179 protein-coding genes, 2 tRNA genes, 2 pseudogenes and 1 riboswitch are annotated in these 191,570 nt (G+C 70.8%); of the genes and pseudogenes, 88 read left to right on the top strand and 95 right to left on the bottom strand.

The features are described from left to right. Positions 1 to 77: 77 nt before the first annotated feature. Positions 78 to 896: a helix-turn-helix transcriptional regulator gene (locus ACIBNA_RS19135; protein WP_399166363.1), complete on the bottom strand. Its 819-nt coding sequence runs from the start codon at positions 894 to 896 to the stop codon at positions 78 to 80. A gap of 100 nt (positions 897 to 996) precedes the next feature. Here ACIBNA_RS19135 and ACIBNA_RS19130 point away from each other — a divergent pair, with 100 nt between their 5' ends. The 3 genes from ACIBNA_RS19130 (at position 997) to ACIBNA_RS19120 (ending at position 2,293) form a co-directional block, all read left to right on the top strand. Then, complete coding sequence (locus tag ACIBNA_RS19130; RefSeq protein ID WP_399166362.1) at positions 997 to 1,206, top strand: hypothetical protein; 210 nt, start codon at positions 997 to 999, stop codon at positions 1,204 to 1,206. After that, a complete protein-coding gene (locus ACIBNA_RS19125; protein ID WP_399166361.1) occupies positions 1,194 to 1,517 on the top strand; it encodes a hypothetical protein in 324 nt (107 codons plus the stop codon). Before ACIBNA_RS19130 ends, ACIBNA_RS19125 begins: the two co-directional genes overlap by 13 nt. Before the next feature lie 215 nt (positions 1,518 to 1,732). Then, complete coding sequence (locus ACIBNA_RS19120) at positions 1,733 to 2,293, top strand: ATP-binding protein (protein ID WP_399166360.1); 561 nt, start codon at positions 1,733 to 1,735, stop codon at positions 2,291 to 2,293. Between the two features lie 54 nt (positions 2,294 to 2,347). Here ACIBNA_RS19120 and ACIBNA_RS19115 read toward each other — a convergent pair whose 3' ends face one another. Together ACIBNA_RS19115 and ACIBNA_RS19110 are read right to left on the bottom strand one after the other, a co-directional pair. Next, on the bottom strand, positions 2,348 to 2,662 hold the full coding sequence (locus ACIBNA_RS19115) for a hypothetical protein (RefSeq protein WP_399166359.1): 315 nt from the start codon (positions 2,660 to 2,662) through the stop codon (positions 2,348 to 2,350). An 18-nt stretch (positions 2,663 to 2,680) separates the two neighbouring features. Beyond that, positions 2,681 to 4,360 (bottom strand): sodium:solute symporter family protein, encoded by a 1,680-nt coding sequence (locus ACIBNA_RS19110; RefSeq protein WP_399166358.1) that lies wholly within the window; start codon positions 4,358 to 4,360, stop codon positions 2,681 to 2,683. Between the two features lie 164 nt (positions 4,361 to 4,524). Between ACIBNA_RS19110 and galT the strand changes: the two genes are divergently transcribed. From galT to galK, 3 genes are read left to right on the top strand one after another with little or no spacing between them, the layout of a single operon-like run. Continuing rightward, the gene (gene galT / locus ACIBNA_RS19105; protein ID WP_399166357.1) at positions 4,525 to 5,586 is read left to right on the top strand and encodes a galactose-1-phosphate uridylyltransferase; all 1,062 of its coding nucleotides are present in this window, start codon (positions 4,525 to 4,527) and stop codon (positions 5,584 to 5,586) included. Next, positions 5,583 to 6,545, top strand: coding sequence for a UDP-glucose 4-epimerase GalE (galE, locus tag ACIBNA_RS19100; protein ID WP_399166356.1), 963 nt, complete (start codon positions 5,583 to 5,585; stop codon positions 6,543 to 6,545). The genes galT and galE overlap by 4 nt, the downstream gene beginning before the upstream one ends. Positions 6,546 to 6,571: 26 nt before the next feature. Further along, entirely contained in the window at positions 6,572 to 7,747 is a 1,176-nt protein-coding gene (gene galK, locus ACIBNA_RS19095; protein ID WP_399166355.1) for a galactokinase, read from the top strand. A 59-nt stretch (positions 7,748 to 7,806) separates the two neighbouring features. Here galK and ACIBNA_RS19090 read toward each other — a convergent pair whose 3' ends face one another. The 3 genes from ACIBNA_RS19090 to ACIBNA_RS19080 all read right to left on the bottom strand — a co-directional run bounded on the left by ACIBNA_RS19090 (position 7,807) and on the right by ACIBNA_RS19080 (position 9,271). After that, entirely contained in the window at positions 7,807 to 8,109 is a 303-nt protein-coding gene (locus tag ACIBNA_RS19090; RefSeq protein WP_399166354.1) for a hypothetical protein, read from the bottom strand. Positions 8,110 to 8,213: 104 nt separating this feature from the next. Then, positions 8,214 to 8,675, bottom strand: coding sequence for a hypothetical protein (locus ACIBNA_RS19085; protein ID WP_399166353.1), 462 nt, complete (start codon positions 8,673 to 8,675; stop codon positions 8,214 to 8,216). A 143-nt stretch (positions 8,676 to 8,818) separates the two neighbouring features. Continuing rightward, a complete protein-coding gene (locus ACIBNA_RS19080; RefSeq protein ID WP_399166352.1) occupies positions 8,819 to 9,271 on the bottom strand; it encodes a hypothetical protein in 453 nt (150 codons plus the stop codon). Between ACIBNA_RS19080 and ACIBNA_RS19075 the strand changes: the two genes are divergently transcribed. Beyond that, positions 9,270 to 9,482: a hypothetical protein gene (locus tag ACIBNA_RS19075; RefSeq protein ID WP_399166351.1), complete on the top strand. Its 213-nt coding sequence runs from the start codon at positions 9,270 to 9,272 to the stop codon at positions 9,480 to 9,482. The two genes, ACIBNA_RS19080 and ACIBNA_RS19075, sit on opposite strands and share 2 nt — an antisense overlap. Positions 9,483 to 9,557: 75 nt before the next feature. Here the strand turns inward: ACIBNA_RS19075 and ACIBNA_RS19070 are convergent, their stop codons facing one another. Next, entirely contained in the window at positions 9,558 to 10,016 is a 459-nt protein-coding gene (locus ACIBNA_RS19070; protein WP_399166350.1) for a GNAT family N-acetyltransferase, read from the bottom strand. 305 nt (positions 10,017 to 10,321) lie between these two features. Here ACIBNA_RS19070 and ACIBNA_RS19065 point away from each other — a divergent pair, with 305 nt between their 5' ends. After that, positions 10,322 to 11,089: a response regulator transcription factor gene (locus tag ACIBNA_RS19065; protein WP_031117914.1), complete on the top strand. Its 768-nt coding sequence runs from the start codon at positions 10,322 to 10,324 to the stop codon at positions 11,087 to 11,089. Here the strand turns inward: ACIBNA_RS19065 and tamR are convergent. After that, positions 11,048 to 11,545 carry a MarR family transcriptional regulator TamR gene (tamR, locus tag ACIBNA_RS19060; protein ID WP_059416014.1) on the bottom strand — a complete coding sequence of 166 codons (498 nt, stop codon included), beginning with the start codon at positions 11,543 to 11,545 and terminating at the stop codon, positions 11,048 to 11,050. The two genes, ACIBNA_RS19065 and tamR, sit on opposite strands and share 42 nt — an antisense overlap. 149 nt (positions 11,546 to 11,694) lie before the next feature. On the opposite strand from tamR, the gene ACIBNA_RS19055 reads away from it, so the two are divergent. Further along, complete coding sequence (locus ACIBNA_RS19055; RefSeq protein WP_399166349.1) at positions 11,695 to 12,600, top strand: trans-aconitate 2-methyltransferase; 906 nt, start codon at positions 11,695 to 11,697, stop codon at positions 12,598 to 12,600. Positions 12,601 to 12,726: 126 nt separating this feature from the next. On the opposite strand, the gene ACIBNA_RS19050 is transcribed toward ACIBNA_RS19055, so the two are convergent. Next, complete coding sequence (locus tag ACIBNA_RS19050; protein WP_037668217.1) at positions 12,727 to 13,404, bottom strand: TetR/AcrR family transcriptional regulator; 678 nt, start codon at positions 13,402 to 13,404, stop codon at positions 12,727 to 12,729. Beyond that, positions 13,401 to 14,417, bottom strand: a complete 1,017-nt coding sequence (locus ACIBNA_RS19045; protein ID WP_399166348.1) for an acyl-CoA desaturase — start codon at positions 14,415 to 14,417, stop codon at positions 13,401 to 13,403. The genes ACIBNA_RS19050 and ACIBNA_RS19045 overlap by 4 nt, the downstream gene beginning before the upstream one ends. Positions 14,418 to 14,711: 294 nt before the next feature. Between ACIBNA_RS19045 and ppc the strand changes: the two genes are divergently transcribed. Then, a complete protein-coding gene (ppc, locus tag ACIBNA_RS19040) occupies positions 14,712 to 17,444 on the top strand; it encodes a phosphoenolpyruvate carboxylase (protein WP_274816896.1) in 2,733 nt (910 codons plus the stop codon). Between the two features lie 65 nt (positions 17,445 to 17,509). On the opposite strand, the gene ACIBNA_RS19035 is transcribed toward ppc, so the two are convergent. The 7 genes from ACIBNA_RS19035 to ACIBNA_RS19005 all read right to left on the bottom strand — a co-directional run bounded on the left by ACIBNA_RS19035 (position 17,510) and on the right by ACIBNA_RS19005 (position 24,005). Next, positions 17,510 to 18,190 (bottom strand): LPXTG cell wall anchor domain-containing protein, encoded by a 681-nt coding sequence (locus ACIBNA_RS19035; RefSeq protein WP_399166347.1) that lies wholly within the window; start codon positions 18,188 to 18,190, stop codon positions 17,510 to 17,512. Positions 18,191 to 18,363: 173 nt separating this feature from the next. After that, positions 18,364 to 18,867 (bottom strand): hypothetical protein, encoded by a 504-nt coding sequence (locus ACIBNA_RS19030; RefSeq protein ID WP_399166370.1) that lies wholly within the window; start codon positions 18,865 to 18,867, stop codon positions 18,364 to 18,366. Positions 18,868 to 18,909: 42 nt separating this feature from the next. Beyond that, a complete protein-coding gene (gene pth, locus ACIBNA_RS19025) occupies positions 18,910 to 19,512 on the bottom strand; it encodes an aminoacyl-tRNA hydrolase (protein ID WP_274816894.1) in 603 nt (200 codons plus the stop codon). Positions 19,513 to 19,579: 67 nt separating this feature from the next. Continuing rightward, the gene (locus tag ACIBNA_RS19020) at positions 19,580 to 20,173 is read right to left on the bottom strand and encodes a 50S ribosomal protein L25/general stress protein Ctc (protein ID WP_399166346.1); all 594 of its coding nucleotides are present in this window, start codon (positions 20,171 to 20,173) and stop codon (positions 19,580 to 19,582) included. A gap of 195 nt (positions 20,174 to 20,368) precedes the next feature. Then, a complete protein-coding gene (locus ACIBNA_RS19015) occupies positions 20,369 to 21,349 on the bottom strand; it encodes a ribose-phosphate diphosphokinase (protein WP_274816892.1) in 981 nt (326 codons plus the stop codon). A gap of 133 nt (positions 21,350 to 21,482) precedes the next feature. Beyond that, a complete protein-coding gene (gene glmU / locus ACIBNA_RS19010; protein WP_399166345.1) occupies positions 21,483 to 22,928 on the bottom strand; it encodes a bifunctional UDP-N-acetylglucosamine diphosphorylase/glucosamine-1-phosphate N-acetyltransferase GlmU in 1,446 nt (481 codons plus the stop codon). A 213-nt stretch (positions 22,929 to 23,141) separates the two neighbouring features. Further along, complete coding sequence (locus tag ACIBNA_RS19005) at positions 23,142 to 24,005, bottom strand: hypothetical protein (protein WP_399166344.1); 864 nt, start codon at positions 24,003 to 24,005, stop codon at positions 23,142 to 23,144. 168 nt (positions 24,006 to 24,173) lie between these two features. Here ACIBNA_RS19005 and ACIBNA_RS19000 point away from each other — a divergent pair, with 168 nt between their 5' ends. Further along, positions 24,174 to 25,472: a sensor histidine kinase gene (locus ACIBNA_RS19000; protein ID WP_399166343.1), complete on the top strand. Its 1,299-nt coding sequence runs from the start codon at positions 24,174 to 24,176 to the stop codon at positions 25,470 to 25,472. 28 nt (positions 25,473 to 25,500) lie between these two features. Here ACIBNA_RS19000 and ACIBNA_RS18995 read toward each other — a convergent pair whose 3' ends face one another. Next, the gene (locus ACIBNA_RS18995; protein ID WP_399166342.1) at positions 25,501 to 25,995 is read right to left on the bottom strand and encodes an SUKH-3 domain-containing protein; all 495 of its coding nucleotides are present in this window, start codon (positions 25,993 to 25,995) and stop codon (positions 25,501 to 25,503) included. Positions 25,996 to 26,073: 78 nt separating this feature from the next. Beyond that, complete coding sequence (locus ACIBNA_RS18990; protein WP_399166341.1) at positions 26,074 to 26,664, bottom strand: YwqJ-related putative deaminase; 591 nt, start codon at positions 26,662 to 26,664, stop codon at positions 26,074 to 26,076. 378 nt (positions 26,665 to 27,042) lie between these two features. Between ACIBNA_RS18990 and ACIBNA_RS18985 the strand changes: the two genes are divergently transcribed. From ACIBNA_RS18985 to ACIBNA_RS18970, 4 genes are all read left to right on the top strand, one after another. After that, positions 27,043 to 28,047 (top strand): SMI1/KNR4 family protein, encoded by a 1,005-nt coding sequence (locus tag ACIBNA_RS18985; protein WP_399166340.1) that lies wholly within the window; start codon positions 27,043 to 27,045, stop codon positions 28,045 to 28,047. 8 nt (positions 28,048 to 28,055) lie between these two features. Then, on the top strand, positions 28,056 to 30,827 hold the full coding sequence (locus ACIBNA_RS18980) for an SUKH-4 family immunity protein (protein WP_399166339.1): 2,772 nt from the start codon (positions 28,056 to 28,058) through the stop codon (positions 30,825 to 30,827). Between the two features lie 150 nt (positions 30,828 to 30,977). Beyond that, positions 30,978 to 31,439 (top strand): carboxymuconolactone decarboxylase family protein, encoded by a 462-nt coding sequence (locus ACIBNA_RS18975; protein ID WP_399166338.1) that lies wholly within the window; start codon positions 30,978 to 30,980, stop codon positions 31,437 to 31,439. A gap of 144 nt (positions 31,440 to 31,583) precedes the next feature. Further along, on the top strand, positions 31,584 to 32,471 hold the full coding sequence (locus ACIBNA_RS18970; protein WP_399166337.1) for a cellulose-binding protein: 888 nt from the start codon (positions 31,584 to 31,586) through the stop codon (positions 32,469 to 32,471). A gap of 462 nt (positions 32,472 to 32,933) precedes the next feature. Here ACIBNA_RS18970 and ACIBNA_RS18965 read toward each other — a convergent pair whose 3' ends face one another. From ACIBNA_RS18965 to ACIBNA_RS18950, 4 genes are all read right to left on the bottom strand, one after another. Further along, positions 32,934 to 34,547, bottom strand: a complete 1,614-nt coding sequence (locus ACIBNA_RS18965; protein WP_399166336.1) for a cation acetate symporter — start codon at positions 34,545 to 34,547, stop codon at positions 32,934 to 32,936. Beyond that, positions 34,544 to 34,990, bottom strand: coding sequence for a DUF485 domain-containing protein (locus ACIBNA_RS18960; protein WP_399166335.1), 447 nt, complete (start codon positions 34,988 to 34,990; stop codon positions 34,544 to 34,546). Before ACIBNA_RS18960 ends, ACIBNA_RS18965 begins: the two co-directional genes overlap by 4 nt. Positions 34,991 to 35,148: 158 nt before the next feature. Then, positions 35,149 to 35,661: a GNAT family N-acetyltransferase gene (locus tag ACIBNA_RS18955; protein WP_399166334.1), complete on the bottom strand. Its 513-nt coding sequence runs from the start codon at positions 35,659 to 35,661 to the stop codon at positions 35,149 to 35,151. A 20-nt stretch (positions 35,662 to 35,681) separates the two neighbouring features. Next, positions 35,682 to 37,175: an MFS transporter gene (locus ACIBNA_RS18950; protein ID WP_399166333.1), complete on the bottom strand. Its 1,494-nt coding sequence runs from the start codon at positions 37,173 to 37,175 to the stop codon at positions 35,682 to 35,684. Between the two features lie 476 nt (positions 37,176 to 37,651). Here ACIBNA_RS18950 and ACIBNA_RS18945 point away from each other — a divergent pair, with 476 nt between their 5' ends. Together ACIBNA_RS18945 and ACIBNA_RS18940 are read left to right on the top strand one after the other, a co-directional pair. Then, positions 37,652 to 38,440: an ABC transporter ATP-binding protein gene (locus ACIBNA_RS18945; protein ID WP_399166332.1), complete on the top strand. Its 789-nt coding sequence runs from the start codon at positions 37,652 to 37,654 to the stop codon at positions 38,438 to 38,440. Next, entirely contained in the window at positions 38,437 to 41,016 is a 2,580-nt protein-coding gene (locus tag ACIBNA_RS18940) for an ABC transporter permease (protein WP_399166331.1), read from the top strand. The genes ACIBNA_RS18945 and ACIBNA_RS18940 overlap by 4 nt, the downstream gene beginning before the upstream one ends. A 105-nt stretch (positions 41,017 to 41,121) precedes the next feature. On the opposite strand, the gene ACIBNA_RS18935 is transcribed toward ACIBNA_RS18940, so the two are convergent. After that, positions 41,122 to 42,555: a DUF2079 domain-containing protein gene (locus ACIBNA_RS18935; protein ID WP_399166330.1), complete on the bottom strand. Its 1,434-nt coding sequence runs from the start codon at positions 42,553 to 42,555 to the stop codon at positions 41,122 to 41,124. A 285-nt stretch (positions 42,556 to 42,840) separates the two neighbouring features. Here ACIBNA_RS18935 and mfd point away from each other — a divergent pair, with 285 nt between their 5' ends. Further along, complete coding sequence (gene mfd, locus ACIBNA_RS18930; protein ID WP_399166329.1) at positions 42,841 to 46,374, top strand: transcription-repair coupling factor; 3,534 nt, start codon at positions 42,841 to 42,843, stop codon at positions 46,372 to 46,374. Positions 46,375 to 46,398: 24 nt separating this feature from the next. Here the strand turns inward: mfd and ACIBNA_RS18925 are convergent, their stop codons facing one another. Then, complete coding sequence (locus ACIBNA_RS18925) at positions 46,399 to 46,770, bottom strand: MerR family transcriptional regulator (RefSeq protein ID WP_274822055.1); 372 nt, start codon at positions 46,768 to 46,770, stop codon at positions 46,399 to 46,401. A gap of 26 nt (positions 46,771 to 46,796) precedes the next feature. Then, positions 46,797 to 47,150: pseudogene (locus tag ACIBNA_RS18920) on the bottom strand (SDR family NAD(P)-dependent oxidoreductase); the annotation flags it as partial. Positions 47,151 to 47,415: 265 nt separating this feature from the next. Between ACIBNA_RS18920 and ACIBNA_RS18915 the strand changes: the two are divergent. Further along, positions 47,416 to 48,636 carry an RNA-guided endonuclease InsQ/TnpB family protein gene (locus ACIBNA_RS18915; protein ID WP_399166328.1) on the top strand — a complete coding sequence of 407 codons (1,221 nt, stop codon included), beginning with the start codon at positions 47,416 to 47,418 and terminating at the stop codon, positions 48,634 to 48,636. 32 nt (positions 48,637 to 48,668) lie between these two features. Here the strand turns inward: ACIBNA_RS18915 and ACIBNA_RS18910 are convergent. Both ACIBNA_RS18910 and ACIBNA_RS18905 read right to left on the bottom strand, forming a co-directional pair. Next, a pseudogene (locus ACIBNA_RS18910) lies at positions 48,669 to 48,929 on the bottom strand (SDR family oxidoreductase); the annotation flags it as partial. An 89-nt stretch (positions 48,930 to 49,018) separates the two neighbouring features. After that, positions 49,019 to 49,621 (bottom strand): TetR/AcrR family transcriptional regulator, encoded by a 603-nt coding sequence (locus ACIBNA_RS18905; RefSeq protein ID WP_399166327.1) that lies wholly within the window; start codon positions 49,619 to 49,621, stop codon positions 49,019 to 49,021. A 157-nt stretch (positions 49,622 to 49,778) separates the two neighbouring features. Here ACIBNA_RS18905 and ACIBNA_RS18900 point away from each other — a divergent pair, with 157 nt between their 5' ends. Next, positions 49,779 to 50,693: a hypothetical protein gene (locus ACIBNA_RS18900; RefSeq protein WP_399166326.1), complete on the top strand. Its 915-nt coding sequence runs from the start codon at positions 49,779 to 49,781 to the stop codon at positions 50,691 to 50,693. Positions 50,694 to 50,832: 139 nt separating this feature from the next. Here ACIBNA_RS18900 and ACIBNA_RS18895 read toward each other — a convergent pair whose 3' ends face one another. Then, a complete protein-coding gene (locus ACIBNA_RS18895) occupies positions 50,833 to 51,018 on the bottom strand; it encodes an antitoxin (RefSeq protein ID WP_399166325.1) in 186 nt (61 codons plus the stop codon). A 188-nt stretch (positions 51,019 to 51,206) separates the two neighbouring features. Here ACIBNA_RS18895 and ACIBNA_RS18890 point away from each other — a divergent pair, with 188 nt between their 5' ends. Both ACIBNA_RS18890 and ACIBNA_RS18885 read left to right on the top strand, forming a co-directional pair. Further along, positions 51,207 to 51,956 (top strand): HNH endonuclease family protein, encoded by a 750-nt coding sequence (locus ACIBNA_RS18890; RefSeq protein ID WP_399166324.1) that lies wholly within the window; start codon positions 51,207 to 51,209, stop codon positions 51,954 to 51,956. A 90-nt stretch (positions 51,957 to 52,046) separates the two neighbouring features. Continuing rightward, positions 52,047 to 52,790 carry an N-acetyltransferase gene (locus tag ACIBNA_RS18885; RefSeq protein WP_399166323.1) on the top strand — a complete coding sequence of 248 codons (744 nt, stop codon included), beginning with the start codon at positions 52,047 to 52,049 and terminating at the stop codon, positions 52,788 to 52,790. 30 nt (positions 52,791 to 52,820) lie between these two features. Here the strand turns inward: ACIBNA_RS18885 and ACIBNA_RS18880 are convergent, their stop codons facing one another. Further along, positions 52,821 to 53,006, bottom strand: coding sequence for a BTAD domain-containing putative transcriptional regulator (locus tag ACIBNA_RS18880; RefSeq protein ID WP_399166322.1), 186 nt, complete (start codon positions 53,004 to 53,006; stop codon positions 52,821 to 52,823). A gap of 195 nt (positions 53,007 to 53,201) precedes the next feature. On the opposite strand from ACIBNA_RS18880, the gene ACIBNA_RS18875 reads away from it, so the two are divergent. The 4 genes from ACIBNA_RS18875 (at position 53,202) to ACIBNA_RS18860 (ending at position 56,130) form a co-directional block, all read left to right on the top strand. After that, positions 53,202 to 53,477 (top strand): hypothetical protein, encoded by a 276-nt coding sequence (locus tag ACIBNA_RS18875; protein WP_399166321.1) that lies wholly within the window; start codon positions 53,202 to 53,204, stop codon positions 53,475 to 53,477. 400 nt (positions 53,478 to 53,877) lie between these two features. Further along, entirely contained in the window at positions 53,878 to 54,186 is a 309-nt protein-coding gene (locus tag ACIBNA_RS18870; RefSeq protein ID WP_399166320.1) for a hypothetical protein, read from the top strand. Positions 54,187 to 54,385: 199 nt separating this feature from the next. Then, a complete protein-coding gene (locus ACIBNA_RS18865; protein ID WP_399166319.1) occupies positions 54,386 to 55,033 on the top strand; it encodes a SurA N-terminal domain-containing protein in 648 nt (215 codons plus the stop codon). 83 nt (positions 55,034 to 55,116) lie between these two features. Beyond that, complete coding sequence (locus tag ACIBNA_RS18860) at positions 55,117 to 56,130, top strand: nucleoside triphosphate pyrophosphohydrolase (protein WP_399166318.1); 1,014 nt, start codon at positions 55,117 to 55,119, stop codon at positions 56,128 to 56,130. A 31-nt stretch (positions 56,131 to 56,161) separates the two neighbouring features. Here the strand turns inward: ACIBNA_RS18860 and ACIBNA_RS18855 are convergent, their stop codons facing one another. Continuing rightward, the gene (locus ACIBNA_RS18855) at positions 56,162 to 56,545 is read right to left on the bottom strand and encodes a hypothetical protein (protein ID WP_399166317.1); all 384 of its coding nucleotides are present in this window, start codon (positions 56,543 to 56,545) and stop codon (positions 56,162 to 56,164) included. A gap of 91 nt (positions 56,546 to 56,636) precedes the next feature. Here ACIBNA_RS18855 and ACIBNA_RS18850 point away from each other — a divergent pair, with 91 nt between their 5' ends. The 9 genes from ACIBNA_RS18850 to ACIBNA_RS18810 all read left to right on the top strand — a co-directional run bounded on the left by ACIBNA_RS18850 (position 56,637) and on the right by ACIBNA_RS18810 (position 67,011). After that, the gene (locus ACIBNA_RS18850) at positions 56,637 to 57,902 is read left to right on the top strand and encodes a cytochrome P450 (protein WP_399166316.1); all 1,266 of its coding nucleotides are present in this window, start codon (positions 56,637 to 56,639) and stop codon (positions 57,900 to 57,902) included. A 142-nt stretch (positions 57,903 to 58,044) separates the two neighbouring features. Further along, positions 58,045 to 58,959 carry a transglycosylase family protein gene (locus ACIBNA_RS18845; protein WP_399166315.1) on the top strand — a complete coding sequence of 305 codons (915 nt, stop codon included), beginning with the start codon at positions 58,045 to 58,047 and terminating at the stop codon, positions 58,957 to 58,959. Between the two features lie 228 nt (positions 58,960 to 59,187). Continuing rightward, positions 59,188 to 59,366, top strand: a riboswitch (cyclic di-AMP (ydaO/yuaA leader). A 4-nt stretch (positions 59,367 to 59,370) separates the two neighbouring features. Next, entirely contained in the window at positions 59,371 to 60,048 is a 678-nt protein-coding gene (locus tag ACIBNA_RS18840; protein WP_399166314.1) for a transglycosylase family protein, read from the top strand. Positions 60,049 to 60,313: 265 nt separating this feature from the next. Then, a complete protein-coding gene (gene eno / locus ACIBNA_RS18835) occupies positions 60,314 to 61,594 on the top strand; it encodes a phosphopyruvate hydratase (protein WP_059424418.1) in 1,281 nt (426 codons plus the stop codon). Between the two features lie 104 nt (positions 61,595 to 61,698). Further along, a complete protein-coding gene (locus tag ACIBNA_RS18830) occupies positions 61,699 to 62,175 on the top strand; it encodes a septum formation initiator family protein (protein WP_356927656.1) in 477 nt (158 codons plus the stop codon). Between the two features lie 46 nt (positions 62,176 to 62,221). Beyond that, positions 62,222 to 62,752 (top strand): DUF501 domain-containing protein, encoded by a 531-nt coding sequence (locus tag ACIBNA_RS18825; RefSeq protein WP_274816861.1) that lies wholly within the window; start codon positions 62,222 to 62,224, stop codon positions 62,750 to 62,752. Then, on the top strand, positions 62,749 to 63,714 hold the full coding sequence (locus tag ACIBNA_RS18820; protein WP_399166313.1) for an exopolyphosphatase: 966 nt from the start codon (positions 62,749 to 62,751) through the stop codon (positions 63,712 to 63,714). The genes ACIBNA_RS18825 and ACIBNA_RS18820 overlap by 4 nt, the downstream gene beginning before the upstream one ends. A gap of 420 nt (positions 63,715 to 64,134) precedes the next feature. After that, positions 64,135 to 65,523 carry an NAD(P)/FAD-dependent oxidoreductase gene (locus ACIBNA_RS18815; protein WP_399166312.1) on the top strand — a complete coding sequence of 463 codons (1,389 nt, stop codon included), beginning with the start codon at positions 64,135 to 64,137 and terminating at the stop codon, positions 65,521 to 65,523. Between the two features lie 195 nt (positions 65,524 to 65,718). Further along, on the top strand, positions 65,719 to 67,011 hold the full coding sequence (locus ACIBNA_RS18810; RefSeq protein ID WP_399166311.1) for a class I SAM-dependent methyltransferase: 1,293 nt from the start codon (positions 65,719 to 65,721) through the stop codon (positions 67,009 to 67,011). Between the two features lie 296 nt (positions 67,012 to 67,307). On the opposite strand, the gene ACIBNA_RS18805 is transcribed toward ACIBNA_RS18810, so the two are convergent. Then, on the bottom strand, positions 67,308 to 69,836 hold the full coding sequence (locus ACIBNA_RS18805) for an ABC transporter permease (RefSeq protein ID WP_399166310.1): 2,529 nt from the start codon (positions 69,834 to 69,836) through the stop codon (positions 67,308 to 67,310). Between the two features lie 41 nt (positions 69,837 to 69,877). Beyond that, complete coding sequence (locus ACIBNA_RS18800) at positions 69,878 to 70,651, bottom strand: ABC transporter ATP-binding protein (protein ID WP_399166309.1); 774 nt, start codon at positions 70,649 to 70,651, stop codon at positions 69,878 to 69,880. 393 nt (positions 70,652 to 71,044) lie between these two features. On the opposite strand from ACIBNA_RS18800, the gene ACIBNA_RS18795 reads away from it, so the two are divergent. Further along, a tRNA-Leu gene (locus tag ACIBNA_RS18795) sits at positions 71,045 to 71,131 on the top strand. Between the two features lie 77 nt (positions 71,132 to 71,208). Here ACIBNA_RS18795 and ACIBNA_RS18790 read toward each other — a convergent pair. The 23 genes from ACIBNA_RS18790 to ACIBNA_RS18680 form a co-directional block, all read right to left on the bottom strand. After that, positions 71,209 to 72,546, bottom strand: a complete 1,338-nt coding sequence (locus tag ACIBNA_RS18790; RefSeq protein WP_399166308.1) for an MFS transporter — start codon at positions 72,544 to 72,546, stop codon at positions 71,209 to 71,211. Between the two features lie 86 nt (positions 72,547 to 72,632). Continuing rightward, positions 72,633 to 72,818, bottom strand: coding sequence for a hypothetical protein (locus tag ACIBNA_RS18785; RefSeq protein WP_399166307.1), 186 nt, complete (start codon positions 72,816 to 72,818; stop codon positions 72,633 to 72,635). 43 nt (positions 72,819 to 72,861) lie between these two features. Next, positions 72,862 to 73,815, bottom strand: coding sequence for an alpha/beta hydrolase (locus ACIBNA_RS18780; protein ID WP_399166306.1), 954 nt, complete (start codon positions 73,813 to 73,815; stop codon positions 72,862 to 72,864). Positions 73,816 to 73,832: 17 nt separating this feature from the next. Further along, complete coding sequence (locus ACIBNA_RS18775) at positions 73,833 to 74,069, bottom strand: acyl-CoA carboxylase subunit epsilon (protein WP_399166369.1); 237 nt, start codon at positions 74,067 to 74,069, stop codon at positions 73,833 to 73,835. 128 nt (positions 74,070 to 74,197) lie between these two features. After that, positions 74,198 to 75,145: a hypothetical protein gene (locus ACIBNA_RS18770; protein WP_399166305.1), complete on the bottom strand. Its 948-nt coding sequence runs from the start codon at positions 75,143 to 75,145 to the stop codon at positions 74,198 to 74,200. 50 nt (positions 75,146 to 75,195) lie between these two features. Further along, entirely contained in the window at positions 75,196 to 75,831 is a 636-nt protein-coding gene (locus ACIBNA_RS18765) for a DsbA family protein (RefSeq protein WP_399166304.1), read from the bottom strand. A gap of 111 nt (positions 75,832 to 75,942) precedes the next feature. Next, the gene (locus ACIBNA_RS18760; RefSeq protein ID WP_399166303.1) at positions 75,943 to 76,596 is read right to left on the bottom strand and encodes a putative quinol monooxygenase; all 654 of its coding nucleotides are present in this window, start codon (positions 76,594 to 76,596) and stop codon (positions 75,943 to 75,945) included. A 38-nt stretch (positions 76,597 to 76,634) separates the two neighbouring features. Next, a complete protein-coding gene (locus ACIBNA_RS18755) occupies positions 76,635 to 77,498 on the bottom strand; it encodes an NAD(P)H-binding protein (protein WP_399166302.1) in 864 nt (287 codons plus the stop codon). A 66-nt stretch (positions 77,499 to 77,564) separates the two neighbouring features. Then, positions 77,565 to 78,365 (bottom strand): class I SAM-dependent methyltransferase, encoded by an 801-nt coding sequence (locus tag ACIBNA_RS18750; RefSeq protein ID WP_399166301.1) that lies wholly within the window; start codon positions 78,363 to 78,365, stop codon positions 77,565 to 77,567. Between the two features lie 195 nt (positions 78,366 to 78,560). After that, a complete protein-coding gene (locus ACIBNA_RS18745) occupies positions 78,561 to 79,478 on the bottom strand; it encodes a hypothetical protein (protein WP_399166300.1) in 918 nt (305 codons plus the stop codon). Between the two features lie 27 nt (positions 79,479 to 79,505). Continuing rightward, positions 79,506 to 81,071 (bottom strand): acyl-CoA carboxylase subunit beta, encoded by a 1,566-nt coding sequence (locus ACIBNA_RS18740; RefSeq protein WP_399166299.1) that lies wholly within the window; start codon positions 81,069 to 81,071, stop codon positions 79,506 to 79,508. 71 nt (positions 81,072 to 81,142) lie between these two features. Then, positions 81,143 to 81,727 (bottom strand): NADPH-dependent FMN reductase, encoded by a 585-nt coding sequence (locus tag ACIBNA_RS18735; RefSeq protein WP_399166298.1) that lies wholly within the window; start codon positions 81,725 to 81,727, stop codon positions 81,143 to 81,145. A gap of 30 nt (positions 81,728 to 81,757) precedes the next feature. Further along, a complete protein-coding gene (locus ACIBNA_RS18730) occupies positions 81,758 to 83,170 on the bottom strand; it encodes an MFS transporter (protein WP_399166297.1) in 1,413 nt (470 codons plus the stop codon). A 33-nt stretch (positions 83,171 to 83,203) separates the two neighbouring features. Beyond that, positions 83,204 to 85,540, bottom strand: coding sequence for an SDR family oxidoreductase (locus tag ACIBNA_RS18725; RefSeq protein WP_399166296.1), 2,337 nt, complete (start codon positions 85,538 to 85,540; stop codon positions 83,204 to 83,206). 2 nt (positions 85,541 to 85,542) lie between these two features. Next, the gene (locus ACIBNA_RS18720) at positions 85,543 to 86,487 is read right to left on the bottom strand and encodes an aromatase/cyclase (RefSeq protein WP_399166295.1); all 945 of its coding nucleotides are present in this window, start codon (positions 86,485 to 86,487) and stop codon (positions 85,543 to 85,545) included. A gap of 41 nt (positions 86,488 to 86,528) precedes the next feature. Beyond that, entirely contained in the window at positions 86,529 to 87,314 is a 786-nt protein-coding gene (gene fabG / locus ACIBNA_RS18715; RefSeq protein WP_399166294.1) for a 3-oxoacyl-ACP reductase FabG, read from the bottom strand. A 139-nt stretch (positions 87,315 to 87,453) separates the two neighbouring features. Further along, the gene (locus ACIBNA_RS18710; protein ID WP_399166293.1) at positions 87,454 to 87,723 is read right to left on the bottom strand and encodes an acyl carrier protein; all 270 of its coding nucleotides are present in this window, start codon (positions 87,721 to 87,723) and stop codon (positions 87,454 to 87,456) included. A gap of 107 nt (positions 87,724 to 87,830) precedes the next feature. After that, positions 87,831 to 89,048, bottom strand: a complete 1,218-nt coding sequence (locus ACIBNA_RS18705) for a ketosynthase chain-length factor (RefSeq protein ID WP_399166292.1) — start codon at positions 89,046 to 89,048, stop codon at positions 87,831 to 87,833. After that, positions 89,045 to 90,394 carry a beta-ketoacyl-[acyl-carrier-protein] synthase family protein gene (locus tag ACIBNA_RS18700; RefSeq protein WP_399166291.1) on the bottom strand — a complete coding sequence of 450 codons (1,350 nt, stop codon included), beginning with the start codon at positions 90,392 to 90,394 and terminating at the stop codon, positions 89,045 to 89,047. The genes ACIBNA_RS18705 and ACIBNA_RS18700 overlap by 4 nt, the downstream gene beginning before the upstream one ends. Further along, positions 90,351 to 90,680: a TcmI family type II polyketide cyclase gene (locus tag ACIBNA_RS18695; protein ID WP_399166290.1), complete on the bottom strand. Its 330-nt coding sequence runs from the start codon at positions 90,678 to 90,680 to the stop codon at positions 90,351 to 90,353. The genes ACIBNA_RS18700 and ACIBNA_RS18695 overlap by 44 nt, the downstream gene beginning before the upstream one ends. A gap of 46 nt (positions 90,681 to 90,726) precedes the next feature. Further along, entirely contained in the window at positions 90,727 to 92,202 is a 1,476-nt protein-coding gene (locus ACIBNA_RS18690) for an FAD-dependent monooxygenase (protein ID WP_399166289.1), read from the bottom strand. A 315-nt stretch (positions 92,203 to 92,517) separates the two neighbouring features. Then, a complete protein-coding gene (locus ACIBNA_RS18685; RefSeq protein WP_399166288.1) occupies positions 92,518 to 94,290 on the bottom strand; it encodes an acetyl/propionyl/methylcrotonyl-CoA carboxylase subunit alpha in 1,773 nt (590 codons plus the stop codon). 212 nt (positions 94,291 to 94,502) lie between these two features. Continuing rightward, positions 94,503 to 95,291, bottom strand: a complete 789-nt coding sequence (locus ACIBNA_RS18680; RefSeq protein WP_399166287.1) for a response regulator transcription factor — start codon at positions 95,289 to 95,291, stop codon at positions 94,503 to 94,505. Between the two features lie 391 nt (positions 95,292 to 95,682). Between ACIBNA_RS18680 and ACIBNA_RS18675 the strand changes: the two genes are divergently transcribed. Continuing rightward, positions 95,683 to 96,372, top strand: coding sequence for a ScbR family autoregulator-binding transcription factor (locus ACIBNA_RS18675; RefSeq protein WP_399166286.1), 690 nt, complete (start codon positions 95,683 to 95,685; stop codon positions 96,370 to 96,372). A gap of 118 nt (positions 96,373 to 96,490) precedes the next feature. Here ACIBNA_RS18675 and ACIBNA_RS18670 read toward each other — a convergent pair whose 3' ends face one another. Next, the gene (locus tag ACIBNA_RS18670) at positions 96,491 to 97,399 is read right to left on the bottom strand and encodes a zinc-binding alcohol dehydrogenase family protein (RefSeq protein WP_399166285.1); all 909 of its coding nucleotides are present in this window, start codon (positions 97,397 to 97,399) and stop codon (positions 96,491 to 96,493) included. An 80-nt stretch (positions 97,400 to 97,479) separates the two neighbouring features. On the opposite strand from ACIBNA_RS18670, the gene ACIBNA_RS18665 reads away from it, so the two are divergent. Beyond that, entirely contained in the window at positions 97,480 to 98,250 is a 771-nt protein-coding gene (locus tag ACIBNA_RS18665; RefSeq protein WP_399166284.1) for an SDR family NAD(P)-dependent oxidoreductase, read from the top strand. A 92-nt stretch (positions 98,251 to 98,342) separates the two neighbouring features. Here ACIBNA_RS18665 and ACIBNA_RS18660 read toward each other — a convergent pair whose 3' ends face one another. Beyond that, a complete protein-coding gene (locus ACIBNA_RS18660; RefSeq protein WP_399166283.1) occupies positions 98,343 to 99,236 on the bottom strand; it encodes a ScbA/BarX family gamma-butyrolactone biosynthesis protein in 894 nt (297 codons plus the stop codon). 110 nt (positions 99,237 to 99,346) lie between these two features. Between ACIBNA_RS18660 and ACIBNA_RS18655 the strand changes: the two genes are divergently transcribed. Continuing rightward, positions 99,347 to 100,015: a ScbR family autoregulator-binding transcription factor gene (locus ACIBNA_RS18655; protein WP_399166282.1), complete on the top strand. Its 669-nt coding sequence runs from the start codon at positions 99,347 to 99,349 to the stop codon at positions 100,013 to 100,015. A 26-nt stretch (positions 100,016 to 100,041) separates the two neighbouring features. On the opposite strand, the gene ACIBNA_RS18650 is transcribed toward ACIBNA_RS18655, so the two are convergent. The 3 genes from ACIBNA_RS18650 to ACIBNA_RS18640 form a co-directional block, all read right to left on the bottom strand. Then, positions 100,042 to 101,295, bottom strand: coding sequence for an MFS transporter (locus tag ACIBNA_RS18650; protein ID WP_399166281.1), 1,254 nt, complete (start codon positions 101,293 to 101,295; stop codon positions 100,042 to 100,044). Continuing rightward, positions 101,292 to 101,978, bottom strand: coding sequence for a YitT family protein (locus ACIBNA_RS18645; protein ID WP_399166279.1), 687 nt, complete (start codon positions 101,976 to 101,978; stop codon positions 101,292 to 101,294). Before ACIBNA_RS18645 ends, ACIBNA_RS18650 begins: the two co-directional genes overlap by 4 nt. 145 nt (positions 101,979 to 102,123) lie before the next feature. Beyond that, entirely contained in the window at positions 102,124 to 102,444 is a 321-nt protein-coding gene (locus ACIBNA_RS18640) for a VOC family protein (protein ID WP_399166278.1), read from the bottom strand. A gap of 332 nt (positions 102,445 to 102,776) precedes the next feature. Here ACIBNA_RS18640 and ACIBNA_RS18635 point away from each other — a divergent pair, with 332 nt between their 5' ends. The 5 genes from ACIBNA_RS18635 (at position 102,777) to ACIBNA_RS18615 (ending at position 107,222) form a co-directional block, all read left to right on the top strand. Then, a complete protein-coding gene (locus ACIBNA_RS18635) occupies positions 102,777 to 103,424 on the top strand; it encodes a TetR/AcrR family transcriptional regulator (RefSeq protein WP_399166277.1) in 648 nt (215 codons plus the stop codon). Between the two features lie 151 nt (positions 103,425 to 103,575). After that, positions 103,576 to 104,160: an NADPH-dependent FMN reductase gene (locus ACIBNA_RS18630; RefSeq protein ID WP_399166276.1), complete on the top strand. Its 585-nt coding sequence runs from the start codon at positions 103,576 to 103,578 to the stop codon at positions 104,158 to 104,160. Between the two features lie 478 nt (positions 104,161 to 104,638). Beyond that, positions 104,639 to 104,715, top strand: a tRNA-Leu gene (locus tag ACIBNA_RS18625). A 196-nt stretch (positions 104,716 to 104,911) separates the two neighbouring features. Then, positions 104,912 to 106,087, top strand: a complete 1,176-nt coding sequence (locus tag ACIBNA_RS18620) for a 4-hydroxybenzoate 3-monooxygenase (RefSeq protein ID WP_399166275.1) — start codon at positions 104,912 to 104,914, stop codon at positions 106,085 to 106,087. Between the two features lie 226 nt (positions 106,088 to 106,313). Continuing rightward, positions 106,314 to 107,222, top strand: a complete 909-nt coding sequence (locus tag ACIBNA_RS18615) for a Bax inhibitor-1/YccA family protein (RefSeq protein WP_399166274.1) — start codon at positions 106,314 to 106,316, stop codon at positions 107,220 to 107,222. Positions 107,223 to 107,312: 90 nt separating this feature from the next. On the opposite strand, the gene ACIBNA_RS18610 is transcribed toward ACIBNA_RS18615, so the two are convergent. Then, positions 107,313 to 107,543 carry a DUF4287 domain-containing protein gene (locus ACIBNA_RS18610; RefSeq protein ID WP_274816842.1) on the bottom strand — a complete coding sequence of 77 codons (231 nt, stop codon included), beginning with the start codon at positions 107,541 to 107,543 and terminating at the stop codon, positions 107,313 to 107,315. A 102-nt stretch (positions 107,544 to 107,645) separates the two neighbouring features. Between ACIBNA_RS18610 and ACIBNA_RS18605 the strand changes: the two genes are divergently transcribed. After that, positions 107,646 to 107,957 (top strand): hypothetical protein, encoded by a 312-nt coding sequence (locus ACIBNA_RS18605; protein WP_399166273.1) that lies wholly within the window; start codon positions 107,646 to 107,648, stop codon positions 107,955 to 107,957. A gap of 79 nt (positions 107,958 to 108,036) precedes the next feature. Here ACIBNA_RS18605 and ACIBNA_RS18600 read toward each other — a convergent pair whose 3' ends face one another. The 3 genes from ACIBNA_RS18600 to ACIBNA_RS18590 all read right to left on the bottom strand — a co-directional run bounded on the left by ACIBNA_RS18600 (position 108,037) and on the right by ACIBNA_RS18590 (position 111,480). Beyond that, a complete protein-coding gene (locus ACIBNA_RS18600) occupies positions 108,037 to 108,819 on the bottom strand; it encodes a hypothetical protein (RefSeq protein ID WP_399166272.1) in 783 nt (260 codons plus the stop codon). A gap of 273 nt (positions 108,820 to 109,092) precedes the next feature. After that, positions 109,093 to 110,310: an acetyl-CoA C-acetyltransferase gene (locus ACIBNA_RS18595; protein ID WP_399166271.1), complete on the bottom strand. Its 1,218-nt coding sequence runs from the start codon at positions 110,308 to 110,310 to the stop codon at positions 109,093 to 109,095. A gap of 144 nt (positions 110,311 to 110,454) precedes the next feature. Then, positions 110,455 to 111,480, bottom strand: coding sequence for an SGNH/GDSL hydrolase family protein (locus ACIBNA_RS18590; RefSeq protein WP_399166270.1), 1,026 nt, complete (start codon positions 111,478 to 111,480; stop codon positions 110,455 to 110,457). Between the two features lie 158 nt (positions 111,481 to 111,638). On the opposite strand from ACIBNA_RS18590, the gene ACIBNA_RS18585 reads away from it, so the two are divergent. After that, a complete protein-coding gene (locus ACIBNA_RS18585) occupies positions 111,639 to 113,027 on the top strand; it encodes a cystathionine beta-synthase (protein ID WP_399166269.1) in 1,389 nt (462 codons plus the stop codon). A 597-nt stretch (positions 113,028 to 113,624) separates the two neighbouring features. Here the strand turns inward: ACIBNA_RS18585 and ACIBNA_RS18580 are convergent. The 6 genes from ACIBNA_RS18580 to ACIBNA_RS18555 form a co-directional block, all read right to left on the bottom strand. Beyond that, positions 113,625 to 114,050, bottom strand: a complete 426-nt coding sequence (locus ACIBNA_RS18580) for a hypothetical protein (RefSeq protein ID WP_399166368.1) — start codon at positions 114,048 to 114,050, stop codon at positions 113,625 to 113,627. 314 nt (positions 114,051 to 114,364) lie between these two features. After that, on the bottom strand, positions 114,365 to 115,348 hold the full coding sequence (locus tag ACIBNA_RS18575; protein WP_399166268.1) for a M56 family metallopeptidase: 984 nt from the start codon (positions 115,346 to 115,348) through the stop codon (positions 114,365 to 114,367). Further along, positions 115,345 to 115,737 (bottom strand): BlaI/MecI/CopY family transcriptional regulator, encoded by a 393-nt coding sequence (locus tag ACIBNA_RS18570; protein ID WP_399166267.1) that lies wholly within the window; start codon positions 115,735 to 115,737, stop codon positions 115,345 to 115,347. Before ACIBNA_RS18570 ends, ACIBNA_RS18575 begins: the two co-directional genes overlap by 4 nt. Positions 115,738 to 115,856: 119 nt before the next feature. After that, a complete protein-coding gene (locus tag ACIBNA_RS18565) occupies positions 115,857 to 116,045 on the bottom strand; it encodes a metal-sensitive transcriptional regulator (protein WP_399166266.1) in 189 nt (62 codons plus the stop codon). 31 nt (positions 116,046 to 116,076) lie between these two features. Beyond that, positions 116,077 to 118,350 carry a heavy metal translocating P-type ATPase gene (locus ACIBNA_RS18560; protein ID WP_399166265.1) on the bottom strand — a complete coding sequence of 758 codons (2,274 nt, stop codon included), beginning with the start codon at positions 118,348 to 118,350 and terminating at the stop codon, positions 116,077 to 116,079. Between the two features lie 122 nt (positions 118,351 to 118,472). Further along, complete coding sequence (locus tag ACIBNA_RS18555; protein ID WP_274816807.1) at positions 118,473 to 118,745, bottom strand: heavy-metal-associated domain-containing protein; 273 nt, start codon at positions 118,743 to 118,745, stop codon at positions 118,473 to 118,475. Positions 118,746 to 118,920: 175 nt separating this feature from the next. Here ACIBNA_RS18555 and ACIBNA_RS18550 point away from each other — a divergent pair, with 175 nt between their 5' ends. The 7 genes from ACIBNA_RS18550 (at position 118,921) to ACIBNA_RS18520 (ending at position 125,924) form a co-directional block, all read left to right on the top strand. Then, complete coding sequence (locus ACIBNA_RS18550; protein ID WP_399166264.1) at positions 118,921 to 119,910, top strand: hypothetical protein; 990 nt, start codon at positions 118,921 to 118,923, stop codon at positions 119,908 to 119,910. A 614-nt stretch (positions 119,911 to 120,524) separates the two neighbouring features. Next, positions 120,525 to 120,965 carry a hypothetical protein gene (locus ACIBNA_RS18545; RefSeq protein ID WP_399166263.1) on the top strand — a complete coding sequence of 147 codons (441 nt, stop codon included), beginning with the start codon at positions 120,525 to 120,527 and terminating at the stop codon, positions 120,963 to 120,965. Between the two features lie 147 nt (positions 120,966 to 121,112). Next, positions 121,113 to 122,255 carry a PLP-dependent cysteine synthase family protein gene (locus ACIBNA_RS18540; RefSeq protein WP_399166262.1) on the top strand — a complete coding sequence of 381 codons (1,143 nt, stop codon included), beginning with the start codon at positions 121,113 to 121,115 and terminating at the stop codon, positions 122,253 to 122,255. Further along, complete coding sequence (locus tag ACIBNA_RS18535; protein ID WP_399166261.1) at positions 122,252 to 123,553, top strand: MFS transporter; 1,302 nt, start codon at positions 122,252 to 122,254, stop codon at positions 123,551 to 123,553. The genes ACIBNA_RS18540 and ACIBNA_RS18535 overlap by 4 nt, the downstream gene beginning before the upstream one ends. 206 nt (positions 123,554 to 123,759) lie before the next feature. Continuing rightward, positions 123,760 to 124,212 carry a hypothetical protein gene (locus tag ACIBNA_RS18530; protein WP_399166260.1) on the top strand — a complete coding sequence of 151 codons (453 nt, stop codon included), beginning with the start codon at positions 123,760 to 123,762 and terminating at the stop codon, positions 124,210 to 124,212. Between the two features lie 87 nt (positions 124,213 to 124,299). Next, the gene (locus ACIBNA_RS18525; protein ID WP_399166259.1) at positions 124,300 to 124,983 is read left to right on the top strand and encodes a DUF305 domain-containing protein; all 684 of its coding nucleotides are present in this window, start codon (positions 124,300 to 124,302) and stop codon (positions 124,981 to 124,983) included. An 83-nt stretch (positions 124,984 to 125,066) separates the two neighbouring features. Beyond that, a complete protein-coding gene (locus tag ACIBNA_RS18520; protein ID WP_399166258.1) occupies positions 125,067 to 125,924 on the top strand; it encodes a F510_1955 family glycosylhydrolase in 858 nt (285 codons plus the stop codon). Between the two features lie 73 nt (positions 125,925 to 125,997). Here the strand turns inward: ACIBNA_RS18520 and ACIBNA_RS18515 are convergent, their stop codons facing one another. Continuing rightward, on the bottom strand, positions 125,998 to 126,219 hold the full coding sequence (locus tag ACIBNA_RS18515) for a hypothetical protein (protein WP_399166257.1): 222 nt from the start codon (positions 126,217 to 126,219) through the stop codon (positions 125,998 to 126,000). A 68-nt stretch (positions 126,220 to 126,287) separates the two neighbouring features. After that, entirely contained in the window at positions 126,288 to 126,875 is a 588-nt protein-coding gene (locus tag ACIBNA_RS18510; protein ID WP_399166256.1) for a TetR/AcrR family transcriptional regulator, read from the bottom strand. Positions 126,876 to 127,248: 373 nt separating this feature from the next. On the opposite strand from ACIBNA_RS18510, the gene ACIBNA_RS18505 reads away from it, so the two are divergent. The 3 genes from ACIBNA_RS18505 (at position 127,249) to ACIBNA_RS18495 (ending at position 129,457) form a co-directional block, all read left to right on the top strand. Further along, positions 127,249 to 127,797: a hypothetical protein gene (locus ACIBNA_RS18505; RefSeq protein ID WP_399166255.1), complete on the top strand. Its 549-nt coding sequence runs from the start codon at positions 127,249 to 127,251 to the stop codon at positions 127,795 to 127,797. Between the two features lie 130 nt (positions 127,798 to 127,927). After that, positions 127,928 to 128,770, top strand: coding sequence for a MurR/RpiR family transcriptional regulator (locus ACIBNA_RS18500; RefSeq protein WP_399166254.1), 843 nt, complete (start codon positions 127,928 to 127,930; stop codon positions 128,768 to 128,770). Positions 128,771 to 128,872: 102 nt separating this feature from the next. Beyond that, complete coding sequence (locus tag ACIBNA_RS18495) at positions 128,873 to 129,457, top strand: hypothetical protein (protein WP_399166253.1); 585 nt, start codon at positions 128,873 to 128,875, stop codon at positions 129,455 to 129,457. A 96-nt stretch (positions 129,458 to 129,553) separates the two neighbouring features. On the opposite strand, the gene ACIBNA_RS18490 is transcribed toward ACIBNA_RS18495, so the two are convergent. Then, complete coding sequence (locus ACIBNA_RS18490) at positions 129,554 to 130,978, bottom strand: diaminopimelate decarboxylase (RefSeq protein ID WP_399166252.1); 1,425 nt, start codon at positions 130,976 to 130,978, stop codon at positions 129,554 to 129,556. Between the two features lie 135 nt (positions 130,979 to 131,113). On the opposite strand from ACIBNA_RS18490, the gene hutU reads away from it, so the two are divergent. The 8 genes from hutU (at position 131,114) to ACIBNA_RS18450 (ending at position 138,538) form a co-directional block, all read left to right on the top strand. Continuing rightward, positions 131,114 to 132,778: a urocanate hydratase gene (hutU, locus tag ACIBNA_RS18485; RefSeq protein WP_399166251.1), complete on the top strand. Its 1,665-nt coding sequence runs from the start codon at positions 131,114 to 131,116 to the stop codon at positions 132,776 to 132,778. Between the two features lie 77 nt (positions 132,779 to 132,855). Continuing rightward, positions 132,856 to 134,058, top strand: a complete 1,203-nt coding sequence (locus ACIBNA_RS18480) for an allantoate amidohydrolase (RefSeq protein ID WP_399166367.1) — start codon at positions 132,856 to 132,858, stop codon at positions 134,056 to 134,058. Then, entirely contained in the window at positions 134,049 to 135,401 is a 1,353-nt protein-coding gene (locus ACIBNA_RS18475) for a formimidoylglutamate deiminase (RefSeq protein ID WP_399166250.1), read from the top strand. Before ACIBNA_RS18480 ends, ACIBNA_RS18475 begins: the two co-directional genes overlap by 10 nt. Further along, positions 135,398 to 136,729: an imidazolonepropionase gene (hutI, locus tag ACIBNA_RS18470; protein WP_399166249.1), complete on the top strand. Its 1,332-nt coding sequence runs from the start codon at positions 135,398 to 135,400 to the stop codon at positions 136,727 to 136,729. The genes ACIBNA_RS18475 and hutI overlap by 4 nt, the downstream gene beginning before the upstream one ends. Positions 136,730 to 137,189: 460 nt before the next feature. Further along, entirely contained in the window at positions 137,190 to 137,429 is a 240-nt protein-coding gene (locus ACIBNA_RS18465) for a hypothetical protein (protein WP_399166248.1), read from the top strand. A gap of 82 nt (positions 137,430 to 137,511) precedes the next feature. Continuing rightward, positions 137,512 to 137,832 (top strand): hypothetical protein, encoded by a 321-nt coding sequence (locus ACIBNA_RS18460; RefSeq protein ID WP_399166247.1) that lies wholly within the window; start codon positions 137,512 to 137,514, stop codon positions 137,830 to 137,832. A 16-nt stretch (positions 137,833 to 137,848) separates the two neighbouring features. After that, complete coding sequence (locus tag ACIBNA_RS18455; RefSeq protein WP_399166246.1) at positions 137,849 to 138,028, top strand: hypothetical protein; 180 nt, start codon at positions 137,849 to 137,851, stop codon at positions 138,026 to 138,028. Positions 138,029 to 138,091: 63 nt separating this feature from the next. Next, positions 138,092 to 138,538 (top strand): hypothetical protein, encoded by a 447-nt coding sequence (locus ACIBNA_RS18450; protein WP_399166245.1) that lies wholly within the window; start codon positions 138,092 to 138,094, stop codon positions 138,536 to 138,538. Positions 138,539 to 138,624: 86 nt separating this feature from the next. Here ACIBNA_RS18450 and ACIBNA_RS18445 read toward each other — a convergent pair whose 3' ends face one another. Continuing rightward, positions 138,625 to 139,551: an RNA polymerase sigma factor SigF gene (locus ACIBNA_RS18445; protein WP_399166244.1), complete on the bottom strand. Its 927-nt coding sequence runs from the start codon at positions 139,549 to 139,551 to the stop codon at positions 138,625 to 138,627. 239 nt (positions 139,552 to 139,790) lie between these two features. Here ACIBNA_RS18445 and ACIBNA_RS18440 point away from each other — a divergent pair, with 239 nt between their 5' ends. The 4 genes from ACIBNA_RS18440 (at position 139,791) to ACIBNA_RS18425 (ending at position 143,123) form a co-directional block, all read left to right on the top strand. After that, the gene (locus ACIBNA_RS18440) at positions 139,791 to 140,168 is read left to right on the top strand and encodes an STAS domain-containing protein (protein WP_274816782.1); all 378 of its coding nucleotides are present in this window, start codon (positions 139,791 to 139,793) and stop codon (positions 140,166 to 140,168) included. Between the two features lie 244 nt (positions 140,169 to 140,412). Then, a complete protein-coding gene (locus tag ACIBNA_RS18435; protein ID WP_399166243.1) occupies positions 140,413 to 140,967 on the top strand; it encodes an ATP-binding protein in 555 nt (184 codons plus the stop codon). Positions 140,968 to 141,216: 249 nt separating this feature from the next. Beyond that, the gene (locus ACIBNA_RS18430) at positions 141,217 to 141,912 is read left to right on the top strand and encodes an LPXTG cell wall anchor domain-containing protein (RefSeq protein ID WP_399166242.1); all 696 of its coding nucleotides are present in this window, start codon (positions 141,217 to 141,219) and stop codon (positions 141,910 to 141,912) included. Positions 141,913 to 142,127: 215 nt separating this feature from the next. Beyond that, complete coding sequence (locus tag ACIBNA_RS18425; protein ID WP_399166241.1) at positions 142,128 to 143,123, top strand: hypothetical protein; 996 nt, start codon at positions 142,128 to 142,130, stop codon at positions 143,121 to 143,123. A gap of 81 nt (positions 143,124 to 143,204) precedes the next feature. On the opposite strand, the gene ACIBNA_RS18420 is transcribed toward ACIBNA_RS18425, so the two are convergent. Then, a complete protein-coding gene (locus tag ACIBNA_RS18420; RefSeq protein WP_399166240.1) occupies positions 143,205 to 144,710 on the bottom strand; it encodes a peptide MFS transporter in 1,506 nt (501 codons plus the stop codon). Positions 144,711 to 145,228: 518 nt separating this feature from the next. Between ACIBNA_RS18420 and ACIBNA_RS18415 the strand changes: the two genes are divergently transcribed. Together ACIBNA_RS18415 and ACIBNA_RS18410 are read left to right on the top strand one after the other, a co-directional pair. Beyond that, positions 145,229 to 145,906, top strand: a complete 678-nt coding sequence (locus ACIBNA_RS18415; protein ID WP_010034575.1) for a response regulator transcription factor — start codon at positions 145,229 to 145,231, stop codon at positions 145,904 to 145,906. 38 nt (positions 145,907 to 145,944) lie between these two features. Then, entirely contained in the window at positions 145,945 to 147,222 is a 1,278-nt protein-coding gene (locus ACIBNA_RS18410; RefSeq protein WP_399166239.1) for an ATP-binding protein, read from the top strand. 18 nt (positions 147,223 to 147,240) lie between these two features. Here ACIBNA_RS18410 and ACIBNA_RS18405 read toward each other — a convergent pair whose 3' ends face one another. Continuing rightward, the gene (locus tag ACIBNA_RS18405; RefSeq protein ID WP_399166238.1) at positions 147,241 to 147,747 is read right to left on the bottom strand and encodes a GtrA family protein; all 507 of its coding nucleotides are present in this window, start codon (positions 147,745 to 147,747) and stop codon (positions 147,241 to 147,243) included. A gap of 162 nt (positions 147,748 to 147,909) precedes the next feature. On the opposite strand from ACIBNA_RS18405, the gene ACIBNA_RS18400 reads away from it, so the two are divergent. The 3 genes from ACIBNA_RS18400 to ACIBNA_RS18390 are packed head-to-tail and all read left to right on the top strand — an operon-like array spanning position 147,910 to position 150,762. Beyond that, on the top strand, positions 147,910 to 149,049 hold the full coding sequence (locus ACIBNA_RS18400; RefSeq protein ID WP_399166237.1) for a 5-(carboxyamino)imidazole ribonucleotide synthase: 1,140 nt from the start codon (positions 147,910 to 147,912) through the stop codon (positions 149,047 to 149,049). Next, positions 149,046 to 149,570, top strand: coding sequence for a 5-(carboxyamino)imidazole ribonucleotide mutase (gene purE / locus ACIBNA_RS18395; protein ID WP_274816773.1), 525 nt, complete (start codon positions 149,046 to 149,048; stop codon positions 149,568 to 149,570). The genes ACIBNA_RS18400 and purE overlap by 4 nt, the downstream gene beginning before the upstream one ends. A 4-nt stretch (positions 149,571 to 149,574) precedes the next feature. Next, the gene (locus tag ACIBNA_RS18390; protein WP_399166236.1) at positions 149,575 to 150,762 is read left to right on the top strand and encodes a dipeptidase; all 1,188 of its coding nucleotides are present in this window, start codon (positions 149,575 to 149,577) and stop codon (positions 150,760 to 150,762) included. Here ACIBNA_RS18390 and ACIBNA_RS18385 read toward each other — a convergent pair. Beyond that, complete coding sequence (locus ACIBNA_RS18385) at positions 150,702 to 151,844, bottom strand: alkene reductase (RefSeq protein WP_399166235.1); 1,143 nt, start codon at positions 151,842 to 151,844, stop codon at positions 150,702 to 150,704. The genes ACIBNA_RS18390 and ACIBNA_RS18385 overlap by 61 nt on opposite strands. 52 nt (positions 151,845 to 151,896) lie before the next feature. On the opposite strand from ACIBNA_RS18385, the gene ACIBNA_RS18380 reads away from it, so the two are divergent. Further along, on the top strand, positions 151,897 to 152,256 hold the full coding sequence (locus ACIBNA_RS18380) for a MerR family transcriptional regulator (RefSeq protein ID WP_399166366.1): 360 nt from the start codon (positions 151,897 to 151,899) through the stop codon (positions 152,254 to 152,256). Positions 152,257 to 152,368: 112 nt separating this feature from the next. Further along, entirely contained in the window at positions 152,369 to 153,502 is a 1,134-nt protein-coding gene (locus ACIBNA_RS18375) for a dipeptidase (protein WP_399166234.1), read from the top strand. Positions 153,503 to 153,518: 16 nt separating this feature from the next. Here the strand turns inward: ACIBNA_RS18375 and ACIBNA_RS18370 are convergent, their stop codons facing one another. Both ACIBNA_RS18370 and ACIBNA_RS18365 read right to left on the bottom strand, forming a co-directional pair. Continuing rightward, on the bottom strand, positions 153,519 to 153,914 hold the full coding sequence (locus ACIBNA_RS18370) for a VOC family protein (protein WP_399166233.1): 396 nt from the start codon (positions 153,912 to 153,914) through the stop codon (positions 153,519 to 153,521). Positions 153,915 to 153,928: 14 nt separating this feature from the next. After that, positions 153,929 to 154,300: a VOC family protein gene (locus tag ACIBNA_RS18365; protein ID WP_399166232.1), complete on the bottom strand. Its 372-nt coding sequence runs from the start codon at positions 154,298 to 154,300 to the stop codon at positions 153,929 to 153,931. Positions 154,301 to 154,440: 140 nt separating this feature from the next. On the opposite strand from ACIBNA_RS18365, the gene ACIBNA_RS18360 reads away from it, so the two are divergent. Continuing rightward, positions 154,441 to 154,944 carry a CGNR zinc finger domain-containing protein gene (locus ACIBNA_RS18360; RefSeq protein ID WP_399166231.1) on the top strand — a complete coding sequence of 168 codons (504 nt, stop codon included), beginning with the start codon at positions 154,441 to 154,443 and terminating at the stop codon, positions 154,942 to 154,944. Between the two features lie 104 nt (positions 154,945 to 155,048). Here ACIBNA_RS18360 and ACIBNA_RS18355 read toward each other — a convergent pair whose 3' ends face one another. Together ACIBNA_RS18355 and ACIBNA_RS18350 are read right to left on the bottom strand one after the other, a co-directional pair. Next, positions 155,049 to 155,666: a hypothetical protein gene (locus tag ACIBNA_RS18355; RefSeq protein ID WP_399166230.1), complete on the bottom strand. Its 618-nt coding sequence runs from the start codon at positions 155,664 to 155,666 to the stop codon at positions 155,049 to 155,051. Positions 155,667 to 155,903: 237 nt separating this feature from the next. Beyond that, positions 155,904 to 157,247, bottom strand: coding sequence for a UDP-glucose/GDP-mannose dehydrogenase family protein (locus ACIBNA_RS18350; protein WP_274816764.1), 1,344 nt, complete (start codon positions 157,245 to 157,247; stop codon positions 155,904 to 155,906). A 185-nt stretch (positions 157,248 to 157,432) separates the two neighbouring features. Between ACIBNA_RS18350 and ACIBNA_RS18345 the strand changes: the two genes are divergently transcribed. Together ACIBNA_RS18345 and ACIBNA_RS18340 are read left to right on the top strand one after the other, a co-directional pair. Next, a complete protein-coding gene (locus ACIBNA_RS18345; RefSeq protein WP_399166229.1) occupies positions 157,433 to 158,590 on the top strand; it encodes an acyl-CoA dehydrogenase in 1,158 nt (385 codons plus the stop codon). 192 nt (positions 158,591 to 158,782) lie between these two features. Further along, positions 158,783 to 159,145, top strand: a complete 363-nt coding sequence (locus tag ACIBNA_RS18340; RefSeq protein WP_399166228.1) for a four-helix bundle copper-binding protein — start codon at positions 158,783 to 158,785, stop codon at positions 159,143 to 159,145. Between the two features lie 58 nt (positions 159,146 to 159,203). Here the strand turns inward: ACIBNA_RS18340 and ACIBNA_RS18335 are convergent, their stop codons facing one another. After that, a complete protein-coding gene (locus ACIBNA_RS18335) occupies positions 159,204 to 160,505 on the bottom strand; it encodes an LCP family protein (protein ID WP_399166227.1) in 1,302 nt (433 codons plus the stop codon). A 119-nt stretch (positions 160,506 to 160,624) separates the two neighbouring features. On the opposite strand from ACIBNA_RS18335, the gene ACIBNA_RS18330 reads away from it, so the two are divergent. Further along, positions 160,625 to 161,182, top strand: coding sequence for an acyl-CoA thioesterase (locus tag ACIBNA_RS18330; RefSeq protein ID WP_399166226.1), 558 nt, complete (start codon positions 160,625 to 160,627; stop codon positions 161,180 to 161,182). 241 nt (positions 161,183 to 161,423) lie between these two features. Here the strand turns inward: ACIBNA_RS18330 and ACIBNA_RS18325 are convergent, their stop codons facing one another. Then, positions 161,424 to 162,785 carry an LCP family protein gene (locus ACIBNA_RS18325; RefSeq protein WP_399166365.1) on the bottom strand — a complete coding sequence of 454 codons (1,362 nt, stop codon included), beginning with the start codon at positions 162,783 to 162,785 and terminating at the stop codon, positions 161,424 to 161,426. A 250-nt stretch (positions 162,786 to 163,035) separates the two neighbouring features. On the opposite strand from ACIBNA_RS18325, the gene ACIBNA_RS18320 reads away from it, so the two are divergent. Continuing rightward, entirely contained in the window at positions 163,036 to 164,085 is a 1,050-nt protein-coding gene (locus tag ACIBNA_RS18320; RefSeq protein WP_399166225.1) for a glycosyltransferase family 2 protein, read from the top strand. A gap of 55 nt (positions 164,086 to 164,140) precedes the next feature. Here the strand turns inward: ACIBNA_RS18320 and ACIBNA_RS18315 are convergent, their stop codons facing one another. The 6 genes from ACIBNA_RS18315 to ACIBNA_RS18290 form a co-directional block, all read right to left on the bottom strand. After that, positions 164,141 to 165,733 carry an LCP family protein gene (locus ACIBNA_RS18315; RefSeq protein ID WP_399166224.1) on the bottom strand — a complete coding sequence of 531 codons (1,593 nt, stop codon included), beginning with the start codon at positions 165,731 to 165,733 and terminating at the stop codon, positions 164,141 to 164,143. Between the two features lie 91 nt (positions 165,734 to 165,824). Next, the gene (locus ACIBNA_RS18310; RefSeq protein WP_399166223.1) at positions 165,825 to 167,582 is read right to left on the bottom strand and encodes an LCP family protein; all 1,758 of its coding nucleotides are present in this window, start codon (positions 167,580 to 167,582) and stop codon (positions 165,825 to 165,827) included. A 202-nt stretch (positions 167,583 to 167,784) separates the two neighbouring features. After that, on the bottom strand, positions 167,785 to 169,374 hold the full coding sequence (locus ACIBNA_RS18305) for an LCP family protein (protein WP_399166222.1): 1,590 nt from the start codon (positions 169,372 to 169,374) through the stop codon (positions 167,785 to 167,787). Positions 169,375 to 169,449: 75 nt separating this feature from the next. Next, positions 169,450 to 171,189: an LCP family protein gene (locus ACIBNA_RS18300; protein WP_399166221.1), complete on the bottom strand. Its 1,740-nt coding sequence runs from the start codon at positions 171,187 to 171,189 to the stop codon at positions 169,450 to 169,452. Positions 171,190 to 171,429: 240 nt separating this feature from the next. After that, positions 171,430 to 172,650 (bottom strand): LCP family protein, encoded by a 1,221-nt coding sequence (locus ACIBNA_RS18295; protein ID WP_399166220.1) that lies wholly within the window; start codon positions 172,648 to 172,650, stop codon positions 171,430 to 171,432. A 256-nt stretch (positions 172,651 to 172,906) separates the two neighbouring features. Then, positions 172,907 to 173,662: a TIGR03089 family protein gene (locus ACIBNA_RS18290; RefSeq protein ID WP_399166219.1), complete on the bottom strand. Its 756-nt coding sequence runs from the start codon at positions 173,660 to 173,662 to the stop codon at positions 172,907 to 172,909. A 150-nt stretch (positions 173,663 to 173,812) separates the two neighbouring features. Between ACIBNA_RS18290 and ACIBNA_RS18285 the strand changes: the two genes are divergently transcribed. Together ACIBNA_RS18285 and ACIBNA_RS18280 are read left to right on the top strand one after the other, a co-directional pair. After that, the gene (locus tag ACIBNA_RS18285; protein ID WP_399166218.1) at positions 173,813 to 175,285 is read left to right on the top strand and encodes an N-acetylmuramoyl-L-alanine amidase; all 1,473 of its coding nucleotides are present in this window, start codon (positions 173,813 to 173,815) and stop codon (positions 175,283 to 175,285) included. A 139-nt stretch (positions 175,286 to 175,424) separates the two neighbouring features. After that, positions 175,425 to 176,507 (top strand): sugar phosphate nucleotidyltransferase, encoded by a 1,083-nt coding sequence (locus ACIBNA_RS18280; protein WP_399166217.1) that lies wholly within the window; start codon positions 175,425 to 175,427, stop codon positions 176,505 to 176,507. A gap of 208 nt (positions 176,508 to 176,715) precedes the next feature. On the opposite strand, the gene ACIBNA_RS18275 is transcribed toward ACIBNA_RS18280, so the two are convergent. The 4 genes from ACIBNA_RS18275 to ACIBNA_RS18260 all read right to left on the bottom strand — a co-directional run bounded on the left by ACIBNA_RS18275 (position 176,716) and on the right by ACIBNA_RS18260 (position 180,661). Further along, entirely contained in the window at positions 176,716 to 177,717 is a 1,002-nt protein-coding gene (locus ACIBNA_RS18275) for a DNA-3-methyladenine glycosylase family protein (protein WP_399166216.1), read from the bottom strand. Positions 177,718 to 177,779: 62 nt separating this feature from the next. Next, positions 177,780 to 179,108, bottom strand: a complete 1,329-nt coding sequence (locus ACIBNA_RS18270) for a coenzyme F420-0:L-glutamate ligase (protein ID WP_399166215.1) — start codon at positions 179,106 to 179,108, stop codon at positions 177,780 to 177,782. Then, positions 179,105 to 180,064, bottom strand: coding sequence for a 2-phospho-L-lactate transferase (cofD, locus tag ACIBNA_RS18265; RefSeq protein WP_399166214.1), 960 nt, complete (start codon positions 180,062 to 180,064; stop codon positions 179,105 to 179,107). Before cofD ends, ACIBNA_RS18270 begins: the two co-directional genes overlap by 4 nt. Before the next feature lie 54 nt (positions 180,065 to 180,118). Continuing rightward, positions 180,119 to 180,661, bottom strand: a complete 543-nt coding sequence (locus ACIBNA_RS18260; protein WP_399166213.1) for a cysteine dioxygenase — start codon at positions 180,659 to 180,661, stop codon at positions 180,119 to 180,121. A 659-nt stretch (positions 180,662 to 181,320) separates the two neighbouring features. On the opposite strand from ACIBNA_RS18260, the gene ACIBNA_RS18255 reads away from it, so the two are divergent. The 3 genes from ACIBNA_RS18255 (at position 181,321) to ACIBNA_RS18245 (ending at position 186,967) form a co-directional block, all read left to right on the top strand. Further along, positions 181,321 to 181,584, top strand: a complete 264-nt coding sequence (locus tag ACIBNA_RS18255; protein ID WP_010034659.1) for a WhiB family transcriptional regulator — start codon at positions 181,321 to 181,323, stop codon at positions 181,582 to 181,584. A 176-nt stretch (positions 181,585 to 181,760) separates the two neighbouring features. Continuing rightward, a complete protein-coding gene (locus ACIBNA_RS18250) occupies positions 181,761 to 185,444 on the top strand; it encodes a glycosyltransferase family 2 protein (RefSeq protein ID WP_399166212.1) in 3,684 nt (1,227 codons plus the stop codon). After that, positions 185,441 to 186,967: a DUF5719 family protein gene (locus ACIBNA_RS18245; RefSeq protein WP_399166211.1), complete on the top strand. Its 1,527-nt coding sequence runs from the start codon at positions 185,441 to 185,443 to the stop codon at positions 186,965 to 186,967. Before ACIBNA_RS18250 ends, ACIBNA_RS18245 begins: the two co-directional genes overlap by 4 nt. 21 nt (positions 186,968 to 186,988) lie before the next feature. On the opposite strand, the gene ACIBNA_RS18240 is transcribed toward ACIBNA_RS18245, so the two are convergent. After that, on the bottom strand, positions 186,989 to 187,444 hold the full coding sequence (locus ACIBNA_RS18240) for a metallopeptidase family protein (protein ID WP_150481237.1): 456 nt from the start codon (positions 187,442 to 187,444) through the stop codon (positions 186,989 to 186,991). A gap of 294 nt (positions 187,445 to 187,738) precedes the next feature. On the opposite strand from ACIBNA_RS18240, the gene ACIBNA_RS18235 reads away from it, so the two are divergent. The 3 genes from ACIBNA_RS18235 (at position 187,739) to ACIBNA_RS18225 (ending at position 191,364) form a co-directional block, all read left to right on the top strand. Further along, complete coding sequence (locus ACIBNA_RS18235) at positions 187,739 to 188,161, top strand: DUF3499 domain-containing protein (RefSeq protein ID WP_279540334.1); 423 nt, start codon at positions 187,739 to 187,741, stop codon at positions 188,159 to 188,161. Positions 188,162 to 188,279: 118 nt separating this feature from the next. Further along, complete coding sequence (locus ACIBNA_RS18230; protein ID WP_399166364.1) at positions 188,280 to 189,896, top strand: L-lactate permease; 1,617 nt, start codon at positions 188,280 to 188,282, stop codon at positions 189,894 to 189,896. A 103-nt stretch (positions 189,897 to 189,999) separates the two neighbouring features. Next, on the top strand, positions 190,000 to 191,364 hold the full coding sequence (locus ACIBNA_RS18225) for a phosphomannomutase/phosphoglucomutase (protein ID WP_399166210.1): 1,365 nt from the start codon (positions 190,000 to 190,002) through the stop codon (positions 191,362 to 191,364). The last annotated feature ends 206 nt before the right edge of the window (positions 191,365 to 191,570 follow it).

Here is a 191,570-nt window from a genome sequence, read left to right as displayed (position 1 = left end):
GCATCGCCCGCCTGCACAACCTCGCCCTCGCCGGGTGACGCAGAAACCGGCAGGCCACCCAGCACGTCAAAGATCATTTACGGGACAGCCCTTAGGCTGGCCGACGTGTCGGCTGCTTGGGACCTCAAGTAGTCAAACATGAGCTTGTAGCTCTGCACATCAGCGGGGGCGTCGAGGTAGAGGCCTCGCTTGTGGAGCTCCAGATACACCACGTTCATGCTGTTGAGCGGGTCGCCTTCGTCGTCTCGTCCAAGGATCAGGAAGTGGCCGCCCGAACCAGCCGCGTGAGCGCCCGCGGTGAACTGAAGCACCTGGACATCCACGTTCGGACGCTGAGCCATGGACTGCAGATGGTCGATCTGCTCCGCCATCACGTCGGTGCTGCCGACGCACCGGCGAAGGACCGCGTCGTCGAGCACAACCCACAGATGCAGGGCGGGCGAGCGCTCGAGAATCGCCTGACGCTTGAGGCGGGCGTCCACCTTGCTCGCGATCACGTCCGCCTCGGTGCGGACGTTCTGTGCCTCGTGCAGGGCGAGGGCGTAACGCGGGGTCTGGAGAAGGCCTGGCACCAAGGCGTTCGCGAAGACGTGCTCGTACCCGGCCACGTCCTCAAAGGACATCAGCGGGTCCATGACCTCGGGAACAGCGGGATGGTCCATCCACCAGCCGTTCTCCTGGTTACGGACAAGCCGGACCAGTGCTTCCAGTTCCTGCGGACTGGCCCCGCACGTGTCGGCGAGTGCCCTCACCGTGGGGATCCTGAGTTTGGCGCGGTCCTGCCATGTCTCGTAACGGTTCACGGTTCCGACGGAAACCCCTGCCCGCTTGGCCACTTCGGACTGCGTGAGCTCGGCCCTGGTGCGAAGCGCCTTGAGTCCGCGGGCGATCTGCATGCGGCCGGCGGGCCCCGCTGATCCTCGTACGGTCACGTCTTGTCTCCCACTCCGCCCGCATCGTGGCTGCTCCGCCCTCTACGAGCAGCAAGTAGAGCGTATGCAGCGCCTGGTGCGCCTCTCGCTGTCGAGTTCACCCTTGCGAGGGAAAGTCGAGCCAAGGAGCATCGTCATTGAAATTCAATGGCAGCATACTCAACAGATGCGCTGCGTGGGCGAGGTGGCCGGGGTGCGTGGTCACTGGCGTGCAGCGTGCGCGTGTCTGTTCCGCAAGCTCGATCTCACCAAGGAGCGTCTGTGCGACGACTGATCAGAAAACTTGTCGGCTGGGTGCGGCTGTTCTGCGCGTCGGCGACGCAATCCACGGAGCTGCGCATGTCGCTGCCGGTCCAATGGCAGGTCGTCCGGCCCACATCGCCGACTCTCGCCCCCACCGTCCAGGCGTGGTACGAGCCCCTCGACGGCACCGCCACCCCCCTCGTCCGCCCCTACCTCACCGCGTACGAACGCGAGGAGAAGGCCCGGCTGCAGCGGCTCCGGCGCGACACCCTCTGGCTTGCCGCGTACGGCGTCGACCTCGACACCCGCGACATCCACGCCTGCCTCCGGGAGGCGTCATGAGCGACGAAGTGAACCGCGTACGAGTCCTGCCCTGGACTGGCGCACACGGTCAGCCCTGCCTCCTCCTCACGGACGGCGACGGCCCCGCCTCCCGGCTTGCCGACCGAATTGAAAGCACGCAGCTTGGGCTCGCGGACCGGCTTCTCGGCCGGACGCGGGACCTGCTGGCCCATGGAGGGGCGCCGAGTGGTGAACTCGGCACACTCGCTGGTCAGTTGGCTGACGCCCTCTCCGACGCGCTGCTTATCGCCAGGTCGCGAGGCGCTCGACTCGGGGCGGATGAGCCGTTCCTGGCCGACGGAGCACCAGCGGTCCCGACACCCTCGGGGGAGGCCGGCGACGTCCTGACGTACCGCTCGCCCCGACTCCGGGCCCACGGACTGCTCACCCTCCCCGGCCACGACCTCGCCTCCGCGCCCGCCGCCCGGCGCCACATGCGGGACACGGCGCGGGCGTGGGGCCTGCCCCGGGGCGCGGCGGACGACCTGGAGTCGATCACCGGTGAACTCGTCGCGAACGCCCTGGAGCACGGCGACGGCCACACGATCACTGTCGCCTGGGCCCTCGCCGCCGAGACGGTCACGATCAGCGTGACCGACGAGGGCGACTGCCGTACGGATCCCCTTCCCGCGCCACCCCGTTCCCCGAGCCCGGAGCAGGAGCGAGGCCGCGGCTTGTTGATCACCGACGCCCTCGCCACCCGCTGGGGCACCCGGCAGAGCGGCGACGGCCTGACCGTCTGGGCCGAGGTTTTCATCAGTGCGGTCCAGGAGTAACGCCTGACCGCCGTACAGCCATCGGCGCCGGGTCGCGCAACCGGACGCCCCCCGTCACTCCCTCGGTTCATCCCCCGGCACGACATCCGGCGGCGGCGGAGCCACAGGCCGCAGCTTCAGCCACACCAGGAAGAACACCCCCAGCGCGAGCATCCCCAACCCGGTCCACAGGTTGATGTTGACGCCCTCCGCCTTGTCGATGTCGGCGTCGGACGCCGTGAAGCCCGCGATCGTGACGATGACGCCGTAGACCACGAACAACCCGCCGATGATCCGCCGGATGTCGAACAGCCGCGCAGCCGTCGCCGACTTGCCTTGCAGCTCGGTGACTTCCCGCTGCACGTCCTTCTCGGAGTAGAACTCGGACATCTTTCGATCCTCCCTCGGTCAGAACGAGAACGGGATGTAGCAGGCCGCGGCCAGGATCACCGCGCCCCAGCCCAGCAACGCCGGCTTGCGGTACCAGGCCTCGTCCCCGGGCGCCGGCGGCTCCGCCACGCCGGGCGAGGTCGTGCCGTAGACCAGCCCCTGGAGTTCCTCGGCCGGCTTCGGCGCGGTGAAGAGCGACACCGCCACCATGACGACCGCGCCCGCGACGAACCCCGCGATCGCCGAGACGAAGTTGGCCCCCTGGTCGGAGGGGATGTCGATGATGCCCTGCTTGTAGATCCAGAAGTAGTTCACCATCGCCGCCGTCGTGCCCGCGACCAGCCCCCAGAAGCCGGACTTCATCGACGCCCGCTTCCAGAACATGCCGATGATGAAGACGACGAACATCGGCACGTTGAAGAAGGAGAACAGCGTCTGGAGGTAGCTCATGATGTTGGAGAAGGACGACGCGAGGAACGCCGTGCCGATGGAGGCCAGGACGCCGATCGCGGTGATCAGGCGGCCGAAGCGCACGTAGTACTCGTCCTGGCGCCCCTTCACGACGTACTTCGCCCAGATGTCCGTCGTGAACACGGTGTTGAACGACGACACGTTCGCCGCCATGCCCGCCATGAAGGCCGCGAGCAGACCCGTCACGGCGATGCCCAGCACGCCGTTCGGCAGGAGCTGCTCCATCAGGTAGGGAATCGCGTCGTTGTACTGGAGGTCGGAGCCGGCGGTACCGATCTTCGGGACCAGCACGGCGGCGACCAGACCCGGGATCATCACCAGGAACACGATGAAGATCTTCGGGAACGCGGCGATCAGCGGGGTCCGCTGGGCCGCGGAGAGGTTCTTCGCGGACAGGGCGCGCTGCACCTCGGCGAAGTTCGTCGTCCAGTAGCCGAAGGAGAGGACGAAGCCGAGGCCGAGGACGATCGTCAGCCAGTTGGCGCCCAGCGGGTTGTCGCTGCCGATGCCCGTGCCGCCCCAGGAGGTCATGAAGTCGGCGCCGCGGCTCTGCGTGAGGGAGTCGGACAGGCCGTCCCAGCCGCCCACCTTCTTCAGGCCGAGGACCGAGATCGGGATGAGCGCGGCGAGGATCACGAAGAACTGCAGGACCTCGTTGTAGATCGCCGAGGACAGGCCGCCGAGGGTGATGTACGCCAGGACGAAGAAGCCGGCGACCACGATCGCCACCCACTGCGGCCAGCCCAGCAGCGCCTCGACGACGATGGCCAGGGCGTAGAGGTTGACGCCGGCGATGAGGATGGCGGCGCAGGCGAAGAGGCCCGAGCTGAGCAGGTGCGCCGCCTTGTCGAAGCGCAGCAGCAGGAACTCCGGGACCGAGCGGACCTTGGAGCCGTAGTAAAAGGGCATCATCACCAGGCCGAGGAAGACCATGGCCGGGATGGCGCCGATCCAGTACCAGTGGGTGGTGTAGACGCCGTACTGCGCGCTGTTGGCGGCCATGCCCAGGATCTCGGTGGCGCCCAGGTTGGCGGCGATGAAGGCGAGGCCGGTGACCCAGGCGGGCAGGGAACGGCCGGAGAGGAAGAAGTCGAGGCTGGTCTTCACCGAGCGGCGGGCGGCGAAGCCGATGCCGAGGACGACGACGAAGTAGATGCCGAGGATCGTGTAGTCGAGCCAGTTCGTGGGGAGTCGCAGCTCGGCTGCCAGGTCTGTGGGGGGATGCATGAGCCCTCGCTTCGTTGCGCGAACCGATACCCCGCGGAATCTACGCCCCCGCCTTCAGTAATTGAACACGTCAGTTGATGCTCTTTGTTTGATTGCGATGTTGACGATTGTGGTGTGTTGTGTTTTGATATGTTGGGTTATGTTTGAAGGATGAGGAGTCCGGCGTGAAGAAGACCTCGACCCGGCTGGCCGACGGTCGCGAGCTCATCTACTACGACCTGCGTGACGACAGCGTGCGGGACGCGGCCGACCGCCGCCCGCTGGACCGCACCGTCACCACGTCCGAGATCCGCCGCGACCCCCTGCTCGGCGACTCGGTCGCCATCGCCTCGCACCGCCAGGGCCGCACCTACCATCCGCCGGCCGACGAGTGCCCCCTGTGCCCCTCCGAGGGCGACCGGCTGAGCGAGATCCCGGACTCGTCGTACGACGTCGTCGTCTTCGAGAACCGCTTCCCCTCGCTGGCCGGCGACTCCGGCCGCTGCGAGGTCGTCTGCTTCACGTCCGACCACGACGCCTCCTTCGCCGACCTCACCGAGGAACAGGCGGGTCTGGTGCTGGAGGCGTGGACGGACCGTACGTCGGAGCTGTCCCATCTCCCCTCCGTCGAGCAGGTGTTCTGCTTCGAGAACCGGGGTGCGGAGATCGGCGTGACCCTCCAGCACACGCACGGGCAGATCTACGCCTACCCCTTCACCACCCCGCGCACCGCCCTGATGCTGCGTTCCGTCGCGGCCCACAAGGAGATGACGGGCGGGGAGAACCTCTTCGACGCCGTCCTGGAGCGTGAACTCGCCGACGAGCGGGTCGTCCTGGAGGGTGAACACTGGGTGGCCTTCGTGCCGTACACGGCGCACTGGCCCTACGAGGTCCACCTGTACCCCAAGCGCCGCGTGCCCGACCTGCTCGGGCTGGATGAGGCCGCGCGCACAGAGTTCCCCAAGGTTTATCTGGAACTGTTGAGGCGCTTCGACCGGATCTTCGGTGAGGGCGAGCCTCCGACCCCGTACATCGCGGCCTGGCACCAGGCCCCGTTCGGCGCGCTGGAGGAGTTCGACGGGGTCGTGCGTGAGGACTTCGCGCTTCACCTCGAGCTTTTCACCATCCGCCGCACTTCCGGCAAGCTGAAGTTTCTCGCGGGTTCCGAGTCCGGCATGAACGTGTTCATCAACGACGTGCCGCCGGAGCGCGCGGCCGAGCGACTGCGAGAGGTAGCGAGTTCATGAGCGGGAAGTACCTGGTGACGGGCGGCGCGGGTTACGTCGGCAGCGTGGTCGCCCAGCACCTGCTGGAAGCCGGTCACGAGGTCGTCGTCCTCGACAACCTCTCGACCGGATTCCGCGAGGGCGTCCCCGCCGGCGCGACGTTCGTCGAGGGCGACATCCGCGACGCCGCCAAGTGGCTCGACCCCTCCTTCGACGGCGTGCTCCACTTCGCCGCGTTCTCGCAGGTCGGCGAGTCGGTCGTGAAGCCGGAGAAGTACTGGGACAACAACGTCGGCGGCACCATGGCCCTGCTGGCGGCGATGCGCGAGGCGGGCGTCCGCAAGCTCGTCTTCTCCTCCACGGCGGCGACGTACGGCGAGCCGGAGCAGGTCCCGATAGTCGAGTCGGCGCCCACCTCCCCGACCAACCCGTACGGCGCCTCGAAGCTCGCCGTCGACCACATGATCACCGGCGAGGCGGCGGCCCACGGACTGGGCGCGGTGTCCTTGAGGTACTTCAACGTGGCCGGGGCGTACGGCGAGCACGGCGAGCGCCACGACCCCGAGTCCCACCTGATCCCGCTCGTCCTCCAGGTCGCGCAGGGCAGGCGCGAGGCGATCTCCGTCTTCGGCGACGACTACCCGACGCTGGACGGCACCTGCGTGCGCGACTACATCCACGTGGCGGACCTGGCCGAGGCCCACCTGCTGGCCCTGAAGGCCGCTGCCCCCGGCGAGCACCTCATCTGCAACCTCGGCAACGGCAACGGCTTCTCCGTCCGCGAGGTCATCGAGACGGTCCGCCGGGTGACGGGCCACCCGATCCCCGAGGTCGTGGCCCCGCGCCGGGGCGGCGATCCGGCGGTCCTGGTGGCATCGGCCGCCACGGCCCGCGAGAAGCTGGGCTGGAACCCGTCCCGCGCGGACCTCGACGGCATCGTCGCGGACGCGTGGGACTTCGCGCAGCGGCGCGGCAACTAGACGGAACGAAGGGTCAGGGGTCAGGCATGAGCGAGGCTGTTGCCGACACGGTCGCCGGAGCGGTCGCCGAACGGTTCACGGAGCTCTACGGCGGCCAGCCGCACGGAGTCTGGGCGGCGCCGGGCCGCGTCAACCTCATCGGCGAGCACACCGACTACAACGACGGCTTCGTCATGCCGTTCGCCCTGCCGCACAAGGCGGTGGCGGCGGTCTCACGCCGCGAGGACGGTGTGCTGCGCCTGCACTCGGCGGACATCGAAGGCGGGGTGAGCGAACTTCGCCTGGACGACCTGTCCCCCGAGTCGGACAAGAACTGGACGGCGTACCCGGCGGGCGTGGTGTGGGCCCTGCGCGAGGCCGGCCACGCGGTGACCGGCGCGGACATCCACATGTCCTCCACGGTCCCGTCGGGCGCGGGCCTGTCGTCGTCGGCGGCGCTGGAGGTGGTCGTGGCGCTCGCCCTGAACGACCTGTTCTCCCTCAACCTCCGGGGCTGGCAACTGGCCCGCCTGTGCCAGCGAGCGGAGAACGTCTACGTGGGCGCCCCGGTCGGCATCATGGACCAGACCGCGTCCGCGTGCTGCGAGGCGGGCCACGCCCTCTTCCTCGACACCCGCGACCTCTCCCAGCGCCAGATCCCCTTCGACCTGGCGGCCGAGGGCATGCGCCTGCTCGTGGTCGACACCCAGGTCAAGCACTCCCACAGCGAGGGCGAGTACGGCAAGCGCCGCGCGGGCTGCGAGAAGGGCGCGGCGCTGCTCGGCGTCGACGCCCTGCGGGACGTGCCGTACGCGGAACTGGACGCGGCCCTGGCCCGCCTCGGCGACGACGAGGAGGTCCGCCGCCTGGTCCGCCACATCGTCACGGAGAACGAGCGCGTCGAACGGGTGGTGTCCTTGCTGGAGTCGGGCGAAACCCGCGCGATCGGCCCGATCCTGATCGCCGGCCACGCCTCCCTCCGCGACGACTTCCGCATCTCCTGCCCCGAACTGGACCTGGTCGTCGACACGGCCCTCGCCTCCGGCGCCCTCGGCGCCCGCATGACCGGCGGCGGCTTCGGCGGCTCGGCGATCGTCCTCGCGGAGGAGACCGACGTGGACGCGATCACCAAGGCGGTACAGGAAGCCTTCGCCGCAGCGGGCTTCACAGCACCACGCGTGTTCGAGGCGGTGCCGTCGGCAGGGGCACGCCGCCTGCGCTGACGGACCGAGCGGGCGCCCTCTCCCCGACGAGGAAGGGCGCCCGGTCATTCTCCGCGACGTCAGCGGTTGACGGCCTGGTACTCCTGGACCTGCACCTCGGTGGTGGTGGCGAACGCGCCGTCGGGCAGGCCACCACCCGTGCCGCCCGCGCCTTCCCAGGTGATCTCCCAGGTCAGAGTCGCCTTCAGGGCGTAGGAGTCGTCCCCCGACGACCGCAGGTACCGCACCCCGCACGGAGGCGTCAGCTCCGCCTTGCCCCTGGCGTACGGCTCTCCGATCGACCCGTCGTCGTTGATCACGCACTCGCCGGACGCCGGAAGGCTCTCCGCGCCCTGCGTCCCCGGGTCGATGTGCAGGCTCACCGGCTTGGCGGTCGTGGTCGCCCACAGCCCGGTGCCGGGCAGACTCGCCGTGACGGAAACCGGCTTGAAGGTGCCCTAGTCCAACCAGACCCAGGTGGGAGCGTTCACCGTCGACTTGCCGTTCGGGGCCAGGGAGATCTTGGTCGGGGGTACGACGGTCCGCTGGTGAGCGAGACCGGCGAGGGTCTCGGTGTCGATGGCCTGGGGACGTCGGGGTTTTCGCCGTTGTCCACCCAGAAGGGTTTGCGCTTGCAGTCGCCGGCGGCAGGGTCATCCTTCATCTTCGGATTCGTGACGGCCACCCACCACATGCCCTGGTCGTTCTTGTCGACGTTGAAGTCCTTGTAGGGGTGGCCTCCCGTGTAGCGCGCCTTGTCGTCCGCGATGCCCTCGGGATCGCCGCCGACAGACTCGTACATCGACCAGTTGGCCTCGGTGTAGGTCTTGAAGTTCTTGGCCTTCCAGTAGGGCTCGTACCAGCAGGCCGGTGGTTCCCAGTCCACGGCGGTGGACGTGATCGGGCCGCTGCCCTTCGAGGGGGTTTTGCCCTCGACCTTGAAAGTCACGCGCGAATCCAGCACCCGTCCTGAAGAGTCGCCTGACGTCTCATCGCTCTGGGCACCATTGGTGCCAATCCCTCCAGCGACGGCTGTGTCCACCCCGAGGAAGAACGTCGTGGCTGTCAGCACAGCGACTGCCACGCGTCGCGTCACGGCTGGCACCTCTCGGAGCCTCGGTCCTCGTGGAGCTGCCAGATCTGCCAGACGCCCTGTTCGTTCTTCTTGACGCCAGTGTTGTAGTACACGTAGCTGTCAGGCGAGGTCTCGGTCACCTTCACCTTGTCCGTCTTGAGATCCTTGACGTTTGCCTTGCTCTCGTCCACGCAGTACGTCAAAGCCGCTGACGTCTTGTCGAACACCGTCACCTGGCGGTCGAAGTAGCGCAGGGTGCCGGCCCAACTGGTCTTGTTGGCGTTGTTGTTCTTCGCGTAGTTGTAGACACCTCTCAGCGCGGTGTCCGTGTAGTAGAAGCCCATACCCGACTTCTTGAGGTCGCCGTACGCCACGGCCTGCCACACGGTGCTGACGGACCGCTCGTTGTCCGCCAGGATCGCGTCCTTGACCGCGTTGCCCGTCTGCTGCCCCTCAAAGACCAGCTTCATGTCCGAAGGCAGCTTGATCTCCGGCCGATCGATCCCGTCCGCCGTCGCGGACACCGACGGCGAAGCCGATGGCGTCGCAGCCGAATCCGCATCGGCGATCTTGTCGGACGACGCCCCGTCGCCTCCCCCCGAGCTGCAGGCGGTCAGCAGCAGGGCCGCGGATGCGGTGAGCGCGGCCGTCACGAGCCGAGCGGGGCGGTTCACTGTGTAACTCCCGTTGATGTGGGGGGACAACTCAAGCGAACCAACGCTATCGGCGGGCCGAACGGCGACGGCAAGGAGGTCGTCAGCCCAGCCTCTTCGTCAGCGTGTATTCCGTGATCCCCGGCGGATAGTCCGGCACCACGCACACCACCTCGTACCCCTGCTTCTCGTAGAAGCGAGGCGCCTGGAAGTCCCATGTCTCCAGGCGGGCCGCGCGGCAGCCCCGTTCACGGGAGGCGATGCGTTCCGCCTGCCACAGGAGCCGGGCGCCGAGGCCCACGCCGCGGTGGCGTTCGTCGACCCACAGGTAGGTGACGTGGAGCCAGGTCGCCCAGGTGTAGCCGACGAGGCCGCCCGCCAGGTCGCCGTCCGTGTCGTTCACAGCCCACACGTGCAACGGGACGTCCCGCTCGCCGGGCGTTCCGCGCAGGGCGCGCAGGACCGGAGAGGCGACTGTGTTCGTTTCCCGCAGGCGTGTACGGAGCAGATCACGTCGAGCCTTGTCGACTTCTGTCTCAAGACGGAACATGCGGCACACCATAAACGCGTAGGACAGTCAGTTCTGCAAATAACCTTCCGCTCCGGGCCCTCGGCCGTACCCTGATGAACAGCACCGGTGGGGGCCGGTGCCGATCAGGGGGCGAGACAGCCGGGTACGACGCCCGGGGTGGGGGTAGCGGTTTCTGCACGGCGGCGGCCGTGCGGCTGCGGCGACCCGGCCAGGCTGCTGCGAGGACGGACGGACAGATGCAGCAGACCCGGGCACCCCGGCGTCGTACCCGCGCGGTGCCGTCTTCCGACGATGGGGTATCCCCTGCTCTTCAGGAGCCTGGGGAAGGGGGTTACGTGGTTCGCATCCGAGTCCTGGTCGTCGACGACCATCGCATCTTCGCCGAGTCACTCGCGGCGGCCCTGGCCGCCGAGCCCGATGTCGACGTCTCCGCGGCCGGCAGCGGTCCGGCCGCGCTGCGCAGCCTGGAGCGGGCGGTCGCCGAGGGGCGGCGGTTCGACGTGCTGCTCGTCGACGCCGATCTGGGTGGCAAGGTGCCGGGCGCCCGCCCGGCCGTACCCGTGCAGGAGGGCAACGAGGACGGGCTCGTCGACGGCATCTCCCTCGTCACGGGGGTGCGGTCCGCGCAGCCGAACGTCCGGATCGTCGTGCTCGCCGAGAAGGACGATCCGCGCCGGGCCGCGCTGGCGCTGCAGGCCGGGGCCTCCGGGTGGGTGGCCAAGGACTGCTCGCTGTCCCGGCTGCTCACGGTCATCCGGGGTGTGCTGCGCGACGAGACGCATCTGCCGCCCGCCCTGCTGACCGGCGTCCTGCGCGAGCTGACCGCCGCCCGCAAGCACCGCACCGAGAGCGAGCGGCTGGTGGAGTCCCTCACTCCCCGTGAGCGGGAAGTGCTGCGGTGCATGGTGGCGGGGCTGGGGCGCAAGGCCGTCGCCGAGCGCCTGTATCTGTCGCCGCACACGGTGCGTACGCACATGCAGAACGTGCTGGGCAAGCTGGGAGTGCATTCCACGCTCGCCGCCGTCGCCCTCGCCCGGCGGGCCGGAGTCGGGCCCGTCGACCTAGCCGGGGATGTTGTCGAACGGGGCGGTCAGCTGGCGTAGCAGCCCGGCCAGTTCGCCGCGCTGGGCCCGGGTGAGCTCCGCGAGGATCGCGCGCTCCTGGTCCAGCAGACCCGCCAGGGCCTGGTCCGCGCGGTCCCTGCCCTCGTCCGTCAGCCGGACCAGGACGCCTCGGCGGTCGCTGGGGTCGGGGAGGCGTTCCACCAGGCCCTTCTTCGCCAGGCGGTCGATGCGGTTCGTCATCGTGCCCGACGTGACCAGGGTCTGGGTGAGGAGCTGTCCGGGCGAGAGCTGGTAGGGCGTGCCCGCGCGGCGCAGCGCCGTCAGGACGTCGAACTCCCACGGCTCCAGGCCGTGCTCCGAGAAGGCCAGCCGGCGTGCCCGGTCCAGATGCCGGGCCAGTCTGCTCACGCGGCTGAGCACCTCGAGCGGTTCGACGTCGAGGTCCGGGCGCTCCCGGCGCCATGCTGCGACCAGCCGGTCGACCTCGTCCTCCATGACGATCAGTGTAGTGGTTGTGTCGACGTGAAGTCTCTTGATATCCATTTTCTTGACGTCGAGATAAATTCGGTGCCACGCTGTGTGCGCGATCCTTGCCGTCACCACCAGCAAACCACCAGGACCCCGCCAGGACACCAGGAGGACCCGTGCCCGCAGCCGCCCCCACCTGGGACCCCGCCCAGTACCTCCGCCACGCCGGCCACCGCGCCCGCCCCTTCACCGACCTCCTGGCCCACGTCCCCGACCTCCCCGGCGACCCTCCCCGCATCGCCGACCTCGGCTGCGGCCCAGGCAATGTCACCGTCCTGCTCGCCGCCCGCTGGCCCACCGCCCGGATCACCGGCTACGACAACTCACGCGAGATGCTCGACAAGGCCCATGTCGATCACGGGGGGCCCACCCCGGGCGGCGGTCGTCTCGACTTCGCCCACGCCGACGCCCGTACGTGGACCCCGAGCGAGCCCTGCGATCTGATCGTCAGCAACGCCACGCTGCAGTGGGTGCCGGGGCACCTCGACCGGTTCGCCGACTGGGTGGCCGCGCTGAAACCCGCCGGGACCTTCGCCTTGCAGGTACCCGGGAACTTCGACGCCCCCAGCCACCGGCTCATGCGCGACCTCGCCGATTCACCGCGCTGGCGCGACCGGCTCGCCGGCGCCCTGCGCCACGCCGACGCCGTGCTCACTCCCGAGGCCTACCTGGAGCGGCTCACCTCGCTCGGCTGCACCGCCGACGTGTGGGAGACGACGTACATCCATCTGCTCCAGGGCGAGGACCCCGTCCTCGACTGGGTGAAGGGCACCGGCCTGCGGCCCGTGCTGACCGCCCTCGCAGATGACCCCGAGGCGCGGGACGGCTTCCTCGCCGAGTACCGGGCCGCCCTGCGCGAGGCCTATCCGGCCGGCCCGCACGGAACGCCGTTCCCGTTCCGCCGGGTCTTCGCCGTGGCGCAGGGAGAGTTGATGATCACGGCCGTCGACCATGTCCGGCTCGCCCCCCGCCCGGCGGCGAGCAGCGGCTGCGCGCGTACTACGCCGGTGTCCTCGGGATGACGGAGGTGCCGAAGCCGCCCGGGCTCGCCCTGCGCGGCGGGTGCTGGTTCCGGGCGGGCTCCGTGCAGCCGCACCTCGGGATCGAGGAGGACTTCCGGGCGGCCGGGAAGGAGTTCCTCGAACCCCCTAGGCCTTGCGGCGCCCTATCAGGTGCGGCTTCGCCTCCAGCCCGTCCAGTCCGTGCCACGCCAGGTTCACCAGGTGCGCGGCCACCTCGGCCTTCTTCGGCTTGCGTACGTCCAGCCACCACTGGCCGGTCAGGGCGACCATGCCGACCAGGGCCTGGGCGTACAGCGGGGCCAGCTTGGGGTCAAAGCCGCGGCTCTTGAACTCGCGGCCCAGGATGTCCTCCACCTGGGTCGCGATGTCCGAGATGAGCGAGGCGAAGGAACCCGTCGACTGGGGGATGGGGGAGTCACGGACCAGGATGCGGAAACCGTCCGTGTACTCCTCGATGTAGTCCAGCAGGGCGAAGGCGGCCTGTTCGCACAGTTCGCGGGGGTGACCGGCCGTGAGAGAGCTGGTCACCATGTCCAGCAGGCGCCGCATCTCGCGGTCCACGACCACCGCGTACAGCCCTTCCTTGCCGCCGAAGTGCTCGTACACCACCGGCTTGGAGACCCCGGCCTTAGCCGCGATCTCCTCCACCGACGTGCCCTCGAAACCCTTGGCGGCGAAGAGCGTGCGACCGATCTCCAGCAGCTGCTGGCGGCGCTCGGCACCTGTCATCCGGGTGCGACGCACTCGCCGCGGCTTGTCGTTGCTGGGGGTGCTGCTCGAGTCGGTCGCCACAGCGACCATCATGCCGCCTTGACGGGCTCCTTCCCGCGCGGGGAGCCGCCTTCCCCGGTGTTACGGCGCGAATCGATACGCGAGCGTGACGGCCAGCGCACGTCGTAGGCCCAGCCGAGCATCTCGAACCAGCGGATCAGCCGGGCGGAGGAGTCCAGCTGGCCGCGCATCACACCGTGCCGCGCGGAGGTGGGGTCGGCGTGGTGCAGGTTGTGCCAGGACTCGCCGCAGGACAGGATCGCCAGCCACCACACGTTGCCCGAGCGGTCACGCGACTTGAAGGGGCGCTTGCCCACCGCGTGGCAGATCGAGTTGATCGACCACGTCACGTGGTGCAGCAGGGCCACCCGGACGAGCGATCCCCAGAAGAACGCCGTGAACGCGCCCCACCAGGACATCGTCACCAGCCCGCCGATCAGCGCCGGGAGAGCCAGGGACACCACGGTCCACAGGACGAACTGGCGGGAGATCGTGCGGAGCGTCTTGTCCTTGATCAGGTCCGGGGCGTACTTCTCCTGCGACGTCTGCTCTTCGTCGAACATCCATCCGATGTGCGCCCACCACAGGCCCTTCATCAGGGCCGGCAGGGTCTCGCCGAACCGCCACGGCGAGTGCGGGTCACCCTCCGCGTCGGAGAACTTGTGGTGCTTGCGGTGATCGGCCACCCAGCGGACCAGCGGACCCTCGACCGCCATGGACCCGGCGATCGCCAGCGCGATCTTCAGCGGCCGCTTGGCCTTGAAGGAACCGTGGGTGAAGTGACGGTGGAAACCGATCGTGATGCCGTGGCACCCCAGGTAGTAGAAGAACACCAGCAGACCGAGGTCCAGCCAGCTCACCCCCCAGCCCCAGGCCAGCGGCACGGCCGCCAGCAGTGCGAGGAACGGGACGGTGATGAAGAGGAGGAGGGCGATCTGCTCGATGGAGCGCTTCTGCTCGCCGCCCAGTGTGGCGGCGGGGGCTTGATCGGTGGCCTGACCGGACGCCTTCGGGGCGTTCTCGATCACGTCGGAACTACTGGTCATACGCGTCCCCTGGGGGGTATGTGGATGGAGAGGAGGGTGCCGGAGCACGGGTACCCCGCTGTGCTTCCTACGGTTCCGTAACCTACGGCTTCGTAAGTATGGCAGCGCGTCGCCCGGCGGCAAGAGCCCAAGAGCCTGCGCGTCCCGGCCGACACCTATCCTGGAGTCGGTCGGACAGCGCGGTCCGCTCTGATTTCTTCCCGGATGTCCGGCCCGTATGCGGCGCCCGCCGCCCGAGACGCCGTCCGGGTACCCCCTCCCAGACGAGCTTCAACACTGCAAGGAGCCGCACCTGTGAGCAGTGCCGACGACCAGACCACGACGACGAGCAGTGAGCTGCGTGCCGACATCCGCCGACTGGGTGACCTCCTCGGAGAGACCCTCGTCCGGCAGGAAGGCCCCGAGCTCCTGGAGCTCGTCGAGAAGGTCCGCCGCCTCACCCGTGAGGACGGCGAGGCTGCCGCCGAGCTGCTGCGCGGCACCGAACTCGACACCGCGGCCAAGCTGGTCCGCGCCTTCTCCACCTACTTCCACCTGGCCAACGTCACCGAGCAGGTCCACCGCGGCCGCGAGCTGCGCGCCCGGCGCGCCGCCGAGGGCGGACTGCTCGCCCGCACGGCCGACCGCCTCAAGGACGCCGACCCCGAGCACCTGCGCCAGACGGTCCGCCACCTCAATGTTCGTCCCGTGTTCACGGCACACCCCACCGAGGCCGCGCGCCGGTCGGTCCTGAACAAGCTCCGGCGCATCGCCGCGCTCCTGGAGACCCCGGTCATCGAGTCCGACCGCCGCCGCCTCGACATCCGGCTGGCCGAGAACATCGACCTCGTCTGGCAGACCGACGAACTGCGCGTCGTCCGCCCCGAGCCCGCCGACGAGGCCCGCAACGCCATCTACTACCTGGACGAACTGCACGCGGGCGCCGTCGGCGACGTCCTGGAGGACCTCACCGCGGAACTGGAGCGCGCCGGCGTCAAGCTCCCCGACGACACCCGCCCCCTCACCTTCGGCACCTGGATCGGCGGCGACCGCGACGGCAACCCGAACGTCACCCCCCAGGTCACCTGGGACGTCCTCATCCTCCAGCACGAGCACGGCATCAACGACGCCCTGGAGACGATCGACGAACTCCGCGGCTTCCTGTCGAACTCCATCCGCTACGCCGGCGCCACCGAGGAACTGCTGAGCTCCCTCCAGGCCGACCTGGACAACCTCCCCGAGATCAGCCCCCGCTACAAGCGCCTCAACGCCGAGGAGCCCTACCGGCTCAAGGCCACCTGCATCCGGCAGAAGCTGGAGAACACCAAGCAGCGCCTCGCCAAGGGCACCTCGCACGTGCCGGGCCGCGACTACCTCGGCACCAGCGAACTGATCAACGACCTGCGGATCATCCAGACCTCCCTGCGCGAACACCGCGGCGGCCTCTTCGCCGACGGCCGCCTCGCCCGCACCATCCGCACCCTGGCCGCCTTCGGCCTCCAGCTCGCCACCATGGACGTACGCGAACACGCGGACGCCCACCACCACGCCCTCGGCCAGCTGTTCGACCGGCTCGGCGAGGAGTCCTGGCGGTACGCGGACATGCCCCGCGACTACCGCACCAAGCTGCTCGCCAAGGAACTGCGCTCCCGCCGCCCCCTCGCCCCCACCCCGGCACCCGTGGACGCGCCCGGCGAGAAGACCCTCGGCGTCTTCCAGACCGTCAAGCGGGCCCTGGAGGTCTTCGGGCCCGAGGTCATCGAGTCGTACATCATCTCCATGTGCCAGGGCGCCGACGACGTCTTCGCCGCCGCCGTCCTCGCCCGCGAGGCCGGCCTGATCGACCTGCACGCCGGCTGGGCCAAGATCGGCATCGTGCCGCTGCTGGAGACCACCGACGAGCTCAAGGCCGCCGACACGATCCTGGAGGACATGCTCTCCGACCCGTCCTACCGGCGCCTCGTCGCGCTCCGGGGCGACGTCCAGGAGGTCATGCTCGGCTACTCCGACTCCTCCAAGTTCGGCGGCATCACCACCAGCCAGTGGGAGATCCACCGCGCCCAGCGCCGCCTGCGCGACGTCGCCCACCGCTACGGCGTCCGCCTGCGCCTCTTCCACGGCCGCGGCGGCACCGTCGGCCGCGGCGGCGGCCCCACCCACGACGCCATCCTCGCCCAGCCCTGGGGCACCCTGGAGGGCGAGATCAAGGTGACCGAGCAGGGCGAGGTCATCTCCGACAAGTACCTCATCCCGTCCCTCGCCCGGGAGAACCTCGAACTCACCGTCGCGGCCACCCTCCAGGCCTCCGCCCTGCACACCGCACCCCGCCAGTCCGTCGAGGCCCTCGCCCGCTGGGACGCCGCCATGGACGTCGTCTCCGACGCTGCCCACGCCGCCTACCGCCGCCTCGTCGAGGACCCCGACCTGCCGACGTACTTCCTCGCGTCGACGCCAGTGGACCAGCTCGCCGACCTGCACCTGGGTTCCCGGCCCTCCCGCCGCCCCGGCTCCGGCGTCTCGCTCGACGGCCTGCGGGCCATCCCGTGGGTGTTCGGCTGGACCCAGTCCCGGCAGATCGTCCCCGGCTGGTTCGGCGTCGGCTCCGGCCTCAAGGCCCTGCGCGAGGCGGGCCTGGACACCGTGCTCGACGAGATGTACGGCCAGTGGCACTTCTTCCGCAACTTCATCTCCAACGTCGAGATGACCCTGGCCAAGACCGACCTGCGGATCGCCCAGCACTACGTCGACACCCTCGTCCCCGACGAGCTCAAGCACGTCTTCGACACCATCAAGGCCGAACACGAACTCACCGTGACCGAGGTACTGCGGGTCACCGGCGAACAGGAACTCCTCGACGCCGAGCCCGTCCTCAAGCAGACCTTCACCATCCGCGACGCCTACCTCGACCCCATCTCCTACCTCCAGGTCGCCCTGCTCAAGCGGCAGCGCGACGCGGCCGCCGCCGGCGAACAGCCCGACCCGCTCCTCGCCCGCGCCCTGCTCCTCACCGTCAACGGCGTGGCAGCGGGCCTGCGCAACACCGGCTGAGCCGCTCCCCGGACACCACCGTGCCCCCGAGCCCGTACGGACTCGGGGGCACGGCGCGTTCCGCGTCAGCCGCGGTTGACCTTCCGGCGACGGAACGCCAGGAACCCACCGCCCGCGACCAGCACCGCCGCCACACCGGACAGCAGACCCACCGGAGCCCCGCTGCCCGTCTCGGCGAGGTCACCGCCGGCCCCGCCCTGCGGCGACGGCGACGACACGGGCACTCCCTCGCCGGCCGGCGAACTCGGCGACCCCGGATCCGCCGACGGCGCCTGAGACACCCCGGACGAGGGCGACGGGGAAGCCGCCCCGGACGGCGTCGAACCGCCGGGCTCCTGCGCGTCCTCGCAGTCCGTCCAGAACACCTTGTGCTTGGCGGCACCCTTCTCGCCGTCGAAGTTCCAGAACAGCTTGTAGTGCCCGTCCGGCAGCGACAACTCCTCCGTACGTCCGTGGCCCTCCGCGTCCAGCGTCAGCGCGCCGGACTTCACCGTCTCCCCCTTGTTCTCGCTCGGGGGGATCGCGTCGATGCGCCAGTCGACCTCCTGGCCGCCGTCAAAACCGAAAGCGTTCAGGTAGAACGTGCACACGTGCGGCTCGTTGCGGCGCAGCTCCTCGCCCGTCGAAGCATCGTGGATCTTGACCGTGCCGTTGTCACCGGGAGGGGTCGCCTGGGCGGCCGGAGCGAGCAGGAGAACCGCGGAAGCCGCGGCGGCGACAGCACCGGCGCGCGAAAGAGTTCGCATCGAGAAGTCATCCATCTTCGAGAAGTGACCGGGAAGATGTGGAGGGGGCGGCTCAGCTTCCAGCCTCGCCCGACCGCCCGTCAATCACGAACCGACAACGCTCGGCCCCCCACAGAAATGGAGAACGCCGCAACCCCTCGGACAGTTACTCAGAAAATCACTCAGACATTCACTCAGACAGTCACGAAAGCGGCCGTCAGCAACGCCACCCCCGACAACGCCATCACCCACGCCGCCCGCGTGCGCAGCAGTCCGCCCGCCACCACCACCGACGCCAGCAACAGCGCACCACCCAGCGGAATCCACGCGTACAGCACCCCGGCCGGGCCCGAACGCACCGCGTCATCGCTGCCGGGCTTCACGACCACCGTGTAGGTCCGGCCCTTCTGCACCGCGACCGACTTCTCCAGGACCACCCTCGACCGCGGCTGCGAACCCTCCGACAGCGGCGCGTACGGCCCCGTGCACGTGTCCTGCCCGCACCGCGTCACATCGACCGTGCCGCGCTCCCGGCCCTTCGTCAGCATCACGTGCTGCGCCGTACCCCACGACGCCCACACACCCGCGATCAGTATCAGCACCACGACCGCACCCATCGCCGCGAACCGCCCGAACCGCAACACGGCATGAGCGCTCTGGCGAGTGACGGCAGCAGAGGCAGGCATGGCCGGGATCATTGGCCATACCCCCACGGCTGGTCAACTCCCGAGGGCGACAAGTCAGGAGTTGTACGTACTCTGCGCCCGCTCCAGCCCCTCGATCACCAGACACTCCACCGCGTCCGCCGCCCGGTCCACGAAGTAGTCCAGCTCCTTGCGCTCCGCCGACGAGAAATCCCTCAGCACGAAATCCGCCACCGGCATCCGACCCGGCGGCCGGCCGATCCCGAACCGCACCCGGTGATAGTCCGCCCCGAACGCCTTCGTCATCGACTTCAGCCCGTTGTGCCCGTTGTCCCCGCCACCCAGCTTCAGCCGCAGCATCCCGTAATCAATGTCCAACTCGTCATGAATCGCCACCACATGGGCCACCGGCACCTTGTAGAAGTCCCGCAGCGCGTTCACCGGCCCGCCCGACAGATTCATGTACGACATCGGCTTCGCCAGAATCACCCGCCGGCTGGGCGGCCCCGGCGGCCCGATCCGGCCCTCGACGACCTGCGCCTGCGCCTTCCCGGCCCGCTTGAACCTCCCCCCGATCCGCTCCGCCAGCAGATCGGCAACCATGAAGCCCACGTTGTGCCGGTTACCCGCGTACTCCGGCCCCGGATTGCCCAACCCCACGATCAGCCAGGGAGCGGCGGCATCGGTCGTCACGTCCATGTCTCCTTCATACGCGTCGGCCGCTGCTCCGCACGGGAACAGCGGCCGACGAAACGACGACGAGGGATCAGGCCTCGGCGGCCTCTGAGCCCTCTTCCTCGCCCTCGGAGGGCTCCTCGGCCTGCGCGGCCAGGACCTGCAGGACGACGGTGTCCTCCTCGACGTCCAGCGTCGTGCCCTTCGGCAGCGGGATGTCCTTGGCCAGGATCGAGTCACCGGCCGTCAGACCCTCGACGGAGACGGTCACGGACTCCGGGATGTGCGTGGCCTCGGCCACCACCGGAAGCGCGTTCAGCACGTGCTCCAGCAGGTTGCCGCCCGGCGCCAGCTCACCCTCGGTGTGGACGTAGATCTCGACGTTGACCTGCTCGCCACGCTTCACCAGCTGCAGGTCCACGTGCTCCAGGAAACCCTTCAGCGGGTCACGCTGCACGGCCTTCGGAATCGCCAGCTCGTTCTGCTTGCCGTCGATGTCCAGCGCGATCAGCACGTTCGGCGTACGCAGCGCCATCAGCAGGTCGTGACCCGGCAGGGTCAGGTGCAGCGGGTCCGAACCGTGCCCGTACAGAACACCCGGAACCTTGGACTCACGACGGATACGGCGCGCGGCACCCTTGCCGAACTCGGTGCGCGTCGCGGCGGAGATCTTCACCTCGGACATAAACACTCCTCGAAGTCAGAAACGGACGTGGTCACCCGGCCACGAACGGCCTGCTACGAAGAGCGCGTCGATAACGGACCGCCGTACAAGCCTCCAGAAGAAGCGGTACGGCCTCCCTCGCCGAGCAACTTCAGCAGTCTACTCGGCGAGGGAGGCCGCACCCAAAACGATCTACACAAGCCCGACCAAGGGCCCCTACTGGTCGTCGAACAGGCTCGTCACCGAACCGTCCTCGAACACCTCACGCACCGCATTCGCGATCGTCGGCGCGATCGACAGCACCGAGATCTTGTCCAGGTCCCCGCTCAGCTCACCCGGCGTCGGCAGCGTGTTCGTGAACACGAACTCACTCACCCGCGAGTTCTTCAGCCGGTCCGCCGCCGGACCCGACAGCACACCGTGCGTCGCCGTCACGATCACGTCCTCCGCGCCGTGCGCGAACAGTGCGTCCGCCGCGGCACAGATCGTCCCACCCGTGTCGATCATGTCGTCCACCAGGACACACACGCGACCCTTCACCTCACCCACGACCTCGTGGACGGTGACCTGGTTCGCGACATCCTTGTCCCGGCGCTTGTGCACGATCGCCAGCGGCGCACCCAGCCGGTCGCACCAGCGGTCGGCGACCCGCACCCGGCCCGCGTCCGGAGACACGACCGTCAGCTTGTCCCGGTCCACCTTCCGCCCCACGTAGTCCGCCAGCAGCGGCAACGCGAACAGGTGATCCACCGGACCGTCGAAGAAGCCCTGGATCTGGTCCGTGTGCAGATCCACGGTCAGGATCCGGTCCGCGCCCGCGGTCTTCATCATGTCCGCGATCAGACGCGCCGAAATCGGTTCACGTCCCCGGTGCTTCTTGTCCTGCCGCGCGTAACCGTAGAACGGCACGATGACGGTGATGGAGCGGGCCGACGCACGCTTCAGCGCGTCGATCATGATCAACTGCTCCATGATCCACTTGTTGATCGGAGCCGTGTGGCTCTGGATCAGGAAGCAGTCGGCACCACGTGCCGACTCCTGATAACGCACATAGATCTCACCGTTCGCGAAGTCGAAGGCCTTCGTCGGGACGACCCCGACACCCAACTGCTGGGCGACCTCCTCGGCAAGCTCGGGGTGGGCGCGGCCGGAGAAGAACATCAACTTCTTCTCGCCGGTCGTCTTGATCCCGGTCACAGCACTGTCTCCTCAGAGGTGTCGCAGCTGGGTGTCGAGAGACCTCTCAGCCGGCTTGCTGGAGGCCGTCTCAGCTGGTGGGGTGCGGGTATGCACTTATCACCGTACGCCGTGTTCTAGGCACCGGTTTCGGTCAGCCCTCGTCGGCCGACCCCCGGGAAGCCGCCTCCGCCGCCTTCGCGGCCGCGCTCCCCGGACGCTTTCGAGCCACCCAACCCTCGATATTCCGCTGCTGACCACGGGCCACGGCCAGCGAACCGGGCGGCACATCCTTCGTGATCACGGACCCGGCAGCGGTGTACGCGCCGTCCCCGACAGTGACAGGCGCCACAAACATGTTGTCCGAGCCCGTGCGGCAGTGCGAACCGATCGTCGTGTGGTGCTTCTCCTGACCGTCGTAGTTCACGAACACGCTCGCGGCACCGATGTTCGTGTGCTCACCGATCGTCGCGTCACCGACATACGACAGGTGAGGCACCTTCGTCCCCTCACCGATGGAGGCGTTCTTCGTCTCCACGTACGTCCCGATCTTGCCTTTGGCACCCAGCCGGGTCCCCGGACGCAGATACGCGTACGGCCCGACGCTCGCCTCCGCGCCCACCTCCGCGCCCACGGCAACGGTGTTGTCGACCCGCGCGCCGGCACCGACCCGGGTGTCGGCCAGCCGGCAGTTGGGCCCGACCTCCGCGCGCTCGCCGAGGTGCGTCGACCCCTGCAGCTGCGTGCCCGGGTGGACGACGGCGTCCTGCTCGAACGTGACGGTGACATCGACCCAGGTGGTCGCCGGATCGATGACCGTGACACCGGACAACATGGCCTCGGTGACCAGCCGGTCGTTGAGAATGCGACGGGCCTCCGAGAGCTGCACGCGGTTGTTGATGCCGGCGATCTCCCGGTGGTCCGCGGCCACGGAGGCGCCCACGCGGTGCCCGGCCTCACGCAGGATCCCCAGGACATCGGTCAGGTACTCCTCGCCCTGACTGTTGTCCGTCCGCACCTTCTTCAGCGCGTCGGCGAGCAGCTGCCCGTCGAACGCGAACACCCCCGAGTTGATCTCCCGGATCGACCGCTGGGCGTCGGTGGCGTCCTTGTGCTCCACGATCGCCGTCACGGCACCCGAGTCGTCCCGCACGATCCGGCCGTAGCCGGTCGCGTCCGGCACCTCGGCGGTCAGCACGGTGACCGCGTTGCCGTCGGCGGAGTGCGTGGCGGACAGGGCCTGGAGCGTCGCGCCGGTGAGCAGGGGAGTGTCCCCGCACACGACGACAACGGTCCCGTCGACCGCCCCGCCGAGCTCTTCCAGCCCCATCCGTACGGCGTGCCCGGTGCCGTTCTGCTCCGCCTGTACCGCTGTGCGGACGTCCGGGGCGATCTCGCCGAGATGGGCGGTGACCTTCTCACGGGCGTGGCCGACCACGACGACCAGGTTCTCGGGGTGCAGCTCGCCCGCGGCGGCGAGCACGTGTCCCACGAGACTGCGGCCGCAGAGCTCGTGCAGGACCTTGGGTGTGGCCGACTTCATACGGGTGCCCTCACCCGCTGCGAGAACGACGACGGCTGCCGGGCGGTTGGCGCTCACGGGATGCCCTTCGGCTGTGGATGGGGTGGGGTGACATCCGCAGGATACCGGGGGGTTTTGTGGGGGCGTGGGTGTAGGCCCCGACGTAGCTGTCGGGGCCGGAGCGTAACCAGCTCCCCCATCAGGATTTGAACCTGAACTTAAGGGACCAAAACCCTCAGTGCTGCCGGATTACACCATGGGGGATGAAACTCGGCTAAACCGGACATTCGGTTAGATCGCCGAGTCGGCTCCCAACACTATGCCGTACCAAGCGCCTTCCATGCGACGGTACAAGTCGGCGCTTTTGGTGACGTAGACGGCGAGGCGGCCTCGATAGCTCGCCGCTGTGTTCTTCCGGTTCGTTCGGGGGTTGTGCTTCTTGAGCACGGTCCGCTGGAAACAGGAAGCGTCCGCGCCGACCAGGTCGGCCCAGAAGGCCTCGGCTGCCGCCACGTCCGCCGACTCGTGGATGTTGACGCGGAACCGTAGGCGCTCGCGTTCCACGCCCATCGACTCGAGCCAGCGCAGGTAGAGGCGGATGACGTTCGGATCGCTGTTGATGAACTGCAGCTTCTCTCGTCGCTGGCGGCCCTGGCCTTTGTCTTTGGCGCCCTCTGCCCAGTAGAGGACGACGCCCGCCAGGAACAGCTCACGGTTCGAGAGCGTGCCGATGCTCTGCTTGGCGGCTTCCTTGGTTTGCCGACGCTCCTCCTCGCCGATCCGCAACCTCTCTTCCCAGCCGCGCCGGGCGATTGCGGCAGCCTCCTCGGTGCTGCGCTTGCGCTCCGGCTTCGGCAGATCCCGTACCCACAGCGAGATCGAACTCTTCGAGCACCCCAGCTCCACCTGGATCTGGTCGTACGTCCAGCCCCGGCGCCGGAGCTCTCTGGCCTTCTCGCGGAGGTCGTCCTTCGCGTTCGGGCGCTTCGTCCAGGCCGGTGGCGGCTCGCCCTCCAGCAGGCGGTTGAGGATGTCGTTGTTGTCGACGTGCAGCCGGTCGCGGATCTGGCGCCGGCTCAGTCCCGCGCGCCGCAGCGCCACCGCCCTCTCCCGTAGTCCCTCGAAGTCGGCGTATTTGCCAGTGGCATGTGTCATACGCATACCGTCCGGGCGGAATGGAGGGTTCCGGGGTCGAACGGTGAGCGATTCAGCAGTTCGAGGGATATCGGGCCGTATCGCAGCCGAACGGTCACGGAGTGTGGTGTAGGCCAGTCCGGGAAACTCACCGGAAAACCGGCTGCGGGCGCCCGTAGGCTGGAGGGCATGACCGCGACGGGGGAAGAGCATGTGACGGCCCGGGGAGGGCCGTGGTGGTGGGCCAGACGGCGTAGTGCCGTGTTCGATGTGAGTCTGGCCGTGGTGTCCGCGCTGGAGTGCGGGGCGGAGGGTTTTCCGTTCGCCAAGGACGCGGGGATTCCGGTGGCCGCGGGGGTCGTTTTCGGTCTGTTGGCCGGTTCCGTGCTGCTCGTGCGGCGGCGGTGGCCGATCGCCGTCGTGCTGGTCTCGATCGCCATCACGCCCGCCGAGATGGGCTTCCTGATGGGCGTCGTCGGCCTGTACACGCTGGCCGCGGCCGAGCTCCCCCGGCGGATCATCGCCTCGCTGGCGGGGATGTCGCTGGTGGGGACGCTGATCGTGACGTTCGTGAAGACGCGGCAGGACGTGTCGCGGGGGGACCTGGACATAGGGGACTGGTTCGTGCCCTTCGCGGCGATCACGATGTCGCTCGGCTTCACGGCGCCCCCGGTGCTGCTCGGTCTGTATGTGGGGGCCCGGCGGCGGCTGATGGAGAGCCTGCGGGAGCGTGCGGACAGTCTGGAGCGGGAGCTTCAGCTGCTCGCGGAGCGGGCGGAGGAGCGGGCCGAGTGGGCCCGGAACGAGGAGCGGACGCGGATCGCCCGGGAGATGCACGACGTGGTCGCGCATCGGGTGAGCCTGATGGTCGTGCATGCCGCCGCGCTGCAGGCCGTGGCGCGCAAGGATCCCGAGAAGGCGGTCAGGAACGCCGCGCTCGTGGGGGACATGGGGCGGCAGGCGCTGACCGAGCTGCGGGAGATGCTCGGGGTGCTGCGCAGTGGCGGGGGTGAGCGGCGGGAGCGTGCCGCGTCGGTGCCGTTGGCGGCGGTGGGGGTGGCTGCCGCGGCGGCGGCTTCGCGGGCCGCCGATGACGAGGGGCCGTGTCTGGCGGAGATCGAGGAGCTGGTCGGGCAGTCGGCCGCGGCGGGGATGGTGGTCGATCTGTCGGTGGAGGGGGATGCCCGGTCGTATCCGCAACAGGTGGAGCAGACGGCGTATCGGGTGGTGCAGGAGGCGTTGACGAACGTCCACAAGCACGCGGCCGGGGCGAAGACGTATGTGCGGCTGGCGCATCGGGTGTCGGAGATCGCGATGCAGGTGGAGAACGAGCCGCCGGAGGCGGCGGCGTCGTCGGCGCGGTTGCCGTCCGGGGGGAACGGGCTGGTGGGGATGAAGGAGCGGGTTGCGGCGCTGGGCGGGGTGTTCGTGTCGGGGCCGACGGACGCGGGGGGTTTTCGGGTGTCTGCGGTGATTCCGGCGTCGTAGCCGCCCCCGCGGCCTTGTGCGGCCGTTGTCAGCCCGCTGTCAGGCGTGTCGGTTCCGTGCCGGCGATGAGGGTGGACAGGGCCTGGTCGATGTCGGGGCCGAGGTACCAGTCGCCGGTGTGGTCGAGGGTGTAGACGCGGCCTTCGGTGTCGACGGCGAGGAGGGCCTGGCTGTCGGTTTCGGCGCCGAGGGGGCAGACCTCGGTGCCGAGGGCGCGGCCGAGGTCGCCGAGGGTGCGGGCCATGTGGAGGCCGTGCAGGGGGTCCAGGTGGAGGGCGGCGGGGGCGACCTGCCGGCCGGGGCCGGTGGGGGTGATGTGGAGTCCGCCGAATTCGGCCCAGGCCTCGACGGCTGCGGGGAAGACGGTGTGGCGGTGGCCGGCGGGTGAGATGTGGTCGCGCAGGGCGTCCGCCCAGATCTCGGCTTGTTTGATGTCCCAGCGTCCGGGTTGCCAGCCGGCGGCGCGCAGGGCGGCGTCGACTTGTACGGCGAAGCGGGTGGTGGAGGTGCGGTCGGTGTGCATCTGCCCTTCGTCTCGTCGAGGTCATGGGTGGGGTGAGGTGCGCGCCGGGGTGTCTGGCCGTGCGGGTGTGTGGGGGCCTCAGCCGTTCTGGGACGCCGGGTCGACTATGCGGACGCCGAAGTGGGCGCTGAGGGCGGTGCAGGCGCGGCAGGGTGTGGCGAAGCTGCCGTGGAGGGGGTCGCCGTCCTCGCGGATGCGGCGGGCGGTGAGTTTGGCCTGCTTGAGGGCTTTGCGGGCCTCGCCGTTGGTCATGGGTTTGCGTGCGGCGCGTTTGCTGCGGGCGGCGTCGGCGGCGGCGATGTGCCGGGAGATGAGGATGGTCTCGGCGCAGCGGCCGGTGAAGCGGTCGCGCTGGGCGCTGGTGAGGGTGTCCAGGAAGTCCTGGACGAGGGGGTGCAGGGCGGGGGGTGTGTCGCCGCGGGCGGCGGTGCCGGTGAGGGTGGCGCCGCGGACGGAGAGGGCGGCGGCGACGGTGGGGAGGATGCCGTCGCGGCGGTGGTGGAGGACGGGGGCGTGGGCGGCTTCTGTGGCGCTCCAGCCGATGCGGGGGTCGCCGCCTCGGGGGTCGCCTGTGCGCGGGTCGCCGCGTCGCGGGTCGCCGCCCCGGGGGTCGCCGTTTCGTGGGTCGGCGGACCTGCCGGTGTGTGGTCCCGTCTGTGTCGCGTTCATGATCGTATTCCCCTCCGTGCATCCCCCGGGGGTCACAGACTGCCAAATGCCCTGGCTGGTGCGGAAGCTGGGGAGCGGTGACACGCCCGTACCGGGGCGTGCCGTCACGGTGGGGTGACGGCTGGTCACGGAAGCGGAAGGGGCGGCCGACCGGTGCCGGTGACCGGTGTCGTCGTACCGCATAGGCTGTCGGCACCGCGGGCCGTGCGGTGATCCGTTCGGAGATCGATGCAGTGAACCGGAGGGTGATCCGTGAGGTCGGCGGGTGCTGGGAAGTGCAGAGAAGTCGAGACAGACAGACGTGACAGTCGATACGGGCCGTAGTGCGCCAAAGGTGGTCAATACGGGTCGTACAGAGTGCCGCAGGGGGCAACCGCCATGACGACAGGTCGGCTCGGGCAGCAAGCCGCGCCGCCGAACGCGGCCTACGCCGGGCAGGTCGTGCATTTCCCGGATCCGGTCCGGGCGGCCCGTCACCCGAGAGGGGTACGGGTCGACGAGCGTGGTTACCCCGACTTCTCGCCCTACGCGCGTGCGGCCGCGGAGATCGCGGAGCCGCCGGAGGGTTTCGGTGTCGACGAGTTGCGGCTGACGGACTACGTGTCGGCGAACATGGCGCTGGCGGCGTCCGGGCACGAGTTGTGGGACACGGTGCCGGCGGTGGCGACGCCGCACGGCTGGACGTGGCACCACGCGGTGGGTTCGCGGCGGCTGGAGCTGGTCCCGGTCGAGGTGAAGGCGTTGCTGCGGCATCACGGCGGCGTGGCGACGTCGGGCGTCGACCAGTCCAAGCGGGGCACGCGGCCGTTGCAGGAGACGCGTCCGGCGCACTTCGGACTGCCGAAGTCGGGCGTGGCGGTGACGGAGTCGCAGGTGCAGGGGGTCGAGGAGGATCTCGGCTTCCGGCTGCCGGGTCCGTACCGGTCGTTCCTGAAGGCGGCGGGGGGCTGTGCGCCGGTGGGTGCCGCGCTGGACGCTGAGCTGGGGCTGCTGATCGACCAGCCGTTCTTCACCGTGCGGGACGAGGCGGCGGTCAACGACCTGGTGTACGTCAACAAGTGTCTGCGTGACCATCTGACCAAGGACTACTTGGGGATCGGCTTCGTCCAGGGCGGTCTGCTGGCCGTGAAGGTGAAGGGTGACCGGATCGGTTCGGTGTGGTTCTGCGCGTACGACGACGCGCGGGACGTGGATCCCTCGCTGCCGCCGGCGGAGCGGGTGGAGCGGTTGCTGCTGCCGTGCGGGGACGATTTCGACGTCTTCCTGTTGCGGCTGGCCGGTAATCCGCCGGAGTTGGAGACGGTGGCGAATCTGATGGTGGACGGCGGGTTCGCGCGTGTGGTGCCGGTGGGTGCGGTGTCGTCCTCGGCCGTGGGGGAGTGACTTCAGCGATGGTGACCTTCGCGCAGGCGCAGGAGCGCGCGGAAGAGTGGATCAACGGAGACGTGCCGTCGTACCAGCATCGTGAGGTGCGGGTGCGGGAGTTCGACCTCGGGTTCGTGGTGTGGGCCGAGGACCGGGCGGACGGGCCGCGTTCCGACGGCGGCGCGCAGCGGCTGGTGATCGCGCGGGACAGCGGTGAGGCGACGTTGTGGCCCGGGCTGCCGGTGGGTGAGGTGATCCGCCGGTACGAGGAGGAGTACGGTCGTCCGGACGCGGCTCAGGAGCCGGCGCCGGCTCCCGCGGCCCGGGTGGACCTGAACCAGACGTCCTTCCTGCTGACTCCGCCGGAGTGGTTGCAGGACGCGGCCGACAAGCTGGGGATTCCGGATCGGCGGGGGGCTGGTGCGACTGCGGGAGCGGGGGCGGGTGCTGCGTCGGCTTCCGCTGCTGACCCGGCTGGGGCCGCGGGTGGTGATTCCGCTTCCGGTGCGTCGTGGCCTGCTGCCGTGGGGAGTGACTCCGGGGCGGGAGCGGGGACGGGTGCGCCGGCCGGGGCCACGCCCTGGGCCGGTACGGACACCAACGGCGATGCCGGTGAGGACCGTTCCGTACCGCTGCCCGCGACGGTCTTCGCGCCGCCGCTGAGCGAGACCGACGCTGACACGCCGCCGCCGGCGACGCCCGAGGCCAAGACGGCGCTGCTGTCGGGCGGCAGTCAGCTTCCGCCGACGGCGGTCTCACCGGCGGTCGACGATCCGAACGCGCAGGGCGCTGCGCCTGCGCCTGCGCCTGGTGGGCCGGGTTACGGCTATCCGTCGGGGGCGGCGGGTGCTGCTCCGGCTCCGGGCGGGCCGGGTACGCCGCCTACTGGTGTGCCGCAGGGCAGTACGCCTCCGCCTCCGCCTGTGCCGGGCGGGCAGCCGTACGGGTATCCGCAGGGTGTGCCTGAGCGGCCGCTCGCGCCGAACGCCGGGGACATCGCCGACGCCGCGACCAGCAAGGCGGCTCCGCCGCCGGGTCGTGGACGGGGCGCCGGTCCGACGACGCCGCCTCCGCCGGGCGCCCCGGGGACGCCGGGTGCGCGGCCGGGCGGTACGCCTCCGCCGTCGGGGCCCGGGGCGCCGGGTACTCCGGCTGGGGGTTACGTGCCTACGCAGCTTGTGTCGGCGCTCGGGCCTGAGGGACCCGGGGGGCCTGGAGGCCCGGGCAACGAGGGCTCCGGTGCGCCGCTGCCTCCCCAGCAGCCGCCGGGTCCTCCTGGTGCGTCGAACCAGCCTGGTGCGCCGCAGCCTCCGGGCGCTCCGAACCCGCCCGGCGCCCCGGGTGGTACGCCACCCGGTGGTGTGCACCATGCCGCCACGATGCTTGCCGATCCCGGCCGGACGGGCCCGGGCGTACCTCAGCCTCCGGGGCCTCCGGGCGCGCCTGGTGCGCCTGGTGCGCCGAACCAGCCTGGTGTCCCGCAGCCTCCGGGTGCGCCGAACCCGCCGGGTGCCCCGGGTGGTCCAGGCGGCCCGGGTCCCGTGCACCACGCGGAGACCGTGCTGGCCCCGCCTCCGGCGGGCGGCCCCGGCGTGCCCGCGCCGCCGCAGGCCCCCGGCGCACCACCTGCTGCCCCGGGCGCTCCTGGCGTGCCCAGTGCGCCGCCGATGCCGCCCGGTGGGATGCCGTCCGGTGGGATGCCGCCTGGCGCAATGGCGCCCGGTGGGATGCCGCCCGGTGCGATGCCGCCGCCCGGTCAGCCCGCCCCCGGGCAGCCTCCGGCGTACGGCTATCCGCAGCAGCCCACCGGGCAGCCCACCGGGCAGCCCACGGTCGGCCCCGGCTACCAGGCCGTGCTGCGCTACCGCGCGCATGACGGTTCCGAGCAGCAGCTGATCCGGCGTTCGGCGCCGGGCACGCCGCACCCGGAGTGGCAGATCTTCCACGAGCTGCGGGCCATGAACGTGCCCCCGGACCAGGTGCTGGAGCTCCACACCGAGTTGGAGTCGTGCGAGCTGCCGGGTGCGTACTGCGCGCGGATGATCCGGGAGCAGTGGCCGCAGGCGCGGATCACGAGCATCGCGCCGTACGGTACGGACCACGCGAGCCGGCAGCAGGGCATGCAGCAACTGCTGGCCCACCAGGGCGAGTTGCACCAGGTGGCCGACGGCCCGGCGCGTCCGGCTCCGGTGCGGGCGCCGTTGCCGCCGGTGCAGGCGGTGGCGCCGATCCCGCCGGAGGCGATCGCGCAGGAGCTGGGTGCCGCGTTCGGGCCGGGGGTGTTCCGGTTCGAGCAGGCCGCCGTGTCCCGGCAGGGCGTGCCGCCGGTCGTGGCGCACACGCTGGTCGCGGCGGGTCTGCCGATGGACATGGGCCCCTTCTTCTGGGCGCAGGCGCAGCCGGGCCGGCCCGTGCCGACGCTGGCGGAGCTGGCGGCCGAGCGCGGTGTGCAGCCGGCCCCGGACGCGGGTTCCTACCTGGTGATGGGCAGCGACTTCGGCAAGGCGATCTGTGTGCAGTACGGCACGGCGAACATCGTCGCCGTGCCGGTGGAAGCGGGGCCGGGCGGGGCGCCCGTACCGCCGCAGTTCGTGAACACCGGGCTGCCGGAGTTCGCGCGCTGCCTGGCGCTGCTCGGGCGGATGTGGCGGCTGCGGTTCGGGCTGAACCAGGAGCAGGCGGGCCGTTGGACCGTCGACTTCCAGGCGCAGTTGGCCGCGCTCGACCCGGCGGCGCTCGGATCGCCGGAGAGCTGGTGGTCGGTGCTGCTGGAGCAGATGTGGGACGGACTGCTGTGACGCGCCGCCGCTGACGTGTCCTGAGGAGCCGGGTCCGGTCGGTCGTGAGACTGCCGGGCCCGGCTTTTTCATGCCGGGCTGTCACATCTTCCTCCTCCGCTGCGTCAGTGCGGTGACAGCGATTCACCGCCGACGCAGGAGGCAGAGATCATGCAGGCACGGATGACCAACCCGGCGTACGTCCTTCCCGGTGCGATGAAGGGCATCGGCACCCTCTTCCAGGCGATCGGGGAGGGCGGCCTTGGGCAGGACGTGGCGGAGATCGTCGGGCTGCGGGCCAGTCAGATCAACGGCTGCGGTCCCTGCGTGCACGGGCACACGGCCAACCTCCGCAAGGCCGGGGTGAGCGAGGAGCGCATCGCGGCCGTCGCGGCCTGGCGGCACGCGCCCTTCTTCTCGGACGCCGAGCGTGCCGCGCTGAGGCTGACGGAGGCGATGACGCGGCTCTCGGATCTGTCGGAGGAGTCGGTTCCGGACGCGCTGTGGGACGAGGTGGCCGATCACTTCGACGAGAAGGAGATCTCCGCGCTGATCCTCACCGTCGCGGTGACGAACATGTTCAACCGCATCAACACGACCATCAAGGAGCCCGCGGGCACCACATGGGGCTGACGGCCGTACGGCCGGGCCGGGGGCCCGTGTCCTCTGTGCGGAGTGTCGCGTTATGAACACTTCCGTCTGATCCACCAAGATGTGCGCGAAATCATCCCATTTCGTGCTCGATCGCGCGTCGGCGTGGTGGAGAGGGGCCCCAGCATGAGCAGCGCATCGGTGTCCCCGCACGGCTTCCCGGCCGTGCGGGGGCGCGGTTACCGTCCCGAACAGGTCGACGAGTACGCCGAGGCCCTCTCCGAGGACCGTGACGCGGCCTGGGAGAGGGCCGCCCGGCTGACGGTGCTCGCCCGGCACATGGACGCGGAACTGGAGCAGTTGCGGGAGGTCGTCGCACGGCTGGTCCCGCAGACCTACGAGTCGCTCGGGGAGCGGGCGCGGCGGCTCTTCGAACTCGGCCAGGAGGAAGCCGCGGCCGTACGGGACGGGGCGCGGCGGGAGGCGCGTGAACTCGTCGACGGGGCGTGCGAGTCCGCGGCCGGCGTGCGCGAGTCCGCGCAGGCGTACGCCGATGCCGTAAGCGCCGACGCCGACGAACGTGCCCGGCAGCGGCTGCTCGCGGCGCGCGCCGAGGCCGACGAGATCCGGGCCGCGGCCGATCGTGAGGCGCGGGAACAGCGGGGCGAGGCGCTGGCCGCGTTGCGGGAGATGCGGCAGCGCACCTCCGGAATGCTGGCCGAGCAGGCCAAGGAGCACGCCGAGCGGTGGGCGGAGCTGGAGCGGGAGGATGCCGCCCGGGTGGCCGCGCTGGACGCCCACCACACGGAGGCGGTGGCACGCGCCGAGAGCGCGCTGTACGAGGCCGAGCAGGCCTTCGCCGACGCCGAGGACTCGACCCGGCACCGGCAGGAAGAGGCAGCCGCGTGCGCCGCGGAGTTGCTCGCCCAGGCCCGCAGCCACGCGGAGTCCGTGGAGCAGGAGACGGAACGAGTACTGCGCGAGCACGCCGAGCACGGGGACGACGCCCGGGCGCACATCGACCGCGTGCACGCCGACCTGACGGCGTGGGCGGGGCGCGCAGCGGCGGAGTGAGGCGAGGCGTGCGGTGTGGTTGGGGGTGGGTGGCGGCGGCTGCGGGTTGGTGTCGTGGCTGGCTGCTGGGCGATCGCCGTGGGTTGGTGTCGTGGTCGGCGGCTCGATCGCCGCGCGTTGGCTCCGCGGCCGGCCACCGGCCGATCGCCGTGCGTCGCCGCCGTACGAGGCGGCGACGCCCGCCGCTTCTGCGCCGTGTTTCGGCTGCGTCAGGCTCGCGCCACGCTTCCGCCGCGCCGCGCTCGCGCCGCGCTCCCGCTGCGGCGGGGCCCGTCGCGCGAGGGCGTGCCTGACGGGTGACGGCGGGCTGCCGTCGTGTGTGAGGCGAGGGGGACGCCGACGCCGGTGTCCACGGTCGGCGGCCGTACTGGGCTTTCGTGTCGCGGTCACCTGGACTCACGCACCCCAGCCGCCCCTGGGCGCGGCCTGGCACGGCAGGCCGCCGCCACCGTGCCCTCCGCGTCAGCGATCCCTGCGTACCGCGCCCGCCAGGATCCAGCCCTCCACCGCCTCGTACTGGTGGCGTTGTTCCTCCGACTTGCGGCGGCCGGAGGCCATCGTGCCCAGCCAGCCGCAGGCGAAGCCCAGGGGTATGGAGAGCAGACCCGTGGTGGTGAACGGGAACCAGTTGAAGTCGGCGTCGGGGAAGGCGGAGACGGGCGAGCCGGAGACCAGGTTGGTGCCCGGCATCAGCAGCAGGACGGCCAGGGAGCCGCCGATGAGGGTGCTGAGCAGGCCCGTCCGGGTGTAGCGGCGCCAGAAGAGGCTGTAGACCAGCGCGGGGGCGATGGCCGAGGCGCCCAGGCAGAAGGACAGCGTCACCAGGGGTTGCAGGCTGCGATGCTGGACGAGCGTGGCCAGGAGGATCGCCGGGATGCCCACCGCCAGCGCCGAGACCCGGGCCACCGTCATCTCGCGGCGCGGTGACATCTCCCGCACCCGGGCCGCGAACACGTCGTGCGCGAGGGAGTTGGCGCAGGCGAGGATCATTCCGGCGACCGAGGCGAGCAGCGTCAGGAACACCGCCGTGGTGACGGTCGTGAACAGGAACGTCTCCGCCGTCGACACGTCCGGGCCGAACGCCGCCTGGGAGCCCAGCAGATAGGCCGTGTTGCCCTGCGGGTCCACTTGCGCGATCAGCGCCCGCCCGACCAGGGCAGTCGCGCCGAACCCGACGACCGTGATGACGAGCACGAACAGCGCCACGCTCGACACGGCCCAGGACATCGACCGCCGTACCTGCCGGGCACTGGAAGCGGTGTACATGCGCATGGTGACGTGCGGCAGCACGGCACCGCCGAGGACCACCGTCAGTTGCGAGGTGATCATGTCCAGGCCGGGGCTGGGGCCGCCCGCGAACTGCAGGCCCGAGGAGAGGAACGCCGAGCCCACACCGCTGTTGCCGGCGGCCGCGTTGAACAGGGCGCCCGGATCCCAGTCGAACCGGTGCAGGATCAGCATCGCGATCACCATGCCGGAGCCGAGCAGCATCACGATCTTCAGGATCTGGATGAGGGCGGTGCCCTTCATCCCGCCGATCGCCGCGTAACTGATCATCAGCGCGCCCACGCCGATGATGCAGCCCGTCTGCAACGACTCGCCGGAGAAGCCGAGGACGAACGCCATGAGCTGCCCGGTCCCCGCCAACTGCACGACCATCAGCGGCAGCAGCGCCGCCAGGGTCACCGCGCAGGCCGCGATACGGACGCCGCGTCCCGGCATACGGCGGGCCAGCGCGTCGCCCATGGTGAACCGGCCCGCGTTGCGCAGCGGTTCGGCCAGCAGGAACATCAGCAGCATCAGGGACAGCGCCGTACTGAGGGCCAGTACGGTCCCGTCGTAGCCGAACAGGGCGATCACGCCGCCCGTGCCGAGGACGGTCGCGGCGGAGATGTAGTCGCCGGCGATCGCCAGGCCGTTGCGCATGGGGGACAGCGAGCTGTAGCCGGTGTAGAACTCGTCGAGGTCGTCCCGGTCCGGGCCCGTCATCACGCACAGCAGCAGGGTGATCGTGGCGACGGCGGTGAAGCCGACCAGGGACATCGACTGGGCGTTGCCGCTGAACTCGGTGGTCACCGCGTTCCCTCCCGACGGGCGTCCAGTTCGGCCTGCTTGCGTATCCGGTCCGCGAGGGGGTCGACGCGGCGGCGGGCCGTCTGCTCGTACAGGGCGATCGCCAGCCAGGTCACGGGAACCTGGACGAGCGCGAGCAGCAGGCCGGTGGGCAGGCCGTCGGTGACGGTGCTCGTCATGAACGACGGTGCGAACGCCGACAGGAACAGGAACAGGACGAAGTAGCCGAGCGCCGTGAGCGTGGCCACGCGCCGCTGCCAGCGGTAGGCGCTGCGCAGCACCCGCAGGTCGCTGTGGTGCCCGAGCGCGGCGTGGCGCTGGGGGCGCCGCCGGGCCGGTTCGGCCGGTTCGGGCGGCTGTTGCGGCAGCCAGGGGTAGGTGTCGTAGGAGGGTGAGGAATCCGGCGGCCGGTACGGAGAGGACGGTGGCGGCGGGTCGTAGGACATCCCGGTGCTCCTTGCGAGGGTCGGATCCGGTGCGGCGGACCGCAGGGAGGTTGGGGGGAGCCACGCACGTTACTTCGCGGTACCGGGCAGACGCGAGTGTTTGGCCAAACTGATCGGTCGGTACGCGCTTACTACGCTGACCTCGGGTGTTACCCGCATTAACCCGGTATCCGGGCGGTGAATCGTCCGAGGCGGCGTACGTAACGGACTCCGGGGCGGCCGGCCACCGTGGTGTCCTCGACGCGCGTGAAGCCGTTGCGGGTCAGGACTGTCATGGAGGCCTGGTTGTCCAGGGGCGTGACCGCCGTGAGGGAGGTCAGCCCGTAGTCGGTGGCGGCCAGGCGGCACACCTGCGCGACGGCCGCCGTCGCAAAGCCCCGGCCCGCGGCCTGTTCGCCCACCCGGTAGCCGAGTTCGGCGCAGCCGTCCGTCACGTCGACCAGGTTCACCCGGCCGACCAGGTTCCCCTCCTCGTCCAGGACGACGTGGAAGTGGCACACGCGCGCGTGCTGCTCCGCGAGGAGCGCCCGGTGGCGTTCGGCGAACCCCGCTGCCGTGAAGTAGGCGTCCCCGCGGTCCGGCACCGAGCGGGCGAAGTACGCCCGGTTCTCCCGTTCGAAGTCCAGCAGCGCGTCCGCGTGTTCGGCCCGGAGTGGTTCCAAGGACAGCATGGGCGGGAGGATAGGTGCGGTCAGTCGCCCAGCACCGGGAATTTCCGGGGCGCGAGGAACAGCAGCACCAGGAACGCCAGTGCCGCCGCGCAGGAGGCGCCCAGGTAGACCGCGTGCACCGCGTCGGCGATCGCCCGCCGGGTCGCCTCGGGCGCGGTGCCCGAGGCGAGGGCCCGGGTCACCGAGTCGAGGTCGCTCGCGCCGCCGAGCCGGGCGGCCAGCACCCCGTTGGCGACGGCGCCGAAGACCGCCGCGCCGACCGTCTGGCCGGTCTGCCGGCAGAACAGCACGGACGCGGTCGTCGTACCGCGCTCGGCCCACCCCACCGTCGCCTGCACACCGACGATGAGCGGCAACTGGAACAGGCCCAGCGCGGCGCCGAGGAGCAGCATCAGCAGGGTCGGCTGCCAGGCCTGCCCGGGGTAGGGCAGGAACGGGAACGCGAACAGGATCAGCGCGGCCGCTCCGATGCCCAGCATCGCCGTGTTGCGGAAGCCGATCCTGCGGTACACGTGCTGGCTCAGCGCCGCCGATATGGGCCAGCTCAACGTCCATACGGACAGCACGAATCCGGCGGCCACGGGCGCGAGGCCCAGCACCGACTGGGCGTAGGTGGGCAGGAACACCGCCGGCGCGACCATCAGCAGGCCCAGCGCGCCCAGGGCCAGATTGACCGCGGCGATCGTACGGCGCCGCCACACCCAGCCCGGGATGATCGGCTCCGCCGCCCGGCGCTCCACCAGCACCACGACCGCGACCAGGGCGAGTCCCGTACCGAACAGGGCGAGTGAGGGCGCCGACAGCCACGGCCACGCCACCCCGCCCTGCACCAGGGCCGTGAGCAGGACACCGCCGCAGGCGAACACGGCGAGGGCGCCCGCCCAGTCCACGCGCGCGTGCGTGCCGGTTTCCCGCTGCGGCTCGTGGAGGTGACGGACGATCAGCCACAACGCGACCGCGCCGATCGGCAGGTTGACCAGGAAGATCCAGCGCCAGTCCGCGTAGGCGGCGAGCACGCCGCCGAGACCCGGGCCGGCGACCGCCGAGACCGCCCACACCGTGGACAGCTTCGACTGGATCTTGGGACGGTCCTTCAGCGGGTAGAGGTCGGCGGCGAGCGTCTGCACGGTGCCCTGCAGCGCGCCGCCGCCCAGGCCCTGCACGACGCGGAACGCGATGAGCGCCCCCATGTTCCAGGCCAGCGCGCACAGCAGGGAGCCGACGAGGAAGACCACCGAGCCCGCGACGAGGACCGGTTTGCGGCCGAAGGTGTCGGAGAGCTTGCCGTAGACGGGCAGGGTGACGGTCACGGCCAGCAGATAGCCGGAGAACAGCCAGGAGAAGACGGAGAAGCCGCCGAGGTCCCCGACGATCTGCGGTACGGCGGTCGAGACGATGGTGGCGTCGAGCGCCGCCAGCGCCATCGAGAGCATGAGGGCGGCGACGACAGCGCCCCGCCGGCCGGTCGTGGCGGGACGTGCGGTCTCACGTGCCGCGGAACTGGTGCTGCCCACCCCGGGTTTCCTCCCCCTCGCCCCGGCCGCGCCTGCGCCACGGGTGCCGTCGCTTTGCCTGCCCCTTGCACCTACCTGCTGCCCGGACAGCTTCCCACTTGACCCTGACGTCGCGGGAGGGTGGAGCCTGAATGGGCCGACGGGTGGAGCGAACCCTGAGACGGTCTCCACCCTTCGGTGGACTGCCCCTAGGGGTACCTCCGTACTACGACCTGGGGAGGGTTCGTACCGGCGGAGGACGAGACGCGCAGGGGTCGGTCCTTAACCTGGCTTTATGCCGCCGGGGGGCGGTTTGGCACACCGGCGGGGGTGGGGTTTTCCACAGGAAAAGACTGCGCTGAGCACCAGGGCGCGGGACCCCTCCCCGCCGCGAGACTGAAACGCGTCGGACGGACCCAGTGGTCCGGCAACGCATACCGCGGCTGTCGACCAGGCGACCGCCTTCACCATCTGCTGACCGATATAGGAGACATACCGTGACTTCGGCTGTGACCATTCCCAGGCACGGGGGCACTGGAGGGCGTACGGCCGTTGCCGCGCGGGCGCGGCAGGTCGTGAAGGCGTACGGGTCCGGTGAGACCCGAGTCGTCGCCCTCGACCACGTCGACGTGGACATCGCACGCGGCCAGTTCACCGCGATCATGGGCCCCTCGGGGTCCGGCAAGTCCACGCTCATGCACTGCCTCGCCGGGCTCGACACCGTCACCAGCGGGCAGATCTACCTCGACGAGACCGAGATCACCGGCCTGAAGGACAAGAAGCTCACGCAGCTGCGCCGGGACCGGATCGGGTTCATCTTCCAGGCGTTCAACCTGCTGCCGACGCTCAACGCCATCGAGAACATCACGCTGCCCATGGACATCGCGGGCCGCAAGCCGGACAAGCAGTGGCTGGCGCGGGTCGTGGAGACCGTCGGGCTCGCCGACCGTCTCAAGCACCGGCCCACCCAGTTGTCCGGCGGCCAGCAGCAGCGCGTCGCCGTGGCGCGGGCGCTGGCGGCCCGGCCCGAGATCATCTTCGGGGACGAGCCGACCGGAAACCTCGACTCGCGCGCCGGCGCCGAGGTCCTCGGCTTCCTGCGCCGGTCCGTGGACGAGCTGGGCCAGACCATCGTGATGGTCACCCACGACCCGGTCGCCGCCAGTTACGCCGACCGTGTGCTGTACCTCGCCGACGGCCGCATCGTCGACGAGATGTTCAAGCCGACCGCGGAGGCCGTCCTGGACCGCATGAAGGACTTCGACGCCCGGGGGCGCACGTCATGACCGTCATGAAGACCTCCATGCGCAACTTCTTCGCGCACAAGGGACGCATGGCGCTGTCGGCGATCGCCGTCCTGCTGTCGGTGGGCTTCGTCTGCGGGACGCTCGTCTTCACGGACACCATGTCCACGACGTTCGACAAGCTCTTCGCGGCCACCTCCTCGGACGTGACCGTGAGCGCCAAGGGCGCCTCCGACAGCGGTGAGACGACCGCCGACAACGGCAAGCCGCCGGTCATGCCGGCCTCCGTGCTCACCGAGGTGCGCAAGGCCGAGGGTGTGAAGTCCGCCGAGGGCACGGTGTTCTCCACCTCGGTGACGGTCGTCGACGCCGAGAAGGACAACCTGTCGCCCTCCAGCGGCGCCCCGACCATCGTCGGCGGCTGGAACGCCAACGAAGCCCGCACCATGGAGATCACCTCCGGTGCGGCACCCAAGAGCGCCGACCAGATCATGGTCGACGGCGACACCGCCGACAAGCACGACCTGAAGCTCGGTGACGAGATCGGCGTGATCAGCGCGGTCGGCACCCACAAGGCGAAGATCTCCGGCATCGCCGACTTCACGGTCACCAACCCCGGCGCCGCGATCTTCTACCTCGACACCAAGACCGCCCAGCAGACCCTGGTCGGTGAGACCGGCGTCTACACCAACGTCAACGTCACCGCGGCCGCCGGCGTCAGCGACGCGCAGCTGAAGAAGAACGTCACGGCCGAGCTCGGCGCCGACTTCCAGGTGAAGACCGCCAAGGAGACCGCCGACGCCAACCAGAAGGACGTCGCGGGCTTCATGAACGTCATGAAGTACGCGATGCTCGGCTTCGCCGGGATCGCCTTCCTCGTCGGCATCTTCCTGATCATCAACACCTTCTCCATGCTGGTCGCCCAGCGCACCCGGGAGATCGGCCTGATGCGGGCGATCGGCTCCTCCCGCAAGCAGGTCAACCGCTCCGTGCTGGCCGAGGCGCTGCTGCTCGGCGTCGTCGGATCGGTGCTCGGCGTGGCCGGGGGCGTCGGCCTCGCGGTCGGCCTGATGAAGCTCATGGGCCAGATGGGCATGGAGCTGTCCACCGACGACCTGACGGTGGCCTGGACGACCCCGGTGGTCGGCCTCCTGCTCGGCGTGGTCGTCACCGTCCTGGCCGCCTACCTGCCCGCCCGGCGGGCCGGCAAGATCTCCCCGATGGCCGCACTGCGCGACGCGGGAGCCCCCGCGGACGCCAAGGCCGGCTGGATCCGCGGCGTGATCGGCACGGTCCTCACCGGCGCCGGCGTCTTCTGCCTGTACCTGACGGCGGCGGCCGACAAGGCCACGGAGGGCTCGCTGTGGCTCGGCCTCGGCGTGGTGATGTCGCTGATCGGCTTCGTCGTCATCGGCCCGCTGCTCGCCGGCGGTGTGGTCCGCGTCCTCGGCGCCGTCCTGCTGCGCATGTTCGGCCCCGTCGGCCGCATGGCCGAGCGCAACGCCCTGCGCAACCCGCGCCGCACCGGCGCGACGGGCGCCGCGCTGATGATCGGCCTCGCGCTGGTGGCGTGCCTGTCCGTGGTCGGCTCCTCCATGGTGGCGTCCGCCACCGACCAGCTCGACAAGACCGTCGGCACGGACTTCATCATCCAGTCCGACAGCGGCCAGCTGATCACCCCGCAGGCGGTCAAGGCCGCGAAGTCGGCGCCGGAGATGGAGCGGGTCACCGAATACAAGTGGACCAAGGCCGACTTCACCACCCCCGACGGCAAGACGCTCAAGGACACGGCGATCACTGCGGCCGACCCGTCGTACGCGACCGACCTGCGCACCGAGACGGTCGCCGGCAAGCTCCCCGACGCCTACAAGCCCGACTCGATGTCCGTGCACGAGAAGTTCGCCAAGGACCACGGCATCGGCCTCGGCTCCAAGATCAAGGTCGCCTTCAAGGACGGCTCCACGGCCGACCTGACGGTCCGGGCGATCACCAGCAGTGACGTCGTGATCGACGCGGGCGCGATGTACACGTCCATCGCCACGATGGCCAAGTACGTCCCGGCCGACAAGATGCCGCTGGACTCGCTGCTCTTCGCCAGCGCCAAGGACGGGCAGCAGGACGCCGCCTACAAGTCCCTGAAGTCGGCGCTGCACGACTACCCGCAGTACACCGTGCGCGACCAGACCGACTACAAGGAGGCCCTGAAGGACCAGATCGGCCAGCTGCTCAACATGATCTACGGCCTGCTGGCCCTGGCGATCGTCGTCGCCATCCTGGGCGTGGTGAACACCCTGGCCCTGTCGGTGGTGGAGCGCACCCGCGAGATCGGCCTGATGCGGGCGATCGGCCTCTCCCGCCGTCAGCTGCGCCGCATGATCCGCATGGAGTCGGTCGTGATCGCCCTCTTCGGCGCCCTCCTGGGCCTCGGACTGGGCATGGGCTGGGGCGCCACCGCACAGCAGCTCCTCGCCCTGGAGGGTCTGGAGGTCCTGGAGATCCCCTGGCCGACGATCACCGGCGTCTTCATCGCCTCGGCGTTCGTGGGTCTGTTCGCCGCCCTCATCCCGGCGTTCCGGGCGGGCCGGATGAACGTCCTGAACGCCATCGCGACCGAGTAGCCGGCCAAGGACCACCGCATACGGGGGTTGCGGAGGACGGGCCCGCCCCGGAGGTTTCCGCCTCCGGGGCGGGCTCGGTGCACGACGGGGTCTGGGCACCCGGCATCAGCTCGCCGTCAGCCGCTCCAGGACCACGTACCCGCCCGCCTTGCCCGCGACGGCGTACTCGGCGCCGGGGTGCAGGTCCCCGGCGTAGCCCACCGGGTCGCGGTACGTGTCGTCGATGTTCTCCAGGGCGATGTACTGCGGGGTGACGCCCTGGGTGTTGCCGAGCCAGAAGACCCGGCAGCGTGAGGTCAGGCGGCTGATCGGGCCGATGTTGGCCTCGACGGTGGCGCCGTCGGGGATCCGCGCCAGGAGCCGTTCGACGCCGGACACCGCGGCGGGCTCCCGGTAGATCCCGGCCTGAGTGAGCTGCGCCAGCGGCAGCGACGTGGTCAGAGCCAGGGCCGCGGCGGCGACGGCGGCCGGCAGCTGGGCGGCGTACGAGCTCAGCCGCGGGCGCGGGCTGTGGCGCGCGGCCGTGAGGGCGTCGGCGAGGGCGAGGAAGACGACCGGCATCAGGACCGCGCTGTAGTGCCAGTCCGTGCCCCAGTAGTGGTCGTCGCCGGACAGGAAGCGCCAGCCGAGCGTCGGCACGGCCACCAGCAGCAGCGGGGAACGCAGGGCGAGCAGCCCGGTGGTGGGGATCAGCAGCCAGGCGAGGGTGCGGAGCTTGGTGTCCAGGCCGTCGACGGGGCTGCCCGACTCGCTGACCTTGTTCCAGTAGTCGTAGGTCCCGGAGGTGTTGAACGACGGGATGACCACCGTGAGGACGAGCAGCATCGCCGCCACGCCGAACACGGCGACACCGAGCGCGTACGGAACCGTCCGCGGCGACGAGCCGCGCGCCCGCCAGGCGACGACGAGCGCGATCGCGGCCAGCGTCAGTCCCAGGTCCTCCTTCACCAGCACCAGGGGCAGCGCCCAGCACAGGGCCGCGCCCCGGCGGTCCGCGAGCAGGGCCTCCAGGGAGAAGGCGATCAGCGGGACGGCGAAGCAGATCTCGTGGAAGTCGAAGTCGACGGCGCGCTGCACGCCCCAGGACAGTCCGTAGGCGAGGCCGAGGGCGAGACCGCGACGACGGCCGAGGAGCCGGGCGGCGGCGCGGGTGACCGGTACGGCGGACAGGGCGAAGAGCGCGGCCTGGGCGACCAGCAGCGTGACCGGCGAGGGAAACAGCCGGTACGCCGGCGCGAGCAGGGCCGTCACCGGGCTGAAATGGTCACCCAGGATGTCGAACCCCGGCCCCTTGAGGTCGGACACCGGCGCCCGCAGATGCGCGTACGCGCGCACCACCTGCTCGAAGATGCCCAGGTCCCAGGAGAGGGTCGTCATGTGCCGGTAGCGGCCGACGGAGACGGCCGCGTAGGCGGCGAAGAGGACGGCGGCGAGGACCCAGGGGTCCCACCGCGCGCGATCCGGGTGCCGGTCGCCGCGGGGAGGGGCGACCGGCGTCGGTATGTGGGCCTCTGGGGCCTGGAGGGTGGGGGCGGGCATGCCGAGCCTTACGGGTGGGGGGTACCGCTCGGGAGACCGCACCGATCATGCCGTGGCGAAATCAACGGGTGGAGGTGAAGTTGTGAAGATTGGGCGGCTGGTTCCGTTCCTGTCCAGCCGTATATGGGGGCAGGCGGCCGGGCGGGCCTCGCGGAGATCGGGCGTTGTCCACAGCCCCGCCGCGCGGGCGCGCGTCGTCGTACGCTGGAGACCCCCGGCCCGCGGCGCGTGTCGGGCCCGTCGTGTTGCCCACCCCTGCCCACCTCTGGACGGAAAAAGCCCCGAATGAGCCTGCACGGTCTGCTCGACGCCGTAGTCAAGGACGCCGCCCTCGCGGAAGCGATCAACGCGGCCGCAGACGGCAACCGCATGCACGTCGACCTGGTCGGCCCCCCTGCGGCCCGCCCCTTCGCGGTCGCCGCCCTGGCCCGCGACACGGGCCGCCCGGTGCTGGCGGTGACGGCGACGGGCCGCGAAGCGGAGGACCTGGCCGCGGCCCTGCGCTCCCTCCTCCCGCCGGAGGGGGTCGTGGAGTACCCGTCCTGGGAGACGCTCCCGCACGAGCGGCTCAGCCCCCGAAGCGACACCGTCGGCCGCCGCCTGGCCGTGCTGCGCCGCCTGGCCCACCCCCGCCCCGACGACCCCGAGACCGGCCCGGTCTCCGTCGTCGTCGCGCCCGTCCGGTCCGTGCTCCAGCCGCAGGTCAAGGGCCTCGGCGACCTGGAGCCGGTCTCCCTGAGGACGGGGCAGAGCGCCGACCTCGGCGAGATCGTCGAGGCCCTCGCGGCAGCCGCGTACGCGCGCGTGGAGCTCGTGGAGAAGCGCGGCGAGTTCGCCGTCCGCGGCGGCATCCTCGACGTGTTCCCGCCCACCGAGGAACACCCCCTGCGCGTCGAGTTCTGGGGCGACGACGTCGAGGAGATCCGCTACTTCAAGGTCGCCGACCAGCGCTCCCTCGAAGTCGCCGAGCACGGCCTGTGGGCGCCGCCGTGCCGCGAGCTGCTGCTCACCGAGGACGTCCGCGCGCGTGCGCGTGCCCTGGCCGAGGAGCACCCCGAGCTCGGTGAACTGCTCGGCAAGATCGCCGAGGGGATCGCGGTGGAGGGCATGGAGTCCCTCGCCCCGGTCCTGGTCGACGACATGGAGCTGCTGCTCGACGTGCTGCCCAAGGGCGCCATGGCCCTCGTGTGCGACCCGGAGCGGGTCCGCACGCGCGCGTCGGACCTGGTGGCCACGTCGCAGGAGTTCCTGCAGGCCTCCTGGGCGGCCACCGCCGGAGGCGGCGAGGCGCCCATCGACGTCGGCGCGGCCTCCCTGTGGTCCATCGCCGACGTCCGGGACCGGGCCCGCGAGCTGGACATGATGTGGTGGTCGGTGTCGCCGTTCGCCGCGGACGAAGAGCTCGACGCGGACACCCTGAAGCTGGGGATGCACGCCCCGGAGACCTACCGCGGCGACACCGCCAAGGCCCTCGCCGACACCAAGGGCTGGCTCGCCGACGGCTGGCGCACGGTGTTCGTCACCGAGGCCCACGGTCCGGCGGCCCGTACGGTCGAGGTGCTGGGCGGCGAGGGCATCGCCGCCCGCCTCGACGCCGACCTCGCCGAGATCTCCCCGTCGGTCGTGCACGTGGCGTGCGGCTCGATCGAGCACGGCTTCGTCGACCCGGCCCTCCAACTCGCCGTACTGACCGAGACGGACCTGACGGGCCAGCGGGCGGCGGGCCGCGACGGCGCCCGGATGCCGGCCCGCCGCCGCAAGACCATCGACCCGCTCACCCTGGAGCCGGGCGACTACATCGTCCACGAGCAGCACGGCGTCGGCCGCTACATCGAGATGGTGCAGCGCACCGTGCAGGGCGCCACCCGCGAGTACCTGGTCGTCGAGTACGCGCCCGCCAAGCGCGGCCAGCCCGGCGACCGCCTCTACATCCCCACCGACCAGCTGGAGCAGATCACCAAGTACGTCGGCGGCGAGGCCCCCACCCTGCACCGCCTCGGCGGCGCCGACTGGACGAAGACCAAGGCCCGCGCCAAGAAGGCCGTCAAGGAGATCGCCGCCGACCTGATCAAGCTCTACAGCGCGCGCATGGCCGCCCCCGGACACGCCTTCGGCACGGACACCCCCTGGCAGCGCGAGCTGGAGGACGCCTTCCCCTACGCGGAGACGCCCGACCAGCTCACCACCATCGCCGAGGTCAAGGACGACATGGAGAAGTCGGTTCCGATGGACCGGCTGATCTGCGGCGACGTCGGCTACGGCAAGACCGAGATCGCGGTCCGGGCCGCCTTCAAGGCCGTCCAGGACGGCAAGCAGGTGGCCGTCCTGGTGCCCACGACGCTGCTGGTGCAGCAGCACTTCGGGACGTTCAGCGAGCGGTACGCGCAGTTCCCCGTGAAGGTGAAGGCGCTGTCCCGCTTCCAGACCGACACCGAGGCAAAGGCCGTCCTGGAGGGCCTGCGCGAGGGCTCGGTGGACATCGTCATCGGCACCCACCGCCTGTTCTCGTCGGAGACCAAGTTCAAGGACCTGGGCCTGGTCATCGTCGACGAGGAGCAGCGCTTCGGTGTCGAGCACAAGGAGCAGCTGAAGAAGCTCCGCGCGAACGTCGACGTGCTGACCATGTCCGCCACCCCGATCCCCAGGACGCTGGAGATGGCGGTGACCGGCATCCGCGAGATGTCCACGATCACGACGCCCCCGGAGGAACGGCACCCGGTGCTGACCTTCGTCGGCCCCTACGAGGAGAAGCAGATCGGCGCCGCCATCCGCCGCGAGCTGCTGCGCGAGGGCCAGGTCTTCTACATCCACAACCGCGTCGAGTCGATCGACCGGGCCGCCGCCCGGCTGCGCGAGATCGTCCCCGAGGCGCGCATCGCCACCGCCCACGGCCAGATGTCCGAGCAGGCGCTGGAGCAGGTCGTCGTCGACTTCTGGGAGAAGAAGTTCGACGTGCTGGTGTCCACGACCATCGTGGAGTCCGGCATCGACATCTCCAACGCCAACACCCTCATCGTGGAGCGCGGCGACACCTTCGGCCTGTCCCAGCTGCACCAGCTGCGCGGCCGGGTCGGGCGTGGCCGCGAGCGCGGCTACGCGTACTTCCTCTACCCGCCGGAGAAGCCGCTGACCGAGACCGCGCACGAGCGGCTCGCGACCATCGCCCAGCACACGGAGATGGGCGCCGGCATGTACGTGGCGATGAAGGACCTGGAGATCCGCGGCGCGGGCAATCTGCTCGGCGGCGAGCAGTCCGGCCACATCGCGGGCGTCGGCTTCGACCTGTACGTGCGGATGGTCGGCGAGGCCGTCGCCGACTACCGCCGCCAGCTGGAGACCGGCGAGATCGAGGAGGAGCCGCCGCTCGAGGTCAAGATCGAGCTGCCCGTCGACGCGCACGTCCCGCACGACTACGCGCCGGGCGAGCGGCTCAGGCTCCAGGCCTACCGCGCCATCGCCTCCGCCAACACGGAGGAGGACGTCAAGGCCGTACGCGAGGAACTCGTCGACCGCTACGGCAAGCTGCCCGAACCCGTGGAGAACCTGCTGCTCGTGGCCGGTCTGCGGATGCTCGCGCGGGCGTGCGGCGTCGGCGAGATCGTGCTCCAGGGCGCCAACATCCGCTTCGCGCCAGTGGAGTTGCGCGAGTCGCAGGAGCTGCGGGTCAAGCGGCTGTACCCCGGCGTCGTCATCAAGCCGGCGGTGCACCAGGTGCTGGTGCCGCGCCCGAAGACCGCGAAGGTCGGCGGGAAGCCGCTGGTCGGGCGGGATCTGCTGGCGTGGGTCGGGGAGTTCCTGACGTCGGTGCTGGGCTCCTGACCCGGTCCCGCTGGGCTCTGCCTGTCAGGCCACCGGTCGCACGCGGGCGCCGGTGGCCTCGCGCAGTGCCGCCGCCAGCCGGTCGCGGACCGCGACCTGCGCGGCGATGCGCGCGTCCAGCACCGCGAGACGGCCGGCGGCGACCCGGAGCGCCTCCTCGGAGGCGGGCCCGGCCGTGACGTCGCCGTCCAGACACGGCAGGAACACCCGTACATCGTCGAGCGTCAGGCCCACGTCCAGCAGACGGCGGACGTTGCGGACGCGGACGGCCGTGCCGGCGTCGTACAGGCGATAGCCGTTCGCGGCGCGTGCGGAGGTGATGAGCCCCGCCTGCTCGTAGTGACGCAGGGCACGCGGCGTCGTGCCGGTCGCCTCGGCGAGTTCGCCGATCCGCATACGTGGTTCCGCCATGCGCGTCAGTCTCATGCGACGACCGCGCCGCCGTCCACCGGAAGGACCACGCCGGTGACGAACGAGGCCTGAGGCGAGGCCAGTTGCGTGATCGCCCACGCCACCTCCTCGGGGCGTCCGACCCGGCCGAGCGGCGTGTGCTGGAGCTGCCACGCGCGGATCGCGGCCTGCTGCTCGGGGGTGTGGCCCGCGTGTTCGCCGATCGGTGTGTCGATCGCGCCCGGTGCCACGGCGGCGACCCGGATCCCCAGCGGGGCGAGCTCGACCGCCCAACTGCGGGTGAGCACCTCCAGGGCCGCCTTCCCGGCCGCGTACAGGGAGTTGCCCGGCCAAGCGCGCTGCCCGACGGCCGTCGTCACGTTCACCTGCTTCTTGCGAAGGCCCGGCGTTCACGCCGGGGAGGAATCGCATCCGGGCATCGCGACGCGGAGCGTCGCCGCATCCGGTTGAGGGCGCGGAGCGCCCGTACCGCTGTCGGTATAACCGAAGTGATGCGAACGCGTGTGCCCATGATCGCTGGTCGGAGTGGCGGCCGTGGGATCGGGGTGCGTTTGTGCTGCTGTCGTACATATGGTCCTTCGAAGGGTTCGGGACGGCGCAATGTCCCGGCCGGGGCTGTGAGGGGGCGAGATGGGGCAGGCGACGGCGGCTGCTGGGGCCGGGCATGCCCGGTACGCCTACCGGCTGCGCCTGTCGTCCACCGCCCGCACCGCCCTGGCGGCGGAATGGGACCGGTGCCGGTGGGTGTGGAACGAGTGTGTCGCCAAGTCCAAGGCCGTACACCTGCACAACCAGGCGACCGGGGAGAAGCAGACGTGCGGCCCGGCCCAGCTCGACAGGATGCTGACCCAAGCCCGGAAGACGACGCCGTGGCTGCGTGAGGGCTCGTCGGTTGTCCAGCAGCAGGTCATCCGCGACTTCGGCCGCTCCCGTGCCAAGGCGCACAAGGACATCAGAGAACGCCTGCCCATGGCACGACGGGCAGGGATACCGAAGTGGAAATCCAAACGCGAGGCACTGCCGACCCTCAACTACTCCCAGCGCGGGTTCCGGTTGAAGGACGGCCGTCTGCACCTGGCGGGCGGCATCGTCGTGACCGTGGTGTGGTCGCGGGGACTGCCGGCTGAGCCGTCCTCGGTGCGCGTGTACCAGGACAGCCTCGGGCATTGGTACTGCTCGTTCGTCGTCCCCGCCCAGGTCCAGCCGCTGCCGGAGACCGGCCGCGTACTCGGTGTCGACTGGGGTGTGAAGCAGACCGCGACCACCACATCCGATGCACACGACCTGCCGCACGCCGAACACGGCAGGAAGGCCCGGACGAGGCTGACCCGGTACGACCGGATGATGGCCCGCCGCAGGCCGAGGAAGGGACAACCGGCGTCGAAGGGCTACCGTGAGGCGAAGAAACTGCGGGCGAAGGCGTACAAGAAGGTCACCAGGCAGCGTGAGGACACCGGTCGCAAGTGGGCCAAGAAGGTTGTCCGCGACCACGACGCCATCGCTGTCGAGGACTTCCGTCCGAAGTTTCTCGCCAAGACCGCCATGGCCCGCAAGGCCGCTGACGCCGCCATCGGCGCCACCAAGGCCGCTCTGATCAAGATGGGTCGTAAGCACGGGCGGGACATCCGCCTGGTCCACCCTGCGCACACCACGATGGACTGCGCGCACTGCATGACGAGAGCCAAGCATGCACTGCCGCTGGGGGAGCGCATCTACACCTGCACCGCGTGCGGGGCCGTGTCCCCGCGGGACAAGAACTCCGCACGCGTGATGCTCGTCCGGGCTGGTCTCAACCCGGCTGGTGCTGATGGCGGAAGACCTTCTGGAGCGCTGCTCCAGGAGGCGGCCTGAGCCAGGAATCCCCTCCCTGAAGGGAGGGGAGGATTCAAGAGCACGTCGATGCGGCCGTGCCGTTCCAGTGCCGTACGCACGATGGCCTCGGGCCCCTCGTCGGCCGTGATGTCGGCGACGAGCGGGCTGATGCGGGCCGGGTCGTGAGCGGCGGTCTCGGCGAGGGGCGCCTGGCGGCGGCCCACCGCCACGACCCGTGCGCCCGCGTGGGCGAACGCTTGGGCGGTGGCACGGCCGATGCCGGAACCGGCGCCGGTGACGGTGCGTGGGGTCTTCGAATGTGGGGATGCCATGCGGGGATCGTCGGACCCTGACGTCAGTGTCAAGGTCAAGCGCGACTGCCGAGGCCATGCCCGTATGGCGCGAGGGCGGCGAGCGACGGCTACTCGGCGTGGCGGAACAGCATCCCCGCCAGCTTGCGGAACACCTCCTCGGGGTCCTGCTCACCCACCGGGTCGTCCAGGTTGTGACTGAGCAGCAGCGTGGCGAAGCCATGGGCCAGGGACCAGGCGGCGATGCCGGCGAGTCGGGCGTCGGTGCCGCGGCCTTCCGGGGGCACCGCGGTGACGGCCTCGCGCAGGGCGTCCGAGGCGAGGGCGCGCGCCGTGGTCAGTTCCAGGTCGCCGGTGCGCAGCAGCTCGGGCGCGAACATCACCTGGAAGTGCGCCGGATACTCACGCGCGAAACGTACGTAGCGCACACCCGCCTCCTCCAGGTCCGCCGCCGCCCTGAGCGTGGTCGCGAGCAGCCCGAAGCCCTCGGCGGCAATCGCCGTGAGCAGTCCGGCGCGGTCCTTGAAGTGGTGGGCGGGCGCGGCGTGCGAGACGCCCGCGCGGCGGGCGAGGTCGCGCAGACTCAGCCCGGACGGACCGTCCGCCGCGATCGCGTCGAGGGCGGCGGTGAGGATGGCACGGCGTAGGTCGCCGTGGTGGTACGGGCGGCCGCCGGGGCCCTTCTCCGTCGCTGATGCCTTGCTGGAGCTCATGGTCAGGAGCGTACGCCGAATCTAGGCATTGACAAGTTCGGGGTCGCCGGAGCAATCTTGTCAGTGTCAAGTTGAGTGCCCTGGGCTGAACGCGACGCGGCGGAAGCGGCGGCGGTCGAGTGCGACGGGACCGGACGCGAGTGTGTGGAGGTATGTGATGCCGGAGTATGTCGGCGAGATCGACGGAGACGCGGTGACGCGGGACGGCAGCGTGGAGCCGACCCGCGTGCGGCAGATGTGGCACCTGCTGGAACCCCTGCACGCGGTGCTGTACTACGCGCCGGAGGCCTTCGGGGAGGCGGCCGCCCTCGGATACGGCACCCGGGAGCGCTGGCCGAGCTACTTCGCCTACCGCGCCGCTCCGTTGGGGGAGGTCGGCCCGGAGCGGGTGGCCTCGGTCTTCTACAGCTTCAGTCCTCGCATGGTCGCCGAGTATGTCGAGCCTGCGTGGAGGATCGCGAGCCCGGATGCGGTCCTCGAAGCGAGGACGCGGGCGGTCGACCGGGCCTACCGCGCCTTGTTCGGCGGCCAGGTGGGCAGCCCCGCGATGGCGGAAGCCGCCGCGCTCGCCCGGCGTGCGGCCGAGGCGGCGGACCCGGCCGGCCGTCCGCTCGCCGCGGCCAACGCCGCGCTCGACTGGCCGCGGGCCCCGCACCTGCAGTTGTGGCACGCGGCGACGATCCTGCGCGAGCACCGCGGCGACGGCCACCTCGCGGCCCTGCTCGTGGCCGGCCTGGATCCGGTGGAGGCGCTCGTCTCCTTCGCCGCGATAGGCGCCGCGTCGGTGGAGCGCTTCGAGAGCCGTGGGTGGAGCTCGGAGGAATGGGCTGCCGCGCGCGAACGCCTGGCCGGCAGGGGCCTGGTCGACATGGACGGCGGGGCCACGGAAGCGGGCCGCGCGCTGCGTGACCGAGTGGAGCGGCACACCGACCAGCTTGCCGCCGGGCCCTGGCAGTTGCTCGGCCCGGATGGCGTCGACCGTCTCGCCGGACTGCTGGGCGACTTCTGGGTCGTGGTCCTGGCGTCGGGTCTGCTGCCCCAGGAGACGACGTTGGGGATAGGCAAGGTCTGATCCGGCGCGGGCGTGAAGGCCTGCTCGGGCCGCCGCAGGCTCATCCGCATCCCCCCAGCCGCCGTCGGGCATGCGAAGCCGCCCGCAGGAGGCGCGTCTTGGTTGCCTCTCCGCGGACGGCCTCTGAGGTTCGGAGGCCTTACTGCTGGTCGGGCCGTTCGCGGTCGCGGTCCATGCCGAGCGATCCCTCGACCCGCTGCTGCCCGGCGTCGATCTGGTCCTCGTACTTGCCGCCGGTCCTCTCGTTCCTCTTCTGTTCCGCGGAGTCGGAGCCCTTCTTGCCCTTGCTCCGCGCCTGGCTCTTGAACTTGTCGAAGATGCCCATTCAGAGCTCCTTCCAGCGTTGGCTCAAAACCGACGATACGCGCGGCATGCGAGGTATGCCCGTTCAGGCCTGGTGTGGTCTGTACCTCTCCCTCGCTACCGTGGGGGCAGGCACAGACCGCCCGTGCGGTGGCGGAACAGGCGAGCAGGGAGGGGCGCACAGTGAGGCGTCTGAGGGGCGGGGCGGCAATGGCTGTCGCGATGATGTTCGCCGGTTCGGCGCTGGCCGGCTGTGAAGGCCTGGCCCCACCGGCGGACGGCGGCGCACCCTCGGGTTCCGGTGTCCCGACGGCCGGTGACGGACGCGCCGTGAACCCGCTGGACAACCCGGACGGCACGAAGCCGGGCCTGGCGGCGATCACCTCCGCCGAGGACAGGGCGAGGGCCCGTGCCCTGATCGAGAAGGTGGCGACGAAGGGGCGCGGGCCCAGGACGGGCTACGACCGGGACGAGTTCGGCTACGCCTGGATGGACTCGGCACCGGCCGACGTCCCCTTCGCCCGCAACGGCTGCGACTCGCGCAACGACCTCCTGAAGCGCGACGGGGAAGACCTTCGCTTCCGGTCGGGCTCGGACTGCGTCGTCATGGCACTGACGCTGCACGACCCGTACACCGGGAAGGTCATCGAGTGGACCAAGTCCCGTGCGACGCAGGTCCAGATAGACCATGTCATGCCGCTGTCCTACGACTGGCAGATGGGCGCTTCGCGCTGGACGGAGGACAAGCGGGAGGCCATCGCGAACGACCCGCTCAACCTCGTCCCGGTGGACGGTCGGACCAACAGCGCGAAGGGCGACTCCGGTCCGGCGTCCTGGCTGCCCCCGAACAAGCGGATCCGCTGCGCCTATGCGGTGCGCTTCGCCCAGGTATCGCTGAAGTACGAGCTTCCCGTCACGGCGGCGGACAAGCGGATGATGCTGGAGCAGTGCGGCGGCTGAACGGGCGGCGCGACCGCCTCGGTCGTCCCTGTGCCCGTGCCACGCGGTAATTCGGTTCCGGCTGCGTGCCCCCACGCCTACCGTGATCGCATGCAGCCGAAGATATCGAGCCTCGCCGACCGCCCGGAGATGCTGGAGCGGGTCGTCGGGATGGCGGACAGCTGGCCGGAGTTCACGATCCAGGACCTCGTGGGTGCCGCACACTTCCCGCGGATCGCCACCGAACTCCCGCAGTACGTCCTGTTCGCGGAGGACGAGCAGGGCGAGGTCGTCGCGAACGCCTACAGCGTGCCGTTCGCCCTGAACGCCGCCGGCCGCGGCCGACTGCCCGCGAACGGCTGGGACACGGTCCTCGTGTGGGCCTTCTCCGACCTGCGTCGCGGGGTCCGCCCCGACACCGTCAGCGCGATCTCCGTCTCCATCGCCCCGCACTCCCAGGGCCGTGGTCTGTCCGCGGCGATGCTCTCGGCCATGCGCGACAACGCCCGGGCGCGCGGCTTCCGGGAGGTCGTCGCCCCGGTCCGCCCCAACGCCAAGCACCTGGAACCGCAAACGCCCATCGAGGAGTACGCCCACCGCGTCCGCCCCGACGGCCTGCCCGAGGACCCGTGGCTGCGGGTCCATGCCCGGGCCGGTGCCACCATCGACTCCGTGGCGACGGCGTCCATGACGGTGGCCGCCTCACTGGCGGACTGGCGCCGCTGGACGGGGCTGCCCTTCGACACCCAGGGCGACATCGAGGTGCCCGGCGCCCTGGTGCCGGTGCGCTGCGAGCCGGAGCGCGGGTACGCGGTGTACGTCGAGCCCAACGTGTGGATGCGGCATCCCCTGTGACCCGGTGGGCGGGCCTGCCGCGAAGCTCCCTTACGACCCGTAGGCCGGCTGGCCTGTCACCGCGGCGAGTTCGGGAGCAGGCTCGACGCCCAGCTCTCGGCGCAGCCGCCGCCGCAGGTCCCGGAACAGCTCGGTAGCTCTGCTGGGCGCCCCGATCTCCACGAACGCCCGCATGAGCAGCAGATGGCTCGGCTCGTCGAGCGGTTCCCAGGACACCAGGAACGTCCGGTCTCCGCCGCCTCGTGGGGACGGCCGCCGGCCAGGAGGGTGTGCCCCGCCTCCCGCAGTGCGTGGAACCTGCGCTCGTCCCAGCCGGCCTGGTGCATCTCCGCCCATGCCGACCGCACATCGGACATCAACGGCTGCCGCAGCATCTCGAGGTCCCGGGCGCGGGGCGGTAGGCCGGGCCGGGTGACGCGTTCCAGGGCCTCCTCCGCCAGCCGCCAGTCGCTGGCCAGCGAGTCGGTGAGGTGCACCGTCTCGCCTTCGGTGTACGGCGCCGAGGCGCTGCTCGTCTCCGGGATGAGCAGCGAGGACATCGGCAGGGCGGCGGCCCGGGCCGGACTCGTCCTGTTCGAACTGGCGCCGCGCCGCCGCACGGTCGAGGACGCCTATCCGAAGCTCACCGCCGATTCCGTCGAGTACCGGGGCTCCGTGCAGCGGCCGGTGGAAGGGAGCCGGGCATGACCACGGCCGTACTGCGGACGGAGGTCGACAAGCTGCGGTCGCTGGCCTCGGCGTGGTGGTTCCTCGGCATCACGGCCGTGGTGTCGCTGGCCCTGAGCGGCTTCGGCGTGCGGGAGACGGCACAAGGACAGGAGCCGGGTATCGCCGACGTCCTGACGGGACCGGCCTTCGCCCAGTTGCTCATCATGGTCTTCGCCGCCCGGTCGGCCACCATGGAGTTCCGCACCGGCACGATCTGGGCCCTCCGCCTGGCCGTGCCGTCCTGGCACCGGCTGCTGACGGGCAAGGCGGCGGTCGTCGCCGGGGCGGTCCTCATGGCCGGCGGCCTCGCCGTGGCGGCGCTGGCGGAGCCCGCCGCGCGGCTCACCCCCTCGGCTGGCGACAGCTCCTCACGGTCCCCGTGGCGTTCGCGATCACCGCGGTCCTCGGTCTCGCGGTCGGGCTGCTGCTCAAGAGCGGAGGCGCGACCGTGGCGGGCGTGCTGGTGTGGGCCCTGGTGGCCGAACCGGCGCTCGGCGCCGCGAGCGAATGGCTGCTCAGCGTCGACATCGGTGCCTGGCTGCCCTTCGTGGCGCTCAGCGACTTCCAGGGACAGCCCGGCGGGACGCCGTTCCCCGGCGGTCCCTACGCGGCGGGTCTCTACGTCACGGTCCTCGCCGTCGGGCTGCTGGCGGCGGCGATCCGGCTGCAGGAGCGCAGGGAGCCCTGACACCGGGACACTCAGACCCCGGGAGGGGAGCCGCGCCGCCCCCCCCGGCGCGGCTCTCCTCCCGGCCCCGGTCCGCGCGGCGGTGCCGGAAGTCCTGGTGAATCGTTGGTCGAATGGGTTGGCCAGAGCTTGGCCACTGCCTACCATCGATCAACGCAAGACCTTGTGCACCGTCGCACAATCTCCTCGGGAGGTCTCCTTGCACCGCCGCCGTCGCACCGCGCTCGTCCTCACCGCCGCGATCGCCGCCGCGGCGCCCCTTCTCACCGCCTGCGGCAACGACGCGCATCCCGGCGCGGCGGCCGTGGTGGGTGGCCAGCGGATCACCGTCTCCGAGCTGGAGGAGCGAGTCGGCGAGGTACGCGCGGCCCAGCGGGCGGCCGTGCAGGGCGACGCCCAGTACCAGCAGGCCATCGCCGGGACCGGCACGCTCACCCGCGACACCCTGCACACCCTGGTCCTCGACCGGGTCCTGCACCGCGCCGCCGCGGACGCCGGTGTGACCGTCACCCGCAGGGAGATCCAGGAGATGCGGTCCGGCCTGGAGGAGCAGGCCGGCGGCGCCAAGCAGCTGGAGACGACCTGGCTCCAGCAGTACGGCATCCCGCCGCAGCGCCTCGAAGAGAACCTCCGCCTCCAGCTGGAGGCCCAGAAGCTCGCCGAGAAACTCGGCACCGACACCAACCGCCCCGAGTTCTGGAAGGCCCTGTCCGAGGCCTCCAAGGACCTGAACGTCGACCTCAACCCGCGCTACGGCACCTGGGACGTCCAGAAGAGCAGCCGCGCCGACGCCAAGACGCCGTGGGTGCGGGACGTGTCGGCGGCCCAGGCGCAGCAGAGCATGTAGCAGCAGATCATGCAGGGGCCCCCGGTCCACGGGGCCTGTGGATGACTTCTGGGGCTGTCGGCGGCGTGGGATAGCTTCGAATCGTGAACGCCAACAGCCCCGAAGCCACCCCGGGCCCCGAGCAGGCCGCCCCCGGCACGGCCGCCGCCGCGGCCCCCGGCCGTATCGTCCTGCTCACCACCAGCCACCGCGTCGCCCCCGGCCTGCTGTCCTGGCCCGCCTGGCAGGCACTGCACGCGGCCGACCAGGTGCTGTGCGCGGACGGCGCGCATCCGCAGCTGCCGTATCTGCGCGAGGCGGGGATCACCGTCGACGAGGCGTCCCCGACGGCCCAGGAGCTGCTCGACGCCTGCGCCGGCGGCCGCACGCTGGTCGTCGTGGCGACGGGCGAGGGCGAGCCGGCCCTGACGGACGGCCTGGCCCGCCTCGCCGGCACCGGCCGCGTCGCCATGCCCGAGCTGGAGCTGCTCCCCGCCTCCTACGACCTGCCGGGCGCCCGCCTGCTCGATCTCGTCCAGGTCATGGACCGCATCCGCGCCGAGTGCCCGTGGTCGTCCCAGCAGACGCACAAGGGCCTGGCCAAGTACGGCATCGAGGAGGCGTACGAACTGGTCGAGGCGATCGAGGAGGGCGACCGGGACGAACTGCGCGAGGAGCTCGGCGACGTCCTCCTTCAGGTCGTCTTCCACGCCCGGATCGCCGAGGAGGATCCGGAGAGCCCCTTCTCCATCGACGACGTCGCCGCAGGCATCGTCGCCAAACTGATCCACCGCCACCCGCACGTCTTCGGCGACGAGACGGCCACCACACCCGAGGAGGTCAAGGCGCACTGGCTGCGCACCAAGGCGGTCGAGAAGCAGCGCACCTCGATCACCGAGGGCATCCCCCTCGGCCAGCCCGGCCTGGCCCTCGCCGCCAAGCTCGCGTCCCGGGCCCGCACGGCGAACCTGGACATACCGCTCCCGCCCGTCGAGGGCATCGGCTACGACCTGCTGGCCCTGGCCGTCCGCGCGGAGTCGCAGGGCGTCGACCCGGAGGCGGCCCTGAGAGCGGCGGCCCGCGCGTACGGGGACGCGATCAGGGATGGCGAGCGCTGAGATCGGCGGCCGTGGCGCGGCGCCCGGCGGGTCAGTCCCGCCAGTCCAGTTGCGCCTCGGGGATCCCGAGGGAACGGGCGTGGTCCTGTGCCCGCCGACGGCCCTGTGCCCGCCCGTGCGGGTCCTGGCCGCGCGGATAGCGGAAGACCTCACCGGGGAAGACCACGAAGGCCTCGGCGGCGGTGTTGTAGTTGACGTACCAGCCCCCGGTCGGGGACAGGCACGCGGCCAGCCGCTCGGCCAGACGCTCCGCATCGGCCTCCTCCGCGGTGAAGTCCAGGAGGGTCCACCGCGGCGGCTGCCCGGCCGCCGTACCCTCCACTGCCACCCTGGCGATCTTCGTGACGCGCAGCGGGACACCGGCCAACTCGGCCCCGACCCGCAAGCTCTCCGCGATCAGCACGCCTTCGAGCACCCGGTCCTCCTCGGTCTCGACGCGGTGAGAGTAGCGATGACCTCTGACAGCGGCGGCCGGAGCTGCCCCGGGCGCTGCGTAGGGTCGTGGCATGCAACGTGACGTGCCCGGCGTGCCCGAACTGTTTTCCTGGGAGTTCGCCACCGACCCCTACCCCGCCTACGCCTGGCTCCGCGAGCATGCCCCCGTGCACCGCACCAAGCTGCCCAGCGGTGTGGAGGCCTGGCTGGTCACGCGGTACGCCGATGCCAAGCAGGCGCTCGCCGACCACCGGCTCTCCAAGGACCCGGCGCATCATGACGAACCCGCGCACGCCAAGGGCAAGACCGGCATCCCCGGTGAGCGCAAGGCCGAGCTGATGACGCATCTGCTCAACATCGACCCGCCGGACCACACCCGGCTGCGACGGCTCGTGTCCAAGGCGTTCACGCCCCGCCGGGTCGCCGAGTTCGCGCCGCGGGTGCAGGAGCTCACCGACAAGCTCATCGACGGGTTCGCGGAGAAGGGGTCCGCCGACCTCATCCACGAGTTCGCCTTCCCGCTCCCCATCTACGCCATCTGCGACCTGCTCGGCGTCCCCCGCGAGGACCAGGACGACTTCCGCGACTGGGCGGGGATGATGATCCGTCACCAGGGCGGGCCCAGGGGCGGGGTGGCGCGGTCCGTGAAGAAGATGCGCGGCTACCTCGCCGACCTCATCCACCGCAAGCGGGAGGCGCTGCCCACCGAGCCCACCCCCGGCGAGGACCTCATCTCCGGTCTCATCCGCGCCTCCGACCACGGCGAGCACCTCACCGAGAACGAGGCCGCGGCCATGGCCTTCATCCTGCTGTTCGCCGGGTTCGAGACGACCGTGAACCTGATCGGCAACGGCACCTACGCCCTGCTCACCCACCCCGAGCAGCGCGCGCGACTGCAGGCGTCCCTCGCCGCCGGGCAGACCGGCCTCCTGGAGACCGGCGTCGAGGAGCTCCTGCGCTACGACGGCCCCGTCGAAATCGCCACCTGGCGGTTCGCCACGCAGCCGCTCACCATCGGCGGACAGCACATCGCGCCCGGCGACCCGGTCCTCGTCGTCCTGGCCGCCGCGGACCGGGATCCGGAGCGGTTCGCCGATCCGGACGTGCTCGACCTCGCCCGCCGCGACAGCCAGCACCTCGGCTACGGCCACGGCATCCACTACTGCCTCGGCGCCCCGCTCGCCCGACTGGAGGGTCAGACCGCGCTCGCCACGCTCCTCACCCGCCTGACGGACCTGCGGCTCGCCGCGGATCCGGCCGAGCTGAGATGGCGCGGCGGCCTCATCATGCGCGGGCTGCGGACCCTGCCGGTGGAGTTCACACCGACCCAAAGGTGACACGCTGTCAGGACTGTGATCTTCACGTGATCTGCGCGGCATGAACTTGTGACAAGTGATCGTCTGCCGATACGTTCACCCATCAGCGCGGCCGGGCATCCTGCGCCGCGCCGGTCACTGCTGTCTCGCGAAAGGTCTCCGTATGCTCTCCGGGAACGGTCGGCACCGTCGCCCCCGCCAGGCTCCGGCTCTCCTCGTCGCGGCCGGAGTGACCGGCTCCGCCATCGCGATCCCGCTCCTCGGAGCCTCCGGCGCCAGCGCGGCCGACGGTACGACCTGGGACCGGGTCGCGGACTGCGAGACCGGCGGCGCCTGGAGCCAGAACAGCGGCAACGGATACTTCGGCGGCCTCCAGTTGTCCCAGGAGGACTGGGAGAACCACGGCGGCCTCGACTACGCCCCGAGCGCCGACCTGGCCAGCCGGTCGCAGCAGATAGCCGTGGCCGAGAGAATCCTCGCCGACCAGGGGGTCGGCGCCTGGCGTACCTGCGGGCTGCTCTCCGGCCTCGAACAGGACAAGGGCTCGGACGCGTCCGACTCGTCCGCTCCGACGGACTCACCCGGACTGCTCGACTCCCCCGAGTCGGACGAAACCGCCAACTCCGACAAGTCACCTGATTCTGCCGATTCCTCGATACGGGACCAGTCGCAGGAGCAGTCGCAGGACCAGGAGCCCGGCAGCTCCCCGTCGGCCACTCCCGAGAGCGACGAGCCCGCCAAGTCGCCACAGGACGACGGTGCTTCAGCCCCGACCGACACCGGCTCCGGCCGCCACCGCGGCCCCAGCGCCGACGAGGGCGCCGCGGCGGAGGACGGCCGTACGTCCGGGTCCGCGGGACGGCACGCCTCGCGCGGCGGAGAGGCCTCGCGCGAGGCGACGGACGGCTCCTACACCGTGCGCCCCGGCGACAGCCTCTGGTCCATCGCCGACTCCCTTGACCTCAGCGGCGGATGGCGCGCGCTCTACACCGGGAACGAGGCGGCCGTCGGCACCGACCCGAACCTCATCCGCCCCGGTCAGAAGCTCACGGTAGGGGGCGAAGCGGACGAGGAGTAGCCGGTGGGGCAGTCCGGAAACGGCGGCGGAAGTCACCCCGAAACCCCGCGAGTTCACGTCACCGTTCGCACTGAATGTCCCATATAAGACCGGTGAGAGATAGATCTCAGAAGCCCTGATCGTCTTTGAAATTCCGCGGATCGCATGTCTACGGTCATGACCGCTCGCCACCGCGAGCCCCGGCTGCCGCAACGCCGAATCCTGCCAGCGGCCGCACGGGAACAGTCGTCGCGTCAAGCGCCGTAGGCAGGAGCGGGGGACCCAAGGTAAGTGCCGGGCCCGGCGGTTGAGGCAACTCGACGGCAGGTCCGGCTTGGGGTGAAGCCGTGTCCCGGGAGGGACGCGGCCGGGCAACTCAACCGGCCCGAACCCGACAGCTCACCTCGCAGGCGTCGGTGAGGGGATCTCTCCATGCTGTTTTCCGGCAAGGGCACGCACCGCCGTCCGTCCAAGGCCTCTCGGGTCATCGCCATCGCCGGTGTCACCGGTGCCGCCGTCGCCGCCCCGCTGATGGCGGCCGGCAACGCCTCCGCCGCCACCGCCTCCGAGTGGGACACCGTCGCCCAGTGCGAGTCCGGCGGCAACTGGTCCATCAACACCGGCAACGGCTACTACGGCGGTCTGCAGTTCTCCGCCTCCACCTGGTCCGGCTACGGCGGCACCAAGTACGCCTCCACCGCCGACCAGGCCACCAAGGCCCAGCAGATCGAGATCGCCGAGAAGGTCCTCGCGAGCCAGGGCAAGGGTGCCTGGCCGGTCTGCGGCAAGGGCCTGTCGAGCGCCGGCTACAGCGGCGGCGGCTCCTCGAGCGACTCCGCGCAGCAGAGCACCGAGACCCGCGAGACCCAGCAGCAGCCGGCCTCCCGTTCCGAGGAGCGTCCGGCCGCGAAGAAGACCGTCACCACCCCGACCGGCAAGAAGGTCAAGAAGGGCGACGGCGAGTACAAGGTCGTCAAGGGCGACACCCTCAGCTCCATCGCGACCGAGCGCAAGGTCGAGGGCGGCTGGGAGAAGCTGTTCGAGCTGAACAAGGACATCGTCGACGACGCCAACCTCATCTACCCGGGCCAGCAGCTGCACCTGAAGTAAGCAGCGGCCCACCCCCGTCCCCACGGGCTCCCCGCCCCGGTGTGCGTTCCCCCGTGCGCACCGGGGCGGGGTTTTTTCTGCCGGTCTTTGCGATCCGGCTTTGTTCCGTTCGGAAACAATTTACTCTCGGTTCTGTCCATGGGGTGGGCGACCCGGTGGCCGATCGCGCGGAGCCGGTTAGGCTCATGTCGCGAGCCACCGCGGCCCGCACCACGCAGGGTCCGAGCGGCCCGCGTACCCGCGTCACACCAAGAAGGAGATGCTCGTGCCGTCCATCGACGTCGTCGTAGCCCGGGAAATCCTGGACTCCCGAGGCAACCCCACGGTCGAGGTCGAGGTCGGCCTCGACGACGGCAGCACCGGTCGTGCCGCCGTCCCGTCCGGCGCCTCCACGGGCGCCTTCGAGGCCATCGAGCTGCGCGACGGCGACTCGAACCGGTACCTCGGCAAGGGTGTGGAGAAGGCCGTCCTCGCGGTCATCGAGCAGATCGGCCCGGAGCTGGTCGGCTACGACGCCACCGAGCAGCGCCTGATCGACCAGGCGATGTTCGACCTGGACGCCACCGACAACAAGGGCTCCCTCGGCGCCAACGCCATCCTCGGCGTCTCCCTCGCCGTCGCCCACGCCGCCTCCGAGGCCAGCGACCTGCCGCTGTTCCGCTACCTGGGCGGCCCGAACGCGCACCTGCTGCCGGTGCCGATGATGAACATCCTGAACGGCGGCTCGCACGCCGACTCCAACGTGGACATCCAGGAGTTCATGATCGCCCCGATCGGCGCGGAGTCCTTCTCCGAGGCCCTGCGCTGGGGCGCCGAGGTCTACCACACGCTGAAGAAGGTCCTGAAGTCGAAGGGCCTGGCCACCGGCCTCGGCGACGAGGGCGGCTTCGCCCCGAACCTCGGCTCCAACCGCGAGGCCCTCGACCTCATCCTGGAGGCGATCAACGAGGCCGGCTACACCCCCGGCGAGCAGATCGCCCTGGCCCTCGACGTCGCCGCGTCCGAGTTCTACAAGGACGGCGTCTACACCTTCGAGGGCAAGGACCGCTCGGCCGCCGAGATGACCGAGTACTACGCGGAGCTCGTCGACGCGTACCCGCTCGTCTCCATCGAGGACCCGCTGTTCGAGGACGACTGGGAGGGCTGGAAGACCATCACCGACAAGCTCGGTGACAAGGTCCAGCTCGTCGGCGACGACCTGTTCGTCACCAACCCCGAGCGCCTGGCCCGCGGCATCGAGGAGGGCGCGGCCAACGCGCTCCTGGTCAAGGTCAACCAGATCGGTTCGCTCACCGAGACCCTGGACGCCGTCGAGCTGGCCCAGCGCAACGGCTTCAAGTGCATGATGTCCCACCGCTCCGGCGAGACCGAGGACGTCACCATCGCCGACCTGGCGGTCGCCACCAACTGCGGCCAGATCAAGACCGGCGCCCCGGCCCGCTCCGAGCGCGTCGCCAAGTACAACCAGCTGCTGCGCATCGAGGAGATCCTCGACGACGCGGCGGTCTACGCCGGCCGCAGCGCGTTCCCGCGCTTCAAGGGCTGACCCGACCCGTAAGAGGCAGCGTCGTACGTACGTCCCCGTACCCGGTCCCGTACCGTGTCCGGGGACGTACGCGCGTATGACGGTGGAGCGGGAGGCGGACAGACATGGCCGTGAAGGACCGGGACCGGTTCTCCACCGCGACCAGGATCCGGCTGCTCGGCGAGCAGACCGCGGCCCGGGTCTACCGCTCCCAGACCAAGCGCCAGGCCCGCCGCTCCCGGCTCACCGGCCGGGCCGCGCTGCTAGCCCTGGTGATGTGCTCGCTGATCGTGGCCCTGGCCTACCCGATGCGGGAGTACGTCTCGCAGCGCGCCGAGATCGACGACCTCCAGCGCGAACAGCAGCAGGCCCGGCAGCGCGTCGAACGGCTGCGCGACCAGAAGGCGCGCTGGCAGGACGACGCGTACGCCGAGCAGCAGATCCGGAAGCGGTTGCACTACGTCATGCCGGGGGAGACGGGGTTCATCGTCGTCGATCCGCACGCGGCGCGGCAGTCGCACGCCGACCTCGGGGCGGCCGACCGCCCCTGGTACTCCAACGTCTGGGACGGGGTCGACAAGGCCGACGCCTCCGACCAGTGAACGTGACCCGAGACAGCACCCAGAGAAAGACAGCCTGAACACAGTCATGGAAACGCCCCCGCCGACCACTCCGCGCACCGAGCCCACCGACGCGGACGTCGAGGCCTTCAAGCAGCAGCTCGGCCGGCCCCCGCGCGGCCTGCGCGCGATCGCGCACCGGTGCCCGTGCGGGCAGCCCGACGTCGTCGAGACGGCCCCGCGGCTGCCGGACGGCACGCCGTTCCCCACGCTGTACTACCTGACGTGCCCGCGCGCCGCCTCGGCGATCGGCACGCTGGAGGCGAACGGCGTGATGAAGGAGATGACCGAGCGGCTGGCCTCGGATCCGGAGCTGGCGGCGGCGTATCAAGCGGCGCACGAGGACTACATCAGGCGCCGTGACGAGATCGAGGAGCTGCAGAACTTCCCCAGCGCGGGCGGCATGCCGGACCGGGTGAAGTGCCTGCACGTGCTGGTGGCGCACTCGCTGGCCGCGGGGCCGGGCGTGAACCCGCTCGGGGACGAGGCCATCGGGATGCTGCCGGAGTGGTGGCTCAAGGGCCCGTGCGTGACGGCCGCCGAGGAGGACGCCCAGTGACCCGTGTCGCCGCCGTGGACTGCGGTACGAACTCCATCCGGCTCCTCGTCGCCGACGCCACTGTGTCCAATAGAGCCTCCGGCGCGGGCGCCACCGGCGAGCTGGTCGACCTGGACCGCCGTATGACGATCGTGCGGCTCGGGCAGGGCGTCGACCGCACCGGCCGGCTCGCCCCCGAGGCGCTGCAGCGGACCTTCGCGGCCTGTCGCGAGTACGCCGGGATCATCAAGGAGCACGGGGCGCAGCGGCTGCGGTTCGTGGCGACCTCCGCCTCCCGGGACGCCGAGAACCGGGACGAGTTCGTGCGCGGGGTGCTGGACATCCTGGGCGTCGAGCCCGAGGTGATCTCCGGGGACCAGGAAGCCGAGTTCTCCTTCACCGGTGCCACCAAGGAGCTCGCCGGGCGCGACCACCTTCCGAAGCCCTACCTCGTGGTGGACATCGGCGGCGGCTCGACCGAGTTCGTCGTCGGCGACGACCAGGTCCGCGCGGCACGCTCGGTGGACATCGGCTGTGTCCGCATGACCGAGCGGCACCTGGTCCGGGACGGGGTGGTGAGCGACCCGCCGGCCGAGGAGCAGATCGCCGCGATGCGGGCGGACATCGAGGCCGCCCTCGACCTCGCCGAGGAGACGGTTCCGCTGCGCGAGGCCCGCACGCTGGTGGGCCTCGCCGGGTCCGTGACGACCGTGTCGGCGATCGCCCAGGAGCTGCCCGAGTACGACTCGGCCGCCATCCACCACTCCCGTGTCTCCCACGACCGGGTCCGCGAGATCACCGAGTGGCTGCTGCGCTCCACACACGCCGAGCGCGCGGCCGTGCCCTCCATGCACCCGGGCCGGGTCGACGTGATCGGGGCGGGGGCCCTCGTGCTGCTGTCGATCATGGAGCGGATCGGCGCGGAGGAGGTCGTGGTCAGCGAGCACGACATCCTCGACGGCATCGCCTGGTCCGTCGCCTAGCCCGCTTCTGAGCAGGCAAGGATCACGTTTGAGCGCGTCCGGGCGGCTCGCGCGAGCCCCCGGGAGCAGCCTCCCGGAAAAGTTCGTGAAGTTCTTCACAAGGAATTCGGCACTCGAGGGCGACGAGAAGGGCCGCGTTGACCCTTCTGGGGGTCCGATGGGCCTTTGAACATGTTCAGAAGCATGGTATGGGTGCGCCTGGGCAGGAGGTCGCAGGAGCGTCCGGCGGAGGACTCACAGGGGGGTCGGCGAGCCAGAGAGGCAGCTCACGCGGCATTGACAACGACACGGGGTGCACAAAGGAGCCCGGTTGTCACCATGACATGGATCACGGGGGTCGCGGAGGATAACACACCCCCTGACGGAGCTTGTGAAGGGGCGCACGAGCCACCCCCCTGAAGCGGGTGGATACTCGATGGCATGAGCACCACGGAGCGTCCCAGGATCCTCGTAGTAGGCGGTGGGTACGTAGGCCTGTACGCAGCTCGGCGCATCCTCAAGAAGATGCGTTACGGAGAGGCGACCGTCACGGTCGTCGACCCCCGGTCGTACATGACCTACCAGCCCTTCCTCCCCGAAGCCGCCGCCGGCAACATCTCCCCGCGCCATGTCGTCGTCCCGCTGCGACGCGTGCTGCCGAAGGCGGAGGTCCTCACCGGCCGGGTCACCACCATCGACCAGGACCGCAAGGTCGCAACGATCGCGCCGCTGGTCGGCGAGGCGTACGAGCTGCCCTTCGACTACCTGGTCGTCGCGCTCGGCGCGGTCTCCCGCACCTTCCCGATCCCCGGCCTCGCCGAGCAGGGCATCGGCATGAAGGGCATCGAGGAGGCCATCGGCCTGCGCAACCACGTCCTCGAGCAGCTCGACAAGGCCGACTCCACCAACGACGAGGAGATCCGCCGCAAGGCGCTCACCTTCGTCTTCGTGGGCGGCGGTTTCGCCGGTGCGGAGACCATCGGCGAGGTCGAGGACATGGCCCGCGACGCGGCCAAGTACTACAAGAACGTGTCCCGTGAGGACATGCGCTTCATCCTGGTCGACGCCGCCGACAAGATCCTCCCCGAGGTCGGTCCCAAGCTCGGCAAGTACGGCAAGGAGCACCTCGAGGGCCGCGGCGTCGAGGTCTACCTGTCCACCTCCATGGACTCCTGCGTCGACGGCCACGTGGTGCTGAAGAACGGCCTCGAGGTCGACTCCAACACGATCGTCTGGACCGCCGGCGTCAAGCCCAACCCGGTCCTCACCCGCTACGGCCTGCCCCTCGGGCCCCGCGGCCACGTCGACTGCGAGCCCACGCTCCAGGTCAAGGGCACCGACTACATCTGGGCCGCGGGCGACAACGCCCAGGTCCCGGACCTCGCCGGCCGCAAGGCGGGCAACGAGAACGCCTGGTGCCCGCCGAACGCGCAGCACGCGCTGCGTCAGGCCCGGGTCCTCGGCGACAACGTCCTGTCCGGCATGCGGGGCTTCCCGCAGAAGGACTACTCCCACGCCAACAAGGGAGCGGTGGCCGGTCTCGGCCTCCACAAGGGCGTCGCGATGATCGTCATGGGCAAGATGAAGATCAAGCTCAAGGGCCGTCTCGCCTGGTACATGCACCGTGGCTACCACGGCATGGCGATGCCGACCTGGAACCGCAAGATCCGCGTCTTCGCCGACTGGACGCTCGGCATGTTCCTCAAGCGCGAGGTCGTCTCGCTCGGCGCCATCGAGACGCCGCGCGAGGAGTTCTACGAGGCCGCCAAGCCGGCCCCGGTCGCCGCGGCCTCCAAGGCGAAGACCGAGGAGAAGGCCAAGGCCTCCTGACCTCCGGTCGCTCCCCCGCTTGACGAAAGGACCTCCCGCCATCCGTGGTGCGGGAGGTCCTTCGGCGTTCCCGCGGCTTTCCTTCGGGGTAGTGGTTCTGCCCAGACGTGACGCGTGCCGGGACTGCGCCAAGGCCCCGCAGGTGTTTACGTGGTGTCGGACATTCCGGGATTCCCCGTCACGGAGGTGTACACCATGGCAGACGCCGCGCCGCGGCTGCAGGGCCTCTTCGCACAGTTGCTGGGAGCACCACTACCCGTGCGCATCCGCGCCTGGGACGGTTCACAGGCGGGCCCGCCGGGCGCGCCGATCCTCGTCGTACGCAACCGCCGAGCCCTGCGCCGCCTGCTGTGGAAGCCGGGAGAACTCGGCCTGGCCCGGGCCTGGGTGGCGGGCGATCTCGACATCGACGGCGACCTCTACACCACCCTCGACCTGCTGGCCGGTCACATCTGGGAGCGCGACGAGGACGCCCGCACCCTCGCCCAGGCCCTGCGCGACCCCGAGTTCCGCGACGCCGTACGCGGGCTCGTCAAGCTCGCCGGGACCCCGCTGCCGCCCGCCCCGCCCCGCGAGGAGGCACGCCGGCCCCGCCGCAACCTGCACACCAAGCGCACCGACAGACGCGCCATCAGCCACCACTACGACGTCGGCAACGACTTCTACGAGATCGTCCTCGGCCCGTCCATGGTGTACTCCTGCGCCTACTGGCCCAGCCCCGACAGCACCCTCGAACAGGCCCAGCACGACAAGCTCGAACTGGTCTGCCGCAAGCTCGGCCTGCGCCCCGGCCAGCGGCTGCTCGACGTCGGCTGCGGCTGGGGCTCCATGGCCGTCCACGCCGCCCGCGAGCACGGCGTGAGCGTCGTCGGCGTCACGCTCTCCCAGGAGCAGGCCGCGTACGCCCGCAAGCGCGTCGCCGACGAGGGCCTCACCGACAAGGTCGAGATCCGCGTCCAGGACTACCGCGACGTCCGCGACGGGCCCTACGACGCGATCTCCTCCATCGGCATGGCCGAACACGTCGGCGCCGAGCGGTACCTGGAGTACGCCACCGACCTGCACGGGTTGCTGAAGTCCGGCGGGCGGCTCCTCAACCACCAGATCGCCCGCCGCCCGCAGCGGGACGAGACGGCGTACGACGTCGACGCGTTCATCGACTCCTACGTCTTCCCCGACGGCGAGCTCCAGCCCGTCGGCGTCACCGTCAACCAGCTGGAGCGCGCAGGGTTCGAGGTGCGCGACGTCGAGTCGATCCGCGAGCACTACGGCCTCACCCTGCGGCAGTGGGTCGCCCGCCTGGAGGCCGACTGGCAGCGTGCCGTCCAGCTCACCAGCCCCGGCCGGGCCCGCGTGTGGCGTCTGTACATGGCCGCCTCCGCGCTCGCCTTCGAACGCAACCGCATCGGCGTCAACCAGATCCTGGCCGTGCGGACCTGCGAATCGGGGCAGTCGGGCATGCCCCTGCGCGCCCGTACCTGGAACTGAACGCGGAAGGGCCCCGGTTCCTGCCGGCGGGGGACCGGGGCCGTTCGGTGTGGTGGCCGGGGAGAGGGAAAACCGGGACCGCACTCGCGGCCCGTTCCGGGCGTGGGGGCCGCAGGCCCGCGGGGTTGCCGAACGGGCGACGCGGCCCCCGGCCCCCCTCCGGGCCGCGCAACGGCACCCGCACAGCCTGTCCGCGTTGCCCCGTGGCCGCGTGCGGCAGGGTCCGCCCGGACCTGGAACCGAGACGTCGAAGGGGCCCCTTTCCCACTGTGGGAAAGGGGCCCCTGCCGCGCCGGCTACTCCGCCTTGATCGCCTCCAGCATGTTCAGCCGGGCCGCGCGCCGGGCCGGCCACAGCGCGGCGAGGACACCCACCGTCGCGGCGAGCAGCAGGAAGACACCCATCCGGGCCCAGGGCAGGACCAGTTCGTAGGTCGCCAGCTTCGTGGCCAGCAGCTCCCCGGCCGCCCAGCCGAAGAAGACGCCCAGTCCGATGCCCAGCACCCCGCCGAACAGGGAGATCACCAGGGACTCCAGGCGGACCATCCGCTTGATGCCCTTGCGGTCCAGGCCGATCGCCCGGAGCATGCCGATCTCCTGGGAGCGCTCGAAGACCGACATCGCCAGGGTGTTGATGACCCCGAGGACCGCCACGATCACCGCCATCGCGAGCAGGCCGTAGACCATGTTCAGCATCAGCGTGAACATCTGCGCGATCTCGTTGGAGATGTCCTTCTTGTCCTGGACCTTGATGGCCGGATTGGTGCCGAGGGCCTTCTCCAGCTTGTCCTGCACGGCGCCGGACGCGCCGCCTGCGGTCTTCACCATGACCTGCATGACGTACGGGTCCGAGACGTGCGGGGCGAGGGTCGCCTCGTCGAGCAGGATGCCGCGGAGGAACTCGTTGCTCTCGTAGGTGCCGGCGACCGTCAGCCGCTGCTTCTTGCCGTCCTCGTAGGAGACGGTGAAGCCGGAACCGGCCTGCCAGCCCCTGGACTTGGCGGTCTCGCTGTCCACCACGACCTGGGTGCCGCCGACCTTGAAGGAGCCGTCGTCGACCTTCGGGCCCACCAGGTCGCCGATCGCGGGGCCGTTGACGCCGGTCAGGTACTCGGTCTCGCCGTCGATACGGGAGGCGGCGTTGGTCAGCGGGCTGGTGGCGGTGACGTCGTCGGCCTGCTCCAGCTTCTTGTCGACGTCCGGCGACAGCGCGTTGCCGTTCGCCATGGACACCACGTAGTCCGCCTTGATCGACGACGACGCCATCTTCTCGATGGCCTGCTGGAGGCTGCCCGCCATCACCGTCATACCGGTGATCAGGGTCAGGCCGATCATCAGCGCGGAGGCGGTGGCGGCCGTACGGCGCGGGTTGCGCACCGAGTTCTGCCGGGCCAGCTTGCCGGAGATGCCGAAGGCGCGCAGCGCGGGAGCCGCGGCGGCGATCAGCGGGCGGGACAGCAGCGGGGTCAGGATGAACACGCCGATGATCAGCAGCACCGCGCCGAGGCCCATGGGCATCTGGCCGTCCGAGCCGTCCATCGTCGTGGCCGCCAGGATGACCGCGACGCCCGCGGCCGAGACCAGGGCGCCCAGCGTGTTGCGCAGCACCAGCGACTTGGTCGTGGCCTTGGCGTGCACGCTGTTCATGGCCGCCACCGGCGGGATCTTCGCGGCCCGGCGGCCCGGCAGCCACGCCGCCAGCATGGTCACCAGGATGCCGACCGCGAGCGCGGCGACGATCGTGGCGGGCTTGACGATCAGCGGCCCGTCGGGCACGGTCCCGCCGAACGAGCCCATCAGCGAGCGCAGTCCGGCCCCGATGCCGATGCCCGCGACGAGTCCGGTCACGGCGGCGACCGCGCCGACCACGAACGCCTCGATGAGCACCGACCGCGTCACCTGCCGGCGGGAGGCGCCGACCGCCCGCATCAGCGCCAGCTCCCTGGTGCGCTGTGCGACCAGCATGGTGAAGGTGTTGGCGATGATGAACGTGCCGACGAACAGGGCGATGCCCGCGAAGACCAGCAGGGCCCTCCGCATGCCGCTCATCGACCGGGCGATCGACTCCGCCTGGTCGTCGGCGAGCTGCTTGCCGGTGGTGGTCGAGACGGTGTCCTCGGGCAGCGCCTTGTCCAGCTCCGCCTTCAGCGCGGCCTGGCTGACGCCCGGCTTCGCCTTGACGTCGATCTGGTCGTACACGCCCGCCTTGCCGAACAGCTGCTGGGCGGTCGCCGTGTCGAACAGGGTGAGGCTGCCGCCGGCCGCGACATTGCCGTCGTCGGTGGTGAAGATGCCGGTGATCCTCGGGGTCAGGACCGGCCCGTCGACCGACATGCGGACGGTGTCCCCGACCTTGTACCCGGCGCGCTTGGCCGTCTCGGAGTCGATGAGGATCTCGCCCTTGCCCTTGGGGGCGTGTCCGCTGGTCAGCGGGTAGCGGGGGTCCTTGGTGCCCCAGTAGTTGCCGCCCTGCGACTGGAAGCCCTCGCCGATCAGCTTGCCGTCCTTGTCGGCGATGGCGGTGAAGCCCTGCACGACCCCGATGGCGGACGCGGCTCCGGGAACGCGCTCACTCTTGTCGAGGACGGCCTGGGTCAGGTCGTGGAGCTTGCCGACCCGGTCGCCCTCGGCGTCCTGGTAGTCCGCTGTCATGGCGACGTCGACCTGGTCGAAGCCCTTGGCGGAACTCTTCTGGAAGGCGTCGGAGATGGTGTTGGTGAAGACCAGGGTCCCCGACACGAAGGCCACGCCGAGCATCACGGCGAGCACGGTCATCAGGAGCCGGGCCTTGTGCGCGAGCACGTTGCGCAAGGCGGTACGGAACATGGTGTTTGCTTCTTCTCAGTCCTGTCGGTCCTGACGGGGGATCAGCTGGTGCGGTGGCCCTTGGCGTCGAACCGCTTCATGCGGTCGAGCACCGAGTCGGCCGTCGGCCCGTACATCTCGTCGACGATCCGGCCGTCCGCGAGGAAGACGACCCGGTCCGCGTAGGCCGCGGCCACCGGGTCGTGGGTCACCATCACCACCGTCTGGCCCAGTTCGCGCACGGAGTTGCGCAGGAAGCCCAGCACCTCGGCGCCGGAGCGCGAGTCGAGGTTTCCGGTGGGCTCGTCACCGAAGATGATCTCGGGCCTGGAGGCCAGCGCCCGCGCCACGGCGACGCGCTGCTGCTGACCGCCCGACAGCTGTGCGGGCCGGTGGCCGAGCCGGTCCGCCAGACCGACCATCCGGATGACGGAGTCCAGCCACTGCCGGTCCGGCTTGCGGCCCGCGATGTCCATCGGAAGGGTGATGTTCTCCAGGGCCGTCAGGGTCGGCAGCAGGTTGAACGCCTGGAAGATGAAGCCGATCTTGTCCCGGCGCAGCTTGGTGAGCTGCTTGTCCTTCAGGGAGCCGAGCTCGGTGTCGCCGATGCGCACCGACCCGGAGGAGAAGGTGTCGAGACCGGCCACGCAGTGCATCAGGGTCGACTTGCCGGAGCCGGAGGGGCCCATGATCGCGGTGAACTCGGCCTGCCGGAAGTCGACGGAGACCCGGTCCAGGGCGACCACCCGGGCCTCACCCTGTCCGTAGATCTTCGACAGATCCGTGGCGCGCGCGGCCACGGCGGTGGCCCGGTCGGTGAGCGGTGCGGTGGTCACGGGATGGCACTCCTGTCGGACGGCTGTGTTCTGGGCAGGACTCGTTCCATCGTCCGGGCCCGACGCCGCCGTGTAGTCACCCGTTGTTCCGGTTCCGAGGGCCGACTGCGGTCTGACCGCGAGGGGCAGTGTCATACCTGGGGATGACGAACGCCCCTGAGGGGGCCGGGTGTCAGGAACAGGTGGAGTGCCCTTGTTCAGACGGTGAAATTCCGTCATTCCGTATGCGCCGTCGAAGCTCGCACGCAAGGCTGGTGGCAAGTGCGGATGGCGCATTCCGTGTGCTGATGCACCCTCAGACGTCAATAAAATAAGACAACATCGGTCCACCCTTCCGCTGTTCGGGGGACCCGTCCCGATAGTCTCGGAACCTCGATGCGGAGCCCATGGCCTGCCCGGATGGTGGAATGCAGACACGGCGAGCTTAAACCTCGCTGCCCCTTCGCGGGCGTGCCGGTTCGAGTCCGGCTCCGGGCACCAGCGTCTTGGTTTCGCTGGCGCACCACTGGCGCAGGCCGTCTTCCTGATCACCCACAGGCACGACGCGTCGGCGCCGGTCACTCATCGCGCACGGCAGGTGGAGCAGCAACCGGCGCCATGGGAGCCACGGGTGGGGAGCCCCGGCTGGGGGTGTCGGGGTGGATGGTGTCCCGGGGCTCGCCCGCACCCGCCGTGTCCGCGCCGCGACGGGCCCCGCGCAGGTGGACAGCGAGTGCGACGCCGGCGGCGAGGAGTGAGGCCGTTCCGCCGATGAGGAGACCGGACCGGGCTCCCAGGGACGCGGCGAGGCCGCCGATGACGAGGGCTCCCAGCGGGGTGGTGCCCTGGAAGACCAGGGTGTAGAGCGCCATGACCCGGCCCCGGTAGGCCGGGTCGGCGCCCAGCTGGATCCGGTGATTGGCCGCCTGCGCGAAACAGATGGACGCGAAGCCTGTGAGGAACAGCAGGACCCCGGCCGTGGTGTAGGTCGGTGCGAGACCCGCGAGCATCTCCAGCGCGCCGAATACGGCCGCCGTTCCGATGACGAGACCGAGCGGCGGCCTGCCCCGGCGCAGCGTCGTGGCGAAGGCCGCCCCGAGCGAGCCGACCGCGAGCGCCGTGGTGAGCAGCCCGAAGGCGGCGACATCGGCGTGAAAGACCGTCTTGGCGAGCAGCGGCAGGGTGAGCTGGAAGTTGAAGCCCAGCATGCCGACCACCGCGACCAGGGCCAGCGGCAACAGCAGATCCGGCTGGGCCGCCACATGCCTGATCCCGTCCGTGACTCGGGCGCGCCGAGGCCGGTCGGAGGTTCGGTGCAGCTCGGCGGGGCGCATCAGGCACAGCCCGGCGACCGTCGCCAGATAGGTCACCGCGTTCAGCAGCATCACGGTGCCGGTACCGAACCAGCCGATCAGCAGGCCGGCCACGGCCGGGCCCAGCACCCGCGCGGAGTTGAAGTAGGCAGCGCTCAGCGCGGACGCGTTGGGCAGCAGGTCGGCGCCGACGAGTTCGCTGACGAACGACATCCGGGCCGGCACTTCGACGGCATTCACCAAGCCCAGTCCCAGGGCGAACAGACCGACGTGCCACAGCCGCACCCCGCCCGCCAGGACCAGCACACCGAGCAGCACGGCCAGCACGCAGGAGGAGAGGTTCGCGCCCATCAGCAGCCGGCGCTTGTCGTAGCGGTCCGCGAGGCCCCCCGCGTGGAGCGTGAACAGCAGCAGGGGCGCGAACTGCAGGGCCGTGATCAGCCCTAGGGCCGAGGCCGAATCACCGGTCAGGGAGAGCACCAGCCAGTCCTGCGCCACGACCATCATCCAGGTGCCGCAGACGGAGACGAGCTGGCCCGCCGCGAACAGCCGAAAGTTGCGGACCGTCAGGGACTGGAAGACGTTGGCGAAGGTGCTCCTCATCGGGCCCGCGCTCGGGAAGATGGCGCGCCGCCACGGTGTGGGGCGTCGCCGTGCTGACTCGTCATCACTGTTCCCACGGGGCCGGTTCAGTCGATTCCGCGGAAGATGTGGGGGTCGGGGTTGTCCCCCTCCTCACCGGCGAGGAGCGCGGGCCGATGGGTGCCGGGCTCTTCGAGCATCAAGGTCTCGAGGATCAGGGTCTCGAGGATCAGGGTTTCGAGGATCGGGGTTTCGGGGGTCGGGCGTTTGCGCCCCAGTCCGTTCGTACTCACGTTCCCGCCTTTCGTCCGGATCTCGGTGAGGGGCAGCGTCATGTCAGTGCAGGGCGGCGTCCAGCTCCTGCGTCGGATCGGTCACCGTCTGCGGCCGCAGGGCCCGCGGGCGGGCGACCGGGGCCGCCGCATCGCGTGCCAGGAGGCATTCCTCCAGGAAGGCGAGCGCACGAAGGTGGTACGTGCGGGCCGCCCACCCGAGGCTGATGTTGTGCCCGGCGTCCGGCTGATGGTCGATCACCACCCTGGGTGCCGCCAGCGGGCGCCGGAGCGCGGCGATCGCCTCCTTGTCGAACCGCCACCACCGCTCCTGCTCGGCGAAGGTGAAGCGGACCGGCACCCGTACCCGGGCGGCGATACGGGGATACAGCTCGGGCCACCGCAGCCCCTCTTCCGCTTCACGGGTCGGCACCGGGGAGACCAGTGCGCGGCCGAGCCGGAAGGCGTCCGGCGGATAGAGCCGCAGGGCACCCCAGTGCCTGCGCCAGTCGCCGCGGCCGCCCGCGCCCGGCAGCTGGTGCGGTTCGACGGCGAACCGGCTGCCCAGGCCGGAGATGTCCAGGCCGAGCAGGGTGTCGCCGCGTTCGTGCGCCGCGGCGGCCAGGGCCGGTTTGCCGCCGTAGGAGTGGGCAACCAGGAAGTAGCCCGCGCCGGTGTCGTGGCCGGCCGCGAAGTCGGCGAGCGCGGCACGCAGGGTGGCCGCCTGCTCCTCGATCGTCTGCCCTCTGGGCAGCCGGGCGGCAAAGAGGCCGTAGCCGGGACGGTCCACGGCCAGCACGGTGTATCCGAGTTCGGCCCCCAGGGCCAGCAGCGAAAGCCCGGGGCGGGATCGGCTGTCGAAGTAGCCGGCCCGCATACCGCCACCGTGCACGGCGACCACCACGGCCCGCGGCGGCCGGTGGCGGGGTACGGCGACCAGGCCCGAGACCGGAATGCCGTCGGCGTCGAGAGTGATGCCACGGACGTCCGGAGCATCGGAATCCAACAACCCTGCCATGCGGGTGACCTCCTCGCTCACGCAGCCCGTCCGCCCCTGCGCGGCGTCGCGCTCTGCCAGCTGCGCGGCGTGCGATGGCCGGACATGCGCTCCAGGCGACGCCAGCGGGCAACGGCCCGGCCCTCGTCCACGTCCGTGTCGTCCGCCGGCGCCGCGAACCGGGCGAGCAGAACCGCGGTGACCGCGGCCAGTTCGTCGTCGTCAGGGGCACCGCTTTCGATGCGTATGAGCGTCTCGGCAGTCGCGTTGGTCAGGTTCATGGTCGTCGCCTCCGTCGCCACGGTTCCCGGTGAGAAAGAAGAGGGAAAGGGAAGGAATAGAGAGGGAGATACGGCAGACACCGGGCCCCACAGGCCCGTAGGGCCCGGTGAACATCCGGAGGTCACTTGACTTCGAAGATCTTCCAGTGACCGCGCTTGATGAGGCTGCTGCCGTCCTTGGCATCGCTGAAGAAGTCGACCACGACGTAGCGGCCCGGCTGGAGCGTGAGTTCGAGCAGCGAGGTCTCCCCGCTGTCCATGGGCAGACCGCCGGTGCCCTGCTCCAGGTCGAGGGGCCCGGTGTAGTCCGGGAACGCGCCGGTGTCGCCGAAGTCGTTGACGTAGGCCTGGACGTCTTCCTCGGTGACGTCGTCCGCGAGGCGGAAGAAGATGGCCTCGATGAACTGGCCGTCGGGCATGGCGTTGCGGAAGAGGATCGGACGACCCGCCTGCACGGTGCCGTTCAGGTTCCAGCGCGGCCGGCCGTCGACCATCTGGCCGGTGAGGGTGGCGGTGGGGGCCGGTGCGGTGCCGGTTCGGACGGTGCCGCTGACCTGAATGACGCTGTGGCGCGGGTTCGCGTCCCGGATGTTCCGGTAGTCGAAGAACCAGTACGTGCCCGGCGTCAGGGTCCTGGTGAAGGATGCCGGAAGATTCGGGTGGATCACCGTGCCGCCGAGCAGCTCCGCCTTCTGCCGCATCTCGGCGCTGCCCTCGACGATGTCGGGCCCGACCGCGTTGATGATTTTCAGGATGGAGGAGCGGAAGCTCTCGAAGGTCACGCCGGGCTTCGGACGGACCAGCGATATCCAGCCCGAGGCGGGGTCCGTGGTGGACACCCGGAACGTGGTGGGGCCGGGGCGCGCGGTGGTCGGCGCGGTGAGTCCTGCGACGGAGGACTTGAGCTCCAGGACCTGAAGGGCCTGTTCCTGGGCGGCAGACCGGTCCGCGGAGAGCCGGGCGGTCATGGGCTGGGCGGCGGCGGTGCTCAGGCCCGTCGTGGCGGTGAGGACCAGCAGCGCGCCGGCGGCGGTGGCGGCCCAGGTGTGACGTAAGCGTCCTGGTCTCATGAGGTTCTCCAAGGTTGGGAACGGTGTGCGGGTGGGGTGGAACAGCGGATTCAGCTGCCGCCCGCGGCGGCGGCCTCGAAGGCCCGCTGGATCGTCTCCTCGGGCTGTGCGCCGGTCAGGCGGATCCCGCCGCCGAAATCGAACTGCGGTACGGAGCGGATGCCGAGAGCCCGCACCCGGGCCAGTTCGGCCCGCAGTTCCCCGGCACCGGCCGGGCTCGGCCGGACGCCGGTCTCGGCGGCGAGCCGGTCCAGGGTGGTTCGGTCGCCGATGTTCAGCCCGTCGGTCAGGTAGGCGCGGAAGATGCGCTCGGCCATCGGCTCGCCCAGGCCCTGGCGAGCCGCGGCGGCCAGGAGCCGGTGGGCCTCGAAGGTGTTCACATGCACGGCGCGCTCGAAGTTCAGCTTCAGGCCGTCCTTGGCGCCGACGGCCGCCATGCTCGCCGTGGCCTGAGCGGCCTGCTCGGCGCTGCCGAAGAACCCGAGGTGCACCTCGGCCAGCGGCCGGCCCTCCGGTGGCGCGTCGGGAGAGACCTGGAAGGGGAGGAACACCACGTCGAGTTCGCCGCCCGCCGCCCGGTGGCGATCGGCGACCCGCTCGAAACGGGTGAACCCTATGTAGGAGTGGACACAGGTGAGGTCGAGTGCGATCTCGATTCGCAGAGACCTGCTCGTGGCGGCGGTCATCGTGGTGCGGCCCTTCGGTTCATCGTGCTGTGGACACCGGGGTTCGGTGTGCCAGGTTCAACGGAGCGGACAGCGGGGCCCACGTCCTGGCCCCAGCCGTACGGAGCGTGCTCACGCGGCCTCGATGTCGGCGGCCACGGTGCACAGGACGTACTCGGGCGGGGCGCCTTCGAGACGGGCTATCTCTTCCTGCCCCTCGGAGATCCTCGGGTCGGCCATCCACGCGCGGTAGGAGTCGGCGTCCGCCCACATCGCGTAGTTGACGAAGGTCAGGCCGTCCGGGCTGATGTGCGGCGTGGCCGAGATGAAGCCCGGGTGGTGACGCTTCCATTCGCCGCTGCGGGCCAGCAGGTCCGTCAGGGCGTCGTAGGACTCCCGGTCGCGCAGGTGACGCGTCGCGACGGCCACCCATCCCGGCTGCCGGCCGAGCTGGGGTCCGTTGATGCCGGGGGCCGGAGAGCCCCGGAAGGCCGTCGCCGTGCGCACGCCTGGCCTGTTCGCCAGTGCCGTCGACACACCGGCGTCGCCGCCGTCCGGGAAGGCGGCGTGGTGGTCCGCAGCGCCGCGCCACACAGCGCGGTGGATCACCGTCCGCCGGTCGGGGCTCACATGGACGCGGGAGGAGAGGAACCCCGGGCTGTGGCGCAGCCGCCCGGCGGCCTCGGCGACGATGGCGTCGACCAGCGCGTCGGCCGTCTCGGGCTGCTCGGCCGTCAGGGTGTCGAAGGTGACGAAGCCGGGCTCGTGAGCGGGCACTTCTGTCATGGGAACTCCGTAGGTGGTGTCCGTGAGGCTGTCGCCGCTCAGCGGAGTGCGTCGGCGTGCTCGAGGGCCCAGGAACGGAAGGTGCGGGCCGGCTTTCCGGTCACCTCCGCCACGACGTTCGAACTCACTTCGGGCTCCTTGGTGAGCGTCGCGAAGTAGTCGAGCGCCCCGTCCGCGTACGAGGGCGGCCAGCCGCTGTCCACCATGGCCTGCCGGGCAGCGCCGTGTTCGATGTCCTGCCAGGACAGTTCCCGCCCGGTCACCTCGCCGATGATGCGCAGCTGTGCCGCCTGGGAGAGCTCTTCGGGGCCGGTGACGAGGTACTTCTTGTGGGCGTGACCGTCGCTGGTGAGCGCCTTGGCGCCGACGGCGGCGAGGTCCGCCTCGTGCACGGAGGTCCGGGTGGCCGCGCCGTACGGGTAACGCACGACGTCGCCGGTACGGATCTGCTGGACGAATCCCATGGCGTTGCAGTGGAATCCGGTGGTCCGCAGGAAGGTCCACTCAAGGGTGGTCCGCTCGAGCAGTTGCTCGATGTAGGCGTGGCAGTTGTTGTCCACCGGCTCGAGGCCGATGTGCACGCCGACGGACGAGACGAAGGCGACGCGCCGTGCCGTGGCCTCGATCTTCTTCAGCACGGCGGGGGCGGTGTCGACGGGGAGGCTGAAGAAGGGCCACATGAGGAAGACGCCGTCGACACCTTCCAGGGCGGCGTCGAGGCTGTCCGGGTCGCCGAGGTCGCCGTGGCAGATCTCGACGCCGTCGGGCAGACGGCCCGCGTTCGGGTCGTCCGGGAGGACCAGCGCACGGACGCGGGCACCGGCTTCGAGCAGCTGGGCCACCGCGTGCGGCCCGACGTTTCCCGTCGCCGCGGTGACCAGGACGACGTGCTGTGCGGTCATGAGTGCTCCCTCAAGGAAACGGTTGTGACTTCGGGTGGTGCCTCACGGGCAGGGAGGGCGCTGCGCTCACCCCGCCGGTTGCCGCGCCCACGCGGAGACCATGAGCGTCGTCATGTCCCGCCCCTCCGGGCGTCCGAGCAGGTCCATGAACTCCGCGAGTTCGTCCGCGGTCACCATGCCGCCCTCGACCAGCGCATGGCCTTCCTGCCTCAGCCGTAGGCCGATCAGTTCGTCGTCGGCAACGGACTGGCCGGGCCCCGCGGGAGTGAGCCGCAGCCCGACCGACTCCAGGCCGGCCCGTGACAGGGCGGCCGGCAGGTGCCGCGCCCATCCCATGTCGGCCCCCTGCTCCTGCATGCGCCGCACGTACCCACCGACGAGAGTGCGCCCCACGGCGGTCGCGGCGTGCTCGGCGGGCAGGTAGTAGAAGTCCTCCACGACCAGCCAGCCACCGGGTGCCAGCCAGCGCTTCGCACGGGCCAGCAGCGCATCGGGGTCCTTGAGGTGTTCGAGCACGGCCCGCGCGAGGACCAGGTCGTAGGCACCCTCCTCGAACTCCTCGGAGACGATGTCGGCCTGCCGTACGGTCAGGTTGGCGGCGCGAGCGTCGTCCAGCCTGCTGACGTCGATGTCGGCGGCGAGCACGCCGCCCTCGGGCACCTGCTCCGCCAGCCAGTAGGACATCGACCCGGCCCCGGCACCCAGCTCCAGACACCGCCAGCCCCGGTCCACGGGGAGCGCTGCGATGATGGCGCGGGTCACCGGATCGTATTTCCTCTCGAACAGCCTGAGCTGGTCGAGCTGGGAGAATGTTCCCCGGGTCAGCGATCCTGTGCTGTACGACTGCGCCGGAGCACCGTCCGCCATATCCAATGCCTTTCCCGTTCCGATGTCATTCCTTGATGCGTTGATCCGGTTGACCCGGCGAAGGAATGTCGAGTCATGGGGAATTCCACAGGCCGCTCGCATATCGGCGGCACGGCCGGGAACCATGTACGAACAGCCTCTTCGGTAGCGCGGACGCATTCAAGGTTTCCCGTATCAGATGTGTCTGCGGCTCTGTCACGTCTGTGTCAAATCCGCCGTCGGCGGGCTGTCCGGCCGACGTGCCGTGGGCACAAAGAAGGGCGCGAGCTCCGCGGGAAACACTCCGGCCGCTGCGGCGGTCCGTATGAATTCCTCGGTGAGACGGGTGAGTTCCGCGACACCGGCCGGGCCGAGGTGCCGGTACGGATCACGATCGCCGCGGTCGGTCTCCTCCTCCAGCTCCCGGCGGAGCCGGACACCCTGCGGGGTCAGCGTCCCGTCCGCGGACATCAGCCCGCGCTCGCGCAGCCGGTCCTCGGCGGCGGACCAGTCCTGGCGAGTCCACCCGCGCTGGGTCATGACGGCCTCACGCGGCATTCCCGCACCGCTCGCGCAATGCGAGACCAGCGCCTCGAGTCCGTCGAGGCCGGCGGCACACAGCGCGGCGACGTGACTGTCCCCGCGGTGCTCTCGCAGCAGGGTGGCCGCGTACCAGAACGCCAGGTGCGGCGCGTCGGGCACCTGCTGGTCGGCGTGGGCCGCGTAGAGGGGGCGCCCGGCACGACCGCACGCCTCGACGGCGCGCAGCGCCAGCCCGGCCGCGTCCCGCATCGGGCGTGCCGTGAGGGCCTGTGCCCCCAGCACCCGGCGCAGGAGAGTGTCCACCGCGCGCAGCCGGGCGGCAAGCGCCTCGTCCGGGGTCACCCGGTCCCAGAGGGCCGGGAGGTGCCGGGCGATGGTGTCGTGCCGGAAGTTGTAGAACACGGCGGTGACCACGCCCGGTCCCACTCTGCCCAGCGCCGCGGCCCGGCCCGCCAGGTAACAGTCCATGGGGTCGTCGATGCCTCGACCGGCCAGTTGCCCGCCGAGGTCGGGGCTGAAGTACACGGTGGAATGGAAGGTGTTCAGTGCGTTCTGGCACTTCCGGGCGGGCGGCCCGGGCGGGGGTGTCATAGTCGTCGCTTCCGTTTCTTCGGCTGCCTACTGCGGGGGGTTGCCGTGCTTGCGCGTCGGCAGGTCGGCGTGTTTGTCCCGGAGCATGGCGAGTGAGCGGATCAGCACCGACCGGGTATCGCGCGGGTCGATGACGTCGTCTATCAGGCCGCGTTCGGCCGCGTAATAGGGGTGCATGAGCTCGGACTTGTACTCCGCGATTCGCTGCTCGCGTACGGCCTGGGGGTCGTCGGCGGCGTTGATCTCGCGCCGGAAGACCACGTTGGCCGCACCCTCCGCGCCCATGACCGCGATCTCGTTGGTGGGCCAGGCCAGCGCCAGGTCGGCGCCGATCGACCGGGAGTCCATGACGATGTAGGCGCCTCCGTACGCCTTGCGCAGCACCAGCGAGATCCGTGGCACGGTGGCGTTGCAGTAGGCGTACAGCAGCTTGGCTCCGCGCCGGATGATGCCGTTGTGCTCCTGGTCCACGCCCGGAAGGAAGCCGGGAACGTCGACGAGGGTGACCAGCGGGATGTTGAACGCGTCGCAGAACTGGACGAAGCGGGCGCCCTTCTCGGAGGCTTCGATGTCCAGCACACCCGCCATGGAGGCGGGCTGGTTGGCGACGATGCCGACGACATGGCCGTCGAAGCGGGTCAGTGCGCAGACGATGTTGGTCGCCCAGGCCGGGTGTATCTCGAAGTACTCGCCGTCGTCGACGATCTCCTCGATGACCTTCCGGATGTCGTAGGCCTGTCCCGATCCGGCCGGCACGAGGTCGAGCAGGGCGTCGCCCGGCCGGTCGGCCGGGTCGGCGCAGGGCTCGACGGGTGACAGCTCGCGGTTGTTGGAGGGCAGCAGCGACAGGAGATAACGCACGTCCTCCAGGCAGTGCTCCTCGTCGTCGTACGCGAAGTGGGAGACGCCCGAGACACCGGCGTGGACGTCGGCACCGCCGAGGCCGTTCTGGGTGATCTCCTCACCGGTCACGGTCTTGACGACATCGGGTCCGGTGATGAACATCTGCGAGGTCTCACGGACCATGAACACGAAGTCGGTGAGCGCGGGGCTGTAGGCGGCGCCGCCCGCGCAGGGGCCGAGCATCACCGAGATCTGCGGGATGACGCCCGAGGCCCTGGTATTGCGCTGGAAGATGCCGCCGTATCCGGCCAGGGCGGTGACGCCCTCCTGGATACGGGCGCCCGCACCGTCGTTCAGGCTGACCACCGGGGCGCCGGCGGCCTCGGCCAGGTCCATGATCTTGTGGATCTTCTGCGCGTGTGCCTCGCCGAGCGCGCCGCCGAAGATCCGGAAGTCGTGGGCGTAGACGAAGACCGTACGGCCGTGCACGGTGCCCCAGCCGGTGACGACGCCATCGCTGTACGGTTTCCTGTGCTCCAGGCCGAAGCCGCTCGCCCGGTGTCGCCGCAGGGGTTCGACCTCGTTGAACGACCCCTTGTCCAAGAGCAGCGCGATGCGTTCGTGCGCGGTCAGTTTGCCCTTGGCGTGCTGTCGTTCGGTCGCGGCCGGATCGGGTCCGTTCCGCGCCGATTCCTTGATCGCGGTCAGTTCGTCGGTCCGGGACCTGAGGGTCGCTTCTGCTGGGGGCATGGTGTGGTGCCCTCTCCCTGGGTAGGTGGTGGTCGCGGTGGCGGAGGTACGGGGCCTGCCGGTGGGCGGCTTCACGGCTGGTACGGGTACTTGGCGCGCCCCTCGCGGAGCACGGTGGCCCACCAGGCGAGCTGGTCGAGGAGTACCTTGGCGGCGCCCGCCGGGCCCGTTACGTCCTTCGGCCTGCCGTCCTCGCCGAACTGCTCCCCGACCGTGTGGAAGCCGACCGCGTCACACACGGGGACGGCGTGCAACTCGGCGAAGACCGGACGCAGTCGGTCCACCGCGCGCAGGCCCCCGGACGGACCGCCGTAGGAGACGAAGCCGACCGGCTTGGCGCACCACTGTGTGTAGTGCCGGTCGATGAAGTGCCGCAGTGAGGCGGGGAAGCCCTGGTGGTACTCCGGCGTCACCACGACGTAGGCGTCCGCGTCCGCCAGGCGCACCGACACCTCGGACAGTGCCTCGGCGGTCTCCGGCGACGGCTGGTGCGAGACGGCGGCGGGCAGTTCGTGGTCGGCCAGGTGGATCAGGTCGACCGCCAGATCCGCACGCTGTCCGGCCTGGCCGGCGAACCACTCCGCGATCAGCGGGCCGAAGAAGTCCGCACGCGCGCTGCTGACCAGCACCGCGAGCCGCCAAGTCCCGTTCGGCATGGTGTTCCTTTCGTCCTGGGAGGGGGAGGATCAGCGGGTGGCGCCCTGCGCGGAGCGCCGCGGCAGCAGGCCGTACAGGGCGACGAGGAAACCGGCCAGGCCGACAGCCGTGACCAGCCCGAGGGCGGGCCCGTAGCCCGCGGGGTACAGCGCCGAGGTCAGCCCGATCATGAGTGCGGCGCCCAGCTGTACGGCGGTCTGGTACAGCCCGCTCGCCTCCGCCTGCCGGGGTGCGGGCACCGAACCGGTGGCCTGGAGGTGCAGGGCCGCGAAGGCGAGCACGAACGCCGCGCCGACGAGCAGCATGGTGGGCAGTACGTCGGTGGCGTACCGCACCTCGGAGGGGGCGCCGCGCGGGTAGAGCAGGTAGCCGGCCGGTGCGGCGGCGGCACCGGCCGCGATCAGCCGGGCCGGACCGAACCGGGCCGCGACGCGGCCGGAGTGGAGCGCGGTGAGCGCGAGCGGCGCACTGGCCGGCAGGAACGCGAGCCCGGTCTCCAGCGGGCCCCACCCGGCGCGCTGCTGAAGGTGCAGGGTGCTCAGCAGAAGCAGGCCCAGATACGAGCCGTTCAACGCCGCGGCACCGAGCGCGGAGCGCACCAGCGGCCCCTGGGTGAGCAGGCCCAGGTTCAACAGGGGCTTCTCGGCGGTCAGTTCGCTGCGGACGTACGCCGCGCCGAGCAGCGCAGCGAGGACGAACGCGCCGATCGTGCGCGGATGCTGCCAGCCGGTGGCGGTCACGGAGACGCTCGCGTACACGAGCATCAGCGTTGCGCCGGTGAGGCCGAGCGCGCCCGGGACACCGTAGCGTCCGGCGCCATTCCTGTCCGGCGCGTCGTGCGGGATCAGCCGCAGCCCCGCGGCGAAGAGCAGCAGGACGACCGGAGCGGGGAAGGCGAACGCCCAGCGCCAGCTCGCCTCGGTGAGCAGCCCCGACAGCAGCAGCCCGGCGGAGAAGCCCACGGCGCCGAAGAAGGAGTAGACCGACACCGCCCTGCCGCGTGCGGGGCCCTCGGGGAACACGGCGATGATGATGGCGAGCCCGGTGGGCGCGGTGAGCGCGGCGCACCCGCCCTTCACCAGGCGGGTCCCGATCAACAGTGCCTCGCTGTCCGTGACGGCACCCGCCACGGACGCGGCGGCGAAGACCAGCAGGGCGGCCAGGTAGACGGGACGTCGTCCGAGCAGCGTGACCAGGCGGGAGCCGAACAGCAGCAGCCCGCCGAAGCCGACGGCGAATCCGCTGACCACCCACTGCGCGTGCGCCACGGGCAGGCCCAGATCGGCGCCCACGGCGGGCAGTGCCACCAGTGCCACGGACACCTCCAGGGCATCGATGAGCATGTTGCCCGCGAGCACGAACAGCAGGCCCCACAGGGCGGGGCTCCACCGCTCGCCGGCCGTGGCGGGCACGGTGGTCCGGGGGGTCGTCGCAGGTGTCATGGTCCCGTTCTGCCGTAGTGGTGAGGGGGTGGTTCAGCCGAGCAGGGTGCCCCCGGTGGCGTCGACGAAGGAGCCGGTGATCCAGCGGGCCTCGTCGGTGGCGAGGAACGCCACCACGTCGGCGACGTCCTCCGGTTCGCCGACGCGGTTGAAGGCGGACAGCTGCGCCATCTGCTCCACCACCTCCGGCATGGTGAAGACCGGGTTGTCGTTGCGGGTGATGCCGGGCGCCACGCTGTTGATGGTGATGTTGCGCGGACCGAGGAGCTTCGCGTAGTGCAGCGCGAGCTGGTCGACGGCGCCCTTCGTCATCGCGTACGCGATCTCGTCCGGGTTGGCGAAGCGGGTCAGGCCGGAGGTGATGTTGATGATGCGCCCGCCGTCGGGCATGTTCTTCAGAGCGCGCTGGATCAGGAAGAACGGCGCCTTGGCGTTGATGGCGAAGAGCCGGTCGAACTGCTCGGGTGTGGTGTCCTCGGGCTTGACGCCACCCATGGCTCCGGCGTTGTTGACCAGGATGTCGAGGTCCGTGGTTCCGGTGCGTTCCCGAAGGCCGTTCTCCAGGCCCAGGAACAGCTCGTGGACGTCGCCGTCGACGCCGAGTTCGGCGCGGATGGCGAAAGCCCGGCCGCCGTCCTTCTCGATGAGGGCGACGACCTCGTCGGCCGCCTCCCGGCTGGCGCTGTAGTGGACGGCGACGAGGGCGCCCTCCTGTGCCAGCCGCAGGGCGGTGGCACGCCCCATGCCGCGGCTCGATCCGGTGACGAGTGCGGTCTTGTCCATGAGCCTGCTCATGTGTGTTCTCCGATTCTTCTTCGCCGTTGCTGTGGCTGGTGCCTGTACGGGTGCCGGGGCGCGGCGCACGGCCGGAGTCCGGTGCGCTCGGGGAGACCGGCCGAACCAGCGGTTCAGGGCTGCCGTGATGTCCGTGTTCTCGCTGTCGGCCCACACCACATGGCCGTCGGGCCGCACCAGGAGGGCACCCGTGTCCGGTGTGATGTCCTCGGACAGGCCGGATGCGGAGGTGGCCGTCACCGTGTCCACGAGATCCGCGTAGGGCGCGGCGAGAGCTCGCAACGCCTCCCGGCGGGCCTCGTCGCCCGGCAGCATGAGCAGCACGCCACGCCCGGTGCGCAGCAGCGAAGCGGTGGTGACGGTGGACCCGTTGACGGTGATGTCGCCGTGCGGCAGGCGGCGGCCGAGCAGCGGGTGCCGGCCGGGCCCCACGTCGTAACGGATGTCGAGGCCGGAGATCATGCCGGCCAGGTGAGTGCGTACGTTCCCGCTTGTGCCGGCCAGCTCGGCGAAGACCTGCCGGGCCGCGTCGACCTCGGCGGAGCCGAGCAGCAGCATGGCCTGGGCCCTGATGTTGCTCAGGGTCCGGCGGCCGACGGCGTGCCGCTCGTCGTGGTAGCTGTCGAGCAGGCCGTCGGGGGCCCGCCCCCGCACCTGCGCGGCCAGCTTCCAGCCGAGGTTGACGGCGTCCTGCAGGCCCAGGTTGAGTGCCTGGCCGCCGATCGGCATCTTCTGGTGTGCCGCGTCACCGGCCAGGAACAGCCGGTGGGCGCGGTAGCGGACGGCCTGCCGGGACGCGTCACCGAAGGAGTTCACCCACAGCGGGGTGCCGTGGCCGATGTCCTCGCCGGTGACGCGCTTCCAGCTGTCGGCGATGTCCTGGAACCGGGGCTGCGTGCCGCGTGGCCGGGCGCCGAACTCGTGCACCATCACCCGGGTCACTCCGTCGGGACGCCGGGCGGCGATGGCGAGTCCGCCCGCCAGCCGCTGGAAGCGGCGGTCGGGGATGTCGATGCCGGCCACGTCGGCGCGCAGCAGCTCGCGGGTGGCGTCGGCGCCGGGGAAGCCGAAGCCTCCCAGGCGGCGCACGGCGCTGTTCTCGCCGTCACAGCCGACGACGTACGCCGCCCGGTAGAACTGCGCCGTTCCGTCCGGGAGGCGCACCGCGGCCTCGGCGTGGTCCGCGGTCACGGTCAGCCCGGTCAGCTCGTGACCACGCCGGATGTCCGCGCCCAGGTCCCGCGCCCACTCTCCCAGCAGTTCCTCGATCCGCATCTGCGGGACCTTCCACTGGCCCGGGTGGCGGCCGGGCAGCGTGAGGTCGAGCGGGATGCCCCCGAAGTGACCCCTGGGGTCGTTCGGCACGGCGCCGAGCGGCTGCAGCAGGCCGCGGCTGTCGAGGATCTCCATGGTGCGGGCGTGCAGGGTGGACGCCCTCGACTCGGTGGTCGGCGCGGTGAGCTTCTCGAGGACCACCACGTCCGCGCCGGCCGTCCGCAGCTCCCCGGCGAGCATCAGCCCGACGGGGCCCGCGCCGACCACGATCACCTGGGTTTCGGTGCGGTCCTCCACCATGGTCAGGCCCTGGCTTCCGCGTAGTCCTTGGCGTGGCCGAGGGTGGCGCGGCTGTTGGTGCTGAGTGCCGCCCGCACGTACCCCCGGGCGTCGGCGACGGTGGCGTCGGCGCCGAGGATCCGGGTGATGTTCTCGGTGTTGATGGTGACGGTGTGCTGCGAGGAGGCGGCGACTCCCGTGCCGTTCTCCGCGAACGTCCAGTAGCCGGTGTGCAGGGTCATCAGCGCCGGCAGGGTGACCTGCTTGTAGGCGATCTTCCGGTGCGGGAAGGTCACCCGGTACGACTTGGTGGTGTGCACGGAGCCGTCCTTGGCCCGGGTGTCCATCTCCAGCGTCTGCAGGCCCGGGGTGTCCTCGTCGAGCCGGACGCGGGCCACGTGCGGGAGCCGCTCGGACCACAGGTGGGCGTCGTTGACGAAGTCGTAGACGTCCTTGGCCGAGCCGGCGATGTGGACCGTGTCCTCGAAGGAGAAGGTCAGGTCCTCGGCCGCGTGGGCCAGTTCGACGTTCGTCTTCAACGCGGCCAGCTCGGAGCGGGAGTTGCGGTCGACGGCCTCGTCGATCCACCGCAGGCCCTGCGGGTCGTCGTCGACGGCCCGGTAGTCGTGCAGCAGCCGCACCCGGGACACGGAGTCGGAGAGGGGCTCGATGACCCAGGTGCCCCCCATCGAGGCGACCGGCGGCGCGGAGACCTCCTGGCGGAAACCGATCCGCAGCTGCTCCGGATCGAGGGTGCGGCGCGACGTCCAGTTCTTCGCCTCACCGTTGGCGGTGGCCCAGATGCGGATGCGTTCGGTGCGGTCGTTCTTCTCGACGTGGTCGACGTGGATGGTGGGCGGGAAGATCCTCGGCCAGTTCTCCACCTCGGCGATCAGCCGGTAGACGGCCGGGGCCGGGGCCGAGACCGTGATCTCGTGTTCCACCTCGCGCAGACCGGGGTTCGGCATGCTCGTACTCCTCAGGTTCGGGGTTGGCTCGTCCGGTCGGCTCAGAAGTTGCCGAGTCCACCGCAGACGTTGAGGGCCTGCGAGGTGATGGAGGCGGCGGTGTCGGAGGCCAGGTAGCCGACCAGGCCGGCCACCTCCTCGGGGGTGGAGTAGCGGCCCAGTGGGATCTTCGCCTGGAACTTCTCGAGGATCGCCTCCTCGCTGGTGTCGTACGCGGCCGCGTAGCCCTGCCGGACGCGCTGCGCCATCGGAGTCTCGACGTAGCCGGGGCAGACGGCGTTCACGGTGATCCCGGTGGGGGCCAGCTCGTTGCCGAGCGCCTTGGTGAATCCGACGACACCGTGCTTGGAAGCCGAGTACGGGGCGCCGAGGACGACGCCCTGCTTGCCTGCGGTGGAGGCGATGTTGATGATCCGCCCGCGCTGCTTGTGCCGCATCCCGCCGGTGGTGAGCACCTCGCGGGTCATCCGGAAGACGCTGTTGAGATTGGTGTCGATGACGTCCTGCCACAGCTCGTCGTCGATGTCGGCGGTGACCCCGCCACCGCTTCGGCCGGCGTTGTTCACCAGCACGTCCACGGTGCCGAAGCGCTCGACGGCGGCCTGGACGAAGGCACGGCAGTCGTCGGCCGAGCGGACGTCCAGGGTGGTGCCGTCGACCTCCAGGCCTTCGTCCTGCAGTTGTTTGACGGTGGTGGCGACGTTCTCGGCACTGCGCGCGCCGATGAACACCCGATGGCCTCCGGAGGCCAGGAGGCGGGCGGCGGCGAGCCCGATTCCGCTGGTCGCGCCGGTGATGAGGGCGACTGGCTGGTCCTGCTGTGTCATGTCTGTCTCCAGTGAGAAGGCTGGTGTCCGGGAGCGGCCGCCGGGGTGACGCCGGCGGCCGCGGCGTCCGGTGCGGTACGTGGGCGCGAGCGGCCACGGACGGCCCGCGGTTTTCCGTACGGCGACTGAGGCGGAGCGCTCAGGCGGTGACGGCGTCCTGGAGAAGGGCGTTGATCGCCGCGACGAGGGCGCGGGGGGTGGGGTGATCGGCGAAGATGTCGTCGGGGAGCGAGATGCCGTACTCGCGCTCGATCCGGCCGCCGGTCTCCAGCAGGGCCAGCGACTCGTAGCCCAGGTCCTCGAAGCCGGTGTCGAGGACGTCGCCGTCGAGGTCGACGCCCTCGTCGGCCCCGGCGCCCTCGAGCAGAATGAGCTTGAGGGCCTCGAAGGTGAATTCCTGCTCGGACATGTGGGTCCCTTCATCGGTGGAGCGCGGCCGGCTGAGCGGCCACGGAACGGGTGTCATGCCCGCCTGACGCCGAGGGGGCGGAAGGCGCCGGCGGGCACGGTTCGGGGTCAGTCGGCGGCCCGGACCACCACGGCGGAGTTGAAGCCGCCATAGCCGCGGGCGAGGACGAGCGCGGTGCGCAGGGGAGCGCTGCGTGGCTGCGCGGTCACCAGGTCGATGGCGTACTCGGGCGACAGCTCCACGTTGGTGGTCGGCGGGATCAGGTCCTCGCGGATGGCCAGCAGGGCGGAGACCACGTCCACCGGGGCCGCGCCGGAGTAGAGCCGGCCGGTCATCGTCTTGGGCGCGGTGACCGGAACCCCGGACGGTCCGAAGACGGCGCTGATCGCGTCTGCTTCCTCACGGTCCAGCCGTGGTGTGCCGGCGGCGTCCGCGAACACCACGTCGACGTCGCCGGCCTCGATCCCGGCGTCCGCGAGCGCCACCTCGATGGCACGGCGCAGACCGGGCTCACGGTCGCTTCCGGGCTTCGGGTCGAAGGTCGACCCGTACCCGGCGATCTCGCCGTAGATGTTCCGCGCGCCGCGTTCGCGGGCCGTCGGCTCGTCCTCCAGAACGAGCAACGCACCGCCCTCACCGGGCACGTAGCCGTCGGCGTCCGCGTCGAAGGGCAGGTACGCCCGGTCGGGGTCACCGCTGGTGGACAGCCGGCCGCCGGCGATCTGCGCGACCCAGCCCCAGGAGCAGATCGACGCGTCGAAGCCTCCGGAGAAGATCAGCTTGCTGCCCTTGCGGATCTGCCGGCGGCCCTGGGCGATCGCGTCGAGGCCGCCCGCGTGGTCGCTGACGACCACACCGCTGGGTCCGCGCATACCGTTGCGGATGGAGATCTGGCCGCTGTTGACCGCGTAGAACCAGGCGAAGGACTGGTAGGCGCTGACGTACTGGCTGCCCTGGCTCCACAGCTTCTTCAGCTCGTTCTGGCCGAACTCGAACCCGCCGGAGGTCGAGGCGGTGACGACACCCATGTCGAACTCGGGGATGTCGCCGGGCTGTATGCCCGCGTCCTTGAAGGCGCAGTCCGCCGCGACCAGGGCGAGCCGGGTCATCCGGTCCGTCTGCGGGATCAGTCGGCTGGGCAGGTGATCCTGGGCGGTGAAGTGGCGGATCTCTCCGGCCAGTTGTGACGGGTAGGGCGTCGGGTCGAAGTGGGTGACACGGCCGATGGCGTTCTTGCCGACCCGGGTCGCGGCCCAGAAGTCCTCGACGCCGAGGCCGTTGGGGGCGGCGACGCCGATGCCGGTGATCACTGTCCTGGTGCTCATGACACGCTCCTGTCGGGACGGGCCAGCACCATCGCGCTCTGGAACCCGCCGAATCCGCTGCCGACCGTGAGAACCGCGTCGGTCCGGTGCTCACGTGCGGTGAGCGGGACGTAGTCGAGGTCGCACTCCGGGTCGGGGGTGTGCAGGTTGGCGGTGGGTGGCACCACCTGGTTCTCCATCGCCAGGACGGAGGCGGCGATCTCGATCGAGCCGATCGCGCCCAGCGAGTGGCCCACCATCGACTTGATGGAGCTCACCGGCCTGCGGTAGGCGTGGTCGCCGAGGCTCAGCTTGAACGCCGCGGTCTCGTGGCGGTCGTTCTGCTTGGTGCCCGAGCCGTGGGCGTTGATGTAGTCGATGGACTCGGGGTTCATCCGTGCCTCGTCCAGCGCCACCGTGATGGCCTCGGCCATCTCCCGGCCGTCGGGGCGCAGCCCGGTCATGTGGAAGGCGTTGCAGCGGGAGGCGTAGCCGGCTATCTCGGCGTAGATGTGCGCGCCGCGACTGCGGGCGCTGTCCAGTTCCTCCAGGACGAACACGGCGGAGCCCTCGCCGAGCACGAAGCCGTTGCGGGTGCCGTCGAAGGGCCGCGACGCGTGCTCGGGGTCGTCGTTGCGCGAGGTGGTCGCCTTGATCGCGTCGAAGCACGCCATGGTGATCGGAGAGATCGGGGCGTCCGTCGCGCCGGTGATCATGACGTCGGCGGTGCCCTCGCGGATCAGCTCGACGGCGTGACCGACCGAGTCGATGCCGGAGGTGCAGCCGGTGGAGACCACGGTGGCCGGTCCTTCGGCGCCGACCGCCCAGGCCACCTCGGCAGAGAACGAGCTCGGCACGAAGTAGCTGTACAGGTGCTGTGGGGCATAGGTGTGGTCGACGAGGTCGAGCCGGCCGTCGTCGCTCACCACCCGGTACTCGTCGTCGAGCCCGGTGGTCGCGCCGACCGCGCTGCCGATGGTGACACCGGTGCGGTGCGGGTCGAACCCGCCGAGGTCGAGGCCGCTGTCGGCCAGCGCCTCACGGGCGGTGACCACGGCGAACTGCGCGGCGCGGTCCATACGGCGGATCTCCTGCGGAGTCAGCCCGTGCAGGTGGGGGTCGAAGTCGGCCTCGGCCGCGACCCTGGAGCGGAAGGCGGAGGGGTCGAAGAAGGTGATGCCACGGGTCGCTGTGCGGCCTTCGCTCAGCAGACTCCAGAAGTTCTTGGCACCGGTGCCGCCCGGTGCCAGCACTCCGACTCCTGTGATCACTACCCGGCGTGCCACTAGCGGTGGCCTCCCCTCGTGTCGGCGTGACGCGGCTTCATGCGGAAGCCGTCCAGTCGTAGAAGCGGGTGGCCATGGCATCGGCCGGGGAACGCCAGGTCGCGGGGTCGTACGCCGTGATGAACGGCTTGAGGTCCTCGCTGATCTGTACGAACCGCGGGTCGGTCTTGGCGTCCTCGATCAGTTCTCCGCCGTTGTCGGTGTCGAAGTCCTGGAGGTGGAAGTACAGGCCCTTGTAGGCGAAGAGCTGACGTCGCCGGGTGCCCATGCGGTGCGGCATCTCGGTCCTGTCGAACTCGGCGAAGAGCTTGCCGACTTGGGCGCTCGACTCGATGTCCATCCGGGCCACGATCAGGGTGCTGTGCATCTCATCTCTCTTCCGTGGATCAGCGAGGGGCGGAGCTGGACAGGCGTCAGATCGAGCGAGGCGCTCCGAACCAGCGCTCCAGGGCCATGGGCAGGTCGTGGTGCGTGCCGGGTGCGGCCCAGGCGACGTGGCCGTCGGGACGGATCAGCACGGCCGAGGTCCCCTTCAGGCCACTGGCGGGCGTGACCGCGTGGGGCTCGGCGGTGATGACGTCCACCCGGTCGGCCCAGCCCGCGGCCCTGGCCCGCAGGCGCGGGTTGTCCTCCAGGTCGAGCAGGACGCCACGGGCGGAGTGCAGGAGTTCGGTGCTGCTGGTCTTGCGGACCGCGCCGATCAGCTCCAGGTGCGGCATGCGCCTGCCGAGCAGCGGATGGGTGCCGCTGCCGACGTCGTACGTGATCTCCAGTCCGCTCACCATGGCGGCGAGGTGCCGGGCGACCTCTTCGTAGCCGATGAGTTCGGTGAGCACGTCGCGCAGCGGCTGCACCTCGGGGCCGCTGAGGAAGAGCAGTCCCTGGGCCTGGGTGTTCATCAGCAGCCGCTTGCCGACCGGGTGGCGCTCGCCGTGGTACGTGTCCAGCAGGCCCTGCGGTGCCCGGCCCTGTACGACCGCGGCGAGCTTCCAGCCGAGGTTGACCGCGTCCTGGATGCTGGTGTTCATGCCCTGTCCACCGGCCGGCAGGTGGATGTGCGCGGAGTCGCCGGCCAGGATGACGCGCCCACGGCGGTACTCGGTGACCTGGCGGGTGGCGTCGCCGAAGGAGCTGACCCATACCGGCTCGGCGTGCGAGATGTCGTCGCCGGTCAGCCGCTTCCAGGCGTCGGCGACTTCCCCGAAGGACGGCGGGACCTCCCTGCGCTGGGGCGGAGTACCGCGTTCGCAGACGATGATGCGGGTGACGTCCCCGGGCAGCGGACCGGCCATGACCATGCCCCCGGGCAGCGTTTCGCCGATCATGCGGGGCTGGATGTCGACGCCCTTGAGGTCGGCGAGGAACATCTCCATCGTCGCCGCGGTGCCCGGGAAGTCGAAGCCGGCGGCCTTGCGTACGGCGCTGCGCCCGCCGTCGCAGCCCACCAGGTACGCGGCGCGCAGCCGCTGGATGCCCGCGGGGCCCAGGACCTCGACCTCGACACCGTCGCCGTCGTCCTTCAGGGAGAGGAACTCCTGGCCGCGCCGGATGTCGGCACCCAGGCTGGTGGCCCACTCCTCCAGATGCCGCTCGGTGACGGACTGCGGCACGGTCTTGGCCGCCTGCCAGGCCCCTTCCAGTACACCGAAGTCGATGGGCAGACCGCCGAAGTGCCCCTGGTTGCTGGTCTCGATGTCGCCGAAGCGGGAGAGTATCCCCCGCTGGTCGAAAACCTCCATGGTGCGCGCGGTGAATCCCAGCCCACGCGATTCCCCGGTGCGCTCCGGGAGCCGCTCCAGGACGACGACCTCGACTCCCGCGAGCCGCAGTTCGCCGGCGAGCATCATCCCGGCGGGACCTGCGCCCACGACAATCACCGCAGCATCCATATACCTCTCCTCGGCCATCTCAGGGGTTCCTTCGGGGGTTGGAGCGTCAGCGGAAGCAGTCATCATCTTCTTCGCCCGGTAAAACGACCACAAGGCGAATACGTTCATGCCTCCGTGATATTTCGCCACACAACTACATGCCGGAAAAGAACAGGTGAGGGAAGCGTCAGAGGTATGAAAACCCCCTGCTCAGGAAGCCCTCCCGGAGGTCACCCATAAAATCACCGGAGGTGAATTCCAGAAGTCCGGACAGAGAAATCCCCCGGCTGCTTGCCGGGGGATTGGTGAGTAATTTTCAGGGGCGCGGGGCTGTTCTCAGTCCTTGATCTCGCAGATCGCCGCACCCGAGGTGACAGACGCCCCGATCTCCGCGGACAATCCCTTGATCATGCCGGCTTTGTGCGCGTTGAGGGGCTGTTCCATCTTCATCGCCTCCAGGACGACGACGAGGTCGCCCTCCTCGACCTCCTGGCCTTCCTCGACGGCGATCTTGACGATGGTGCCCTGCATGGGGGAGGCGAGGGTGTCGCCGGAGGCGACGGGGCCGGACTTCTTGGCGGCGCGGCGCTTGGGCTTGGCACCCGCGGCGAGGCCGGTGCGGGCCAGGGTCATGCCCAGCGAGGCGGGGAGCGACACAGCCAGACGCTTTCCGCCGACCTCCACCACCACCGTCTCGCGGCCGGGCTCCTCGCTGTCTTCTTCGGTGAGAGCTGTGGTGAAGGGCTTGATGTCGTTGACGAACTCGGTCTCGATCCAGCGGGTGTGGACCGTGAACGGCTTCTGGCTGCCGGTGAGTTCCGGGGCGAACGCCGGGTCGGTGACGACCGTCTGGTGGAACGGAATGGCCGTGGCCATGCCCTCCACCCGGAACTCGGCCAGCGCACGGGCGGCCCGCTGCAGGGCCTGCTGCCGGGTGGCGCCCGTGACGATCAGCTTGGCCAGCAGGGAGTCCCAGGCCGGACCGATCACGCTGCCCGACTCCACACCCGCGTCCAGACGCACACCCGGACCCGACGGCGGCGCGAACGCGGTCACCGTGCCGGGAGCCGGCAGGAAGTTGCGCCCCGGGTCCTCGCCGTTGATACGGAACTCGAAGGAATGACCGCGTGGCGGCGGATCGTCGTAACCGAGTTCCTCACCGTCGGCGATGCGGAACATCTCGCGGACCAGGTCGATGCCGGTGACCTCCTCGGTGACCGGGTGCTCGACCTGCAGGCGGGTGTTGACCTCCAGGAAGGAGATCGTGCCGTCCTGGCCGACGAGGAACTCGCACGTCCCCGCGCCGACATAGCCGGCCTCCCGCAGGATCGCCTTCGACGCGGCGTACAACTCGGCGTTCTGCTCGTCCGTGAGGAACGGCGCCGGGGCTTCCTCGACGAGCTTCTGGTGGCGGCGCTGCAGGGAACAGTCACGGGTGGAGACGACCACCACGTTGCCGTGGGTGTCGGCCAGGCACTGGGTCTCCACATGCCGCGGGCGGTCCAGGTAGCGCTCCACGAAGCACTCTCCCCGCCCGAACGCCGCCACCGCCTCCCGCACCGCGGAGTCGTACAACTCGGGGACCTCCTCCAGGGTGCGGGCGACCTTCAGGCCACGCCCGCCACCGCCGAACGCCGCCTTGATCGCGATGGGCAGGCCGTGCTGTTCGGCGAACGCCACCACCTCCTCCGCCCCGGCCACCGGGTCGGGAGTACCCGCTACCAGGGGGGCGCCGGCACGCTGGGCGATGTGCCGGGCGGCGACCTTGTCACCCAGGTCACGGATCGCCTGCGGCGGCGGACCGATCCAGATCAGACCCGCGTCCAGCACCGCCTGCGCGAAGTCGGCGTTCTCGGAGAGGAAGCCGTAGCCGGGGTGGATGGCGTCCGCGTTGGAGTCCTTGGCGGCCTGCAGCACCTTGTCGATGTCCAGGTAACTGGTGGCCGGTGCGTCACCGCCCAGGGCGAACGCCTCATCCGCCACCCGCACATGCAGGGCGTCCCGGTCCGGGTCGGCGTACACGGCCACGCTCGCGATCCCCGCATCCCGGCACGCCCGGGCGACGCGGACAGCGATTTCGCCACGGTTGGCGATCAACACCTTGCGCACGATGGATTTCTCCTCCTGGCTCGTCCGGACGCTGCGATCCAGCTTGGCCGGGCACTGATCAGGGCTCAAGGCATCCTTGGTCAGGCTTGCGTGAACTTCCGTCACAGCTCATAGCAGCAGGTGAGAAGTACACGAGCGGAATGTCAAAGAGAGGTCAAACCGCCAAGGAAGGTGTCCCTGGAGGTGCGGCAGCGCACGTGGGTCGATCGGCCCTACGCGTGTCCGAGTCGAAAGCCGACCCCGCGTACCGTGACGATCCAGCTGCTGGAACCGAGCTTGTTCCGCAGACTGCTCACATGCGTGTCCAGGGTGCGGCCGGGACGCGACCAGGAGTCGTCCCAGACCTGGACCATGAGCTGCCTGCGGGAGATGACGGTCTCCGGCTGGGAGGCGAGCAGGTGCAGCAGGTCGAACTCCTTGCGCGTCACCTCGATGAGCCGCCCGCCGAGGCGGATCTCACGGGTGCCGGCGTCGATGCGCAGCAATCCGCGCGTGATCACCTGCGGAAGCGGCCGCTGCGGACGGGCCCTGCGCATGACCGCCTCGATACGGGCCATCAGCTCCCGGAAGCCGTACGGCTTGGCCAGATAGTCGTCCGAACCCGCCTGCAGGCCCAGCACACGGTCGAGTTCGGTGTCCCGGGCGGTGACGACGATGATCGGCGTGTCACAGATGGCGCGGATGCTCCGGCAGATCTCCAGACCGTCCAGGTCGGGCAGTTCGAGGTCGAGGAGGACGAGGTCACAGTTGTGGTGCGCCTGCAGCGCCTTGGCGCCGGTGGCCACACTCTCGGCCTGGTAGCCGTGCCGGCGCAACAACTGGACCAGGGACATGGCGGCGTTCGGCTCGCCCTCCACGACGAGGATCCGTAGGGCGTTCCGCTGGGCGCGGACCGCGCTTTCCGCCGCCGGCGGGTGGGTGAGCAGTGGGATCAGGCCGTCTTCATCGTGCCTGTGCCCGGGTATGCGGGGGTTGAGTAAGGCGGTGGACTGCTGTGTCATCTACTGCTCCTGCACATCCGCGAACGGTCTGTCATCCCCAGTAGAGCCTTAGTGCCTCAGTAAAATACAAACCGTTGCGTCGGTTTGTCAAAGGGGCTGATCACTGGCCGCGTGCGGCCACACAGTCACCTCGCCGCGAAGCGACGAACCGCCTGTCACCCCTGGTAGTGCTGGTAGCGCTCGACAGCACACCCCGTACTCCCCTGTGAGGTCACCTCGCAAACGAGGGTGTACGGCGAGGGGAGCGGGCGCGGCACTGCAGTGCCCTGGCGCGTATACAAACCAGGTTGCTGGTTTAATAATTTCGGCAGACGTCCAGCGTCTCCCCCCTCTCTCCGTCTTCTCCTCCCGGCCACCAGGCCGCAGGAACAGTTCCCGACTGGAGCCACCGGTGACCAAACAGGAACGGGGTATCCGTACCCGCCTTGCGCTGATCCGTTCGGCGGCCCAGGTCTTCGAGCAGCGCGGATACGCACAGACGCATCTGGCCGACATCAGCTCGCAGGCCGGCGTGAGCAACGGAGCGTTGCACTTCCACTTCGCGAACAAGGCGGCTGTGGCCGATGCCGTGGAGGCCGCGGCCGCCGACTCCCTGCACCGTGCGGCGCGTACAGCCGGTGAGCGTCCGGTGAACGCGCTCCAGACGCTCACCGACATCTCGCACGCCTTCGCCGTCCTGCTGCGCCAGGACGTGGTGGTGCGCGCCGGGCTGCAGCTCGCCTGTGACGCCGGCCGCCGCCCCCGCCTGAACTTCCATCACACATGGGCGGAGTGCGTGCGGCGACTGCTGGGCCGGGCCGGGGACGAGGGGAGCCTGGCCGATGACGTGTCCGTGCACGACGTGACGGCAGCCGTGGTGGGGGCGACCACCGGCTTTCTGTCGATGCACCGGGCGAGTGACGAGTGGCTGACGCATCGTTCGCTCACCGGGTTCTGGCGGCTGCTCCTGCCTCGGGTGGCCAGCCCGCAGGTACTGGCCACACTGAGCCCCGAGGGCACGGCCCCCGGGGCCGACACGTCGACGCCGGTCCCCGAACGGTCCATGTCGGAGAGCCGCCCGGGATCGCAGCTCGCCCACTGACAGGCCCAGCCGCCGGGCCGGGTACGGACGGATCGTCCCGTAGCGGCCCGGACATACCGGCGACATCCCGGGCCCATGCTGTACGACCCCCTGCCCAGGCCCGGGTGCGCCCCTGCGCTCACGGTCGCAGGATCACCTTGCCCATGGTGCGGCGGGCCAGCAGGTCCTCATGCGCCCGCCGTGCCTCGGCCAGCGGGTATTCCGCGCCGGTGACCGGCCGCAGACGCCCCTGGGCGGTCAACGAGAGAAGTTCCTCCAGAGGCTCGGCGAAGCCCCCGGGCCGGGCCAGGGCGGGGCGCAGCCAGAAACCGACGACTCCGGCGTTGAGACGGCTGAGCCGCGCGGGGTCCACCGGGGTGAACCCGGCGCGGGAGGCGTTGCCGTAGGTCACCACGCGGCCGGAGTCGGCGAGGGAGCCGAGAGCCTGGTCGAAGAGCGGGCCGCCGACCGCGTCGAGGATCACGTCGGCGGGTTTGTCCAGCGGGTACTCGACCACTTCGTCGGCGCCCAGGGTGAGGGCGAGTTCCCGCTTGGCGGGGGTGGAGACCACGGCCCCCACCCACCCGGCGCCGAACTCCCGGGCCAGCTGCACGGCGAGAGAGCCGACGCCACCCGCCGCGGAATGGACCACGACGCTCTCGCCGGGCAGGAGACGGGCCGCGCTGCGCAGCAGGTGCCAGGCGGTCAGTCCCTGCATCAGCAGGGCCAGTGCCTGGCCTGCGGGCAGGCCTTCGGGAAGGCCGATCATCCTCTCGGTGTCGACGAGAGCGAGTTCGGCGTAGCCGCCCGTCGCCAGGGCCAGGACCCGCCGCCCGTCCCGCGTCCTGCCGACCACCTCTCTGCCCGGCACGTACGGCAGCTGATCCGCGCTCAGGTAGGAGCCGTCTGTCTGGTGGGTGTCGGCGAAGTTGACGCCGGCGGCCTCGACGGTGACCAGCGCCTGGCCCGGTCCGGGGACCGGCTCGGGCACCTCACGAAGGCTCAGTACTTCCGGGCCGCCGAAGCGGTCGAACCGAATGGCACGCATGGTGAGTGATCTCCGTTCCTCGTCGATCGGTAACGCAGCTGTCACGCACTCGCCCGACAGCGCCTGAAAGACTGCGTGGCATGATCGAAACAGGTGGGTTGTTAGCCGGGAAAGTGGTGTTGATCACGGGAGCGAGCAGCGGTATAGGCGCTGCCGCCGCGTCCGTCTTCGCCCGTGAGGGAGCGGCGGTGGTGCTTGCCGCACGCCGCGAGGAGAGGCTCTCGGCCCTCACGGCCGAACTGAACGGCAAGGGATTCGACGCGGCATACGTGGTGACCGACCTGACCCGCGCGGAGGAAGTACGCAGGGCGGTCGACTTCACGCTGGACCGGCACGGCCGGCTCGACGGAGCGTTCAACAATGCCGGCATCGGCGGCGACCGGACTCCCCTGCACCAGATGGAAGACGACATCTACGACTCCGTCATCGACACCAACGTCCGCGGCATGTGGAACTGCCTGCGGGCCGAGATCTCCGCCATGCTGAGCGGCGGTGGCGGCGCGATCGTGAACAACAGCAGCGTCGGGGGACTGGTGGCCATACCGGCCGCCGCGCCCTATGTCGCCTCCAAGCACGCGGTCGTCGGCTTCACCCGGGCCGCGGCCGATGAGTACGCACGCCAGGGGATCCGGGTGAACTCCGTGGCCCCGGGATCGACCCGGAGCGAGATCACCGTCGACTGGTACGGGCGCAACCCCGGCCTGGAGGAGGCGATCCACGAGATCACGCCCCAGGGGCGTACGGCGGCCCCCGAGGAGATCGCCGAGGCCGCGGCCTGGCTGCTCAGCGACCGCGCGTCGTATGTCACCGGCGTGGTGATGCCGGTGGACGGCGGTTACGTCAACCGCTGAGGCCCACGAGGGGAGGGCGCTCCGGCGCACGGGGCGTCCTCCCGGGCGGCGTGCGGGAGAGCACACCGTGCGGAGGGCCTGCGTTTCGCGGGCTACGCCTCTGCGGCCAGGGTGATCGTGAACGCGGTCCCGCCCTGCTGCACGCCCGTGACCTCGACGCGTGTGACCCCGTCACCGGCTGCCGGAGCGACGGTTGCCTCGATCCAGCAGGGGGCATCGAACTCGACATAGCGCATATATGAACTGGACATGCCAATGGGGGAGAACGGGCGGCCGGGACCCGTGACGCCCTGAGCGGCCTGGCGTGCTGCCTCGATCAGCGCCAGGGCGGGGACATGGTCGACAGGGTGGTCGTACAGGGCCGTGTTGCGCACATCCATACGCAGTTCCCACCGGCCAGGACGGTCGGCGGGCGCGAGAACCACCTCGGACTCATGGGTGCACCCGACGGTGCGCGCGTCCACGGGCGCGGGAACAAGGGCCTCGCCCCAGGCGACATGCAGGTGCTCGCCGCGCAGCCTGCGGTAGACGGCGGGAGCTATCCAGCTGAAGGAGACGACGGACTCCGCGACCAAGTGCCCGTCGTGCAGCACGCTGAGCTCCATCCGCATCGAGCGGTGGCCTGTAGTACGGCAGGACACGTTGATGACCAGGCCGACCGGTCGGTTTCGGGGAAGCCGATAGCCGCGGGCGACGGAGAAATCCATCTGTTCCATCAGTGTCTGGTGCGACAGCGGGACCGACCGCTCGGCATGGGCGATGACCAGGCAGCTCTGCCGGATGGTCTGGGTGAGTAACAGAGGGTCGTCGAAGCCCTCCCCTGCCGCCGGCCACCGCGCGGTGACCGTGTATTGGTCGGCTTCACCGGGAAACCAGCCGGTGACCAGTACGGATTCCTCCCGGTGCAGGTGGACGTACTCCTTGGGGACGCCCTCCCCCCGCACCTCGTCCGCAGGGCTGTAACCGGGCAGCAACGTATTGGACACGATTCCCCACATCTGGGTCGACACGCCTCTGACCCCCGATAAGATACCGGGTCGCCGGTTTATTTGGGTGAACTTCGAAAGTCAACTTCGGGATCTCAGCGGGAGCAGCCGTGGCGCGACAAGAGCGGGCGATCAGGACCCGAAGGGTCATCCTGGAGGCCGCCGCCGCGGTCTTCGACGAACTCGGCTACGAGGCCGCGACCATCTCGGAAGTCCTCAAGCGGGCCGACGTGACCAAAGGTGCCTTCTATTTCCACTTCCCCTCCAAGGAGGACCTGGCTCGCGGCGTGCTCGACCTGGCGGTGACGACCGAGGGTGTCCAGCCCCAGGACCTCGTGCTCCAGGAGGCGATGGACACCATGCTGATCATGGCTCACCGGCTGCCCCGGGAGCCCGTGTTCAGCGCCGCGCTGCGTCTGGCGGTGGACCGGAACTCGCAACGTCTGTTCGGTACGCGCTGGCCCGACTGGATCGCGCTCCTGGGATCCCGGCTGGGTGAGGCCAAGGCGCGGGGCGAGGTGCACCGGTACATCGACGAGACGGAAACCGCCCGTCTTCTGATGTCCGCCTGGACCGGCGTCCGGGTCGTGTCCGAGGGGCTGCCGGACGCCTACGACCTGCCGAACGAGGTGGCCAGGCTGCTCCAGCTGATGGTGCCGAGCATCGCCGTGCCCGCGGTCCTGAGCCGGCTGGAGATCTCCGCCGAGCGTGGTGCGCGGCTCCTCGCCGCGATGGCGAGGAGCCGGCTGGAGTTGGAGGAAGGCGCCGTCTTCGGCTGAACACCGACGTCACCGCGGTGCCGTCCTCACCCCTTCCCGGCGGAGGGAGCGGGTTCCGGGGCCGGGGTACCGCTGTCGGAGTGGGGGTCCGTCACGTCGGCCCGGGTGACCGCCAGGAAGACCACGGCGATCGCGGGCACGGCTGCCGCGAGAAGGAAGCCGGTGATGTTCGAGGTGGCCTGGATGAGAGGGCCGATCAACAGTGGGGAGGCGAACTGCCCGGCGAAGGTGGCTGTTCCCGACAGCGAGGTGGCCTTGCCGCGGACCTCTTTGGGAACGCCCTCGCCGATCAGCACGGTGGTCACCGGGAAGAACACACCCTGGCCGAGGCCGAACAGCAGCGGAGCCAGGAACAGCAGGGGGGCGTTGGACGCGACGGCGAGCAGCAGGAAGGCCGCTGTCCACAGCATCAGCGAGGCGCGGATCAGCTTGCTGTAGGCCAGGCGCGTACGCAGCGAGGCGTAGGCGAGACCGATGAGGCTCATCGCGCCGGACATGCCCACGGTGTAGAAGGAGACCAGCAACGGGTCCTCGACGCCGACCTCGGCCAGGCGCTCCGGGAGGAAAACCACCAGCGCGTACAGCAGCAGGGAGCCGCAGAACTGCAGCGCGTACCAGACGAGCAGGAGCCGGTGCTCGCGCAGCATCGCCCATGCGCCGGGCCCTGATCCGCCCGCGTGGCCGGGGCTCGCCGGGCGTGTGCGGGGCAGCAGCAGGGCGGTGGCGATACCGAGAGGCACGCCGACCAGGTAGACGCCGAAGGGGAGGTGCCAGGAGATCCCGCCGACGGCTCCGGCCAGCAGCGGCCACAGCACCCCGCCCGCGCTGGTGGCCGTCCCGCGCCACCCCATCGCGCGGTCCTGCGCGGGCCCGCGGTACAGATTCAGCAGGGCCACGGTGGTACCCGAGAACACCAGGGCCGCTCCGGCACCGAAGACGGCACGCGTGGCGATGAGCGCGGGATAGCTGTCGACGATCAAGCCGGCGCCGCCCGCCAGCCCGTACAGGACCAGTCCGCCCGCCAGAGGGAGCCGTACGCCCCAGCGGTCGAGCATCCACCCGGCCAGGGGACTGGTGACGGCTATGGAGAGGCTGTGGGTGGTGATGATGAGGCCGGCGGCTGTGCCGCTGACGCCGAGGTCACCGCGGATGACCTGGATCACCGGCGCGAGGATGGAGCCCGCCATCACGGTCAGGGTCGAGGCGAAGAGCAGGAGCGGCAGCGTCCCGGGGCGAACCGGAACCGGTGTCGGTTCTTCTTCCTGTGCCGACGTGCTCATCGGGCGCCTTCCGGAAGGGGGCCGCCGATTCCGCCGGGGCGGGACAGGCCGTGGTTGGTCATATGCAGTGCGGCGGCGTTGAAGGCCATGAAGGGCTGGATGAGGCCGTCGACGAAGATGAGGAAGGCGAGGGTTCCGATGCCGACGGGCCCGCCCAGCATCCACCCGAGGGTGAGCAGCACGGCTTCGACGCAGACCTTCGCCCCCCAGAAGGGCACGTTCCAGCGCTGGTTGAGGGAGATGACGATCAGGTCCATGGCGCGGATACCGGTGCCGCTCATGATGATCAGGGCAGAGCCGTAGGCGCACAGCAGGACCGCGATGACCAGGGACGGTACGGAGGCGATCCAGTTCAGGTCGGCCAGGAGCATCAGATCGATGAGGCTGCCGCAGAGGAGGAAGGTGACGAACGGCATCACGACCGGGCGGCGGCGGTTCCACACGGACCAGATCGCGATGCACACGGCCGCGATGAGTGCCTGTACCACGCCGATGGTGAGCGGGAGGTGTTCCAGGACGCCGAGGGAGAGGACGTCCAGGGGATCCACTCCGAGGTCGGAGTGGATGAACAGGGTGGCCCCGGACGCGAAGACCAGGCAGCCGGCCAGATAGAGCGCGTAGCGCGGAAGGTCGCGGGAGCGTCGGCCCTGGATGAGGGTGGGAGCGTTCCGTAACGTGGACATACTGGACTCCGATTCGGAGACCCTGCGGGACGCCCGGGGGATACGGGGGATGGCCCGGACGGCCCGCAGGGGGTAACTGGGTTGAGCGCGGGCCGCCGGCGGAAGCACGCGGTGGCTGGAGACGGCCCGCGAGGTGGAGGGCTGGTCAGGCGTTGACGAAGATCAGCTGGTTGCCCTCGGGGTCGGTGATCTCGAAACGCTCACCGGTCTTGTGCGGGATGACGCCGGTGGGACCGAGGTCGCTCACGGCCTTGTGGGCGGTGGGGATGTCGACCTCGGTGAAGGCGATGGCGTTGGGCTGGTCACCCTTCTGGATGATCAGCTCGCCGTCGTGACCGGTGTCGAAGACCACGGAGACTCCCGGGTACTCCTCCCGGACCTTCAGACCGAGCCGGTCGCGGTAGAACGCGGCCATCGTGTCCAGGTCCTCGCAGAAGATCTTGATCACCGTGAGCTTGCCGAACATGACGTCCTCCCTTTCATGAGCACCCCGTCGCAGGGGTTGCCGACGTGACGAACAGAACCGGACGGCCCCGAGGGCTTCAGGCTGGGGATGCGAGGAGCAGCGCCCGGGTGCCGTCCGGCCAGAAAGGAAACTACACGGTGCAGTTCAATAAGTAAACCGGGTAGTGCAATAAAGGCGTCGGGATCGTTGGCCCCGAGTGGGGCCCCGGGAATCAGGGCCGGCGACGCGGAGGCGTGGGCGGGGAACGGCCACAGGGAGAGACGCAGGCGGTAAACTAAACGGTATAGTTTCGCCCCACGCGCAGGTCAGTGCGATCGAAGGAGTGAGCCACCATGACGGCCCCCACTGCCAGAACGGCCCGACCGGGGCGGCCCGCGAAGCGCACCGCGATCGACTGTGCCGCACGCACCGTCTTCGGCCGCGAGGGCTACGTCCGCGCCAGCATGGACTCCATCGCCGCGGAGGCGGGCGTCTCCAAGCGCACCATCTACAACCACTTCCAGGACAAGGAGCAGCTCCTGCTGAGCGTGCTCCAGGAGAGCACGCACGCGGTGGCGGCCCACCAGGAAGAGCTCATCGACCGGCATCTGACCGTCCCTGCCGACCTCAAGGCCGAGCTGATGGCGCTCGGCCGCGCGCTCGCTGCCCCCCAGAGTGGATTCGAGGAGCACTTCGCCCTGGTGCGGGTCATTTTCGCGGAGGCGTCCCGGCTGCCGGCCGAGGTCACCGGCAGTTGGCGCTCCGAGGGGCCGCGACGCACCCAGGCCCGGCTCGCCCGGCACTTCACCGCCCTGACGACGGCCGGCCGGCTGCGTGCGGAGGACCCCCAGGAGGCCGCCGCCCACTTCACCCAGCTAGCCATGTCCGAGGCCTACGAGCGCTCCTTCCATGGCGCCCTCCCCTTGCCGCCGGGCGAGCTGGACGCGCTGGTCGCCTCCGGCGTGAACGCCTTCCTGCGGCTGTACGGGACGGGCGACTGACCTCTCTGGCGGCCGAGCCACCGGAACAGGGCGCCTTGGGGGCTTTTTTGCTCCACACGGTGTAGTTTACCTTTGAGGTCGGGACAGCACTGCCCCGTCCCGTGCCAAGCCGTCTGTTCCGCCACGCAGTCGTCTCTTCCGGAGGTAGCGCATGACCACCCAGCCCCTGTCCCTCGCCATCATCATCGGCAGCGCGCGCGGCGGGCGCCTCGGCGACAAGGTCGGCCACTGGTTCGCCCGGCAGGCCCAGGTGCGCGACGACATGACGGTCGACGTGATCGACGTCGTGGAGCACCCGCTGCCGCTCGCCATGCCCGCGATGGGCGAGGAGCCGGCCGAGCACGTACGGTCCGTCAAGGATCCGCTGTCGGCGCGGCTGCACTCCGCCGACGCGTTCGTCGTGGTCACCCCCGAGTACAACCACTCCTTCCCCGCCTCACTGAAGAACGTCATCGACTGGCACCTGCAGGAATGGGCCGCCAAGCCCGTCGGCCTCGTGTCCTACGGCGGCATGGGCGGCGGCCTGCGGGCCGCCGAACATTTGCGGCAGGTCTTCGCCGAGCTGCACGCCGTGACCGTGCGCGAGATGGTCAGCCTGCACAACCCCTGGGGGGCGTTCTCCGACGGCGACGCACCGCAGGGCGCGGACGCGGCGGCGAAGAAGCTGCTGGACCAGGTGGCCTGGTGGGGCAAGGCGCTGCGCACCGCTCGCACCGAGCAGCCCTACACCCTCTGAGCCGAGCCGTCCAGCCCCACGCGGCCGGACGGCGCCACGGCCGACACGCCGTACCGCGCCGATGAGCAGGCCGAACAGTCCGAACAGGCCGTGGCCCGCGCGCCTGCGCGCTGCTTGAGGCGGAGTCACGGCGGGCCGGCCGCCCCGGCGCGCCACGAACTGCCGGAAGCGGTCGAGACCTACGCACCGCACCTGCTGTCCAGGGTCAACTGACCGGCCCACGAACCGCACCCGTGCGGGGTGGGTGTCCTCCTTTTGTGGCCGGACGGCAACCGGTCATGTATTGACCAAATTCCCTCCTGTGTCAGGGGCCGGCCTGCGAGAGGCTGTTACTGCCGAGACATCAGGTCCTGTCGCTCAACCCGGCTTCTGTGACGGGTATGTGAGTCCGCGTCATGTCAGTTCAGTACTGTCGTGCGTGGGCGTCTTGGCAACGCGACACCGTCCCTTGGCCGTTGGCACTGCCTTGTAAGACCCGGCCCGGGTGGCGCAAATGGGAGACGCAGCCGCCTTAAACGCGGAGAAGTGTGGGTTCGAATCCCACCCCGGGCACCATCAGGTCCGCCTACCGCGGCGGGCCTTCCTGTTTGTGGCATTCTGTCCGCCGCGTGCCGGGGCGAGTAACCCGCCCGGCACTCCATTGAGAAGTTCGCGGCGCGCCCGTTGACAGCGGCCGCATGCCGTCAGAGACTCACACTCAACAATGGTGAAGAAAATTTCACCACACGAACGGATGAGAAGAGGGCGTCCGATGCGCACCACGGTCGGCATCATCGGAGCCGGACCCGCCGGCCTCCTCCTCGCCCGGCTGCTCCACAACGCCGGCATCGGCTCGGTCGTCCTGGAGAGCCGCGACCGCGCCTACGTCGAGCGGCGCCAGCGCGCCGGGATCCTGGAGCAGGGCACGGCGGACGTGCTGCGCGCGGCCGGTGCCGGGGAGCGCATGGACCGCGAGGGGCTGCGCCACGACGGCATCGAACTGCGCTTCGACCGCAGGCGCCACCGCGTCGACTTCCCAGCCCTCACCGGCGGCCGCTCCGTGATGGTCTACGCCCAGACCGAGGTCTGCAAGGACCTCATCGCCCTCCAGCTCGCCGAGGGCGGCCCGCTGCTGTTCGAGGCGGAGGCGCTGGCCGTGGAGGACGCCGGCACCGACGCCCCGCGCGTCCGCTTCCGGCACGAGGGCCGCGAGGACGTCCTGGAGTGCGAGTACGTCGTCGGCTGCGACGGCTTCTGGGGCGTGGCCCGCAAGGCGATCCCGGCCGAACTCGTCCAGATCTTCGAACGGACGTACCCCTTCGGCTGGCTCGGCATCCTCGCCGACGTGCCGCCCTCGCACGACGAACTCGTCTACGCCCGCCACGACCGCGGCTTCGCCCTCCTCTCCATGCGCTCACCGTCCGTCTCCCGGCTCTACCTCCAGGTGCCCGACGGCACCGACGCCGAGGCGTGGAGCGACGAGGCGATCTGGGACGAGCTGGAGCGCCGCTTCGAGACCGCCGACGACTGGCGCCTGGAGCGCGGCCCCATCACCCAGAAGTCGGTCACGCCCATGCGCTCCTACGTCCACGAGCCCATGCGCCACGGCCGCCTCTTCCTCGCCGGCGATGCCGCGCACATCGTGCCGCCCACCGGCGCGAAGGGGCTGAACCTCGCCGTCGGCGACGTCGTGACGTTCGCCCGGGCCCTGGCCCACCGGAAGGAGACCGGCTCACCGGAGCTGCTCGACGCCTACTCGCAGACCTGCCTGCGCCGGATCTGGCAGGCCGAGCGGTTCTCCTACGACATGACGACCCTCCTGCACCGCGCCCCCGGCGCCACCGGCTTCGAGGACCGGCTCCAGCTCGCCCGGCTGGAACGCATCGCCTCCTGCCGCGCCGCCGAGACCGACCTGGCCGAGGGGTACACGGGCTTCCCGTTCGGGTGACGCTTGGTGTGACGTAAGGACGGCGTCAGCGGGTGATCTCCGTCCGGTTCCGGACGTGTCGCAGCTTGGTGATGAATGACCCCCTCCGATGAGGGGAATCACGAAGCCGCGTAGCGTGTTGCGCAGCACGACGAGGGAAAGATCCTCCCCAAGCACTAGGGTCATTCCTTTGCCTACCTATTACTCTTGAGCCAAGGTCACGCAGTGTTGGCCATGGAGGAGTGAAATGAGGAGCAGAAACCCGGTCTTCTCGCGACGGGGGTTCAGCCGCGACAACGGCTACGCGGGCTTCAACACCGCGCCGCAGGCCGGGGGTCCCGCTGTCGCCACCCAGGGCAACCCGTACGCACAGCCGACGGGCAACCCCTACGCGCAGAACCCGTACGCGCAGAACCCTTACGCCCAGCAGGACCTGCAGTACGGCGCGCCGCCGCAGGCCCCGGCCACCACCGGCCGGATGACCATCGACGATGTCGTCCTGCGCACGGCGAGCACGCTCGGTGTGCTCATCATCACCGCGGCGCTCTCCTGGGCCCTGCTGCCGGTCGACGACGCCAACATCAGCCGTAGCTACGGCATCGGTATCGGCGCCGCGCTGATCGGCATGGTCCTGGCGTTCGTGCAGTCCTTCAAGCGCAAGGCCTCGCCCGCGCTGATCCTGACCTACGCCGCGTTCGAGGGTGTCTTCCTCGGCGTCGTGTCCAACATCGTCGACAGCCGCATCGCCGACGGCGCGGCCATGCAGGCCGTGATCGGCACCATGGCGGTCTTCGCCGGTGTGCTGATCGCCTACAAGGCCGGCTGGATCCGCGTCAACCGCCGCTTCTACGGTTTCGTGATGGCGGCCGCGCTCGGCTTCATCCTGCTGATGATGGTGAACCTGCTGTTCGCGGTGTTCGGCGGCGGTGACGGCCTCGGCTTCCGCAGCGGTGCCCTCGGTGTCGTCTTCGGCGTCATCGGCATCATCCTCGGCGCCTGCTTCCTCGCCCTGGACTTCAAGCAGGTCGAGGACGGCGTCGCCTACGGCGCTCCGCGCGAGGAGGCGTGGCTCGCGGCCTTCGGCCTCACGCTGACGCTGGTGTGGATCTACCTGGAGTTCCTGAGGCTCATCTCGATCCTCAACAGCAACGACTAGTCGCCGACGCGTCGTGCGCGAAGGGCCCCGGCTTCGGCCGGGGCCCTTCGTCGGCTGCCGGGCGGCTTCGTCGTCGAGACGTGTGCGCGCCTAGAGCAGTTTGCGCGCGGCCCTCCTCAGGTCGTACTCGTGGATGATCGCCTTGGCGTGGCCATACGCGAGGTTGTATTCGTGCCGGAGCCAGCTGACCTTTTCCTCGAAGCGGAAGAGTGCCGGGCCTTCTTCGACGGTGCGCAACCAGTCGGAGATCTCACGACCGGTGCAGTGGGGGATGCGGGCGAGCATGTTGCGATGGGTCTCTTCGGAGAAGACTTGGGACATCGGCGCCTCCGGACGCATGGGATGTAAGCCGGTCCTTCAGGTCACCGTGCCTGAGTGTTCGCCCGTTGGCAACAGTCCCGGTGCGACGCGTACGCTCGCGGCGTGGTTGATACGACGCCTCTGACCCGTGCGGTGGATCATTTCGCCGATCGTTTGAGGGCTGCGCCCCAGAGCCGGTTGCAGCGGGGTGCTGCCGCTGAGGCTCTCGGGCTGGCCCGGGAGTTGGCCCGGAGGGCGCAGGTGCTGGAGGCTCCTGAAGTGGAGCCTCGGCAGATGCCGGATGCGGGGATGTTTGCGGCAGCAGATCAGATCACCGTCGCCGTGCATGATCTGGCGGTTGTGCTTCGTAGCGATGCCGACGTCGATGAAGCGGTGCGGTTGGTTGAGGAGGCGCAGAAGCGGGCGGGGGTTTAGCGCCGTTCGCGGGTGCCGGTAGTCCGTGGCTGCTCGCGCCCGCGCGGCGGAGCCGCATATCGATACAGCCCCGCGCCCCTTAGAGGGACGCGATGACCCTGTCGGCCAGGATGTAGACGTTCTCCTTGCCGCACTCGAACGTCAGGGTGTAGGCGCCCGAGATGCCGGAGCCGCCCAGGAGGATCGGGGTTTCCCCTGCGCGCAGGGCTGCGGCGAGGTGCTCCGCGGTCTCCCGGTGGCCCGGGGTCATGCACAGGGTCGTGCCGTCGGCGAAGACGTAGACGTCGAGGGTGCCCAGCGGGCCCGGGCGGACGTCCGTCAGTTCCACGCGCGAGGCGGCCAGCTCCTCCAGCGTGGCGACCGTGCGCTCGTGGTCGTTGACCACCGGCGACTGCGTCGGCACGAAGTCCGGGTGGGAGGGGTGACGGCGGCGGGCCGCGGCCAGCTCCGGGGACTCGGCGGCCGGCTCCTCGGTGTCCGCGCCGGGCTCGGACACCGGCTCCAGACCCGCGAAATCGGCCTGCCGGGGCAAGAACAGGTCGGTGTCGGGCAGACCCAGCAGAGGCGGCGCGTCGGAGGCGTCACGCGCCTCCTGGGCGGCCCAGAAGGCCCGCGCCTCGGCGAGCTCCCGCTCGCGTTCCTCCGCGAGCGCCGCCGCCACGGCGGCCCGTATCTCGTCGGTGTCGGCGGGCTTGCGGGCGGCGGGCAGCAGTGCACGGGTGGTGGCGGCGCGGTTCTCGGCCAGCGCGGTGTGCAGGGCCGCGACCTGTCGGCGCAGCTGCAGGACGGTGCGCAGGACGGCGACGCCCACGGCGCCCGTGGCGGCCGTGGTGACCAGCAAGGCGATCGGCATGGCGCTCACTGACGTACTCCCGGTTCAAAGTCGACCCCCGACTTCCTACATCAGCTTGAAGGGCGGACTAACCAGCTGTCAGTGCGTAGCGTCACGAAACGGACAGGGCTTCGGTGTCGGGGGAGCGGGTGGGGCTGCTGTGACCTGGGCTTCTCTCGGTGCGGAGGGAGATAGGTCACATCCTGGGGGAGATTGGATCACAAAACAGCCCAGAACCCCGGGGTTTCCGGGGTTCCGGGCTGGGGCCTCACAGCGCGTGCTACGGCGGCTACGGTACGGCGCTCAGCTGAGGCGCTCGATGACCATGGCCATGCCCTGGCCGCCGCCGACGCACATCGTCTCCAGCCCGAACTGCTTGTCGTGGAACTGGAGGGAGTTGATGAGCGTGGTGGTGATGCGGGCGCCGGTCATGCCGAAGGGGTGGCCGACGGCGATGGCGCCGCCGTTGACGTTCAGCTTCTCCAGTGGGATGCCCAGGTCGCGGTAGGAGGGGATGACCTGGGCGGCGAACGCCTCGTTGATCTCGACCAGGTCGATGTCGTCGATGGTCAGCCCGGCCCGCTTCAGGGCCTGGTTGCTCGCCTCGACCGGGCCGAGGCCCATGATCTCGGGCGAGAGGCCGGAGACGCCGGTCGAGACGATGCGGGCGAGCGGGGTGAGGCCCAGCTCGCGGGCCTTGGTGTCGGACATGATCACGAGCGCGGCGGCGCCGTCGTTCAGCGGGCAGCAGTTGCCGGCCGTGACCAGGCCGTCGGGGCGGAAGACCGGCTTGAGGCCCTGGACGCCCTCCAGGGTGACGCCGGCGCGGGGGCCGTCGTCCTTGGCGACGACCGTGCCGTCGGGGAGGGTCACCGGGGTGATCTCGCGCTCCCAGAAGCCGTTCTTGATGGCCTCTTCGGCGAGGTTCTGCGAGCGGACGCCGAACTCGTCCATGTCCTGGCGGGTGATGCCCTTGGCGCGGGCCAGGTTCTCGGCGGTCTGGCCCATCGCGATGTACGGGTCGGGCAGCAGGCCGTCCTCGCGCGGGTCGTGCCAGGTGGAGCCCTCGGACTGGGCGGTCGCGGCGGTGCGGGCCTCGGCGTCGGCGAAGAGCGGGTTGTGCGTGCCGGGCATGTCCGAGCTGCCGTTGGCGTACCGGGAGACCATCTCGACACCGGCCGAGATGAAGACGTCGCCCTCGCCCGCCTTGATGGCGTGCAGGGCCATGCGGGAGGTCTGCAGGGAGGAGGAGCAGTACCGGGTGACGGTGCAGCCCGGCAGGTGGTCCATCCCCATCTGTACGGCGACGATGCGGCCGAGGTTGTGGCCCTGCTCGCCGCCGGGCAGGCCGCAGCCGAGCATCAGGTCGTCGATGTCCTTCGGGTCCAGCTCGGGGACCTTGGCCAGGGCGGCCTGGACGATCGTGGCGGTGAGGTCGTCCGGGCGGAGGTCCTTGAGGGAGCCCTTGACGGCGCGGCCGATGGGGGAGCGGGCGGCTGAGACGATCACGGCTTCGGGCATCACGGCTCCATTGACGTACCGGGTGGTCTGGCTGGGCTGTCTGGGAAGTTACCCGTACGTATGGCCTGGGTCACGGGTGTGGCGGTGTGACCCTGACCGCAGTTTTCTAAGCGCTTGCTTTTCCCGGGTCCTCCTGGACTTCCCTCAGTTCGACGGTGTGACAGGGGCCGGTTCCTGCTCGGGTACCCGCCGGCGCCGCCGACGCTTCAGCAGGGCCCACGGACCCCGTGGCCCGCTCGGCATCGCAGCTGCGACCTCCGTACCCGCCTCCGACGCGGCCTCCGCCGCCGCCCGGGCCACCGGCAGGAAGCCCTCGCGGCGGGAGGCGTCCGGGCGCTCCTCCTCGGCTGGCCACAGGCCGAGACAGGCGCAGACGGTCGGCAGGACCGCCATCGCCGCCGTCGCGTAGCCCTCGGCGGAGGGGTGGTAGTTGTCCGGGCCGAACAGCTCGCGCGGGTTCGCGGCGAACTCGGGGCCGAGCAGGTCGCCCAGGGACACGGTGCGGCCGCCCTGTTCGACGACTCCGATCGTCTGGGCGGCCGCCAGCTGGCGGGAGGCCCGTCGGGCCAGCCAGCGCAAGGGTTGTTGCACCGGCTCGATCGTGCCCAGGTCGGGGCAGGTGCCGACCACGACCTCGGCGCCGGCCGTGCGCAGTCGCCGTACCGCCGAGGCCAGGTGGCGGACCGAGCGGGTCGGGGGCATGCGGTGGGTGACGTCGTTCGCGCCGACCATGATCACGCAGATGTCGGGCACGGGGTCGGGGTCGGCCAGCACCCGGGCCACCTGGCGGTCCAGGTCGTCCGAGCGGGCCCCGGGCGTCGCCACCGTGCGCAGCTCCACCGGGCGTTCCGCCAGTGCCGCCAGGCCCGAGGCCAGCAGCGCCCCCGGGGTCTGCCCGGCCCGGTGCACGCCCTGGCCGGCCGCCGTGGAGTCGCCCAGCATCGTCAGCCGCAGCGGCACCTCCCCGGGGACGTCGTACGTACGGCCGTACCGGCCGTCCGCGTTCGGCACACGAGCGGACGTGCCGTTGCCCACCCGGCGCCGCGCCAGCTGCACCTCCGCTAATACCAGCCCCACGGCGGCCGCCCCGGCCAGTCCGATCCCGCCACCGCCGTACGCCGCGCCCGCAGCGATCCGCCGGGCCACCCGCGCCCTCGACATGCTCGTCATGCGTCGCCGCCACCTCCTCGAACCCGTACACCCAGTGCTTGCCCCGTACCGACCGTCGCCCAATCTCAACAGCGAGTGAACGACCGTCACGGATGACCGGCAGGCCATAGGCTGGCGGCACCAACTACGACCACTTCTGCGGCAAACCGGAGACAACGGTGCAGTTCCACGACTCGATGATCAGTCTCGTCGGCAACACCCCGCTGGTGAGGCTCAACAGCGTGACCCAGGGCATCAGGGCGACCGTCCTGGCCAAGGTCGAGTACTTCAACCCCGGCGGCTCCGTGAAGGACCGCATCGCTCTGCGCATGATCGAGGCGGCCGAGGAGAGCGGCGCGCTCAAGCCGGGCGGCACGATCGTCGAGCCGACCAGCGGGAACACCGGCGTGGGCCTCGCCATCGTGGCGCAGCAGAAGGGCTACAAGTGCATCTTCGTGTGCCCCGACAAGGTGAGCACCGACAAGATCAACGTGCTGCGCGCGTACGGCGCCGAGGTCGTCGTCTGCCCGACCGCCGTGGACCCCGAGCACCCGGACTCCTACTACAACGTCTCCGACCGGCTGGTCCGTGAGACGCCCGGCGCCTGGAAGCCCGACCAGTACTCCAACCCGAACAACCCCCTCTCGCACTACCACTCCACCGGTCCCGAGCTGTGGGAGCAGACGGAGGGGAGGATCACCCACTTCGTGGCGGGCGTGGGCACCGGCGGCACCATCTCCGGCACCGGCCGCTACCTGAAGGAGGTCAGCGACGGCAAGGTGAAGGTCATCGGCGCCGACCCGGAGGGCTCCGTCTACTCCGGCGGGTCCGGGCGGCCGTACCTCGTCGAGGGCGTCGGTGAGGACTTCTGGCCCACCGCCTACGACCGGACCGTAGCGGACGAGATCGTCGCCGTGTCCGACAAGGACTCCTTCCAGATGACCCGCCGCCTGGCCAAGGAGGAGGGCCTCCTGGTCGGCGGCTCCTGCGGCATGGCGGTCGTCGCCGCGCTGGAGGTCGCCGAGCGGCTCGGCCCGGACGACGTCGTCGTGGTGCTGCTGCCGGACAGCGGCCGCGGCTACCTCAGCAAGATCTTCAACGACGAGTGGATGGCCGACTACGGCTTCCTGGAGGACGCGGGCCCCAGCGCCCGCGTCGGCGACGTGCTGAACGACAAGGAGGGCGACCGCATGCCCTCCCTCGTCCACATGCACCCGGAGGAGACGGTCGGCCAGGCCATCGACGTGCTGCGCGAGTACGGCGTCTCGCAGATGCCGGTCGTCAAGCCGGGCGCGGGCCACCCCGACGTGATGGCCGCCGAGGTCGTCGGCTCGGTCGTGGAACGCGAGCTGCTGGACGCGCTGTTCAGCAAGAGCGCCTCGCTGGAGGACCCGCTGGAGAAGCACATGTCCGGCCCGCTGCCCCAGGTCGGCTCCGGCGAACCCGTCGCCGACCTGATGGCCGTCCTCGGCAAGGCGGACGCGGCGATCGTCCTCGTCGAGGGCAAGCCGACCGGTGTGGTCAGCCGGCAGGACCTGCTGTCCTTCCTCGCCCGGTCCGCGAAGTGACGGCAAACGTCCGGTGAACCACCCGTGAACCGGGTGAACTTGCCGTTCGTCCGCGATCTTCGCGGGCTTCGCGGAAGTGGTACGAGCGCGTCACGTTCGCGCAGCACCCGCTTAACACGAGTCCTGCACATTAGTGGGTGTCGGCAGGGCGGGAGCGGCTCCCCGCCCCGGCCGGCGCCGTTGGCGTCAAGGACCTCCGGAGCGGCTCCCGGACCTCCACCGACGTCACAGACGCGGGGGCCCGGCCTGACCAGGCCCGCGTCTTACGCGGGGACCGCCGTCGTCCCGCCCCCCGGTCACGGGGGTGCGGCGGTCCCCGCGCTCATCTTCCTCGGGGACGACTGAGGGCCAACTCCCCGGCAACGCCAGACGCTCCGCCGTCTCCGAGCCGGGCTCGGGCCCGTACGTCACGATCGTCCGCTCCGGGGCCGCCTCGCATGGGCTGACCAGGTCGTCGGCCCTCAGACGGCGGAAGTCGTCGCCGGCGCGGGAGAGTTCACCGACCTGGTGGCCTGCGTGACGAGCCGTCCGCGCCGGGGCAACCTGCGGCAGATCGTCGCGTTGCCGACGCGGCAGGTCTGAGCGGCGTGCGCCCGCTCAGTCCTCCCAGTCGCCGTTCCGGGAGGACTTGCGCCGGCCGCCGAACAGGCCCGGGTTGGTGCGGGCGGCCTGTACGACGTTGACGCCGACGATGCCCGCCCAGGCGGTGAGCAGGCCGGGCAGATGGCCCACGCCCCCGCCGATCGCGGACAGCGGCACCGCGAGGACGAGGGAGACGATCCCGAAGCCGAAGCGCTCGCCCCAGGAGTCCGTGGCCCCCGGCGACCGGGAGTCCCGGGCCGTCTGCATCTGCTGCTCGGCGATCTGCCGGCGCACCCGGCGCTCCACCGCGCCGTCGATCCGCTGGTCGACCTTCTCCAGGAACGAGTCGACCAGCGCGAACTCGTACTCCTCGCCCAGCTCCCTGCGCGCGTGCAGGGTGGCGTCGAGTTCCTTCTTCAGGTCGGTGTCCCGCGCGTCCATTCCGGTCATGTCACTCACGGTAGAAAGCCGGGCCGTCGGCCGCACTGGGGTTAGCCCCCCTGTCGTTCCTGGGGGCTGCCGGGCGCCAGGCGGTCTGCCGCTCAGTTCATGGTCATCATGGCCACGTCAATCATCGGGGTGGCGCTCCCCGAGATGCAGAAGGACCTCGGCTTCTCGCAGGGTGAGAGAGTTCCGGTGTAGCTCTCGCGTATCACGGCGGGAGCAGCCGGGATACGGCGGCCGCCTCGGCAAAGGCGGCGGATCGCACTTCGACCGCGTGCATCAGGTCCACACCTTCCCCCGAGGTGACCCGGTCAACCGGTGATACCCGGAACGGAACAGCACGCCAGGACGAGCGGAGTCAGGGCTGCCGCCGCGGTGAGTGCCACCAACACGGTCCGCAGTGTCGGAGAGCATGCGGCGTGCGGTGTGAGGATGCGGCGCATGCGCAGCACAGCCGACGGTCCGCCCGCCGCGAAGGCCATGTGGGGTGCCTGGCCGGATGCCACCGTGTACAGGGCGGTGGCGAGCGCGTCCCGCGAACACCGGCGCAGCGCCCGGTCGTCGGCTGCCATCTCGAGCAACAGCGGCACCTCGGTGCGAGCGAGCCGGGCCAGTGGCAGTCCACGGAAAATGGCACCGAAGGCCCCGGCCGCGGCCACCAGCAGATGGTGGCGGCCGGCGATGTGCGCCCGCTCGTGTTCCAGCACCGCTGCCATTTGCTGTCCGGTCAGGACCTGAAGTGCCCCCGAGCTGACCACGACTTCAGGTGCGCGGCCCGGCAGGCAGTACACGGCCGGGGTGTCGTGCTGCAGCACCGTGGCACCCAACTCCGGTCGCCTGCTGCCGACGATGCGCAGCAGTTCGGCGTGACGTACCCGCAGGCCCCTCGCGCTCAGGAGTTCACGTACGAAGGCGACAGCGAAAGCCGCGGGCACGCAGGCAGCCGCGAAAAGCCCCGCCCACACGCGGGTGTCCACGCCTGCCAGGCCGTCCGGAAGGAGAGGCCCGCACTGCGTGCCGCCGGAAACGATGCAGGCCTCGGTGGAGCGGGACAAATGGTGGCTGCTCGCGGTCGGAAGCAGGAGTTGCAGGGCCGTCAGGGACACGGAAGCGATGAGGGACAGGCCGAGCAGGATCCACACCGCGAGAGCCAACCGCGGTGTCCGGTGCGCCCAGTGGCTGCCTGCGAGCGCCCTCGCCAGCGGCACCCCGGCCACCAGGGCGATGGTCACAGGCGGCAGCACGTGATGACCGGGAACGAACAACCCGCCCGAGTAACCGAGGAGTTCGGTCACGAGGGTGCTCCTGGCTCCTCGGCGCCCCCGGGGGCGCCGCCCATCGCGCGCAGTGCCGCAGCCAGCGCGGACACGTCCTCCGGCGGCATGTGCTCCACGAATCGCTGCAGCGCGGCCTGGCGGTCCTGGGTGTTGCCGAGCGCGTCTTGCATGAGGGCGGCGGTGTATTCCTCACGGCTGCGCTCGGGTTCGTACAGCCAGGCGCGCCCGGCCTTCTCGCGGCGGAGCAGGCCCTTGCGGTGGAGGATGTCCGCGACCGTCATCACCGTCGTGTAGGCGACGGGACGCTTGTGATTGATGTCGTTGACGATCTCCCGGACCGTGGCGGGCCGCCCCCAGCGCCAGAGCCGGTCCATGATCTCGGCTTCGAGGTCACCCAGCCGTCGCACCCTTCCCCCTCTTCTTCCCCGTCACCGAGGTGCCTCACATCGTATGGCACCCCTCGTCTTTGCAGGATGGTCACACAGGCGTCACGCATACCGGTAGGGGGTATGCGGCATTCATGTTCTCATTCAGCAGGGAAATCGCCGTCGGAGCCCCGAAAAGCCCGTGCGCGAAGGTCTGCGGAAGTGACCTGGGTCAGGACGTCGATGCAGTAGGTCTCCTCCTCGACCATGCGCTGCAGTCCCCGCACCTGGCCCTCGATCCGGCGGAGCCGTCGGAGAATGACGTCCCGATGGGTCTGCTCTGCGGCCACGGCGGCCTCCTTCCCGTCCTGGTTGGCCGCTTCAGCGGTCGGCGGGCTGGAAGCCGCGCAGCCGCAGGCTGTTGCCGACCACGAAGACCGAGGAGAAGGCCATGGCCGCTCCGGCGATCATCGGGTTGAGCAGTCCGGCGGCGGCGAGTGGCAGGGCGGCGACGTTGTAGGCGAAGGCCCAGAAGAGGTTGGACCTGATGGTGCCCAGCGTCTTGCGGGACAGGCGGATGGCGTCCGCCGCGACCCTCAGGTCGCCTCGCACGAGCGTGAGGTCGCCCGCCTCGATCGCGGCGTCCGTGCCCGTTCCCATCGCCAGACCCAGATCGGCCTGGGCGAGTGCGGCCGCGTCGTTGACACCGTCGCCGACCATGGCGACCGAACGGCCCTCGTCCTGCAGGCGCTTGACGACATCGACCTTGTCCTGCGGCATGACCTCGGCGATCACGTGCTCGGGTGCGATGCCCGCCTCCGCGGCGACCGCCTCGGCGACCGCCTTGTTGTCGCCGGTCAGCAGGATGGGCGTCAGGCCCAGGGCGCGCAGGCGCTTGATGGCCTCCGGGCTGGTCTCCTTGATGGCATCGGCGACCTCCAGGACCGCGCGGGCCTCGCCGTCCCAGGCGACCGCGATGGCCGTACGCCCGGCCGCCTCGGCCTCGGCCTCGGCACGCTGCAGCACCTCCGGCAGGGACATGGCCCACTCGTCCAGCAGCTTCTCCCGGCCCACGAGGACCGCGTGGCCCTCGACGATGCCCTGGGCGCCGAGACCGGCGATGTTGGCGAAGTCCTCCGGGACGGGCAGTGTGCCGACCCGGGCAGCCGCGCCGGAGGCGACGGCCTGGGCGATGGGGTGCTCGGAGGAGTGCTCGAGAGCGCCCGCGAGGCGCAGGACCTCGTCCTCGTCGGTGCCGTCCGCGGTGTGCACGGCGAGCAGGGTCATCTTGCCGGTGGTGACGGTGCCGGTCTTGTCCAGGACGATGGTGTCGACCTTGCGCGTCGTCTCCAGGACCTCCGGGCCCTTGATGAGGATGCCGAGCTGGGCGCCGCGCCCCGTGCCGACCATGAGGGCGGTCGGCGTGGCCAGGCCCAGGGCGCACGGGCAGGCGATGATCAGGACGGCGACCGCGGCGGTGAAGGCGGCGGTCAGTCCTGCGCCGTTGCCGAGCCAGAAGCCCAGAGTGCCGAGCGCCAGGGCGATCACGACCGGGACGAAGACCGCGGAGATCTTGTCGGCCAGCCGCTGTGCGGCGGCCTTGCCGTCCTGCGCGTCCTCCACCAGCTTGGCCATGCGGGCGAGCTGGGTGTCGGCGCCGACGCGGGTGGCCTCGAGGACCAGGCGGCCGCCGGCGTTGAGCGTGGCGCCGGTGACGGCGTCCCCGGTGCCGACCTCGACCGGCACCGACTCGCCGGTGAGCATGGAGGCGTCCACGGCGGACGACCCCTCGACGACCACACCGTCGGTGGCGATCTTCTCACCGGGCCGCACCAGGAACCGGTCGCCGACCTTCAACTCGCCGACAGCGATGAGCTCTTCCCGACCGCCACGCAACACCGTGACGTCCTTGGCGCCGAGCTCCAGCAGGGCCTTCAGCGCCGCCCCCGCCTTCCGCTTGGAGCGTGCCTCGAAGTACCGCCCGGCCAGGATGAAGGCCGTGACACCCGCCGCGGCCTCCAGGTAGATGTTCCCGGCGCCGTCGGTGCGGGCGATGGTGAGCTCGAAGGGGTGGGTCATGCCCGGCGTGCCGGCCGTGCCGAAGAACAGCGCCCACAGCGACCACAGGAACGCCGCCGCGGTGCCGACGGAGATCAGCGTGTCCATCGTCGCGGCACCGTGCCTGGCGTTCGTCCAGGCGGCCTTGTGGAAGGGCCAGGCGGCGTACGTCACCACGGGCGCCGCCAGCGTGAGCGAGAGCCACTGCCAGTACTCGAACTGCAGCGCCGGGACCATGGCCATGGCGATCACGGGGACGGCGAGTGCCACGGCGGCGATCAGCCGCTGGCGCAGCGGCCGCAGCTCGTCGCTCTCCGCCTGCGCGGAGCCCTCACCGGACGCGGAGTCGTCGGAGCGGGCGGTCTCGGGCCGGGGCTCCTGTGCGGTGTAGCCGGTGGCCTCGACCGCCGCGATCAGGTCCGGGACGGTCACGTCCTCGCGGTAGGTGACCTTCGCCTTCTCTGTGGCGTAGTTGACGGTGGCCTCGACCCCGTCCAGGCGGTTGAGCTTCTTCTCGATCCGGGCGGCGCACGAGGCGCAGGTCATGCCGCCGATGGCGAGTTCGACCTCGGCGGCGCCGGGCGTGGTGGTGGTCATGTCTGCTCCTCGGAGCTCACGGACGCGATGCGCGATCAGAGATGCGCGAAAGAAGAGATGCGCGAAAGAAGACAGGGAGGACGGGGGCCGCGAGGATGTGCGGCCCCCGCCCGGCTCGTGGGTCAGGCGGCCACGCGGCCGGCGAAGTCGTAGCCGGCCTCGTCGACGGTCTTGGCGATCAGCGCGTCGAGCGCCTCGTCGGGCTCGGCAGCGGTCGTCACCGTGACCAGGCCGGTGCCGATCTCGACCTCGACCGCGGCGACCTCGTCCAGGCCGCCGACCGCCTTGGCGACGACGCCCTGGCAGTGGGCGCTGCCCACGCCGCCGACCTTGTAGGTGGTCTTGATCTCCGTCGTGGTGTGGCAGCTTCCGTCAGGGGTGCAGCAGTTCGACACGGGTCCTCCGCAACTAGTGGTCTTATACCCCTGGGGGGTATCTAGTGACGGATCTAGATATACCCCCGGGCCGTATGTGAAGGCAAGCGCTACGCCGACTTGACCTGGTACCCCCTGGGGGTATTTTGAAAGTGTCGGTCGCATGCACGAGCGGCCCGGAGAGACAGGAGTGGTCATGAACACCGGACTGCGGATCACCGTCTTCGCCGCCGCGCTCGCCGCGACGTTCGGCGCCGCCTACGGCGTGGGCGGCGCGGTCGGCCCGATCTCACCCGAGCCGAAAAGCGGTACGCACAGTGACGGCGAAGGCCACGCGTCCGCCGGGCGCGAGGAAGAGGCGGCCGGGCACCACGAGGCGAAGGCCGGCGGTCACGAAGCGGAACCGCCAGGAGGCCTCCAGATCTCCGGGAACGGCTACACGCTCGACCTGGAGACCCCGCGCGTCGAGGCCGGCAAGAAGACCGACCTGCGCTTCGCCGTCGTCCAGGACGGGACCGGACGCAAGGTCACCGCGTACCAGCGCGAGCACGGCAAGGATCTGCACCTGATCGTCGCCTCACGCGACCTGACCGTCTACCGGCACCTGCACCCCGCCCGGGCCGCGGACGGCACCTGGTCGACGCCCGTGAACCTGCCCGAGGCCGGCGATTACCGCGTCTTCGCCGACTTCAAGCCGAAGGGCGGCGAGGCGCTCACCCTCGGTGCCGACCTCGCCGCGTCCGGGCCGTACGAGCCGGGCGAGCTGCCCGAGCACAACACCACGGCGAAGGTCGACGGCTACGAAGTGAAACTGCGCGGCGCGCTGACCCCCGGCAAGGCCGGCGAACTCACGCTGACGGTGGCAAAGGACGGCAAGCCGGTCCGCAACCTCCAGCCCTACCTGGGCGCCTACGGACACCTTGTCGCCCTGCGCTCCGGTGACCTCGCCTACCTGCACGTCCACCCCAACGGCGAGCCCGGCGACGGCAAGACCGAGCCCGGCCCCGACGTCTCGTTCACGGCGACGGCGCCGAGCGCCGGCGCGTACCGCCTGTTCCTGGACTTCCAGCACGAGGGCAAGGTCCGTACCGCGGCCTTCACGGTGCATGCGGGCGGCGCGGTGGCCGAGTCCGGGCAGCCCTCGCGGACCCGGACCGCCGAGGAAGAGGCCGGGCACGCACACTGAGGTGCGGAACCGGTGGGCGACCACGGCCAACGAGCCGCTAGGATCACGGCATGGTTACGGCTTGGTCGCCCTGGCGCAGCGTCAGGACCCGCTCCGGTGCGGGTCCGCTGCCGCGCGTGCTGGCCTTGGCCGTGCTCCTGTTCGGTGTCCTCGTGACGCACGGTGTGCACGTGGACAGTGCCCAGGGGCACCTCTCCACCAGCGCGACGGTTCCCGCCGCACCGTCGGCCGACGGTGTTCGCCACGCAGCCGTCGAGCCCGCGCCGCCGTTCGCCGCGGAAACCGACGATCACCGTGGCGGCCATGAGCCGTCACATCCCGGCGAGCACTGCGTGTCCGGGCAGCCTCAGCAGGGTTCGGCCCTGGCATCGCCCTCCTTCGCAGCGGCCGTTCGCGCATCGTCCGATTCCTGCGACGCCTCGACCGTTCGGGGGTCGGCCCCTGGTGGCCCCATGGACGGCGCGTCTGACATAGCTCTGAGAGCAGCCTCCGTGGTGCAGCGGGTCTAGAAGTACGGAGTTCCTCCGACCGGCTCGTCGAAGCCGTCCTGCCCCCACCCATGTCTGCGCCTCGCTCCGTCCTTGCCGGAGACGTGGCAGCAGCGCGGAGGACCTGTGCCGACACATTCCCGTACGCTCACGCACACCCCATGGGCCCCGTGCGGCTCTCCCCTGTGGCGCCGACTCGTCCCGGCGATCCGCGGCGCCCTCGTGATGGCACTCGTGCTGTGCGCCGTCGTACACGGCGTGCCGCAGGAGACGCACGAGTCGGTGTCCGCGCCTGCCGGACTCCCGGCGATGGCCGCGGGCGAGGACCCTCATGGGCCCCATGCCCCTCACGACCCCCACGGGGCCGCGGACTGTGCGGCCGACGTGATCGTCCGGACGGCGCTCCAGCCGGTCGACGAGCTTCCCCTCGGCGCGATGGCCGTCGTCGTACTCGTCGCGGTGTCACTGGCTGCGGGGAGAACCCTCATACGGCAGGCCCACCGCAGACGTCGCAGCGCACGCACCGGCCGCGTGGCGCTCGTCGTCACGTCGCGGTGGCGGATCTAGACCACTCGCTCGCAGCCGACCGACCTCACGGCTGCCGCGCGCCCAGGGCGTGCGCGCGGACCCCCACGGTCCGCGTCTGTCGCCTCGCCACGGGACGCGAGATGAACCCGCACCGGCCTTTCATCGAGCGAGAGTGAACACACAGACATGCAGTCATTGACCAAGGCCGCGATCCCCTCGGGCCGGTCCACCCTGTCCGGGCTGGTGGGCAACACCCCGCTGCTGCGGGTGTCCAAGCCGCTGGCCCCGGCCGGACGTGGCTTCTGGGCGAAGCTCGAAGGGTTCAACCCCGGCGGCATCAAGGACCGTCCGGGACTGCACATGGTGGAGCGGGCCCGGGCCCGTGGCGACCTGCGGCCCGGCGGACGGATCATCGAGTCCACCAGCGGCACCCTGGGCCTGGGGCTGGCCCTGGCCGGGATGGTGTACGGCCACCCGGTCACCCTGGTCACCGACCCGGGGCTGGAGTTGTCCATGACCCGGCTGCTGACCGCGTACGGCGCCCAGGTCAACGTCGTCTCCGAGCCGCACCCCACGGGCGGCTGGCAGCAGGCCCGCCGCGACCGCGTCCAGCGACTGCTGGAACAGCACCCCGGCTCCTGGTGCCCGGACCAGTACAGCAACCCCGACAACGTCGCCGCCTACACCCCGCTGGCTCTTGAGCTCGCCTCCGAGATGGGCCACATCGACGTACTGGTGTGCAGCGTCGGGACCGGCGGCCACTCGGCCGGCGTCTCCCGGGTCCTGCGCCAGCTCTACCCGGAGCTGACCGTCGTCGGCGTGGACACGACCGGCTCGACGATCTTCGGCCAGCCCGCCCGGCCCCGGCTGATGCGCGGACTCGGCTCCAGCATCTACCCCCGCAACGTCGCCTACGAGAACTTCAGCGAGGTGCACTGGGTCGCCCCGCACGAGGCCGTGTGGACGTGCCGCCAACTGGCCGCCTCCCACTACGCCACCGGCGGATGGAGCGTCGGCGCGGTCGCGCTGGTGGCCGGCTGGCTGGCCCGGACGATGCCCGCGGACGCGCGGATCGTCGCGATCTTCCCCGATGGCCCGCAGCGTTACCTGGGAACGGTCTACGACGACGACTACTGCGCCGCCCACGGCCTCCTGGACTCCCCACCGGCGCCCGAACCGGAGCTGATCGGCCACCTGGACGAGAAGGAGGTCACCCGCTGGACCCGGTGCACCACCGTGGTCGACCCCCTCACCCTGCGCAGCGCGGGGCAAGACCGCGCCGAGGACGTGCCCGGCGGCGAGTCCGACGCTGCGGAGGAGGACCGGTGAAGGGGCTGCTCACCCAGGTTCGGTCGTACGAACGCAGCGTCCAGCTGTTGATGGTCAACCAGTTCACCATCAACCTCGGCTTCTACATGCTGATGCCCTACCTGGCCGCCCACCTCTCCGGCACCCTCGGGCTGGCCGGCTGGATCGTGGGACTCGTTCTCGGCGTACGGAACTTCAGCCAGCAGGGCATGTTCCTGGTCGGCGGCACGCTCGCCGACCGGCTCGGCTACAAGCCGATGATCGTCGCCGGGTGCGTGCTGCGCACCCTCGGCTTCGCGACGCTCGGACTGGTCGATTCCCTGCCCGCCCTGCTCGCCGCCTCCGCGGCCACAGGGCTGGCCGGTGCGCTGTTCAACCCGGCCGTACGGGCGTACCTCGCGGCCGACGCGGGCGAGCGCAGGGTCGAGGCGTTCGCGTTGTTCAACGTGTTCTACCAGGCAGGCATCCTGTTGGGCCCGCTGGCGGGCATGGTGCTGACCGGCGTCGACTTCCGCGTCACCTGCCTGGTGTCCGCCGCGATCTTCGCGCTGCTGAGCGTCGTACAGATCCGCGCGCTGCCCGCCCGGAGGCCCGAGGACGCCAAGCGGCAGGACGGCGACGGCGGTCAGGGCGTGCTCGCCCAGTGGCGCGGCATCCTCGCCAACCGGCCGTTCCTGCTCTTCTCCATCGCCATGATCGGTTCGTACGTCCTGTCCTTCCAGGTCTACCTGGCGCTGCCGCTGGAGGTGCGTCGGCTCGGCGGCGACGGGGAGTTCGGCACGGCGGCGGTGGCGATGCTCTTCGCCGTCTCCGGGCTGACCACGATCCTCGGTCAGACGCGGGTGACGGCGTGGTGCAAGGCGCGGTACGAGCCCGGGCAGGCGCTCGTGCGCGGGCTGGCGGCGATGGGCCTGGCCTTCGTGCCCCTGCTGCTGGCCACCGCCGTGCCCGTACCGGAGTCCCGGATCGGGCTGTGGCTGCTCGCGGCGGTTCCACCGACGCTGGCCGCGCTGCTGCTGGCCATCGGCACGATGATCGCCTACCCGTTCGAGATGGACACCATCGTCCGCCTCTCCGGTGACCGCCTCGTCGCCACCCACTACGGGCTGTACAACACGATCTGCGGCATCGGTATCACCGTCGGGAACCTCGGCACGGGCGCCGCGCTCGACGCCGCGCGGGCGGCCGGGATGCCGGCGCTGCCGTGGATCTCGCTGATCGCGCTCGGCCTGGCCTGCGCTGCCGCGCTGTACGGGCTGCATCGCACCGGCCGACTGGCGGCGCAGCCCGCCTCCGAGCCGCTGACCGCGACCGTCTGACCCGCCGGTCCTCACAACCAGGGGCGGGGCACCGCACGGTGCCCCGCCCGTCACAACTGACGCGACATGCGCCCACCTCGACGCCACCGAGTAGGGCGACAAGAGGCGTACGAGGGCCCGGACTCGTCCGAACCCGAGCGGTGGCGGCTCTGTGCCAAGTAACTTAGTAGTATCCCGGTGGGCCGAGTACGGAGGGCGAGTTGACCATGAGCGGGCGGCTGCGGGCAGGTGGGGCCTTCGGGTACCTCCTGCTGGTCGTCATGCTCACGCTGGGCGTGTTCGCCATGCACACGATGGGCCACCCGGAGGAGTCGTCCGGGCACGGCATGGGTGGTGCCGTCCCCGCTGTCGCGGGCGCGCACCACGACAGCTCGGCCCAGAACACCGCGCCCCTGGCCGAACCCGAGGTGACGGCCGGGCACGGGACCGCGGCGTCGGCTGCCAAGTCGCCGGTGCACGAGCTCCCGAGCGGCATGGACCCGATGTCCGTGTGCTTGGCGGTTCTCACCGTGTGGCTGCTCGGGCTGTTCCTCCAAGCGCTGGTGGTCCGCCGGCATGAGCGGCTGACCGCCCTTCTCGCTCGATCGATGGCCTTGGCGCGCCCCCGCACTCCACCGCCGAGACCGCTCCTCTCCCAGTTGTCAGTTCTGCGGATATAGGCCGAACCGTCGCGCGGCCCCTTCAGTGCTGCCCGCGCAGACGCCTACTCCGCACAGACAGAACCGACGACAAGAGGTATCTCGCACATGACTGCCTACAAGCACGCCCTCAACCGTCGCCTGAGCCGCCGTCTCGCGGTGGTGGGCGCCATCACAGCGGGCGGGCTGCTGCTCGCCGCCTGCGGCGGGAACGACATGGAGGGCATGGAGCACGGGAGCGGCAGCTCCGCCTCCGCCTCCCCCTCGCCGACGCAGGCGACGGGTGAGAACCCGGCGCCCGGCGCGTTCAACGACACGGACGTCATGTTCGCGCAGATGATGATCCCGCACCACGAGCAGGCCCTGGAGATGTCCAAGCTCGCGGACGGCCGGGCCTCCGACGCGGAGATCAAGACCCTGGCCGCGGAGATCGAGAAGGCCCAGGACCCCGAGATCCGGACCATGAAGTCCTGGCTGAAGGCCTGGGGCAAGCCGGAGTCCGCCGGGGAGAGCATGCCCGGCATGGACCACGGATCCGGCGAGATGGATCACTCCCAGATGTCCGGAATGATGTCCGACGAGGACATGAAGAAGCTCGAGGCTGCCAAGGGCACCGAGTTCGACCGGATGTTCGCGGAGTTGATGATCGAGCACCACAAGGGCGCGATCACCATGGCGGAGGACGAGCAGAAGAAGGGCCGTAACGCCACGGCCAAGAAGCTCGCCGCCGACGTCGTGAGCGCTCAGTCCGCCGAGGTCGAGAAGTTCGAGAAGATCCTCGACCGGCTCTGATCCGCATCTCCCACTGACCGCCCAGGGCTCCGAGGCACGCACCCGAGGAGCCCGGGCGGTCACCTCCCACGCCCCGAGGAACCATGAACAAGCGCCCTGCCGCCGTGGCAGCCACTGCCCTGGCTCTCAGCCTCACCTTGGCCGCATGCGCAGCCAGCGCAGACTCGACCGGCTCGGACACCACTTCAGGGACGACCGTCAGTCACATCCACGGTCTCGGACTGGACCCCGGCGACCAGCGCCTCTACGTCGCCACCCACGAAGGCATCTACACCCCCGGCCCCAAGGGGGAGCCCGAGCTGGTAGGAGACAGCAAGGACGACTTCATGGGATTCACCGTGGCCGACGACAAGACGTTCTACGCCAGCGGCCACCCGGCCTCCGGCGGCAACAAGGGACTCATCAAGAGCGCCGACGCGGGGAAGACCTGGAAGTCGCTGTCCCTGTCCGGCGAGTCCGACTTCCACGCCCTGGAATCCGCCCACGGCACCGTCTACGGCTACGACGCCACCAACGGCCTGGTGCGCACGACCAAGGATGGCGTCTCCTGGAAGGACGGGGCCCGGCTGGAAGCCATGGACCTAGCGGTCAGCCCCGGTGACCCCGGCGTAGTCCTGGCCACCACCGCCGAGGGCATCGCCCGCAGCAGCGACGGCGGAAAGACATTCGCCCCGGGTAAGGAGCCGGTGATGGCCTTCCTCTCCTGGACTGCGAAAGACGGCCTCTACGGCATCGACACCTCCGGCGGCCTCAACCGCAGCACGGACGGCGGCACCACGTGGAAGAAGGTCTCCACCGTGCCGGGCGGCCGGCCGCAGGCGCTCACCGCTGTCGGCGCGGAGCATGTCCTTGCCGCCACTCAGACCGGGGTGTTCGAGTCGAAGGACGGCGGCAAGGCCTTCAACAAGCGCCTGGCCGTTGCGTCGAGCGGCGGTCACTGAGCCGCGACGGGCGGTCAGGCAGCCATCATGACGAGCATGGCGCACATCGTGCCGCCCATGCCGATGTGCGCCGTCAGGGCCGCGCCCGCTGACGTACCCGTTGGGCGACGGCGGCTTCGGTGGCCCGCCGCCCCGTGGGCCCGGCGCTTGTCGCCTCCCGGTCGGGCCTGTCCCAGACGGAGATGGCCAGGGAAGCGGCGAACACCACGATCGCGTCGGGCAGGGCGAGGAGCCGCCGCGCCCACACGGACGCGACGATCGCGGCGGCCGGCCGGGCCGCGCTCACGACGGCCACGAGTGCGGCGACCGCCGCCGGCGTCCCCTTCAGGGCCGGGGCGGAAGGGGGTTGTTTCCCTGAGGGCGTCAGTCCTGTGGAGGGCGCACGCCGGCCAGGGTGACCGTGACCAGGCGCCGCGCGGCGGCCTCGGACGGCAGGGTTCGTGCCGCCGCCAGGGCGCTGAGGCAGTAGCGGGTGAGTTCGGCGGGCGGGATGTCGTCCCTGACGTCGCCGGCCTGTGCCGCCTCGGACAGCAGGTCCTGAATCATGTGGTGAAGATGCTGGTGCGCGTGGGCCAGGTGGCTGCCGCTGTCCTTGTGCAGGAACGCGCCCAGGTCCGTGTCGTGGTGGCTGTGGGAGCCCTGGTTGATGAGGGCGTAGGCCTCCAGGACCGATTCGAGGCGCCCACGCGCCCCGTCGGTCCGGTCCCTGACTTCCGTCAGGTGGGCGAGGTGACCGGCGATCTCGCGCGCGTGCCAGGCGTGCAGGATCGCTTCGACGTCCGGGAAGTACTTGTACAGCGTGGCCCGCCCGATGCCGGCCTTCCCGGCGATCTGAGACATCGTCACTGACAGCGGGCCGTTCTCGGCCGCCAGGGCGGCGGCGCTGTCCAGGATGGCGTCGCGCACTTCGCGGCGGTGCGCGTCGATCGTCTCGTTCCACAGCTTCGGCACGCGGAAAGCGTACGTGATGCCGACCACGTGACACTATGGATTGACAGCGACAAAGTGTATCGATAAAAGTTGGGGTCATACGAAGGGCACGAGGCCCAGGCGTGGGTGAGACAAGGAGCCCCTTCATGGTGGATCCGTCCGAGAAGCCGAATGCTCGCGGGAAGACCGGTGAAGGTCCCGGCCAAGCCCCGGCGGCGGGAATGCCGCGCTGGGTGAAGGTGTCCGGACTCGCGCTGATCGTGGTCCTTCTCTTCGTGGTCCTGCATCTGGCCACGGGATCGGGTGACCACGGTCCGGGCCGTCACCTCGGGGGAGAAGCTCCGCTCGTCGGCGTCACGGAAACCGCGGCCGGACCGAATGCGGGAGGCATCGGATGACCATGCCGCCCCGCCTGCGCCAGGCGGCCCTCATCGCGCACGTCACGTCCTCTGTGGGCTGGCTCGGCGCGGTCGTCGCCTTCCTGGCCCTGGCGGTGATCGGCATGACCAGCCGGGATCCCGCGACGGTGCGGGGCGCGTACCTCGTGATGGAGCCCGCCGCCTGGTACGTCCTCGTCCCCTTGTCCTTCGCCGCGCTGCTCACCGGCCTCGTCCAGTCTCTGGGCACGTCCTGGGGTCTCGTGCGGCACTACTGGGTGCTGTTCAAGCTCCTGATCAACGTGGTCGCCACCGGAGTGCTGCTGATCTACACGGGGACGTTCAGGTCCATGGCGCACCGGGCCGCCGATCCGGGGGCCGAGCTGGCGTCGGTGCGCAACTTCTCTCCTGTGCTGCACTCCCTGCTCGCGCTGGCTGTGCTGCTGGCGGCCATGGTCCTCGCGGTGTACAAGCCGCGCGGCGTCACTCCCTACGGGCAGCGCAGGCGGCAGGCGGAGCGTGAGAGCCGCGGCACGCCGGGCGCGCTGTCCGTCTCTCGGACGTGAGGTACCGGGACGTCACCGTTCACACCGCCGGCCGAGGGCGCCGCCCGGGATCCGCAGCTCTCCCCGCTTGCCGGTCTGCATATGCTCATGCAGAATCCTCAGCTACTGAATAGGCGAGGGGGAGCACGTCATGAGCGTGACCGACAGCCCTGCCGCGCGGCTGCAGGCGCTCTTCGAGGGCCACCGGCTGACGCCGACCCAGCGGCGCATCGCGCACAGCATGGTGCGACGCGCCGCCGACGTGCCGTTCCTGTCGAGCGTGGAGCTCGCCGAGCTGGCCGGGGTCAGCCAGCCGTCCGTGACCCGCTTCGCCGTCGCCCTGGGTTTCGACGGCTATCCGGCCCTGCGCCGCCACCTGCGCGAGGTCGCGCCCGCCGAACCCGCCGCGGACGCCGGGTCCTCCAACGAGTACCAGCAGGCCGTCGAGGCCGAGATCGAGAACCTGCGGCACCTGGCGGAGGCCCTGGCCGACCCCCGGCCGGTGCAACGGGCGGGGCGCCTCCTCGCGGCCTCCCGCCCGCTCCCCGTCCTCGGACTGCGGGCGGCGGCAGCCCAGGCGCACGGCTTCGCGTACTTCGCCGCCAAGGTCCACCCCGACGTACGGCTCCTCAACGAGGGCGGCACGATGCTCCACGACCGCATCGACGCCGTCGTCCGGGCCGGGGCGACCGCACTGCTGTGCTTCGCGCTGCCCCGGCACCCCCGCGAGGTCGTCGACACCCTCGACTACGCCGGACAGGCCGGGCTGACCGTCGTCACGGTCGCCGACTCCGCCTTCGCGCCGGTGGCCAAGGTGTCCGACGTGCTGCTCCCCGCCGCCGTCGGCACCGGCCTCGCCTTCGACACGGCCTGCGCCCCGATGCTGCTCGGTCGGGTCCTGCTGGAGGCGATGTGCGACGACCTGCCCGAGGCCCAGTCCCGCCTGGAGGAGTTCGACGCGAAGGCGGCTGCGCGGGGGCTGTTCGTGGACTGACGGCACGCACGGCGCCTTCTCAGATTCGTCTCACGTTGTGTCGCTAATGTGCGTCTCCTGAAACGCCCTTCAGACGCTTCGGAGACTGAACGGAGGCTGAACGTGACGCGCGGAGGACAAGGGCTGGCTCGGGTCGCCGTCGTCGTACGAGCGGGAGCGGCACCGTTGTGGTGGCTGGGTGTGTTCGCGGCGGGCATCGGCCTGTCGGCGCCGGGGCTGACCGGGCGCCGCATCGGCGTCCTGGCCGGCGCGGCGCTGTTCGTCCTGGCGATGGCCGTCGTGGCGTACGGACGCCGCAAGCGGTACGTCGCCCTGGCCGCGTCCGCGGCCCGTGCCGCCAAGCACGACGTACTCCAGGACCGCCATGTGACCGTACGCAACTGGCGCCGCGCCCACCGCTGGTGGCTCCTGCTCGCTTTCCTCGCCGCCCTGGGCAGCGCCTTCGCCGTACCGGCCGCGGGCGGCCTGCTCCTGGCCGGCTGCGGCGCCGGCCTGTGGCTGAAGGCCGCGTGGCTCGGCCGCCAAGAGCGCGCGGACGAGGTGCTGCTGTGGGTGCGCGTGGACTGGCTGCGCGGGGGCGCGGGCGGCCCCGCGGGCAAGCCGGTCAAGGGCTACCGCAGCACGGGGATCGCGGCGGGCGACGCGGCACCGGGCGGGGCAAGAAGGAAGACCCCGGCGCTCGTGTGAGCGGGGCTTGCTCGCGCACGGAGGGGCCTGGGGCTGTGCCGATTTGCGGCTCCGCCGCGCGGGCGCGACCAGTCACAACGAACGCGCAGCCGGGAGCTACGGAAGCCCCCACGGCGCCCGGCCGCCCACCAGCGCATCGACCTGCGCCCCTCCGGACTCCGCCACAACCTCCTCGACCGTCTGCGCCTTACGCACCACCGCGAAGGCGACACCCCCCTCGCTACCCGGCCCGAACCCGTAAACCCCGGGCCGGACAAGCGAGTTGTACGCGTAGTGATGCGCGAAGTAGTACGCCCCGGTGTCCAGCGCCGCCGCGAAGTCCCCCTGCTCCAGCAACGGCAGCGCACACCCCTCGGCCAGCAGGTCGCCCGAGAAGCACGCCGGTCCGGCCACGTCCTGCACCACGGCCGGACCCACCTTCGGGCGCCCCTTGGAGTCGTACGCGGCGATCCTCAGCGGCCAGACCCCCGGCGCGTACACCGTCCGCGTCGCGACCTGCACGCCCGCGTGCGTGACCGCCACCGGCCGGCCGCCCGCGCTCTTGGCGTACTCGACCCGCGCCACGACCGTCCCGTGCTTCGCCAGCAGTGACCGCCCGAACTCCGTCACCAGTCCGTACCGCCCGTCGAACAGCCCGGGTACCTCCTCGGCCAGCATCCGCGCGTACTGCGCGTACGTCGGCGTCGTCGCGTCCGACGCGAAGTTCACCGGCAGCCCGCCGCCGATGTCGAGCGTGTCGACCTGCCGCCGCCCGGCCCGCCGGTTGATCTCCTCCGCCAGCTCGTACGTCGTGGCCACGCCCCGCGCCATCAGGGACAGCGGGACCCCCTGGGACCCGGTGTGCGCGTGCAGCCGGGTCAGCCACGGCCGGTCCAGATACGCCCGGACGACCCACTCCCGGGCCCCCTCGTCGCGCAGCGCCACCCCGAACTTCGACGTGGCCGTGGCCGTGGACGTCGACTCGATGGAACCCCCGCCGATCTGTGGATTCACCCGTATCCCGAGCGGGGAGCGGCTGGCCGCGATGGGGGCACCTCCCACGCCTTTCGGGCTGTGGGGGATCATCAGGCCGTCGATGCGGTCCAGCTCCTGCGGATTGTCCGCGTTGACGGCGATGCCCAGCGCCAGCGCCTCGCGCAGCTCCCCGGGCGTCTTGGCCGGCGAGTCCAGCACCGTCATCTCCGGGCCCAGCCCCGCCGCCCGTGCCAGCGCCAGCTCGCCCGGGCTCGCCACCTCCGCGCCGACGCCCTCCTCGCGCAGCAGCCGCAGCACCGGCACCAGCGGGGTCGCCTTCACCGCGAAGGCGTGCAGCACGGGCGTGCCCGGCGCCACGACCGCGTCGAACGCCGCCCGCAGCTGCGCAGCCGACTCCCGGATGCCGATGACGTCCAGCAGCCCGACGATGGGGCTGTCGGGCCCGAGCAGCCCCTGCTCCACGGCGGCCCGTACCGCCTGCTCCCGCCGGGCCGCCCGCCCGGCGCCGGAGTCGCGTGCCTCTTCTGCCTCGATGTGTGCGCCCATGCATCCAGCCAAACATTCATGGCACCGCCACGCCGACCCCCGGACGTATTGACTAGCCCTATTCAGATGGCCAGGATGTGAATAACCGCAGCAACAATCCGCCGGGAGCACCACGCACCCACCAGGAGGCAGACCATGTCAGGACCCCGCCCTGTCCGAGCGCCGCGCGGCACGGAACCGAGCGCCCTGGGATGGCAGCAGGAAGCCGCCCTGCGGATGCTCCAGAACAACCTCGACCCGGAGGTCGCCGAGCACCCCGACAAGCTCGTCGTCTACGGCGGCACCGGCAAGGCGGCGCGCGACTGGCGCTCCTTCGACGCGATGGTGCGGACGCTGCGGGGGCTGAAACAGGACGAGACCATGCTGGTCCAGTCCGGCCGGCCCGTCGGCGTCATGCAGACCCACGAGTGGGCCCCGCGGGTCCTCATCGCCAACTCCAACCTCGTCGGCGACTGGGCGAACTGGGAGGAGTTCCGCCGCCTGGAGGCCCTCGGCCTGACCATGTACGGGCAGATGACGGCCGGCTCCTGGATCTACATCGGCACCCAGGGCATCCTCCAGGGCACCTACGAGACCTTCTCCGCCGTCGCCGCGAAGAAGTTCGGCGGCAGCCTCGCCGGGACGATCACGCTGACCGCCGGTCTCGGCGGCATGGGCGGCGCCCAGCCGCTCGCCGTGACGATGAACGACGGTGTGGCGATCTGCATCGACTACGACCCGCGCGCGATCGAGCGGCGCATCGAGCACCGGTACCTGGACGTGAAGGCCGACTCCCTCGACCACGCCCTGCGGCTCGCCGTGGAGGCCCGCGACGCCCGCCGCCCGCTGTCCGTCGGCGTCCTCGGCAACGCCGCCGAACTGGTGCCGCAGCTGCTCGCCATGGGTGCCCCGATCGATGTCGTCACCGACCAGACCTCCGCCCACGACCCGCTGGCCTACCTGCCCCTGGGCACCGCCTTCGAGGACATGGCCGACGCCGCCGCCAAGGACCCGGCCGGCTTCACCACCCGGGCCCGCGAGTCCATGGCCCGGCACGTCGAGGCCATGGTCGGCTTCATGGACGCCGGCGCGGAGGTCTTCGACTACGGCAACTCCATCCGCGGCGAGGCGCAACTCGCCGGATACGAGCGGGCCTTCGCCTTCCCCGGCTTCGTCCCCGCCTACATCCGCCCGCTGTTCTGCGAGGGCAAGGGCCCCTTCCGCTGGGCCGCCCTGTCCGGCGAGGCCTCCGACATCGCGAAGACCGACAGGGCGATCCTCGACCTCTTCCCGGAGAACGAGTCCCTGGCCCGGTGGATCCGCATGGCCGGGGAGCGGGTCCACTTCCAGGGCCTGCCCGCCCGTATCTGCTGGCTCGGCTACGGCGAGCGGGACAAGGCCGGTGAGCGGTTCAACGACATGGTCGCGAGCGGGGAGCTGGCCGCGCCGGTCGTCATCGGTCGCGACCATCTCGACTGCGGCTCCGTCGCGTCTCCCTACCGGGAGACCGAGGCCATGCTCGACGGGTCCGACGCGATCGCCGACTGGCCGCTGCTGAACGCCATGGTGAATGTGGCGTCGGGGGCGTCCTGGGTGTCCCTCCACCACGGGGGCGGGGTCGGTATGGGGCGGTCGATCCACGCGGGGCAGGTGACGGTGGCCGACGGTACGCAGCTGGCCGGCGAGAAGATCCGGCGGGTGCTGACGAACGACCCCGGCATGGGGGTCATCCGGCATGTCGACGCCGGGTACGACATCGCTGAGTCGGTGGCTCAGGAGAAGGGCGTCCGGGTGCCGATGCGTGAGGGTGACTCGGCGTGACCGCACCGAACGGCGACGCTCCGGTGGGGGCGGGCACATCGCTGCCGTCCGCTCCCGTCGGCGGCTCCTTCCACCAGATGTGGCGCGACCTGCTCCCCCTCGGCCGCCACCCCGCCTCCAACGGCTACCGCCGCTTCGCCTGGACCCGTACCGATGGCGACTGCCGGGCCTGGTTCGAAGAACAAGCCGCTGCCCGGGGGCTGCGCTACGAGGTCGACCGGAACGGGAACCAGTGGGCCTGGCTCGGTGACCCCGCCCTCGGGGACGCCGTCGTCACCGGGTCCCATCTCGACTCCGTGCCGGACGGCGGCGCCTTCGACGGCCCCCTCGGAGTCGTGTCCGCCTTCGCCGCGCTGGACGAACTGCGCGGCCGGGACGCGCGGTTCACCCGGCCCCTGGGCATCGTGAACTTCGGTGACGAGGAGGGCGCCCGGTTCGGACTCGCCTGTGTCGGGTCCCGGCTCACCGCCGGGCAGCTCACCCGCGAGCAGGCGCACCGGCTCACCGACGGCGACGGCGTGACGCTGCCGCGCGCCATGGAGGCCGCCGGACACGATCCCGACGCCATCGGGCCCGACCCCGAGCGGCTCGCCCGCATCGGCGCCTTCGTCGAGCTGCACGTCGAGCAGGGACGCGCCCTCGACCTGTCCGGCGACCGGGTCGGCATCGCCAGTGCGATCTGGCCGCACGGCCGGTGGCGGTTCGACTTCCGGGGCGAGGCCAACCACGCCGGCACCACCCGGCTCGCCGACCGGCGCGATCCCATGCTCTCCTACGCGCAGACCGTCCTCGCCGCCCGCCGCGAGGCCGAACTCGCCGGTGCAGTCGCCACCTTCGGCAAGATCGCCGTCGAGCCGAACGGCGTCAACGCCATCCCCTCCCTCGTGCGCGGCTGGCTCGACTCGCGCGCCGCCGACCAGGACAGCCTGGACGCCGTGGTCGCCGGCGTCGAGAAGGCGGCCGGGGAGTACGCCGCCGCCCACGGTGTCGATCTCGCCGTTGTCCGCGAGTCGTTCACCCCCGTCGTCGAGTTCGACCACACCCTGCGCGACGAACTCGCCCGCATCCTCGGCAAGGACACCGACCTGACCGTCCCCGTCCTCGGCACCGGCGCCGGACACGACGCCGGGATCCTGTCCGGGAGCATCCCGACCGCCATGCTGTTCGTGCGCAACCCCACCGGCGTCTCCCACTCACCGGCCGAGTTCGCGGCCGAGGACGACTGCGTGGCCGGGGTCCTCGCGCTCGCCGACGTACTGGAAGGACTGGCGTGCAGGTGACCACAGCAGCCACGCGCACGTACTGGCTGGAGCACGCCTGGCTCGGCACCCACGTCGAGCCGGGCGTCGCCCTGGACGTGAGGGACGGTCGCATCACCGCCGTTAGGACCGAGGTCACCACCCCGCCCCCCGGAGCCGAGGTCCTGCGCGGCCTCACCCTCCCCGGACTGGCCAACGCCCACAGCCACGCCTTCCACCGCGCCCTGCGCGGCACCGTCCAGGTCGGCTCCGGCACCTTCTGGACCTGGCGCGAGGTCATGTACGCCACGGCCGCCCGGCTGACCCCGGACAGCTACCACGCCCTCGCCCGCGCCGTGTACGCCGAAATGGCCCTGGCCGGCATCACGGCGGTCGGCGAGTTCCACTACGTCCACCACGCCCCCGGCGGCACCCGCTACGCCGACCCCAACGCCATGGGCGAGGCCCTGATCGCGGCCGCCGCCGAAGCCGGGATCCGCATCACCCTCCTCGACACCGCCTATCTCTCCGCCGGCTTCGGACAGCCGCCCACCACCCCTCAGCTCCGCTTCTCCGACGGCACGGCGGAGGCCTGGGCCGAACGCTGTTCAGTTCTCAAGGAACGAGATCACGCGCGGATCGGAGCGGCGATCCACTCCGTACGGGCCGTGCCCGCCGACCAGCTGGCGACCGTCGCGCGGTGGGCCGAGGAGCGGCGGGCCCCGCTCCATGTGCACCTGTCGGAACAGACGGCCGAGAACGACGCCTGCCGCCAGGCCCACGGCCGCACCCCCACCCGGCTGCTCGCCGACCACGGCGTGCTCGGCCCGCGCACCACCGGCGTCCACAACACCCACCTCACCGCCGAGGACATCTCCCTCATCGGCGGCAGCGGCACCGGCACCTGCATGTGCCCCACCACCGAGCGGGACCTCGCCGACGGCATCGGGCCCGCGGCCGCCCTTCAGCAGGCGGGCTCGCCGCTCTGCCTCGGCTCCGACAGCCACGCCGTGATCGACCTGCTCGAAGAGGCACGCGCCATGGAGCTGAACGAGCGCCTGCGCACCCGTGCCCGAGGGCACTGGACGGCGGCCGCCCTCCTACGGGCCGCCTCGGCGGACGGGCACTCGGCACTCGGCTGGGAGGACGCGGGCGCCCTGGAGCCCGGCGCGCTCGCCGACTTCACGACGATCGCGCTCGACTCGGTCAGGACGGCAGGGCCGCTTGTGCGGCTCGGGGCCGAGACGGCCGTATTCGCCGCGTCGGCAGCAGACGTGTCGCATACGGTCGTGGGAGGTCGGCACGTCGTACGCGACGGGGTCCACCGCCTCGTACCGGACGTGCCGAAAGCCCTCGCGGACGCCGTCGCAGCCCTGCGCGGATGACCCCGGGCCACCCGCCCGCGCCGCCCGCCGCCTCCCCCGGACCCGACCCCACCGCCGACCAGGCCACCAAGGACGCCATGAGCAACGCGACGACCGTCAGCCCCGCCCACTCCGCGAGCACCGCAAGCACGCTCATCACCAACATCGCCGCCCTGGTCACCAACGACCCCTCCCTCGGATGGGGGTCCCCCCGCTCGAGTAAATTCGAGAGTGGGGGAGGATCCCCCCTCGGACTGATCCAGGACGCGGCCGTCGTCATCGAAGGCGACCGCATCGCGTGGACCGGTGATCAAAGCAAAGCACCCGCCACTGACAATCGGGTCGACGCCGGCGGCCGGGCGGTCCTCCCCGGCTTCGTCGACTCCCACTCCCACCTCGTCTTCGCGGGCGACCGGACGCAGGAGTTCAACGCCCGGATGTCGGGGCGGCCGTACAGCGCGGGCGGCATCCGCACGACCGTCGCGGCCACCCGGGCCGCCACGGACGAGGAACTGGAGGCCAACGTCGTCCGTTACCTCGCCGAGGCCCTCCGCCAGGGCACCACCACCTTCGAGACGAAGTCCGGCTACGGCCTCACGACCGAAGACGAGTCCCGCGCCCTGCGCGTCGCCGCCCGTCACACCGACGAGGTCACCTACCTCGGCGCCCACATCGTCGCCCCCGAGTTCGCCGAGGACCCGGCCGCCTACGTAGCCCTCGTCACCGGCGAGATGCTCGACGCCTGCGCCCCGTACGCCCGCTGGATCGACGTCTTCTGCGAGAAGGGCGCCTTCGACGGCGACCAGGCCCGCGCGATCCTCACCGCCGGCGTGGCACGCGGCCTGCACCCCCGTATCCACGCCAACCAGCTCTCGTACGGCCCCGGCGTGCAGCTCGCCGTCGAACTCGACGCGGCCAGCGCCGACCACTGCACCCACCTGACGGAGGAGGACGTCGACGCCCTGTCGAACAGCCGCACGGTCGCCACCCTCCTCCCCGGCGCCGAGTTCTCCACCCGCGCCGAGTGGCCGGACGCCCGCCGCCTCCTCGACGCGGGCGTCACCGTGGCCCTCTCCACCGACTGCAACCCGGGCTCGTCCTTCACCTCGTCCGTCCCGTTCTGTATCGCGCTCGCCGTACGGGACATGGGCATGACCCCGGACGAGGCCGTCTGGTCGGCCACGGCGGGCGGCGCCGCGGCCCTGAGGCGCACCGACATCGGCCGCCTCACCCCGGGCGCGTACGCCGACCTGATGCTCCTCGACGCCCCGAGCCACGTCCACCTGGCCTACCGGCCGGGCGTCCCGCTGGTCACCGGAGTCTGGCGGCGCGGGGAGCGGGTGCTCTGACCAACGAACGCACACGAAGGTTGTGCACGATTTCCATACCGTGTGCATAACGAGTGCATGAGAAAAGGGAGTTGACGACCCGCCACACCAACCTGGTTCGTACATAACGGACTTGACCCCCCTCACGGCGCGGCGGAAGATCGCGCCAGTCGCTCCGCGCGCACCCTGACCATGCGCCGGCCGCACGCGACGAGGGGGTCTTCTTCGGCACGGCCCCCGACGGGGGGTGCCGTTCCATGCGCGGACGCGTCGGTGTGAGCTGTGCACCGCCACGATGACAGCGCTAGGGCGCCGGCCTGATCGAGATCGACAACAACATCGTGTCCGGGCGGGACTTCGGCCAGAGCGACTTCAACCCCGGGGCCGAACTCGGCGGGCTGGACACGAACCTCGACAAGGACGCCTACGCGGCTGGGGACAGATCTGGGCCCGGGTCACCATCGACGCCCGCAACCACTGCATGCAGCAGGGCATCATCAACGGCACACCGCTGACCGACGCGGACGAGCGGGACGTGTGGAACAAGCTCCACGACGACCAGGAGTACAACGTTCGCTCGGTCGCGTACCTGACGGTCTGCAACGCCCACCAGCTCGGTATCGCCCGGCCGAGCCCGACCACCAGCCTCGCCGACACCCAGGCCCTGCTCGCCCGGTACAACGGCACCGGTGCGCGGTCGCTCGGTACGGCCGCGAACTGATCGGTCTGTACCGCGTGCTGGAGAATTACAACGCGCTGTCGCGCGGCAACTGACGACCTGCGCGTACGGAGGAGCGGGACGGATGGCAAAGCACTGGTCGGCACCGCTCCTGGTGAACCTGCTGCTCGGAATCCCGGCGGTGGTGCCGATCTGGTTGCTGTGGTACCTCGCGGTGAACTGGCCGCTCGCCGAACTCGGGCTGACGGTGCGGGAGCCGACGGAGAACGACGGGATGGCGCTCTGGCTCGTGATCGTCATTCCCGTCGTCACGCTGTACGGCCTGATCTGGTGGCTGGCCAACAGCCCCCTCCGGCGCCGCACCGCGCTGGCTCCGCGTACGTACTGGCTGCTGAGCGTTCTGGCCCCCTGCCTCCCGACGGTCGTCCTCATCCTCATCCCCTGAGAAAGGAACAGCAGACGTGCAGCACGACATGCGCAACGCCGTATCGAGACCAACCCTGGTGAGGACCGCCGGCGTGATCACGGCCGCTGCGGCGGTCGGCTCTCTCGCCACGGTCACCGCCACGGCCGCCCCCGCCGCTCCTCTCGGCGCCCGGAAGAAGGCCCCCACCTCCGCCAACGGCCGGCCCCTGGAGTAGCAGGCCAACCACGTCTCCACCGTCTGGACGCGCCCCGTCTCGGGCACCGGCCTGGAGGTCGACATGCGGATCGGCGACGTGGAGGCGATCCTGCTCCATGCCGTGCGGCGCTACCACTACGGGCCCCGCGTGGACCTCGCGGGCTGGCAGCGGATCGACGGCCTGAAGAAGAGCGAGCCGGAGTCCAACCTCGCCTCGGGGACCGCGGTGCGGATCCGCCCGGGCGCGGGCGCGAGCGGCAGTCTCTTCCCGCTCCAGGTGCTGACGGTGCGCGACATCCTCGCGGACTGCGAGGGCGTGGTGCGCTGGGGCGGCGACGACGATCCGGTCGACGAGTCGCTGTTCTACATCGACCGCGGCCTGGACGACGCGTCGGTCCGTGAGCTGGCCGACCGGCTGCGGCTGGCCGAGGCCACGCCCGGCGAGGGCGCCGGAGCGATGGTGGACGTGCTGGCCCCGTCCCGGAGGGACCGCGCGAAGCGGCTGGTGAAGGAGCAGCGGGCGAGCTGAGCCCTTAGGAGACGCGCCCGGGGGGCGGACCGTTCGGTCCGCCCCCGAAGGACAGCGTCACCCGGTACGGCGTTGTCCGGTGAGGATCACTCCTCGACGGTCAGCCCCTTGCGCAGCCGTACCAGCGTCCGCGACAGCAGCCGCGACACGTGCATCTGGGAGATGCCCAGTTCCTCGCCGATCTCCGACTGGGTCATCCCCGCGACGAAGCGCAGCGAGAGGATCTTCCGGTCGCGCGGCGGAAGTTCGGCGATCAGCGGCTTCAACGACTCGACGTACTCGATGCCTTCGAGTCCGTGGTCCTCGTAGCCGATGCGGTCCGCGAGCGCGCCCTCGGAGTCGTCCTCCTCCGGCTGGGCGTCCAGCGAGGAGGCGGTGTAGGCGTTCGACGCGGCCATGCCCTCGACGACCTCGTCGTTGGAGATGTCGAGGCGCTCGGCCAGTTCGGTCACCGTCGGGGCGCGGTCCAGCTTCTGGGCCAGCTCGTCACCGGCCTTGGCCAGGTCGAGCCGCAGCTCCTGGAGCCGCCGCGGAACGCGCACGGACCACGAGGTGTCGCGGAAGAAGCGCTTGATCTCGCCGACGATGGTCGGCATCGCGAACGTGGGGAACTCGACACCCCGAGACAGCTCGAAGCGGTCGATCGCCTTGATCAGGCCGATGGTGCCGACCTGGATGATGTCCTCCATCGGCTCGCTGCGGGAGCGGAACCGGGAGGCGGCGAACTTGACCAGCGCGAGGTTCAGTTCGACGAGCGTGTTGCGGACGTACGAGTACTCGTGCGTGCCTTCCTCCAGCGACTCGAGGCGCTCGAAGAGGGTCTTGGACAGCGCCCGTGCGTCGACCGCGTCGACTTCCTCGTACGGGGGGATGTCCGGAAGTCCGGCGAGAAGGTCGTCCTGTGTGACGAGCATCTCGTCCTGCTCGATGGGATCCAGATGTTCCGGAGGGGGTGTCGACGTCGCTTTCTGGGTACGCGATGCGTCGAGCCGGGGTGACATGATGTCCTCCATCGTTCTCGGCATATGGCTGCCGGAGCCAGTACGTGCACTGCGGTGTGCGGCGCCTCCAAAGCCGGCCGTGGTCGGTTACGTGTCCTTACTAGGCCTACCCGCTTTCCCGAGCCCACCGCAAGTGCGTTCTGTGTGCATATGTCCGTTTGTGTGTGGTTGTTCGGGTGTCGAAGCGTGGCGGGAAGGCGTAGTGTTCGAGGGCGTCAGCAGCAGTCACGACGTCGGGAGAGAGAGACGGCATGGACCGCGGGACAGTCGGCAGCGCACAGTCTGGCCGGCTTCTGGTGGAGGTGCGGGAAGAGGGCTCTAACGCCGTCGTGACCCCGGCGGGTGAGTTGGATCACCACACCGCCGATCTGTTGCGTGAGCCACTCGAGGACTGCCTCTCCAAGGGATTCAAGCGCCTGGTCATCGACTGCGCGCGGCTGGAGTTCTGCGACTCCACGGGGCTCAACGTGCTCCTTGGCGCGCGACTGAAGGCCGAGGCCGCCGGTGGTGGCGTGACGCTCGCCGGGATGCAGCCGGTAGTGGCACGCGTGTTCGAGATTACTGGCGCGGATGCGGTCTTCAGTGTCCATGACACGCTTGAGGCGGCCCTGGCCGACGAGTCGGGCTGACCGGCGGTGCGTCCGCGCGCCGAGCCTCGGCCATCCCCCTGTGACCGGTGCCCTACCCCAGTCACGCCTTTCGTGCCGAATACGGGGGTGTTCTGCCCGTCCGCCCGGGCAGGAGACATCCTGAAACGGTCGGCCATCAGGGCGGCGGGGGCGCCGCGAAACCGTCGTGCCGCGCACTGCGTGACTGACTGTGTAGTGGATTTTCTGAAATCGTGAACTGGTGAATCGGTGAGGTGAAGCGCTGATGAGCACCACCCGGCCCTACTCGCCGGGAGACCGCGGGCCGGAGCCCAGCGGCGCTTCCGGGGCGTCCGAGGGTGGCGTACCGGCGGGCGGTGCGCCCGGCGAGGGCGTGGCCGCACCGGGCGGAGCCGCGGCGCCCCCGGGGGGCCGACAGGTGCGCCGGCTGAGCTTCGACGGGGCGAGCGGTGTCGTTCCGCTCGCCCGCGACTTCACCCGCCAGGCGCTGTACGCGTGGGGCTGGCTGCCGGCCGCCTCCGCGGACCAGCGGGCCGCCGCCGAGGACGTGCTGCTCGTCGTCTCCGAACTGGTCACCAATGCCTGTCTGCACGCCGAGGGGCCGGACCAGCTGTGGATCACCTGCGACAACAAGGTGATCCGCATCGAGGTCGCCGACCGGGGCACCGGCCAGCCGTCACCCCGCACCCCGCACCGGGCCGGTCGCCCCGGCGGCCACGGCATGTTCATCGTCCAGCGGCTGTGCCTGGACTGGGGCGTCGTCCGCACGCCGGGAGTCGCCGGCAAGACGGTGTGGGCCGAACTGGGAGCGCCTGCCTGATCCGCGGGTGTTGCGAGCGCGCCAGGTGCAGGTTCCCGGGCCGTCCGGGTGAACGATGAGCGGGCGATTCGCCGGCTACTGCCTGGCCGCCCCCACGAAACCTCCGCCGCACATCCCGCCGTCCGTCACTCACCACACGCCGGATCGCCACGGATCCGGCGCGCACTGTCTCTTCCTTCCTCGACGTCCCGGGCGTACCTTGACGGCCCGATCTGATACCCCGTCAGGAACAGGAAGGGGAGCGGCACCGTGTCGTACCGGAATCGAACCGCCGCGCTCGCGTCCGCCGCGGCCCTGGCCGGCTCGGCGGTGTTGATGGCCGCCCCCACGGCCCGGGCCGAGGTCGTCGACGTCAACTACCAGTGCAAGACGCCGATCGGCGACAAGAGCGCCGTCTCGCCCATCGACATCAAGGGTGTCAGGAGCGGCAGCGGCTACCGCATCACCATGTCCTGGCAGAAGGGCGTCTCCTCCAGCCCGGTCGAACTGGGCAAGGGCGCGATGACGCCGAGCGCCACCATCGACCTGGGCGGCGCGGACAGCGGCACCCTGACGGTGACCGGCCCCGCCAACGACGCCGCGATCCCCGCCAACACGCCGATCAAGATCAACGACCTGAGCGGTACGTACACGCCGAAGAAGAGCGGCGAGGTCACCTTCACGGCCGGCGTGCTCACCATCAAGGCGCTCGGCACGACGACCACGTGCACACCGACGAACGACCCGGGCCCGTCCCTGACCCTCGACGTCACGGCCGCGAGCGGTGGCGGTGCCACCGGCTCCACCCAGGGCGGCGGCTCCGGTTCGGGCTCCGGCTCCGGCGCCGAACTCCCGCAGACCGGCCCCGAGGACTCGGCCGTAGCCCTCGGCACCCTCGGCGGGACGGTCCTGCTCGCCGGCACGGCGGGCGCCCTGTGGCTGACACGACGTCACCAGGGGGCCTAGGGATGCCCGCAAAGTCCCGCCTGCCCTGCGGGTGGACGACGGGACTCGGCGGACCCCTCCAGGGCCTCTGCGAAGGTCCGCCTGCCGTGCGCAGCCCGGCACGCCGAGAGCGCGCACCGGACGCCGCCCGGCCGCCCTTCGCGTGACGACACCGCTTTCGCAACAGGCCCTGGTACGCCACCGAGCGCACGCCCGTACGACCGCTGGAGCCGCCGATGCCGTACGTCGCCCGTGTTCCGTACCTGTCACTGTCCCTCCTGCTGGTGCTCCTGCTGGGTCTGGCGGGCGCCGGGGCCGCCGGAGCGGTGGACCGGCCCGTCGTCGAGCTGTCCAAGGCCCAGGCCGGGACGGGCGGTTCGGTCACCGTCACCGGCAGCGGCTGGCGGCCGCGGGCCCTGCTGACGCTGCTGGTGTGCGGGCAGGCCGAGCCGTCCCGGGGCGTGACCGGCGGCACCAACTCCTGCGCCAACGCCGACGGCCGGGCCGTCACCACCGACGCCGAGGGGCGCTTCCGCCGTGAACTGCCCGTTGTAGAACCGCCCGTGCCGTGCCCCTGCGTGGTGCACGTGGCGACGGTGACCGGGGCCGGGGCCGAGGCCGACGCGGTCCTCCAGGTCGCCGGGCACGCCGTCGAGCCGCTGCCCGCGGACCGGGCCGGCGGGCGGCTGTCCCTGCTCGCGGACACCCGGCTGCGCGGCTCCGGCGGGCTGCTGACCTGGTTCGGCTCCCCGCCCGCCCGGACGCTCGTGGTCACCGTCGGCAACGTCGGGACGTCCCCCGTGAAGGACCCCGTCTTCCAGGTCGGCACCTCCCACGGCGTATTCGCCCCGCAGTGGCAGGACCAGCGCTGGCGCGGCACGATCCGGCCCGGCGGGAAGGCGCGCATCGAACTCCCCGTCGAACTCGCGGCCGGGGCGCACGGCGACTACACCGTGTCCCTGAAGTACGGCGGCAAGGTCCTCGCCGAACACCCCTGGGGCGTGGGCCGCCCGTGGGGCGTGACCCTGTTCTGGGTCCTCGTCTGCCTGGTCGTCCCGGCGGCGCTGTTCCGCGCCGGCCTGGCCGTCGTGGACCGCGTACACCCCCGCCACGCCGTCCACGCGGCCCGCCCGCCCCGCCGCCGGCGGCTGCGCCTGCCCGCCGCACGCCGGCCCCCGGCACTGCCGTGGGTCGCCCCGGACGCCGAACCGCCCAGATCGACGAAGGCATGAAGAGCATCGTGAAGAACACAAGGACATGACGAAGGGCCGCCGCACCACGCAGGTGCGACGGCCCCTCTCAGGCTCAGGCGATCAGCGGACGTCGCCCATGAGCCCCTTGACCTTCTTGCGGAACATGTACACCGCGAAACCGGCGACCACGGCCAGCGCCGCCTCCAGCGCCACGAATCCCGTCCGGTCCAGGTTGATCCCGCCGACGGCCGGGTTGGACAGCAGCGCGGTGACGGAGTCGCCCGCGGTGACCGCGAGGAACCAGACGCCCATCATCTGCGAGGCGTACTTCGCCGGCGCCATCTTCGTCGTCACGGACAGGCCCACCGGCGACAGCGTCAGCTCGCCGACGGTCTGCACGAAGTAGACCGCGACCAGCCACATCGCCGCGGCCTTGTGACCGCCCTCCGCGATCGACAGCGGGGCGAGGAAGAGGAAGAAGGACACACCCACCAGCACCAGGCCGGAGGCGAACTTCACGATGGTGCTCGGCTCCTTGCCACGCCGGTTCAGCCACAGCCACAGCCAGGCGAAGACGGGCGCCAGGGCCATGATCAGGACCGGGTTGACCGACTGGTACCAGGAGACCGGGAACTCCCAGCCGAAGACGGTGTTGTCGGCCTTCTCGCTGGCGAAGAGCGACAGGGTCGAGCCGCCCTGGTCGTAGATCATCCAGAAGACGGCGGCGGCGACGAAGAACCAGACGTACGCCGACACCTTCGAGCGCTCGCCGGAGTCCAGGTCCTTGTCGCGCAGGATGCGGGTGATGACCAGGATCGGCACGATCAGGCCGAGGAGCGTGAGCGGGATCAGCGCCCAGTTCAGGGTGAAGTGGCCGGTGCCGCCGACCAGGCCGTAGAAGACCACGGCGACGGCCAGCCAGATCAGGCCCTTGCGCAGGGTGGCGGCCTTCTCGGCGGGCGACAGCGGGGTCGGGACCTCGCTGCTCCTCGGGTTCAGGTGGCGGCCGCCGAGCAGGAACTGGACGAGGCCCAGCGCCATGCCGAGCGCGGCCAGGGCGAAGCCCAGGTGCCAGTTGACGTTCTCGCCGACGGTGCCGATGACCAGCGGGGCGACGAAGGCGCCGAGGTTGATGCCGATGTAGAAGACGGTGAAGCCACCGTCCCGGCGCGGGTCCTCCGGGCCGTCGTAGAGGTGGCCGACCATCGTGGAGATGTTGGCCTTCAGCAGACCGGAACCGATGGCGACCAGGCCCAGGCCGACGTAGAAGCTCGCGGCCGCGGGCAGCGCCAGGCACAGGTGGCCGAGCATGATGACCAGGCCCGCGACGGCGACCGTCTTGCGGGGACCGAGCACACGGTCGGCGAACCAGCCGCCGGGCAGGGTGAGCAGGTACACCAGGGACAGGTACACGGCGTAGATCGCCGTCGCCGTGCCCGCGCTCAGGTGCAGGCCACCGGGGGCCACCAGGTACAGCGGGAGCAGGGCCCTCATGCCGTAGTAGGAGAACCGCTCCCACATCTCGGTCATGAACAAAGTGGCCAGTCCGCGGGGGTGGCCGAAGAAGGTCTTCTCGGAACCGGGGGTGCCCGGACGGGCCGAGTCCTTCGTCAGGCTGGACGCCATGGTCGTTCCTTGCTGGTCGGGACGCGCTCCGCGGCAGCGGTGGTGCGCCCGGTGGGGGGCTGCCGGCACCGGTGCGTACGGCCGTCCGCCCGACGCCTACGGGGGGTCCGCTCCGGGGCACGGAGCGGTGGGCGGTCGCCACCGGGGGCCACGCCTCTACGCGCGTATCCGCACGACGAGGCCCGGCCACAGGTCGTTTCCGGTTCGGGGCTGGTGGGGACCAGCCCGCACACAAAAGAGACCTCCAGGGGCAAACAGCCTCCGAAGGTCGCCATGGTGCTACAGGCGTTGATTCACCATACGGCAGGACACTGCCGCATATGGAAGGACTTGAGACACGGATCACAGGTGCCGGGGGAACCGTAAGCACCATTTCCATGGTCCTTACCGGGATCGCACCCCACAGTCGGAGGTTTATACGCATACCCGCGGAACGTAAGAAACGGGTGTGCCACGGGTAAGAATCAAGGCTTCCGGTCACACCCCAGCTCAGGGCCTCGCAGGTCTACCATCACCTCATGACCCGTGTACTGCTCGCCGAGGACGACGCGTCCATCTCGGAGCCGCTGGCCCGTGCTCTGCGCCGGGAGGGCTACGAGGTCGAGGTGCGTGAGGACGGACCCACCGCTCTCGACGCCGGAATGCAGGGCGGCGTCGACCTGGTCGTGCTCGACCTGGGTCTGCCCGGCATGGACGGTCTGGAGGTGGCCCGCCGCCTGCGTGGCGAAGGCCACAGCATCCCGATCCTCATCCTGACCGCCCGCGCCGACGAGGTGGACACCGTCGTCGGACTCGACGCGGGCGCCGACGACTACGTCACCAAGCCGTTCCGGCTCGCCGAGCTGCTCGCCCGCGTCCGCGCCCTGCTGCGCCGCGGTGCCGCCGAGCCGCAGCAGCCGCCCGCCACCCACGGCGTGCGGATCGACGTCGAGTCGCACCGCGCCTGGATGGGCGAGGAGGAGCTCCAGCTCACCGCCAAGGAGTTCGACCTGCTGCGGGTGCTGGTGCGCGACGCCGGCCGGGTCGTCACCCGCGACCAGCTGATGCGCGAGGTCTGGGACACGACCTGGTGGTCGTCGACCAAGACCCTCGACATGCACATCTCCTGGCTGCGCAAGAAGCTCGGCGACGACGCGGCCAACCCCCGCTACATCGCCACCGTGCGGGGTGTGGGCTTCCGCTTCGAGAAGAGCTGAGCCGCGGGGCAGGCACGGGTAAGCACGGGTAACAGGACATGCGCCGCCGACTGATCCAGTCCACGCTCGCCGTGGTCCTCGTCGTGATCGCCGTCTTCGGCGTCTCCCTCGTCATCGTCGAGACCAGGACGATCAGCAACAGCGCCCAGGAGCGGGTGGAGTCCGAGGCGGTCCGGCTGGCCAGCATCGTCGACAGCCGGCTCTTCGTCGCCCAGCAGGTCGACGCGGAGGTGCTGCGCAAGCAGGTCACGCAGGACCACTACTACGCGGTGATCCGGATCCCCGGGGAGGAGCCCATCGAGGTCGGCTCCAAGCCGTCCGGGGACGTGATCACCGCGACCGCGCCCGGCGAGGAGGGCGAGACGGTCACCGTCCAGGAGCCGCGCTCCTCGGTGACCCGGGAGGTCGGCCGCACCCTGCTGATCATCGGGCTGGTCGCGCTGCTGGCGGTGGTGGCCGCGGTGCTGCTGGCGGTGCGCCAGGCGAACCGGCTCGCGTCGCCGCTGACCGACCTCGCGGAGACGGCCGAGCGGCTCGGCTCGGGCGATCCGCGCCCACGGCACAAGCGGTACGGCGTGCCCGAGCTGGACCGGGTGGCGGACGTGCTGGACGGCTCGGCCGAGCGCATCGCGCGCATGCTGACCGCAGAGCGGCGGCTGGCCGCGGACGCCTCCCACCAGCTGCGGACGCCGCTGACGGCGCTGTCGATGCGGCTGGAGGAGATCACCCTCACCGACGACCCGGACACGGTGAAGGACGAGGCGACGATCGCGCTGACCCAGGTCGAGCGGCTCACGGACGTCGTGGAGCGGCTGCTGACGAACTCCCGCGATCCGCGCACCGGCTCCGCCGTCACCTTCGACCTCGACGAGGTCATCCAGCAGCAGCTCGCCGAGTGGCGCCCCGCCTACCGCAGCGCGGGCCGGGCGATCGTCAGCTCCGGCAAGCGGCATCTGGAGGCCGTGGGTACCCCCGGAGCGGTCGCGCAGGTGCTGGCCGCGCTGATCGAGAACTCCCTGATGCACGGCGGCGGCACGGTGGCGCTGCGCACCCGAGTCACCGGCAACCAGGCCGTCATCGAGGTCACGGACGAGGGCCCCGGCGTCCCCGCCGACCTCGGCGCCCGCATCTTCGAGCGGGCGATCAGCGGCCGCAACTCCACGGGCATCGGCCTGGCCGTGGCCCGCGACCTCGCGGAAGCGGACGGCGGCCGCCTGGAGATGCTCCAGACCAAGCCCCCGGTGTTCGCCCTGTTCCTGTCCCGCACGCCGGTCGGGAAGTCCCACGGCGGCGAGGACGAGCCGATGATCCGCTGACGCGGCTCAGGACACCCCCTACGGCACCCGCTCCCCGGCCCGCGACCGCCTGGCCCGTTCGCCCTTCAGGATCGATTCCGCGCCCGCCACCGCCTCACGGCCCGGAAGGGCGCGGAACACCCAGCTGCGGTACGACCAGAAGCGGAACAGCGTGGCGATGCCGATGCCGAGGAACTTGAAGATGTTGTTCTGGAGCGGGGTGTTCCAGCCGAAGCTGTACGTCGCCACGTAGAGGACGCCGTTCTCGATGACCAGCCCGACCGCGCTGAACAGCAGGAACAGGGACATCTCCCGCGTACGGCGGGTCTTGTCGCGGTCGCGGTAGGTGAAGTAGCGGAAGCCGACGTAGTTGAAGATGATCGCGACGACGGTCGCGATGACGCTCGCGCGCACCACCTGGAGGTCGGTGACATGCCGTACCAGGTTGAACACGAGGAGGTTGACCAGCACCCCGGCCCCGCCCACCGCGCCGAACTTGGCGACTTCGTGAACGAGCCGTCGGAGCCGCGAGGCACCATGTTCCATGGTCGTGCAGGCCCCCGTCCGTGGTTGGCGTCAACCCAGCCATGCTAACCACCCTCCCGCGCGATCTTCCTGCGGACGCGGGTGGACGGCCGGAGATGGTCCGGGCAGGGCCGGGGAGGGGCAGGAAACCGGCCACCCTGGCGCGGCCGATACCCTGGGGGAGTGACGTTCCCGGTAGTCGGCATGGTCGGCGGGGGCCAGCTCGCTCGTATGACACACGAGGCAGGCATCCCGCTCGGCATCAGGTTCAAGCTCCTCAGTGACACCCCGCAGGACTCAGCTGCGCAGGTCGTGAGCGATGTCGTCGTAGGCGACTACCGCGACCTCGACACGCTGCGCGAGTTCGCCCGCGGGTGCGACGTGATCACCTTCGATCACGAACACGTACCCACCGAGCACCTCAGGGCCCTGGAGGCGGACGGCATCCCCGTGCGCCCCGGCCCCGACGCGCTTCAGCACGCCCAGGACAAGGGCGTGATGCGCGCGAGGCTCGACGCGATCGGCGTGCCCTGCCCCAGACACAGAATCGTTTCCGATCCGCAGGACGTGGCGGCCTTCGCCGCGGAGGGCGACGGCTTTCCCGTCGTCCTCAAGACCGTCCGCGGCGGTTACGACGGCAAGGGCGTGTGGGTCGTCGACTCCGTCGAGGACGCCGCCGACCCGTTCAAGGCCGGTGTCCCGGTGCTCGCCGAGGAGAAGGTCGACTTCGTCCGCGAGCTCGCCGCCAACGTCGTACGCTCCCCGCACGGCCAGGCCGTCGCCTACCCGGTCGTGGAGTCCCGCCAGGTGAACGGCGTCTGCGACACGGTGATCGCGCCCGCCCCCGGCCTCGGCGAGGCCCTCGCCCTGCGGGCCGAGGAGATGGCGCTGAACATCGCCAAGGAACTCGGCGTCGTCGGCCACCTCGCCGTCGAGCTGTTCCAGACCCGCGACGGCCGCATCCTCGTCAACGAACTGGCGATGCGCCCGCACAACTCCGGCCACTGGTCGATGGACGGCGCCGTCACCAGCCAGTTCGCCAACCACGTCCGGGCGGTCCTGGACCTGCCCCTCGGCGACCCGCGCCCGCGCGCCAAGTGGACCGTCATGGTCAACGTCCTCGGCGGCGACTACCCGGACATGTACTCCGCGTACCTGCACTGCATGGCCCGCGACCCCCAGCTCAAGATCCACATGTACGGCAAGGACGTGAAGCCCGGCCGCAAGGTCGGCCACGTCAACACCTACGGCGACGACCTGGACGACGTGCTGGAGCGCGCCCGTCACGCTGCCGGCTACCTGAGAGGCACCATCACCGAATGAGCCCTGTTGTTGGCATCGTCATGGGGTCGGACAGCGACTGGCCCGTCATGGAGGCCGCCGCCAAGGCCCTCGACGAGTTCGAGATCGCCTACGAGGTCGACGTCGTCTCCGCGCACCGCATGCCGCGCGAGATGGTCGCCTACGGCGAGCAGGCCGACGGCCGCGGGCTCAAGGTGATCATCGCCGGGGCCGGCGGCGCCGCCCACCTGCCCGGCATGCTCGCCTCCGTGACACCGCTGCCGGTCATCGGCGTGCCCGTGCCGCTGAAGTACCTCGACGGCATGGACAGCCTCCTGTCGATCGTGCAGATGCCGGCCGGTGTCCCGGTCGCCACGGTCTCCGTCGCCGGTGCCCGCAACGCCGGTCTGCTGGCGGCCCGGATCCTCGCCGCGCACGACGAGGACCTGCGCGCCCGCATGCGCGAGTTCCAGCAGGAGCTGAACGACCAGGCCACCGAGAAGGGCAAACGCCTGCGCTCCAAGGTCGAGGGCGCGAGCGGCGGCTTCGGCTTCGGGAAGTGATCGCATGACGTCCCTCGACGACGCCCGCGCGCTCCTCGCCGAGTTCCCCGTCGCCGACGGGCACAACGACCTGCCCTGGGCGCTGCGCGAGCAGGTCCGCTACGACCTCGACGCCCGCGATGTCGCCGCCGACCAGAGCGCCCACCTGCACACCGACATCCCGCGGCTGCGCGCGGGCGGGGTCGGTGCGCAGTACTGGTCGGTGTTCGTCCGCACGGACTCGCCCGACCCGGTCGCGGCCACGCTCGAACAGATCGACTGCGTACGGCAGTTGATCGACCGGCACCCGCAGGACCTGCGGCCCGCGCTGACGGCCGCCGACATGACGGCCGCGCGCCGGGAGGGCCGGATCGCCTCCCTCATGGGAGCGGAGGGCGGCCACTCCATCGCCAACTCCCTGGGCACCCTGCGCGGTCTGTACGGGCTCGGCGTGCGCTATCTGACCCTCACCCACAACGACAACGTGGACTGGGCGGACTCCGCGACCGACGAGCCGCGGGCCGGCGGCCTCACCGCGTTCGGCCGGCAGGTCGTGCGGGAGATGAACCGGCTCGGCATGCTCGTCGACCTCTCCCACGTGGCGGCGACGACCATGCGCGACGCGCTCGACACGAGCTCCGCCCCGGTGATCTTCTCCCACTCCTCGGCGCGGGCCGTGTGCGACCACCCGCGCAACATCCCGGACGACGTCCTGGAGCGGCTGGCCGCGGGCGGCGGCATGGCGATGGTGACGTTCGTGCCGAAGTTCGTGCTCCAGGCCGCGGTCGACTGGACCGCCGCGGCCGACGAGAACATGCGCGCCCACGGCTTCCACCACCTCGACACCACAGCGGAGGCGATGAAGGTCCACCGCGCCTTCGAGGAGCGGCACCCGCGCCCCGTCGCGACGGTGGCCACGGTCGCCGACCACCTGGACCACATGCGCGAGGTGGCCGGCATCGACCACCTCGGCATCGGCGGCGACTACGACGGCACGGCCTTCACCCCCGACGGCCTGGACGACGTCTCCGGCTACCCGAACCTGATCGCGGAGCTGCTGGACCGCGGCTGGTCGAAGGCCGACCTGGCGAAGCTGACCTGGAAGAACGCGGTGCGGGTGCTCGACGCGGCCGAGGGCGTGGCACGGGGCCTTCAGGCCACGCGGTCGCCGTCCAACGCCACGATCGAGTCGCTCGACTCGCTCGACGGCTGAGCGTCGAGGGCGGGGTAGTCGGTGTAGCCGGTCGCCCCGCCCACGTACATGAAGTACCGGTCGCGCATCTCGTTCAGCGGCGCCCCGAGCCGGAGCCGGGTCACCAGGTCGGGATTGGCGAGGAAGGGCCGGCCGAGGGCTATCAGGTCGGCACCCGCGGCCAGCAGCGCCTCGGACGAGGCGAGCACCTCCCGCGGCGACATCTCCTTCAGCACCGGATTGCCGATGAGCACGCCCGGCCATGCGGCGCGCACCTTCCGGAACACCGCCGTGTCCGGGTCGGACCGCACCAGGTGCAGATACGCGAGCCCCAGCCCGCCGAGCCGCTCGACGAGCGCCGGGTAGATCTCCTCGGTCTCGCCCTCGTCGATGCCGTTGACGGTGTTGCCGGGGGAGACCCTGAGCCCCACCCGGTCGGCTCCGATCTCGGCGGCCACGGCCTCGGTCACCTCGGCCGTGAACCGGATCCTGGCGGCGACCGGCCCGCCGTAGCCGTCGGTGCGGAGGTTGGTGTTGCGGGCGAGGAACTGGTGCAGCAGATGGCCGTTGGCGGAGTGCACCTCCACTCCCTCGAACCCGGCGTCGATCGCGTTCCGGGCGGCGCGTGCGAAGTCGGCGACGGTGATGCGGATGTCCTCGGCGGTCATCTCCCTGGGCACCACGGCCGGCCGGTGACCCTCCGGCGTGAAGATCGTCTCGGGGAGCGGTACGGGCGAGGGAGCGACCGGCGTCAGCCCGCTGGTCGCGGGGTGGCCGACCCGGCCGCCGTGCTGGAGCTGGAGGAACATCCGGCCGCCCGCGTCCCGCACCGCGTCCGTGACCTGCCGCCAGCCGGCCACGTGCGCCTGGCTGTGGACGGCGGTGATGTTCGGGTACGTCTGCCCGACCGCGTTCGGCGTCGCGGCCTCGGCGATGATCAGCCCGGCGGAGGCGCGCTGGGCGTAGTACGTGGCCATGAGCGGGGTCGGAGTGCCGTCGGCCTCGGCCCGGTTGCGGGTCAGGGGCGCCATCACCAGACGGTTGGGCAGGTCCAGCCCGGAGAGACGAGCCGGTTCGAAGAGTGCTGTCGTGTACTGCGTCATGCCCGTACGCTAGAACCTGACACTCATGTCAGATTCAAGTCCGGGAGTGGACGTGCGGATCGGTGAACTGGCCCGGCGCACCAACGTGAGCGAGCGGTCGCTGCGCTACTACGAGAAACAGGGGATGCTCACCGCCGAGCGGACGCCCGGCGGGCACCGGGAGTACCCGGAGGCGGCCGTGGACCGGGTCATCCGGATCCAGGAGCTGTTCGCGGCGGGATTGTGCAGCGAGAAGATCGTCCAGCTGCTGCCGTGCATGCGGGACAAGGACGGCGGGCCCTCGGCCCGCGCCACGCCCAACCTGGTCGCCGATCTCACCGCCGAGCGCGCCCGCATCGACCGGATGATCGCCGACCTGGTCCGTTCCCGGGACACCCTGGACGAGGTGATCGAGGTGGCCCGGCTGCCCTGAGAGCGTCGCCGCACGAGGGCGGGACCGTACCCCGAACGCCCCGCCCACCAGGAACCCTTCAGCGCTCCATGCGACGGTGACCGTACCTCACGAACAACCGTACGGAGCCGCCATGGCAGACCTCCAGGACGACCTGCGCCCCATCGCCGCGGCCGGAGAGTTCGACGACCTGGCCGAGCCGTACCCCGACGAGGCCGTCATGGCGGCGGAGCCCTACGAGCCCGTCTGCGACCCGGACGACGAGCCGATGACCCGGGCCCGAGCCGTCCTCGCCGCCTACCCCGTGGCCGACGGCTACAACGGACTGCCCTGGGCGCTCAAGCGGCTGTCCTACTACGACCTGGAGGAGGGCGAGGGCACCGTCGACACGGACGTGCCCCGCCTGCGCCGCGGGCATGTGGGTGCGCTGTTCTGGTCGCTGCACCTGCCGGAGGGCCTGGACGGCGACCGGGCCGTCGGCGCCACCCTGGAGCAGCTGGACCTGGCCAAGGCCGTCGCCCGGACCTGCGACGAGGGACTGCGGCCGGTCTGCACGGCAGGGCAGGTCGCGGACGCCCGCAACTGCGGCCGCGTCGCCGTGCTCCTCGGTCCCGCCGGGGCCGCGGCCGTGGGCGACTCGCTGGGCATCCTGCGCCAGCTGCACTTCCTCGGCCTGCGCGTACTGACGCTGACCGGCGTGTCCTGGGCGAGCGACGCGGGGCTGACGCGGTTCGGCGAGGAGGTCGTGCGCGAGATGAACCGGCTCGGCGTGATCGTGGACCTCTCCGGCGCCTCCGCGCCGACCGTCCGCCGGGTCCTGAGCCTCTCCCGGGCGCCCGTGCTGTGCAGCCGCTCCGCCGCCCGCGCCCTACGCCCCCACCCGGTCAACCTCCCCGACGACCTGCTGGCGGAGCTGGGCGCGGCCAAGGGGCTGTGCCTGGTGCCGCTGACCGCCGAGCAGACCGGCCCGACCGTCCGCGACGTCGCCGACCATCTGGACCACATCCGGGCCGTGGCCGGTGCGCAGTGCGTCGGGCTGTCCGGCACGTACGACTCGGGCTCGGCCCACCCGCAGGGGCTCGGCGACACCTCCTGCTATCCGCGGCTGATCGCCGAGTTGCTGCGGCGCGGCTGGGACGAGGCCGACGTGGCCCTTCTGACCTGGGGAAACGTCCAGCGGGTGCTGCGCGGCGCCGACTTCACCGCCCGCGCCTCCCAGCAGCGACGCGAGCCGTCGGCGGCGACCATCTCCGAGCTGGACGGGTGACCGGCAGGCAGGTGACTCAGGTGGTGCGCTCGATCCGGCACAGGCAGAACGGATGCCCCACCGGGTCGGCGTACACCCGGAAGTCCTTCTTCTCGTAGTCCTCCCGGTCCAGCACCCGCGCCCCCAGCGCCAGCACCCGCTCCTCGGCCGCGTCGATCTCCTCCCAGGTCGACCCGCCGTCGAAGTCCAGGTGGAACTGCTGGGCGTCGCGGTCGGCCCGGGGCCACTCCGGCGGGGTGTACCCGGGCGAGCGCTGGAAGGCGAGCCGCGGCCCGTCGGGGATCCGCAGCACCACCCAGTCCGGGTCGTCGTCCTCGGGGGTGCCGCCCCCGACCTGCGCGTAGAAACGGGCCAGCTCGCGCGGGTCGGGGCAGTCGACGACGACGGAACGGAAACGTGCCACAGCGGACATGGGGCCTCCCGGTGTCAGCAGGCGCAGAGGCAGAACGGGTGCCCGGCCGGGTCGGCGTAAACCCGGAAGGTCCTTGTCCGGTCCTCGGCGTCCAGCGGCTTCGCGCCGAGCGCCAGCACGCCCTTCTCGGCCGCGTCCAGGTCCTCCACGTCCAGATCGAGATGGAACTGCTGCGAGTGGTCGGGCGACGGCCACTTCGGCGGCACGTACCCGGGAGCTTCCTGGAAGGCCAGCGCCGGTCCGCCCGGCACCTTCAGGTCGACCCACTCGCCCGAGTCGTCGGCCTCCACCGTGGGAGTGCCGCCGAGCACCTCGGCGTAGAAGCCGGCCAGTGCGCGCGGGTCGGGACAGTCCAGGACGACGACACCCAGCTTGGCGAGAGCCATGACTTCCTCCTTGAAATGGCTGTTACCCGTCAGCGTTACCTACACGGCCAAGTAACCGGTAACCGTTACTCCATGCTGTGCTATTGGCGGTAACCTCGCAAGGGGAAATCCGAGAGGTACCCGAGAGGTACGGTCCAGCCATGACGGAGAGATCGCCCGCGCCCGGCGGCCTGGCCCTGGTCGAGGCCCTGGTGAACACGCTGGACATCGAGTCGGGCGCCGACTCGCTGGACACGGCGGAGGGCCGGGCACGCTTCGGGATCACGCCGGACGAGGTCGGGGACGCCCGCGCACTGCGCGAGTCCCTGCGCGCGGCCCTGCTCGCCCACGCGGGCCACCCGCCGCACCGCGAGGTGACGCCGCTGGGCGAACTGCTGGCCGGGGCGCCGCTGCTGGTGGCGGTCGACCGGCGGGACGGCTCGGCGACCCTCGCCCCGGCCGACGAGAGCCCCCTGCTCTCCCGGGTCGCAGCCGCCGTCGCCGAGGCGCTGGTCGCGGGCACCTGGAGCAGGCTCAAGGCCTGTGAGGCCGCCGACTGCCTCTGGGCGTACTACGACCGCAGTCCGGCCGGCCGCGGCCGCTGGTGCTCGATGCAGGTCTGCGGGGCCCGGGCGAAGATGCGCCGCTACCGGGCGAAGGGCTGACCTGCGGCTGACTTACGTGAAGGCCTACGCCTCCTCCACCCGGGGCGCCCGGGGCGCCTGGGGAGCGGACGCCCGGGAGCCGACCGGGAGCAGGCACAGCACCGCTACCCCGGCGACGATGCCGGTCGGCACGAGCATGGGGCGAGGGGGCGGGTGGCAGAAGCGGTCGTCCGGGTCTGCGGCTGTTGCGCGACCTGTGCGGCCGGGGACGACGGGGACGCCTGCGGTGACTGGCCCACGGCCGCCGGGAAGACGGAGGACGGCGACGAGGACGGCATGCGTGTCGTCGGCGGCCTGTACGAGGCCGCCGACGCCTGCCCGGGCAGCAGCGGCAGGGCGCGGAGCGCCAGGACGGCGGACACGGCGCCACCCCGGGCCGTCCGCCGGGCCGCCCTCACGCGAACTCCGCCGCGACCAGCAGCCGAAACCGGGTGGCCACGGTGGCGCGGCGCAGCAGCCGGTACGGCAGCCGGGCACGCGGCGGAAAGCAGGCGGTCGTCGAACTCGTAGCGGAACGAGGGGTGTTCGGCGTCCTCCGACACGGTGAGGGAGGCCTCGCCGAGCGTGACGCGACGGCGCAGGAGCGGCAACGGTCCGCACCAGGCGGTGAGTTCGATGAGCGAGCGGCCGGGGGTCACGGTGTACCGGCCGGGCAGCCGGCGGTCGGCGCCGTCGCGCGGCTGTGGCGCGAGAGGGACCGTGGGCAGGGTGACGGTCGTCATCCCGGTCTCCTCGGAAGGCGGTTCCCGAAGCATGGCGATGGTGTGGAGAATGGAGCGGGCGCCGCTCCGGCCGGCTGAGCCCCGGCCGGAGCGGCGCCCACCCTGTTGTCGCGGACCGCGGTGGGCTTGAGCATCTGCCCGGCCCAGACCGTGTGCGTCTTCACGTGGCTGTCGTGGTTCAGCAGATCGGTCACCTGCTGTCCGGGCGACTCCTGTCGTACGTCCGGTCGGTCGGACTCAGGCGTTCGGCCGCCCCATCGCCCGGTACGTCCACCCGGCCTTGCGCCAGCGCTCCGGGTCGAGGGCGTTGCGGCCGTCGAGGATGACCCGGGCCGCCGCGACCTCGCCGAGGGCCTCGGTGTCCAGCTCCCGGAACTCCCGCCACTCCGTCAGGTGCAGCACGATGTCGGCGCCGCGTACGGCATCCAGCGCCGAGTCGGCGTAGCCGAGGGTCGGGAAGACGCGGCGGGCGTTGTCCATGCCCTTGGGGTCGTAGACCGTGACCTGGCCGCCCTGGAGGTGGATCTGCCCGGCGACGTTCAGTGCGGGGGAGTCCCGTACGTCGTCCGAGTCGGGCTTGAAGGTCGCGCCCAGCACCGCGACGCGCTTGCCGAGGAACGGCCCGCCGCCCAGCGCCTGCCGGGCCAGCTCCACCATCTGCCCGCGCTGGCGCATGTTGATGGAGTCGATCTCCCGCAGGAACGTCAGCGCCTGGTCGGCACCCAGCTCACCGGCCCGCGCCATGAAGGCGCGGATGTCCTTCGGCAGACATCCGCCACCGAACCCGATCCCGGCCCGCAGGAACTTCTTCCCGATCCGGTCGTCGTAGCCGATGGCCTCCGCCAGCTTGGCCACGTCACCGCCTGCCGCCTCGCACACCTCCGCCATGGCGTTGATGAACGAGATCTTCGTGGCGAGGAAGGAGTTCGCGGAGGTCTTCACCAGCTCGGACGTCGGGAAGTCGGTCACCACGAACGGCGAGCCCTCGGCGATCGGCGTGGCGTACACCTCCCGCAGCAGCTTCTCGGCGCGTTCGCTGCGCACGCCGACCACGATCCGGTCGGGGTGCAGCGTGTCGTCGACCGCGAAGCCCTCGCGCAGGAACTCCGGGTTCCAGGCCAGCTCGGCGTCCTCTCCGGCGGGCGCGTGCGCGGACAGGTAGGCCGCCAGCCGGTCGGCGGAGCCGACGGGCACGGTCGACTTGCCGACGACCAGGGCGGGACCGTGCAGATGCGGGGCGAGCGAGGCGAAGGCGGAGTCGACGTAACTCATGTCACAGGCGTACTCGCCGTGCCGCTGCGGGGTGTTCACGCAGACGAAGTGCACATCGCCGAAGGCACCGACCTCGGCCCAGTCCTGGGTGAAGCGCAGCCGCCCGCTGGAACCCTCGAAACCGGCGACGTGCCGGCGCAGCAGCTCGTCGAGCCCCGGCTCGTACATCGGGGCCTCGCCGCGCTCCAGCATCTCGATCTTCTCGGGCACGACGTCGAGGGCGAGCACCTCGAAGCCCAGCTCGGCCATGGCCGCCGCGTGTGTCGCGCCGAGATAACCGGTGCCGATCACGGTGATCTTCAGGGCCATGGGTGCTCCAGGGGTCTACGGCAGGTGCGCGCCCGAGCATAGCCGGGGCATGGGAACGCGCTTCACGGGGCAACTTTCCCGCTGTCGTCTAGGTCACGTATCCCTCTGGTGGGCGACCCCATAAACTTTTGATTACTTAACGGTAGTTAGCGTCACCATCGCAGCGTTTTGGAGCGTGAGAGACCTTGGCCGGATCGGCTGACTTCGACCTGTACCGCCCGTCCGAGGAGCACGACATGCTCCGTGACGCCGTCCGCTCGCTGGCCGAGGCGAAGATCGCACCGTACGCCGCCGCGGTGGACGAGGAGGCCCGCTTCCCGCAGGAGGCGCTCGAGGCACTGGTCGCGAACGACCTGCACGCCGTGCACGTACCCGAGGAGTACGGCGGCTCGGGCGCCGACGCCCTGGCGACCGTCATAGTGATCGAGGAGGTCGCACGCGTCTGCGCCTCGTCCTCCCTCATCCCCGCGGTGAACAAGCTGGGTTCGCTCCCGGTGATCCTCTCCGGCTCCGAGGCGCTGAAGAAGAAGTACATGGCCCCGCTCGCCAAGGGCGACGGCATGTTCTCGTACTGCCTGTCCGAGCCGGACGCCGGCTCCGACGCCGCCGGCATGAAGACGAAGGCCGTCCGCGACGGCGACCACTACGTCCTCAACGGCGTGAAGCGCTGGATCACCAACGCGGGCGAGTCCGACTTCTACACGGTGATGGCGGTCACGGACCCGGCCAAGCGCTCCAAGGGCATCTCCGCCTTCGTCGTCGAGAAGTCGGACGAGGGTGTCTCCTTCGGTGCCCCGGAGAAGAAGCTCGGCATCAAGGGCTCCCCGACCCGCGAGGTCTACCTCGACAACGTCCGTATCCCCGCCGACCGCATGATCGGCGAGGAGGGCACGGGTTTCGCGACAGCCATGAAGACCCTGGACCACACCCGCATCACGATCGCCGCCCAGGCCCTCGGCATCGCCCAGGGCGCCCTCGACTACGCCAAGGGCTACGTCAAGGAGCGCAAGCAGTTCGGCAAGCCGATCGCCGACTTCCAGGGCATCCAGTTCATGCTCGCCGACATGGCCATGAAGATCTCGGCCGCCCGCGCCCTGACCTACCAGGCCGCAGCCGCCTCCGAGCGCGGCGACAGCGACCTCACCTACCTGGGCGCCGCCGCCAAGTGCTTCGCCTCGGACGTGGCCATGGAGGTCACCACGGACGCGGTCCAGCTCCTCGGCGGGTACGGCTACACCCGTGACTACCCGGTGGAGCGCATGATGCGCGACGCCAAAATCACACAGATATACGAAGGGACGAACCAGGTCCAGCGCATCGTGATGGCGCGAAACCTGCCGTGAGCCCGTCGTTCCGTTCCTCGGGTCGCCCTCCTGCCCAGCCAGGAGGGCGACCTGCGTTTTGCCCCGGCGGCCTACCCTGACGCACGCATGGCGGATTCCTTCCTTCCGCCCCGTGGCGGCCGAGGCCGGGCAGGCGTAGGACGGAAGGCACGAGGGTCGACCCCCGGCTCTCGCCGTCCCCCGGGAGGAATCATGACCCAGCAGCCCACCATGACCCCGCTGAGCAAGGAGATGCAGGAGTGCGTCCAGGCGTGCATGACCTGCCACAGCGTGTGCGAGGAGACCATGAGCTCCTGCCTGCAGATGGGCGGCCAGGCCCAGATGCAGATCATGCGCGCGGTCATGGACTGCGCCGAGATGACGCGTATGTGCGCCGACATGATGATGCGCCGCTCGCCGCTGTCGGCCGAGATGTGCGCGATGTGCGCCCGGGCCTGTGACATGTGCGCCGAGGCGTGTATGTCCATGCCGGACGACGCCCAGATGATGCGCTGCGCCGAGGCGTGTCGCCGCTGTGCCGAGATGTGCCGCTCGATGTCGGCCGCCACGATGTGAGGACCGCCTCACAGCAGTCGGGGGCACCCCCGTGGGTGCCCCCGACGCATGCCGGTGCTCAGTTGCCCGAGACGGTGACCGTCTCGTCGTTCTTCAGCTGGTTCACCAGCGTCTTCATCTTCGTGGTGTCCCACTGGAGGTTGCCGTTCGCGGAGTTGCCCGAGATCGGCATGTTCATCGACTTGCCCTCGCCGCCGCTGACGCCCTTCATCGCCCAGAACATGGACCCCAGGTCGAACAGGCCCATGTCCTTGTCGACCACGAGGGAGTCCAGACCCGCGCCCATGGTCGGGTACAGCCTGAACGGGTTGAGGATCGTGCTCGGGGTGGCGACCTGGTTGGCCAGGGCCGACAGGAACTTCTGCTGGTTCTTCGTACGGTCCAGGTCGGAGCCCGCGAGCGCGTAGCGGGTGCGGACGAAGGCGAGGGCCTGCTCGCCGGTGAGGGTCTGCTTGCCCTTCTTGAGGTCCGCGCCCGACTTCTTGTCCTTGATGTCCTGCGGGATGTCCATCTCGACACCGCCGACCGCGTCCACGATGTTCGCGAAGCCGCCGAAGCCGATCTCCACGTAGTGGTCGATGTGCAGGCCCGTGTTGGCCTCGACGGTACGGACCAGCAGCTCGGGGCCGTCCTCCGCGTACGCCGCGTTCAGCTTCACCTGGCGACCCGTGGCCGGGTAAAACTTGCCGGAGTCGGAGCCCTTGAACGACGGGATCGTGACGTTCGAGTCACGCGGTAGCGAGATCAGCGTCGGGCCGTTGCTGCCGGTGTGCAGGATCATCATCGAGTCCGTGCGCTTGCCCTCGGCGGACCCGGTGTGCAGCTTCTTCTTCTCCTCGGCCGACATGCCCGCGCGGCTGTCGGAGCCGACGATCAGGTAGTTCGTGCCCTCGCCCGCCTCCGGACGGTCGATGACCTTCGACAGGTCGACGTCGCGGTTGAGCTTGGAGTCGGCCCAGAAGTACGTGGCGACGCTCGTCACGACCAGCACCGTCACGACCATGATGGCCGTCACCTTGATACGGCGGCGCCAGTTCGGCGCGGGGCGCGGCTCGTACATGCCGTCGCCCGGGCCGCCGGGGCCTCTGCCGCCGGGGGAGCCGTAGACCTGGCCGGTGTTGTAGCCGCTGTCGTAGGCGCCCGGCGGCTCGGCGTAGCCGCCGTCGACGTACGACGGCTGCTGCGGTACCCCGCCGGCGTACGGCGCTGCGCCGCCGTAGGCACCCTGTCCGGGCGACGGCGCCGGACCGCGGCGGACCTGCCGCATCACGCGGGCGCTCTCGGGCTGTGCGCTCGCGCTTCCGCGTCCGTACCGGCTGCCGCGGTTGTCGTCGGACCATCCCTCGGACCAATTGTTCATGCGCCCCAGTGTGCAGGCCCCCGTAGTACGGCATACAAGAGTCGTCGGAAAATCAGAGCACGGCTGTGGCGAAGCTGACACAAAATCCCCTCATGCCGCCTCGGCATAAGGTAGGGGCCATGACAGACCAGGCCCCAGCCGCGGAATCCGGCACTCCGGATATCCCGGGCAAGCCGACTTCGGCCTCCCGCACCACCCTCAGCCACATCATGACCCACAACGACACGAACCTTCTGGGGACGGTGCACGGCGGGGTGATCATGAAGCTGGTGGACGACGCGGCGGGTGCCGTGGCCGGGCGGCACTCCGGCGGGCCGGCCGTCACCGCGTCCATGGACGAGATGGCCTTCCTGGAGCCGGTCCGCGTCGGTGACCTGGTCCACGTCAAGGCGCAGGTCAACTGGACCGGCCGCACCTCCATGGAGGTCGGCGTCCGCGTCCTGGCCGAACGCTGGAACGAGTCCGCCCCGCCCACCCAGGTCGGCTCCGCCTACCTCGTCTTCGCGGCCGTCGACGCCGACGGCAAGCCCCGCCGGGTCCCCCCGGTCCTCCCGGAGACCGAACGCGACAAGCGCCGCTACCAGGAGGCCCAGATCCGCCGCACCCACCGCCTGGCCCGCCGGCGGGCGATCGTGGAACTGCGGGAGAAGCGGGCGGCGGAGGGGTTCGGGGACTGACGCGAGTCCGGCGACCGGGGCGGGCGCGGTGGCGCCGAGCACCTGGACTTGCCCACCTGGGGCGAACGGCCGTCATCAGGGGCGTGCAGCGGTCGGTGCGGGTGTCCAGGGAGGACTGGCCGGTGTGACCGCCGCAGGACCGACCACGGCGAGAGCCGCGGGGCCCGATCAGTCGGCGCGAGCCCGCGGGGGACGAACGGCCGTCGCGAATGCCCGGGGCCCGACCGCCCCTGCCCGGCCCCTACGAGCACGCCACCTCATCCCCCCGCACCACCCCGAACTCGCCCTGCCCCGGGTCCTCGGCCCGTACCTTGTGTACGCGTTCGAAATCCGTGCCCGCGATGACCTTCAGGGTCGCGCCCAGGCCCTTGACCGGGCGGAGTTCGCTGCCCGGCAAGGCCGTGGCGAGGGACTTGGCGGAGCGGTCCCAGCGGGGGTCGTGGGCGATGATCGTGCGCTTGACGTCGCGGGCGGCGGCGTTCACCGGGGCCCGGGTCGTACGGAAGCCCGTCGAGGCCAGGGCCGCGTCGACACGGCGGCCCAGCCCGGGCGTGCGGGTGCCGTTCTCCACCTGGACGCGGATCTGCTGGGGGGCGACCGAGACGATCCGTGCCGCGCCGCGGGGCCGGTGCACCGACAGCGGCTGGTCCTCGCGCAGGGCGCCGAAGAGCCGCTCCGCCTTCACGGGGTCCCACTTCAGTGTGGAGCCGACGCCCTTCACGGCGTATCCCATCCGCCCGATCGGGACGGTCGTGAACTCGGAGGAGGAGGGGGAGAAGTTCCGCATGGCCCGGCCCAGGTCCAGCATCTCGTCCGTGCCGAAGCCCTTGTCGGCCCGCACCGAACCGAGTACCGCCCGGGTCACGTCCCGGAACTTCATCGGGTTGAGGAGGAGCCCCGAGGAGGTGATCCGTTCCACGAGCGCCGCCATGAAGCGCTGCTGACGTTTCATCCGGCCGAGGTCCGAGGCCCCGTCGATGTGCCGGGCGCGTACGTACTGGAGTGCTTGCCCGCCGGCGAGCGTGTGCCGTCCGGGCGGGAGGTTCAGGCCGGTGTAGCTGTCCTTCAGGGGGACCGCGGTGCAGATCTTTACGCCCCCGACCACGTCCACCGTCCTCATGAAGCTGGTGAAGTCGACCTCCAGGTAGTGGTCGATCTTCACCTGCGTCATGCTCTCGACCGTCCGCACGGTCAGCTGCGGCCCGCCCTCGGCGTACGCCGCGTTCAGCTTGACCGGGTGCGCCCCGTGCCGCTTGCCCGTCGTACGGTCGACGTGCGCGGGCATCACGGCGTACGAGTCGCGCGGCAGGCTGACCACACTCGCCCGCTTCCGGTCCTCCGAGATGTGCACGATCATGATCGTGTCGGTGCAGTGGCAGGGCGCCCCGCCCAGCCGGTACTTCCGCCGCTCCTCCTTGCTGATCTTCTCGCGGCCGTCGGTGCCGACCAGCAGCACGTTCATGCCGTGGCCCGCCTGCGGCCGGTTCTTCATGTCCTTGAAGGGGTCGACCCGGGCGATGTCCGCGTCCAGGCTGGTCATCACCGCGTGCCCGATACCGGCGGACGCGAGGACCACCACGGACAGGGTGGTGACCATCCGCATCCCCCAGCGCGGTTTCCGGCGCCGTACGGGCGGCGCGGGCCTGCGCGGGGCGTGCCCGGGGGAGGGCTGCGGGCGGCGCTGCGGGGCGGAGGTGGACCGAGGGGATCGCGGCGGCGTGGGCAAGGGGACACCTCCGGACGACGGCCGTACGTGGGATCCGTGAAACCGTAGGCCGATACGATCTGCGGCCCGCGCTATCGCCCCGGCGGCGCGCACCGGTGTCCCCCGTTCGCGGTAACGTGTGGCCCCTATGAACGCCAATCCCGACGTGCGGCTCCCCGCCGTTTCCGTGATCATGCCTGTCCTCAACGAGGAACGGCATCTGCGGGGAGCAGTCCAAGCGATCCTCGCGCAGGAGTACGCCGGCGAGATGGAGGTCGTGATCGCCCTCGGTCCGTCCACGGACCGCACGGACGAGATCGCCGCCGAGCTCGTGGCCGAAGACCCGCGCGTGCATACCGTGCCGAACCCGACCGGCCGTACGCCGGCCGCCCTGAACGCGGCGATCAACGCCTCCCGCCACCCGATCGTCGTCCGCGTCGACGGGCACGGCATGCTCTCGCCCAACTACATCGCCACCGCGGTACGGCTCCTGGAGGCGACCGGCGCGCAGAACGTCGGCGGCATCATGCACGCCGAGGGCGAGAACGACTGGGAGCACGCCGTCGCCGCCGCGATGACCTCGAAGATCGGGGTGGGCAACGCCTCCTTCCACACGGGCGGGGAGGCGGGCCCGGCCGACACCGTCTATCTCGGTGTCTTCCGGCGCGAGGCGCTGGAGCGGCAGGGCGGCTACAACGTGGAGTTCATCCGCGCCCAGGACTGGGAGCTGAACTTCCGTATCCGCGAGGCCGGCGGGCTGATCTGGTTCTCGCCCGAGCTCAAGGTGTCGTACCGGCCGCGGCCGAGCGTGAAGGCGCTCGCCAAGCAGTACAAGGACTACGGCCGCTGGCGGCACGTCGTCGCCCGCTTCCACGAGGGGTCCATCAACCTGCGCTACCTCGCCCCGCCGACCGCCCTGTGCGCGATCGCGACCGGGCTCCTGGTGGGCGCGCTGCTGACGCCGTGGGGTTTCGTGGTGCCCGGCGGTTATCTCGTGGCGATCCTGCTCGGCTCGGTCCCGGCGGGCAAGGGGCTGCCGCTGAAGGCGCGGCTCCAGATCCCCGTGGCGCTCGTCACCATGCATATGTCGTGGGGCTGGGGCTTCCTGACCAGTCCGCGGTCGCTGGCCCGCAAGGTGATAGCGAGCCGGCGTCCGGCGGTCCGGGCGAACGCGGACGCGGACGCGGCCACCGGCTGAGGCACACCGCACGCACGCGTTCGGGCCCCTCTCTCCTGGGAGGGGCCCGTTTGCGTCACCAGGTGAAGTTCGGGGCCACGTGCATACAGGCCTTGTCGTCCGCGCCGTTGAGCGCCTCGGCCGACTTCGGGGTCTTGTCGCTGCGCTTCGGCGCCTTGTAGTCCGCGCCCTCCCGCCAGTCGGCGCCCACGACGAGTGTGACGCCGGAGACGTCGGTCGACCGCTTCACCGAACTCAGCGGAATCCCGAGGGCCTTGGCGACCCGCTGGGCGTCGCCCTCCAGGTCGGCGCTCGGGTAGCGGACGACGGTCCGCTCCTGGCTCCACGAGCCGTTGGTGTCGGCGACGGCCTGGGCGAAGCCCTGCTCCTTCAGCAGCCCGGTCACCGTGCTCGCGCGCCCGCGGGCCGCGGCCAGGGTGCCGGTCCGGGTGCCGTTGCGGACCTGGACGGGGATCTCGTCGTCGGCCGCGGCCGGGTCGGCGGAGGCCTTCTCCGCGGCCTTCTCACGGCCCTTGTCCTTGCCGTCCAGCGCGATGTCCTCCCGCACCAGCCGGAACAGCTGCTCGGCGTCCTCGGTCGGCTCCACGCGGGCGCCGACGTACCGGTTGGGCATCGTGGTCATGGTGATGCGCTCCGGCTCCACCTTGCGCAGCTCGTCGCTGAGGTCGTAGAGCTTCTTGACGGTGTCGAGGCCGGGGTCGACCGTCAGTGCCCGGGTGGCCTCCTCGGCCAGTCTGCGGAGCTTGTTCGGGCTGCTGAGCGTGGCGTTCTCGCGCAGCTGGCGGACCATCGCGTTCATGTACATGTGCTGGGCCTTGGCGCGGGCGAGGTCGCTGCCGTCCTCGAAGCCGTAGCGGGTGCGCAGCCACTGGAGGGCCTGCTCGCCCTGGATGTACGAGGTGCCCTTCTTTAGTTTCAGGCCGGAGCCCTTGCCGTCGGAGGTGCGGGAGTGGATGTTGGCGTCGACGCACACCGGGACACCGCCGACGGCGTCGGCCATCGACACCACGCCCGCGAAGTCGACCATGACGAAGTGGTCGATGTGGATGCCGGTGAGCTCCTGCCAGGTGGCCACGGTGCAGCCCGGGCCGCCGTGCCCGAGGCTCTGGTTGGTCATCGTCCGCCCCTGGGTCCCCGGGTACACCTTCCCGTCGTCCGGGTCGGTGCACTTCGGGATCTTCACGAGCGTGTCGCGGGGCATGCTGATGACCGACATGTTGGTGCGGTCGGCGGACAGGTGCAGCAGCATCTGCACGTCCGCCAGCGGCGCGGCGCCGAACGTCTCACGAGCACCGCCGAGTTTCTGGTTCTCCTCGGTGTCCCGCGCGTCCGAGCCGATGAGCAGGATGTTCAGCGGCGTCTGCCCGGCGGCGTTCGGCGTCGGCGCGGCGACCTTGTTGTCGCCGAGGTTCAGCTCGTCCTTCTTGATGTTGCCGTTCAGGTGGCGGTAGTAGAGGTATCCGGCTCCGGCCGTCCCGAGTATGAGGACGGCGAGCACGGCGGCGGACCACCTCAGCAGCCGCCGGGTACGCCGGGGCCGGCCCCCGCCACCGGCTGGGCCGCCCGTCGCCGGCTTGGTCTCTCCCGGGCCCGGTTCCTGGCGGACGCCCTGCCGCGTTTCGTTCTCCCGCACACCGCTCTGCGTCACTTCCCCGGTCCTTCCCGCCCCCGGCGCATGCAACAGGCCCGTCCTGCCCCCTGTTAGACGCACGACGGGCCTGTCAGTTGCCCTCAGCGGGTCAACTCGCGCACTTCACCTTGTCGGCGGTGGACTTCTCCACGTCCGCCGCCTCGACCGGGGCGTTGAGCTTCACGCCGGCGCCCTTGAAGTCCTTGCCGAGGGTCAGGGTCATGGCGGGCACGCCCTGGGAGTTGGTCACGCTCTCGCCGGGCTTCAGGGCCGACCCGGACAGCCCCATGATGTCGGCGAGGCGGCGGGCCTGGTCGGCCTGGTCGGGGGCGTACTCGAGCGTGGTCTTCGCCAGCTCGGCGGGCGCGTTCCCGCCGTTCTCGGACTTGGTCACGCCCTCCTCGACCTGGAGGTACTGGAGGGTCTTCTGCGCGCTGCCGGTGACGGCCCCGCCGTTGAGGACCCGGACCCGGACCTCGGAGGCCGGGGCCTTGGTGCCCTTCAGCCGCGCCGCCTCGGCGTCCTTCTCCTTCTTCTTCTGCTGCTTGACCTCGGTGAACGAGACGTCGTTCTGGATCATTTCGAACACCTGGGGGGCCTGTGACTCGTTGAGGACGACTGTCGCCTTCACCGTCTCCGCCGGGTTGTCCTTCACCGGCACGGTCGTGAAGGCGATGTTCTTCGTCGGTACCTTCTTCAGCTCCAGGGCGATGTCCTTGAGCGTGCCGACGTTGCCGATGGCCTTGTCCACGGTCAGCGCCTTGGTGGCGGCCTCGGCCAGCTTCAGCAGCTTCGAGGGGCTGGTGAGGGTGTCACTGGAGGACATCTTGCGCATGAGCGAGCCCAGGAACTGCTGCTGCACCTTGATCCGGTCCAGGTCACCGCTGTTGCCGAAGCTCTTGCGGGTACGGACGAACGCGAGGGCCTGCTCGCCCTCGACCTTCGACGGACCCGCGGGCAGGACGAGTTTGGACTCCTTGTCGTTGACCGGCTTCTCCACACAGACGTCGACGCCGTCCACCGCCGTGGTCAGCGTCTTCACCGCGTTGAAGTCGGCCATCATGAAGTGGTCGACCTGGATGCCGGTGTTCTCCTTCACCGTGCGCATCGTGCAGCCCGGGTCCCGGCCGCTCTCCCCGAGGCTCCGGTTGAAGCGGACGCCCTGCTGGCCCGGGACGATCTTCTCCGAGCCGTCCTCCAGCCTCGTCGGGCAGTCGGGGATGTTCACGATCAGGTCCCGGGGGATGCTGAGCGCGGTCGCGTTGGAGCGGTCCTTCGCGACGTGCAGCAGGATCGTGGTGTCGGCGTGCCCGGAGCTGCCCTTGTCGCCGTAGCCCTCGTTGCCCTCACCGGTGCGCTTGTCCGTGCCGATGATGAGGATGCTGAAGGCCTCGTCCTTGCTGAAGTTGCTGGCGCCCGCGCTGCCGACGTCGGTCGTCGTGACGTTGCCCTCCAGGTGCCGGAGGTAGAAGTAGCCGGCCGCGCCGACCCCGACCAGCACGAACGCCATCGTGCCGCCGGTCCACATCAGCGCCTTCTTGGCCTTCTTCGGCTTCCGCTGCACCGGCCGGCGCCCGCCGCGCCGCCCGGGCGGCGGCTCCTCGGGCGCACCGCGCCGCCGGCGCTGGGGCGGAACGTCGGTGCGGGTGCCGCCCGCACGTGAAGTCGCCTCACGGGGAGCCGCCTTACGCGCTCCCGCCGTACGGCCGCCCGCCCCCGTCGGGGGAGTGGATCCGCGTGTCCCGGATATCGGCGACTGCGCTGCGGATGGAGTCAGTCGCAGTTCGTATTCGCCGGTGTTCGGATTGAGTACCCACTGGTCTGCGGGGTCGATCTGGTCCCCCCGCCCACGGCGTTGCGCGTCCACGGTTGTCGTTTCCTCCGTCGGGGCACGCGGCGCCTTCTCCCCCCGGAAGGCGCACGGGTACTTGTCATCACAGAAGCACTGGATCGCTCACACTATCCGCCCAGTTGAACGTCGATGTGCGCTGAATGACAAATTCAACGTCCATACATTTGGGCAATCCATCCCAATTCCGCGTGGAGGAGTGGAGTTGTTTCTCCGGTCGCTACCAGCGGTAGGGCGCGTACACGTCCATGCACTGCCCGGCGTCCGAGCCGTTGAGGGCGTCCGCGTCGCCGGGCAGGTCCCCGGCCTTCGGAGCCGGCTGCTTCGGATAGGCCGTGCCCTCGCGCCAGTCGGCGCCCACGACGAGTGTGACGCCAAAGACGTCGGTCGACCGCTTCACCGAACCCGCGGGAACGCCCAGCGCCTTGGCGACGCGCTGCGCATCGCCCTCCAGCTCGGCGCTCGGATAACGCACCACGGTCCGCTCCTCGGACAGCGCGCCCGAGGTGTCCGCGGCGGCCTTCGTGAAGCCCTTGCCCACGAGCGACTGCGCGACGGCGCCCGCGCGCCCGCTCACGGGACCGAGGGTGCTGGAGCGCGTGGCGTTCTGCACCAGGACGCCGATCGCGTCGTCCGCCGCGGCCGGATCCCGCGAAACCTCCTCGGCCTTCTCCGCCTTCTTCGTGCCCGGCTCCCCGCCCTTGCCGTCGAAGGGCACGTCGTCGCGGATCATGGCCCACACCCGGTCGGCGTCGGTGCCGGCCGGGACCAGGTGGTTGCGGTCCTGCGGGTCCGCGGCGGTGGGCAGCGTCGTCATGGTGATGCGGTCCGTCGGGACCGTCTTCAGCTGCATCCCCAGGTCGTACAGCTTCTTCACCGTGCCGAGCTCCTCGGACACGTGCAGCGACCTGGTCGCCGCCTCGGCCAGATCGGTCAGCCGGCCGGTGTCGGTGAAGACGTTCTGCGCCTTGAGCGTGCGGATCATCGAGTTCATGTACATGTGCTGCGCCCTGGCCCGCAGCGGGTCGCTGCCCCAGGCGTGCCGGGTGCGCAGCCACTGGAGTGCCTGCTCGCCCTGGACCTTCTTCCGGCCGGCCGTCAGCTTCAGACCCGAGCCGCCGGACACGCCGGGCAGCGGGCGGTCCCACACGTTCTGCCGCACGCACACCTCGACCCCGCCGATGGCGTCCGCCATCTTCACCACGCCCGCGAAGTCAATCGTCATCCAGTGGTCGACGTAGACCCCGGTGAGGTTTTCCCAGGTCGCCAGCGTGCAGCCCGCCCCGCCACGGGCCAGCGAGGCGTTGATGATCGTGTTGACCGGCGGGTACGTCCGCCCGGTCTTCGGGTCGGTGCACTCGGGTATGTCGACCCGGGTGTCGCGCGGGATGCTCACCACGGCGGCGCTCTTGCGGTCCGCGGCCAGGTGGATGAGCATCTGCACGTCGCCCAGCGGCGGATTGCCGCGGTCCTTCCGGGCGCCACCCAGCTTCACGTTCTCGTCGGAGTCACGGCTGTCGGAACCGACCAGCAGGATGTTCAGGGGCGTCTGCCCGGCCGCGTTCGGAGTGGCCTTGCGCGCCTTGGAGTCGCCGCTGCTGCGCCGGCCCTTGTCGATGTTGCCGTTCAGGTGCTCGTAGTAGAGGTAGCCGGCGCCGGCGGTCGCGAGGATCAGCAGGGACAGAGCCGTAGCCGACCAGCGCAGGACGCGGCGGCCCCGGCCGGGCCGAGGGCCTCCCCGGCCGTCCCCGTCGCCCGGGACGGCACCGGGCTTCGTCCCCTCCTCGTACACACTGCTGCTCTGTGCCATCTGCTCTTTCCCACCCCCGTGTCACCGGACAAGGCCTGCCGTACGCCCTGTGAGACGTACGGCAGGCCCGTCAGGTCACTCGGCGCACTCGACCTTGTCCGCCGTGGACTTCTGGACACCCTCCGGCGCCTTCGACGGAGCGGTGAGGGAGGTGCCCGCGCCCTCGAAGTCCTTGCCGAGGGTCAGCGTCATCGCGGGCAGCCCCTGGGCGTTCTCCACGCTCTCGCCCGGCTTCATCGCCGACCCGGGAAGGCCCATGATGTCGGCGAGGCGGCGGGCCTGGTCGGCCTGGTCGGGGGCGTACTCGAGCGTGGTCTTCGCCAGCTCGGCGGGCGCGTTCCCGCCGTTCTCCGACTTGGTCACGCCCTCCTCGACCTGGAGCCAGCTGAGCGTCTCCTGGGCGCTGCCGGCGACGGCACCGCCGTTGAGGATCCGCACCCGGACCTCGGAGGCCGAGGCCTTGCTGCCCTTCAGGCGGGCGGCCACCGCGGCCGCCTCCTTCTTCTTCTTTTCCTTGACCGCGGTGAAGGAGACGTCGTTCTTGATCATGTCGAAGACCTGCGGGGCCGTCGACTCGTTCAGCACGACCGTGGTCTTGACCTTCTCCGCCGGGTTGTCGATCACCGGGGTCGTGGTGAACGTCAGGTTCTTGGTGTTGAGCTTGCCCAGCTCCAGACCGAGGTCCTTCAGCTTGCCGATGCTGTCCAGCTGCGAGTCGACGGTCAGGGCCTTGGTGCCCGCCTCGGCCAGATCGAGCATCTTCGAGGGGCTGGTGAGGGTGTCGTTGGACTTCAGCTTGCGCATCAGCGCGCTCAGGAACTGCTGCTGGAGTCCGATCCGGCTCAGGTCACCGCCGAAGCCGACGGAGTGCCGGGTGCGCACGAAGGCCAGCGCCTGCTCGCCCTCGATCGTGTGCGTGCCCTTCGACAGCTTCAGCTTGGAGTCCGGGTCGTCGATGTCCTTGCCCAGACAGACCTCGACCCCGCCGACCGCGCTGGTCAGCGTCTTGACGGCGTTGAAGTCGGCGACCATGAAGTTGTCCGGCTTGACCCCGGTCAGCTCGGTCACGGTCCGCATCGTGCAGCTGGGGGTACGGCCGTCCTGGCCGAGGCTGGTGTTGAATCGGGCCTGCCGCGTGCCCGGGATGATCTTCTGCGACCCGTCCTCCTGCGTGGTCGGGCAGTCCGGCACGTCGACGATCAGGTCACGCGGGATGCTCAGCGCGGTGGCGTTCGAGCGGTCCTTGGAGACGTGCAGCAGGATCGTGGTGTCGGCGTGGCCGACGCTGCCCGCGTCGCCGTACTTTTCGTTGCCCGCGCCGGTGCGCTTGTCGGTGCCGATCAGCAGGATGTTGATCGCCTTGTCCTGCTGGAAGCCACCGGTGCTCGCGCCGTCGTCGGAGACGGACGCGATGTTGCCGTTCAGGTGCTCGATGTAGAAGTACGCGGCGCCCGCCCCGGCGACCAGCACGAACGCCATCGCGCCGCCGGTCCACAGCAGGACCTTCTTCCTCTTCGCGGCCTTCTTGGCAGGCCGCCGCCCGCGCCGCCCCGGCAGCGGCTCCTCCGGCGTCCCGCGGCGCCTGCGCGGCGGCACCGCACGGCCCGGCGTCTCGGGCCGCGGCCTGCCGGGCGCCTCCGTACGGCCGCGCCCCTGCGGGCCCGCTTCGGGGGCCGGTGGCCTGCGGGGGCTGGGGACGCCCGACTGCGGTGGGGAAGGGGGCAGTCGCAGTTCGTATTCGCCGGTGTTCGGATTGAGTACCCACTGGTCTGCGGGATCGATATCGTCCGCCCGCCCACGGCCTTGCGCGTCCACGGTTGCCTGTTTCCTCCGTCGGGGCACGCGGCGCCTTCCCCCTCCAAGGCGCTCGGTCTCGGTCACACAGTGCGCGACCTCAGGACCGTCCTCAGAGCCGGGCGCACCGGATCGCTCACACTAACCGCCCAGTTCAGTGCCGAACGACGACGGTGACAAATTCCACGTCCCTACACCTGGGCAATTCGCCCATTTCTCGGGTGAAGAGTTCATTGCCTTGGAGTTACCTTGGCGCCCTTTTTACTCACAGGTGTCCTCGGCTGCCGTGTTCCCCCGGAACGTGGGTGGAGGAGAAACGGTGACGACGGGCTTCGTGAGCGGCCCCGGATGCGAATCCCCGTACGACCCGTCATGCGAATCGGTAGGCCTCAGCGGGGCGGAACCGTGCGGAACGTCCCGGGCCACCACCACGGGTGTGTCCGTACGCAACCGTTCGAACAGCCTCTCCGCCTCGGGCTCCACGAGTTGGTCGCGATTGGCGTCGTACGCGTACGACTCTCGTGGAACGGTCAGGAATTGCACACGTTCCATGGGGATGTTGCGCAGCCCGCGCACGAGTTCGTACAAACCGCGAAGGCTGGCCAGATCCGGGTCGGTTGTGAGAGATGACGTGGCGGCGTCCAGCACGGGATACAGCTTCGCCGGATTCAGCAGGACGTCATTGCTGCGCACCTTGTTGACGAGTGCCCCGAGGAATCGTTGCTGCCGCTCCATGCGCTCCGTGTCACTGCCGTCGCCGAGCGTCTTGCGGGCGCGGACGTAGCCGAGCGCCTGCTCGCCGTCGAGGGTCACGCGTCCGGCGGGGAGCCGCAGCTTGGCGGCCCGGTCGTCGATCGGCTCCCGCAGGCACACCTGAACGCCGTCGACCGCGTCGACCATCTCCTTGAAGCCGTGGAAGTCGACGACGACGTGATGATCGACGCGGATGTCGGTGAGCTTCTCGACGGTCCGGATGGTGCAGGCCGAACCGCCCACCTGGAAGGCCTGGTTGAACGCGGCGAACCGCGGCGCGCTGCGCGAGCCGTCCGGGCGCCGGCAGCCCGGCAGGTCCACCATCAGGTCCCGGGGCAGGGAGACGGCGGTGGCGCTGCCCCGGCCCGCGGACAGGTGCAGCAGGATCGTGGTGTCCGACCGCTCGGTCCCGGAGTCACGCCCGTAGCGCGCGTTGTCGTCCCCCTCGCGCGAGTCCGACCCGATCAGCAGGATGTTCCGCGCGCCCTTGACCAGCGAGGTGGGCCGTTCCTTCTCGTACCGGGCGAGCTCGGCGGCGGCGGCCTCGTCGGGGGTGATGTTCCCGCTGAGCTTCGCGTACACGGCCCATCCGGCCCCGCCGGCCGCGACGACGACACCGGCGGCCCCGAACGCCCCGATCCGCACCCACCGCCGCCGACGCCGCCGCACCAGCCCCGGCCCACTGGCCGAGGCCCCCGCCCCCGGCCCAAGCCTCCCGGTGTCGCCCACGACACAGACCACCCCTCACGACGTACGAACGTGCGCGCGCACTGCTCTTACGACTTTGGCGTGGATGGGGGGTGGGGGTGGGGTGGGGATGGGCTGAACGGGGGGGGCTTACTGGCTGCGGGCGCTGGTGGCCGCCCTGGCTGCGGGCAGTCGTGCCGCCGGGGCGGCGCCCGTCCCGAAGAAGCGGCACCCCGTCACGCCGGGCTGCGCAACGCCCCGCCCTGAGCCTCGATGCAGGGCACCTGACAAACCGTCCTTACCGGGCAATAGCCGTAATTCGCTCACTCTCCACCCGCTTGTCCAGCACCCCGTCCCCCGCCCGCTCCAGATGCCGGCACAACACCACAGAACCCCCCGTGGCCAACGGCCCGTACAACCCCGCGTTCAACCCCTCCCACGTGTCATACGGCAGCCCCGACAAAATCCGCGACCCGGGCCCGGTCAACCCCAGCCCCGTCGCCTCCGCCCGAGCCCGCTCGACAACCTCCGCCCCGCTGAACTCCCGCCCCGCCACGATCAGCGCAGGCCCCTCCGGATCCACCGGCGCATACGGCACGAACCGGTCCCCCTGCCCCGGCACCTCCACCGCGTAGTCGACAAACCCCTCGGGCACCTGCGGAAACCGCCCCCCGAGCGGCCGCAGCGCCATCGCGACCCGCGCCCCGGAACACGCCCGCGCCGCCTCCAGCTCGTCCGGCCCGCTCACCACGACATCGGCCGCCCGCGCATCCCCGCCAACGTCCGCGACGACTCCCACCGACGAACACGCCAGCAGCCACACCGCCGTCTGCCAGTGCGCGGGCAGCAACAACGCCACCCGGTCCCCGGGCTCGACGGACAGCTCGTCCTGGAGGAGGTTGGCGGTCTTGGCCACCCAATTGGCGAAGGTGGCCACGGACAGTTCGACACGTTCGCCCGTGGCGTCGTCGTAGAAGGTCACCAGGGGACGTCCCGGATCCGCGGCGAGCGCGGAATTCAGCAGGTCGGCAGGGGTGCGATCGGTGGCGTTCACCCGCGCAAGCGTACGCGGCACCCAAGCCTCCACCCAACGGCCAGGCCACCGCCCCGCCATGAATCCGCCACCGGTTCGGCCGAACCCCGACCGACGGCGCGTCAACTCTCAAATAGACAGACTTATACGACTATGTCCAAGATCAGGGGCATGCATGGATTTCTTGCTTCTTCGATCGGTGTCACCTGTGCGGCCGCTCTGGCCCTCCCCCTCACTCCGCCCGCCGTCGCGGCGACGACGGCGAGACCGGTACCGACCACGGAAGCGGCCACGACCGCGAGACCCGCGCCCCACGCGGGGACCCCGGACACGACCATGGCCGACCGGCGCGCGGCCGAACCGTACGCCCCCGGCAGCACCCAGTCCCTCCCCCTCGAACCCCTCACCCGCAACCGCGCCACCCCCACCGGCCCCGGCACCCCCGAACAGGGCCTGACCCGCCGTGCCGTACGCCACTTCTCCCTCGTCGGCATCGTCTGGGACGACCCCGAAACCCAACTGCACGGCCGCGTCCAGGTACGCACCCGAGCCGCCGGCACCGGCACCTGGTCGGGCTGGCAGGACGTCGAGACGCACAACGCCGACCACGCGGCCGACCGGGGCACCCCCGAGAGCACCTCGGGCCGCGTACGCGGCGCCACGGCACCGCTGTGGGTGGGGGACTCCGACGGCGTGGAACTCCGGGTCCGCTCCGAACCCGAGAGCGCGGAAGCCGACTCCGCGCACCACGGCACGGGCGCCCGCAACCTGCCCGCCGCGCTCCCGCTCCCCTCCGGCCTCCGCCTCGAACTCGTCGACCCGGGCGAGGACGCCGTGCCGCCCGGCGCCTTCGCGGACGGCCCCCGCACCGCCGGCCTCGCCGCCGAGACCTCCGCCGCCACCGAGGCCTCCGCTGCCAACGCCGACCTGGCCCCCCTCGGCGCCACCGAGATCCCGGCACTGAACCGCGCGCAGACCGAGCAGGAGTACCTCGCCCTCAACACCGGCGAGCTGACGGAGCAGCAGCGGGCGAGGCCGTACGTCGGCCCGCGTCCGCGCATCGTCACGCGGCGCGGCTGGGGCGCGAACGAGGGGTTGCGGGAGCGGGGCTTCCGGTACACGAAGAAGGTCAAGGCGGCCTTCGTGCACCACACGGCCAGCGGCAACAACTACCGCTGCTCGCAGTCCCCGTCACTCATCCGCAGTATCTACCGCTACCACGTCAAGAGCATGGGCTGGCGGGACATCGGCTACAACTTCGTCATCGACAAGTGCGGAAAGATCTACGAGGGCCGCGCCGGGGGCGTGGCCAAGCCGGTCCTCGGCGCGCACACCCTTGGTTTCAACAGCAACAGCATGGGGATCGCCGTCCTCGGGTCGTACGGCGACAAGAAGCCGTCGTCCGCCGCCGTCAAGGCCATCGCCCGGCTCAGCGCGTGGAAGCTGGGGCTGTACCGGATGAACCCGCGGGGAAAGACATACCTGACGTCAGGTGGTAGCAATCTCTACCGAAAAGGTAAGAAGGTACGACTGAACGTGATCTCCGGCCACCGGGACGGCTTCGTGACGGAGTGCCCGGGACGCAAGCTCTACGGCAAGCTCGGCTCGGCCCGCTCCAAGGCGGCCCACTACCAGGGCCGCTGACAACACGTTCACCGCCGTCAGGGGGGGGCAGGGAGGGGCGGAATGCCGCACGGCCAGCGAAGGCGCCACGGAACGGTCTGCATACACTGACCGGCCAAAAGACAGTTCGGCCGGTCCCGGCAGGAAGCAGAGACGACACGTGACAGAAGCGATCCTCCTGGTCGGCGGCAAGGGCACCCGGCTGCGCCCGCTCACGGTGCACACGCCCAAGCCCATGGTGCCGGCGGCCGGGGTGCCCTTCCTCACGCACCAGTTGGCGAGAGCGAGAGCGGCGGGTGTCGAGCACATCGTCCTGGCCACGTCCTATCTGGCCGAGGTCTTCGAGCCGTACTTCGGTGACGGTGCCGCCCTGGGGCTGCACCTGGAGTACGTGACGGAGGAGGAGCCCCTGGGCACGGGCGGCGCAATCCGCAACGTGGTCTCCCGGCTGCACTCGGGCCCCGACGACCCGGTTCTGATCTTCAACGGCGACATCCTGACGGGCCTCGACATCCGGGCCCTGGTCGACACCCACGAGACCACGGGCGCGGACGTCTCCCTGCACCTCACCAAGGTCACGGACCCGCGCGCCTACGGTCTGGTCCCCACGGACGACACGGGCAGGGTCCTGGCGTTCCTGGAGAAGCCGCAGACGCCGGAGGAGATCGTCACCGACCAGATCAACGCGGGGGCGTACGTCTTCCGCCGCTCGGTCATCGACACGATCCCGCTGGGCCGGCCGGTGTCGGTGGAGCGCGAGACCTTTCCGGACCTGTTGTCCGCCGGGGCGCACCTCCAGGGCATGGTCGACTCGACGTACTGGCTGGACCTCGGCACACCCGCGGCGTTCGTCCGGGGCTCGGCGGACCTGGTCCTGGGCCGGGCACCGTCCCCGGCGGTCCCCGGCCGCTGCGGCGACCGTCTGGTCCTGCCGACGGCGACGGTCGCGGCCGACGCGAAGCTGTCCGGCGGCACGGTGGTCGGCGAGGGCGCCTTCGTCGCGGAGGGCGCCCGCGTCTTCGGCAGCACGATCCTCCCGGGCGCCGTGATCGAACCCGGCGCGGTCATCACCGACTCCCTCATAGGCACCCGAGCCCGCGTCGGCGAACGCTCCGTCCTCACCGGCACGGTCATAGGCGACGGCGCGATCATCGGCCCCGACAACGAACTCCGCGACGGCGCCCGCATCTGGTGCGACGCCCAAATCCCGGCAGGAGCGGTCCGCTTCTCTTCGGACCAGTAGCGCACAGGCCGCCGCTGCGAGGCCGCAGCCGCCCTGGCTGCGGGCAGTCGTGCCGCTGGGGCGGCACGGGTGGGCGCAGCGGCACCTCGTAGCGCCGAGTCGCGCACCCACCCCGCGCCAGCAACACCGCCGAGTACCCTGCAACCTTGAGTGGTGCAACCCCGCCCGCCCCAGACCAACGCCGCAGCACCAGAAACCGGGCAGCCCATCACAACGCCCCGATATCCCACCGCGGCATCTTCGGCGCCCTGCGCCCCGGCACCCTCCCACTCAGCAGAATCAACCGCGCCGCCCGATGCCGCTGCCCCGCGTACGGCTCCAGCAACTCCAGCATCACGGAGTCATCCGCATCCCGATCCCCGGCCAACGCCCACCCCACGATCCCGGGCAGATGCAGATCCCCCACGGTCACCTCATCCGGCGCCCCATGACTCCGCTGCACCGTCTCCGCCGACGTCCACGGCCCAACCCCCGGCACAACCTCCAACCGCGCCCGAGCCGCCCCCGGCTCCATCCCGGCCGCCTCCTCCAACCGCCCGGCCACCCGAACCGCACGCAGAATCGTCGACGCCCGCTTGTTGTCGACCCCGGCCCGATGCCACTCCCACGACGGGATCAGCGCCCACGCCCGAGGCTCCGGCATCACACACATCCGCCCGGGCGCCGGCCCCGGCGCCGGTTCCCCGAACTTCCGCACCAGCAACCGCCACGCCCGATACGCCTCGTCGGTCGTGACTTTCTGCTCCAGAATCGACGGAATCAGCGACTCCAGCACCAGCCCGCTCTGCGTCAGCCTGAGCCCCGGCCGCCGATGCCGGGCCAGCGCCACCAGCCGGTGCCGGGGCACGAACACGGACGGATCATCGGCGCCCCCGAGCAGCTCCGGCAACCGGTCCAGCAGCCACTCCGCCCCGGGCCCCCAAGCCTGGCCGCGCACCCCAGCGCCGTACGCACAGACCCGTAGCGTCCCGGGTCCGGTGGGCGTGCGACAGGCCCGCCACACGGACCCGTCCGGCATCGCCCGGAACGTCGGATCACCCGGCCCGCGCCGTAGCGGCCCGAGCACCAGACCGAGATCCAGCGGCCCGTCCGGCACCCAGTCGCGCACCCGCCCCGGCCCCGCCGCCTGCCGCGGCACGCCCCCGGCGACGCCGACATGCCCGCCGCTCACGGTCGTAGACGTGGGCCGGGGAGCGAACCGTCCTGCCATGAGTGAAGTCCCTGGGATGAGAGAGGAGCAGCGCTAAGAGCGTAGGCGCCGGCCGCCGCCGGTCACCGCACCTCGATGAAAGCCCCCGCGTCCCGCTCCGGCCGCGGCCGCGGGTCCTCCGCCGGGTGCCCGACCGCCACCGCGCCCATCGGATCCCAGTCCGCCGACAGCCCCAGCACCTTGCGCACCACGTCCCGGCAGAACATCGTCGAGGACACCCACGCCGACCCCAGCCGCTCCCCGGCCAGTGCGACCAGGAAGTTCTGCACTCCGGCGCCCGCGGCGACCACGAACATCTCCCGCTCGGCCCCGTCGCGCCGCGCGTCGCCGTAGGTGTGCGAGCCGTCCATGACCAGACAGGGGACGACGAGGTACGGCGCGTTGCGCAGGACGTCCCCCCGCCGCACCCGCTTGGCGATGGACTCCTTGGTCTTGCCGTCCCGCCGCAGATCGGCGATCCAGGCGTCGCGCATGGCGTCGAGCAGCCGCGTCCGCGACTCCTCGGACTCCAGCAGCACGAATCGCCAGGGGGTGGTGTGGTGCGGCGCCGGCGCCGTCACCGCCGCGGCCACCGCCCGCCGTACCGCTCCTGGGTCGACGGGCTCGTCCGTGAAGGCCCGGACCGTACGCCGCTGGGTAACCGCCAGCCGTATCGCCTCCGACGTGCCGAGCCGGAACATGTCGTCGCGCGCGCCGCGCACCATGGCCCGCGCTCCCTCTGCGTCGCCCTGCGCCAGCACGTGCGGCAGCCCGCGCACCACGGCGACGGGGAGCCCCGCCGCCTTGCCCTTGACCAGGTCGCCGGCCGCGGCGAGTTCGTCGGCCGTGGCGACGACGGTGGCGCTGAGCGGGTTGCCGTACGCGTCCGTGCCGCCGCGCAGATCGTCCAGTACGCGCACCCCGGCGGCGCCGATCGCGACGTCCGTGAGCCCCGCGCGCCAGGGCCGCCCGAACGTGTCGGTGACGACGACACCGATGTCGACGCCGAGGATGTCCCGCAGTCCGTCGCGGATCGCGCGGGCGGAGGCGTCCGGGTCCTCGGGCAGCAACAGCACCGTCCCGGACGGGGTGTTGGACGCGTCCACCCCGGCCGCGGCCATGACGAGGCCCTGCCGGTTCTCGACGATCCGGAGACTGCCGCGCCGGGCGACCACCCGTACCGTCTCGGCGTCGATGGCCGCCTCCCGGTCGGCCGCCCGGACCGCCCGGCCCTCCGCCTTGGACACGATCTTCGACGTGACCAGCAGCACGTCCCCGTCGGCCAGACCGGGCTCGGCGGCCGCGATCAGCTTGGCCAGATCGGCCCCGGCCGCGACCTCGGGCATATCGGCCAGGGCCCACACCCGGTATCCGTCGGCACCCTGCCGGTTCTCCGGGACCTCGCCGCTCAAGCTTCCCGCACCTCCTCCGCCAGAGCCAGGGCCTCCCGCGCCATCTGCGCGGTCGCGTCCGCGTCGGTCATCATCAGCGGCACGGCCCGGCAGCGGATCCCGGCCGCCCCGACCCGCTCCACCGCGCCGGCGTCCACCGTGTCGACGAGCCAGCCGTCCAGCAGGCCCGAGCCGTAGTGCTCGGCCACCGCCGGCGCGGTCGACTCGACGCCCACGGCGGCGAGCACCTTGTCGGCCATGCCCCGCACGGGCGCGTCACCGACGATGGGGGACAGGCCGACCACCGGCACCCCCGCGTCGGCGATGGCCTCCCGGATGCCGGGCACGGCGAGGATCGTGCCGATCGACACGACCGGGTTGGACGGCGGGAAGAGGATCACGTCCGCCTCGGCGATCGCCTCCAGCACACCCGGCGCGGGCTTCGCCTGGTCGGCACCCACCGGCACGATCGCCTCCGCGGGCACCGAGGCGCGCAGCCGTACCCAGTACTCCTGGAAGTGGATCGCCTTGCGCTCGCCGTCGACCTCTACGGCCACGTGCGTCTCGACGCGGTCGTCGGACATCGGGATCAGCCGCACGCCCGGCTGCCAGCGGTCGCACAGCGCCTGGGTCACCGCGCTCAGCGGGTATCCGGCGCCGATCATCTGCGTCCGCACGATGTGCGTGGCGAAGTCCCGGTCGCCGAGGCCGAACCACTCGGGCCCGACGCCGTACGCCGCGAGTTCCTCCTTGAGGTGGAAGGTCTCGTCGGCGCGCCCCCAGCCCTGCTCCTCGTTGATACCGCCGCCGAGCGTGTACATCACCGTGTCGAGGTCCGGGCAGACCTTCAGCCCGAAGAGGTGGATGTCGTCCCCGGTGTTGCCGATGACCGTGATGTCCGCGTCCGGCACGGCCCGCTTCAGACCACGCAGGAACCGGGCACCACCGATGCCGCCTGCCAGAACCACAATGCGCATGGAAGCCAGTCTTGCAGGCCCCTACGACAACGGGTCAGCGGCTACGGCAACCGGTCAGGCCGTCAGGGCACCCGGTACGCCCCGGGCCTCGCAGTGCTGGGCCATGGGGGTCTCCCCGGTCGAACGAAGTTGAGACTGGGGGAGCATCGGCATCTGCGTCAGGCCCGGGTAGTAGACGTGCAGGCTGACCGCCGACTCCAGTGCGTCGTTCACGACTTCGTGCACGTACCCCGGCGCGAAAACGCGCTGCGCGCCTGCCCGCAAGGCGCGTGTGCCCCGCTCCGTGCGCTCGGTCAGCGTGCCGTCCAGCACGGTCAGCACACCGGAGGAGCGGCCGTGGTCGTGCAGCCCGCTGCCCTGCCCGGGCACCCAGGACAGCAGCCACACCTCGTAGCCCGGGCCGGTGCGCAGCCGGTGGTACCAGCGGCTGGTCGCGTCGTACCGGACGAGGTGCTCCCACTGGGAGCGGTCGGCGGCGATGGAGCGGGCGAGTCCGACGAACTCGGCGACGGTGGCCGGGTGCTCGCGGGGGGTCTGGAGCAGATGCTGGACTTCGAGGATGTCGCCGGCGATCTGGAGGTCGCTGTCGCTGTTCATGGGTGTGGTGGTTCCTCAGTGAAGGAAGGTCAGAGGGAACAGGAGCCGAGAGACGGGTGGCTCGGCCTTCAGCTGGAGCAGGTGGGGCTCAACAGCTGGAACAGCAACAGCTACAGCGAGCGTGGGCAGCACCGAGGGACCCGGCGGAGCGGGTCGAGGTGAGTGCCAAGTTCGCGAGCATGCCCACTAGGACACCGGTTCACACCCTCACTGTCAACTCGGCACCCGGTATGTGGGATGCGGTTCACCTCATCCGGTCGTTCACTCAGATGAAAGGTTTGTTCACGGCTCGGCCGGGACACATGGCGTCCAACCGGGAGCGCGAAACCCCGTTGCGTACTCGTGATCCAACTGTGATCCGTTTCGCTTCGAGGTGCGTGTCGGAACGAGATCGAACCTCTGGGCGTCCTTCTCCGTACAGGTCTGCAAGGGGTCCGGCGGACGGCGTGAGCCCGTGCGGGCTCCGTCGGTGTGGCAGGTTTTATGGTGATTTGAACACTTTCCGCTTGGGCTTGGTTCCGCAGAGTGAATAAGGGGCTCAATAGCAGATCTCGGCTTGACTCGCCCGGAGCCGCACACTTGTAATTTCACTCGTGTCGTTCAGCCGGAATCGGTAACGGCTAGATCACGGGGACGCGAAAGACAGACGAGGGGCGCACATGACCGAGACGGTGCAGCAACTGCTGGTCGACGACGCGGACGAGGAACTCGGCTGGCAGGAGCGCGCACTGTGCGCCCAGACCGACCCCGAGTCCTTCTTCCCTGAGAAGGGCGGCTCGACCCGGGAGGCCAAGAAGGTCTGCCTCGCCTGTGAGGTCCGCTCCGAGTGCCTCGAGTACGCCCTCGCCAACGACGAGCGATTCGGCATCTGGGGCGGCCTGTCCGAGCGGGAGCGCCGCCGGCTGAAGAAGGCAGCGGTCTGACCGGCATCCCGGATCCGTACGTACGGCTCGAAAGGCCCGTCGCAGGGTGGGTTATCCACAGGCGGCGGGCCCCCTTGTTGCGCAGCCGATAGTGTGGTCGCTCGTCCGAGACGCCCCGCTGCCCCCACCGGTCGCAGGCGTCCACCGCAGTCCACCGAACCGGGGCCCGTACCTCGATGTCCGTGCACAGCCACCCGGCAGCTCATCACGACAGCGCTGCCACACCTGAGTTCCCGCGTCATGTGGTGACCGCGGTCCTCGTCTCCCACGACGGCGCCCGCTGGCTGCCCGACGCGCTCGCCGGGCTGCTCGGCCAGGAGCGACCCGTCCAGTACGCGATGGGCGCCGACACCGGCAGCGCGGACGACTCCGCCCAGCTGGTCACCGGCGCCCTCGGCGCCGACCGCGTGCTGCACCTGGCCCGCCGCACCGGCTTCGGCCAGGCCGTCGAGGAGTGCGGCCGCACCGCCCCGGTCCTCACCCCGGAGCAGCTCCCGTACCTGAAGCGGCCCAGCGGCTGGGACCCGGTCACCCGCTCCTGGCGCGACGACGCGTACGACATGCCCGAGCTCCCGCACGGAGAGCCGGTGCAGTGGCTGTGGCTGCTGCACGACGACTGCGCCCCGGAGCCCGACGCCCTGGCCCAGCTGCTGCGGGTCGTGGACAACGAGTACGAGCTCGGCCGCGAGGACGTGGCCGTCGTAGGCCCCAAGCTCCGCGGCTGGTACGACCGGCGGCAGTTGCTGGAGGTCGGCGTCAGCATCGCCAACTCCGGCCGCCGCTGGACCGGCCTGGACCGCCGCGAGCAGGACCAGGGCCAGCACGACCACGTCCGGCCCGTGCTGTCGGTGTCCACCGCCGGCATGCTGATCCGCCGCGACGTCTTCGAACAGCTCGGCGGCTTCGACCGGCACCTGCCCCTCATGCGCGACGACGTCGACCTGTGCTGGCGCGCGCACGCGGCGGGCTACCGCGTCCTGATCGCCCCCGAGGCGGTCGTCCGGCACGCCGAGGCGGCCTCCCGCGAGCGCCGCACGGTCGACTGCGTGGGCCGCACGGCCGCCTCCCCGCACAAGGTCGACAAGGCCGGCGCCGTCTACACCCTGCTCGTCAACGCGCGTACGGCCGTGCTGCCCTGGGTGCTGCTGCGGATCGTGCTCGGCACGCTGCTGCGGACCGTCGCCTACCTCGTCGGCAAGGTCCCCGGACAGGCCGTCGACGAGATCCGCGGCCTCATGGGCACGCTGCTCAGGCCCGAGCGGATCCTCGCCGGGCGGCGCGGCAGAGGCGCCCCCCGGATCGACAAGGACGAGCTGCGGCCGCTGTTCCCGCCGCCCGGCGCGACCGTCCGCATGACCGTCGAGCAGGTCGCGAGCAACCTCGTCGGCCGCGCCGACCCCGAGGTCGCCGCCGGCGCCGGACGGCACGGCGGTGCCGTCGAGTCGGGCCCCGGCGGCGACGACGCCGACTTCCTGGAGATCGAGCAGTTCGCCCGGCTCAAGCGCATCGCGCGCAAGCCCGGCCCGGTGCTCTTCCTGGTGCTGCTGCTCGTCTCCCTGGCCGCCTGCCGCGAACTCCTCGGCGGCGGCGCGCTCTCGGGCGGCGCCCTGCTGCCCGCCCCGGCCGACTCCTCCGAACTGTGGGCGCGCTACCTGGACGCCTGGCACCCGGTCGCCGCCGGCGGCACCTCCTCCGCGCCGCCCTACATCGCGCTCGTGGCGATGCTGGCGTCCCTGCTGTTCGGCTCGACCGGCCTCGCCGTCACGCTGCTGCTCGTCTGCTCGGTGCCGCTGGCCGGTGTCACCGCCTACTTCGCCTCCCGCCCGCTGGTCGAGTCCCGGCTGCTGCGCGCGTGGGCGGCCGTCGTCTACGCCTTCCTGCCCGCCGCCACCGGCGCCCTCGCCGGCGGCCGGATCGGCACCGCCGTGCTGGCCGTGCTGCTGCCGCTCATCGCCCGCGCGGGCATCGCCGCCAGCGGCCTGGCGAACCCCTCGGGAGCGCGCGGCAGCTGGCGCGCCACCTGGGCGTACGCGCTGCTGCTGACCATCACCACCGCGTTCACCCCGATCGTGTGGCCCATCGCGCTGCTCCTCGGCGCCGGGCTGCTGGTCATCCGCCGGTCCGACATCACGGCGTACGGGCTGCGGTTCCTCGCCCAGCTCGGCACGCCGCTGCTGGTCCTCGCGCCCTGGTCGCTGTCGCTGCTCCCGTTCGGCTTCTTCCAGGAAGCCGGTCTGGAGTACGGCCCCTCGGCCGCCTCCCCCCTCGACCTGCTCGCCGCCAGCCCTGGCGGCCCCGGCACCGTCAGCGGCCTCATGCTGATCGGCATCGTGCTGGCCGCGCTCGCCGCCCTGCTCCGCTCGGAACGCCGGCTGGGCATCTGGACGGCCTGGACGGCCGCCCTGACCGGCTTCGTCTTCGCGGTCCTGTCCAACAGCTCCACCTGGTCCGGCCCCGCGACCCTCGTCTACGGCATCGCCCTCCTGGCGGCCGCCGCGCTCGGCGCCGACGGCGCACGCGCGCGTGTGGCCGAGCAGAGCTTCGGCTGGCGCCAGCCGGTGGCCGTGCTGATCGCCTTCGCCTCGGCCGCGGGCCCGCTGCTCGTCGCCGCGGGCTGGATGATCCGCGGCGCCGACGGCCCCCTGGAGCGGCGCGACCCGACCCAGGTCCCCGCGTTCGTCGCCGAGGAGAGCGGCAGCAGCGACCAGGCCCGCACCCTCGTCCTCGACAGCGACTCCGCCTCCCACGTCGGATACATGCTGGTCCGCGGCTCCGGCGCCCGCCTCGGCGACGGCGAGATCGCTGCGGCCGACGGCGAGAACGGCAGGCTCGACAAGGTCGTCGCCAACCTCGTCGCCGGCTCCGGCGCCGACCAGGCCGACCAGCTCGGCGGCTTCGCCGTGCGCTACGTCCTCGTCCACCAGGGCGCGCCCCGCGATGTCACCCGTGTCCTGGACGCCACGCCCGGCCTGACGCGGCTCAGCCAGCAGGACGGCGGCGCGCTGTGGCAGATCGACCAGGAGGTCGCGCGCGCCACCATCGTCCCCGCCTCCGGCTCCGGCACCCCCCAGCCCGTCCCCGCCGGGCCCGTCGACATCCACACCACGATCCCGACCGGCTCCGACGGACGCGTGCTGCGCCTGGCCGACACCGCCTCCGAGGGCTGGACCGCCACGCTCGACGGCAAGCCGCTCATCCGCACCACGGTCGACGGCTGGGCCCAGGGCTTCGAACTCCCCGCCACCGGCGGCAGGCTGGACGTCACCTACGACGATCCGGTCGGCCACACCGCGTGGCTGTGGGCGCAGGGCATCCTCGCCGTCGTGCTCGTGGTGCTCGCCCTGCCCGGCCGGCGCCGCGACATCGACGACGACCTGCCCGAGGAGCCGGCCGTCCCGGCCCAGCCGGTCGCGGGCGAGGGCCGCCGGGCCCGCCGCCTGCGCGCCCAGGCGGAAGCCGAGGCCGAAGGGGCGGCACAGCCCGAGGAGTTCCCGCCCCCGCAGCCCGAGCAGCCCCCGGCACCCGTGCCCCAGCAGCAGAACTACGGGATGGGGGTCCCCCCGGGCGAGGATGTTCGAGCCTGGGGGAGGGACAACGCCGGCTACCAGAGCGGCGAGTACGCGAACTACGGCGACCAGTACCAGGGCGCCCAGTACCCGGCGGACGCGTACGGACAGCAGTACCAGGCGGATCCGTACCAGGGCGGCCAGTACGACCCGTACGCGTACGGCGGCCAGCCCCAGACGCCGTCGTACGACCAGACGGGCTACGACCAGGCCTACGGCACGCCGTACGACCCGGCGCAGCAGCACCACCCCCACGGCACGGGCAGTGAGCGTCCCGACGGGAGCCAGCAGTGAACCGCACCACCCTGTCCCTGATCGCCGGCGCGACCGTGCTCGCCGCCGTCACCGGATTCGCCGCGCTGTCCGCCCCGGACACCCCGGGCTCGGACAGCACCGCCAAGGCGGCCGCCCAACTGCCCGTGGAGCGCACGAGCCTGCTGTGCCCCGCACCCAGCATGTCCGACATCGCCGAGACGTCCTACTCCTCCTTCACGCCCGTCACGAAGGGCACCGGGAGCGGCGGCAAGGCCGAACTCCAGGCGGCCGCCCAGGAGTCGCGAGAGGGTTCGGGCGCGGGCGGTGACAAGGGCAAGGGCAACGGCAAGTCCGGCGAGCGGAAGACCGACAAGCCCGTGCTGACCTCCAAGGAGCCCGGCAAGCCGGTCACCGGGGACAGTTCGGGCGCCGAATCGCCCGCGCTGGTCGGGACCGCGGACGGCAGGTTCGCGCCCGGCTGGACGGTCCAGGAGACGACGGAGGTCGCCGCGGGGACCGGGCGCGGCCTCCAGGGCGTCAACTGCACGGCTCCGGACACGAGTTTCTGGTTCCCCGGCGCCAGTACCGCGGCCGACCGCACCGACTACGTCCACCTGACGAACCCCGACGACTCGGCCGCCGTGGTCGACATCGAGCTCTACGGCAAGGACGGCACCCTGCAGTCCACGGTGGGGGAGGGCATCACGGTCCAGCCGCACTCCAGTGAGCCGCTCCTGCTGTCCACGCTCACCGACGAGCAGCAGACCGACCTCACCGTGCACGTCAACGTCCGCAGCGGGCGGGTCGGCGCCGCCGTGCAGGCCCTGGACGACAAGGTCGGCGGCGACTGGCTGGCCGCGTCCACGGACCCGTCGGGCAGCCTGGTCCTGCCCGGCATCCCCAAGGACGCCACCTCCGTGCGCCTGGTCGCCTTCACCCCCGGCGACGCCGACGCGGACCTCAAGCTGCGCCTCGCCTCCCCCTCCGGGCTGATCACCCCGGCCGGACACGAGACGGTGCACGTCAAGGGCGGCATGACCACCGCCGTCGACCTGGGCGACGTCACACGCGGCGAAGCGGGCTCCCTGGTGCTGACGCCGACCGACCGGTCCGTGCCGGTCGTGGCGGCCCTGCGGGTCGTACGCGGCAAGGGCGACAAGCAGGAGACGGCGTTCATCCCGGCCACCCGCCCCGTCGGCACGCGCGCGACCTCCGCGGACAACAGCGCCAAGGGCAGCACGCTCTCCCTGACCGCCCCCGGCCGCACCGCCACGGTCGAGGTCACCGCCTCGGCGGGCAGCGAGGGCGGCACGCCGGTGTCGAAGACGTACACGATCAAGGCCGGCACGACCCAGGACATCGAGCCCCCGGTCCCCAGCGGACTGAAGGGCACCTACGCGCTCACGGTCGAGCCGAAGTCCGGCGGCCCGGTCTACGGCGCCCGCACCCTGGCGGCGACGCAGGGCGGCGTCCCCGGCTTCACCGTGCAGACGCTCCCCGACGACCGGGGGACGGTGGCCGTACCGGAGGCGGACGAGGATCTTTCGGTGCTGCAGAAGTAGCCCTGACCGCTGCCGGCCGTCTCAGCCCTGGTCCTCGCCGTACCGCGGATCCACCGTCTCCGGCGTCAGCCCCAGCAGCTCGGCGACCTGCTCGACGACGATCTCGTGCACCAGCGCCGCCCGCTCGTCGCGCCCCTTGGTGCGGATCTCGACCGGCCGCCGGTAGACCACCACGCGCGCGGGGCGCCCCTCGCGGGCGCTGACCGTGCCGCCCAGCGGAACCGCCTCGTCGTTCCAGGCCTGGCCGGGCCCGTCGAGCCGCGGCACCTCCAGCACCAGGAAATCGATGTCGGCGAGCTGCGGCCACCGCCGCTCCAGGCGCTCCACGGAGTCCTGCACCAGATCGGCGAACGCCTCCGCACGGCTGGCGGCGAGCGGCACCTGCGGCGGTGCGATCGGGCCGCGCATGCCCCGGCCATGGCGATCACGGCGGCGGGGCCCGGGGGCGGCGGCTCGGGGCGTTACGGGCTTGTCCATCACTGGTGAAGGGTAGTCCCCGCCGCGCCCCTGCGCCCGGCACCGCACGGCGGTGGAGACGGCTTCCGGCCGACCGATACGGCATGTCGTTACATGACCATTCCAGCCAAGGTTGGGCTCGATTCCGTATCCCGCCGAGACCGGCGACCTCGCGGCAATTGAGGGTTTTGTGACGACTCTTGACCGCTTGAGGGGCTGTCCGGCATCCCGGACGACGGTGTCCGGGCAGGTCAGCAGGGTGTGCCGGAAGGAGTGTGTGGGGCGTTTCACAGCACGACACGGGGGAGTGACCTGGTGGAGAGTCGTCGCGGCCCGCTCAAGAGTGCGGTACCGTCCAACGTCGTGAGCCCTGTACGTCGCTGTTCGCGCACCGCCTGCGGCCGTCCCGCCGTCGCGACGCTGACGTACGTCTACGCCGACTCGACCGCGGTCCTCGGCCCGCTCGCCACCTACGCCGAACCCCACTGCTACGACCTGTGCGCCGAGCACTCCGAGCGCCTCACCGCCCCGCGCGGCTGGGAGGTCGTCCGGCTCCTCGACGGCTCGGCCCCGGCGCGCCCCAGTGGCGACGACCTGGAAGCGCTTGCGAACGCCGTGCGAGAGGCGGCCCGTCCCCAGGAGCGGGCGGCCGGGGCCGGTGGCGGCAGGCGTGCGGCCGACCCGATGGAGGTCGCCCGGCGAGGACACCTGCGCGTCCTCCGGTCGCCTGACAACTGACCGCACTCCCGGTTCCTCCCCGCACGCACCCATTGACGCGAGCTTGGCGCGGACATGACCATTCCGTTTTGAGGTCGCGAGAAATCGCTTTCGCATGACGGAAACCGGGGAGGCGCCCGTGTACGTCCAGGAACTGGAACCCGTCGCCGGCTCACTGGGCCTGTCCGCCCTCGTGGCCGCCCTGCCCCTCGTGATCGTCCTGGTCCTGCTCGGCGGCGTCCGCATGAAGGCGCACCTGGCGGGCCTGACCGGCCTCCTCGCCGCCGTTCTCGTCGCCCGGCTCGCCTACGGCATGCCCCTGGACCAGACGCTCTCCAGTGCCGCCCAGGGCGCCGTCTTCGGCCTCTTCCCCATCCTGTGGATCGTCGTCAACGCTTTGTGGGTGTACCGGATGACCGTCCGCACCCGGCACTTCGACATCCTGCGCCGGTCCTTCGGGCGGCTCTCCGACGACCCCCGCATCCAGGCGCTCGTCATCGCCTTCTGCTTCGGGGCGCTGCTGGAGGCGCTCGCCGGCTTCGGGGCGCCCGTCGCGATCAGCGCGGTCATGCTGGTCGCCCTCGGGTTCGAACCGGTGCGCGCCGCCGTCGTCGCCCTGGTCGCCAACACTGCGCCCGTGGCCTTCGGTGCGATGGGCACGCCGGTCGTCACGCTCGCCCAGGTCACCGGGCTTCCGCTGGACTCCGTGGCGTCCGTGGTGGGCCGTCAGACGCCGCTGCTGGCCCTCGCGGTGCCCCTCGTGCTGGTCTGGCTCGTGGACGGCCGACGCGGGCTGCGCGAGACCTGGGTGCCCGCGCTCGCCTGCGGAGTCGCCTTCGCCGTCGCCCAGTTCGCCGCCTCCAACTACGTCTCCGCCCAACTCGCCGACATCGGCGCCGCCCTGGCGGGCGCGGGCGCCCTGGTCGCCGTCCCCCACGCGCGCGTGCCCGCCGCCGAGTCCGTCCGCACCTCCGTGCTGACCGGCGTACGCAGCGAGGAACTGGACGAGGAGGACCCACCCCGCGAGGTCCTGCGCGCCTACGCCCCCTACGCGATGATCGTCCTGATCTTCTCCGTCGCCCAGATCCCGGCCGTCAAGGACCGGCTGGACAAGGCCACCCAGACCTACGACTGGCCCTTGCTGAACGTGCTCGGCTCCGACGGCGAACCGGTCGGCGGCAACGTATTCACCTGGCCGATCGTGTCGACCGGCGGCACACTCGTGCTGCTCGCCGGGATCTGCACGGCCGCCGTCATCGGGGTGCACGCGCGCGTGGCGGTGAAGGAGTGGCTCGCGACCGTCCACGAACTGCGCTTCGCGATCCTTACGGTGACGTCCGTACTGGCGCTCGCCTACGTCATGAACCTCTCCGGCCAGGCGGCGACCATCGGCCACTTCGTGGCGGCGGCCGGAGCCGGGCTCGCCTTCCTGTCGCCCGTCCTCGGCTGGTTCGGCGTCGCCGTGTCCGGATCGGACACCTCGGCCAACGCCCTCTTCGGCGCCCTCCAGGTGACCGCCGCCCGCGAGTCCGGGCTGTCGCCCGACCTCCTGGCCGCCGCCAACAGCTCCGGCGGCGTCCTCGGCAAGATGATCTCCCCGCAGAACCTCACCATCGCCTGCGCGGCCGTCGGACTCGCGGGCCGCGAGGGCGACTTGCTGCGCAAGGTCCTGCCGTGGAGCCTGGGCCTGCTGCTGGTGATGTGCCTGATCGTGGTCGGCCAGAGCACATCCGTCCTGGGCTGGATGCTGCCCTGACCAGAGCTGACGTCCGGACGTCCACTGGGCGTCCGCACAGCGCGCTGTCAGCGGCCGGGGGTAGTTTGTGCGGACCGACAGTACTTTTTCAGGAAGGTTGGCCGTGGCTGCTGATCTGTCGCAGGTCGTCAAGGCGTACGACGTACGCGGGGTCGTCCCCGACCAGTGGGACGAGTCCCTGGCCGAGCTCTTCGGAGCGGCCTTCGTACAGGTCACCGGCGCGAGCGCCATCGCGACCGGGCACGACATGCGGCCCTCCTCACCGGGCCTGTCGCGTGCCTTCGCGCGCGGGGCGGCGGCGCTGGGCGCCGACGTGACGGAGATCGGCCTGTGCTCGACGGACCAGCTCTACTACGCCTCGGGCGCGCTGAACCTGCCGGGCGCCATGTTCACCGCCTCCCACAACCCGGCGCAGTACAACGGCATCAAGCTGTGCCGCATGGGCGCCGCCCCGGTCGGCCAGGACACCGGCCTCGCCGAGATCCGCGAACTGGTGGAGCGCTGGAGCGAGTGGGGTGCCCCCGAGCCCGCCGCGACGCCCGGAACCATCACCGGCCGCGACACGTTGTCGGACTACGCGGCGCACCTGCGCTCCCTGGTCGACCTGACCTCCATCCGCCCCCTGAAGGTCGTCGTCGACGCGGGCAACGGCATGGGCGGCCACACGGTCCCCGAGGTCTTCGCCGGCCTGCCCCTGACGCTCGTCCCGATGTACTTCGAACTCGACGGCACCTTCCCCAACCACGAGGCCAACCCCCTCGACCCGGCCAACCTCGTCGACCTCCAGAAGCGGGTCCGCGAAGAGGGCGCCGACCTCGGCCTCGCCTTCGACGGCGACGCCGACCGCTGCTTCGTCGTCGACGAGCGCGGCGAGCCGGTCTCCCCGTCGGCGATCACCGCCCTGGTGGCCTCCCGCGAACTGGCCAGGTACGGCGGCAGGGGCACGATCATCCACAACCTGATCACGTCCTGGTCGGTCCCCGAGGTCGTCGCGGAGAACGGCGGCACCGCCGTCCGCACCCGCGTGGGCCACTCCTTCATCAAGGCGGAAATGGCGCGCTCGGGCGCGATCTTCGGCGGCGAACACTCCGCGCACTACTACTTCCGCGACTTCTGGAACGCCGACACGGGCATGCTGGCCGCCCTCCACGTCCTGGCGGCCCTCGGCGGCCAGCCGGGCACGCTGTCCGCCCTCGTCGCCCAGTACGACCGCTACGCCGGCTCCGGCGAGATCAACTCCACGGTCACCGACCAGGCGGCCCGCCTCGCCGCGATCCGCTCCGCGTACGAGGGCCGCGAGGGCATCACCCTCGACGACCTGGACGGCCTGACCGTCTCCGCCACCGACTGGTGGTTCAACGTCCGCCCCTCCAACACGGAGCCGTTGCTCCGCCTGAACGCGGAGGCGAGGGACCCGGAGACGATGGCCAGGGTGAGGGACGAGGCACTGGCGATCATCAGGGCGTGACGGAACGCGAGTCCAGCCTGACCGCGTCGGGCGGTGGGTGGGCATAGGGCCCAGGGGTTCAGGGGGCGGAGCCCCCTGGCGGGGTCAAAGGGCGGAGCCCCTTCACACAGCCCAGCCCCCGTTATGTTCTTCGCGGTCCTGCAAGAGGGCCGCTGGCCTCCGGGTCCGGCATGACTGTGTCCCCCTGTCGAACGGATGACCTGGGG

The sequence above is a fragment of the Streptomyces sp. NPDC050164 genome, from assembly GCF_044459945.1.
GTDB classification, from domain to species: Bacteria; Actinomycetota; Actinomycetes; order Streptomycetales; family Streptomycetaceae; genus Streptomyces; species Streptomyces coeruleorubidus_A.
Note: the sequence above shows the minus strand (reverse complement) of the source record. Positions and strands in the feature narration are given on the sequence as shown.

Coding starts and splice junctions, on each gene's coding strand:
- ACIBNA_RS19135 (WP_399166363.1), bottom strand. CDS start 896: ATGCAGATCGCCCGCGGACTCAAGGCGCTTCGCACCAGGGCCGAGCTC.
- ACIBNA_RS19130 (WP_399166362.1), top strand. CDS start 997: ATGCAGCGCCTGGTGCGCCTCTCGCTGTCGAGTTCACCCTTGCGAGGG.
- ACIBNA_RS19115 (WP_399166359.1), bottom strand. CDS start 2,662: ATGTCCGAGTTCTACTCCGAGAAGGACGTGCAGCGGGAAGTCACCGAG.
- ACIBNA_RS19110 (WP_399166358.1), bottom strand. CDS start 4,360: ATGCATCCCCCCACAGACCTGGCAGCCGAGCTGCGACTCCCCACGAAC.
- galE (WP_399166356.1), top strand. CDS start 5,583: ATGAGCGGGAAGTACCTGGTGACGGGCGGCGCGGGTTACGTCGGCAGC.
- galK (WP_399166355.1), top strand. CDS start 6,572: ATGAGCGAGGCTGTTGCCGACACGGTCGCCGGAGCGGTCGCCGAACGG.
- ACIBNA_RS19075 (WP_399166351.1), top strand. CDS start 9,270: ATGTCCGAAGGCAGCTTGATCTCCGGCCGATCGATCCCGTCCGCCGTC.
- ACIBNA_RS19080 (WP_399166352.1), bottom strand. CDS start 9,271: ATGAAGCTGGTCTTTGAGGGGCAGCAGACGGGCAACGCGGTCAAGGAC.
- ACIBNA_RS19070 (WP_399166350.1), bottom strand. CDS start 10,016: ATGGTGTGCCGCATGTTCCGTCTTGAGACAGAAGTCGACAAGGCTCGA.
- tamR (WP_059416014.1), bottom strand. CDS start 11,545: ATGGAGGACGAGGTCGACCGGCTGGTCGCAGCATGGCGCCGGGAGCGC.
- ACIBNA_RS19050 (WP_037668217.1), bottom strand. CDS start 13,404: ATGATGGTCGCTGTGGCGACCGACTCGAGCAGCACCCCCAGCAACGAC.
- ACIBNA_RS19045 (WP_399166348.1), bottom strand. CDS start 14,417: ATGACCAGTAGTTCCGACGTGATCGAGAACGCCCCGAAGGCGTCCGGT.
- ACIBNA_RS19035 (WP_399166347.1), bottom strand. CDS start 18,190: ATGCGAACTCTTTCGCGCGCCGGTGCTGTCGCCGCCGCGGCTTCCGCG.
- ACIBNA_RS19030 (WP_399166370.1), bottom strand. CDS start 18,867: ATGATCCCGGCCATGCCTGCCTCTGCTGCCGTCACTCGCCAGAGCGCT.
- pth (WP_274816894.1), bottom strand. CDS start 19,512: ATGGACGTGACGACCGATGCCGCCGCTCCCTGGCTGATCGTGGGGTTG.
- ACIBNA_RS19020 (WP_399166346.1), bottom strand. CDS start 20,173: ATGTCCGAGGTGAAGATCTCCGCCGCGACGCGCACCGAGTTCGGCAAG.
- ACIBNA_RS19005 (WP_399166344.1), bottom strand. CDS start 24,005: ATGACACATGCCACTGGCAAATACGCCGACTTCGAGGGACTACGGGAG.
- ACIBNA_RS19000 (WP_399166343.1), top strand. CDS start 24,174: ATGACCGCGACGGGGGAAGAGCATGTGACGGCCCGGGGAGGGCCGTGG.
- ACIBNA_RS18995 (WP_399166342.1), bottom strand. CDS start 25,995: ATGCACACCGACCGCACCTCCACCACCCGCTTCGCCGTACAAGTCGAC.
- ACIBNA_RS18990 (WP_399166341.1), bottom strand. CDS start 26,664: ATGAACGCGACACAGACGGGACCACACACCGGCAGGTCCGCCGACCCA.
- ACIBNA_RS18985 (WP_399166340.1), top strand. CDS start 27,043: ATGACGACAGGTCGGCTCGGGCAGCAAGCCGCGCCGCCGAACGCGGCC.
- ACIBNA_RS18980 (WP_399166339.1), top strand. CDS start 28,056: ATGGTGACCTTCGCGCAGGCGCAGGAGCGCGCGGAAGAGTGGATCAAC.
- ACIBNA_RS18975 (WP_399166338.1), top strand. CDS start 30,978: ATGCAGGCACGGATGACCAACCCGGCGTACGTCCTTCCCGGTGCGATG.
- ACIBNA_RS18970 (WP_399166337.1), top strand. CDS start 31,584: ATGAGCAGCGCATCGGTGTCCCCGCACGGCTTCCCGGCCGTGCGGGGG.
- ACIBNA_RS18960 (WP_399166335.1), bottom strand. CDS start 34,990: ATGTCCTACGACCCGCCGCCACCGTCCTCTCCGTACCGGCCGCCGGAT.
- ACIBNA_RS18955 (WP_399166334.1), bottom strand. CDS start 35,661: ATGCTGTCCTTGGAACCACTCCGGGCCGAACACGCGGACGCGCTGCTG.
- ACIBNA_RS18940 (WP_399166331.1), top strand. CDS start 38,437: ATGACCGTCATGAAGACCTCCATGCGCAACTTCTTCGCGCACAAGGGA.
- ACIBNA_RS18935 (WP_399166330.1), bottom strand. CDS start 42,555: ATGCCCGCCCCCACCCTCCAGGCCCCAGAGGCCCACATACCGACGCCG.
- mfd (WP_399166329.1), top strand. CDS start 42,841: ATGAGCCTGCACGGTCTGCTCGACGCCGTAGTCAAGGACGCCGCCCTC.
- ACIBNA_RS18925 (WP_274822055.1), bottom strand. CDS start 46,770: ATGCGGATCGGCGAACTCGCCGAGGCGACCGGCACGACGCCGCGTGCC.
- ACIBNA_RS18915 (WP_399166328.1), top strand. CDS start 47,416: ATGGGGCAGGCGACGGCGGCTGCTGGGGCCGGGCATGCCCGGTACGCC.
- ACIBNA_RS18905 (WP_399166327.1), bottom strand. CDS start 49,621: ATGAGCTCCAGCAAGGCATCAGCGACGGAGAAGGGCCCCGGCGGCCGC.
- ACIBNA_RS18900 (WP_399166326.1), top strand. CDS start 49,779: ATGCCGGAGTATGTCGGCGAGATCGACGGAGACGCGGTGACGCGGGAC.
- ACIBNA_RS18895 (WP_399166325.1), bottom strand. CDS start 51,018: ATGGGCATCTTCGACAAGTTCAAGAGCCAGGCGCGGAGCAAGGGCAAG.
- ACIBNA_RS18890 (WP_399166324.1), top strand. CDS start 51,207: ATGGCTGTCGCGATGATGTTCGCCGGTTCGGCGCTGGCCGGCTGTGAA.
- ACIBNA_RS18885 (WP_399166323.1), top strand. CDS start 52,047: ATGCAGCCGAAGATATCGAGCCTCGCCGACCGCCCGGAGATGCTGGAG.
- ACIBNA_RS18850 (WP_399166316.1), top strand. CDS start 56,637: ATGCAACGTGACGTGCCCGGCGTGCCCGAACTGTTTTCCTGGGAGTTC.
- ACIBNA_RS18845 (WP_399166315.1), top strand. CDS start 58,045: ATGCTCTCCGGGAACGGTCGGCACCGTCGCCCCCGCCAGGCTCCGGCT.
- ACIBNA_RS18840 (WP_399166314.1), top strand. CDS start 59,371: ATGCTGTTTTCCGGCAAGGGCACGCACCGCCGTCCGTCCAAGGCCTCT.
- ACIBNA_RS18830 (WP_356927656.1), top strand. CDS start 61,699: ATGGCCGTGAAGGACCGGGACCGGTTCTCCACCGCGACCAGGATCCGG.
- ACIBNA_RS18825 (WP_274816861.1), top strand. CDS start 62,222: ATGGAAACGCCCCCGCCGACCACTCCGCGCACCGAGCCCACCGACGCG.
- ACIBNA_RS18815 (WP_399166312.1), top strand. CDS start 64,135: ATGAGCACCACGGAGCGTCCCAGGATCCTCGTAGTAGGCGGTGGGTAC.
- ACIBNA_RS18810 (WP_399166311.1), top strand. CDS start 65,719: ATGGCAGACGCCGCGCCGCGGCTGCAGGGCCTCTTCGCACAGTTGCTG.
- ACIBNA_RS18805 (WP_399166310.1), bottom strand. CDS start 69,836: ATGTTCCGTACCGCCTTGCGCAACGTGCTCGCGCACAAGGCCCGGCTC.
- ACIBNA_RS18790 (WP_399166308.1), bottom strand. CDS start 72,546: ATGAGGAGCACCTTCGCCAACGTCTTCCAGTCCCTGACGGTCCGCAAC.
- ACIBNA_RS18780 (WP_399166306.1), bottom strand. CDS start 73,815: ATGGCAGGGTTGTTGGATTCCGATGCTCCGGACGTCCGTGGCATCACT.
- ACIBNA_RS18770 (WP_399166305.1), bottom strand. CDS start 75,145: ATGAGACCAGGACGCTTACGTCACACCTGGGCCGCCACCGCCGCCGGC.
- ACIBNA_RS18765 (WP_399166304.1), bottom strand. CDS start 75,831: ATGACCGCCGCCACGAGCAGGTCTCTGCGAATCGAGATCGCACTCGAC.
- ACIBNA_RS18760 (WP_399166303.1), bottom strand. CDS start 76,596: ATGACAGAAGTGCCCGCTCACGAGCCCGGCTTCGTCACCTTCGACACC.
- ACIBNA_RS18755 (WP_399166302.1), bottom strand. CDS start 77,498: ATGACCGCACAGCACGTCGTCCTGGTCACCGCGGCGACGGGAAACGTC.
- ACIBNA_RS18750 (WP_399166301.1), bottom strand. CDS start 78,365: ATGGCGGACGGTGCTCCGGCGCAGTCGTACAGCACAGGATCGCTGACC.
- ACIBNA_RS18745 (WP_399166300.1), bottom strand. CDS start 79,478: ATGACACCCCCGCCCGGGCCGCCCGCCCGGAAGTGCCAGAACGCACTG.
- ACIBNA_RS18740 (WP_399166299.1), bottom strand. CDS start 81,071: ATGCCCCCAGCAGAAGCGACCCTCAGGTCCCGGACCGACGAACTGACC.
- ACIBNA_RS18735 (WP_399166298.1), bottom strand. CDS start 81,727: ATGCCGAACGGGACTTGGCGGCTCGCGGTGCTGGTCAGCAGCGCGCGT.
- ACIBNA_RS18730 (WP_399166297.1), bottom strand. CDS start 83,170: ATGACACCTGCGACGACCCCCCGGACCACCGTGCCCGCCACGGCCGGC.
- ACIBNA_RS18725 (WP_399166296.1), bottom strand. CDS start 85,540: ATGGTGGAGGACCGCACCGAAACCCAGGTGATCGTGGTCGGCGCGGGC.
- ACIBNA_RS18720 (WP_399166295.1), bottom strand. CDS start 86,487: ATGCCGAACCCCGGTCTGCGCGAGGTGGAACACGAGATCACGGTCTCG.
- fabG (WP_399166294.1), bottom strand. CDS start 87,314: ATGACACAGCAGGACCAGCCAGTCGCCCTCATCACCGGCGCGACCAGC.
- ACIBNA_RS18710 (WP_399166293.1), bottom strand. CDS start 87,723: ATGTCCGAGCAGGAATTCACCTTCGAGGCCCTCAAGCTCATTCTGCTC.
- ACIBNA_RS18705 (WP_399166292.1), bottom strand. CDS start 89,048: ATGAGCACCAGGACAGTGATCACCGGCATCGGCGTCGCCGCCCCCAAC.
- ACIBNA_RS18700 (WP_399166291.1), bottom strand. CDS start 90,394: ATGCCATGGCCACCCGCTTCTACGACTGGACGGCTTCCGCATGAAGCC.
- ACIBNA_RS18695 (WP_399166290.1), bottom strand. CDS start 90,680: ATGCACAGCACCCTGATCGTGGCCCGGATGGACATCGAGTCGAGCGCC.
- ACIBNA_RS18690 (WP_399166289.1), bottom strand. CDS start 92,202: ATGGATGCTGCGGTGATTGTCGTGGGCGCAGGTCCCGCCGGGATGATG.
- ACIBNA_RS18680 (WP_399166287.1), bottom strand. CDS start 95,291: ATGACACAGCAGTCCACCGCCTTACTCAACCCCCGCATACCCGGGCAC.
- ACIBNA_RS18670 (WP_399166285.1), bottom strand. CDS start 97,399: ATGCGTGCCATTCGGTTCGACCGCTTCGGCGGCCCGGAAGTACTGAGC.
- ACIBNA_RS18665 (WP_399166284.1), top strand. CDS start 97,480: ATGATCGAAACAGGTGGGTTGTTAGCCGGGAAAGTGGTGTTGATCACG.
- ACIBNA_RS18650 (WP_399166281.1), bottom strand. CDS start 101,295: ATGAGCACGTCGGCACAGGAAGAAGAACCGACACCGGTTCCGGTTCGC.
- ACIBNA_RS18645 (WP_399166279.1), bottom strand. CDS start 101,978: ATGTCCACGTTACGGAACGCTCCCACCCTCATCCAGGGCCGACGCTCC.
- ACIBNA_RS18640 (WP_399166278.1), bottom strand. CDS start 102,444: ATGTTCGGCAAGCTCACGGTGATCAAGATCTTCTGCGAGGACCTGGAC.
- ACIBNA_RS18635 (WP_399166277.1), top strand. CDS start 102,777: ATGACGGCCCCCACTGCCAGAACGGCCCGACCGGGGCGGCCCGCGAAG.
- ACIBNA_RS18630 (WP_399166276.1), top strand. CDS start 103,576: ATGACCACCCAGCCCCTGTCCCTCGCCATCATCATCGGCAGCGCGCGC.
- ACIBNA_RS18620 (WP_399166275.1), top strand. CDS start 104,912: ATGCGCACCACGGTCGGCATCATCGGAGCCGGACCCGCCGGCCTCCTC.
- ACIBNA_RS18615 (WP_399166274.1), top strand. CDS start 106,314: ATGAGGAGCAGAAACCCGGTCTTCTCGCGACGGGGGTTCAGCCGCGAC.
- ACIBNA_RS18610 (WP_274816842.1), bottom strand. CDS start 107,543: ATGTCCCAAGTCTTCTCCGAAGAGACCCATCGCAACATGCTCGCCCGC.
- ACIBNA_RS18595 (WP_399166271.1), bottom strand. CDS start 110,310: ATGCCCGAAGCCGTGATCGTCTCAGCCGCCCGCTCCCCCATCGGCCGC.
- ACIBNA_RS18590 (WP_399166270.1), bottom strand. CDS start 111,480: ATGACGAGCATGTCGAGGGCGCGGGTGGCCCGGCGGATCGCTGCGGGC.
- ACIBNA_RS18580 (WP_399166368.1), bottom strand. CDS start 114,050: ATGGACGCGCGGGACACCGACCTGAAGAAGGAACTCGACGCCACCCTG.
- ACIBNA_RS18560 (WP_399166265.1), bottom strand. CDS start 118,350: ATGACCACCACCACGCCCGGCGCCGCCGAGGTCGAACTCGCCATCGGC.
- ACIBNA_RS18550 (WP_399166264.1), top strand. CDS start 118,921: ATGAACACCGGACTGCGGATCACCGTCTTCGCCGCCGCGCTCGCCGCG.
- ACIBNA_RS18540 (WP_399166262.1), top strand. CDS start 121,113: ATGCAGTCATTGACCAAGGCCGCGATCCCCTCGGGCCGGTCCACCCTG.
- ACIBNA_RS18530 (WP_399166260.1), top strand. CDS start 123,760: ATGAGCGGGCGGCTGCGGGCAGGTGGGGCCTTCGGGTACCTCCTGCTG.
- ACIBNA_RS18525 (WP_399166259.1), top strand. CDS start 124,300: ATGACTGCCTACAAGCACGCCCTCAACCGTCGCCTGAGCCGCCGTCTC.
- ACIBNA_RS18520 (WP_399166258.1), top strand. CDS start 125,067: ATGAACAAGCGCCCTGCCGCCGTGGCAGCCACTGCCCTGGCTCTCAGC.
- ACIBNA_RS18505 (WP_399166255.1), top strand. CDS start 127,249: ATGACCATGCCGCCCCGCCTGCGCCAGGCGGCCCTCATCGCGCACGTC.
- ACIBNA_RS18500 (WP_399166254.1), top strand. CDS start 127,928: ATGAGCGTGACCGACAGCCCTGCCGCGCGGCTGCAGGCGCTCTTCGAG.
- ACIBNA_RS18490 (WP_399166252.1), bottom strand. CDS start 130,978: ATGGGCGCACACATCGAGGCAGAAGAGGCACGCGACTCCGGCGCCGGG.
- hutU (WP_399166251.1), top strand. CDS start 131,114: ATGTCAGGACCCCGCCCTGTCCGAGCGCCGCGCGGCACGGAACCGAGC.
- ACIBNA_RS18480 (WP_399166367.1), top strand. CDS start 132,856: ATGTGGCGCGACCTGCTCCCCCTCGGCCGCCACCCCGCCTCCAACGGC.
- hutI (WP_399166249.1), top strand. CDS start 135,398: ATGACCCCGGGCCACCCGCCCGCGCCGCCCGCCGCCTCCCCCGGACCC.
- ACIBNA_RS18465 (WP_399166248.1), top strand. CDS start 137,190: ATGCAGCAGGGCATCATCAACGGCACACCGCTGACCGACGCGGACGAG.
- ACIBNA_RS18460 (WP_399166247.1), top strand. CDS start 137,512: ATGGCAAAGCACTGGTCGGCACCGCTCCTGGTGAACCTGCTGCTCGGA.
- ACIBNA_RS18450 (WP_399166245.1), top strand. CDS start 138,092: ATGCGGATCGGCGACGTGGAGGCGATCCTGCTCCATGCCGTGCGGCGC.
- ACIBNA_RS18445 (WP_399166244.1), bottom strand. CDS start 139,551: ATGGAGGACATCATGTCACCCCGGCTCGACGCATCGCGTACCCAGAAA.
- ACIBNA_RS18440 (WP_274816782.1), top strand. CDS start 139,791: ATGGACCGCGGGACAGTCGGCAGCGCACAGTCTGGCCGGCTTCTGGTG.
- ACIBNA_RS18435 (WP_399166243.1), top strand. CDS start 140,413: ATGAGCACCACCCGGCCCTACTCGCCGGGAGACCGCGGGCCGGAGCCC.
- ACIBNA_RS18425 (WP_399166241.1), top strand. CDS start 142,128: ATGCCGTACGTCGCCCGTGTTCCGTACCTGTCACTGTCCCTCCTGCTG.
- ACIBNA_RS18420 (WP_399166240.1), bottom strand. CDS start 144,710: ATGGCGTCCAGCCTGACGAAGGACTCGGCCCGTCCGGGCACCCCCGGT.
- ACIBNA_RS18415 (WP_010034575.1), top strand. CDS start 145,229: ATGACCCGTGTACTGCTCGCCGAGGACGACGCGTCCATCTCGGAGCCG.
- ACIBNA_RS18410 (WP_399166239.1), top strand. CDS start 145,945: ATGCGCCGCCGACTGATCCAGTCCACGCTCGCCGTGGTCCTCGTCGTG.
- ACIBNA_RS18405 (WP_399166238.1), bottom strand. CDS start 147,747: ATGGAACATGGTGCCTCGCGGCTCCGACGGCTCGTTCACGAAGTCGCC.
- purE (WP_274816773.1), top strand. CDS start 149,046: ATGAGCCCTGTTGTTGGCATCGTCATGGGGTCGGACAGCGACTGGCCC.
- ACIBNA_RS18390 (WP_399166236.1), top strand. CDS start 149,575: ATGACGTCCCTCGACGACGCCCGCGCGCTCCTCGCCGAGTTCCCCGTC.
- ACIBNA_RS18385 (WP_399166235.1), bottom strand. CDS start 151,844: ATGACGCAGTACACGACAGCACTCTTCGAACCGGCTCGTCTCTCCGGG.
- ACIBNA_RS18375 (WP_399166234.1), top strand. CDS start 152,369: ATGGCAGACCTCCAGGACGACCTGCGCCCCATCGCCGCGGCCGGAGAG.
- ACIBNA_RS18370 (WP_399166233.1), bottom strand. CDS start 153,914: ATGTCCGCTGTGGCACGTTTCCGTTCCGTCGTCGTCGACTGCCCCGAC.
- ACIBNA_RS18365 (WP_399166232.1), bottom strand. CDS start 154,300: ATGGCTCTCGCCAAGCTGGGTGTCGTCGTCCTGGACTGTCCCGACCCG.
- ACIBNA_RS18360 (WP_399166231.1), top strand. CDS start 154,441: ATGACGGAGAGATCGCCCGCGCCCGGCGGCCTGGCCCTGGTCGAGGCC.
- ACIBNA_RS18355 (WP_399166230.1), bottom strand. CDS start 155,666: ATGACGACCGTCACCCTGCCCACGGTCCCTCTCGCGCCACAGCCGCGC.
- ACIBNA_RS18350 (WP_274816764.1), bottom strand. CDS start 157,247: ATGGCCCTGAAGATCACCGTGATCGGCACCGGTTATCTCGGCGCGACA.
- ACIBNA_RS18340 (WP_399166228.1), top strand. CDS start 158,783: ATGACCCAGCAGCCCACCATGACCCCGCTGAGCAAGGAGATGCAGGAG.
- ACIBNA_RS18335 (WP_399166227.1), bottom strand. CDS start 160,505: ATGAACAATTGGTCCGAGGGATGGTCCGACGACAACCGCGGCAGCCGG.
- ACIBNA_RS18330 (WP_399166226.1), top strand. CDS start 160,625: ATGACAGACCAGGCCCCAGCCGCGGAATCCGGCACTCCGGATATCCCG.
- ACIBNA_RS18325 (WP_399166365.1), bottom strand. CDS start 162,785: ATGCGGATGGTCACCACCCTGTCCGTGGTGGTCCTCGCGTCCGCCGGT.
- ACIBNA_RS18320 (WP_399166225.1), top strand. CDS start 163,036: ATGAACGCCAATCCCGACGTGCGGCTCCCCGCCGTTTCCGTGATCATG.
- ACIBNA_RS18305 (WP_399166222.1), bottom strand. CDS start 169,374: ATGGCACAGAGCAGCAGTGTGTACGAGGAGGGGACGAAGCCCGGTGCC.
- ACIBNA_RS18285 (WP_399166218.1), top strand. CDS start 173,813: ATGCATGGATTTCTTGCTTCTTCGATCGGTGTCACCTGTGCGGCCGCT.
- ACIBNA_RS18275 (WP_399166216.1), bottom strand. CDS start 177,717: ATGGCAGGACGGTTCGCTCCCCGGCCCACGTCTACGACCGTGAGCGGC.
- cofD (WP_399166214.1), bottom strand. CDS start 180,064: ATGCGCATTGTGGTTCTGGCAGGCGGCATCGGTGGTGCCCGGTTCCTG.
- ACIBNA_RS18260 (WP_399166213.1), bottom strand. CDS start 180,661: ATGAACAGCGACAGCGACCTCCAGATCGCCGGCGACATCCTCGAAGTC.
- ACIBNA_RS18255 (WP_010034659.1), top strand. CDS start 181,321: ATGACCGAGACGGTGCAGCAACTGCTGGTCGACGACGCGGACGAGGAA.
- ACIBNA_RS18250 (WP_399166212.1), top strand. CDS start 181,761: ATGTCCGTGCACAGCCACCCGGCAGCTCATCACGACAGCGCTGCCACA.
- ACIBNA_RS18240 (WP_150481237.1), bottom strand. CDS start 187,444: ATGGACAAGCCCGTAACGCCCCGAGCCGCCGCCCCCGGGCCCCGCCGC.